The 226,186-nt window shown below is 59.6% G+C and carries 214 protein-coding genes, 2 tRNA genes and 2 pseudogenes (2 of these 218 cut by a window edge); 95 read left to right on the top strand and 123 right to left on the bottom strand.

The genetic code is table 11. The annotated features are described in order from the left end of the window. Both AC1Z1G_RS06755 and AC1Z1G_RS06750 read left to right on the top strand, forming a co-directional pair. A protein-coding gene (locus AC1Z1G_RS06755) for an inclusion body family protein (protein ID WP_347904560.1) crosses the window boundary here: on the top strand, nucleotides 1-268 show its 3' portion. 236 nt of this gene lie to the left of the window's left edge; only the last 268 of its 504 coding nucleotides appear in the window; the start codon falls outside the window, past its left edge; the stop codon is at nucleotides 266-268. Nucleotides 269-390: 122 nt separating this feature from the next. Continuing rightward, the gene (locus AC1Z1G_RS06750) at nucleotides 391-930 is read left to right on the top strand and encodes an AidA/PixA family protein (RefSeq protein ID WP_483625893.1); all 540 of its coding nucleotides are present in this window, start codon (nucleotides 391-393) and stop codon (nucleotides 928-930) included. 58 nt (nucleotides 931-988) lie between these two features. Here the strand turns inward: AC1Z1G_RS06750 and AC1Z1G_RS06745 are convergent, their stop codons facing one another. From AC1Z1G_RS06745 to AC1Z1G_RS06715, 7 genes are all read right to left on the bottom strand, one after another. Beyond that, complete coding sequence (locus tag AC1Z1G_RS06745; RefSeq protein ID WP_483625892.1) at nucleotides 989-2,074, bottom strand: type I restriction endonuclease; 1,086 nt, start codon at nucleotides 2,072-2,074, stop codon at nucleotides 989-991. Between the two features lie 418 nt (nucleotides 2,075-2,492). After that, the gene (locus AC1Z1G_RS06740) at nucleotides 2,493-2,996 is read right to left on the bottom strand and encodes a DUF4142 domain-containing protein (RefSeq protein WP_483625891.1); all 504 of its coding nucleotides are present in this window, start codon (nucleotides 2,994-2,996) and stop codon (nucleotides 2,493-2,495) included. Between the two features lie 113 nt (nucleotides 2,997-3,109). After that, nucleotides 3,110-3,748, bottom strand: a complete 639-nt coding sequence (locus tag AC1Z1G_RS06735; RefSeq protein WP_483625890.1) for a LysE family translocator — start codon at nucleotides 3,746-3,748, stop codon at nucleotides 3,110-3,112. 76 nt (nucleotides 3,749-3,824) lie between these two features. Further along, nucleotides 3,825-4,559 (bottom strand): PA3715 family protein, encoded by a 735-nt coding sequence (locus AC1Z1G_RS06730; RefSeq protein ID WP_483625888.1) that lies wholly within the window; start codon nucleotides 4,557-4,559, stop codon nucleotides 3,825-3,827. Between the two features lie 42 nt (nucleotides 4,560-4,601). Continuing rightward, nucleotides 4,602-5,327 carry a PA3715 family protein gene (locus AC1Z1G_RS06725; protein WP_483625887.1) on the bottom strand — a complete coding sequence of 242 codons (726 nt, stop codon included), beginning with the start codon at nucleotides 5,325-5,327 and terminating at the stop codon, nucleotides 4,602-4,604. Between the two features lie 38 nt (nucleotides 5,328-5,365). Continuing rightward, complete coding sequence (locus AC1Z1G_RS06720) at nucleotides 5,366-6,100, bottom strand: PA3715 family protein (RefSeq protein WP_483625885.1); 735 nt, start codon at nucleotides 6,098-6,100, stop codon at nucleotides 5,366-5,368. 38 nt (nucleotides 6,101-6,138) lie between these two features. Next, nucleotides 6,139-7,050: a LysR substrate-binding domain-containing protein gene (locus AC1Z1G_RS06715; protein ID WP_483625883.1), complete on the bottom strand. Its 912-nt coding sequence runs from the start codon at nucleotides 7,048-7,050 to the stop codon at nucleotides 6,139-6,141. 77 nt (nucleotides 7,051-7,127) lie between these two features. Between AC1Z1G_RS06715 and AC1Z1G_RS06710 the strand changes: the two genes are divergently transcribed. Beyond that, nucleotides 7,128-7,628, top strand: a complete 501-nt coding sequence (locus tag AC1Z1G_RS06710; RefSeq protein ID WP_483625881.1) for a DMT family transporter — start codon at nucleotides 7,128-7,130, stop codon at nucleotides 7,626-7,628. Between the two features lie 260 nt (nucleotides 7,629-7,888). Beyond that, a complete protein-coding gene (locus AC1Z1G_RS06705) occupies nucleotides 7,889-9,055 on the top strand; it encodes an MFS transporter (RefSeq protein WP_483625879.1) in 1,167 nt (388 codons plus the stop codon). Between the two features lie 140 nt (nucleotides 9,056-9,195). On the opposite strand, the gene yiaY is transcribed toward AC1Z1G_RS06705, so the two are convergent. Then, the gene (gene yiaY, locus AC1Z1G_RS06700) at nucleotides 9,196-10,344 is read right to left on the bottom strand and encodes an L-threonine dehydrogenase (RefSeq protein WP_483625877.1); all 1,149 of its coding nucleotides are present in this window, start codon (nucleotides 10,342-10,344) and stop codon (nucleotides 9,196-9,198) included. Nucleotides 10,345-10,500: 156 nt separating this feature from the next. Here yiaY and AC1Z1G_RS06695 point away from each other — a divergent pair, with 156 nt between their 5' ends. Beyond that, the gene (locus AC1Z1G_RS06695) at nucleotides 10,501-11,520 is read left to right on the top strand and encodes a DUF4917 family protein (protein WP_483625875.1); all 1,020 of its coding nucleotides are present in this window, start codon (nucleotides 10,501-10,503) and stop codon (nucleotides 11,518-11,520) included. Nucleotides 11,521-11,688: 168 nt separating this feature from the next. Here AC1Z1G_RS06695 and AC1Z1G_RS06690 read toward each other — a convergent pair whose 3' ends face one another. Beyond that, complete coding sequence (locus AC1Z1G_RS06690) at nucleotides 11,689-12,231, bottom strand: helix-turn-helix domain-containing protein (RefSeq protein WP_483625873.1); 543 nt, start codon at nucleotides 12,229-12,231, stop codon at nucleotides 11,689-11,691. Nucleotides 12,232-12,390: 159 nt separating this feature from the next. Here AC1Z1G_RS06690 and AC1Z1G_RS06685 point away from each other — a divergent pair, with 159 nt between their 5' ends. Together AC1Z1G_RS06685 and AC1Z1G_RS06680 are read left to right on the top strand one after the other, a co-directional pair. Continuing rightward, nucleotides 12,391-13,173, top strand: a complete 783-nt coding sequence (locus AC1Z1G_RS06685) for an aldolase (RefSeq protein ID WP_483625871.1) — start codon at nucleotides 12,391-12,393, stop codon at nucleotides 13,171-13,173. Between the two features lie 30 nt (nucleotides 13,174-13,203). Beyond that, a complete protein-coding gene (locus AC1Z1G_RS06680; RefSeq protein WP_483625869.1) occupies nucleotides 13,204-14,091 on the top strand; it encodes a dihydrodipicolinate synthase family protein in 888 nt (295 codons plus the stop codon). 150 nt (nucleotides 14,092-14,241) lie between these two features. Here the strand turns inward: AC1Z1G_RS06680 and AC1Z1G_RS06675 are convergent, their stop codons facing one another. Further along, nucleotides 14,242-14,586, bottom strand: a complete 345-nt coding sequence (locus AC1Z1G_RS06675; RefSeq protein ID WP_347904544.1) for a YegP family protein — start codon at nucleotides 14,584-14,586, stop codon at nucleotides 14,242-14,244. Nucleotides 14,587-14,756: 170 nt separating this feature from the next. Here AC1Z1G_RS06675 and AC1Z1G_RS06670 point away from each other — a divergent pair, with 170 nt between their 5' ends. From AC1Z1G_RS06670 to AC1Z1G_RS06660, 3 genes are all read left to right on the top strand, one after another. Then, nucleotides 14,757-15,296, top strand: a complete 540-nt coding sequence (locus AC1Z1G_RS06670; RefSeq protein ID WP_483625867.1) for an RNA polymerase sigma factor — start codon at nucleotides 14,757-14,759, stop codon at nucleotides 15,294-15,296. After that, a complete protein-coding gene (locus AC1Z1G_RS06665; protein ID WP_483625865.1) occupies nucleotides 15,293-16,264 on the top strand; it encodes a FecR family protein in 972 nt (323 codons plus the stop codon). The genes AC1Z1G_RS06670 and AC1Z1G_RS06665 overlap by 4 nt, the downstream gene beginning before the upstream one ends. Before the next feature lie 116 nt (nucleotides 16,265-16,380). Then, nucleotides 16,381-18,942 (top strand): TonB-dependent receptor, encoded by a 2,562-nt coding sequence (locus tag AC1Z1G_RS06660; protein ID WP_483625864.1) that lies wholly within the window; start codon nucleotides 16,381-16,383, stop codon nucleotides 18,940-18,942. 158 nt (nucleotides 18,943-19,100) lie between these two features. Here AC1Z1G_RS06660 and AC1Z1G_RS06655 read toward each other — a convergent pair whose 3' ends face one another. Next, nucleotides 19,101-19,406, bottom strand: a complete 306-nt coding sequence (locus AC1Z1G_RS06655) for a ribbon-helix-helix domain-containing protein (RefSeq protein WP_483625862.1) — start codon at nucleotides 19,404-19,406, stop codon at nucleotides 19,101-19,103. A gap of 14 nt (nucleotides 19,407-19,420) precedes the next feature. Further along, nucleotides 19,421-20,002 (bottom strand): DJ-1/PfpI family protein, encoded by a 582-nt coding sequence (locus AC1Z1G_RS06650; protein ID WP_483625860.1) that lies wholly within the window; start codon nucleotides 20,000-20,002, stop codon nucleotides 19,421-19,423. 376 nt (nucleotides 20,003-20,378) lie between these two features. Between AC1Z1G_RS06650 and AC1Z1G_RS06645 the strand changes: the two genes are divergently transcribed. Then, nucleotides 20,379-21,284: a DMT family transporter gene (locus AC1Z1G_RS06645; protein WP_483625858.1), complete on the top strand. Its 906-nt coding sequence runs from the start codon at nucleotides 20,379-20,381 to the stop codon at nucleotides 21,282-21,284. A 61-nt stretch (nucleotides 21,285-21,345) separates the two neighbouring features. On the opposite strand, the gene AC1Z1G_RS06640 is transcribed toward AC1Z1G_RS06645, so the two are convergent. Then, nucleotides 21,346-22,560, bottom strand: a complete 1,215-nt coding sequence (locus AC1Z1G_RS06640; protein WP_483625856.1) for a class I SAM-dependent methyltransferase — start codon at nucleotides 22,558-22,560, stop codon at nucleotides 21,346-21,348. 280 nt (nucleotides 22,561-22,840) lie between these two features. Beyond that, nucleotides 22,841-23,458, bottom strand: coding sequence for a TPM domain-containing protein (locus tag AC1Z1G_RS06635; protein WP_483625854.1), 618 nt, complete (start codon nucleotides 23,456-23,458; stop codon nucleotides 22,841-22,843). Between the two features lie 273 nt (nucleotides 23,459-23,731). Here AC1Z1G_RS06635 and bglX point away from each other — a divergent pair, with 273 nt between their 5' ends. Then, nucleotides 23,732-26,023, top strand: a complete 2,292-nt coding sequence (gene bglX, locus AC1Z1G_RS06630; protein WP_483625852.1) for a beta-glucosidase BglX — start codon at nucleotides 23,732-23,734, stop codon at nucleotides 26,021-26,023. 134 nt (nucleotides 26,024-26,157) lie between these two features. Here the strand turns inward: bglX and AC1Z1G_RS06625 are convergent, their stop codons facing one another. The 5 genes from AC1Z1G_RS06625 to AC1Z1G_RS06605 form a co-directional block, all read right to left on the bottom strand. Next, nucleotides 26,158-27,315: a phospholipase D-like domain-containing protein gene (locus tag AC1Z1G_RS06625; protein ID WP_483625850.1), complete on the bottom strand. Its 1,158-nt coding sequence runs from the start codon at nucleotides 27,313-27,315 to the stop codon at nucleotides 26,158-26,160. Between the two features lies 1 nt (nucleotide 27,316). Then, a complete protein-coding gene (locus tag AC1Z1G_RS06620; protein ID WP_483625848.1) occupies nucleotides 27,317-27,907 on the bottom strand; it encodes a YceI family protein in 591 nt (196 codons plus the stop codon). Nucleotides 27,908-27,987: 80 nt separating this feature from the next. Beyond that, nucleotides 27,988-28,302, bottom strand: coding sequence for an amidase (locus tag AC1Z1G_RS06615; protein ID WP_483625846.1), 315 nt, complete (start codon nucleotides 28,300-28,302; stop codon nucleotides 27,988-27,990). Further along, the gene (locus tag AC1Z1G_RS06610; RefSeq protein WP_483625844.1) at nucleotides 28,299-29,393 is read right to left on the bottom strand and encodes a serine hydrolase domain-containing protein; all 1,095 of its coding nucleotides are present in this window, start codon (nucleotides 29,391-29,393) and stop codon (nucleotides 28,299-28,301) included. Before AC1Z1G_RS06610 ends, AC1Z1G_RS06615 begins: the two co-directional genes overlap by 4 nt. Before the next feature lie 86 nt (nucleotides 29,394-29,479). After that, on the bottom strand, nucleotides 29,480-30,367 hold the full coding sequence (locus AC1Z1G_RS06605; protein WP_483625842.1) for an acyl-CoA dehydrogenase: 888 nt from the start codon (nucleotides 30,365-30,367) through the stop codon (nucleotides 29,480-29,482). Between the two features lie 140 nt (nucleotides 30,368-30,507). On the opposite strand from AC1Z1G_RS06605, the gene olsB reads away from it, so the two are divergent. Together olsB and AC1Z1G_RS06595 are read left to right on the top strand one after the other, a co-directional pair. Then, the gene (gene olsB / locus AC1Z1G_RS06600) at nucleotides 30,508-31,263 is read left to right on the top strand and encodes an L-ornithine N(alpha)-acyltransferase (protein ID WP_483625840.1); all 756 of its coding nucleotides are present in this window, start codon (nucleotides 30,508-30,510) and stop codon (nucleotides 31,261-31,263) included. Next, nucleotides 31,263-32,054, top strand: a complete 792-nt coding sequence (locus AC1Z1G_RS06595) for a lysophospholipid acyltransferase family protein (RefSeq protein WP_483625838.1) — start codon at nucleotides 31,263-31,265, stop codon at nucleotides 32,052-32,054. Before olsB ends, AC1Z1G_RS06595 begins: the two co-directional genes overlap by 1 nt. 87 nt (nucleotides 32,055-32,141) lie before the next feature. Here AC1Z1G_RS06595 and AC1Z1G_RS06590 read toward each other — a convergent pair whose 3' ends face one another. Beyond that, the gene (locus AC1Z1G_RS06590) at nucleotides 32,142-32,717 is read right to left on the bottom strand and encodes an acyl carrier protein phosphodiesterase (RefSeq protein ID WP_483625837.1); all 576 of its coding nucleotides are present in this window, start codon (nucleotides 32,715-32,717) and stop codon (nucleotides 32,142-32,144) included. 154 nt (nucleotides 32,718-32,871) lie between these two features. Here AC1Z1G_RS06590 and AC1Z1G_RS06585 point away from each other — a divergent pair, with 154 nt between their 5' ends. The 3 genes from AC1Z1G_RS06585 to AC1Z1G_RS06575 are packed head-to-tail and all read left to right on the top strand — an operon-like array spanning nucleotide 32,872 to nucleotide 35,440. Then, nucleotides 32,872-33,177 (top strand): ArsR/SmtB family transcription factor, encoded by a 306-nt coding sequence (locus AC1Z1G_RS06585; protein ID WP_483625835.1) that lies wholly within the window; start codon nucleotides 32,872-32,874, stop codon nucleotides 33,175-33,177. 24 nt (nucleotides 33,178-33,201) lie between these two features. Further along, nucleotides 33,202-34,368 (top strand): MFS transporter, encoded by a 1,167-nt coding sequence (locus tag AC1Z1G_RS06580; RefSeq protein ID WP_483625834.1) that lies wholly within the window; start codon nucleotides 33,202-33,204, stop codon nucleotides 34,366-34,368. 22 nt (nucleotides 34,369-34,390) lie between these two features. Beyond that, nucleotides 34,391-35,440, top strand: a complete 1,050-nt coding sequence (locus AC1Z1G_RS06575; protein ID WP_483625832.1) for an alkene reductase — start codon at nucleotides 34,391-34,393, stop codon at nucleotides 35,438-35,440. Nucleotides 35,441-36,770: 1,330 nt separating this feature from the next. On the opposite strand, the gene emhR is transcribed toward AC1Z1G_RS06575, so the two are convergent. Next, on the bottom strand, nucleotides 36,771-37,409 hold the full coding sequence (emhR, locus tag AC1Z1G_RS06570; protein ID WP_483625831.1) for an efflux system transcriptional repressor EmhR: 639 nt from the start codon (nucleotides 37,407-37,409) through the stop codon (nucleotides 36,771-36,773). 266 nt (nucleotides 37,410-37,675) lie between these two features. On the opposite strand from emhR, the gene emhA reads away from it, so the two are divergent. The 3 genes from emhA to adeC are packed head-to-tail and all read left to right on the top strand — an operon-like array spanning nucleotide 37,676 to nucleotide 43,454. Further along, nucleotides 37,676-38,833, top strand: coding sequence for an efflux RND transporter periplasmic adaptor subunit EmhA (gene emhA, locus AC1Z1G_RS06565; protein WP_483625829.1), 1,158 nt, complete (start codon nucleotides 37,676-37,678; stop codon nucleotides 38,831-38,833). Nucleotides 38,834-38,835: 2 nt separating this feature from the next. Then, the gene (gene emhB / locus AC1Z1G_RS06560; protein WP_483625827.1) at nucleotides 38,836-42,000 is read left to right on the top strand and encodes an efflux RND transporter permease subunit EmhB; all 3,165 of its coding nucleotides are present in this window, start codon (nucleotides 38,836-38,838) and stop codon (nucleotides 41,998-42,000) included. Further along, a complete protein-coding gene (gene adeC / locus AC1Z1G_RS06555; RefSeq protein WP_483625825.1) occupies nucleotides 41,997-43,454 on the top strand; it encodes an AdeC/AdeK/OprM family multidrug efflux complex outer membrane factor in 1,458 nt (485 codons plus the stop codon). Before emhB ends, adeC begins: the two co-directional genes overlap by 4 nt. A gap of 68 nt (nucleotides 43,455-43,522) precedes the next feature. Here the strand turns inward: adeC and AC1Z1G_RS06550 are convergent, their stop codons facing one another. The 4 genes from AC1Z1G_RS06550 to AC1Z1G_RS06535 form a co-directional block, all read right to left on the bottom strand. Then, complete coding sequence (locus AC1Z1G_RS06550; RefSeq protein WP_483625823.1) at nucleotides 43,523-45,475, bottom strand: multinuclear nonheme iron-dependent oxidase; 1,953 nt, start codon at nucleotides 45,473-45,475, stop codon at nucleotides 43,523-43,525. Nucleotides 45,476-45,490: 15 nt separating this feature from the next. Further along, nucleotides 45,491-46,651, bottom strand: coding sequence for an aKG-HExxH-type peptide beta-hydroxylase (locus AC1Z1G_RS06545; protein ID WP_483625822.1), 1,161 nt, complete (start codon nucleotides 46,649-46,651; stop codon nucleotides 45,491-45,493). A 15-nt stretch (nucleotides 46,652-46,666) separates the two neighbouring features. Continuing rightward, the gene (locus tag AC1Z1G_RS06540) at nucleotides 46,667-47,143 is read right to left on the bottom strand and encodes a GNAT family N-acetyltransferase (protein ID WP_483625820.1); all 477 of its coding nucleotides are present in this window, start codon (nucleotides 47,141-47,143) and stop codon (nucleotides 46,667-46,669) included. 113 nt (nucleotides 47,144-47,256) lie between these two features. Further along, entirely contained in the window at nucleotides 47,257-47,520 is a 264-nt protein-coding gene (locus AC1Z1G_RS06535; RefSeq protein ID WP_483625818.1) for an Os1348 family RiPP precursor, read from the bottom strand. Between the two features lie 674 nt (nucleotides 47,521-48,194). On the opposite strand from AC1Z1G_RS06535, the gene AC1Z1G_RS06530 reads away from it, so the two are divergent. Continuing rightward, nucleotides 48,195-49,094, top strand: coding sequence for a polysaccharide deacetylase family protein (locus AC1Z1G_RS06530; RefSeq protein ID WP_483627770.1), 900 nt, complete (start codon nucleotides 48,195-48,197; stop codon nucleotides 49,092-49,094). Between the two features lie 36 nt (nucleotides 49,095-49,130). On the opposite strand, the gene pcaK is transcribed toward AC1Z1G_RS06530, so the two are convergent. Both pcaK and AC1Z1G_RS06520 read right to left on the bottom strand, forming a co-directional pair. Continuing rightward, entirely contained in the window at nucleotides 49,131-50,477 is a 1,347-nt protein-coding gene (pcaK, locus tag AC1Z1G_RS06525) for a 4-hydroxybenzoate transporter PcaK (protein ID WP_483625816.1), read from the bottom strand. A gap of 295 nt (nucleotides 50,478-50,772) precedes the next feature. Continuing rightward, nucleotides 50,773-50,871: pseudogene (locus AC1Z1G_RS06520) on the bottom strand (IclR family transcriptional regulator); the annotation flags it as partial. A gap of 712 nt (nucleotides 50,872-51,583) precedes the next feature. Between AC1Z1G_RS06520 and AC1Z1G_RS06515 the strand changes: the two are divergent. Next, nucleotides 51,584-51,784, top strand: coding sequence for a hypothetical protein (locus AC1Z1G_RS06515; protein WP_483625814.1), 201 nt, complete (start codon nucleotides 51,584-51,586; stop codon nucleotides 51,782-51,784). A gap of 374 nt (nucleotides 51,785-52,158) precedes the next feature. Next, on the top strand, nucleotides 52,159-53,634 hold the full coding sequence (locus tag AC1Z1G_RS06510) for an inorganic phosphate transporter (RefSeq protein WP_483625812.1): 1,476 nt from the start codon (nucleotides 52,159-52,161) through the stop codon (nucleotides 53,632-53,634). A 262-nt stretch (nucleotides 53,635-53,896) separates the two neighbouring features. Here the strand turns inward: AC1Z1G_RS06510 and ccoM are convergent, their stop codons facing one another. The 3 genes from ccoM to AC1Z1G_RS06495 form a co-directional block, all read right to left on the bottom strand. After that, a complete protein-coding gene (ccoM, locus tag AC1Z1G_RS06505) occupies nucleotides 53,897-54,013 on the bottom strand; it encodes a cytochrome c oxidase subunit CcoM (protein ID WP_015634423.1) in 117 nt (38 codons plus the stop codon). A 144-nt stretch (nucleotides 54,014-54,157) separates the two neighbouring features. Continuing rightward, a complete protein-coding gene (locus AC1Z1G_RS06500; RefSeq protein ID WP_483628017.1) occupies nucleotides 54,158-54,376 on the bottom strand; it encodes a hypothetical protein in 219 nt (72 codons plus the stop codon). 110 nt (nucleotides 54,377-54,486) lie between these two features. Then, nucleotides 54,487-54,828: an aspartate-semialdehyde dehydrogenase gene (locus AC1Z1G_RS06495; RefSeq protein ID WP_347904515.1), complete on the bottom strand. Its 342-nt coding sequence runs from the start codon at nucleotides 54,826-54,828 to the stop codon at nucleotides 54,487-54,489. 218 nt (nucleotides 54,829-55,046) lie between these two features. Here AC1Z1G_RS06495 and rapA point away from each other — a divergent pair, with 218 nt between their 5' ends. After that, complete coding sequence (gene rapA, locus AC1Z1G_RS06490; protein ID WP_483625809.1) at nucleotides 55,047-57,893, top strand: RNA polymerase-associated protein RapA; 2,847 nt, start codon at nucleotides 55,047-55,049, stop codon at nucleotides 57,891-57,893. Between the two features lie 184 nt (nucleotides 57,894-58,077). On the opposite strand, the gene AC1Z1G_RS06485 is transcribed toward rapA, so the two are convergent. After that, nucleotides 58,078-59,427 (bottom strand): spinster family MFS transporter, encoded by a 1,350-nt coding sequence (locus AC1Z1G_RS06485; protein WP_483625807.1) that lies wholly within the window; start codon nucleotides 59,425-59,427, stop codon nucleotides 58,078-58,080. A 286-nt stretch (nucleotides 59,428-59,713) separates the two neighbouring features. Here AC1Z1G_RS06485 and AC1Z1G_RS06480 point away from each other — a divergent pair, with 286 nt between their 5' ends. Further along, complete coding sequence (locus tag AC1Z1G_RS06480; protein ID WP_483625805.1) at nucleotides 59,714-61,999, top strand: putative bifunctional diguanylate cyclase/phosphodiesterase; 2,286 nt, start codon at nucleotides 59,714-59,716, stop codon at nucleotides 61,997-61,999. Between the two features lie 56 nt (nucleotides 62,000-62,055). Here the strand turns inward: AC1Z1G_RS06480 and AC1Z1G_RS06475 are convergent. Next, nucleotides 62,056-62,231, bottom strand: a pseudogene (locus AC1Z1G_RS06475) (NAD(P)-binding domain-containing protein); the annotation flags it as partial. Nucleotides 62,232-62,469: 238 nt separating this feature from the next. Here AC1Z1G_RS06475 and AC1Z1G_RS06470 point away from each other — a divergent pair. Then, a complete protein-coding gene (locus AC1Z1G_RS06470) occupies nucleotides 62,470-64,644 on the top strand; it encodes a hypothetical protein (protein ID WP_483625803.1) in 2,175 nt (724 codons plus the stop codon). A 261-nt stretch (nucleotides 64,645-64,905) separates the two neighbouring features. Here AC1Z1G_RS06470 and AC1Z1G_RS06465 read toward each other — a convergent pair whose 3' ends face one another. Beyond that, nucleotides 64,906-65,211, bottom strand: coding sequence for a DUF2288 domain-containing protein (locus AC1Z1G_RS06465; protein WP_483625802.1), 306 nt, complete (start codon nucleotides 65,209-65,211; stop codon nucleotides 64,906-64,908). Nucleotides 65,212-65,547: 336 nt separating this feature from the next. Here AC1Z1G_RS06465 and AC1Z1G_RS06460 point away from each other — a divergent pair, with 336 nt between their 5' ends. The 9 genes from AC1Z1G_RS06460 (at nucleotide 65,548) to AC1Z1G_RS06420 (ending at nucleotide 73,441) form a co-directional block, all read left to right on the top strand. Further along, on the top strand, nucleotides 65,548-66,675 hold the full coding sequence (locus AC1Z1G_RS06460; RefSeq protein WP_483625800.1) for a branched-chain amino acid ABC transporter substrate-binding protein: 1,128 nt from the start codon (nucleotides 65,548-65,550) through the stop codon (nucleotides 66,673-66,675). Between the two features lie 231 nt (nucleotides 66,676-66,906). After that, on the top strand, nucleotides 66,907-67,830 hold the full coding sequence (gene livH / locus AC1Z1G_RS06455) for a high-affinity branched-chain amino acid ABC transporter permease LivH (RefSeq protein WP_483625798.1): 924 nt from the start codon (nucleotides 66,907-66,909) through the stop codon (nucleotides 67,828-67,830). Then, nucleotides 67,827-69,083 (top strand): high-affinity branched-chain amino acid ABC transporter permease LivM, encoded by a 1,257-nt coding sequence (locus tag AC1Z1G_RS06450; RefSeq protein ID WP_483625796.1) that lies wholly within the window; start codon nucleotides 67,827-67,829, stop codon nucleotides 69,081-69,083. The genes livH and AC1Z1G_RS06450 overlap by 4 nt, the downstream gene beginning before the upstream one ends. After that, nucleotides 69,080-69,847, top strand: coding sequence for a high-affinity branched-chain amino acid ABC transporter ATP-binding protein LivG (livG, locus tag AC1Z1G_RS06445; RefSeq protein WP_347904507.1), 768 nt, complete (start codon nucleotides 69,080-69,082; stop codon nucleotides 69,845-69,847). Before AC1Z1G_RS06450 ends, livG begins: the two co-directional genes overlap by 4 nt. Next, nucleotides 69,848-70,549: an ABC transporter ATP-binding protein gene (locus AC1Z1G_RS06440; RefSeq protein ID WP_347904506.1), complete on the top strand. Its 702-nt coding sequence runs from the start codon at nucleotides 69,848-69,850 to the stop codon at nucleotides 70,547-70,549. It begins immediately after the preceding gene. A 397-nt stretch (nucleotides 70,550-70,946) separates the two neighbouring features. Next, a complete protein-coding gene (locus tag AC1Z1G_RS06435; protein ID WP_483625793.1) occupies nucleotides 70,947-71,249 on the top strand; it encodes a BufA1 family periplasmic bufferin-type metallophore in 303 nt (100 codons plus the stop codon). Between the two features lie 22 nt (nucleotides 71,250-71,271). Beyond that, a complete protein-coding gene (gene bufB, locus AC1Z1G_RS06430) occupies nucleotides 71,272-72,165 on the top strand; it encodes an MNIO family bufferin maturase (protein ID WP_483625792.1) in 894 nt (297 codons plus the stop codon). Next, nucleotides 72,162-72,935, top strand: a complete 774-nt coding sequence (locus AC1Z1G_RS06425; protein ID WP_483625790.1) for an HvfC/BufC N-terminal domain-containing protein — start codon at nucleotides 72,162-72,164, stop codon at nucleotides 72,933-72,935. Before bufB ends, AC1Z1G_RS06425 begins: the two co-directional genes overlap by 4 nt. Beyond that, nucleotides 72,932-73,441 carry a DoxX family protein gene (locus AC1Z1G_RS06420; RefSeq protein ID WP_483625789.1) on the top strand — a complete coding sequence of 170 codons (510 nt, stop codon included), beginning with the start codon at nucleotides 72,932-72,934 and terminating at the stop codon, nucleotides 73,439-73,441. Before AC1Z1G_RS06425 ends, AC1Z1G_RS06420 begins: the two co-directional genes overlap by 4 nt. A gap of 2 nt (nucleotides 73,442-73,443) precedes the next feature. Here AC1Z1G_RS06420 and AC1Z1G_RS06415 read toward each other — a convergent pair whose 3' ends face one another. Further along, nucleotides 73,444-74,352, bottom strand: a complete 909-nt coding sequence (locus AC1Z1G_RS06415; RefSeq protein ID WP_483625787.1) for a LysR family transcriptional regulator — start codon at nucleotides 74,350-74,352, stop codon at nucleotides 73,444-73,446. Nucleotides 74,353-74,456: 104 nt separating this feature from the next. On the opposite strand from AC1Z1G_RS06415, the gene AC1Z1G_RS06410 reads away from it, so the two are divergent. From AC1Z1G_RS06410 to AC1Z1G_RS06400, 3 genes are all read left to right on the top strand, one after another. Next, on the top strand, nucleotides 74,457-75,056 hold the full coding sequence (locus tag AC1Z1G_RS06410; RefSeq protein ID WP_483625785.1) for a short chain dehydrogenase: 600 nt from the start codon (nucleotides 74,457-74,459) through the stop codon (nucleotides 75,054-75,056). Between the two features lie 61 nt (nucleotides 75,057-75,117). Continuing rightward, nucleotides 75,118-75,774 (top strand): COG3650 family protein, encoded by a 657-nt coding sequence (locus tag AC1Z1G_RS06405; RefSeq protein WP_483627769.1) that lies wholly within the window; start codon nucleotides 75,118-75,120, stop codon nucleotides 75,772-75,774. Between the two features lie 111 nt (nucleotides 75,775-75,885). Continuing rightward, on the top strand, nucleotides 75,886-77,499 hold the full coding sequence (locus tag AC1Z1G_RS06400) for an NAD(P)/FAD-dependent oxidoreductase (protein WP_483625784.1): 1,614 nt from the start codon (nucleotides 75,886-75,888) through the stop codon (nucleotides 77,497-77,499). 119 nt (nucleotides 77,500-77,618) lie between these two features. On the opposite strand, the gene AC1Z1G_RS06395 is transcribed toward AC1Z1G_RS06400, so the two are convergent. Next, nucleotides 77,619-78,713 carry a PLP-dependent cysteine synthase family protein gene (locus tag AC1Z1G_RS06395; RefSeq protein ID WP_483625782.1) on the bottom strand — a complete coding sequence of 365 codons (1,095 nt, stop codon included), beginning with the start codon at nucleotides 78,711-78,713 and terminating at the stop codon, nucleotides 77,619-77,621. Nucleotides 78,714-79,032: 319 nt separating this feature from the next. On the opposite strand from AC1Z1G_RS06395, the gene nhaA reads away from it, so the two are divergent. The 3 genes from nhaA (at nucleotide 79,033) to AC1Z1G_RS06380 (ending at nucleotide 81,783) form a co-directional block, all read left to right on the top strand. Continuing rightward, nucleotides 79,033-80,220, top strand: coding sequence for a Na+/H+ antiporter NhaA (nhaA, locus tag AC1Z1G_RS06390; protein WP_483625780.1), 1,188 nt, complete (start codon nucleotides 79,033-79,035; stop codon nucleotides 80,218-80,220). A 121-nt stretch (nucleotides 80,221-80,341) separates the two neighbouring features. Next, nucleotides 80,342-81,526, top strand: coding sequence for an S-type pyocin domain-containing protein (locus AC1Z1G_RS06385; RefSeq protein WP_483625778.1), 1,185 nt, complete (start codon nucleotides 80,342-80,344; stop codon nucleotides 81,524-81,526). Further along, nucleotides 81,526-81,783: a pyocin S6 family toxin immunity protein gene (locus AC1Z1G_RS06380; RefSeq protein ID WP_483625776.1), complete on the top strand. Its 258-nt coding sequence runs from the start codon at nucleotides 81,526-81,528 to the stop codon at nucleotides 81,781-81,783. Before AC1Z1G_RS06385 ends, AC1Z1G_RS06380 begins: the two co-directional genes overlap by 1 nt. Nucleotides 81,784-81,881: 98 nt before the next feature. On the opposite strand, the gene AC1Z1G_RS06375 is transcribed toward AC1Z1G_RS06380, so the two are convergent. Further along, a complete protein-coding gene (locus tag AC1Z1G_RS06375; protein ID WP_347904494.1) occupies nucleotides 81,882-82,346 on the bottom strand; it encodes an outer membrane lipoprotein in 465 nt (154 codons plus the stop codon). A gap of 165 nt (nucleotides 82,347-82,511) precedes the next feature. Between AC1Z1G_RS06375 and AC1Z1G_RS06370 the strand changes: the two genes are divergently transcribed. Then, the gene (locus AC1Z1G_RS06370) at nucleotides 82,512-82,748 is read left to right on the top strand and encodes an SH2 domain-containing protein (RefSeq protein WP_483625774.1); all 237 of its coding nucleotides are present in this window, start codon (nucleotides 82,512-82,514) and stop codon (nucleotides 82,746-82,748) included. Between the two features lie 5 nt (nucleotides 82,749-82,753). Here AC1Z1G_RS06370 and pdxH read toward each other — a convergent pair whose 3' ends face one another. The 5 genes from pdxH to dinG form a co-directional block, all read right to left on the bottom strand. Next, nucleotides 82,754-83,401 (bottom strand): pyridoxamine 5'-phosphate oxidase, encoded by a 648-nt coding sequence (pdxH, locus tag AC1Z1G_RS06365; protein WP_483625772.1) that lies wholly within the window; start codon nucleotides 83,399-83,401, stop codon nucleotides 82,754-82,756. 40 nt (nucleotides 83,402-83,441) lie between these two features. Continuing rightward, nucleotides 83,442-84,692 (bottom strand): OmpA family protein, encoded by a 1,251-nt coding sequence (locus tag AC1Z1G_RS06360; RefSeq protein ID WP_483625770.1) that lies wholly within the window; start codon nucleotides 84,690-84,692, stop codon nucleotides 83,442-83,444. A gap of 140 nt (nucleotides 84,693-84,832) precedes the next feature. Beyond that, nucleotides 84,833-85,978 (bottom strand): serine hydrolase domain-containing protein, encoded by a 1,146-nt coding sequence (locus tag AC1Z1G_RS06355; protein WP_483625768.1) that lies wholly within the window; start codon nucleotides 85,976-85,978, stop codon nucleotides 84,833-84,835. A gap of 132 nt (nucleotides 85,979-86,110) precedes the next feature. Beyond that, nucleotides 86,111-88,525, bottom strand: a complete 2,415-nt coding sequence (locus AC1Z1G_RS06350; protein ID WP_483625766.1) for a beta-agarase — start codon at nucleotides 88,523-88,525, stop codon at nucleotides 86,111-86,113. Nucleotides 88,526-88,607: 82 nt separating this feature from the next. Continuing rightward, nucleotides 88,608-90,752 carry an ATP-dependent DNA helicase DinG gene (gene dinG / locus AC1Z1G_RS06345; protein WP_483625764.1) on the bottom strand — a complete coding sequence of 715 codons (2,145 nt, stop codon included), beginning with the start codon at nucleotides 90,750-90,752 and terminating at the stop codon, nucleotides 88,608-88,610. 99 nt (nucleotides 90,753-90,851) lie between these two features. Between dinG and AC1Z1G_RS06340 the strand changes: the two genes are divergently transcribed. Next, nucleotides 90,852-91,316 (top strand): CopD family protein, encoded by a 465-nt coding sequence (locus AC1Z1G_RS06340; protein ID WP_483625762.1) that lies wholly within the window; start codon nucleotides 90,852-90,854, stop codon nucleotides 91,314-91,316. 46 nt (nucleotides 91,317-91,362) lie between these two features. On the opposite strand, the gene AC1Z1G_RS06335 is transcribed toward AC1Z1G_RS06340, so the two are convergent. The 4 genes from AC1Z1G_RS06335 to AC1Z1G_RS06320 all read right to left on the bottom strand — a co-directional run bounded on the left by AC1Z1G_RS06335 (nucleotide 91,363) and on the right by AC1Z1G_RS06320 (nucleotide 94,045). Beyond that, a complete protein-coding gene (locus tag AC1Z1G_RS06335) occupies nucleotides 91,363-92,121 on the bottom strand; it encodes a collagen-like protein (protein WP_483625760.1) in 759 nt (252 codons plus the stop codon). Then, the gene (locus AC1Z1G_RS06330) at nucleotides 92,114-92,392 is read right to left on the bottom strand and encodes a DUF1145 domain-containing protein (RefSeq protein ID WP_483625758.1); all 279 of its coding nucleotides are present in this window, start codon (nucleotides 92,390-92,392) and stop codon (nucleotides 92,114-92,116) included. The genes AC1Z1G_RS06335 and AC1Z1G_RS06330 overlap by 8 nt, the downstream gene beginning before the upstream one ends. A gap of 140 nt (nucleotides 92,393-92,532) precedes the next feature. Beyond that, nucleotides 92,533-93,258, bottom strand: a complete 726-nt coding sequence (locus AC1Z1G_RS06325) for a PA1041 family peptidoglycan-binding anchor lipoprotein (RefSeq protein ID WP_483625756.1) — start codon at nucleotides 93,256-93,258, stop codon at nucleotides 92,533-92,535. A 91-nt stretch (nucleotides 93,259-93,349) separates the two neighbouring features. Next, nucleotides 93,350-94,045, bottom strand: coding sequence for a PA1041 family peptidoglycan-binding anchor lipoprotein (locus tag AC1Z1G_RS06320; RefSeq protein ID WP_483625754.1), 696 nt, complete (start codon nucleotides 94,043-94,045; stop codon nucleotides 93,350-93,352). Nucleotides 94,046-94,235: 190 nt separating this feature from the next. Between AC1Z1G_RS06320 and AC1Z1G_RS06315 the strand changes: the two genes are divergently transcribed. From AC1Z1G_RS06315 to AC1Z1G_RS06300, 4 genes are read left to right on the top strand one after another with little or no spacing between them, the layout of a single operon-like run. Further along, nucleotides 94,236-94,733: a DUF6231 family protein gene (locus AC1Z1G_RS06315; RefSeq protein ID WP_483625752.1), complete on the top strand. Its 498-nt coding sequence runs from the start codon at nucleotides 94,236-94,238 to the stop codon at nucleotides 94,731-94,733. 4 nt (nucleotides 94,734-94,737) lie between these two features. Beyond that, nucleotides 94,738-95,214 carry a YchJ family protein gene (locus AC1Z1G_RS06310; protein ID WP_483625750.1) on the top strand — a complete coding sequence of 159 codons (477 nt, stop codon included), beginning with the start codon at nucleotides 94,738-94,740 and terminating at the stop codon, nucleotides 95,212-95,214. 47 nt (nucleotides 95,215-95,261) lie between these two features. Further along, nucleotides 95,262-95,747, top strand: coding sequence for an LEA/WHy family protein (locus AC1Z1G_RS06305; RefSeq protein ID WP_483625748.1), 486 nt, complete (start codon nucleotides 95,262-95,264; stop codon nucleotides 95,745-95,747). 5 nt (nucleotides 95,748-95,752) lie between these two features. After that, entirely contained in the window at nucleotides 95,753-95,980 is a 228-nt protein-coding gene (locus AC1Z1G_RS06300; protein WP_129441746.1) for an SEC-C metal-binding domain-containing protein, read from the top strand. Nucleotides 95,981-96,102: 122 nt separating this feature from the next. Here AC1Z1G_RS06300 and AC1Z1G_RS06295 read toward each other — a convergent pair whose 3' ends face one another. Further along, the gene (locus AC1Z1G_RS06295; protein WP_483625745.1) at nucleotides 96,103-96,660 is read right to left on the bottom strand and encodes a cysteine hydrolase family protein; all 558 of its coding nucleotides are present in this window, start codon (nucleotides 96,658-96,660) and stop codon (nucleotides 96,103-96,105) included. A 255-nt stretch (nucleotides 96,661-96,915) separates the two neighbouring features. Here AC1Z1G_RS06295 and AC1Z1G_RS06290 point away from each other — a divergent pair, with 255 nt between their 5' ends. The 6 genes from AC1Z1G_RS06290 (at nucleotide 96,916) to AC1Z1G_RS06265 (ending at nucleotide 103,882) form a co-directional block, all read left to right on the top strand. Beyond that, complete coding sequence (locus AC1Z1G_RS06290; protein WP_483625743.1) at nucleotides 96,916-99,366, top strand: penicillin acylase family protein; 2,451 nt, start codon at nucleotides 96,916-96,918, stop codon at nucleotides 99,364-99,366. Nucleotides 99,367-99,690: 324 nt separating this feature from the next. Further along, on the top strand, nucleotides 99,691-100,473 hold the full coding sequence (locus AC1Z1G_RS06285) for a transporter substrate-binding domain-containing protein (protein WP_347904478.1): 783 nt from the start codon (nucleotides 99,691-99,693) through the stop codon (nucleotides 100,471-100,473). Between the two features lie 58 nt (nucleotides 100,474-100,531). Beyond that, a complete protein-coding gene (locus AC1Z1G_RS06280; protein ID WP_483625741.1) occupies nucleotides 100,532-101,260 on the top strand; it encodes an ABC transporter permease in 729 nt (242 codons plus the stop codon). Continuing rightward, nucleotides 101,257-101,967: an ABC transporter permease gene (locus AC1Z1G_RS06275; protein WP_483625739.1), complete on the top strand. Its 711-nt coding sequence runs from the start codon at nucleotides 101,257-101,259 to the stop codon at nucleotides 101,965-101,967. The genes AC1Z1G_RS06280 and AC1Z1G_RS06275 overlap by 4 nt, the downstream gene beginning before the upstream one ends. Before the next feature lie 18 nt (nucleotides 101,968-101,985). After that, nucleotides 101,986-103,104 (top strand): succinylglutamate desuccinylase/aspartoacylase family protein, encoded by a 1,119-nt coding sequence (locus tag AC1Z1G_RS06270; RefSeq protein WP_483625738.1) that lies wholly within the window; start codon nucleotides 101,986-101,988, stop codon nucleotides 103,102-103,104. 13 nt (nucleotides 103,105-103,117) lie between these two features. Then, entirely contained in the window at nucleotides 103,118-103,882 is a 765-nt protein-coding gene (locus tag AC1Z1G_RS06265) for an ABC transporter ATP-binding protein (protein WP_483625736.1), read from the top strand. A 24-nt stretch (nucleotides 103,883-103,906) separates the two neighbouring features. Here the strand turns inward: AC1Z1G_RS06265 and AC1Z1G_RS06260 are convergent, their stop codons facing one another. Together AC1Z1G_RS06260 and dcd are read right to left on the bottom strand one after the other, a co-directional pair. Further along, nucleotides 103,907-104,116 (bottom strand): hypothetical protein, encoded by a 210-nt coding sequence (locus AC1Z1G_RS06260; protein WP_483625735.1) that lies wholly within the window; start codon nucleotides 104,114-104,116, stop codon nucleotides 103,907-103,909. Nucleotides 104,117-104,223: 107 nt separating this feature from the next. Further along, complete coding sequence (gene dcd, locus AC1Z1G_RS06255) at nucleotides 104,224-104,790, bottom strand: dCTP deaminase (protein WP_019692149.1); 567 nt, start codon at nucleotides 104,788-104,790, stop codon at nucleotides 104,224-104,226. Between the two features lie 353 nt (nucleotides 104,791-105,143). Here dcd and AC1Z1G_RS06250 point away from each other — a divergent pair, with 353 nt between their 5' ends. Then, a complete protein-coding gene (locus AC1Z1G_RS06250) occupies nucleotides 105,144-105,353 on the top strand; it encodes a cold-shock protein (RefSeq protein WP_002554837.1) in 210 nt (69 codons plus the stop codon). 141 nt (nucleotides 105,354-105,494) lie between these two features. On the opposite strand, the gene AC1Z1G_RS06245 is transcribed toward AC1Z1G_RS06250, so the two are convergent. Continuing rightward, nucleotides 105,495-106,502: a DUF481 domain-containing protein gene (locus AC1Z1G_RS06245; RefSeq protein WP_483625733.1), complete on the bottom strand. Its 1,008-nt coding sequence runs from the start codon at nucleotides 106,500-106,502 to the stop codon at nucleotides 105,495-105,497. Between the two features lie 166 nt (nucleotides 106,503-106,668). Between AC1Z1G_RS06245 and AC1Z1G_RS06240 the strand changes: the two genes are divergently transcribed. The 4 genes from AC1Z1G_RS06240 (at nucleotide 106,669) to AC1Z1G_RS06225 (ending at nucleotide 111,438) form a co-directional block, all read left to right on the top strand. Further along, nucleotides 106,669-107,019: an MGMT family protein gene (locus AC1Z1G_RS06240; protein ID WP_483627768.1), complete on the top strand. Its 351-nt coding sequence runs from the start codon at nucleotides 106,669-106,671 to the stop codon at nucleotides 107,017-107,019. A 43-nt stretch (nucleotides 107,020-107,062) separates the two neighbouring features. Next, on the top strand, nucleotides 107,063-108,619 hold the full coding sequence (locus AC1Z1G_RS06235) for an AmpG family muropeptide MFS transporter (protein WP_483625731.1): 1,557 nt from the start codon (nucleotides 107,063-107,065) through the stop codon (nucleotides 108,617-108,619). 132 nt (nucleotides 108,620-108,751) lie between these two features. After that, nucleotides 108,752-110,467: a proline--tRNA ligase gene (locus AC1Z1G_RS06230; protein WP_483625729.1), complete on the top strand. Its 1,716-nt coding sequence runs from the start codon at nucleotides 108,752-108,754 to the stop codon at nucleotides 110,465-110,467. Between the two features lie 17 nt (nucleotides 110,468-110,484). Further along, nucleotides 110,485-111,438 carry a hypothetical protein gene (locus AC1Z1G_RS06225; RefSeq protein ID WP_483625727.1) on the top strand — a complete coding sequence of 318 codons (954 nt, stop codon included), beginning with the start codon at nucleotides 110,485-110,487 and terminating at the stop codon, nucleotides 111,436-111,438. 155 nt (nucleotides 111,439-111,593) lie between these two features. Here the strand turns inward: AC1Z1G_RS06225 and dinB are convergent, their stop codons facing one another. Continuing rightward, nucleotides 111,594-112,655, bottom strand: coding sequence for a DNA polymerase IV (dinB, locus tag AC1Z1G_RS06220; protein WP_347904468.1), 1,062 nt, complete (start codon nucleotides 112,653-112,655; stop codon nucleotides 111,594-111,596). Between the two features lie 299 nt (nucleotides 112,656-112,954). Between dinB and AC1Z1G_RS06215 the strand changes: the two genes are divergently transcribed. The 4 genes from AC1Z1G_RS06215 to AC1Z1G_RS06200 all read left to right on the top strand — a co-directional run bounded on the left by AC1Z1G_RS06215 (nucleotide 112,955) and on the right by AC1Z1G_RS06200 (nucleotide 117,537). Next, nucleotides 112,955-113,031, top strand: a tRNA-Met gene (locus AC1Z1G_RS06215). A gap of 213 nt (nucleotides 113,032-113,244) precedes the next feature. Continuing rightward, nucleotides 113,245-113,321, top strand: a tRNA-Met gene (locus AC1Z1G_RS06210). Nucleotides 113,322-113,599: 278 nt separating this feature from the next. After that, the gene (gene mprF, locus AC1Z1G_RS06205; protein ID WP_483625724.1) at nucleotides 113,600-116,242 is read left to right on the top strand and encodes a bifunctional lysylphosphatidylglycerol flippase/synthetase MprF; all 2,643 of its coding nucleotides are present in this window, start codon (nucleotides 113,600-113,602) and stop codon (nucleotides 116,240-116,242) included. After that, nucleotides 116,242-117,537: a virulence factor family protein gene (locus tag AC1Z1G_RS06200; RefSeq protein WP_483625722.1), complete on the top strand. Its 1,296-nt coding sequence runs from the start codon at nucleotides 116,242-116,244 to the stop codon at nucleotides 117,535-117,537. Before mprF ends, AC1Z1G_RS06200 begins: the two co-directional genes overlap by 1 nt. 268 nt (nucleotides 117,538-117,805) lie before the next feature. Here AC1Z1G_RS06200 and AC1Z1G_RS06195 read toward each other — a convergent pair whose 3' ends face one another. Further along, on the bottom strand, nucleotides 117,806-119,647 hold the full coding sequence (locus AC1Z1G_RS06195) for a potassium transporter Kup (protein ID WP_483627767.1): 1,842 nt from the start codon (nucleotides 119,645-119,647) through the stop codon (nucleotides 117,806-117,808). A gap of 386 nt (nucleotides 119,648-120,033) precedes the next feature. Here AC1Z1G_RS06195 and rimO point away from each other — a divergent pair, with 386 nt between their 5' ends. The 5 genes from rimO to tsaA all read left to right on the top strand — a co-directional run bounded on the left by rimO (nucleotide 120,034) and on the right by tsaA (nucleotide 124,141). Then, a complete protein-coding gene (gene rimO / locus AC1Z1G_RS06190; RefSeq protein ID WP_483625720.1) occupies nucleotides 120,034-121,371 on the top strand; it encodes a 30S ribosomal protein S12 methylthiotransferase RimO in 1,338 nt (445 codons plus the stop codon). A gap of 116 nt (nucleotides 121,372-121,487) precedes the next feature. Continuing rightward, a complete protein-coding gene (locus AC1Z1G_RS06185; protein WP_483625718.1) occupies nucleotides 121,488-121,961 on the top strand; it encodes an acetyltransferase in 474 nt (157 codons plus the stop codon). 82 nt (nucleotides 121,962-122,043) lie between these two features. Beyond that, complete coding sequence (locus AC1Z1G_RS06180; RefSeq protein ID WP_483625716.1) at nucleotides 122,044-122,754, top strand: rRNA pseudouridine synthase; 711 nt, start codon at nucleotides 122,044-122,046, stop codon at nucleotides 122,752-122,754. 67 nt (nucleotides 122,755-122,821) lie between these two features. Beyond that, nucleotides 122,822-123,289 (top strand): YehS family protein, encoded by a 468-nt coding sequence (locus tag AC1Z1G_RS06175; RefSeq protein ID WP_347904462.1) that lies wholly within the window; start codon nucleotides 122,822-122,824, stop codon nucleotides 123,287-123,289. A 153-nt stretch (nucleotides 123,290-123,442) separates the two neighbouring features. After that, nucleotides 123,443-124,141, top strand: coding sequence for a tRNA (N6-threonylcarbamoyladenosine(37)-N6)-methyltransferase TrmO (gene tsaA, locus AC1Z1G_RS06170; protein ID WP_483625714.1), 699 nt, complete (start codon nucleotides 123,443-123,445; stop codon nucleotides 124,139-124,141). A gap of 184 nt (nucleotides 124,142-124,325) precedes the next feature. On the opposite strand, the gene fpr is transcribed toward tsaA, so the two are convergent. Then, nucleotides 124,326-125,105, bottom strand: coding sequence for a ferredoxin-NADP reductase (gene fpr, locus AC1Z1G_RS06165; RefSeq protein WP_003172178.1), 780 nt, complete (start codon nucleotides 125,103-125,105; stop codon nucleotides 124,326-124,328). Nucleotides 125,106-125,240: 135 nt separating this feature from the next. Here fpr and AC1Z1G_RS06160 point away from each other — a divergent pair, with 135 nt between their 5' ends. Beyond that, nucleotides 125,241-126,167 carry a LysR family transcriptional regulator gene (locus AC1Z1G_RS06160; protein ID WP_347904461.1) on the top strand — a complete coding sequence of 309 codons (927 nt, stop codon included), beginning with the start codon at nucleotides 125,241-125,243 and terminating at the stop codon, nucleotides 126,165-126,167. Between the two features lie 4 nt (nucleotides 126,168-126,171). Here the strand turns inward: AC1Z1G_RS06160 and AC1Z1G_RS06155 are convergent, their stop codons facing one another. The 3 genes from AC1Z1G_RS06155 to AC1Z1G_RS06145 all read right to left on the bottom strand — a co-directional run bounded on the left by AC1Z1G_RS06155 (nucleotide 126,172) and on the right by AC1Z1G_RS06145 (nucleotide 128,241). After that, a complete protein-coding gene (locus tag AC1Z1G_RS06155; RefSeq protein ID WP_483625712.1) occupies nucleotides 126,172-126,534 on the bottom strand; it encodes a diacylglycerol kinase in 363 nt (120 codons plus the stop codon). A 75-nt stretch (nucleotides 126,535-126,609) separates the two neighbouring features. Next, a complete protein-coding gene (gene erdR / locus AC1Z1G_RS06150) occupies nucleotides 126,610-127,260 on the bottom strand; it encodes a response regulator transcription factor ErdR (protein WP_483625710.1) in 651 nt (216 codons plus the stop codon). 222 nt (nucleotides 127,261-127,482) lie between these two features. Continuing rightward, complete coding sequence (locus AC1Z1G_RS06145) at nucleotides 127,483-128,241, bottom strand: tRNA-uridine aminocarboxypropyltransferase (protein WP_483625708.1); 759 nt, start codon at nucleotides 128,239-128,241, stop codon at nucleotides 127,483-127,485. Nucleotides 128,242-128,430: 189 nt separating this feature from the next. Between AC1Z1G_RS06145 and AC1Z1G_RS06140 the strand changes: the two genes are divergently transcribed. Next, nucleotides 128,431-128,856: a PA3611 family quorum-sensing-regulated virulence factor gene (locus tag AC1Z1G_RS06140; RefSeq protein ID WP_483625706.1), complete on the top strand. Its 426-nt coding sequence runs from the start codon at nucleotides 128,431-128,433 to the stop codon at nucleotides 128,854-128,856. Here the strand turns inward: AC1Z1G_RS06140 and AC1Z1G_RS06135 are convergent, their stop codons facing one another. Beyond that, entirely contained in the window at nucleotides 128,857-129,051 is a 195-nt protein-coding gene (locus AC1Z1G_RS06135; RefSeq protein WP_483625704.1) for a hypothetical protein, read from the bottom strand. It lies immediately after the preceding gene. Between the two features lie 503 nt (nucleotides 129,052-129,554). On the opposite strand from AC1Z1G_RS06135, the gene AC1Z1G_RS06130 reads away from it, so the two are divergent. Next, a complete protein-coding gene (locus AC1Z1G_RS06130) occupies nucleotides 129,555-130,673 on the top strand; it encodes an LOG family protein (RefSeq protein ID WP_483625702.1) in 1,119 nt (372 codons plus the stop codon). Between the two features lie 38 nt (nucleotides 130,674-130,711). On the opposite strand, the gene recX is transcribed toward AC1Z1G_RS06130, so the two are convergent. The 22 genes from recX to AC1Z1G_RS06020 all read right to left on the bottom strand — a co-directional run bounded on the left by recX (nucleotide 130,712) and on the right by AC1Z1G_RS06020 (nucleotide 148,299). Continuing rightward, nucleotides 130,712-131,179, bottom strand: a complete 468-nt coding sequence (gene recX, locus AC1Z1G_RS06125) for a recombination regulator RecX (RefSeq protein WP_347904454.1) — start codon at nucleotides 131,177-131,179, stop codon at nucleotides 130,712-130,714. 8 nt (nucleotides 131,180-131,187) lie between these two features. Further along, the gene (recA, locus tag AC1Z1G_RS06120; protein ID WP_483625700.1) at nucleotides 131,188-132,240 is read right to left on the bottom strand and encodes a recombinase RecA; all 1,053 of its coding nucleotides are present in this window, start codon (nucleotides 132,238-132,240) and stop codon (nucleotides 131,188-131,190) included. Nucleotides 132,241-132,323: 83 nt separating this feature from the next. Continuing rightward, complete coding sequence (locus AC1Z1G_RS06115) at nucleotides 132,324-132,824, bottom strand: CinA family protein (RefSeq protein ID WP_483625698.1); 501 nt, start codon at nucleotides 132,822-132,824, stop codon at nucleotides 132,324-132,326. An 81-nt stretch (nucleotides 132,825-132,905) separates the two neighbouring features. Further along, entirely contained in the window at nucleotides 132,906-133,442 is a 537-nt protein-coding gene (locus AC1Z1G_RS06110; protein ID WP_483625696.1) for a lysis system i-spanin subunit Rz, read from the bottom strand. Then, a complete protein-coding gene (locus AC1Z1G_RS06105) occupies nucleotides 133,424-133,987 on the bottom strand; it encodes a glycoside hydrolase family 19 protein (RefSeq protein WP_483625694.1) in 564 nt (187 codons plus the stop codon). Before AC1Z1G_RS06105 ends, AC1Z1G_RS06110 begins: the two co-directional genes overlap by 19 nt. A gap of 218 nt (nucleotides 133,988-134,205) precedes the next feature. Then, entirely contained in the window at nucleotides 134,206-134,682 is a 477-nt protein-coding gene (locus tag AC1Z1G_RS06100; protein ID WP_483625692.1) for a tail fiber assembly protein, read from the bottom strand. A gap of 11 nt (nucleotides 134,683-134,693) precedes the next feature. Next, nucleotides 134,694-135,605, bottom strand: a complete 912-nt coding sequence (locus AC1Z1G_RS06095; RefSeq protein ID WP_483625691.1) for a glycine-rich domain-containing protein — start codon at nucleotides 135,603-135,605, stop codon at nucleotides 134,694-134,696. A 660-nt stretch (nucleotides 135,606-136,265) separates the two neighbouring features. Next, a complete protein-coding gene (locus AC1Z1G_RS06090) occupies nucleotides 136,266-136,892 on the bottom strand; it encodes a gp53-like domain-containing protein (RefSeq protein WP_483625689.1) in 627 nt (208 codons plus the stop codon). Between the two features lie 11 nt (nucleotides 136,893-136,903). Next, nucleotides 136,904-137,503: a YmfQ family protein gene (locus AC1Z1G_RS06085; RefSeq protein ID WP_483625688.1), complete on the bottom strand. Its 600-nt coding sequence runs from the start codon at nucleotides 137,501-137,503 to the stop codon at nucleotides 136,904-136,906. Next, on the bottom strand, nucleotides 137,491-138,531 hold the full coding sequence (locus AC1Z1G_RS06080; protein WP_483625687.1) for a baseplate J/gp47 family protein: 1,041 nt from the start codon (nucleotides 138,529-138,531) through the stop codon (nucleotides 137,491-137,493). The genes AC1Z1G_RS06085 and AC1Z1G_RS06080 overlap by 13 nt, the downstream gene beginning before the upstream one ends. Continuing rightward, a complete protein-coding gene (locus tag AC1Z1G_RS06075; RefSeq protein WP_347904444.1) occupies nucleotides 138,521-138,919 on the bottom strand; it encodes a phage GP46 family protein in 399 nt (132 codons plus the stop codon). Before AC1Z1G_RS06075 ends, AC1Z1G_RS06080 begins: the two co-directional genes overlap by 11 nt. Next, entirely contained in the window at nucleotides 138,919-139,428 is a 510-nt protein-coding gene (locus AC1Z1G_RS06070; protein ID WP_483625685.1) for a phage baseplate assembly protein V, read from the bottom strand. The genes AC1Z1G_RS06075 and AC1Z1G_RS06070 overlap by 1 nt, the downstream gene beginning before the upstream one ends. Nucleotides 139,429-139,554: 126 nt before the next feature. Beyond that, the gene (locus AC1Z1G_RS06065; protein ID WP_483625683.1) at nucleotides 139,555-140,598 is read right to left on the bottom strand and encodes a phage baseplate assembly protein; all 1,044 of its coding nucleotides are present in this window, start codon (nucleotides 140,596-140,598) and stop codon (nucleotides 139,555-139,557) included. Between the two features lie 3 nt (nucleotides 140,599-140,601). Then, on the bottom strand, nucleotides 140,602-141,840 hold the full coding sequence (locus tag AC1Z1G_RS06060) for a DNA circularization protein (protein ID WP_483625682.1): 1,239 nt from the start codon (nucleotides 141,838-141,840) through the stop codon (nucleotides 140,602-140,604). Further along, a complete protein-coding gene (locus AC1Z1G_RS06055) occupies nucleotides 141,827-143,467 on the bottom strand; it encodes a phage tail protein (RefSeq protein WP_483625680.1) in 1,641 nt (546 codons plus the stop codon). Before AC1Z1G_RS06055 ends, AC1Z1G_RS06060 begins: the two co-directional genes overlap by 14 nt. Nucleotides 143,468-143,597: 130 nt before the next feature. Continuing rightward, a complete protein-coding gene (locus AC1Z1G_RS06050) occupies nucleotides 143,598-143,894 on the bottom strand; it encodes a phage tail assembly protein (RefSeq protein WP_483625678.1) in 297 nt (98 codons plus the stop codon). Then, complete coding sequence (locus AC1Z1G_RS06045; RefSeq protein ID WP_347904438.1) at nucleotides 143,891-144,238, bottom strand: phage tail tube protein; 348 nt, start codon at nucleotides 144,236-144,238, stop codon at nucleotides 143,891-143,893. The genes AC1Z1G_RS06050 and AC1Z1G_RS06045 overlap by 4 nt, the downstream gene beginning before the upstream one ends. Nucleotides 144,239-144,314: 76 nt before the next feature. After that, the gene (locus AC1Z1G_RS06040; protein WP_483625676.1) at nucleotides 144,315-145,811 is read right to left on the bottom strand and encodes a phage tail sheath subtilisin-like domain-containing protein; all 1,497 of its coding nucleotides are present in this window, start codon (nucleotides 145,809-145,811) and stop codon (nucleotides 144,315-144,317) included. After that, on the bottom strand, nucleotides 145,811-145,993 hold the full coding sequence (locus AC1Z1G_RS06035; protein WP_483625674.1) for a DUF2635 domain-containing protein: 183 nt from the start codon (nucleotides 145,991-145,993) through the stop codon (nucleotides 145,811-145,813). Before AC1Z1G_RS06035 ends, AC1Z1G_RS06040 begins: the two co-directional genes overlap by 1 nt. After that, on the bottom strand, nucleotides 145,990-146,574 hold the full coding sequence (locus AC1Z1G_RS06030) for a phage tail terminator protein (protein WP_483625672.1): 585 nt from the start codon (nucleotides 146,572-146,574) through the stop codon (nucleotides 145,990-145,992). Before AC1Z1G_RS06030 ends, AC1Z1G_RS06035 begins: the two co-directional genes overlap by 4 nt. A 137-nt stretch (nucleotides 146,575-146,711) precedes the next feature. Then, entirely contained in the window at nucleotides 146,712-147,059 is a 348-nt protein-coding gene (locus AC1Z1G_RS06025) for a phage holin family protein (RefSeq protein WP_483625670.1), read from the bottom strand. Nucleotides 147,060-147,564: 505 nt separating this feature from the next. Beyond that, complete coding sequence (locus tag AC1Z1G_RS06020) at nucleotides 147,565-148,299, bottom strand: XRE family transcriptional regulator (protein ID WP_483627765.1); 735 nt, start codon at nucleotides 148,297-148,299, stop codon at nucleotides 147,565-147,567. Between the two features lie 208 nt (nucleotides 148,300-148,507). Here AC1Z1G_RS06020 and mutS point away from each other — a divergent pair, with 208 nt between their 5' ends. Further along, entirely contained in the window at nucleotides 148,508-151,075 is a 2,568-nt protein-coding gene (gene mutS / locus AC1Z1G_RS06015; protein ID WP_483627763.1) for a DNA mismatch repair protein MutS, read from the top strand. Nucleotides 151,076-151,217: 142 nt separating this feature from the next. Then, a complete protein-coding gene (fdxA, locus tag AC1Z1G_RS06010) occupies nucleotides 151,218-151,541 on the top strand; it encodes a ferredoxin FdxA (RefSeq protein ID WP_166592664.1) in 324 nt (107 codons plus the stop codon). A 510-nt stretch (nucleotides 151,542-152,051) separates the two neighbouring features. Here fdxA and rpoS read toward each other — a convergent pair. From rpoS to AC1Z1G_RS05970, 8 genes are all read right to left on the bottom strand, one after another. Beyond that, nucleotides 152,052-153,059 carry an RNA polymerase sigma factor RpoS gene (rpoS, locus tag AC1Z1G_RS06005; RefSeq protein WP_483625668.1) on the bottom strand — a complete coding sequence of 336 codons (1,008 nt, stop codon included), beginning with the start codon at nucleotides 153,057-153,059 and terminating at the stop codon, nucleotides 152,052-152,054. Between the two features lie 106 nt (nucleotides 153,060-153,165). Continuing rightward, entirely contained in the window at nucleotides 153,166-154,011 is an 846-nt protein-coding gene (locus AC1Z1G_RS06000) for a peptidoglycan DD-metalloendopeptidase family protein (RefSeq protein ID WP_483625667.1), read from the bottom strand. A gap of 211 nt (nucleotides 154,012-154,222) precedes the next feature. Continuing rightward, complete coding sequence (locus AC1Z1G_RS05995; RefSeq protein WP_483627761.1) at nucleotides 154,223-154,858, bottom strand: protein-L-isoaspartate(D-aspartate) O-methyltransferase; 636 nt, start codon at nucleotides 154,856-154,858, stop codon at nucleotides 154,223-154,225. 41 nt (nucleotides 154,859-154,899) lie between these two features. Next, nucleotides 154,900-155,649, bottom strand: coding sequence for a 5'/3'-nucleotidase SurE (surE, locus tag AC1Z1G_RS05990; RefSeq protein ID WP_483625665.1), 750 nt, complete (start codon nucleotides 155,647-155,649; stop codon nucleotides 154,900-154,902). Further along, nucleotides 155,637-156,695, bottom strand: coding sequence for a tRNA pseudouridine(13) synthase TruD (truD, locus tag AC1Z1G_RS05985; RefSeq protein ID WP_483625663.1), 1,059 nt, complete (start codon nucleotides 156,693-156,695; stop codon nucleotides 155,637-155,639). The genes surE and truD overlap by 13 nt, the downstream gene beginning before the upstream one ends. Continuing rightward, on the bottom strand, nucleotides 156,692-157,165 hold the full coding sequence (ispF, locus tag AC1Z1G_RS05980) for a 2-C-methyl-D-erythritol 2,4-cyclodiphosphate synthase (RefSeq protein ID WP_483625661.1): 474 nt from the start codon (nucleotides 157,163-157,165) through the stop codon (nucleotides 156,692-156,694). Before ispF ends, truD begins: the two co-directional genes overlap by 4 nt. Before the next feature lie 52 nt (nucleotides 157,166-157,217). Next, nucleotides 157,218-158,063, bottom strand: coding sequence for an S-formylglutathione hydrolase (fghA, locus tag AC1Z1G_RS05975; RefSeq protein ID WP_483625659.1), 846 nt, complete (start codon nucleotides 158,061-158,063; stop codon nucleotides 157,218-157,220). 90 nt (nucleotides 158,064-158,153) lie between these two features. Further along, the gene (locus AC1Z1G_RS05970; RefSeq protein ID WP_483625658.1) at nucleotides 158,154-159,266 is read right to left on the bottom strand and encodes an S-(hydroxymethyl)glutathione dehydrogenase/class III alcohol dehydrogenase; all 1,113 of its coding nucleotides are present in this window, start codon (nucleotides 159,264-159,266) and stop codon (nucleotides 158,154-158,156) included. 108 nt (nucleotides 159,267-159,374) lie between these two features. Between AC1Z1G_RS05970 and AC1Z1G_RS05965 the strand changes: the two genes are divergently transcribed. Next, nucleotides 159,375-160,271 carry a LysR substrate-binding domain-containing protein gene (locus AC1Z1G_RS05965; RefSeq protein ID WP_483625656.1) on the top strand — a complete coding sequence of 299 codons (897 nt, stop codon included), beginning with the start codon at nucleotides 159,375-159,377 and terminating at the stop codon, nucleotides 160,269-160,271. 174 nt (nucleotides 160,272-160,445) lie between these two features. On the opposite strand, the gene ispD is transcribed toward AC1Z1G_RS05965, so the two are convergent. The 23 genes from ispD to rpsB form a co-directional block, all read right to left on the bottom strand. Further along, nucleotides 160,446-161,153, bottom strand: a complete 708-nt coding sequence (gene ispD, locus AC1Z1G_RS05960; protein ID WP_483625654.1) for a 2-C-methyl-D-erythritol 4-phosphate cytidylyltransferase — start codon at nucleotides 161,151-161,153, stop codon at nucleotides 160,446-160,448. Then, nucleotides 161,150-161,428: a cell division protein FtsB gene (ftsB, locus tag AC1Z1G_RS05955; RefSeq protein WP_347904423.1), complete on the bottom strand. Its 279-nt coding sequence runs from the start codon at nucleotides 161,426-161,428 to the stop codon at nucleotides 161,150-161,152. Before ftsB ends, ispD begins: the two co-directional genes overlap by 4 nt. A gap of 169 nt (nucleotides 161,429-161,597) precedes the next feature. Further along, nucleotides 161,598-162,887 (bottom strand): phosphopyruvate hydratase, encoded by a 1,290-nt coding sequence (gene eno, locus AC1Z1G_RS05950; RefSeq protein ID WP_483625652.1) that lies wholly within the window; start codon nucleotides 162,885-162,887, stop codon nucleotides 161,598-161,600. Nucleotides 162,888-163,051: 164 nt separating this feature from the next. After that, nucleotides 163,052-163,897, bottom strand: coding sequence for a 3-deoxy-8-phosphooctulonate synthase (gene kdsA, locus AC1Z1G_RS05945; RefSeq protein ID WP_123428480.1), 846 nt, complete (start codon nucleotides 163,895-163,897; stop codon nucleotides 163,052-163,054). Nucleotides 163,898-163,902: 5 nt separating this feature from the next. Then, on the bottom strand, nucleotides 163,903-165,534 hold the full coding sequence (locus tag AC1Z1G_RS05940; RefSeq protein ID WP_347904422.1) for a CTP synthase: 1,632 nt from the start codon (nucleotides 165,532-165,534) through the stop codon (nucleotides 163,903-163,905). 274 nt (nucleotides 165,535-165,808) lie between these two features. After that, nucleotides 165,809-167,137 carry a tRNA lysidine(34) synthetase TilS gene (tilS, locus tag AC1Z1G_RS05935; protein ID WP_483625650.1) on the bottom strand — a complete coding sequence of 443 codons (1,329 nt, stop codon included), beginning with the start codon at nucleotides 167,135-167,137 and terminating at the stop codon, nucleotides 165,809-165,811. Nucleotides 167,138-167,268: 131 nt separating this feature from the next. Further along, nucleotides 167,269-168,216 (bottom strand): acetyl-CoA carboxylase carboxyltransferase subunit alpha, encoded by a 948-nt coding sequence (locus AC1Z1G_RS05930; RefSeq protein ID WP_019692099.1) that lies wholly within the window; start codon nucleotides 168,214-168,216, stop codon nucleotides 167,269-167,271. 152 nt (nucleotides 168,217-168,368) lie between these two features. Then, complete coding sequence (gene dnaE / locus AC1Z1G_RS05925) at nucleotides 168,369-171,890, bottom strand: DNA polymerase III subunit alpha (RefSeq protein WP_483625648.1); 3,522 nt, start codon at nucleotides 171,888-171,890, stop codon at nucleotides 168,369-168,371. 75 nt (nucleotides 171,891-171,965) lie between these two features. After that, nucleotides 171,966-172,592: a ribonuclease HII gene (gene rnhB / locus AC1Z1G_RS05920; RefSeq protein WP_483627759.1), complete on the bottom strand. Its 627-nt coding sequence runs from the start codon at nucleotides 172,590-172,592 to the stop codon at nucleotides 171,966-171,968. Nucleotides 172,593-172,603: 11 nt separating this feature from the next. Beyond that, complete coding sequence (gene lpxB / locus AC1Z1G_RS05915; RefSeq protein ID WP_483625646.1) at nucleotides 172,604-173,734, bottom strand: lipid-A-disaccharide synthase; 1,131 nt, start codon at nucleotides 173,732-173,734, stop codon at nucleotides 172,604-172,606. A 2-nt stretch (nucleotides 173,735-173,736) separates the two neighbouring features. Then, a complete protein-coding gene (gene lpxA, locus AC1Z1G_RS05910) occupies nucleotides 173,737-174,513 on the bottom strand; it encodes an acyl-ACP--UDP-N-acetylglucosamine O-acyltransferase (RefSeq protein ID WP_483625644.1) in 777 nt (258 codons plus the stop codon). Then, nucleotides 174,510-174,950 (bottom strand): 3-hydroxyacyl-ACP dehydratase FabZ, encoded by a 441-nt coding sequence (fabZ, locus tag AC1Z1G_RS05905; RefSeq protein ID WP_008028982.1) that lies wholly within the window; start codon nucleotides 174,948-174,950, stop codon nucleotides 174,510-174,512. Before fabZ ends, lpxA begins: the two co-directional genes overlap by 4 nt. Nucleotides 174,951-175,058: 108 nt before the next feature. Beyond that, the gene (lpxD, locus tag AC1Z1G_RS05900) at nucleotides 175,059-176,114 is read right to left on the bottom strand and encodes a UDP-3-O-(3-hydroxymyristoyl)glucosamine N-acyltransferase (RefSeq protein WP_483625641.1); all 1,056 of its coding nucleotides are present in this window, start codon (nucleotides 176,112-176,114) and stop codon (nucleotides 175,059-175,061) included. A 3-nt stretch (nucleotides 176,115-176,117) separates the two neighbouring features. Then, the gene (locus tag AC1Z1G_RS05895; protein ID WP_019692093.1) at nucleotides 176,118-176,621 is read right to left on the bottom strand and encodes an OmpH/Skp family outer membrane protein; all 504 of its coding nucleotides are present in this window, start codon (nucleotides 176,619-176,621) and stop codon (nucleotides 176,118-176,120) included. 45 nt (nucleotides 176,622-176,666) lie between these two features. Continuing rightward, nucleotides 176,667-179,039 carry an outer membrane protein assembly factor BamA gene (gene bamA / locus AC1Z1G_RS05890; RefSeq protein WP_483625639.1) on the bottom strand — a complete coding sequence of 791 codons (2,373 nt, stop codon included), beginning with the start codon at nucleotides 179,037-179,039 and terminating at the stop codon, nucleotides 176,667-176,669. A gap of 74 nt (nucleotides 179,040-179,113) precedes the next feature. After that, nucleotides 179,114-180,466 (bottom strand): sigma E protease regulator RseP, encoded by a 1,353-nt coding sequence (gene rseP / locus AC1Z1G_RS05885; RefSeq protein WP_483625637.1) that lies wholly within the window; start codon nucleotides 180,464-180,466, stop codon nucleotides 179,114-179,116. A gap of 54 nt (nucleotides 180,467-180,520) precedes the next feature. Continuing rightward, nucleotides 180,521-181,711 (bottom strand): 1-deoxy-D-xylulose-5-phosphate reductoisomerase, encoded by a 1,191-nt coding sequence (gene ispC, locus AC1Z1G_RS05880; RefSeq protein WP_483625635.1) that lies wholly within the window; start codon nucleotides 181,709-181,711, stop codon nucleotides 180,521-180,523. Further along, on the bottom strand, nucleotides 181,708-182,514 hold the full coding sequence (locus tag AC1Z1G_RS05875; RefSeq protein ID WP_483625633.1) for a phosphatidate cytidylyltransferase: 807 nt from the start codon (nucleotides 182,512-182,514) through the stop codon (nucleotides 181,708-181,710). Before AC1Z1G_RS05875 ends, ispC begins: the two co-directional genes overlap by 4 nt. After that, entirely contained in the window at nucleotides 182,514-183,269 is a 756-nt protein-coding gene (uppS, locus tag AC1Z1G_RS05870) for a polyprenyl diphosphate synthase (protein WP_483625632.1), read from the bottom strand. Before uppS ends, AC1Z1G_RS05875 begins: the two co-directional genes overlap by 1 nt. Nucleotides 183,270-183,282: 13 nt before the next feature. Further along, nucleotides 183,283-183,840 (bottom strand): ribosome recycling factor, encoded by a 558-nt coding sequence (frr, locus tag AC1Z1G_RS05865; RefSeq protein WP_483625631.1) that lies wholly within the window; start codon nucleotides 183,838-183,840, stop codon nucleotides 183,283-183,285. Further along, complete coding sequence (gene pyrH, locus AC1Z1G_RS05860) at nucleotides 183,837-184,580, bottom strand: UMP kinase (RefSeq protein ID WP_003172271.1); 744 nt, start codon at nucleotides 184,578-184,580, stop codon at nucleotides 183,837-183,839. The genes frr and pyrH overlap by 4 nt, the downstream gene beginning before the upstream one ends. Nucleotides 184,581-184,790: 210 nt before the next feature. Further along, entirely contained in the window at nucleotides 184,791-185,654 is an 864-nt protein-coding gene (gene tsf, locus AC1Z1G_RS05855) for a translation elongation factor Ts (protein WP_483625628.1), read from the bottom strand. 205 nt (nucleotides 185,655-185,859) lie between these two features. Next, on the bottom strand, nucleotides 185,860-186,597 hold the full coding sequence (rpsB, locus tag AC1Z1G_RS05850) for a 30S ribosomal protein S2 (RefSeq protein WP_003219330.1): 738 nt from the start codon (nucleotides 186,595-186,597) through the stop codon (nucleotides 185,860-185,862). Between the two features lie 373 nt (nucleotides 186,598-186,970). Between rpsB and map the strand changes: the two genes are divergently transcribed. From map to AC1Z1G_RS05800, 10 genes are all read left to right on the top strand, one after another. After that, nucleotides 186,971-187,753, top strand: coding sequence for a type I methionyl aminopeptidase (map, locus tag AC1Z1G_RS05845; RefSeq protein WP_483625626.1), 783 nt, complete (start codon nucleotides 186,971-186,973; stop codon nucleotides 187,751-187,753). Nucleotides 187,754-187,796: 43 nt separating this feature from the next. Beyond that, nucleotides 187,797-190,499 carry a [protein-PII] uridylyltransferase gene (locus AC1Z1G_RS05840; protein ID WP_483625624.1) on the top strand — a complete coding sequence of 901 codons (2,703 nt, stop codon included), beginning with the start codon at nucleotides 187,797-187,799 and terminating at the stop codon, nucleotides 190,497-190,499. 121 nt (nucleotides 190,500-190,620) lie between these two features. Further along, nucleotides 190,621-191,820, top strand: coding sequence for a succinyldiaminopimelate transaminase (gene dapC, locus AC1Z1G_RS05835; RefSeq protein WP_483625623.1), 1,200 nt, complete (start codon nucleotides 190,621-190,623; stop codon nucleotides 191,818-191,820). Between the two features lie 221 nt (nucleotides 191,821-192,041). Continuing rightward, complete coding sequence (locus AC1Z1G_RS05830) at nucleotides 192,042-192,785, top strand: M12 family metallopeptidase (protein ID WP_483625622.1); 744 nt, start codon at nucleotides 192,042-192,044, stop codon at nucleotides 192,783-192,785. A gap of 251 nt (nucleotides 192,786-193,036) precedes the next feature. Next, nucleotides 193,037-193,780: a M12 family metallopeptidase gene (locus AC1Z1G_RS05825; RefSeq protein ID WP_483625620.1), complete on the top strand. Its 744-nt coding sequence runs from the start codon at nucleotides 193,037-193,039 to the stop codon at nucleotides 193,778-193,780. Nucleotides 193,781-193,865: 85 nt separating this feature from the next. Beyond that, nucleotides 193,866-194,591, top strand: coding sequence for a M12 family metallopeptidase (locus tag AC1Z1G_RS05820; RefSeq protein WP_483625618.1), 726 nt, complete (start codon nucleotides 193,866-193,868; stop codon nucleotides 194,589-194,591). A 387-nt stretch (nucleotides 194,592-194,978) separates the two neighbouring features. After that, nucleotides 194,979-195,287, top strand: a complete 309-nt coding sequence (locus AC1Z1G_RS05815) for an arsenate reductase (RefSeq protein WP_483627757.1) — start codon at nucleotides 194,979-194,981, stop codon at nucleotides 195,285-195,287. Between the two features lie 33 nt (nucleotides 195,288-195,320). Beyond that, complete coding sequence (dapD, locus tag AC1Z1G_RS05810; protein WP_483625616.1) at nucleotides 195,321-196,355, top strand: 2,3,4,5-tetrahydropyridine-2,6-dicarboxylate N-succinyltransferase; 1,035 nt, start codon at nucleotides 195,321-195,323, stop codon at nucleotides 196,353-196,355. A gap of 122 nt (nucleotides 196,356-196,477) precedes the next feature. After that, on the top strand, nucleotides 196,478-197,683 hold the full coding sequence (locus tag AC1Z1G_RS05805; RefSeq protein ID WP_483625614.1) for an aminotransferase class V-fold PLP-dependent enzyme: 1,206 nt from the start codon (nucleotides 196,478-196,480) through the stop codon (nucleotides 197,681-197,683). After that, a complete protein-coding gene (locus tag AC1Z1G_RS05800; protein WP_483625612.1) occupies nucleotides 197,680-198,084 on the top strand; it encodes a SufE family protein in 405 nt (134 codons plus the stop codon). Before AC1Z1G_RS05805 ends, AC1Z1G_RS05800 begins: the two co-directional genes overlap by 4 nt. Nucleotides 198,085-198,229: 145 nt before the next feature. Here AC1Z1G_RS05800 and tcdA read toward each other — a convergent pair whose 3' ends face one another. Continuing rightward, on the bottom strand, nucleotides 198,230-199,042 hold the full coding sequence (gene tcdA, locus AC1Z1G_RS05795; RefSeq protein ID WP_483625611.1) for a tRNA cyclic N6-threonylcarbamoyladenosine(37) synthase TcdA: 813 nt from the start codon (nucleotides 199,040-199,042) through the stop codon (nucleotides 198,230-198,232). Nucleotides 199,043-199,259: 217 nt separating this feature from the next. On the opposite strand from tcdA, the gene AC1Z1G_RS05790 reads away from it, so the two are divergent. From AC1Z1G_RS05790 to AC1Z1G_RS05775, 4 genes are all read left to right on the top strand, one after another. Continuing rightward, nucleotides 199,260-201,851, top strand: coding sequence for a glycosyltransferase (locus tag AC1Z1G_RS05790; protein WP_483625609.1), 2,592 nt, complete (start codon nucleotides 199,260-199,262; stop codon nucleotides 201,849-201,851). Nucleotides 201,852-202,067: 216 nt separating this feature from the next. Beyond that, the gene (gene dapE, locus AC1Z1G_RS05785; protein ID WP_483625607.1) at nucleotides 202,068-203,219 is read left to right on the top strand and encodes a succinyl-diaminopimelate desuccinylase; all 1,152 of its coding nucleotides are present in this window, start codon (nucleotides 202,068-202,070) and stop codon (nucleotides 203,217-203,219) included. After that, nucleotides 203,219-204,028, top strand: coding sequence for a putative RNA methyltransferase (locus AC1Z1G_RS05780; protein WP_483625605.1), 810 nt, complete (start codon nucleotides 203,219-203,221; stop codon nucleotides 204,026-204,028). The genes dapE and AC1Z1G_RS05780 overlap by 1 nt, the downstream gene beginning before the upstream one ends. Before the next feature lie 99 nt (nucleotides 204,029-204,127). Then, nucleotides 204,128-204,505: a hypothetical protein gene (locus AC1Z1G_RS05775; protein WP_483625603.1), complete on the top strand. Its 378-nt coding sequence runs from the start codon at nucleotides 204,128-204,130 to the stop codon at nucleotides 204,503-204,505. A gap of 167 nt (nucleotides 204,506-204,672) precedes the next feature. On the opposite strand, the gene AC1Z1G_RS05770 is transcribed toward AC1Z1G_RS05775, so the two are convergent. Continuing rightward, the gene (locus tag AC1Z1G_RS05770) at nucleotides 204,673-204,882 is read right to left on the bottom strand and encodes a cold shock domain-containing protein (RefSeq protein ID WP_347904397.1); all 210 of its coding nucleotides are present in this window, start codon (nucleotides 204,880-204,882) and stop codon (nucleotides 204,673-204,675) included. Nucleotides 204,883-205,128: 246 nt separating this feature from the next. Here AC1Z1G_RS05770 and plsB point away from each other — a divergent pair, with 246 nt between their 5' ends. The 5 genes from plsB to AC1Z1G_RS05745 all read left to right on the top strand — a co-directional run bounded on the left by plsB (nucleotide 205,129) and on the right by AC1Z1G_RS05745 (nucleotide 210,295). After that, nucleotides 205,129-207,612, top strand: a complete 2,484-nt coding sequence (plsB, locus tag AC1Z1G_RS05765) for a glycerol-3-phosphate 1-O-acyltransferase PlsB (RefSeq protein WP_483625601.1) — start codon at nucleotides 205,129-205,131, stop codon at nucleotides 207,610-207,612. A 425-nt stretch (nucleotides 207,613-208,037) separates the two neighbouring features. Next, on the top strand, nucleotides 208,038-208,382 hold the full coding sequence (locus AC1Z1G_RS05760; protein ID WP_483625599.1) for a YbaY family lipoprotein: 345 nt from the start codon (nucleotides 208,038-208,040) through the stop codon (nucleotides 208,380-208,382). A 59-nt stretch (nucleotides 208,383-208,441) separates the two neighbouring features. Next, complete coding sequence (locus AC1Z1G_RS05755) at nucleotides 208,442-209,077, top strand: hypothetical protein (RefSeq protein WP_483625597.1); 636 nt, start codon at nucleotides 208,442-208,444, stop codon at nucleotides 209,075-209,077. A 96-nt stretch (nucleotides 209,078-209,173) separates the two neighbouring features. Continuing rightward, nucleotides 209,174-209,578, top strand: a complete 405-nt coding sequence (locus AC1Z1G_RS05750; protein WP_483625595.1) for a YbaY family lipoprotein — start codon at nucleotides 209,174-209,176, stop codon at nucleotides 209,576-209,578. A 27-nt stretch (nucleotides 209,579-209,605) separates the two neighbouring features. Beyond that, nucleotides 209,606-210,295 carry a DUF4197 domain-containing protein gene (locus tag AC1Z1G_RS05745; protein ID WP_483625593.1) on the top strand — a complete coding sequence of 230 codons (690 nt, stop codon included), beginning with the start codon at nucleotides 209,606-209,608 and terminating at the stop codon, nucleotides 210,293-210,295. Between the two features lie 93 nt (nucleotides 210,296-210,388). On the opposite strand, the gene AC1Z1G_RS05740 is transcribed toward AC1Z1G_RS05745, so the two are convergent. Beyond that, on the bottom strand, nucleotides 210,389-213,451 hold the full coding sequence (locus AC1Z1G_RS05740) for an efflux RND transporter permease subunit (protein WP_483625591.1): 3,063 nt from the start codon (nucleotides 213,449-213,451) through the stop codon (nucleotides 210,389-210,391). Nucleotides 213,452-213,457: 6 nt separating this feature from the next. Continuing rightward, complete coding sequence (locus AC1Z1G_RS05735; RefSeq protein WP_483625589.1) at nucleotides 213,458-214,558, bottom strand: efflux RND transporter periplasmic adaptor subunit; 1,101 nt, start codon at nucleotides 214,556-214,558, stop codon at nucleotides 213,458-213,460. Nucleotides 214,559-214,654: 96 nt separating this feature from the next. Here AC1Z1G_RS05735 and AC1Z1G_RS05730 point away from each other — a divergent pair, with 96 nt between their 5' ends. Beyond that, complete coding sequence (locus AC1Z1G_RS05730) at nucleotides 214,655-215,299, top strand: TetR/AcrR family transcriptional regulator (protein ID WP_483625587.1); 645 nt, start codon at nucleotides 214,655-214,657, stop codon at nucleotides 215,297-215,299. A 125-nt stretch (nucleotides 215,300-215,424) separates the two neighbouring features. Here the strand turns inward: AC1Z1G_RS05730 and AC1Z1G_RS05725 are convergent, their stop codons facing one another. After that, a complete protein-coding gene (locus AC1Z1G_RS05725; RefSeq protein ID WP_483625585.1) occupies nucleotides 215,425-216,207 on the bottom strand; it encodes a class I SAM-dependent methyltransferase in 783 nt (260 codons plus the stop codon). A 93-nt stretch (nucleotides 216,208-216,300) separates the two neighbouring features. Between AC1Z1G_RS05725 and AC1Z1G_RS05720 the strand changes: the two genes are divergently transcribed. Continuing rightward, nucleotides 216,301-216,921: an energy transducer TonB gene (locus AC1Z1G_RS05720; protein ID WP_483625583.1), complete on the top strand. Its 621-nt coding sequence runs from the start codon at nucleotides 216,301-216,303 to the stop codon at nucleotides 216,919-216,921. A gap of 3 nt (nucleotides 216,922-216,924) precedes the next feature. Here AC1Z1G_RS05720 and AC1Z1G_RS05715 read toward each other — a convergent pair whose 3' ends face one another. The 7 genes from AC1Z1G_RS05715 to ppc form a co-directional block, all read right to left on the bottom strand. Next, a complete protein-coding gene (locus AC1Z1G_RS05715) occupies nucleotides 216,925-217,623 on the bottom strand; it encodes an extensin-like domain-containing protein (protein WP_483625582.1) in 699 nt (232 codons plus the stop codon). Nucleotides 217,624-217,638: 15 nt separating this feature from the next. Then, nucleotides 217,639-218,460, bottom strand: a complete 822-nt coding sequence (locus AC1Z1G_RS05710; protein ID WP_483625580.1) for an isocitrate lyase/PEP mutase family protein — start codon at nucleotides 218,458-218,460, stop codon at nucleotides 217,639-217,641. A gap of 33 nt (nucleotides 218,461-218,493) precedes the next feature. Continuing rightward, the gene (locus tag AC1Z1G_RS05705; RefSeq protein ID WP_483625578.1) at nucleotides 218,494-219,354 is read right to left on the bottom strand and encodes a DUF72 domain-containing protein; all 861 of its coding nucleotides are present in this window, start codon (nucleotides 219,352-219,354) and stop codon (nucleotides 218,494-218,496) included. After that, a complete protein-coding gene (locus tag AC1Z1G_RS05700) occupies nucleotides 219,354-219,662 on the bottom strand; it encodes a hypothetical protein (protein WP_483625577.1) in 309 nt (102 codons plus the stop codon). Before AC1Z1G_RS05700 ends, AC1Z1G_RS05705 begins: the two co-directional genes overlap by 1 nt. Before the next feature lie 186 nt (nucleotides 219,663-219,848). After that, entirely contained in the window at nucleotides 219,849-220,523 is a 675-nt protein-coding gene (gene tsaB / locus AC1Z1G_RS05695; protein WP_483625576.1) for a tRNA (adenosine(37)-N6)-threonylcarbamoyltransferase complex dimerization subunit type 1 TsaB, read from the bottom strand. A 93-nt stretch (nucleotides 220,524-220,616) separates the two neighbouring features. Then, nucleotides 220,617-221,264: an adenylate kinase gene (gene adk, locus AC1Z1G_RS05690; RefSeq protein ID WP_483625574.1), complete on the bottom strand. Its 648-nt coding sequence runs from the start codon at nucleotides 221,262-221,264 to the stop codon at nucleotides 220,617-220,619. A 287-nt stretch (nucleotides 221,265-221,551) separates the two neighbouring features. Next, entirely contained in the window at nucleotides 221,552-224,182 is a 2,631-nt protein-coding gene (gene ppc, locus AC1Z1G_RS05685) for a phosphoenolpyruvate carboxylase (RefSeq protein WP_483625573.1), read from the bottom strand. 215 nt (nucleotides 224,183-224,397) lie between these two features. Between ppc and AC1Z1G_RS05680 the strand changes: the two genes are divergently transcribed. Next, entirely contained in the window at nucleotides 224,398-224,742 is a 345-nt protein-coding gene (locus AC1Z1G_RS05680; protein ID WP_483625571.1) for a pilin assembly protein, read from the top strand. 395 nt (nucleotides 224,743-225,137) lie between these two features. Here AC1Z1G_RS05680 and AC1Z1G_RS05675 read toward each other — a convergent pair whose 3' ends face one another. After that, a complete protein-coding gene (locus AC1Z1G_RS05675; protein ID WP_483625569.1) occupies nucleotides 225,138-225,464 on the bottom strand; it encodes a PA3694 family proteiin in 327 nt (108 codons plus the stop codon). Continuing rightward, nucleotides 225,461-226,186: the 3' portion of an alpha/beta hydrolase gene (locus tag AC1Z1G_RS05670; RefSeq protein WP_483625567.1), read on the bottom strand. It continues 189 nt past the right edge of the window; 726 of the gene's 915 nt are visible here — the last part of the coding sequence; its start codon lies beyond the right edge, outside the window; its stop codon occupies nucleotides 225,461-225,463. Before AC1Z1G_RS05670 ends, AC1Z1G_RS05675 begins: the two co-directional genes overlap by 4 nt.

Below are 226,186 nucleotides of genomic sequence, written 5' to 3'. Positions count from 1 at the left end.
GGCGGTGATTTTCTACAAATTCATCGGCAATCAGGGCAACGACCTGATCTCCACCCCCACTCCGCGCAAAGCAACCGCTTGTGTCGCAGTGCCAAACACCAGCAATCCGTCGGTGCCAAGCTGCCAGAAAGTCGATAACCACTACTGGTCATCGGAAACCCTTTCTACCGGCAGTGTGACCTACCACTTCAACTTCCTGATCGTGGATCGCGATTGCAAGATCGTCGGTTGCTGCTCGTGGGATCCGTTCATCACCATCCGTAACTGATCCGGACGGCCCCTTGGCAACAAGGGGCTTGCCGAACCCGTTGCTGCACTGGCTGGAAATGGAAGCCTTGCGTGAGCCGGAGCAGTGGCGGCCATTTGCCTACATCCTGAAAGGAGGCCGTGATGTCCACAGACACAAGCACACTCCCCACCGACACCCCTGAGCAGATCGCCAACCTGATGCTGATTGTCGATGCCGAAACCCTGCTCTCCCACTACCCGAACCCGAGCCTCGACCCACAGCAACCGACCTCGGTGGATGAAGGTTTCATCTTATTCTTTGGCGGTGCCCATGGCACATCGCCCAGCGCACACCCCAATCGCCTGGCCCTGCTCGCCGGCAGCGCAAAAACCTTCCACCTGCGCACCCGTACCGTGGGGTTGCGCGCTGAACACAGCGTGGTGGTTTATGCCATGAGCGTCGGCAAGGCTGGCGTGCTCTCGTCTCCCGAACTGGTTGTGCACGAAGGCCTGACCCTGCCCGCACTCGACCCTGAAAACCTGACTCAACCTGTCAGTCAAAACGCCACTGACCACTTCTGGCGCTGCAAGCAACTGACCGCCGGGGTCGAGAAATGCACCGTAAGTTTCATGCTGGTCAATACCGACTGCCAGGCCCTGGGGTATTTCAGCTGGACTGCCGAGGTGAAGCTGTCGGGTTGAATGGATTTCAATAAAAAACCGGCTTGGGTTGCCGGTTTTCTTTTTTGCTCAATCGTTGCTAGTCGTAGAATCCAACCGTTTTTCTCAAACGATCCGAGTATTCATAAATATCGTCGACCGAATTGATTGGATGCCGTGTTTCATTCTTTTCTTCGTCAAAGATCCCGATGTACTTCTGAGAACGATTGAAGTGCAGGCGGCAAATAGGTTTGCGGTTGTTATCGTCGAGCAGGATGCCGAAGTAGCTCTGTGTATCGCGCTGGACAATACGTTTGGCATCAACGACAGAGCGAACCAGTGCACGAACAATGTGATACCCCTCCAACTCTTCCTCGGTAGTCACTATCTTGTCGTCCGACTCATTCCGGTCCTCGGTATCGGAACCGCTGCTTCCGGAAACAGGCGGCGAAGACAGCGATGTCGGTGCGACCCCATTCATAGCGGATTTCAAACGTTCATTGATTTGATCATTGAGAAACTGCCCGACCGCTTTGCGGGTCAACTCCTGAAACTGCTCACGCACTTTTTGTGTGAGGGCCCCCTCATACACCCGAGAGGCGAACACTTTGACGAAGTCATCCTCCGGACTGCTGACTTGTGCGGCGATGATCTTCTTGATCTGGCTAACGTACTTCAGTTCACCCGCTGCGTTGATGATCGACTCAACGTCGAATGCAGACTTGGTCAATTTGGTCAGCTCCGGGACCGAATACTCATCGATGCTCAGCAGGTCCAACTCAAGGAACGGCTTTTCATCCATTTTGTTGGGGGCATCAAGGTCAGTGAAAAACTTGTAGACCTGGCCATTGGTCAGGATGGAAATCCTGGCACTGGTGACATGGAAGTAGCGGAACAGTTGCGACGCATGATTGATATGCAGCGGCTCGCCAATTTTTTTGCACTCGATGAGTATCTGAACCTCACCGTCCTTCATGATCGCGTAGTCGATCTTCTCGCCCTTCTTCGTCCCTACATCGCAGACAAACTCTGGGGTCACCTCTGTCGGGTCGAACACGTCATATCCCAGTACCGTGCTGATGAACGGCATGACAAAGGCATTTTTTGTCGCTTCTTCTGTCTGGATAGCACCGCCTTGAAGGCGAACCTTGGCAGCAAGACTGGCCAATTTTTCGAAGAATTCCATGAGTAACCTCTGTTTCGATCCGTGAATGAGCATGCTGGCAAATTGATCGCCATTGATACTAGACACAAACCGGCACAAAGAAAGGTGACGACCAGCACAGAGAGGCAGAAGAAGAAAACTCCCACAAAACAGGGAGCGCGTAGCCGTTCTACCGATGACAAAAACGGAAGTACGGCACTCAGGAACCAAGCTAAAAATAAGAGCCTTTGGTTTGTCCAGGTCGCATTTTCACCCCGTCGCCGCTGCCTGAAGATCAGGCCCATCCTTATAAGGAACACAGTGCCATGGGGGACGGCGAGGCGTTTTCACTTGAGGATATCGCCACGGGCGAACAGAAAAAACAGGACCTGAATCAGTGTTGATGACGACCTGAAAGCAACGCCGCGAACGTGTGCCAAGCTCCGCAGCGCGCCAATCTTCAGCGGCTGGCTTGCAACGCCTTGGCCATTTGCAGGTGGTGTTCCAGTATCGGCAAGGTCTCTTCGGCAAAGGCCTTGAGTTCCGGGACGTCGGTGGTTTGCGCTTCCTGCTGGAGTTGCTCGATGGCTTCCTCGGTGGCTTTCACCTGGCTGGCGGCATACGCCTGATCAAAACCTTCACCCGGCGGCACCTGCGGCATCAGGCGTTTGGCCTGATTCACGACTTCTTCTCGCCCTGCGACGGGCAGGCCGAGTTTTTTGGCGATTTTGGCCAGATGCTGATTGGCCGTGGTGCGGTCGTTGATGACGACGATGGTGTAGTCCTTGATTTCCTTTGAGGCGGTCTGCTGATGGGCCAGCCGACTGGCTTCAATCTCGGCAACGCCCTTGGCCGACACGTCGTTGATGAAGTCGGCCGGTGCCTGGGCGAAGGCACTGCTGGCGACAAGCCCCAGTATCAGGGCAAGGCGTGTGGTGTGTATCCGGGTGGCCATCGGGTTCATGGTCGCGCCCTCCTGTTCATGGTTCGATCATTGGCGAGCGGTGCCCGCCCTGCTTAAGAAAGCATCAAGCAGCAAAGGTTTAAAAAACAACCCTTTGTATGACGAATGGAGACTCAGGCTTTGGGGGCCAGCAACCCCGGCAGCGCATGCACCAACGCGTTGATGGCGAAGCCGATGAACATGATGCCGCAGAGCCGCGTGATCGCCAGTTCGTGACGCTGATACAAGGTCCGCACCTGCCGCGCACCGACGACGCCGATCAAAATGGCGTAGGCGACGACGCCCCCGACGAAGCTGAGACCGATCAGCCACGGCAACATCGACCAGTGAAGCAACTCGGCGCGGCTCGAAAGCAACGCAGTGAAGGTCGCCACGGCCACCGGGTAAGCCTTGGGGTTGGTCAGGCCGAACATGATCCCGTGCCAGAACGGTTGCCGCGCCGGCCCCTGTACCGTTTCACCCTGGCCGCGTCGCGTGCGGATGGCACGTACGCCGAGCCAGAGCAGGTAGAGCCCGCTGAGGACGCCCAGCACATCAAACGCGCTGCTGCCGATTTCACGGGCACCCACGATGGCGATCAAGGCGGTGCTGCACCAGAGCACATCGCCCAACAGGTGCCCGCACAAAAAACCGGCCCCGGCGCGTCGCCCATGCGCCGCACCAATCCCGAACACCGCCAGCACGCCAGGCCCTGGGGTGATGCCATAGATGAAACCCGAGGCGAGAACCGCCAGCAGCAATGAAGACGTCATGTGTATTTTCCTGTTCGAACCCGGCCCCACACCCGAGGCGCGGGCCCGAGTTTATCGCAACCTTGTTTCACTCGCCTCAGTACCCCGTGAGGGCTTGCGGCAACACGTACTGCTGGCCGTCGTAGTGCACGGTGGTCGTCGACAGGGTCGGTTTGCCGGTTTTATCCATGCACTCATCGCCGACCTTGAAGTTGCGGGTGACCACTGTGCTCGACCGGATGATCAGGTCGGCAAAACCATGGCTGGAGGTTTTACCAATGTCGAGGGTACGGGTGGTCTGCTCGCCCTGCCCCGTGCAGTTGCCGTCGTATTCGCCGTTGGCCCTGTAGACCACCAGCCCTTGAAGCACCGGGCGCAGCGTGGTGCCTTCCTTGAGGTACAGCGTCAGGTCTGCTTTCGAATACGGGTTGGCGCTGGAGTTATGACCGAAGCTGGCACGGACCCCGAAGGCGCGTTGCGCAGCCGTCAGTTTGTAGCGCGCGGTGTCGACCGAAAACCCTTCGAAGGCAATCGCATCCGAGTTGAACGCTTCATCCTGACGATAAGAGGCAAGCACCTTCGCGCTCGCCGAATCGACCACCGCCAGGTCCAGGTCATACATCCCCGAATCCCCTCTCGGATCGCTCGGATCAGCAGTGAACACGGCTTTGGCGGTGATGGTCTGCCCGGCGTGGGCCGGCCAGTCCTTGCACACGGAATACGCCAGCACGCCATCGCTCAACGGCGGCTTTTCACATTCGGCATACGCGTGTGTCGCAACCAGCAAAGCGCTCGCCGCCATGCCGTTGAGCCATCGGTTTTTAAAGGTCATGCCCTGTTCCTTGTACGTCGATCAAAGGGATTGAAGGGGGCTTCAAAAACCTTTGAGGTCCTTGGGAATGAAGTACTGCTTGCCGTCGTAACGCAAGGTCGTCAGCGACTCGACCGGTTTATCGACGCGCACCTCGCATGCTTCACCGACCCGCACGTCATGCGTGTGCGTGCGGCGGGTCTTGACGATAAGGTCGGCATAACCGTGGCTGCGGGTGTTCGCCAGCTCAACCGTGCGCTGAATGCTGTCACCCTTGCCGACGCAATCGGTGTCGGTTTCGCCGCGGTACAACTCGACATTCAAGCGTTGCAGCACCGGGCGAATCACGCTGCCTTCCTTGAGGTACAAGGTCAGTTCGGTTTTGCGAAACGGGTAGCTGCCGGACTCGTTGGCGGCCATCGCGCGCAGCCCGAACGCACGTTTTCCGGGGCTCAGGTTGTAGCGCGCGGTATCAATCGTCAGGTTGCGAAAGGCGATGCTGTCCGCCGGGTACGCCCTATCCTGGATGTAGGCCGCTAGAGACCTGGTTCTCGCGCCATCGGTCACCGTCAGGTAGAGGTCGTAATCACCCACCTCGTTGCCCGATTGGGCGTCGGCCGGCCTGAACGTGGTGGTGGCGACGATGTTCATGTCGGCAAATGCCGGCCACGCCTTGCACACGACGGTCGAGACCTCTGCGACCACCGACGGTTCGCAGTCCGCCTGGGCCGGCAAGGTCAAGGCCATCAGGCCTAGGGCGGCCAACCGGCCGAGGGTCTTGGGAGTCACGTTCATTCCTTTGCACAAACCAATAAGTGATGCCGGGGTTACAAACCTTTGAAGCCTGACGGCAGGACGTAACGCTTGCCGTCATAACGCAGGGTGGTCAGTTCGGGTTTCGCGGTGGTGGACTCGATCTGGCATTCATCGCCTTCGCCTGCGCCGTGAGTGCTCAGGGTGACGGTTCTGATGATCAGGTCGGCATAACCGTGGCGGCTGTCTTTGCCAATGCTCACCGTGCGAGTGATCTCATAACGGTCGCCGGCACAGGAACCGTCCCATTCACCGCCGTAGACGTACGTCTCGAGTTTTTCCATGACCGGACGCAGACGCTTGCCCTCCCGGACAAACAAGCTCAGCGTGACCCCGTCGCCAGGGTTGAGGCGAGAGGAGCCTTTGTACGACGCACGCACGCCAAACGCCCGTACTTGCGGTGCGAGGGTGTAGCGCGCGGTGTCGATTGACACGTCGTCGAGGCGGATGGCGTCGGAGCTGAAGGCGTCCGCCTGGCGAAAGGAGGCGAGCACCTTCGCGCTCGCCGAATCGACCACCGCCAGGTTCAGGTCATACATCCCCACGTTGCTGTCCGGGTATTTCGGATCGACCGTGAACGCCGAGCTCGCGGTAATCGTCTGCCCCTCAAACGCTGGCCAGTCCTTGCACACCGAATACCCCGTAACCCCCTCCGACAGCTGCGGCTTTTCACACTCGGCGCGCACACCGGTGGTCACCAGCACAGCGCTCGCTGCCAGAAAACCGAGCCATCGGGTCTTCAAGGTCATTCCCTGTTCCTTGTGGGTTGAATATCAGTCAGAAAATCTCAGGCGCGCACTATCGCTTGCTCGATCTGCGCTTTCAACCAGTTCAAGGCCGGATCACCGCCGCGACGCTGATGCCAGGCCAGAACAAAGTCGAAGGAGGGGATGTGAAACGGCGGCGCCAAAACGCTCAGTAGCTGCGCGTCGATACCGTGCAAGGCACGCGAGGCCACGGTGAGAATCAGGTCGGTGCCGCTGATGAACTGCGGGGCGACGCTCCAGTGCGGCAGGCTGACGGCAATGTGTCGACGCTCGCCAATGGCGGTCAGCGCCCGCTCGATTTCCGGCGTACCGCTGCCGCGCATTTCCAGCAGAACGTGGGGTCGGGCCAGGTAACCCGGCACATCCAGCACGCCCTCGGCAGGCAAACTGTGGCGATCGACCAGGCAAGCAAAATGTTCTTCAAACAACGGTGTGCAGCGCAAGTCATTGGGCAGTTCAGGGAACACACCGGCGGCCAGATCGATGTCGCCATTCACCAGCCCCTCCAGCATCCCTTCGCGGCTGGCGTGGCTGATTTGCAGGGCGATCCCCGGCGCGTCCCGGCGCAAGGTACGAATCAGCCCCGGCAGGACAATAGCCGCACCGTAGTCCGACATGGCCAGGCGAAACGTGCGTTGCGTGGAAGCCGGATCGAAGCGGTCGCTGGCGAACAACGCCCGCACCTGCTCCAGGGCTTCGGCCAGCGGCACAACCAGTTCCAGCGCTCGCGGGGTCGGCACCAGCCCTGCCCCGGCGCGCACCAGCAAGCGGTCACCGAGCAAGTCGCGCAAACGCCCCAGTGCGTGGCTGACCGCCGGTTGGCTCAAGTGCAGACGCTCGGCGGCACGGGTCACGTGTTGCTCGCTGAGCAGTGCGTCGAGGATCACCAACAGGTTGAGATCGATACGCCGAAGATCATTCATCTGATGCATGTTCTGGATAGCAAATTGGAATTTAAATCTGCGCGACGAATACCTTAGAGTCCAGCAAAACCTGTCGGAGAACGAACATGAGTACAGTGCACTGGGCCGGCCTGCTGCTGCTGGCCGCCATCGCCGGGGCCGTGGTGCCCTTTCAAAGCGCCATCAACGCCAACCTCGGCCGGGGCCTCGGGCACCCGTTGTGGGCGACCCTCGCGTCTTTGTTGGTGAGCATCGTCGTGCTGCTGCCGGTGATCGTCATGCTGCGTTTGCCGTTGCCGTCGCTGGGGTTCATCAGCAAGGCACCGCTGTGGATGTGGGCCGGTGGCGCGTTCGGGGTGTGCTTCATTTCCCTGGCGCTGATGCTGCTGCCCAAACTCGGCGCGTCGGGGTTCATCGCGCTGGCCCTCGCGGGACAGGTCATGGCGTCGCTGGTGCTGGATCACTTTGGGTTATTTGGGTTGGTGGAGCGGCAAATGACCTTGCCGCGGGTGTTGGGCGCGGTGTTGTTGATTGGCGGGGTGGCGTTGATTCAGTTCGGTGATACACCGGCTAAAGCGGCGATTGTGGCTTCTTTTAAAACGCATTGAGGGTGTGCAGTGGCTGCGACAAGCCCCAGAGCAGCGCTCCGATAACACACAGCGCCGGGGGTGGTTGGCTAAGATCCCCGCACACCGGAATTCGCCGCGTTACAGGAAAAACTTCAGGTTAATATCCAGCTCTTTGACAGCCTGATTCAAACCGGACAGCACGGCAGCAACATGGCGATTCGCAACTTTTGTGACCTCATCATCGAGCTATTGCGCACGCACGGCCGGGACGTCGGCAACTGAAACCCAGGGATGATTCCATGAAGAGCAGCACCACCCTCCTCGTCACGTGCAGCACGGTTTTTCTCGCCCAATTGGGCATGAGCATTTACCTGCCGGCGCTGCCGGAGATTGCCCGGCATTTGTCCGCCGAGGCTTCGCAGGTTTCTTGGGGGTTGGCGGTGTACCTGATCGGCATGGCGCTGCCGATGTTGTTCTGGGGCAGCCTGGGTCAGCGACTTGGGCGTAAACCGGTGCTGCTCGCGGCGCTCTGCATTTATGGCCTGGGCAACCTGGCCTTGCCCTTGGGCCAGACGCTGGAATCATTCCTGTTTTTTCGGCTGCTTCAGGGCATTGGGGCCAGCGGGATTTCGGTCATGGCCCGGGTACTGATTCGCGACAGTTTTCGCGGTGACCTGCTGGCCAAGGCGTTGTCGTGGATTTCGATTTCCTTTGTGGTGGCGCTGGGGATTGGCCAATACCTGGGGTCGATTATCCAGGTCGCGTTCGGCTGGCCCGCAATCTTCTATTTGTTGGGTGCCGTGAGCCTGGTAATGGCGGTGATTGTGGCGCGGGTCGCGTTCCCGGCGCTGACCGAAGAGAGCAGTCCATCCTCCAGTTGGTCGAGCTACGGGCGCATCCTGCGCCATCGTGCCTTTTTACTGCCGGCCCTCGCCGGTGGCCTCGGCTATGGGGTGATCGTTGCGTTCAACACCGCCGCGCCGCTGATTCTGCAAGGGCCTTTCAACTGGACGGCGATTGAATACGGGCTGCTGGGTTGGCCAATCAGCGCGGCGTATTTTCTCGGGGCGTTGGGGGTTAATCGCTTCGTGCTGCGCACCGGTCAGCATTGGCTGATGAGGTTGGGCGTGGCGCTGGTGTTGGCCGGCAGTGCGGTGATGTTGCTGGGGAGTGTGGCGGGGACGTCGGTGGCATTACTGTTCTGGCTGCCCTACTGTTTTGCAGTGCTTGGCCAGTCGTTGAACTACCCCATCAGCCTGTCACTGGCCAACGATGGTTCACCGGTCGGTGGCGGCTACGCGATGGCGCTGAGCGGTTTTATCCATCAATTGATGGCGGCCGTTATCGGCGGCATCGCCAGCCTGATCGCCAGTCAGCAAGCCTGGCCACTGTCGTTGTTGTGTACCTTGCTGGCCTTGGGCGCGATGCTCTGTGTGAGGCTCTCGCCGGGCCGCAAAACCGCTTAGGCTCTGTACGAAAACGGCCTGCGTGTCGATCATGCTGCGTCAAAAACAGGCTCGGAATGCTCATTTACACCCCGTAAATTCCGCTTCCTCACCTGTTTTTGCCTTGTCTGATCGCCACTCGGCGACTTCTCGTACGGCCCCTAGAACGCGCTGCGAAAGATCTCTTCGATCTGGCGCTGATCCGCCGCCCGTGGGTTGGTCAGGCCACACGCGTCTTTCAAGGCGTTGGCGGCCAACACCGGAATGTCTTGCAACTTGGCACCCAGGTCACGCAGGCCGGCCGGGATTTCGACGTCCCTGGCCAGGCTGCGGATCGCCTCGATGGCGGCCTGAGCGCCTTCTTCCGGGCTGAAGCCCCGAATATCAGCGTCCAGCGCCCGTGCCACGTCGGTCAGGCGATCGGCGCAGACGCTCGCATTGAAACTTTGCACATGGGGCAACAACACCGCGTTGCACACACCGTGCGGCAAGTCGTAGAACCCGCCCAACTGGTGCGCCATCGCATGCACGAACCCCAGGGAGGCGTTGTTGAACGCCATGCCGGCGAGGAACTGCGCGTAGGCCATGTTTTCCCGCGCGATGATGTCATTGCCGTCATGCACCGCCAGGCGCAAGTTGCAGCTGATCAACTCGATGGCCTTGAGTGCGCAGGCATCAGTGATCGGCGTGGCGGCGGTAGACACATAGGCTTCGATGGCGTGGGTCAGGGCGTCCATGCCGGTGGCAGCGGTCAGGCCCGGGGGCATGGCGACCATCAGCGCCGGGTCATTGACCGACAACAGCGGCGTGACGTTGCGATCGACGATGGCCATTTTCACGTGGCGCGCTTCGTCGGTGATGATGCAGAACCGGGTCATCTCGCTGGCGGTACCGGCCGTGGTGTTGATGGAAACCAGCGGCAACTGCGGCTTGGTCGACTGATCGACACCTTCGTAGTCACGGATATGTCCGCCGTTGGTGGCGCACAAGGCAATGCCCTTGGCACAGTCGTGGGGCGAGCCACCGCCCAACGACACCACGAAATCGCATTGGCTTTTGGCAAGCAACTCCAGGCCGCTCTCGACATTGGCGATGCTCGGGTTCGGCCTGGCGCCATCGAAGATCACCGAGTCGATGTCCTGCATTGCCAGTTTTTCAGCAATCAATGTCGCCACGCCTGCCTTGGACAACCCTGCGTCCGTCACGATCAGCGCTTTGCGAAACCCATAGTTACGAATAGCGATCATGGCTTCGTCGAGGCAACCGGTGCCCATGATATTGACGGCAGGAATGAAAAAAGTGCTGGTCATGACGAATCCTCTTCGATGGGGCCGAACCGACAACCCCGATTCAGCGGATATGCAAAGGATCGACCGATCAGTCACGACGCATGTTGATCTGGCTCAACACCCCGTCGTGATAAAGTCTGCGCCCTGCCCCACTTCTGCCGTGAGACGACGAACGCGATGACCGATTTCCAGGAATTTGATGCCCGACTTGAAGACTGGAACGCTCTGCGCGCAACCATCCCGTTCAGCGCCCTGCTGGTGGGCAATGGTGCCAGCCGCGCCGTGTGGGACGACTTTGGTTACGACTCGCTGTTCGAGAACGCCCGCACGGTTGAAGAAAAGCCCCTGAGCCAATCCGAACTGAGCGTATTTGACGCGATGCAGACCCGCAGTTTCGAGCAGGTACTGAGCGCACTGAAAACCACCAGCCGCGTCAACAAGGCCCTGGCTGTCAGCTCGGCCGCACCGCGCAATCGCTACTACGCGATCAAGGAAGCGCTGATCAACACCGTGCACGCGGTGCACATTCCGTGGCGCCTGGTGCAGGCGTCTAGCCTGGCGGCAATCCATCAGGAACTGCGCACATACCCGACAGTGTTCACCACCAACTACGACCTGCTGAACTACTGGGCAATCCAGCACAACCCCGACGCCATCGACGACCTGTTTCAGGGCAGCGAACCGCGCTTCGAACTGAGCGCCAGCGCCACCGACAAACCCCGGATGCTGTACTTGCACGGTGGTCTGCATCTGGTGCGTAACCAGGACGGTACGGCGCGCAAACTGATGTCGACCGAGGGCACGTTGCTCGGTAGTTTTGCGATCAACAACACGATCAAGACCCTGGACGACGTGCCGCTGTTCGTCAGCGAAGGTCCTTGTGAAGACAAGTTGAAGACCATTCGCAGTTCGGACTATCTGTCGTTCTGCTACCAGCAATTGCTCAACCAGAACGATGCGCTGTGCCTCTTCGGCCACAGCCTGGGCAAGCAGGACCAGCACATTATTGATGCGCTGCGGCAGGCAAAACCCAAGACCGTGGCGATCTCGATTTACCCGCGCAGCACGGCGTTCATCCAGAGCCAGAAGCGGCATTACGCAAAGGTGTTTGAAGGGACCGGGGTGGCGCTGAAGTTCTTTGACTCCAAGACCCATGCGCTGGGTAGCCCGACACTTTCTGTCCCGGTAGAGCGCTGACACCTGTGGCGAGGGAGCGTGCTCGCGCTGGGGTGCAAAGCAGTCCTGAAGTCAGGCCCCCCTCAGACACTTCGCGCATGCAGGCTTTGCGGCCGCTGCGCGACCGAGCGGGAGCAAGCTCCCTCGCCACAAAAGCCGTGCTCTCAAACCGGGAGTTGCGCAACCTGCTCATTCCTCGGCGCTGTGCACCACCACCAGCAATTGCGCCTGCACCTCGCCCACCGAACGAATGCGGTGCGGTTTCTGGGCATTGAAGTGCAGTGCGTCCCCGCGATTCAGAATCACCCGTTCATTCATGAAGTCGACTTCGACCTGACCTTCATGAACGAACAAAAACTCTTCACCCAAGTGCTCCTTGAAGGTTTTGTCGCTGAACTCCCGGGGCGGATAAATGATGAACGGCAACAGGCTGCGCTCGCTGACCTGATGGGCCAGCACGGCGTAACCCGGCGTCTGGTCATTGGCCGCCAGTGACTGGCGCTCGTCGCTGCGCACCAGGCTGTAGCTGTCGAGGCTGACGTTGTCTTCGGAAAACAACTCCTCGACCTTGACGTTCAACGCCTTGGCCAGTTTCAACGCGGCCGCAATCGACGGGGTGTTCAACCCGCGTTCGACTTTAGACAGATAACTCTTGGTCATGCCGGATTTCTCGGCCAGGGCTTCCAGGGTCACGCCCAGTTTTTTTCGCAGTAATTTCAAACGGATAGACATGTGCAGCGATTAATCCATCAAGGAGACAACGATTGGCCCTTGCCAATGACACAAAGTGTCATATAGCATCATTAGTGTCATTTGCTCTCACCCCACGACCTGCCAAGCAGCGGGAGAAGCAAACCAGACGTCCATTGATTGCTGCGAAGGACACCCGATATGGCCAAGACATTAGCACTACCCAAAGACCAACTCATCAAGCAGGCGCTTTCGCAGATGCAAAGCACACTGGCGGATAATACGTGGACCGACCGGCAAAAGCTGGCGTTGACGTGTCGCATCCTGTTCGAGAACGGCCACGACTCCGGCCTGGCCGGGCAAATCACTGCCCGCGGGCCACAACCAGGCACTTACTACACCCAGCAACTGGGCCTGGGTTTCGATGAAATCACCGCGAGCAACCTGCTGCTGGTCAACGAAGACCTAGAGGTACTGGAAGGTCACGGCATGCCGAACCCGGCCAACCGTTTCCACAGCTGGGTGTACCGCGCCCGCCCGGACGTGAACTGCATCATCCACACCCATCCGACCCACGTGGCGGCGCTGTCGATGCTGGAAGTGCCGCTGGAAATCTCCCACATGGACCTCTGCCCGCTCTACGAAGATTGCGCGTTCCTGGAAGCCTGGCCGGGTGTGCCGGTGGGTAATGAAGAAGGTGAAATCATCGCTGGGGCCCTGGGCGACAAACGCGCGATTCTGCTTTCCCACCATGGTCAACTGTCGACCGGGCGGACCATCGAGGAAGCCTGTGTCATCGCGCAATTGATCGAGCGCGCCGCCAAGTTGCAGTTGCTGGCCATGTCGGCCGGTGAGGTCAAACCGATTCTGCCGGCCTTGGGCCGCGAAGCCCATGGCTGGATTTCCAAGCCCAAGCGCCACGGTGCCGCGTTCAACTACTACGCTCGGCAGAACCTGCGTCAACACGCCGATTGCCTGAACTGAACCCACTCATTTGCTCAATGGAGAGACAGCATGTCTAACCCATCTATTCACGGCATCATCGGCTACACCATCACCCCGTTCAGCGCCAACGGCGAGGCGCTGGACCTCGACGCACTGGGCCGCTCCATCGACCGCCTGATCGACAGCGGCGTACACGCCATCGCCCCGCTGGGCAGCACCGGCGAAGGCGCTTACCTGAGCGATGCGGAGTGGGACACGGTCAGCGAGTTCAGCATCAAACATGTGGCCAAACGCGTGCCGACCATCGTCAGCGTGTCCGACCTGACCACCGCCAAAGCCGTGCGTCGTGCACGTTTCGCCGAAGCTCACGGTGCGGACGTAGTGATGGTGCTGCCAGCGTCCTACTGGAAGCTCAGCGAAGCGGAAATCCTGGCTCACTACCGCGCCATCGGCGAAAGCGTCGGCGTGCCGATCATGCTCTACAACAACCCGGCCACCAGCGGCACCGATATGTCGGTGGAGCTGATCCTGCGGATTTTCAACGCCGTGGAAAACGTGACCATGGTCAAGGAAAGCACTGGCGACATCCAGCGCATGCACAAACTGCAACTGCTGGGCGACGGTCAGGTGCCGTTCTACAACGGTTGCAACCCACTTGCGCTGGAAGCCTTCGCGGCCGGTGCCAAAGGTTGGTGCACTGCCGCGCCGAACCTGATCCCGCAGCTCAACGGCGACCTGTATCAAGCCGTGCTGGCCAATGATCTGGGCAAGGCGCGGGAGCTGTTCTACCGCCAATTGCCGCTGCTGGATTTCATCCTCAAGGGTGGTTTGCCGGCGACCATCAAGGCCGGCCTGCGCATGACCGGGCTGGAAGTGGGTGATCCACGCCTGCCGGTGTTCCCGCTGGGTGAAGCCGGGTGCAATCAGCTGCAAGCGTTGCTGAAAACCTTGCGCTGATCTTCAGCACACACCAGATAAGTGTGGGAGCGGGCTTGCTCGCGAAGACGGCTTAACAATCAACGAAAATGTTGAAGTTAAAACCGCTTTCGCGAGCATCAGAACGCCGCCCGGCCCACTCCCACAACGGAACGATCATTTTCCGGGCCTTCACAGCACCGGCAAGGTCTTGTCCTTGATCACCGTGGTCGGGCCGTTGGTCTTGACGCTGGCGATGCCTTTATCCCGTGCCGCTTCGGAAGAATACGACTCGCTGCTGCCGATGATTTGATGATTGGCCGCCTTGAGGTTGAAGTACGGATGACCATCCTTGGTGGTCTTCTTGTCGTAGCGTTCATCCAGCGGGCTGTTGGTCTGGACGGACGCAATGCCGCCATCGGCGGCGGCGCGCGTGGTGTACAGCTCGCTGGTGAGAATGGTCTCGGCATTGGCTGCCTTCAGGACAAAGCGGAACTGGCCATTGCTGCTTTTACTCAACTCATACCATCCGGACATGCGTCTACTCCTGTCGATTGATCGGGCGTGAAGGATGCCCAGTGAGTAAAGACCGTCTGCGGCGTTTATCCACTTCCCTGATAAAGCGTTTATTTGCCAGGAGACAAATAGCAATAATTCTCGATATCATTCGCGACTTTTCTGCACCTGCTTCGTCAAGAAGGATATCCATGTCTCTCCTCAAGCCCGACCCACTGTCGGCGGACTCGTTTCGCGGGTTCTATGCAGACATTCTGCATTACCTGCGCAAACGCACGGACAACGCCAGTGACGCGGCAGACATGACCCAGGACGTCTTCACCCAATGGCTCGATTACCGCGACCGGGCCAAGGTCGAACAGCCACGTGCCTTTTTGTTCCAGATGGCGCGCAACGTCTTGCGTGATCACTGGCGTCGGCAAAAAGTCCGCCACGGGGTTCACGACGAGCACGCCCAAAGCGACGCGGAACCTGCCTGTGACGGAAAAAACGACCCCATGGCCGCCGCTCAACGCCTGCAACGCCTCGAACAGTTGAAAGAAGTCCTTGCCGAACTCTCGCCCCGCCGCCGCGAAGCCCTTATGCTGCACCGCTTCGAAGGCTTGAGCCAGGCGCAGATTGCTGCGCGCATGGGGATTTCCATCAGCATGGTGGAAAAACACATTGCCTTTGCCCTGTTGCATTGCAAGCAGCGCCTACAACGAGAGAACGGCATGGAGCAGCCAGAATGACCCGCCTTCCCGGCATCGAGCGCGACAACGACATCGACAGCAACAGCGTCGATGCCCAGGCCGCCAGCTGGTTCGCGCGCAACCGCAACGACCACCGCCGCGACACCCGTAAAGCGTTCGGTCGCTGGATGAACGAACCTGCGCATGCCAGGGCCTATGCCGAGTTCGAACAACTGTGGGCCGACCTTGCCGAGTTGCAGCAACTCGACAAACCGGTGCCGCTGCCCGTGCGAAAAACCCCGTCCTGGCGCCCGACCCTGGCGATTGCCGCAGCACTGGTCTGCGCCGTGTTGACGCTCAACCTGGGCACGCCCTATGCCGCTTATGAACGCCAGGTCGCGGCGCAGGCCAAAGGCTCGCGCACCTTCAACCTGCCCGACGGCACCACTTTGTACGTCAATGCCAACACCCGGCTGCGCATCGACTTCAACAACCTTCAACGCAATATTTACCTTGAACAGGGTCAGGTCTACCTCGACGTCGCCCCGGACAAGGAACGCCCGCTGTGGGTGCACGCCGGTGACGCCACTGTGCGAGTGGTCGGCACCGGGTTCGATGTGCGTCGCGGTCAACAGCAACTCGTCGTCAGCGTCGCTCACGGTCAGGTCGCGTTCACGCCGAACAACAAAACCGTGGCATCGACCTTGCTCGGCGCGCAGCAACAGGCCAGTTACAACTACCTCAAGGGCACGCTGCAACAGCAAACCCTGGGCGACGGTACGGTGGCGGACTGGCGCAGCGGCCACCTGGCGTTTCGCAACCGTGAACTGGCCAGCCTGGTTGACGAGCTGAACCTCTACCGCGCCAAGCCGGTGCTGCTGGCCGACGGTTCGCTGGGACGTTTCAAGGTCTCGGGCAATCTCGATGTGAACGATCCGGACGCGCTGATCAAAGCGCTGCCAGCACTGATCCCGGTAAAAACCGTGACCCTGGCCGACGGTCAGGTACGAATCGAAGCCCGCCGATAAACCCACATGCGAATATTTTTCATTTGCATGTGAGGTTTTTTTTCACTGCCGCGTCTTCCTCCCGTCTGCGTTGTTCACGTACGCCTTTTTGGCCTTTGGCCGCCCTGGGGGATTTAATGTTTCGCGCGTCTCATCACTTCCAGCACCTGTGCATCAGGCCGACCCTGATCGCCACCTGCCTGGCGTTCAGCCTCAACGCCCATGCCGAATCGATCAGCCTGCACCTGCCGGCCCAACCGCTGGCCAGCTCGCTGAGCCAGATCGCCCAGCAGGCGAAGATCCAGTTACTGTTCGATGAAGAACTGCTGCGCAACGTCAAGGCCCCGGCCATCGACGGCAACTTCAGCCCTGAAACGGCGATTCGCCAGTTGCTGGACAAGAGCAATTTCAGCCTGATCAAAATCGACCAGACCTACGTCGTGCGCCCACAGGAAGACAGCACCACCAGCAGCGGCGGCTCCCTGCAACTCGACGCCCAGAGCGTGATCGGCACCGGCACCGAAGTCGACTCCAGCACCGTCGGCCGCTCGACGCTGAGCCAGGCCGACATCGACCGCCACCAGCCGAACAACATTCCCAGCCTGCTGGCGACCCTGCCCGGCGTGTCCATGGGCGGCTCGATGAAACCCGGTGGCCAGACCATCAACATCTGGGGCCTGGGCGACGCGGAAGACGTGCCGCTGACCGTCGACGGCGCAACCAAAAGCGGTTTCGAGCGCTACCAGCAAGGCACGATCTTCATCGAGCCGGAGCTGATCAAAAGCATCGAAGTCGAAAAAGGTCCGCACTCGGCCTCCAGCGGTAACGGCGGTTTCGGCGGCACCGTGCACATGGAAACCAAAGACGCGCCGGACATGCTCAAGGACGGACGCAACTCCGGCGCGATGGTCAAGTACGGCTACTCCAGCAACGACCATCAGCAGGTTTACAGCTCGGCCTTGTACGGGCGCACCGACGATGGCCGCGCCGATGCGCTGGTGTACCTGACCAAGCGCGATGGCGGCGACATGAAACTGGCCGCGAAAATCGATGACCCGGACCATGAATACCCGGTCAATCCCCAGCGCCTGCCCAACAGTGCCCAGGACCTGGATGGCCAGTTGTTCAAGCTCAACTTTCACCTCAACGACGAGCACAGCGTCGGCGTCTCCTACTCGCGTTCGCAAAGCGAACGCTGGACGCCGTTTTCGTCCGCCAGCTTCCCGGCGCCACCCAATCAGTACGCCATCGACCGTTACGGCTACAAGAATGCCCTGAAGCGTTTCCTCGCGAACCGTCAGACGACCGACACCACCTGGTCGAGCAAATACCTGTACCAGCCCCTGGACAACCCGCTGGTGGACTTCAAGCTCAGCTACTCGGAATCCAATACCGATCAGACCGACGAGCGCGGTGAAACGGCGTTTTACCAGACTGCCACCGGCGGCCGAAAAATGGACACGGCCTACAAGGACCGCATCCTCGAACTGCGCAACATCAGCCTGTTTGCCACCGGCCCGCTGGAGCACGCCGTGACCACCGGCGTCCAGATCCGCAAGCACCAGCGTGAAACCGAAATGTGGATGCCGGGCAAGCTCTACAACACGCCCAAGTACAACTACGGTCACTTCCAGCCGAGTTTCATGCCGCAGGGCAAGGTCGACGCCAACGCCTTCTACATTCAGGACGCCATTACCCTGGGCGACTTCACCCTGACCCCGTCCCTGCGCTACGACCACGTACGCAACCGTGGCGAGGCCAACGAGGCGCCGTACTACAACAACCCCAAACCGAGCTTCGGCCACGACTACAGCGACCAGACCTACACCGGTTGGTCGCCGCGTCTGTCCGCGTTCTGGAAGGTGACACCGAATGTCGCGCTGTTCGCCGACTACAGCAAAACCTGGCGTGCACCGGTCATCGACGAGCAGTACGAAGTCCAGGGCCTGGGCAGCCGCACCGCCACCAGCACCGACCTGGACCCCGAACGCATCACCGCGTTGCGGGCCGGTAACATCACCAGCTTCGCCAACGTCTTCACCGACCGTGACAGCGTGCAGATCCGCACCACGCTGTTTCGCAACAAAATCGACGACGAAATCTTCAAGGCCACCGGCGTCGGCTGCCAGAACCAGGCCATCAAGGGCGGCACCATCGCCTCGGATTGCAAGGGCATGGGGCCGATGGGCAACTACCGCAACATCGGTTCGCTGACCATCAAGGGCTTCGAAGTCGAAAGCTTCTACGACTCCACCTACCTGTTCGGCTCGCTGTCTTACTCATGGATCAGCGGCAAGCATGAAGGCGCCTACACCAACCCATGGGGGCCGGACGTCTGGGCGCGGGACATTCCGCCCGCGAAATGGATTGCCGTACTGGGCGTGAAGATCCCGACGTGGGATGCCCAGGTCGGCTGGCAGGGCGAGTTCGTGCGCAAGACCGACCGCCTGCCGAGCGACAGCTATGGTTCGGGTAAAAACACCGTCGGCGACGTGTTCTACGACCAGTACCCCAACGACAGCTATAACACCCAGGGACTCTTCGCCAACTGGAAACCGCAGCAGCCGTACCTCAAGGGCACCGAGGTCAACCTGACGGTCGATAACCTGTTCAACAGCGAATTCCGTCCGGCCCTCAGCGGCGACCGCGCCTACACCCAGGGCCGAAATGCCAAGGTCAGCGTGACGCGGTTCTTCTGATCCGGGATGTGTGCTTTCGGCTCCGACGCCATCGCGAGCAGGCTCGCCCCGCAGCGGACCTCAGCGTGATCACAGTAGTGTGAATACCCGAGAATCCTGTGGGAACGAGCGTGCTCCGCGCGGCGTTCCGACGATGGCGTCGACGCGGCCTCAGCTATTTAGCTAGCCGCCGCCCGCACCACCGACAATGGCGGCGCCGCGCCCCGTCGCTGACTCAGGTAACGGGTACAACTGACCCGCAGGAACGAAGCGAAATTCACCACTTCCCCGCGATAGTCCATCACTTCTTCATAGAGCTTGGCCACCAGTTGATTGGTGGTCATGCCGTCGACTTCGGCGATCTCGCTGAGGATGTCCCAAAACTGGTTCTCCAGGCGCAAGGTCGTCACCACCCCGCAAATACGCAGCGAACGCGAGCGTGACTCGTACAGAATCGGGTCGGCTTTGACATAGAGTTCGCACATGGGCAGGCCTGCATTTACAAGGTGATTTTGGTGCCCAGCAGCCCAAGGAAACCGGCCAGCCAATGCGGGTGCGCGGGCCACGCCGGCGCGGTCGCCAGATTGCCCTGAACGTGACCTTGCGTCACCGGGATATCGATGAACGTACCACCGGCCAGCCGCACTTCCGGCGCACAGGCCGGGTAAGCGCTGCATTCGCGACCTTCAAGAATCCCCGCCGCCGCCAGCAACTGCGCACCATGGCACACGGCAGCAATCGGCTTGCCGGCCTTGTCGAAGGATTGCACCAATTGCAGGACGTTTTCATTCAACCGCAGGTACTCCGGCGCACGACCGCCCGGCACCAGCAACGCGTCGTAATCTGCGGCATCGACCTTGGCGAAATCGAAGTTCAGGGCGAACAGGTGACCGGGTTTTTCGCTGTAGGTCTGGTCGCCTTCAAAGTCATGGATTGCCGTACGTACGGTTTGCCCGGCAGTTTTGCCCGGGCACACCGCGTGCACCGTGTGGCCGACCATCAACAGCGCCTGAAACGGCACCATCACTTCGTAGTCTTCGACGTAATCGCCAACCAGCATCAGAATCTTTTTCGCGGCCATGGGGATGACTCCTCTGGGAAATACGTGGGCAAGCAAGAGTATTCAAGGTAGTCCGAATCCGCATGACCGGGTAATAACCGCCTACTACGAGCAGCGAATCACATGTGTGGTCCAAAGGTGGTTCTGTGGCGAGGGAGCTTGCTCCCGCTGGGTCGCGTAGCGGCCCCAAAACCATGCACCGCTGTATTTCAGACAAACCGCGTCAAGCTTCTTACGACTGCTACGCAGCCGAGCGGGAGCAAGCTCCCTCGCCACGGGGTCGGTGCTGTACTTCAAAACTGTACGTGTAACTCTGTGTCTAGCTGTAGCAGCGCTGCGCCCAAGGTTTATGGCTAGATGAAAACACTCCCGCCACCCTGAATTCTGGTTGCCGTTTATGTCCTCGCGCGAAAACACCGGCATGGCCCTCGGCCTGCTCGGCGTCGTCATTTTCAGCCTGACCCTGCCCTTCACACGGATCGTCGTGCAGGAAATCCACCCGTTGCTCAACGGTCTGGGCCGCGCCTTGTTCGCGGCGATTCCGGCGGCGATGTTGCTGCTCTGGCGCCGGGAGAAATGGCCGACCTGGAAACAAATCAAAGGCCTGGCCCTGGTGATTGCCGGGGTGATTCTGGGCTTCCCGGTGCTCTCGGCCTGGGCCATGCAAACCCTGCCCGCGTCCCACGGTGCGCTGGTCAACGGGTTGCAGCCGCTGTGCGTCGCGCTGTATGCCGCGTGGTTGTCCCATGAGCGACCGTCGAAAGCCTTCTGGGCCTGCGCCGCGCTGGGCAGTGCGTTGGTGCTGGGTTATGCGCTGATCAGCGGCGCTGGCAGCATTCAGGCCGGTGACTGGCTGATGCTTGGGGCGATTGCCGTGGGTGGCCTGGGGTATGCCGAAGGTGGCCGGTTGGCCAGGGAGATGGGCGGCTGGCAGGTAATCTGCTGGGCGCTGGTGCTGTCGACGCCGCTGTTGATTGGCCCGGTGATTTACCTGGCACTACAACACCAGGGCGAGATTTCGGCGAAAACCTGGTGGGCCTTCGGCTACGTGTCGCTGTTCTCGCAGTTCATCGGTTTCTTCGCCTGGTACGCCGGGTTGGCCATGGGTGGCATCGCCCGGGTGAGTCAGATCCAGTTGCTGCAAATCTTCTTCACCATCGCGTTCTCGGCGTTGTTCTTCGGCGAACACATCGAGCCGATCACCTGGCTGTTCGCCGCCGGAGTAATCGTCACGGTGATGCTCGGGCGCAAGACTGCAATAAAACCCCATGTGGGAGCGGGCTTGCTCGCGAAGGGGCCGTAACATTCAACATCCAGGTTGACTGACACACCGCCTTCGCGAGCAAGCCCGCTCCCACAGGAGTTCAGAGGTAACCGTCAGCCCGCAACAGGGTTTCGAGGCAATGCTCGCTGATGTGGTAGAAATCCTTCAGCTCCTGAATCTTCACCAACAGCTGGGCCGGGTCCACCGGCTCCGCACGCTTGACCGCCAGGATCATCTTGTTCTTGTTGGTGTGGTCCAGGGAGATGAACTCGAACACCTTGGTTTCATAACCGCACGCTTCAAGGAACAGCGCCCGTAAACTGTCGGTAACCATTTCAGCCTGCTGGCCGAGGTGCAAACCGTATTGCAGCATCGGCTTGAGCAACGCCGGGCTCTGGATTTGCAAGCGGATCTGCTTGTGGCAGCACGGCGAGCACATGATGATCGCAGCGCCCGAGCGAATGCCGGTGTGGATCGCATAGTCGGTGGCGATATCACAGGCATGCAGGGCGATCATCACGTCCAGCTCGCTCGGCGCCACGCTGCGCACATCACCACATTTGAACACCAGCCCCGGATACTCCAGGCGTGCGGCGGCGGTGTTGCACAGGGTGACCATGTCTTCGCGCAGCTCGACACCGGTGACCACGCCCTCGGCCTTCAAGGTGTTGCGCAGGTAATCGTGAATGGCGAAGGTCAGGTAGCCCTTGCCCGAGCCGAAGTCCGCCACCCGCACCGGTTTATCCAGCGCCAGCGGTGAAGACGTCAACGCATGGCTGAAGACTTCGATGAACTTGTTGATCTGCTTCCACTTGCGCGACATCGCCGGGATCAACTCGTGCTGCTTGTTGGTCACGCCCAGGTCGGCGAGGAACGGCCGGGCCAGGTCCAGGAAGCGGTTCTTCTCGCGGTTGTGCTCGGCGGACGGCACTTCACGCAGTTGTTGGGGCTTGCTCTTGAACAGCGAGCTCTTGCCCTTTTTGCTGTACTCAAGTTGTGCTTCATCGGTCAACGACAGCAGGTGGGCGTTCTTGAACGCTTGCGGCAACAACGCGGCAATCGTCGCCACGCCCTCTTCAAGCGGGAAGTTCTTGGTGATGTCGCGCGTCTTGTAGCGATAGACGAAGGACAGGCACGCCTGCTCCTTGACTGTCAGTTGCTTGATGATGATGCGCTGCAAATCCGCTTCGGCCCCCACGTACTTGGCCAGCACCAGTTTGATGAAGGCGTTCTCGGCCAGGCTGCCTTGCAGCAGCTCGATGAATTGCGCGTGATGATCCGGCGTGAGGCTGGCGGGAGTTGCGGTAACGGACATGTAGAAAACGCCTCGGGCGATGCGGATCGGGGAATGGCGGGTATTTTAGGGGGGATGGGGCGTCGGGACACGCAGTTATTTACCCAACGGTTTGAAACCCCCCTCTCCTCAGTGGGGAGAGGGGGGGAAGAGAGCAGATCTTCAAGCTTTTCAAGACCTGAGTTCGGCTCAATATTTCAGGTCGCTGTAGCTCGACCAAACAACTCGGTCAGTCCCCTCGCCCCTTGGGGAGAGGGTTAGGGTGAGGGGGGGGTCTCAAGCCGAACGAACATTCTGAGTCCTAGCCCAACACCACCAACCGGTTCGGCAACTCATTGCGCACATGGGTCACCGGCACATGCACCTTGAGCAGCTCGCCACAGGCCTCGATGCAGGTCACGAAGCCCTGCAAGGTCTGGCCCTGTTTCACCTGCCGGGTGAAGTGGGCAACGATCGGGGCCCAGCAGGTGTTGTCCACGCGCCGGGAAATGCCTTCATCCACCAGGATCTCCACGTAGCGCTCGGCTTCGCAGACGAAAATCAGCATCCCGGTGCTGCCCACTGTGTGGTGCAGGTTCTGCTCCAGAAACTGCCGGCGCGCCAGGTTCGAGGCGCGCCAATGGCGCACCGAGCGTGGAATCAGGTGCGTGGTGACGGTCGGAATACGGAACACCAGGCACAGCACGATGAAGCTGATCCATTGCACCAGCAGCAACAGGTGCATGCTCATCCAGCCAGTGGCGATATGCACCAGGCCCGGTACCACCAGTGCCACCAGGCTGGCCCACAGCAGCGGGATGTAGGCGTAATCGTCAGCCCGTGCGGCCAGCACCGTGACCAGCTCGGCATCGGTATCTTGCTCCACCCGTGCAATCGCCTCGGCGACCTTGCGTTGTTCGTGTTCTGCCAGTAACGCCATGATCAGGAATGCTCATTCATTATTGTTATCGTCTGCTGCCTTTGAAAACACGCGCCCCAAGTCCTTGGTCTTCGCAGGTGTATGCCCCTTGAGCGTTTGGGGCATAATCTGCCCCCGCCACTGGATTGCATCGAACCAATCGGCTAAAAGATGCCAGCGCGAAAAGCGTTCAGAAGTTTGCTGCATTTATACGAACAACAACAGACGCTCCCTAATTTTTGGCTGACCGGCGCGTAACCACGGCGTCCGTTAAGGCTTTTGAGATCACTATTCATGAAGAAGCTGTGTTTGCTGGGCCTTGCCATCGGTCTGGCCAGTCACTCTGTATTGGCCGCCACCACGCCCGCACCCATTGAGAACAAGGACGCTTTCGTCAGCAACCTGATGAAGCAGATGACCCTCGATGAAAAGATCGGACAGTTACGCCTGATCAGCATCGGCCCGGAAATGCCCCGCGAGCTGATCCGCAAGGAAATCGCCGCCGGCCGGATCGGTGGCACGTTCAACTCCATCACCCGCCCGGAAAACCGTCCGATGCAGGACGCGGCCATGCGCAGCCGGTTGAAGATCCCGATGTTCTTCGCCTACGACGTGATCCACGGCCACCGGACCATTTTCCCGATCCCCCTGGCCCTGGCCTCGAGCTGGGACATGGACGCCATTGGCCTGAGCGGGCGCATCGCCGCCAGGGAAGCTGCGTCTGACAGCCTCGACCTCACCTTCGCACCGATGGTCGACATCTCCCGTGACCCTCGCTGGGGCCGCACCTCTGAAGGTTTTGGCGAAGACACTTACCTGGTTTCGCGTATCGCCAAAGTGATGGTCAAGGCCTACCAGGGCCCCGGCGCGATTGCGGCCGAAAACATCATGGCCAGCGTCAAGCACTTCGCCCTGTACGGTGCCGTCGAGGGGGGGCGCGACTACAACATCGTCGACATGAGCCCGGCGAAAATGTACCAGGACTACTTGCCACCGTACCGCGCAGCGATTGATGCTGGCGCGGGCGGGGTGATGGTCGCCCTGAACTCGATCAACGGCATACCGGCCACCGCCAACACCTGGCTGATGAACGACCTGTTGCGCAAGGAATGGGGCTTCAAAGGCCTGGCGGTCAGCGACCACGGTGCGATTTTCGAGCTGATCAATCACGGCGTCGCCCGCGACGGTCGCGAAGCCGCGAAGCTGGCGATCAAGGCCGGCATCGACATGAGCATGAACGACACCCTCTACGGCAAGGAACTGCCGGGGCTGTTGAAATCCGGCGAGATCCAGCAAAGCGACATCGACAACGCCGTGCGTGAAGTGCTTGGCGCCAAGTACGACATGGGCCTGTTCAAGGACCCGTACGTGCGGATCGGCAAGGCCGAGGATGACCCGGCCGACACCTATGCCGACAGCCGCCTGCACCGCACCGAAGCCCGTGACGTTGCGCGTCGCAGCCTGGTACTGCTGAAGAACCAGGGTGAAACCCTGCCGCTGAAGAAGTCCGCGAAAATCGCGCTGGTCGGCCCGCTGGCCAAGGCGCCGATCGACATGATGGGCAGTTGGGCCGCTGCCGGCCGGCCGGCACAATCGGTCACGCTGTTCGACGGCATGACTAACGCCTTGGGCGCGCAGTCCACGCTGATCTACGCCCGTGGCGCCAACATCACCTCGGACCCGAAGATCGTCGGTTACCTGAACTTCCTCAACTTCGATGCCCCGGAAGTCGTGGATGACCCGCGCCCGGCGCAAACCCTGCTCGAGGAAGCGGTGAAAGCCGCGCAACAGGCCGATGTGGTCGTGGCGGCCGTGGGCGAGTCGCGGGGTATGTCCCACGAATCGTCGAGCCGTACCGACCTGAACATCCCGGCCAACCAGCGCGAACTGATCAAGGCCCTCAAGGCCACTGGCAAACCGTTGGTGCTGGTACTGATGAACGGCCGTCCGCTGTCGATTCTCGAAGAGAACGAACAGGCTGACGCGATCCTCGAAACCTGGTTCAGCGGCACCGAAGGCGGTAATGCGATTGCCGACGTGCTGTTCGGCGACTACAACCCGTCGGGCAAACTGCCAATCACCTTCCCACGTTCGGTCGGGCAGATTCCAACCTACTACAACCACCTGAGCATCGGCCGGCCATTCACGCCGGGCAAACCGGGCAACTACACCTCGCAGTACTTCGATGACACCACCGGTCCCCTGTACCCGTTCGGCTACGGCCTGAGTTACACCACGTTCAGCCTGTCGGACATGGCGCTGTCGTCAACCACGCTGAACAAGAGCGGCAAACTCGACGCCAGCGTGACGGTTAAAAACACCGGCAAGCGTGACGGCGAAACCGTGGTGCAGTTGTACATCCAGGACGTCACCGGCTCGATGATCCGCCCACTCAAGGAACTGAAGAACTTCCAGAAAGTGATGCTCAAGGCCGGCGAACAGAGAGTCATCCACTTCACCCTCGAAGAGGCCGACCTTAAGTTCTACAACTCCCAGCTCAAGTACGCGGCAGAGCCAGGCAAGTTCAACGTGCAGATCGGCCTGGACTCCCAGAACGTGACGCAGCAGAGCTTCGAACTGCTCTAACCCCCGAAGTTACATGAAGTCCCTGTGGGAGCGGGCTTGCTCGCGAAAACGGCTTAAAACATTCAATACTAATGCTGAATGTCAGACCGCTTTCGCGAGCAAGCCCGCTCCCACATTGGTTATAGGTGTTTGGTTCAGCCCCGCCGATCCAGCAGATTCACCACCACCCGGTCCACCCATCCCCATACCCGCTGCTTGACCCGCCGCCACAACGGCCGGCGTTGCCATTCTTCCAGGCTGACGAGCTGGCTCAAGGCAAAGTCATGCTCGAAACTCGCCGCCACCGCCCGCGTCAGTGCTGGGTCGAGGGCTTCCAGGTTGGCTTCCAGGTTGAAGCGCAAATTCCAGTGATCGAAATTGCACGAGCCGATACTCACCCAGTCATCGATCAGGACCATTTTCAGGTGCAGGAAACACGGCTGGTACTCAAAAATTTTTACCCCGGCCTTCAGCAGCCGTGGGTAATAACGGTGCCCGGCGTAACGCACCGACGGGTGATCGGTGCGCGGCCCGGTCAACAGCAGGCGCACGTCGATGCCTCGCAGGGCGGCCTTACGCAGTGAACGGCGGACTTTCCAGGTCGGCAGAAAATACGGCGTAGCCAGCCAGATCCGCCGCTGGCCGCTGTTGATCGCCCGAAACAGCGATTGCAGGATGTCCCGATGCTGGCGGGCGTCGGCATAGGCCACCCGGCCCATGCCCTCGCCCACCGACGGCACTCGCGGCAGGCGCGGTAACCCGAAATGCGAGGAGGGTTTCCAGGCGCGGCGATGGCGGTTGGCAATCCATTGGCGGTCGAACAGCAACTGCCAGTCGAGTACCAGCGGGCCGACGATTTCCACCATCACTTCGTGCCACTCACTGGTGGCCTGGCCGGGCGTCCAGAACTCGTCCGTCACTCCCGTGCCACCGACCACCGCCAGTTCCTGATCGACCAACAGCAATTTGCGGTGATCTCGATACAGGTTGCGCACCCAGCGCCGCCAGTTCAGGCGATTGTAGAAACGCAGTTCGACGCCGGCCTCCATCAACCGCCGCCGCAGGCTCAGGGTAAACGCCAGGCTGCCGTAATCATCGAACAGGCAACGCACCCGCACCCCGCGCTCGGCCGCCTGCACCAGCGCCTGGACCATGGCTTCGGCGCAGGCCCCCGCTTCCACCAGGTACAGCTCCAGTTCAACCTGTTCTTGTGCCCGCGCAATCGCCACCAGCATGCGCGGGAAGAATTGCGGGCCGTCGATCATCAGCTCGAAGCGGTTGCCTTCGCGCCATGGAAATACCGCCCCAGCCATCTCAGCGCGCCGTGAAAATCAGTACCGCACCCACCGGCACCGACAGGCTGATGGCCGAGACCCCGGCTAGCGTGCGCAGCGTCTCCACCCCCGGTGCCAGGTCGAAATCCTTGGCGTTGAGTACCAACGGCTCCAGGGTCACCACTTGAAAACGCCGGTCATCCAGCCGCGTCGCCAGCAACTCGGCGTTGTAATCGTGTTGCTTGCCGTGAAGGCTGACAGTGAGCGGCAAACGCAATTCCAGCTGTGCGCCGGACGCCAGGTCGTTGATCGGCCGCAGATCAATTTGCGCACTGATCAACGCCTCCGGGAAGGCCTTGATCTCGAACAGCGCTTTGCGCATGCGTTCATCGCGCAGGGGAATACCGCTGTTGATCGAGTCCAGCTCGATTTGCACCTGCGCCAGGCCTTTGGCGTCGACCTTGCCGTGCAGCACCAGGAAGCGTTGAACTTCGGCGACATGGGCGTTTTTGGTGGTGACAAAGGACAGGCGCGAAGACTCGCCGTCCAGATACCAGTCGGCGTGGGCCGGCACGGAGCCACAGGCCAGCAGCAGGAAGGCAAAGGCTTTGGAACGAAACGGGCTGAACATACACACTCATGGACAAATAAACCTGGGCCGAACCTTAGCCTGAGTCAGCGTCGTTGCAAACCTTCGATTGATCGGTCGTGTCAGGGCAGCAAACGACAGCCCTGCCGCTCGCCGAGCCACGCCGCCGTGCTGCTGCGGCCCATGCCGGTGACCGTCACCCGCTGGCCTTGCCCCTCATCGACAAAATCACTGACGGGCAAGTACTGCTTCACATAGCCCCGACAATAGTCTGCCGGGCTGCGCGCCACATACCGGCACGAACAATACTCCTTGGCAGTGTAGGCACTGAGGATCTCGGGAAAGTCCCTCAACTCGACACGTTTCAGCCAGACCCCGCCCAGCAGCACAACCACCAGCACCAACAACAGCTGTCGCAGGGCATTACGCACATTCATGGCTGCACCTTCGAAGCAAACGCCGACATCACGCGCCTGAGCAATTCGTTGTGCTGATAGGTGCCGTCGCGGTCGTCGCCATAGCGCACGATGACCAGTTTTTCGCTGGGGATCACGTACAGCGCCTGGCCCCAATGCCCGAGCGCGGCAAAGGTGTCGTCGGGGGCATCCGGCCAGGGTTTCTGTGCGCCGTCGATTGCCCGGTTGAGCCACCAATGGCCGCCCGGTACGGCCTCATCCTGATAAGCCTTGTAGTGGGCGAATGGCTGGCGGTTGAACGCCACCCAGTCACGGGGCAGCAATTGCCGCTCGCCCCAGCGGCCGTCGCGCTGCATCAGCAAACCGACGCGCGCCAGATCACGGGCGGTCAAATAGGCATAGGAGGAAGCGACAAACGTCCCGCTGGCGTCGGTTTCCCACACGGCATGGCGAATGCCCAAGGGGTCGAACAACGCCGTCCAGGGGAAATCGGGATACCGTTGCGCGCCGACGATGTTTTTCAACGCCGCCGCCAACACGTTGCTGTCACCGCTGGAGTAACGAAACGCCTGGCCCGGCGCGCTGAACTCACCCTGCGCGGCGGTGAACCCGGCCATGTCGCGACGGCCACGGGTGTAGAGCATGGCCACCACCGAGGAATTCAACGGCGCGTACTCATAGTCTTCCTGCCAGTCCAGCCCCGAAGCCCAGTGCAGCAGGTCAGCCAGGGTGATAGCCGGGTGTTTCTCCAGCGCCGGATAGAACTTCACCGCCGGGTCCTGAAGAGTGAACAAGCCCTCGCCATACGCCACGCCGAGCACCGTGGCCATCAGGCTCTTGCTGATGGACCAGGTCAGGTGCGGGGTGTCGGCGGTGGTCGGTCCGGCGTAGCGTTCGTAGATCCGTTGCCCGTCACGGATCACCAGCAAGGCGTCGGTGCGGATGCCTTTGCGGGTCGCGTCGTCGCGCGGCGTGAAGGCGTAGGCTTCCAGTGCCTGAAGCGCCGGGCTGCTGATCGGTGGGCCTTGCTGCCATTGTTCGGTCGGCCAGTTTTCTGCCGGAACAGGAAGGCTGATCAGCAACATAAACAGCAGAGGCAGGCGTTTGAACACGGCAGACGCTCATAAGGATTACCCCTGCGAGCCTAGTCGAGATAGATGACAGTCAAAAGTTGCGTCGCTGCACGCAAAGAGCCCCTTCAGTTCAGCGAAAATCCCGCCAGCGCCTTGGCCAACCGCTTGGCCCGTGCCCCCGCCGCCAGCTCCAGCACCGCCTGATCACGTTTCCACAGTGCCGCCCAGTGCGGGGGGCCATCGGCAAAAGCCTGGTTCAGCTCGGCCTTGAGCCCGTCAAACTGCGCAAACAAACCACCCAACAACACATGGCCGGCGCCATGGTTCGGTGGCTGACGGCTGACCTCGGCGCATCCAGCCAGCAACGCCAGCAGCTTGAGTCGAAGGGGTTGTGACCAATCGTTGTCCTGACCGATGCCGTACAACCAGGCCGTCATGGCGCTGAGCACATAGATGTCCTCAAGGGTGCGGAACGGTTTGACGTATGCGTCCCAGCCGTCTCCGGCCAGCAACTCGCACTGGGCGTTGTCGAGCAGCAAGCGACCATGACTGATGTCCGGCATCAACGGGATCGCCGGCAGTTTTTCCACCCGCACACCCGGCTCACCGGCATACACCACCGCCAACTGTAATCGGGGAGACTGGCCCTGCAACTCGCTGCGCGCCGCGATCAACAGCCAGTCCGCCGCATCGCCAGCCGTGACGAAGTCCTTGCGACCGCTCACGCGCAACGCGGTGAGGCGGGTTTGCATGTCTGCCGGGCGCAGGCTGCGCTGTTCGGTCGCACACAATGCCCCCAGGCTGAGCGGCGCACTGGGCCATAACATGCGCAATGCCGCCTGGTAACCCACCAGGAATGCCTGGCCCGGCGTTGTCATCATTCGCCCGCCACACACTGCCAGCTCGAACGGCGTCACCGCGCCCAGCGTCTGCAGCAATGTGGCGTAACCCTCCGCCAGATCAGGGTTTTCGGGCAGACGCAGGTCGCGATTCAACAGGGCTTGCCATGGCATAAACGGGTCCTCAAGGGCTGTCACACAAGCATCACCAAAGCTTCATGGCGATGACACCGGGGCTACATAGCCTGACTTTGCACAACAAAGTCGATCGACTGCAACCCACGACGGGTGAGCAGCCCGTACGGAGATTCGCCATGACTCAGATCGCCCGCATCAGCGAAACCGGCAATGAACGCCGCCTGCAAGCCGAACGCCTGATCGGCGCCAGTGCCTTGCAGGAAGCCCAGGCCCTGCGCTTCAACGTGTTCAGCGGCGAGTTCAACGCCAAGCTCAAAGGCGCGGAGCTGGGTCTGGACATGGACGACTATGATGTTCACTGCGCCCACATCGGCGTACGCGATCTGAACACCGGGCGCCTGGTGGCCACGACTCGCTTGCTCGACCACCAGGCCGCCAGCAGCCTGGGGCGTTTTTACAGTGAAGAAGAATTCAGCCTGCACGGGCTGGTGCACCTCAAAGGCCCGATCCTGGAAATCGGCCGTACCTGCGTCGACCCGGCCTACCGCAACGGCGGCACCATTGCCGTGCTCTGGGGCGAACTGGCCGAAGTCCTGAATCAGGGTGGCTACAGCTATTTGATGGGTTGCGCGAGCATCCCGATGCAGGACGGCGGGATTCAGGCCCAGGCGATCATGCAGCGGCTGCGCGAACGCTACCTGTGCACCGAACACCTGCGCGCCGAGCCGAAGAAACCGCTGCCATCCCTCGATGTGCCCTCCAACGTGATCGCTGAAATGCCACCGCTGCTCAAGGCGTATATGCGTCTGGGCGCGAAGATCTGCGGCGAGCCGTGCTGGGATGAAGACTTCCAGGTCGCCGACGTGTTCATCCTGCTCAAGCGCGACGAACTCTGCCCGCGTTACGCCAAGCACTTCAAGGCGGCTGTGTAATGAGCCGGCTGCGGGTGTACGCGCGGATCGCGCGGGTGCTGGTGGTGGTGGCGCTGGGCCTGAGCATGGCCAGCGTGTTCGGGCTGCTCGAACGCATGGGGATCGCCCATTCGATGGTGCGGCGCCAGCGCTGGTCGCGATTTTTCATGGCACGCCTGGGCAACGCCTTGCCGTTTCGCGTGACGGTCCACGGGGAACTACCCACTCAACCCATGCTTTGGGTCAGCAACCACGTGTCCTGGACCGATATCCCTTTGCTGGGCATGCTCACACCGCTGTCGTTCCTGTCCAAGGCCGAAGTGCGTACCTGGCCGGTGGCGGGCTGGTTGGCGGCCAAGGCCGGCAGCTTGTTCATACGTCGCGGTTCAGGCGACAGCCAATTGATCCGCAAACAAATGAGCCGTCACCTCGAGCAAGACCATCCGCTGCTGATGTTTCCCGAAGGCACCACCACTGATGGCCGCGCCCTGCGCACTTTTCACGGTCGCTTGCTGTCTGCCGCCATCGACGCGCAGGTGGCGTTGCAACCGGTGGCGATCCGTTACCTGCGCGACGGTGAGATCGACTCTCTGGCTCCGTTCATTGGGGACGACGACTTGCTCTCGCACCTGATGCGCCTGTTTGCCAACGATCAGGGCGACGTGGAGGTTCATCTGCTCAAGCCGATTGCCAGCCACGGCCAGGAACGCGCGGCACTGGCGTTTGCGGCGCAACAAGCCGTGCAGAAGGCATTGTTTGGGACAGTTCCAGAAACACAGCAACGCCCTTTGCGTCCTGCGATAGCCGCCTGACGCAAATCCCCTGCTCGCGATAGCGGTTCGTCAGTCACCGACAATGTTGGCTGTCAGGCCCTCATCGCGAGCAGGCTCGCTCACACATCAGCTTCGCGGCGTTGCAGCGAATGCCTGCAACTTCGGGTAGAACAGCCGAAAATCCTCGCTCAATGGTTCATACAACCGCTCCAGTTCCTGCATCGCGGCGGCCAGTTCTTCGGGTCGCGACAGGCGCCGTGAGATGCCCCGCAACACCTGGTCCAGCACCGCAAACTCCCGATAGGAACCCAGCCAGTCATTCGCGGCCATGTGCGGGGCGATCTGCGCCAACCGTCCTGGCAATTGTGGTTCGGCGGCCAGCACGCGGTAGACATCCGAGGTGAACAGCGCAAGCGGCCGGTCGGCGTATAGCGTCCAGTCCCGCGCCAGGCAGTGATCAAAAAACACGTCGAGCACAATCCCGGCATAACGCCGGCGGGTGATGGAAAACCGCGACAACGCGGTGTCCACCAGAGGATGGCGGTCGGTAAACACATCGATGCTGCGATGCAGCGCAATAGCCGCTTCGATCTCCGGCGCGTACTGCCCTTGCAGCCGCCCCTTGACGAAATCGCCATACAAACTGCCGAGCAATTGACCGGGACGCTGGCCACCGAGGTGAAGATGTGCGAGATAGTTCATGGCGCGTAGCTTAGCACTGCGCCATTCATATCGTTATAACTCGATATACCGATTCAAGCTGATCTCAGATCAAAATCATATTGGTATATCGCGAAGTACCGATTTAAAGTTCGCCTCATCGCGATATAACGTTTTACCCAACACGAGCACTGCCATGTCCACCCTTGACCTCGACGAAATAATAAAAGCCCTGGCACACCCAGTACGGCGAGACATCCTCAACTGGCTGAAAGACCCCGCGACCCAATTCCCCGACCAAGAGCACAGCACCGACTATGGCGTCTGCTGCGGGCAAATCGATCAACGCTGCGGCCTGTCGCAGTCGACTGTGTCCGCACACCTGGCGACCCTGCACCGCGCGGGCCTGATCCGCAGTCAGAAAGTTGGCCAGTGGCACTTCTACAAACGCAACGAGGAGACCATTCAGGCCTTCCTCGATGCCCTCAGCAAAGAGCTCTGACCCGAGCTCCAAAAGGATTCAACAATGCCTCTCTCGCTCCTCATCCTGGCCTTGAGCGCCTTCGCCATCGGCACCACCGAGTTCGTCATCATGGGTTTGCTGCCCGACGTGGCGGCTGACCTCGGGGTATCGATTCCCGGTGCCGGCTGGCTGGTGACCGGTTACGCCCTGGGCGTGGCCATCGGTGCGCCGTTCATGGCGCTGGCCACCGCCAGGCTGCCGCGCAAGGCGGCACTGGTCGCGTTGATGGGGATTTTCATCGTCGGCAACCTGCTCTGTGCAATGGCCAGCGACTACAACGTGCTGATGTTCGCCCGTGTCGTCACCGCCCTGTGCCACGGTGCGTTCTTCGGCATTGGTTCGGTGGTGGCGGCAAGCCTGGTGCCGGCCAACAAGCGGGCTTCGGCGGTCGCACTGATGTTCACCGGCCTGACCCTGGCCAACGTCCTCGGCGTACCGCTGGGCACTGCACTGGGTCAGGAAGCCGGCTGGCGTTCGACCTTCTGGGCAGTGACCGTGATTGGCGTGATCGCGCTGATCGGCCTGATCCGTTTCCTGCCGGCCAAACGTGACGAAGAAAAGCTCGACATGCGCGCCGAACTGGCAGCCCTCACCGGTGCCGGGATCTGGCTGTCGTTGAGCATGACGGTGCTGTTCTCCGCGTCGATGTTCACCCTCTTCACTTACGTCGCGCCGCTGCTGGGCGACGTCACCGGCGTCTCGCCAAAAGGTGTGACCTGGACGCTGTTGCTGATCGGCCTCGGTCTGACGGTGGGCAACATCATCGGCGGCAAACTGGCGGACAAACGCCTGGCCGCGACCTTGATTGGCGTGTTCATTTCCATGGCCGTGGTCTCGACCGTCCTGAGCTGGACCAGCGTCGCGGTGATTCCAACCGAAATCACCCTGTTCCTCTGGGCTGCCGCCTCCTTCGCCGCCGTACCGGCGTTGCAAGTCAACGTGGTGACCTTCGGCAAGGCCGCACCCAACCTGGTGTCGACCCTGAACATTGGCGCTTTCAACCTGGGCAACGCCTTGGGTGCCTGGGTCGGCGGCAGCGTCATCGCCCACGGTTTCGGCCTGACCAGCGTGCCCCTCGCGGCAGCGGCGCTGGCGGTCATGGCGCTGCTGGTGACCCTGATTACTTTCCGTCAGAGCGGCAATGCCGAGCTGGCTCCTGCTACGAACTGATCACTAACGAGGGTTGTATCTCATGACGACTATTTTCGATCCGATCACACTCGGCGACCTTACGCTTGCAAACCGCATCATCATGGCGCCACTCACCCGCTGCCGCGCCGATGAAGGCCGTGTGCCGAACGCCCTGATGGCCGAGTACTACGTACAGCGCGCCTCCGCCGGCCTGATTCTCAGCGAGGCCACGTCGGTCACGCCGATGGGTGTTGGCTACCCGGACACCCCCGGCATCTGGTCCAACGATCAGGTGCGTGGCTGGAGCAACGTGACTAAAGCCATCCACGGCGCGGGCGGTAAAATATTCCTGCAACTGTGGCACGTCGGCCGGGTGTCCCACCCCTCCTACCTGAACGGCGAAGCCCCGGTTGCACCGAGTGCCATCCAGCCAAAAGGTCATGTCAGCCTGGTTCGCCCACTGGCCGACTACCCGACACCGCGCGCACTGGAAACCGCTGAAATCGCCGACATCGTCGACGCTTACCGCGTTGGCGCGGAAAACGCCAAAGCCGCCGGTTTCGACGGCGTGGAAATCCACGGTGCCAACGGTTACCTGCTCGACCAGTTCCTGCAAAGCAGCACCAACCAGCGTACGGATAACTACGGTGGTTCCCTGGAAAACCGCGCTCGCCTGTTGCTGGAAGTCACCGACGCCGCGATCGAAGTCTGGGGCGCGGGCCGCGTCGGTGTGCACCTTGCACCGCGTGCCGACTCCCATGACATGGGCGACGACAACCTGGCCGAAACCTTCACCTACGTCGCTCGCGAACTGGGCAAACGTGGTATCGCCTTCATCTGCTCCCGTGAGAAAGAAGCCGGTGACAGCCTGGGCCCACGCCTGAAAGAAGCCTTCGGTGGTCCGTACATCGCCAACGAGCGCTTCACCAAAGACAGCGCCAACGCCTGGCTGGCCAGCGGCAAGGCTGACGCCGTTGCCTTCGGCGTGCCCTTCATTGCCAACCCGGACCTGCCAGCGCGTCTGCAGGCCGATGCGCCGTTGAACGAAGCGCGCCCGGAACTGTTCTATGGCAAAGGGCCTGTCGGTTATATCGACTACCCGGCGATGTAAGCTTCAACAGTGAAATGAAAAAGCCCCGACTCGAAAGAGCCGGGGCTTTTTTATTACCGAGAACGACCACCCCACCCACTTATCGCAACCTTATTAACAACAGCCGCTCCAACCCAACAATAACAATTAGAAAATAATATTCACCATTCAACACCCTCACTAACATCGACACTCAACCCGCTACAACTAACCCCTAACAAAGACAACCTACAACACAGACCCTCCTCAAAAGGAATTAACATAAACGAGGACCGCACTGAATCTTCCAAGAAGTACCACAAGGATGGACGATCACCAGAGAGCTACTGCTTGGATGTTCATATTGGAGAAGAATAATACCGAACCTAAAGTAACGACGCCTATTTAGTAGGCCTACCCCCCCTTTAACAACACGCAAACCTGAAAAACCATCTTTTACAACATAGAAGCCAAGGATTACAGCATGAACTGTCTACTTTTTTACTTCACTCAGCAACCTCAAGCCCTCCCCCTCAAAAACAGTGCAAACAATTATAAAGGGGAACCAACACAGCCACGCCGCCGAAATAACATCCAGTTCATCCGCCGGGGCCCCGCCCTTGCAGGCAATGCTCCCGAAACCACTCCAAGAGGATATATTTAACAGCCAGGACAACTCAGACGAAAACATCATTGCGGCAATATACTTCATCACCAACAACACACCCGATGGACTCGGACTATTCGACACTAACAGCAACCGTGCCGACGGACCTCCTTCAATGAGGTTCATCGAACCTTATGAAACATCATACTTCTGTGAAAGAACAACATACGAGTTCAAAGATCGAAGCCCTACCCCTGAAAACAAAGTACATACCAAGCGACATTTCTTGTGCTCCAACACCACTTATGACAAAGCCTTCATGATCGAGACGGAATTTCAACTTCACGTCAAACACGGCTACTACACACCTGACACCACAAAGTGGAACCACCAGGTAAGTTCATACGGAAGCACTCACGTAAACTGTACCTCTACGTTGAAAAACTCATCAAATAAAGCGCCTTACAGTTACCTGGTAGATATCCAGATCGGATAACCCCCTCGCTCTATTCAATACGTTTGCCTGACCGCGCAATCGGCAGATCGTGAAGATGAATCAGAGCAATGCTGTTGATTGACCGCCCCGCGCCCTCGAAAACAGCTCGCTCACACTCGTTCACAGACGCGCAACAAATCCCCTACAAAATACGTGGCGCGCGACCTTTCAACCGAATCAGCATGCGTATATAAAAGCAGCCCATGACAAAAAGGCGAGAGAAAGAATGAACCTTCGCTCGCCTAAAGTGTTGACACAACCGGACTCAATTACGCATTTTGTCGAAGGCTTGGGCTAAAGCGCAGCATGTCCAGCCCGGTATCGACCCAACGCTCGGCTTCGGCGTGCAGTTGGAAGCTGTCAGGCGCCAGCAGCCATTGATACAGAATGCCGTCGATGTAGGCATGAATGCTGATCGCCGCACGGGCCGCGTCGAGTGTTTCCGGGAGCTGGCCCCGTTTCATCGCATTGCGCAACGCCAGTTCGATACGCACATTGCAATCCAGGCTGACCGTACGGCGCTGCTGGCGCAGGTCACACATTTCATCAGTGAATTCGCACTTGTGAAACAGAATCTCATTGATGCGTCGGGTCTTCGGGTCCAGGGCAACTTGATGAAACAAATGAATCAGCAGTTTGCGCATGCAACCCAGCGGATCGACTTCCTCTTCACTTTCGCTCGCCCTGGCCATTTCATCCAGCGGTTCATGCAGGCTGTCGAGCATGGCCTGGACCAGATCCGCCTTGTTGCTGAAATGCCAGTAAATGGCACCACGAGTGACCCCCGCCAGGGTGGCGATATCCGCCAGCGTCGTGCGCGCTACGCCCCGCTCATAAAAGGCTTTCTCTGCCGCTTCGAGTATCTGGCTTCGGGTTTCTTGAGCTTCCTCTTTGGTACGACGGACCATGGCAGTAAAACCTCAATCAGGAATGCTTCAGAGACGTTTAAAGATCATCTGAATAAATGTGGGACGAGCGCTCTGGGGGCTCATTCCCTGCCTACAATTCTTACCTTGAAACGACCTCTGTGACGGGATGGATACACAGCCAAGGTATTTACAAACAACCATGAACGTAAGTATATTCCTTAGCAAGCTACTTATCCACCCGGCTCCATTTTTTTACTTTTCCACTTTTCGAGTGCGCATTTTGCGCGCCTGACCCGAGGATCTACATGCAATTCAAGCCAGCTGTTACCGCTCTGGTCACTGCCGTCGCCCTGGCATCTCTGCTCAGCGGATGTAAGAAGGAAGAGGCGGCCCCGGCCGCTCCAGCCCCTCAGGTCGGCGTCGTCACCCTTAAACCTCAAGCCTTTACCCTGACGTCCGAACTCCCTGGCCGCACAACGGCCTACCGCATCGCGGAAGTTCGCCCACAGGTCAACGGCATCATTCTCAAGCGCCTCTTCAAGGAAGGCGGCGAAGTCAAGGAAGGTCAGCAGCTGTATCAGATCGATCCGTCGGTCTATGACGCCACCTTGAAAAGCGCTCAGGCGAACCTGCAATCGACCAAATCGGTTTCCGATCGCTACCAGCAACTGGTCAACGAGCAAGCCGTCAGCCGCCAGGAATACGACACCGCCGTCGCCAACCGCCTGCAATCGGAAGCGGCGCTGCAAAGCGCACAGATCAACGTGCGCTACACCAAGGTGTTTGCACCGCTGACCGGTCGCATCGGTCGCTCCAATGTCACCGAAGGCGCACTGGTCAACAATGGCCAGACCGACGCCATGGCCGTCATTCAGCAACTGGACCCGATCTACGTCGACGTGACCCAGTCCTCGGTCGAGCTGCTGGAGCTGCGCCGCGAACTGGAAAGCGGCCGCCTGCAAAAGGCCGGCGAGAACGCGGCCATGGTCAAGCTGACCCTCGAAGACGGCAGCCAGTACAAGCAACAGGGCAAGCTGGAATTCTCGGAAGTCTCGGTGGACGAAACCACCGGCTCCGTGACCTTGCGCGCCGTGTTCCCGAACCCGGATCACACCCTGCTGCCGGGCATGTTCGTGCATGCACAGTTGCAAGCCGGCGTGAATGATTCAGCGATTCTGGCGCCACAACAAGGCGTAACCCGCGACCTTAAAGGCACGCCAACCGCACTGGTGGTCGGGCCGGACAACAAGGTCGAGCTGCGTCAACTCAAGGCCAGCCGCACCGTTGGCAGCCAATGGCTGGTCGAGGACGGCCTGAAGGCTGGCGACCGTCTGATCACTGAAGGGCTGCAATTCGTCCGGCCTGGCGTTGAGGTCAAGGCCAGCGAAGCGACCAACGTTGCAGCGAAGAACCCGGTCCCGGCACAGGCATCAGCTAAAGCGTCCGGCGGCAAAGGGGAGTAACCATGTCGAAATTTTTTATCGACCGTCCGATTTTCGCCTGGGTAATTGCCCTGGTGATCATGCTGGTCGGGGCTCTATCGATCCTCAAACTGCCGATCAACCAATACCCGAGCATCGCACCTCCGGCGATCGCCATCTCCGTGACCTACCCAGGCGCGTCCGCACAAACCGTGCAGGACACCGTGGTGCAGGTCATCGAGCAGCAGCTCAACGGTATCGACAACCTGCGTTATGTGTCCTCGGAAAGTAACTCCGACGGCAGCATGACCATCACCGCGACCTTCGAGCAAGGCACCAACTCCGACACCGCGCAGGTTCAGGTCCAGAACAAACTGAACCTGGCCACCCCGCTGCTGCCGCAAGAAGTGCAGCAACAGGGCATCCGCGTCACCAAGGCCGTGAAGAACTTCCTGCTGGTGATCGGCGTGGTTTCGCGCGACGGCAGCATGACCAAGGACGACCTGTCCAACTACATCGTGTCCAACATGCAGGACCCGATCTCGCGGACCGCGGGTGTCGGTGACTTCCAGGTGTTCGGTGCCCAGTACGCGATGCGTATCTGGCTCGACCCGGCCCGGTTGAACAACTACAACCTGACCCCGGTGGACGTCAAAACGGCCATCGCTGCCCAGAACGTCCAGGTCTCATCCGGTCAGCTCGGCGGCCTGCCAGCCGCTCCCGGCCAGCAACTGAACGCCACCATCATTGGCAAGACCCGTCTGCAGACGGCCGAGCAGTTCAAGGAAATCCTGCTCAAGGTCAACAAGGACGGCTCGCAGGTTCGCCTGGCCGATGTCGCCGATGTGGGCCTAGGTGGTGAAAACTACAGCATCAGCGCCCAGTTCAACGGCAGCCCGGCGTCCGGTCTGGCGGTGAAACTGGCCAACGGTGCCAACGCCCTCGACACCGCCAAGGCACTGCGCAAAACCATCGAAGACCTCAAGCCGTTCTTCCCGGAAGGCATGGAAGTGGTGTTCCCGTACGACACCACGCCGGTGGTGACCGAATCGATCAAGGGTGTGGTTGAAACCCTGGTCGAAGCGATCGTGCTGGTGTTCCTGGTGATGTTCCTGTTCCTGCAAAACTTCCGCGCCACCGTCATCACCACAATGACTGTGCCCGTGGTGTTGCTGGGTACGTTCGGGATCCTCGCGGCCTTCGGTTTCAGCATCAACACCCTGACCATGTTCGGCATGGTGCTGGCCATCGGTTTGCTGGTGGACGACGCCATCGTCGTGGTGGAAAACGTCGAGCGGGTGATGAGCGAGGAAGGCCTGTCGCCCAAGGAAGCCACCAAAAAGTCCATGGGTCAGATCCAGGGCGCACTGGTCGGTATCGCGCTGGTACTGTCGGCGGTATTGCTGCCGATGGCGTTCTTCAGCGGCTCGACCGGTGTGATCTACAAACAGTTCTCGATCACCATCGTCTCGGCCATGGCCCTGTCGGTGCTGGTTGCCCTGATCTTCACCCCGGCGCTCTGCGCCACCATGCTCAAGGCTATTCCCAAGGGCGAGCACGGCGTACCGAAACGCGGATTCTTCGGCTGGTTCAACCGCAACTTCGACCGGGGTGTACGCAGCTACGAGCGCGGCGTGGGCAACATGCTCAAGTACAAGGCTCCGTACCTGCTGGCTTACCTGATCATCGTGGTCGGCATGATCTGGCTGTTCACCCGTATCCCGACAGCGTTCCTTCCGGAAGAAGACCAGGGCGTTCTGTTCGCCCAGGTCCAGACGCCGGCCGGTTCCAGTGCCGAACGCACCCAGGTGGTGGTCGACGAGATGCGCGAATTCCTGCTGCGTCCCGGCAAGGATGGCGGTGAAGGCGATGCCGTGAACTCGGTGTTTACCGTGACCGGCTTCAACTTCGCCGGTCGTGGCCAGAGTTCGGGCATGGCGTTCATCATGCTCAAGCCGTGGGATCAGCGTAACGCCGACAACAGCGTGTTCAAGGTGGCGGCCCGTGCCCAACAGCACTTCTTCACCTTCCGTGACGCCATGGTGTTTGCTTTCGCACCACCGGCGGTACTGGAGCTGGGTAACGCCACCGGTTTCGACGTGTTCCTGCAAGACCGTGCCGGTATCGGTCACGACAAGCTGATGGCTGCGCGTAATCAGTTCCTCGGCATGGCGGCCCAGAGCAAGGTGCTGTCACAGGTGCGTCCGAACGGCCTGAACGACGAACCGCAATACCAGCTCGAAATCGATGACGAGAAGGCCAGCGCCCTGGGCGTGACACTGACCGACATCAACAGCACCCTGTCGATTGCCCTGGGCAGTAGCTACGTCAACGACTTCATCGACCGTGGTCGGGTGAAAAAGGTTTACGTACAAGGTCTGCCCGGCGCTCGCATGAGCCCTGAAGACCTGAAGAAGTGGTACGTGCGCAACAGTGCCGGAACCATGGTGCCGTTCTCGTCCTTCGCCAAAGGCACGTGGATCTACGGTTCGCCGAAACTGGCCCGTTACAACGGCGTCGAAGCGATGGAAATCCTCGGGGCTCCAGCGCCAGGCTACTCCACCGGTGAAGCCATGGCCGAAGTCGAAGCCATTGCCAGGAAACTGCCGGCCGGTGTCGGTATTTCCTGGACTGGCCTGTCCTATGAGGAACGTCTGTCCGGCTCGCAAGCACCGGCCTTGTACGCGCTGTCGCTGCTGATGGTGTTCCTGTGCCTCGCGGCGCTGTACGAAAGCTGGTCGATTCCGATCGCGGTGATGTTGGTTGTACCGCTGGGGATCATCGGTGCCCTGCTTGCCACCAGCCTGCGCGGTTTGTCCAACGACGTGTACTTCCAGGTGGGGCTGTTGACAACCATCGGTCTGGCGGCGAAAAACGCCATTCTGATCGTCGAATTCGCCAAGGAACTGCATGAACAGGGACGCAGCCTGAGGGACGCGGCCATCGAAGCCTGCCGGATGCGTCTGCGTCCGATCATCATGACCTCGCTGGCATTCGTCCTCGGCGTGGTACCACTGGCCATCTCCACTGGTGCAGGCTCGGGTAGCCAGCACGCCATCGGTACCGGGGTGATCGGCGGGATGTTGACGGCCACGATCCTGGCAATTTTCTGGGTGCCGCTATTCTTTGTCACCGTGTCGTCGATGGGTCAACGCAAGAACGTGGACCAGGATGACGCAACTGAAACCCTTAAAGAGGCTGGCCAATGAGCAAGTCGCTACTCTCTCTAGCCATCGCCGCGTTCATGCTCGGTGGCTGCTCGCTGATACCCGATTATCAGCAGCCTGAAGCACCCGTTGCCGGGCAATACCCGCAAGGACCGGCCTACTCGCCGGCCCAGGCGGCGAGCCAGGCCGCTGTCGAACAAGGCTGGAAGCAGTTTTTCCATGACCCGGCGCTGCAACAACTGATTCAGACCGCGCTGGAAAACAACCGTGACCTGCGCGTCGCGGCCCTGAACATCGACGCCTATGCGGCTCAGTACCGCATTTCGCGCGCCGACCTGTTCCCGGCCGTGTCGGCCAACGGCAGCGGCAGCCGCCAACGTATTTCGCAGCGGGCCTCGCCGACGGGCGAGTCCGGCATCACCAGTTCCTACTCGGCAACCCTGGGTGTCAGCGCGTACGAACTCGACCTCTTCGGTCGCGTTCGCAGCCTGAACGAGCAAGCGCTGCAATCGTACTTCGCCACTGAAGAAGCACGCCGCAGCACCCAGATCAGCCTGGTGGCCAGCGTGGCCAACGCCTACCTGACCTGGCAGGCCGACAAGGAACTGCTGAAACTGACCCAGGATACCCTCGCAGCCTTCGAAGAGAGCTACAAGCTCACCGCGCGCAGCAACGAAGTCGGTGTGGCTTCGGCGCTGGACCTGAGCCAGTCGCGCACCTCCGTGGAAAACGCCCGGGTACAACTGGCGCGTTACACCCGCCAGGTCGCCCAAGATGAAAACAGCCTGACCCTGCTGCTCGGCACCGGCCTGCCGGCCAACCTGGCCAGCCAGCCGTTGTCCGATGACCTGCTCAGCGAAGTACCGGCCGGTCTGCCTTCGGACCTGCTGCAACGTCGCCCGGACATCCTTGAGGCCGAGCACAAGCTCAAGTCCGCCAACGCCAACATTGGCGCGGCCCGTGCAGCGTTCTTCCCGAGTATCAGCCTGACCGCCAATGCCGGCTCCCTCAGCACCGACCTGTCCGGTCTGTTCAAGGGCGGCTCGGGGACCTGGTTGTTCCAGCCACAAATCAACCTGCCGATCTTCAATGCCGGTTCCCTGCGTGCCAGCCTGGATTACTCGAAGATCCAGAAAGACATCACCGTCGCGCAGTATGAGAAGTCGATTCAAACCGCCTTCCAGGAAGTCTCCGACGGCCTCGCCGCACGCCAGACCTACAACCAACAGTTGCAGGCCCAACGTGACTTCGTCGCGGCCAACCAGGACTACTACCGCCTGGCCGAGCGACGCTACCGCATTGGCGTCGACAGCAACCTGACCTTCCTCGACGCCCAGCGTCAGTTGTTCAGCGCGCAACAAGCGTTGATCACCGACCGCCTGTCCCAGTTGACCAGCGAGGTCAATCTGTACAAGGCCCTGGGTGGTGGCTGGAACGCGCAGATGGCGAAGAACGAGCCTGTGAAAGAAGAAGCACCGAAGCTGAAGATGTTCTGATCAGCGTGTAAAAACGAAGCCCACCTTTGGTGGGCTTTTTGTTGCCTCGGGAAAACCCGCACACCAGTTCACCCCCCCACCCCATTGACCAAAAACACCGGCTCCTCCAGGTAGTTGAGGCCCAGGTGGTTTTCAAACACTTCGTCACGCAGGGCCGCCGTGGTGAAACTGCCGAGGCCCAAGGCCGTGGCCACCAGTGAAAAGGTCTGGCTCAAATGCCCGGCATCCATCAACGCCACCCGTAGCGCCCGGCTGAACTCGTATTTCCAGGCCATCCGTTCGACCCGCGCCGTGGACACAAACACCGCCGCCGCCCCTTTGATCCACGCCTGCTCGCCACAGGCCTCGCTGATCCAGGCTCGCGGGTCCTCCCGGGCAAGTAGCTCAAGCCCATGGCGGCGTACCGAATAGTGGTAAACGCCGCGCTCCAGACCTTGCACATTCATCAGCACCGCATAGACCTCCGTGCCTTGCAGCGAGCCACCGGCCGCAGAGGTTTTCTTCAGGAAGTAATCGCCCATGCGGTTCTGCTCCATGACGGTCGCGCCCCAAGTGTAGTAGAGCAACGCAGACAACTGCTGCGAACTCAACGGCTGCTCGCTGAAAGTTCGTGATGTGCGGCGATTGCACAGCGAATCGAGCAACGTCGATTGAGCCATCGGGCTGGAAGGCAACAACAGCGGGTTTTCCAGGGCAGTGAACGGATGGGAGAAATAGTCCTTGAACGCCGACGGCTGAGGTCGCGCCCTGGCCTTTTTCTCCAGCTGCGTTTCCAGGTCACTGACGCTGATGTAAGGCGTGTGCGACCCGGTGCGGGTACTCAGGTAAAACGCCAGCGCTGCGTCCCAATGGCTCCAGAGATCGACCGAGTGGTTGCACCCATCGCCAGTGGCAGCGGCCGATGGATGGGGCAGCAGGACACCGTGGTGGATCAGTTCCCGCAGGAACGCCAGGTTGTCATCCTGCTCGGGGCTCTGCAAAACCCCCGGCAGCAACAAGGCACTGCCCAGCGTCTGGGGCGTCAGGAAGTGGCGCAGCAACGGCAACAGCCCCACGCAAAATTCCAGGCTCAGGTCATGCTGCTGATCGCGGATAAAAAACGACGCCGAACCCACGCTGATCCAGGTGCTTTCCCTGAGCTTGAACAGGGTTTGCGCGCCCTGCTCGGGCGGCGTTGGCTGTACCTGCCGGTCAGCCCCCTGCCAGAACAAGGCGTGAGGCCGCAGGGATTTGATCGCCCTGATCAACGCCAACAGCGCTGCGTCCTCGTTCTTGCGAGAAATGTCCCACTCCAGGGTGATGGCTTTCACCGGCGATGAGGCGCACAACTGACGCAGGATGTCCCAATCCCGCTGCGGGTCTGCGGTGTGAATCTCAATCAATCGGTCCAACGGCAATGAACGCAAATAATCGTTCAGGTCGTACCCCTGAGTCCTGGCGGTTGTGATTGCGCTGTCGAGGTCCAGCAGAAAACCCGAACCGCTGCGCTCCACCACCTGGGAGATGAACTCGCCTTCGGATGGCTCCTGGGCCTCGTACAATGAAAACAGTCGCGGTGCGTTCTCCAGCACCAGCAACGTCGCACTGAGCGCACGCAGTTCGAGGGCATTGGCCACCACCGTGTCAGCCACCTCTTGGGCCAGGGTCGGCAAAATGAAGTGCCGGGTGTCGCCACCGTTAAACCGCGACCAGGAAATATGCTCGGCCAGCCAGGGCGAACGGGTTTTGTCACACAGCCGTCGTGTCATGTTCAGAAATTCGCGGTCCATCGCAATCCCCACGCTGCCCAGGGACAAACTGGAGGAATGCAGCAAACTCGGGACCTGCGCGCCGACTTCAAGCAGGCGCGGCTCCAGAATGCAGTGGGTTGGCTGGAACTCGACGTAATCGAAGTGCGGCAACCCTTCAGCCAGAATCCGCTCGACCGTCGGGTCGAGCCCTTCCTGAGAGCCACCCGGTGGCAAATGGTATTCCAACCCGACGCCGGCGTCGGGAAATTGCGAAGCATCAAACATCGACATGCCCGCCTCCCCAGCTCAAGCAGTCAAGCCCAGCAAGCGCTCCAGCCCGGTCGCCCTCCCCGATATCGCCAACAGCCCGGCGTACTGGTTTTCCAGATCCCTGACCTCCTTGATCAGGTTTTCCAGAAGCTGGCGCCCCTGAGGCGTGAAATCGGTGCTGCCTTCAAAGTCTGGCAACGCCTTGATCAAGCCTCGCAGGATGAACACCAGGCGGTTTTGCGCCTGTTTCAGCTCACGGGACGAGCGCGAGCGAATCCGTCCCAGGTATTTGACCAACGCGACATACACAAAAAATGCATGGAAATAACCATACACATCCCGTTTCTGCCCCGACCACGGCAACGTGCAAATCGCCTCACGCGAGGCGTCTTCGTTAATCACCGGGCACACTTCGACAATGTGATAGAGCAGTTGATGAGTGGCCTCGTGCACCAGTGACTCTTCCATATCGAGTATCGAATCATCCCGGCTCGACAACAGAATGATCCCGGTGAAGCGCGAAGCCGAACAGCTGCGAAATGAACCATCGGGCAAATAACACACCGACTTGACCAACCGCCTGAACTGCTCATGGCAGGCCGGCCAAGTATGTTCTATTCGCAACAAGGCAATGTTCATGACATCGCAAAAGAAATTCACGGAATAACCCGTGCATTCCAACTGTTTGCGAGTGGCCTCATCTTCCGGAAACTCATAACTGGGAGGCACGGCTTTCGCCACCAGCGGATCGACATTGAACCGATACACCGGCGGGCAATAGTCGTTCAGACGAGCCGTGTCCGTTGTTCGCACGCGCGCCAGCATCTGTGGAAACTCGATGAGCATTTTCTCGAGTACCTGAGTGTCTTCAGACTTTTTCGTTATCACCAGGTTGGCATGATGGGACGCCAGCAGATTCCATATCTGAAATACCGGGTCATTGATAATCAAACGCTGTTCGCGGGTCGGCGGCACAATAAGGTTAAAGGCCTGTTCAAAGAACTCCGCCAAATGCGGGGTATCTTTAAATACATGAAAAAGTTCGGTGTACAGTGCAGCAAAGCACGTGTACCGATTTCGACTGACTCGCTCCAGTAACACGTCAAATCGCGAGGGCTCCGAATCCGGTAAAAAGGTCGTGCCCTGAAATAAATCGTCGACGGATAGCTCACGTTGACCACTGCTCCCGGTATCCATTTTCTCAACCTTCCCTTAGGTAGGCGGCAACGGCTTCGCCATCGTCAAACTGGCGACCCCATAACCTGATTGTTCATAAAGACGACGAGCCGCACTGTTGCGACCAAAGACATGCAACCGTACTTCCTCACACCCTGACTGCCGCGCCCATGACTCGACGGCCAGCAAGGCCTGTTGGGCATACCCCTGGCGACGCGCTTCGGGATCAATGTAAATATCCAGAATGAAGGCGATCCTCCTGGCAGCGACGTGTCGTTCGGCAACCCACACCTCACCCACACGATGCGCTTGATCCTTGATCACCCAGAGTTGGTTGTTCTCGGTCAATCGCCCTTGCGGCAATAATTGTTCGAAGACGTTTCGGGCCTTTTGTGCGGCTTCCTCCTGCGCCCATTCGCCCGCCATCACCATGCCGTCGCCATATTCAGCAACGGCTCTTGGGGCGAACGTAACAAAGTCCGTGTTATCCATTGGAGCCAAGGTGACAGACATCAGCCATCCACTCCGTGCTCGACCACTGTGCGTCATGACACTGAACCGGGCCATTCGACGCACCGCAGAAATCAACCCGCTTCCCGTGGTACGCCAAACGGCATCACTGACCGTTAATCCATGCGTGCTTGCTGTTGCTGATTCTGTGTATCAAAGATTGCACGGATACCCAGGTTGCTTCGAATACCGGAAGAGGCCGCCGTCAGCTTTGCAGCATCAATACCTTTAACCGCCGCAATCTCGTCAGTGCTTAAATGCACGCCAATACCTTTAGCGGTGCCGGCAGGATCTTTGTGAAGGTCGCTGGCAAACTTCTCATCCAGCACCGCACGCCCGAGAACCGAAGCCAAGCGTTCCTGATTGACTTTATTACCCATGGCACTTCTCCTTGTTATTTCGGCATAACAAAAACAGATCCCCTGACGAGAAACCAAACGCTCCTTACCCGCCCTGAGAGTGTTGAATATAGCAACGACTCTTTGCTTTTCCAGCGATGCCAAGGCTTCCCTTAAACCATTTCACGATAATCGATAATGCCGATTCTTAAGTTTAACCGACATTTTTTATACACCTTCCACAAGCGTTAAAGCTGAAGATGAGCTCTTACAATCAAAACAATAAACACTTCTTGCAAGCAGTAAACAGCACACTATAAACGCCATAATTAGAACGCTGATCAGGTACACACGCATCGCTCCCGATAACGTCGCGTTTTAATTGAAAATACGCCCGCTTCTGTAATTGAACGGCCCCCTCCTGTTAGTGCTCGTTAATCGCCCATCATTCCGTCCATCGGGTTGAATGCCCCTGCCGATCCCACCCCGCTCGCCAACGTCCCCAGTGCTTTTTGTCTGCAACCTCGGGTTGCGGCCGTGCCCTGCGCCATCGTCAATCGGCTCCGAACCGACGAATAACCTGCGGCCCCCTGAACCGTTCACCGGCGCAACGTTCCTATGGCTATATCCCTGGGAGCAACGGACTTGCGGTGTGGTCAATGACCACCCGCTGCACGCCTGCGCCCACCCTGAGCAGTCGTGGGCAAGACAACTACATGAAACTGATCGCCGCTTTCTTATTGGCCCTCACGCTGACGGTCAGCCTCAGCGGCTGTATCGGCCCGCCGATCCCCCTGACACCGCACACTGTCAATCTGTTGCGCTCATCGCCGCCGATCCGCTTTCTGCTGACCTTCGACGACGGGCCGAGTGCTTCCGGGTATGCCAATCCAACACGGGCGATTCTTGCCGTGCTGGCCAGCAACCCGATGCAACCGGGCATCAAGGCAGTGTTCTTCGTGCAGACCCAGGCGCCCCGGGCCGGTGGCAGTGAACGAGGCCGCAAAACCATGCAGCGCGAAAACGCAGCGGGGCATCTGCTGGGTTTCCACACGGCCACGCCATGGCACACCAACCACCGGTCGCTGTCCCCCGAAGAACTTGAACAGTCACTCACCCAAGGCAGCGCAGACATCGCGTCGATCACCGGCAGCGCACCGGTTTTGGTGCGCCCCCCCTTCTGGAACTACGACAAACGCACCTTCGCGGCGTATCAGCAACATGGCTTGCACGTATTGCTGACCGACCTGAGCGCCAATGACGGCAAGGTGTGGGGAATCACGGCCAGCCCCCGCCGACGTTCCAACCTGGTGCGGCAACTGTCCGAAGTGCGTGAGCGTATCGTCGCAGGAGAACTGCCGACAGTGGATAACGTGATCCCCATCGTCGTGACCTTTCACGACCTCAATCGCTACACCGCCCGGCACATGCAGGAATACCTGCAAATCTTGCTCGACAGCGCACGCGAGACAGGCCTGAGCACGGCCGCCAAACCGTTTTACGACGATCAATCAGCCCTGCTGACCGCTGCCATGGCCCGCACTGTTCGCGATGCGTCCCAACCGGTCCGGTTGCCCGGCGTGTGGAACTGGATCTGGGACAGCGATTCCCATTGAGGCCCCTGAAATCGCCAGGCAATCTGAAGCCTGGCTTCAGGTCGCATCCGCATGGCTGACCATGCCCTTGATCAGCACGGCCGTGGTGGCCAGGGCCGCCGGAATCACCAGTGCCGTGAGCACCTGTTCGAAGTTCCAGCCAAGGCCCAGCAACGTGGCGCCCATCCACGCGCCGAGAATCGCGCCGAAGCGGCCCATCCCCAACATCCACGAAACTCCCGTGGCGCGGGCCTGGGTCGGGTAAAAACGCGCCGCCAGGGAGGGCATCGCCGATTGCGCACCGTTGACGCACATCCCGGCGACCAACACCAGGGTCGCCAACAGCGTCATGTTCCCCAGGCTCTGCCCCACCGCGTAGGCAAACACTCCGGCCAACAGATAGAAAATGCCGATCACCTTGTGCGGATTGAACCGATCCATCGCCCAGCCCACGGCGACCGCACTCAACACCCCACCGAACTGGAACAGCGCGCCAATGAACGCGGCCTGCTCCATGCTCGCGCCGCTGTCACGCATCAGTGTCGGCAACCAACTGGTCAGCAGGTACACGATCACCAGCCCCATGAAGTAAGTGAGCCACAACAACAATGTGCCAGTGCTGTAGGTCCCGTAGAAGATCAGTGCGAACACATTGCGGGCCTTGACGGTTTTCTGCTCCGGCACACTGAAGCTCGACGCCCGGGCGACCGTGATCGGGTCAATCGGTGCCAACGCCTGGCGCACCTTGTCCGTACCACGATTGCGCACCACCAGATACCGCGCCGACTCCGGCAGCCAAAACAACAACACTACCGCGAGGATCAACGGCAGAACCCCGCCGATCAGCAACAGGCTGTGCCAGCCGAACGCCGGGATCAGCGTGGCCGAAATGAAACCACCACCGGCCATGCCCAGGTTGAAGCCGCAAAACATGCTGGTGACCAACAGCGACTTGTGGCGCTCCGGGGTGTATTCGGACACCAACGTGGTGGCGTTCGGCATGCCGGCGCCCAAGCCCAGGCCGGTGAGAAAGCGCAGCACCAGCAATTGATCGACATTGGTGCTGTACGCCGAGACCAGGCTGAACGCACCAAATAACAGCACGGCACCCACCAGTACGACCTTTCGCCCGAAACGGTCAGCCAATGGCCCTGAGCCCAGTGCACCGAAAACCATGCCGATCAGCGCGGCACTCATCACCGGGCCCAGGCTGGCGCGGTCTATGCCCCATTCCTGAGACAGGGCCGGCGCAATGAATCCCATGGCCGCCGTATCCAGGCCATCAAGAAAAACAATCAAAAAACACAGGATCACGACTCGCCATTGGTAACGCGACAGTGGTTGGGCATTGATGAAAGACTGCACATCAAGGCAGTTCCCCACGGCGGTTTGAGGCTGATTCATTATTTTTATTCCACGCAATAAACGCAGGCGAGCCGAGGCTGGCAATTACCCGCCATGTTACAAAAGGGATCGTGACCCAGGGTCCGCAAAGCAGTCACGAGGGACAGCATCGGCCGCAAAGCGTCGGCATGGGGGTTGGCCTCTTTATTATGTCTTGGGGCATCAGCCGAAAGCTGTCAGATCATGGGCAGGTCGGCTAACGCTGCCGCGACATTAATGAGGCAAGGGAAACAACGTCAATTCGATAAATGCAACTTTGTGCGTTTACCCAACGGCTCAGGGCCTGTACGAAAAGTCGCCGAGTGGCGATCAGGCAAGGCAAAAAGCGCTTTTCCAGCTCGCCCCGGCTGACTCGTCCGACGTGGGTGCTGACATTCAGGGCCGCCAGTACCTGAGCTTTCCCACAGAGATCGGCGCCTGTTACAAGCGGCTGCGCATTGGCTGCACACGCTACTGACGGTGAGGGTTGAGCGGCTATCGAACCGTCGACCAGTAATCGCAATCAATTGGCCCTCGCCCTACAGTGCCCCAGAAATAGCCTTGGACCGTTAACCGCTTACCCTTTCGACCCGCTTGGTATCTTTCCTTCACTAGCAGGAACAGCAAGTTTGCTTATTCTTCCTTTTATGCGCGCCTTGTCCACTTAATGTGTGTGCCTTAATGCCATCGCAAAGACCGACAGACACTGTCTGCGTGAAGAGTGTCAGCACGGGAAAAACTTCGGCGTAACAAAACGATCACACAATGTGAACCACATTTAACTTCTTCGAGATAGTCTTATTCGGATCGGCCGCTATAATGCATCTCAGTGAGGGTCACGTTTTTATGACTATCGGATCCAATCACTCAGGCAGCACGACGGTCCATCGTCGCTTCCTGCGGCAAGCGCCTGGCGCCCATTTCATGACGCTTTAAATACGCTCGCCAAACTCTAACTGATGCTACGTCGACTGTTCTTCTCTGGTGCCGTGGCCGCCTGCAACAAGGACGCTGTTTACCGCAACACGAGCAAGTGTCTTCTTGGCACGGGCAAGTGGTCGGCGCGGTGAACACGATCGTTGCAGTGTGTATCACCAGAATTTATCTCAACTCAATTAGGTAACACTGTGACGAAAGACGAACTGCGCGCGGAACTTGAGCGCCAGGAACAACGTTACAAGGATGTTTACGGCGGGGAAGTCACCACCTACGCTGCTCAGCCCGAACCGGAACGCAAACCGTGGCGTAAACGCGCCAGTATTCTGGATCAGGCTTTTACCCAGGAACTGCAAAAGATGGAAAAAGAACTCAAGACCGAAGAGCCATGATCGCTGCGGCTTGAGTTCTCAGGGCCGGTAACCTGTTGGCAACACGCTGACGGGATCACTGCTCCATATCGCGCCCGCCATGAGCGGGCGGCTGCCACCTCAACCCGAACGGATGAGGCACCCGGCTTATGGCTGCCCTGCTTTCAGATATTTCGCACACACGTTTCAGGCCTCTACTGACACCGTCAGGCACGCGCCCTGCCGGCAGACCTCCAGCAAAATCAATGAGTTGTAAAACCGAGCGCCATCCTGGGGCTTTGAGTGTCGCCACACACTAAATCGTTGAAGAATGTTACCGATGAGCAGCTAGTGCATCGATTACCAGTCTTTTCTGGCATAATCGCGCCCCCTTATGACCGGGTCAGAAAACCTTCATGATCGATTTATTCAGCGGACTGGATGCTTGGGTGCTTGTGAGCCTCTTGCTCGCCCTGGCCTTTGTCCTCGCCTTCGAGTTCATCAACGGCTTTCATGACACCGCTAACGCGGTTGCCACTGTTATCTACACCAAAGCCATGCCACCTCACCTGGCCGTGTTCTTTTCCGGTGTGTTCAACTTCCTCGGCGTGTTGCTGGGCGGCGTTGGCGTGGCGTATGCCATCGTCCACCTGTTGCCGGTAGAGCTGCTGATCAACGTGAACACCGGCCACGGGTTGGCCATGGTGTTCTCGCTGCTCGCCGCAGCCATCACCTGGAACCTGGGCACCTGGTACTTCGGTATCCCGGCATCGAGCTCGCACACCCTGATCGGTTCGATCCTCGGTGTAGGCCTGGCGAACGCCTTGATCAACGATATTCCGTTGGCCGATGGTGTGAACTGGCAGAAAGCGATCGATATCGGCGCCTCCCTGGTGTTCTCGCCTATGGCCGGTTTCCTCGTGGCAGCGTTGGTGTTGATTGGCCTTAAATGGTGGCGTCCACTGTCCAAGATGCACAAGACCCCGGACCAGCGCCGCAAGCTTGATGACAAAAAGCACCCGCCGTTCTGGAACCGTCTGGTTCTGGTGATTTCGGCGATGGCGGTGAGTTTTGTTCACGGCTCCAACGATGGCCAGAAAGGCATCGGCCTGATCATGCTGGTGTTGATTGGTATTGTGCCGGCGCAGTTTGTGCTCGACCTGACCAGCACCACCTACCAGATCGAACGCACTCGCGATGCGACCTTGCACCTGAGCCAGTTCTATCAACGCAATAACGAGACCCTGGGCGAGTTCCTGGCCCTGGGTAAAAGTGTCGAAGACGACTTGCCGGAGAAATTCCGCTGCAATCCGCAACAGACAGAGCCGACCATAAAGGCACTGTTGGGCACCCTCAAAGGCGTATCGGATTACCATTCGCTGTCGTCGGATAATCGTATCGAAGTGCGTCGTTACCTGCTCTGCCTGGACGACACCGCGAAGAAAGTCGGCAAGTTGCCTGGCCTCGCGCCGCGTGAAAAAGCGGACCTGGACAAGCTGCGCAAAGACCTGACCGCCACCACCGAATACGCACCGTTCTGGGTGATTCTGGCGGTTGCCCTGGCCTTGGGCCTGGGCACCATGGTGGGCTGGAAACGTGTGGTGCTGACCATCGGCGAGAAGATCGGCAAACAAGGCATGACCTACGCTCAGGGCATGTCGGCGCAGATCACCACCGCGTGCATGATCGGCCTGGCAAACATCTTCAGCCTGCCGGTGTCGACCACCCACGTCCTGTCTTCGGGCGTAGCCGGGACCATGGTCGCAAACAAAAGCGGCCTGCAAGGCGGCACCGTGAAAACCATCCTGCTGGCCTGGGTCCTGACCCTGCCAGCGACCGTGGGCCTGTCGGCCGGCCTGTTCTGGCTGGCGTCGAAGGCACTCGCGAGCTGATACACAGCAGCGACAAAAAAGGCGCGTTCCGTAAGGTTCGCGCCTTTTTTATTGCTTTCTTCCAGGCATCAAAAACCCACTGTAGGAGCGAGCCTGCTCGCGAAGGCTATTTAACATTCAAGTTTGAAGGCGACTGGCCCGCCGCTATCGCGAGCAAGCTCGGCCTCTACGGTTAATCAGTCGCCGCAGGAAAAACGCGCACAAAAAAAAGGGCGACCGAAGTCGCCCAAAATGCCTTGCGTGCTCGTGTTTCTGAAAAGACCTAAGGTTTTTTACGCTTATTCGCGTCTTTCCAGATGAAGAATCCAAATCCTGCGAAAAACAGAACCATGAGGCCGACTGTCAGCACTCCGGCGATCACCACATTATCGAAAAACATGACTGGCCTCCTGCGTTCGCCTTGTTGCGATGGGGCTAAGTTACCCAATTGGACGCAGGAGAAAATTGACCGGGATCAATGCCGCCCGAGACTGGGCGTAAGGGAGGGGAAATAACTGACCTGCATCAACGGATGCAGGGGGTTTCAACGCTTTTTCGGTTTGCTTTTCGGCTTTTTCCTGGCTTTTCCAAGCGGCATGGCCTGCTCGAAAGCCTGGCGCACTTCGTTGAGGCGCTTTTCATTGAGGTCGTGCACGCGCTTGGCGCGCTCGGTGTTGAGGTCGATCAGCTTGTCATCTTGGCTCATGGCATGAAGTACGTCGTTGTGGGGCGAATACAGGCGTGGCAAGTCGGCATCAGCCATCCTGCCCGCTCAGGGTTTGCCCATCATAATGCGGTCAGAGATCAATGCTGACCAGTGCGGGTATCGACGTAACCCGGCGAACGGTTGCCAAATGTGAAGCAAAGGCCCGCCTAGACCTCGACATCCACCCACAGCCCCTGGCGTGGCTGTGCTTCCATCAGCGGCACCACCGGCACGGTGTTGTCCGCATTCAGTTCATCACCGGGCACCGCCAGGTGTTCTTCCGGGTCGTCCTCGGCCTCACGGCGACGCTTGTCACGCTCTTGCTGACGGCGCTGTTCTTCACGCAGCAACAAGGCCGACTCTTCGGCATCGCGTTTTTGCAGGTCGATCGTGCTTTCATTGGAGCTGGCTTCTACCGGCACCACCGGGGGAATATCCGGGCGTTGGCGGATCGGATCCTGCTGGGAGGTGATCGGCACGGCGCTCAAAGGGAGCATCGGTGGCAGCATAGTGTGGTTCTCCTGTCAGCAGGCTGTCGGCTGCGGGGGTGGCGACTTGAGCCACCGGTCGCAAACTTGTGACCCGGTTGACACTCTCAAGTGCCCCCGACCCCGATGAGCTCACCGTTGGGCTAACGTCAACCCTGTAGATTTTATGAGAGTCCTTTGGCTCTGAAGGCCTCATTCCGTTAAGATAGTCGGCTTTTTCAAGGCGGGAGTCAGGCAGCATGGCGCAGCAGTATCAACCGGGGCAACGCTGGATTAGTGACAGCGAAGCCGAGCTGGGTTTAGGCACCGTTCTGGCACAGGACGGTCGCTTGCTGACCGTGCTCTATCCGGCCACTGGCGACACTCGCCAGTATGCGCTACGGAACGCGCCCCTCACGCGAGTGAGGTTTTCGCCGGGTGACATGATCACTCACTTCGAAGGCTGGAAAATGACCGTGCGCGAAGTCGACGACGTCGACGGCCTGCTGGTCTACCACGGGCTCAACGCGCAGAACGAAGCGGTGACCCTGCCAGAGACCCAACTGTCGAACTTCATCCAGTTCCGTCTGGCCAGCGACCGTTTGTTCGCTGGGCAGATCGACCCACTGGCCTGGTTCTCCCTGCGTTACCACACCCTTGAACACACCAGCCGCCAGTTACAGTCCTCGCTCTGGGGCCTGGGTGGCGTGCGTGCGCAACCCATCGCTCACCAATTGCACATTGCCCGTGAAGTCGCTGACCGTATCGCGCCACGGGTTCTGCTGGCGGACGAAGTGGGCCTGGGTAAAACCATCGAAGCCGGCCTGGTGATCCATCGCCAACTGCTGTCGGGCCGCGCCAATCGCGTACTGATCCTGGTGCCGGAAAACCTCCAGCACCAGTGGCTGGTGGAGATGCGTCGCCGCTTCAACCTGCAGGTCGCGTTGTTCGACGAAGAACGCTTCATCGAAAGCGATGCCACCAACCCGTTCGAAGACACCCAGCTCGCGCTGGTGGCCCTGGAGTGGCTGGTAGAAGACGAAAAGGCCCAGGACGCGCTGTTCGCGGCCGGCTGGGACCTGATGGTGGTCGACGAAGCGCACCACCTGGTGTGGCACGAAGATCAGGTCAGCCCCGAGTACTCACTGGTCGAGCAACTGGCAGAAACCATTCCCGGCGTGCTGCTGCTGACCGCGACCCCTGAGCAATTGGGTCAGGACAGCCACTTCGCGCGCCTGCGCCTGCTCGATCCAAACCGGTTTCATGACCTGAAGGCCTTCCGCGCCGAGAGCGAAAACTATCGCCCGGTGGCCGAAGCCGTTCAGGAGCTGATGGACCAGGGTCGCCTGTCCCCGGCCGCCCACAAAACCATCCAGGGTTTCCTCGGTGAAGAAGGCGAAGCACTACTGACCGCCGTCAACGCTGGCGATGTCGAAGCCAGTGCCCGCCTGGTGCGTGAACTGCTGGACCGCCACGGCACCGGCCGCGTGCTGTTCCGCAACACCCGCGCGGCGGTACAAGGCTTCCCGGAACGCAAACTGCACCCGTATCCGCTGCCGTGCCCCGACGAATACCTGGAGTTGCCGCTGGGCGAACACGCCGAGCTGTACCCGGAAGTCAGCTTCCAGGCACAACCGGATATAGATGAAGAACAACGCTGGTGGCGCTTCGACCCTCGCGTCGAGTGGCTGATCGACCAGTTGAAAATGCTCAAGCGCACCAAGGTGCTGGTGATCTGCGCCCACGCCGAAACCGCTATGGACCTGGAAGACGCCCTGCGCGTGCGCTCCGGGATTCCGGCCACGGTGTTCCACGAAGGCATGAACATCCTTGAGCGTGACCGCGCGGCCGCTTACTTCGCGGACGAAGAGTTTGGCGCCCAAGTGCTGATTTGCTCGGAAATCGGCAGCGAAGGTCGCAACTTCCAGTTCTCGCACCACCTGGTGCTGTTCGACCTGCCGTCGCACCCGGACCTGCTGGAACAGCGTATCGGTCGTCTGGACCGGATCGGTCAAAAGCACGTCATCGAACTGCACGTGCCGTACCTGGAAACCAGTCCGCAAGAGCGCCTGTTCCAGTGGTACCACGAAGCACTTAACGCGTTCCTCAACACCTGCCCGACCGGCAACGCCTTGCAGCATCAGTTCGGCCCACGCCTGCTGCCGCTGCTGGAAAACGCCGACGACGGCGAGTGGCAAGCGCTGATCGACGAAGCCCGTACCGCCCGCGAAGGCCTGGAAGCCGAGCTGCACAGCGGTCGCGACCGCCTGCTGGAACTCAATTCCGGTGGCGCTGGTGAAGGGGATGCGCTGGTCGAGGCGATCCTTGAGCAAGACGATCAGTTCGCCCTGCCGATCTACATGGAAACCCTGTTCGATGCGTTCGGCATCGACAGCGAAGACCATTCGGAAAACGCCCTGATCCTCAAGCCAAGCGAAAAAATGCTCGACGCCAGCTTCCCGCTGGGCGACGACGAAGGTGTAACCATCACCTACGACCGCAACCAGGCGCTGTCTCGTGAAGACATGCAATTCATCACCTGGGAACACCCGATGGTTCAGGGTGGCATGGACCTGGTGCTGTCCGGTTCGATGGGCAACACCGCCGTTGCGCTGATCAAGAACAAGGCCCTGAAACCGGGCACTGTGTTGCTGGAACTGCTCTACGTCAGCGAAGTGGTTGCCCCGCGCTCGCTGCAACTGGGCCGTTACCTGCCACCGGCCGCCCTGCGCTGCCTGCTGGACACCAACGGCAACGACCTGTCGAGCCGGGTATCGTTCGAAACCCTCAACGACCAGCTCGAAAGCGTGCCACGCGCCAGCGCCAACAAGTTTGTGCAGGCCCAGCGTGATCAACTGACACCGCGTATCAACGCCGGAGAACAGAAAATCACCCCGCGTCACGCCGAACGTGTGGCCGAAGCGCAACGCCGCCTCGCCGCCGACACCGACGAAGAACTGGCACGCCTGACCGCCCTGCAAGCCGTCAACCCGACCGTGCGTGACAGCGAACTGGTTGCCCTGCGCCAGCAACGCGAGCAAGGCCTGGCCATGCTCGACAAAGCGGCACTGAGACTGGAAGCGATCCGGGTGCTGGTGGCGGGTTAATCCCTCCTCCCCCCCCGTAAAAACAAAAGGCCCGCAGCGATGCGGGCCTTTTTTATGCTTGAGTGCTGTGTTGTTGCTGATGGCCTCTTCGCGAGCAAGCCCGCTCCAACATTTGATCTACAGCGTACACAGCATTTGTGCTCAGCGATGATCCCTGTGGGAGCGGGCTTGCTCGCGAAAGCAATCAGACAGTCGCCACAGCAATCCCAGGTTCTACCCCTGCCACCAAACCCTCCTTCATCCGCTGGGCATCACGGACAAAACACCGCGAAGCCAGGAACAGAAACACCATGGTGAAAAACAACGCCACCGGAATCAGGTACATGGCGTCGTGCAATCCGACCGCTTTAAACGCCTCGTTCATCTGTTCGGCACCCGCGGCATACATCGCCGTGTGGGCAAAGTGGTCAGACAACGCGCCCACCACCACAGGTCCAAGACCGCCGCCCAGCAGATACAAACCGGCAAAGAACAACGCCATCGCCGTGGCCCGCAAACGCGGTTCGATCACGTCCTGAATCGCCGTGTAGACGCACGTATAGAAGTTGTAGGCAAACAGCCAACCGACACTGAAAGCCGCGACGAACACACCGATTTCGACACGCCCGGCGTGCAAGGCCCACGCCGTACACAGGGTCGAAATGAGCAGGCTGACCCCGGCAAACAACAGCCGACCACTGGCAAAGCGCTGATGGAGTTTGTCGGCAACCCAGCCGCCGGCCGTCAAGCCGATCAACCCGGTGATGCCCACGATCACACCCGTCGCCACGGCGGCGTCCTGCAAGGACAGCAGGAAGTAGCGCTGCAACATCGGCACCATGAAGGAGTTACAGGCATACGATGCAAAGTTGAAGCACAGCCCCGCCAGCACCAGCCAGAGAAATGTCGGGATCGCCAACACCCGGCGAACCGGCCGATCGACCGGCTCCTGGGAGATCTGCACAGCTTCCGCCGCGCCGCGCTTGGGCTCCTTGATGAAAAACATGAACACCGCCAGCAACAGCCCCGGCACTGCGGCAATGAAGAACGGCGCACGCCAACTGTCGAACGCCTTGACCATCGCCCCGATGGTGAAAAATGCCAGCAGCAGCCCCAGCGGCAGACCGAGCATGAAAATACCCATGGCCCGTGCCCGTCGATGGGCCGGGAACAGATCGCCAATCAACGAGTTAGCCGCTGGCGCGTAGCTCGCCTCGCCAATGCCAACCCCCATGCGCACCAGCAGGAACCCCCAGAAGCTGCCGACCAGCCCGTTGACCGCCGTCAGCCCGCTCCACGCCGCCAGCCCCCACCCCATCAGTTTGCTGCGCGAACCGGTGTCTGCCATTCGCCCCAGTGGTAAACCGGCAATGGCATAGACGAGAGTAAATGCGGTGCCGATGATGCCGATCTGGAAATCGCTCAGGTGCCACTCCATGCGGATCGGCTCCATGATGATCGCGGGAATGGTGCGGTCGAAGAAGTTGAACAGGTTGGCCAGGAACAGCAGGAACAGAATGCGCCAGGCATTCGCCGCTTGGGTCGAGTTCTGCATGGGTCCGTCTCTTTTATTGTTATATGGGCTTCACTGCCGCAGCATCCGAGCCCGGAATCAGCAATTTAGTCAGCGCCACCCCAACTGTCTGTAATGATTCGTAAGTCGGGTAACCGCCTATCGAAGGGCCGCGCGCGGGTTTATTTCAAAAAGTTCTAGTGCTCATTTCAAAATCATCGGCACCAAGGTGCCATCACCCCTTGCGCTCTGTACACGGCCTCTATACTCCATCCATTCGCCAGCGTTCATGGCGCGGGGGCTGGATGACTCAGAAACGGGGCATGCTATGGAGTGGCTGGGTTTGCACTTTATTACCGAGCTGCCAGTGAGCGGCCAGGTCGTACTCAACTGCACTCATAACCCCTTTCTGGTACTACTGGCGTATCTGGTTGCCTGCACGGCCAGTTTCGCCACCCTGGACATGGCCGAACGCGTCGGTCACGTCGAGAAACCTTCGGCACAGCGGCTCTGGCGCTGGGTGGGTGCGAGTTGCCTGGCCGGCGGCATCTGGGCGATGCACTTTATCGGCATGCTGGCGTTTCAGGCGCCCGTCGAGATTCGCTACGATTTGCTCATTACCCTGCTTTCACTGGTGATCGCGCTGATCGCCTCGTTCCTGGCGATGGACACTCTCAGCCACCCGCATTTGCGCCTCGGCCGTTACGCGCTGGCCTCGGTCTGGATGGGCCTGGGCATTGCCACCATGCATTACGTGGGCATGGCCGCGATGCGCAGCCAGGCTGTGGCCTACTACCAGCCGACGCTGTTCGTGGTATCGATCCTGATTGCCATCGGCGCCAGCTTCGCCGCATTGCTGCTCTCCAATCACCTGCGCAATGGCAGTGGCATGTTCCACCAACTGCTCAAATACACCGCCAGCCTGGTGCTGGGGGCAGGTATCGTCTGCATGCACTTCACGGGCATGTGGTCGCTGCACCTGGTGCTGCCTGCCGGGACCCTGCAACAACTTCCTCCCCCCGAAAACAACCACATGCAACTGGGCCTGACAGTCGCGGTCATCATGCTGCTGATCATCGGCAGCAGCATCAGTGCGGCGCTGGCCGACAAGAAACTGCAAAACAAGGAGCACGACCTGCGACGGGTCAACGCCCTGCTCACTCAACTGGACCAGGCCCGGATGTCACTGCAACAGGTGGCTCATTACGATGCCCTGACCAACCTGATCAACCGCCGTGGTTTCAACCAGATCTTCGCCGAAAAGCTCATGGAGAAAACCACCCAGGGCGGCATGCTCGCGGTGATGTTTCTGGACATTGACCACTTCAAGCGTATCAACGACAGCCTCGGCCATGATGCCGGCGATGAACTGCTCAAAGTCCTGGCGACCCACATCAAGCAGTCAACCCGCAGCCACGATGACGTGGTCGCGCGCTTCGGCGGCGACGAGTTCTGCATCCTCATCGGCCTGCATGACCGCGAAGAAGCCCGGCACATGGCACAGCGCATCATGCAGAAGATGAAAGACCCCATCGAACTGGCCGGACGGCGCATGGTGATGACCACCAGCATCGGCATCAGCGTGTTCCCCGACGACGGCAAGACCTGCGAAGAACTGCTCAAGAACGCGGACCTTGCGCTGTATCAGTCCAAGGGCAGTGGCCGCAATGGCCTGCACTTTTTCAGCTCCAACCTGAAAACCCGCGCCACCCTTGAATTGCAGCTTGAAGAAGAATTACGCAACGCCTTACGCGATGACGCCGGGTTGATGCTCTATTACCAGCCGATCTACGACCTCAAGGCCGGCCAGGTCACCAAGCTTGAAGCCTTGATTCGCTGGCAACACCCGGTGCATGGCCTGCTGGCACCCGACCGTTTTATCGCGATTGCCGAAGCCAACGGTTTGATCGCCGAACTCGACAACTGGGTGCTGCGCAAGGCCTGCCAGGACTTGAGCGAACTGTCGCGCCATGGCTGCGAAGCGCTGAAAATCGCGGTGAACTGCTCGCCACTCAACCTGGCCCGTGAAGAGCTGGCCAGTGAAATCGAAAGTGCCTTGCGCAGCGCGGGCGTCGCGCCGCAACGCCTGGAGCTGGAAGTCACCGAAAACGCGCTGATGGGCAACATCGCCAACACCCTGGTGCTGTTGCGCCAGATCCGCGCCCTCGGGGTTTCACTGTCGATCGACGATTTCGGCACCGGCTATTCTTCCCTGGCCTACCTCAAGCGCTTGCCGCTCAACACCCTGAAAATCGACCGCTCGTTCATCCTCGACATTCCCAAGTCGGCCCAGGACATGGAAATCGTCCAGGCCATTATCGTCATGGCCCATACCCTGCACTTGCAGGTGGTCACCGAAGGCGTCGAAACCATCGAGCAATACGAGTTCCTCAACCGCTACGGCTGTGATTTCGTTCAGGGCTATTTGCTCAGCCGCCCGGTACCACTGACGGAGCTGCGCCCGGTACTGGACGAAATCAACCAGCGTAAACACGCCCACACGTTTAATCCGCTGAGCCTGGCCCGCGGTACAGATGGATTAATGCCGAAGGCTCTTTTTCCAGAAAGCCCTGGCCACCCTGCAAACACATCAGTTGTGCAACCAATCCGTTGATCGACGTCACCGAACCTTGTTCGCGGGAGAATTGCGCCCTCGTGTCGAGGTCATTGAACAGCGGTGTCCGCCAGGCACAACAACACCCAATCGGCGTGTTGGCAGAGTCCGGCAGGTGTGGCCACTTGTCGCGCCCGGCCTGAACCCAAGGCACGCATTTGGCCGGGTTGCCGTTCCACACCGTCAGCTGATAGCCCGCCGCCAACAGGCACCGGCACATTGGCAGCCCCATCAGGCCAATGCCGGCAAACGCCGGAGAAGGCAGCGCCTGCCATCATCTTGCCTTCGTTCGATTAAAGATCGCCGGATATTGGCCGATTCATCATGACTAGGAAAGGATTCCCCCTAGCGAAACTAAGGTTTAACCCTATCGCTGGGGCCAATATCGCACTGTAAAGTCGCGAGACCCCACCCGTGATGGCTCGATGACATCCTTCTTTCGAGCCCACCAGTCCAGGCCATGGCGCACAATGACTTCTAAAAACAACCCTGCCAACGCAGTATCCGATCTGACGCCCACTGTTCTTTCGGAAAGACCCTCGAAGCCATTGACCAGCTCGCGCCCGCTTGCGACCCAGCAATACCTGTACTTCACCGAGACCAATACCGACCGCATCCTCGACAACCTCGACGGCCTGCGTGACATGGTATTCCCGCGTCCGCCGCACCTGGAAGACGACAGCGAAATCCGTCGCGACCAGGAGTTTCCGTCGGTTTGCCTGATCGGCCTGGGGCGCTGCGGTTCGAACATTGCGCTGGATGTCGCCGAACTGGTCTACAACGCGCGCAAGTTCTACCTCAACGAATTCAACAACGAAGACAAACCTTACGCCGACAAGGGCTACAGCCCGGCGCAGTGGATCCGCACCAACCTGCGCCTGGGGCCGAACAAGGCCACCAAACCGGTGTTCCTGGTAGAGCCGCTGGTGATGCTCGGCGACCTGGACAAGGACATCGCCGGGCGTATCCGCTTTTCGCGCAAGGGCGAAAAAAGCGGCTTCCTGCGCGACTACAGCAAAATGAAGATCATGGACCTCTCGGAAGTCCACGCCGGTGGTGCCGGTAACGCACCGATCCTCGGCCAGTACCTGGCCAAGATCATCCTGAACAAGGACACCCAGCGATTCTCCAGCCCGGACTGGAAAATGATCCACTCGTACCTGATCGACAGTTGTGGCATCAAGGCCAACCAGTCGCGCCTGTACTTCTCGATCTTCAGTGCCGGCGGTGGTACGGGTTCGGGCATGGCCTCGGAGTTCGGCCTGGCGCAACAGTACTCGTACATGAACAAGACATTCGACACCAAACCGGTGGACGAACACGACAGCAAGGCTGGCCACTCCTTCGTCTTCGAACCGATCTTCACCAGCGGCATTTGCGTACTGCCGAACATTTCCGATCACCGCAGCGAAATGTCCGAAGCCCTGCACATCAACGCCGGTCGCCTGCTGTGTAAATACCTGTCGGAAGAATGGGACTTCTCATACAACTTCGACAATGAAGACAGCAGCGAAGCCAGCGTCATGGGCCGTATCCGCCCATGGAACGCCATGATGCTGATCTCCAACGACATCATGCGTTATGCCGAAGAGAGCGATGACGGCAACATCCAGAACATTGACGTCAATGCCATGGAAAAACACGCCAACCAATACATCTCGCAGCAGATCTTCAACATTCTGACCGCACAGGCGGTGACCACCGACTACGACCAGAACTACTTCCGTCGTGCGGGCATCGACATCGGCGAAACCATTCGCCTGGACGCCAACGACCTGTTCATGAGCCTGGCCGGCCCGGTGGCGATTGCCTACGCCGAATCTGTAGTGCCTGAACAACCGGCGCCGACCAGCGACAAGTTCAAGGTGTTCGATAAAGAGCCACAGCGCCTGAACATCGACGACCTGTTCTTCCGCTCCATCGACTTGCCGCACTTCAACAAGGTTACCCAGGCCATCGAAGGCATCAGCCTGTTGCCGATCGAGTCCAAGCGCTATCGCGCGTCGCTGGAGCAGTACAAGAACTCGGGCTACGACGCCGCCGCGCTGCACGACCTGCACTTCTTCAAGAACTGCTCGTCGGTGGTCTCGATCGTGTCCCTGCCTAAGGACTACAAGCTGTCCTACATGGACCTGAACCGGCTGAAGACCCACCTCAACAGCCTGTTCCCCAACACCACGCTCAAGCGTTATGCACTGGTGATCGGCGCGTCGGCCAACCTGTCTCTGACCACGCTGATCGCCAAGAGCCCGTGCCTGTCGGACGACTTCCTGACGTTGATCGTGGCCTTCATCAAGCGTTGCTTTGCGAAAAACCCGTACCGCTTCGACGAAACCCTGGACAACTCGATCCTGGACTTCATCATCCATGAGGAGTTCGACGAAGACCTGATCGATGACCTGCTCAACGAGTTCGAAAACCCGGCCAAGATCCTCGACACCAACTGGTATGCGATCAAGCCAATGTACGAGAAGAAGTACCGCGAGCTGATCAACGACAAGGACAAGTTCGTGTCGATCAACGACATCCGCCTGTCCCGCGATTGCGTGAAGAAAGCCATCAAGTACCTGCGCGAGATCTACCGTCACCGTATCGGCAAGACCAAGGTTATTTCCCTCAATAACCACACGGGCAAAACGGCCTAATCAGCGGTGCCCCCTTCGCGAGCAAGCCCGCTCCCACAAGGTCATCACTGACCCCTGTGGGAGCGGGCTTAAAATTCAACACAAATCCAACATCCAGAAACAATTAAGCAGCCGTTCGGCTGCTTACTAAACTGTTCCCGTTACGTTTACGTCACCTTCCCCCCTGCCGGCCTGTGGCATTTCTCTACGGCAACCTGCCACCACGCTACTCGGCTACACACTTTTACCCGAACACCATCAGCACCAAATCGGTGCGAGCCTTCAGACCTGCGCCCTTTCCTGGATCAGAATCCACGGTGAAACCACCACCGCCCAAAGCTGTGGATCACGCGCCACCAGATCCAGCGCCCGCGTTTCAGACACCTTGCCCAGCTTCTCGGCAGCCAGCCAGGCGGCCACTTTCTCGCCCTCATCCTGGGCCACGGCTTCGGCCGCTTCGATCAAATCCAGGTCGGCGTCGACCCACAATAGGGCACCCTTGGCAAAGAACGGTTCCAGCTCCTTCCAGGTAATAGATGCGGTTTCACCAAGCAGCTTGGCATAGAGGGTGCTAGGTTCTTGAGTCATGGGCCTGTCCAGAAATGAAATCGGCGCAATCATAACGTCGGTGGTCGGGCAGAAAAACCCGGATGCAAAAGTGTGATTGATCGAGAACTGCAGGAAAGCCAAGGATAGCCGCCAGATCGGGCCGAACCCACGCCGCAATTCTGTCTTTTTCTTTCAATAAAGCGACACCCTCAGGTTTTGCCCGTAGGCGCCAGCTTTCCAAGCGAACAATTGGCGCTCTACACTGTACCGGTACAGTTGCCGGGGGCATTTCCGGGGGATATCCAAGATATCGATCCGGTTCTGTGGCCTTGGCTTCTAGAACTATAAAAATTACAACAGCAAGAGTGGAGCACTATGAATAAGGCTACTAAGCAGATTTCCAAACTGTTTGCCGCTATGGTTCTGGCCGGAGTTGCCAGCCATTCGTTCGCAGCTGACACCATCAAGATCGGCATCACCGGCCCTAAAACCGGCCCCGTAGCCCAATACGGCGACATGCAGTTCAGTGGCGCAAAAATGGCCATCGAACAAATCAACGCCAAGGGCGGCGTCAACGGCAAGAAACTCGAAGCTGTTGAATACGACGATGCGTGCGACCCGAAACAAGCCGTTGCAGTAGCCAACAAAGTCGTCAACGACGGCGTCAAGTTTGTCGTCGGTCACCTGTGCTCCAGCTCCACTCAACCGGCCTCCGACATCTACGAAGACGAAGGCGTGGTCATGATCACCCCGGCTGCCACCAGCCCGGACATCACCAACCGTGGTTACAAAATGGTCTTCCGTACCATCGGCCTGGACAGCGCCCAGGGCCCTGCCGCCGGTAACTACATCGCCGACCACGTGAAACCGAAAATCGTTGCGGTATTGCACGACAAACAGCAATACGGCGAAGGCATCGCCACTGCCGTGAAGAAAACCCTCGAAGGCAAAGGCGTCAAGGTTGCCGTGTTCGAAGGCATCAACGCCGGCGACAAAGATTTCTCCTCGATGATATCCAAGCTCAAGCAAGCCAATGTCGACTTCGTCTACTACGGCGGCTACCACCCAGAGCTGGGCCTGATCCTGCGTCAAGCCCAGGAAAAAGGCCTGAAAGCCAAGTTCATGGGGCCGGAAGGCGTGGGCAACGACTCGATTTCGCAGATCGCCAAGGACGCTTCCGAAGGTCTGCTGGTGACCCTGCCGAAGTCCTTCGACCAAGACCCGGCGAACGTCGCCCTGGCTGACGCGTTCAAAGCCAAGAAAGAAGACCCGAGCGGTCCGTTCGTGTTCCCTTCCTACTCCGCCGTTGAAGTCATCGCCGGTGGTATCACTGCCGCCAAGAGCGAAGACGCAGCCAAAGTGGCCGAAGCCATCCATGCCGGGACCTTCAAGACCCCGACTGGCGACCTGAGCTTCGACGCCAAGGGCGACCTCAAAGACTTCAAATTCGTGGTCTACGAGTGGCACTTCGGCAAACCTAAAACCGAAGTCTCGCCTCAGTAAGGCGTGCCCTGACTGACTGCCAATAAAGCCCACGGCGTGCCGTGGGCTTTGTTTTACGAACGTATTGGGCCGCACTTGCGTGATCCGCAGTCTGCCCACCTGAAAATCTCAAAACCGTCATCAGCGGTTCGCTGGCAAACCTCATGTCCGAAGTGGATGCAGATCCACGGGGCCTGAGCGGGAAAATGACTCCACCAGTGAAATGCGTATCAGGTTTTTAGGAGCGCTGTAATGCCTGACATCTATCACTTCTTCCAACAGCTGGTTAACGGCCTGACCGTTGGCAGCACGTATGCCTTGATCGCCATCGGCTATACGATGGTCTACGGCATCATTGGAATGATCAACTTCGCCCACGGCGAGGTGTACATGATTGGTTCCTACGTGGCGTTCATCGCCATTGCGGGCCTGTCCATGATGGGACTCGACAGTGTCCCGCTATTGATGACCGCCGCGTTCATCGCGACCATCGTCGTTACCAGTGCCTACGGCTACAGCATCGAACGGATCGCCTACCGCCCCTTGCGCGGCAGCAACCGTCTGATCCCGCTGATTTCCGCCATCGGCATGTCGATCTTCCTGCAGAACACCGTACTGCTGGCGCAAGACTCCAAGGACAAATCCATCCCCAACCTGATCCCCGGCAACTTCGCCATCGGGCCAGGTGGCGCACATGAAGTGCTGATTTCCTACATGCAAATCGTGGTGTTCGTGGTGACCCTGGTCGCCATGCTCGGCCTGACGCTGTTCATCTCCCGTTCTCGCCTGGGCCGCGCCTGCCGTGCCTGCGCCGAAGACATCAAGATGGCCAACCTGCTGGGCATCAACACCAACAACATCATCGCCCTGACCTTCGTCATCGGTGCCGCGCTGGCGGCCATTGCGGCCGTGCTGCTGAGCATGCAATACGGCGTGATCAACCCGAACGCCGGCTTCCTCGTCGGTCTCAAGGCTTTTACCGCTGCGGTACTGGGCGGCATTGGCAGCATTCCGGGCGCCATGCTCGGCGGGCTGGTCCTTGGGGTAGCTGAAGCCTTTGGCGCCGATATCTTCGGCGACCAGTACAAGGATGTCGTGGCGTTCGGTCTATTGGTTCTGGTGTTGTTGTTCCGGCCAACCGGCCTGTTGGGCCGTCCGGAGGTTGAAAAAGTATGACTAGGAATCTTAAACAGGCGCTGTTCAGCGCCCTGCTGGTATGGGCCGTGGCCTACCCGGTACTCGGTCTGAAACTGACTATTGTCGGCATCAACCTCGAAGTTCACGGCACCAGCAATACAACACTGATCACCATCGCCGTGTGCTCGGTGCTGATGTTCCTGCGGGTGCTGTTCGACCATCAGATCAGCGCAGCCTGGAAATCCTCGCCAAGCATGCCGGTAATGCCGGCCAAGGCCAGTAACTTCCTGACACTGCCGTCCACCCAGCGCTGGATCATCATCGCGTTGATCGCCGGCGCCCTGATCTGGCCGTTCTTCGGTTCCCGCGGGGCAGTGGACATCGCCACCCTGGTGCTGATCTACGTGATGCTCGGGCTGGGCCTGAACATCGTGGTCGGCCTGGCCGGTCTGCTGGACCTGGGGTACGTCGGCTTCTACGCCGTGGGCGCCTACAGCTACGCGCTGCTGTCGCACTACTACGGCCTGAGCTTCTGGATCTGCCTGCCGATCGCCGGAATGATGGCCGCCACTTTCGGCTTCCTCCTGGGGTTCCCGGTATTGCGGCTGCGCGGTGACTACCTGGCCATCGTGACGCTGGGCTTCGGTGAAATCATCCGCCTGTTCCTGCGTAACCTGACGGGCCTCACCGGTGGTCCGAACGGTATCAGCAACATCGAGAAACCGACGTTCTTCGGCCTGACCTTCGAACGTAAAGCCGCGGAAGGCCTGCAAACCTTCCACGAATACTTCGGCCTCGAATACAACTCGATCAACAAGGTGATTTTCCTTTACCTGGTTGCGCTGTTGCTGGCGCTGTTTGCCCTGTTCGTCATCAACCGCTTGCTGCGCATGCCATTGGGTCGTGCCTGGGAAGCGCTGCGTGAAGACGAAATCGCGTGCCGTGCGCTGGGCCTGAACCCAACGATCATCAAACTTTCGGCTTTCACCCTGGGTGCCTGCTTCGCCGGTTTCGCCGGTAGCTTCTTCGCCGCGCGCCAAGGGCTGGTGACACCGGAGTCCTTCACCTTTATCGAGTCCGCCACCATCCTCGCCATCGTGGTGCTGGGCGGCATGGGCTCGCAATTGGGTGTGGTGCTCGCCGCCACCGTGATGATCCTGTTGCCTGAACTGATGCGTGAATTCAGCGAGTACCGCATGTTGATGTTCGGCGCCATGATGGTGCTGATGATGATCTGGCGTCCTCAAGGCCTGCTGCCCATGCAACGTCCTCACATGGAGCTGCGAAAATGAGCCGTGAGATCCTGAAAGTAAGCGGCCTGAGCATGCGCTTTGGCGGCCTGTTGGCGGTCAACGGCGTGGCCCTGACCGTGAAGGAAAAACAGGTGGTGTCGATGATCGGCCCGAACGGTGCCGGCAAGACTACCGTGTTCAACTGCCTGACCGGTTTCTACCAACCCACCGCCGGCACCATCCTGCTGGACGGCGAGCCTATCCAGGGCCTGCCCGGCCATAAGATTGCCCGCAAGGGCGTGGTGCGGACCTTCCAGAACGTGCGTTTGTTCAAGGACATGACGGCGGTCGAAAACCTCTTGATCGCCCAGCACCGTCACCTGAACACCAACTTCCTGGCCGGCCTGTTCAAGACTCCGGCATTCCGTAAAAGTGAACGCGAGGCCATGGAGTACGCCGAGTACTGGCTGGACAAGGTCAACCTCAGGGAGTTCGCCAACCGCCCTGCCGGAACGCTGGCCTACGGTCAGCAACGACGCCTGGAAATCGCCCGCTGCATGATGACCCGCCCGCGGATCCTCATGCTCGACGAACCGGCCGCCGGCCTGAACCCGCGAGAAACCGATGACCTCAAGGCGCTGATCAGCGTCCTGCGTGAAGAACACAACGCCACCGTGCTGCTGATCGAACACGACATGAAACTGGTCATGAGCATTTCCGACCACATCGTCGTGATCAACCAGGGCACACCACTGGCCGACGGCACGCCGGAACAGATCCGCGACAATCCTGAAGTGATCAAAGCCTACCTGGGGGAAGCGTAAATGCTGCAATTCGAAAACGTTTCCACCTTCTACGGCAAGATCCAGGCCCTGCACAGCGTCAACGTCGAGGTCCGTCAGGGCGAGATCGTCACGCTGATCGGTGCCAACGGTGCCGGCAAGTCGACCCTGCTGATGACCCTTTGCGGTTCACCGCAGGCCCATAGCGGCAGCATTCGCTACATGGGCGAAGAACTGGTCGGCCAGGACTCGGCGCGGATCATGCGCAAAAGCATCGCCGTGGTACCGGAAGGTCGTCGGGTGTTCGCTCGCCTGACCGTCGAGGAGAATCTCGCCATGGGCGGGTTCTTCACCGACAAGGGCGACTACCAGGAGCAGATGGACAAGGTCCTGCACCTGTTTCCCCGGCTCAAGGAGCGCTTCAGCCAACGGGGCGGCACCATGTCTGGCGGCGAGCAGCAAATGCTCGCCATCGGCCGGGCGCTGATGAGCAAACCCAAGCTACTGCTGCTCGACGAGCCATCGCTGGGGCTGGCACCGATCATCATCCAGCAGATCTTCGACATCATCGAACAACTGCGCAAGGATGGGGTCACGGTGTTCCTGGTAGAACAGAACGCCAACCAGGCCTTGAAAATCGCCGACCGCGCCTACGTGCTGGAAAACGGCCGGGTGGTGATGCAAGGCACGGGTGAAGCCCTGCTGACCGATCCAAAAGTGCGTGAAGCCTACTTGGGCGGTTAAGGCACTGCTGCAAAGAAGAAAACGGCCCGAGGGCTAATGCCTGTCAGTTAAGGCACGTAACCTGTGGGAGCGGGCTTGCTCGCGAAGAGGGCATTGCATTCAACATCGATGTTGACTGTGACGCCGCTTTCGCGAGCAAGCCCGCTCCCACAAGGACTGCGGTGCTTAAATTCTTAACTGACTGGCATTAGCCCGAGGGCCGTTTTTTTTCGCCTGGTGCTTTGTGTCGAGCACAGTTTTCTGGCGATAGCACTCTCCTGAACGCCATCGCTGGCAAGACTCCTGCAGCGATTTCAATATTTTTTCACCGGCGCTGTAACGAATCCGCATGACCTTTCTCTAGAAGGGTAAGCAAGCACAAACGCTTACTTATCACGCTCACTTTTGGAGAAACATCATGACTGCTACCACTCGCACCCTGTCCGCCGCCGCTATCGCCCTGGCCCTCGGTTCTGCCTTGAGCATCGCCGCTCTGCCGACCACCGCCCACGCCGCCGACGACATGGAAAAATGCTTTGGCGTTGCCATGAAAGGTAAAAACGATTGCGCCGCAGGCGCGGGCACCACCTGCGCCGGCACCTCGAAAATGGACTACCAGGCCAACTCCTGGAAACTCGTACCAAAAGGCACTTGCGAAACCACCGCCAGCCCAACCTCGCCTACCGGCTTCGGTCAACTGGCCGCTTACAAAGCCAAGTAATCGCCCCCCTGCCTGAGCACCGATGATGCCGACTTCCCCTGTTCTACCGACCCAGCACGCTGCCCAGGCAGGCGCACACCGGCTCCCGCCCCGTGCGGGGCTGGGCCTGAAGACCGAGCACTTTGGCGAAGTGCTCGGCTCACACCCGGACATCGGTTTCTTCGAAGTCCACGCTGAAAACTACATGGTGGCGGGTGGTCCGTTTCACCATTACCTGGGATTGATCCGCGAACAGTACCCGCTGTCGCTCCACGGCGTCGGCCTGTCCATTGGCGCCGAAGGGCCGCTCAACACAGAGCATCTGGCGCGACTGGCACAATTGATCGAACGCTATCAACCCCAGTCCTTTTCCGAACACCTGGCCTGGTCCAGCCATGGCCCGGTGTTTCTCAACGACTTGCTGCCACTGGCGTACGACGAACCCACGCTCAATCGCGTCTGCGCGCACATCGATCAGGTCCAAAACTGCCTCAAACGTCCGATGCTGCTGGAGAACCCGGCAACTTATCTGCAGTTTCAGCGATCTAGCATGGACGAAACCGCGTTCATCGCCGAAGTCATTCGTCGCACCGGCTGCGGCCTGTTGCTGGACGTCAACAACGTCTACGTTTCCTGCATCAATCACCAACGCGATCCATTGGCCTACATCGACGCGCTGCCGTTGCACACCGTCGGTGAGATCCATCTAGCAGGTTTTGCCGAAGACACCGACAGCCTCGGTGATCGACTGCTGATCGACGACCACGGTGCGCCCATCGATAACGCCGTGTGGGCGTTGTATCGGCAAGTGCTTGAGCGTGTGGGTCCGATGGCCACGCTGATCGAGCGGGATAACCAACTCCCGGCATTCAGCGTGTTGCAGGCCGAAGCGCGCCAGGCCGATGAATGTCTCAGGTCTGCCGGAGTTCGCCCATGAGCCTTCAGTCCGAATTCAGTGCGGCACTGCTCGCCCCACAATCGGTTTGCCCAAGCGGGCTGTTCAGCGCCAACGGCGCCGACCCGGCCAGTCGCTTCGCGGTTTATCGCAACAACGTGCAAAGCTCGCTGATCAACGCCCTGGTCGATGGATACCCGGTGGTCGTGCAATTGGTCGGTGACACATTCTTTCGGGGCATGGCCCAGTGTTATGTACGGCAATGCCCACCGGGCAGCCCATTGATGAACGACTACGGCAACGACCTGGCCGATTTCATCGAAAGCTTCTCGCCCGCCGCGACGGTGCCTTATCTGGCGGATGTGGCACGCCTGGAACGCCTGCGGGTCAAGGCCTATCACGCAGCCGATGCCAAAACCGTCGAGCCTGCAGAAATTGCAGCGGCCATCGGCGACCCCGAGGCCCTGGCCCGCTTATGCATAGCTCTGCATCCCTCAACCTTCACCCTGAACTCGGCCTACGCCGTGGTTGCCCTGTGGGCGGCCCATCAAGCTGAAACCCCGCCCCAGGACCTTGCGCCGTATCACCCGCAAACCGCGCTGGTGCTGCGCAACGGTCTGGAGGTCGAGGTTTTCGCTATCGATACAGGCTCGATGACCTTCATCCGCAGCCTGCAAAACAACAGTCCGCTGGGACTTGCCGTTGCCGATGCACTGGACGTCGACCCGGCGTTCGACCTCAGCCAATGCCTGGCGCTCTTAATTGGCCACAACGCCATCACCCGCTTACACCCAGACAAGGTATCGCCATGAACATCCGCACCGAACACCCTAACGCCGTCGCACGCCTGATCGAACGGTTCATCGCGCTGCTCGAAAAGATCCCCCACTGCCTGATCGCCTTCATTGCACGGTTTTCCATTGCCGCCGTGTTCTGGAAGTCCGGCCAGACCAAAGTCGAGGGGCTGGCCATCGACCTGATCGACGGTACGTTCCAGCTCGGTGTGCCCAGGCTCGCGGACTCGACCATTCCTTTGTTCAAGAGCGAATACCATGTGCCGCTACTGTCGCCGGAACTGGCGGCGCACATGGCGGCATTCGCCGAGCACTGCTTTCCGGTCCTGATCCTGGTCGGCTTCGCCACCCGTTTCTCGGCACTGGCCCTGCTGGGCATGACCCTGACCATTCAAACCTTCGTCTACCCGGACGCCTACCCGACCCACGGCACCTGGGCAGCCGTGCTGCTGTACCTGATGGCCAGAGGCCCGGGCGTACTGTCGATCGACCACCTGATCGCCAAACGCTTTCGCGCCGTGTAACCCTACAACCGGTCCAGCGCCTCACCGCTGCGTTTGAACCAACCCATCAGGTAATCGGCCAGCACTTGCGTGCGCTTGGGCAAACCGCCCTGATACGGATGCACCAGGTACATCGGCATGCTGCGCGTCTGATAGTCGCGCAGCAGCCAGCGCAAACGCCCGTCCGCCAATTCGGCCTGCAACAGGTACGACGGCAAACGGGCGATACCGGCCCCGGCCAGCGCGGCCTTTTTCAGCAGGTTGTAGTGATTGCTGGCGAACGGCCCCGAAACCCGCACCCGCAGCAGTTCATGTTGCTGGTGATACAGCCACTCTTCGCGACCGCTGTAATGACTGTTGAGCAGGCAACGATGCTCGGCCAGTGCGGCCGGCGTGTGTGGCTCGCCGAACTGCTCGAGATAGGCCGGGCTGGCGCAGGTCATCTCATGCCAGGCCAGCAATGGCTTGGCCACCAGCCGTTCGTCATTGGCAACCTCGGAGCGGATCGCCAGGTCAAAGCCATCGCGGGACAAATCGCGGTAGTTGTTATTGAGCTCCAGTTCGATCTGCACCTCGGGATACTGTCGCGAGAACTCCAGCAGCGCGCCATCGAAGAAGGTCTCCCCCAGTGACACCGGCACCGTCATTCGCACGGGCCCGGCCATGTCGTCCTTCAATCGGGCCAGCGCCTGCCGCGCCCGCTCGACCTGAACCACCAGTGCCTGGGCCTGAGGCAACAACGCTGCGCCAGCCGCCGTCAGGCTCAAACGACGGGTGGTGCGCTGCAACAGCACTACCGCGAAGCTAGCCTCCAACTGACTGATGCGCTTGGACAACTGCCCCTTGCTGCACCCCAATTGCTGGGCCGCCAAGGTAAAGCTCCCCGCTTCGATCAATACCGCGAACGCTGCCAGATCATCCATTTCGCTCATGGATTGTTTCCATTTGAAAACCAAAGGTTGCCTATTAGCGCGCTTATCAGCAGGAAAAACCACTCTAGACTGAAACCTCGCCCCCCCCTTTGAGGAACAGCACGATGAAAATTCTATTGATTGGCGCCAGCGGCACCGTTGGCTCGGCCATTGACCGCGAACTGTCCGAGCGCCACGAGATCATCCGCATCGGCCGTAACAGCGGTGATTACCAGGTGGATATCAGCGACAGCGCATCGATCCGCAGGCTGTTCGAACAGACCGGCACGTTCGACGCACTGGTCTGCGCTGCGGGCAACGTGACCTTCGCGCCGCTGGCCGACATGACTGAAGAAAGCTTTGCGCTGGGCCTGCAAGACAAACTCATGGGCCAGGTCAACCTGCTGCTGATCGGCCGTGATTTTGCCAACGACGGCGCCTCGTTCACCTTCACCTCTGGTGTGCTCAGCCACGACCCGATTCGCAGCGGCGCCTCGGCGGCATTGGTCAACGGCGCCCTGGACAGCTTCGTCCGCGCCGCTGCCATCGAACTGCCGCGCGGCCTGCGGGTCAACTCGGTCAGCCCGAACGTGCTGGTCGAAGCCATGGGCAGCTACGCGCCTTACTTCCGGGGTTACAAACCGGTTCCCGGTGCCGATGTGGCACTGGCCTATGCCAAAAGCGTGGAAGGCTTACAGACCGGCCAGACGTTTCACGTCGGCTGACAGCCCTTGTGATGAACGGTCAGCCTGAGTAACGTGGCGGCACTTGTCTGGAGACCCAATGATGCGTGCCGCCCGTTCCTTGTTGTTTGTTGCCCTGCTTCCTGTGTTTGCCGGTTGCCAGCTGATTCAGGGCCAAGCCGAAAAACCGTCCACTGCGGGCCTGACCCGCATGCAGGGTGAGTTGACCACCGCCGACGGCAAGCTGCTGTTCCAGCCCTGCCAGTCGTCGCAACGTTATGTGGTCAATGACCTCGGCGGCACCAGCATCCGGCAAGAGGCCGCGACCCTGGCCGACCAACAAGGCAAGTTGTTCGCAGATGTGCGCGGCCGTGTCGGGCCCGACGACCAACTGAACCTGCAACAGCTCTATCGCGTCGAGCGCTCGGGCGCGGTATGCGACGACCCCAATTTCAAACGGTTGATCCTGCGGGCCGGCGGCAATGCCCCGGACTGGAACGTCAAAGTCAGTGGCAAAGGCATGGTGATCGAGCGTAGCGGCCAGCCTGCATTGGCCCTTCCGTACCTGGAAGAACAATTGGGCGACGGTCGTTTCAACCTCAGCAGCGAAGCCAATAACCAGAAAGTCGAGTTGTGGGTCGCCCCCCAACGTTGCGTCGACAGTGCCAGCGGCAGCGTGCAACAAATGAGCGCCGAACTGCGGGTCAACGGCCAGGTACAACGCGGTTGTGCGTATTTCGGTGGCTCACGGGACGACTGATACGACGAGCTGCTGTTTTAGCCTGACGGGAACAGGCCTTTGAGGCTTATAATCGCCGGTTTGTGAAACGCCTTTGGCGCATTTGTGCGCCCCTGCGAACCGGATCCCGTCATGTTACGAATCACCGAACTCAAGTTGCCGATCGACCATCCCGAAGAAGACCTGCGCCCTGCCATCGTGCAGCGCCTGGGCATCGCCAGTGATGACCTGCTCGATTTCACCTTGTTCAAGCGCAGCTACGATGCGCGCAAAAAGTCTTCCGAACTGTGCTTCATCTACACCATCGACCTCAGTGTGCGCAACGAAGCGAAGCTGCTGCTCAAGTTCGCCGATGACCGTAACGTCAACACAGCACCAGATGTCTCCTACAAAGTAGTCGGCCAAGCCCCACAAGACCTGAGCGAGCGCCCTATCGTGGTCGGTTTCGGCCCCTGCGGGATTTTCGCCGGGCTGCTGCTGGCACAGATGGGCTTCAAGCCGATCATCCTCGAGCGCGGTACCGAAGTCCGCCAACGTACCAAGGACACCTGGGGCCTGTGGCGCAAAAGCGTGCTCAACCCCGAGTCCAACGTGCAGTTCGGTGAAGGCGGCGCGGGTACGTTCTCGGACGGCAAGCTCTACAGCCAGATCAAGGACCCCAAACACCACGGCCGCAAAGTGCTGCACGAGTTCGTCAAGGCCGGCGCACCGGAAGAGATCCTCTACGTCAGCAAACCGCACATCGGTACGTTCCGTCTGACGGGCGTCGTGGAAAACATGCGTGAGCAAATTCGTGCACTGGGCGGTGAAGTACGCTTCCAGCAGCGCGTGACTGACGTGTTGATTGAAGACGGCCAACTGACCGGTGTCGAACTCGCCAGCGGCGAACAGATCCACTCAAAACACGTGATTCTGGCCCTCGGCCACAGTGCCCGGGACACGTTCCGCATGCTTCACGGCCGTGGCGTGTTCATGGAAGCCAAGCCGTTCTCGGTGGGTTTCCGTATTGAACACCCGCAATCACTGATCGACAGCGCACGCCTGGGCAAGTACGCCGGCCACCCGAAACTCGGCGCCGCCGACTACAAACTGGTGCACCACGCCAAGAACGGCCGTTCGGTCTACAGCTTCTGCATGTGCCCGGGCGGCACCGTGGTGGCCGCGACCTCCGAGCCGAACCGCGTCGTGACCAACGGCATGAGCCAGTATTCGCGTAACGAGCGCAACGCCAACTCCGGCATCGTGGTAGGCATCACCCCGGAAGTCGACTACCCGGGCGGCCCTCTGGCCGGGATCGAGTTGCAGGAGCGCCTGGAGTCCCACGCGTTCGTGCTGGGTGGCAGCAACTACGAAGCACCGGCGCAACTGGTCGGCGACTTTATTGCAGGCAAGCCGTCCACCGCGCTGGGCACGGTTGAGCCGTCCTACAAACCGGGTGTGGCGCTGGGGGATTTGGCACTGGCCTTGCCGGCATTCGCCATCGAAGCCATTCGCGAAGCCTTGCCTGCCTTCGAGAAGCAGATTCGCGGTTACTCGCTGCACGACGCAGTACTGACCGGGATCGAGACCCGCACCTCGTCGCCGCTGCGCATTACCCGCAACGAATCGATGCAGAGCATGAACGTCAAAGGCCTGTTCCCGGCTGGTGAAGGCGCCGGTTACGCTGGCGGGATTCTGTCCGCAGGCGTGGACGGGATTCGCATCGCCGAAGCGGTGGCACGCGACATCCTCGGCCTGCAAGCCTGATACACAACGCAAAACCCTGTGGGAGCGAGCCTGCTCGCGATGGCGATTACTCATTCAGCCTCTCTGTTGAATGTGAATCCGTTATCGCGAGCAGGCGCGCTCCCACATTGGTTTCAGTGTCAGATATTGGCGCGCAACACGCTGGCCGGCAGTGGCTCGCCACGCTCGACACTGGCCGCAACGGCCGTGATCAAACCCTCCAGCTCATACCCTTGGGCCTTCAGCCAATCCTGATCGTAGTAGGTCGTTGCATAGCGCTCGCCGCCATCGCACAAAATGGCCACGATCGAACCACTCTCCCCCGCTGCCACCATCTGCTGGGCCGCCATCAGGGCACCGATCAGGTTGGTCCCGCTGGAACCGCCCACCCGCCGCCCCAAACGCTGCGCCAGGTAATGCATGGCCGCCAGCGACAAGGCATCCGGCACCTTGACCATCGCATCAATCACCTTGGGCAGGAACGACGCCTCGACCCGTGGCCGACCAATCCCCTCGATCCGTGAACCACATTCCAGGCGCAATGTTGCGTCGCCGCTCTGGTAGTAATCGAAGAACACCGAACGCTCGGCGTCGGCGCACAGCACGCGGGTGCAATGCTGGCGATAGCGCACGTAACGCCCCAGCGTTGCCGTGGTGCCGCCCGTGCCGGGGCTGGAAATCAGCCAGCTCGGCTCCGGGTGACGCTCGAAACGCATCTGCTGAAAAATCGATTCGGCGATGTTGTTGTTCGCGCGCCAGTCGGTGGCGCGTTCGGCGTAGGTGAACTGGTCGATAAAGTGCCCGTCATGCTCACGCGCCAGCCGTTCGGACTCGGCGTAGATCTGCGTCGGGTCCTGCACCAGATGGCTTTTTCCGCCGTAGAACTCGATCTGCGCAATCTTTTCCCGAGAGGTCGTGGCCGGCATCACCGCAATAAACGGCAGGCCCAGCAAGCGGGAGAAGTACGCCTCGGAAATCGCCGTCGAACCGCTGGATGCTTCGATCACCGGCGCGCCGGGCTTGAGCCAGCCGTTGCACAACGCATACAGGAACAGCGAACGCGCCAGGCGATGCTTGAGGCTGCCTGTTGGGTGGCTGGACTCGTCCTTGAAATACAACTCGATGCCTGGCAACCCCGGCAGCGGCAAAGGGATCAGGTGTGTATCGGCGCTGCGCTGGAAGTCGGCTTCAATGATCCGGATGGCTTCGCGGGCCCACTGACGGTTGTCGCTCATGGTCTTTTCTCGGTGGATCGTGCGCCACGCGTGGCACAGGATGATGGTGTGCAGCCAGCTTAGGCGATCCGGGCACAGGGAAACCTGGCGGTGACAACAGGTCACACTTCGCCCTGTAAAGGACGGCCGACAAGCTTAGGAAAAATCCCACACAAGGCACAGGTACAGCTGAACCTCAATTCACGGATCAACTGCTAGGCTCAGCCCCACAGCCTTGGTTGTAACGCTATATAACAAAAAAGAATATAACTTTTGTTTTAACAACTAACCGTACGGGTTAGGGTGGTCCACCTTTTGAATTGATAGATGGAGAGCGACCTTGCCTCTGCGTAGCACTTTCACACGTTTCTTTCAGTTGGAAGCTGCCAGCGGTCTGTTATTGATTGCTGCCGCTGCCCTTGCCCTGATCATCAACAACTCACCGCTGTCCTGGCTCTACAACGGCCTGCTGGACACTCCCGTGGTCGCCCAGATCGGCGCCCTGAAAATCGCCAAACCCCTGTTGTTATGGATCAACGACGGCTTGATGGCGATGTTTTTCCTGCTGATTGGCCTTGAGGTCAAACGCGAAATCCTTGACGGCCAACTGTCCAAACCCTCGCAGATCGTACTGCCCGGCGCGGCGGCCATCGGCGGCATGGTGGTGCCGGCGCTGATCTACTGGTTCCTCAACAAGGACAACCCACCCGCCCTGAGCGGCTGGGCCATCCCGATGGCCACCGACATCGCCTTCGCCCTTGGCGTGCTCGCCTTGCTGGGCAAGCGTGTGCCCGTGTCGCTGAAATTATTCTTGATGACCCTGGCAATCATCGATGACCTGGGGGCAATCATCGTCATCGCGATCTTCTACTCAGGCGAACTGTCGACGCTGTCGCTGATGCTGGCCGCTGCTTGCATCGTGGCCTTGGTGGCGATGAACCGGCTCGGCGTGGTCAAGCTTGGGCCGTACATGATCATCGGTCTGATTCTGTGGGTCTGCGTGCTCAAGAGCGGTGTCCACGCCACACTGGCCGGCGTGACCCTGGCCTTCTGCATCCCGCTGCGCACGAAAAACGCCGAGCCTTCACCGCTCCTGACTCTGGAACACGCGCTGCATCCCTGGGTTGCGTTTGGCATCCTGCCGCTGTTTGCCTTCGCCAACGCCGGCCTGTCGCTGAGTGGCGTCACCGTAGAAAGCTTTACCCACCACGTGCCCATGGGCATCGCCGTCGGCCTGCTGCTGGGTAAAACCCTCGGCGTATATGGCCTGACCTGGCTGGCCGTCAAAACCGGCATAGCGGCCCTGCCGGCCGGCGCCAACTGGGGCCAGGTGCTGGGTGTCGCGATCCTCTGCGGTATCGGCTTCACCATGAGTCTGTTTGTCGGTTCCCTGGCCTTTGTGCCTGGCGCCAGCGAATACGCCGGGATGGACCGCATGGGCATTCTGACCGGTTCGATTCTGGCTGCGCTGATTGGCTACACCGTGACCGCCATGGCCAGTCGCAAGAACGCTGCACTGGCCTCCTGAACGACAGAGAAACCGCCCAGGTACATTCAAGACCCGTCCTACATCCACGATTAGCCACGTTCGATAACGTCGAGCAGCCCCTCCGGGGGCTGCCGATTGACGAACAGAACAAGGCTAACCAGTGGCTGGCAACAAGGACGTCCCCAAGGTTCCCAACCCGCCATCAGGCGATGGGCACCACATCACCCATCGGTACATGACGGCCAGCGAGCTGGCTGAACGTGCCGACAGACAAAAATCCTACGACGACATGCTCGCAAGGCAGGCGGCCTTCGAAAAGCATCGCCAGGTCTTCGCGAAAAACAGCCCGCAGCCTCAGGCTGGCTGTGTATTCGCCAAATCCTGCAAGCTGCCAGACGCCATCATCGATTACTCGAATCCTTCTGGTGCCATCCCCACGGATGCGCTGAAGGACTACGGCGACCTGCTTCTTCTGGGTGCCCGTGAAGCCGATGAATCCGGCCTGGTACGACTGAAGACCATCAGTGGAAGCGCGATACCTGTCGGCATTGGCGGCCTGGCCCTTGGAGGGGCGGCCCTGGGCACCGTAACACTGCCCGCTGCCAGCGTAGTTGCCGGCGTAGCTGCCGGAGCACTGGGTTGGTTAGTCACACTGTTCTGGCCATCTTCGCTGGGCGACAGTTCGCTCTACACCCAAGAGCAGCTTCGCGACCTAAAACAGGCCCGCACCCGTGTTCGCCTGCACGTCGAGCAACAAAGCGACGGCAGCCTCAAGGGGTACGGCTTCTACACCGGCAAGAATCGTGACTGGGAGATGGTGGACGTCGTTCAGTTCACATTACGTGGCAGTCAGCAGGTTGCGAACCTCGGGGATGGCATCGAGCTGATCTGGACACCCGCCGTGGACGGCTCCGATGTCCTCGGCATCCCCGCGCTGGAGGCCGCACCACCAGCACCGCATATCTGGGTTTACCCTCCGACGAAAGCGGCTGACAGCCTCATCGTCGACCCGATTTATCCACCTGAGTACAAGGATTTCATCCTTGTGTTTCCGGCTGATTCGGGGGTGTTGCCTCTGTACGTGGTGATTGCAAGGCCTGTCAGTGGAGACCACCGTTATCACCCGCCGCCAAAGGTTCTACCTGCATTCCCCGATGCTATTCCCGTTCGAAGTAAAGGAAAAAGGAAACGCTGGGAAAGCAAGAAACACATTTATGAGTGGGACTACCAACATGGCGCCGTCGAAGTGTACAACTGGTCAGGGGATCATCTAGGCGAGTTTGATGCAAAAACAGGCGAGCGGACGGGAGAAGCAAAACCTGAAAGACGGACATCGACGAAGTAATGACGGAGGCACGAGTGACATTTTTGGCAATTACGGGATTTTTCCCCGAACCAAACCCAGACAATTCATTGAAATACGAAAATGACGTACCGCAAGACCTGGAGATAGCAGTACTTGGCGCCATGGGGTGGTCAACTTTAAAGGACGTGCCCATGGGTGAGCACCAATTATCCACCGGTCAGGCCAGAGCAGTTATGGAGCTCGTTGGCACTCCCTACAGGGATGATTTGACGTACTACATTGGGCTTTGTAGCTAGACTTTCTATGGGCACGTTCCAGGCATCATGAACAAACACCCAAAACACAAAACCCCGACCAGTACACCTGATCGGGGTTTTGTTTTACCGCAAAAAACTCAGTGCGAAACGCGGCTGGTGCCACCGACGGTGGAGATGCGTACGCGCTCACCCACACGGAACACTTCGTTTTCCTGAACTTGCTGGACGTAGGCGCGAATGCCGCCATCGTCTTCGCGAACGGTGATTTCCACACCTTGGGTACGGGTCAGGCCTTCTTCGGCAGCCGAACCGATCAGGCCACCGGCCACCGCGCCGATCACGGCGGTAACGATACTGCCGCGACCGCCGCCAATGGCAGAACCACCGACACCACCCACCACCGCACCGGCAGCACCGCCGATTGGGGTTTTGGTGCCTTCGATTTTCACTGGGCGCAGGGATTCGATGGTACCCATACGAATCTGCTGCACGCGACGTGCTTCGTCACGGGAGTAAGAGTCGCCGGTCAGGCTGGATTGGCAGCCACTGAGCAACGCCGCCATCGTGGTGAAAGAAGCAATCAACAGAACAGACTTACGCATAGGATCAACTCCAAAGGACAGGTATTCATTAAACTCCGCAGCTTGACGCCTGTCACGGCACCGCCCGGATAAAATTGGTTTCATTCAGGCGCAGTACAGTCGCACATGAACATTCATCACACCGTAGCGCCACATTCAAACGCCTGCGCTGGCCCAAGGATTCCCATGGATTACTTCATCATTGTCGCCACCACCGTTGCCGGGCTGTACTTCCACGGATGGCTGTACGTGCGGATCAAACGCTGGATGGACCGCGACCTGGCGTTGGCCCTGGCCGGCAATGACGAACAGAAAAAAGCCTTCATGCTGCAACAGCTCGAACGTGCCCGACAGCTAAAAATCAAGCGCCGGGACCTCGCTCACTGGCTGGAGGTGGCCGCAGCCACCTACCCGGCCCGCTGATCGGTTTAAGGTGCCAGGCGCTCACGACTCCAGTCAGCGCCCTGCAAACGGTAGTTCAAACGGTCATGCAAACGGCTCGCACGGCCCTGCCAGAACTCGATGCGCTCCGGCAGCAAGCGGTAACCGCCCCAATGTTCCGGGCAATCGGGCTGATTGTCGCTGAAACGCTGCTCGGTGACCTTGAGCAAACCTTCCAGCTCAGTCCGATCGGCAATCACCTGGCTCTGCGGTGAGGCCCAGGCCCCCAGTCGACTGCCCAGCGGTCGAACCTGGAAATAAGCGTCCGACTCCTGTGGCGTCACCTTCACCACCCGTCCTTCAATCCGCACCTGACGCTCCAGGGTCGGCCAGAAGAAGGTCATGGCTGCAAACGGCCGGGCCGCCAGTTGTTGGCCCTTCGCACTGTCATAGTTGGTGAAGAAGGTGAAACCCTGCTCGTCGAGCCCCTTGAGCAACAGGATTCGGCAATGCGGGCGACCGTCCTCATCAACTGTGGCCAGGGTCATGGCATTGGCCTCGACCGGCGGTTGCTCGGTTTTCACCGCGTCCGCGAACCACTGATGAAACAGCGCGAATGGTTCGGCCGGGGCCTGAGCCTCGGTCAAACCATCGCGGGTGTAGTCGCGACGCATATCAGCCAGCGACTGGATCATGGCGTTTTCCTTATGCTGGATCAGTCAGTTCCGTGCCTGATTACTGACCGCTGGCGGTTTTAGCCGCTGAATCGGCTTTGGCCACAACCGGTTTCTTGGCCGGGGCTGCGGTTTTGGCGGTGGCTTTTTTGGCTGGAGCGGCTTTTTTCGCCGGAGCAGCTTTTTTCGCCGTGGTGGACTTCTTCGCCGGGGTCGCCTTCTTCTCGGCCAGTACGGCTGCGGCCGGCTTGACGTCCTGCACCGCTACCATCTCCGCTGCTGGCGGTGTCGGCTGGCTGTACTTGCTCAGCAAGGCCACCATCGTGGTGCGCTGGGTCAGCATGATTTCCACGCGGCGGTTCAAGGCGCGGCCCTGGGTGCTGTCATTCGCAGCACGCGGCATCAGGTCACCCATACCGCGCAACATCAGGCGATCACGCTTCAAGCCACCGAGGCTGAAGATCGACGCGACGGAAGTCGCACGTTCCTTGCTCAGCGCCTGAGTCGCAGGCGCTGTACCCGTGGCGTCGCCGTGACCGAGTACCAGCACGGAGGTTTTGGTGTCGGTTTCAACCAGCTTGGCGATCCGGGTGAACGGGCCCAAGGTCGACGGCAGCAACATGGCCGGGCGTTTCGGGTTGAAGGAATCATCCACCGGCACGACCACTACCAGCACGTTCTCGCGGCGCTCTACCTGCAAGCGGCTGTCCTTGACGGCGAGCCGCAGGCGCGGCTCGTAGTCGTCCAGCCAGGCTTGGGTGATCTTCGGATCAGGCATCGGCACGCTTTGGACCTGGGCTTGGGCCTGGGCCTTTGATTCGCCGCCGAACGGCCACCACCACTTGCTCTCGGCATCGGCTTTGGCTGCCGCGGCAGGGGTTGCAGCAACGGCTGCAACAGGCGCTACGGCTTTGGTGTCAGTGACCGGCGCTTTAGCCGGGGTCTCTTTGGAGGAGAACGGCCACCAGCTGCTGCCTGTGTCCTGAGCCTTGGCAACCGGGGCCGGGGCCGCAGTGGCTGCCGGAACAGCAGGTGCCGGTGTCGGCGCTACAGCAGCGGTGGCTGGTTTGCCTTTGCTGGCCGCCGTGTTGGCAGGCGCAGGAGCCGGCGCAATGGCGGTTTTGGCTTGTGCCTTGGCGTCTGGCTTGGCATCCGGTTTGACGTCAGGCTTGGCGGCGGTTTTGTCCGCGACCTTGTCGGAACCTGAGCCGAGTGACCACCAATGGCCACCATCAGCATCACTTTGTGGGGTCTGTGCGCAACCGGTAATGCTGAGACACAGTGCCAAGGCTAGAGATTTGTTCGGTGACATGGGATATCCACAAAATGAGATAAGAAGCTGTGGGTCGCTGCGACCCGTATAAACAGACGCTTTGAAACTTTAAAAGCCACAGGGTTCCGCGCTGTGACGCAGGGCATGTTTTATCAAAAAAATGCCATTGAGCAACCCCTTTACAGGCAATCGGCCAAAACCCGCACAAGCTTCTGCGCACGCGGGTCCATCAACACATACGGCCCTAGAGTATTGGTTACAAAACCAAAAGCCACATCGTATTCCGGATCAGCAAAACCAACTGAACCACCTGCCCCCGGATGACCGAACGCCCGAGGGCCGAGGCCGAAGGTCGCGTTGGGTACGTCCGGTTGATCGAGCATGCAACCCAGGCCAAATCGGGTCCGGGTCAGCAATGTCTTGTCTTCGCCCAGGCTGTGTTCGCGAGTCAGCTCCTGGAGCATTTCACTTTCCAGCAGGCTGCCATCCAGCAAGCCACTGTAGAACCCGGCCAGGCTGCGTGCATTGCCATGGCCATTCGCTGCCGGTTGCTGCATGCGCCGCCATTGCGGTTTGTTGGTGCTAGTCATGATAGACGGCGGATTGGTGAATGCCCGTGTGGTCATCGCCGTCGGCTCACGCAGGGTCACTTGCAACAGGCGCTGCGCCGCTGCATCCCCGACATTGCCCTTGCTGCGTGCAATGTGCGCCACCCGATGAAACTCTTCATCCGCCAGCCCGACATGGAAATCCAGCCCCAGCGGCCGTGCTACGCGGGCCACGATGGATTCACCCGGCCCGCGACCATCGGCACGACGCAACAGCTCCCCGATCAGCCAGCCATAGGTGATCGCCGCATAACCATGGCCTTCACCCGGCGTCCACCACGGGGCTTCGGCGGCCAGCGCGTCAACCATGGTCTGCCAGTCGTAAAGGGCTTCGGGTGGAAGTAAATCGCGTAGCGCCGACAGACCGGCCTGATGGCAAAGCAACTGGCGCAGGGTGATAGAGGCTTTGCCAGCGGCTGCGAACTCCGGCCAATAGCGAGCCACCGGCGCATCCAGCGCCAGTTTGCCCTCGGCCACCAGTTGCAGGGCGGTCACCGCGGTAAAGGTCTTGGTGCAGGAGAACAGATTGGCGATGGTGTCGCTGTGCCAGGCTTCGCTGCCGTCCTTGTCGGCAGTGCCGGCCCAGAGATCAAGGACGGTTTCGCCACCGACCTGGATGCACAACGCGGCACCGCGTTCCTGGGGATCCTCGAAAAGCGCCGCGAACGCTTCGCGCACGGCTTCGAACTTAAGCTCGTAATGACCCTGAATCTGCACCCGCAACTCCCCCCGGACAAACGTCTCGATACAATGGCCCGCATTGTTCCAGCCCTTGACGGTTTTGGGAACAGCGGCAGGCTGGGCGGTGCACCCACCTATAGACCTCTCAGAATCCTTTGTGGCGAGCCATCAATGCCCGTTACCGGAATGCCCACCCGCGTGGCCTGCACCCTGCCCCGCGCCTTTGCCCTGGTTACCGTGCTTGCCAGCCTCGCCTTCATGGGCGTTGGCAGACGCCTTGTCTGCCTGGGCCTTGGCCTTCTCGGCTTCTTTACCGAGCTGATCCACCGCCAGCAAGTTGCTCTTGCGTACGCTGTCGACAAACCCCTGGAACGGCAGATCGGTGATCCCAACCAGCCCGAAGTGACCGTTCTCGCCATCCAGCAGACGGCCCGTCACCGGTTGGTCGAGGTACTGGAACCAGTGCACGCCGACAATCGACGGCTCGCTCACCGCTTGCTTGAGGAAGTTGGCGTAAGCCGGGCCGCGATCCTCTTCCTTCTCCAACTCGGTCACACCGCCCCAGAACGGGCCACGGTCACGCGAGCCGAAGTTGAACTCGGTAATCAGCACCGGTTTGTCGAGTGATTTCAAGACGCTGAAGTCGTAACCGTCCTGCGGCTTGAGGGTGTACATGTTGAAGCTCAACACGTCGCAATACTGGGCGCAGGAGGCGACCGCTTCCGGGGTGCTGACGGCAAACCGGCCACCGAGCAGCAGGTGATTCGGCGCGTGCCACTTCAACGAGTCGGAGATGGTCTTGAAGTACGTGTCAGCGAAGACTTTCTGGAAGTATTTGAAATCCGCTTCGATTTCCGGGTGTTCGGCGCTCGGCAACGGCGGCACGAAGCCCGGGTCTTCCATCAATTCCCAGGCCGGCAGGTCAATACCCCAGGCTTTCGACAGGCCCGCCTGGTTGCGGTACTTGTCGCGCAGTTGCTTGAGGAACGCCCGTTTGGCCGGAACGTCGGTGGTCATTTTCAAGGTGCCGTAAGCCAGCGCATAGCGGGCTTTCGGGTCATCGCCGGGACCGGCCCAGGCCAGTTCGTTATCGGCGAAGTAGCCCACCAGCCATGGGTCATCGCGATGATCACGAGCGGCAATGGCCACGGCCCGCTCGGTGGCCATGGCAAAGCGCGGGTCAAACGGATCGGGCATGCCGCCCCACCAGTCAGTGCCGGTGCTGATGCTGGCGTAGTCACCGACAATCGACAGCGGCAAGGTGTACGGCACGCGATCATTCGAGCCCAGCGCCGGGGCGCTCCAGTTGCCAAGGGTGTTGAACCCCCAGGCTTGCAGGCGATCGAGGGTGTGAGCCACCCAACGTTTTTCGTCAAAGGCCGGCGCTGCGCACGGGGCTGCCTCGGCAGCTTTTTCGACCTGCGTTTGCTTGGCGTCGACCTTGACCGCTGCGGCCTGGGTTTCGCTGCCCGGCACACACGGTTGGCCATAGGCGCGCTGCAAGTTGGCCCCATAGAAGTCAAACCAGCGGCCGGTATTAAAGGCGCGCCCCTGATCGGCGCCATTGCCACTGCGGTTATCGCCTTCACCGTAATGGCTGGCCAACGGGTCGCCTTCTTTAGGCAGTGCGTCGAACATCCATTCGCGCCCGGCGACGTACGTCTGGCTAGTGTTCGAGGCGATGGTGTTGACGCCAAGGGAATAGAACGGATGACCTTGCGGGGTCACCAGGTACCAACGCCCGTCGCGTTTTTCAGTGCGAAAGAAACCACTGGCCTTGAACGCCGGGCCTTTATTCCAGCCTCCGTAGGTGTCCAGAGACATCCGCTCGCGGGCGGCCAGCCAGGTTTTGAGTTGCTGCTGCTCTTTGCCGGCAGCGGACTTGAGCTGTTCATCGCTGGCGACTTTTTCCGGCCACCGGGCCCGGGTCGACTGGCCATAAGTGTCCACCAGGGACGAGTAAGCAGCCTTGATGACCGCCTCGCCATCCTGCACGCCAAAGCGCTCAAGCAGGATGCTCTGAGCGACTTTCGGCTGATCCATCGACAGCGTGACCGACACCACCTGGCTGCGATCCAGTTCACCGGCGCTGCTGGCCAGCAGCACGCGCTGACCTTCAAATGTTATCGGCATCGGCGGGCCGGCTTTCATGCCCTGGCTCAGTGGTGAACTCGCAGTCAACGGCACCAGCAGGGTTTGCACGGGGCCGGCCGGCAGGTCGATGCGGCTGACCAGGGTCTTGCCGTCGTTGCTCTGGACTTTCACGTAGAGGGTCACGGCCCAGCTCATTGCGCTCTGGATCCGCAGGCTCATGACGCCCGACTGCGACCAGTCCCAGGCACCGGTTTGCGGGGTCAGGCGCAGGCTCGGTTGCGCGGCGGGGTTGAACGTCACCCGACGCAGCACTTCACCTTCAGCCGTTTGCTCGGCATTGGATTGCGGCAGGCTGGCGTCCTGGGTCACGACTTGGACCACATCGGCGGGCCGTACAAAGTTGAACAGCGTCTGTTGCCCAGCAGGCGCAGCCAACAGCGGCGCGGCGAACATCAGAGCAAAAACGGCGGGTAACGAACGGCGAATCATATGAACCAGGTTCTCCCTAGGGCCAGAGTGAAATCAGTGACAGGGGATAGACAACGCGGTGGGCACATTTGCCCACCGTGTCTCAAGATATTTCCCGGCGAAACGGCGGCAACGCATTGAGGATAGCTTTGCCGTAGCGTTGCGTGACCAGACGTCGGTCGAGCAAGGTGATGGTCCCGCGGTCTTCTTCGGTGCGCAGTAAGCGGCCGCAGGCCTGGACCAGTTTGAGCGAGGCATCGGGCACCGAGATTTCCATGAACGGGTTGCCGCCACGGGCTTCGATCCATTCGGCCAACGCCGCTTCCACCGGATCATCGGGCACCGAGAATGGAATCTTGGCTATCACCACGTGCTCGCAATACGCGCCCGGCAAGTCGACGCCCTCGGCGAAACTCGCCAGGCCGAACAGCACGCTGGAATCTCCGCCATCGACCCGCGCCTTGTGCTTGTTCAGGGTTTCCTGTTTCGACAGGTTGCCTTGAATGAACACTTGCTTGCGCCAGTCGCGGTCCAGGCCATCGAAGACGTCCTGCATTTGTTTGCGCGAAGAGAACAGCACCAGGGTGCCGCGCGAACCTTCGACCAGGGCCGGCAGGTCGCGGATGATCGCGGCCGTGTGGGCCGGCGCGTCCCGTGGGTCGGCACGCAAGTCTGGCACCCGCAGCACGCCGGCGTCGGCATGATGGAACGGGCTTGGGACCACGGCCGTGACGGCTTTTTTCGGCAGACCGGCACGCATGCGGAAACGGTCGAACGTGCCGAGGGCCGTCAGGGTCGCCGAGGTGACCAATGCGCCATACGCTACGTTCCACAAGTTGCGACGCAGCATTTCCGCCGCAAGGATCGGGCTGGCGTTGACCTCGATATCAAACAGCGAGCCGCTTTCGGCCAGCGTCAGCCAGCGCGCCATGGGCGGGTTGTCTTCCGGGTCTTCGGCAGTGAACGCGGTCCACAGCTCCCAGTTGCCCGAGGCACGGGCCAGCAGGCTGCCGAACAGCGGGTACCACTCTTCGGCCTGGTTGCTGGCGATGCCGATGTTGACCTCGCCGTCCATGCCTTCCTTGAGCAGATCGGTGAGGCGGGTGAACAGGTCGTTCAGGCGCGAAAAGCCTTTCTTGAGCTCGATGCCCATCTCGCGCATGTGTTCGGGGATAACGCCGCCTTCGAAACGGTGACGCGGGCGCTCGCGGCCTTCGACGTCTTCGCCGGGCTTGAAGTCGGCGACCTGCTCGCAGGCGCTGAACATGAACTGCTGCTGGGTCTTGATCTCGCGCGCCAGCTCCGGCACCTGCTCGATCAACTTGCCCAGGTCGCCCGGCAGCGGGTGCTGGGCCAACAGTTTGGTGAGGTTCTTGGCGGTTTGCTCCAGCCAGTCGGCCGTGGAGCGCAGACGCGTGTAGTGGGCGAAATGGCCGATGGCCTTGTCAGGCAGGTGATGGCCTTCGTCGAACACGTACAGCGTGTCACGCGGGTCCGGCAGTACAGCGCCGCCGCCCAGTGCCAGGTCGGCCAGCACCATGTCGTGGTTGGTGACGATCACGTCAACCTTGCCCATGCCTTCGCGGGCCTTATAAAAGGCACACTGGCCAAAGTTCGGGCAATGACGGTTGGTGCATTGGCTGTGATCGGTGGTCAGGCGCGCCCAGTCGGTATCTTCCAGGGCGGTGGACCAGCTGTCGCGGTCGCCGTCCCATTTATTGCCGGCGAGCTTTTCGATCATGCTGGTGAACAGCTTCTGGCTGGCTTCATCGACCTCGATCTTGAAGCCTTCTTCTTCAAACAGCTGGGCGGTGGCGGTTTGTGCATGGCCTTCCTGCAACAGCATGTCGAGTTTGGATAGGCACAGGTAGCGGCCACGGCCCTTGGCCAGCGCGAAGCTGAAATTCAGCCCGCTGTTGCGCATCAGGTCCGGCAGGTCCTTGTAGACGATCTGTTCTTGCAGGGCGACGGTCGCCGTGGCAATTACCAGACGTTTACCGGCGGCCTTGGCGGTCGGGATCGCGGCGAGGCTGTAGGCCACGGTTTTCCCGGTACCGGTGCCGGCTTCCACCGCGACGACCGCGGGGTCGCCACTGCGCCGGCCTTCATCGTCGGTGTCGATGTCACCCAGGACTTTCGCCACTTCGGCGATCATCAGGCGCTGGCCGTAACGCGGCTTGAGGCTCTTGGCTTCGAGAAAACGCGAGTAGGCGCCCTGGATCGTGGTTTTGAGTTCGGTGCTGATCATGGATTGTCGGGCGCAAAAAACGCTGGATAAATTTTCAGTGGTTCGGATCGACCGCTATCATACCCCGCTAATTAATCCCGCGCAGAACGGAGTACCCCAATGACACCTTTCGCCCTCATTTATACCCTGCATGTGCTGGCGGCCCTGATCTGGGTCGGCGGTATGTTTTTCGCCTGGATGGTCCTGCGCCCCGCCGCCATGAAGGCACTTGAAGGCCCTGCACGCCTGAAGCTGTGGGTAGAAGTATTTCAGCGTTTTTTTGTCTGGGTCTGGGTGGCGGTGGTGATGTTGCCGATCAGCGGCGTCGGGCTGATTCACCTGCGTTTCAGCGGTTTTGAAACCGCGCCGCGCTACGTGCAGATCATGATGGGGTTGTATGTGGTGATGACGGCGCTGTTCATTCGCATTCAGGCGTTGCAGTTGCCGGAGCTGCGCAAAGCGGTGCTGGCCGAAGACTGGCCAACCGGGGCGGCGACGCTGGGTAACATTCGTCGACTGGTCGGGATCAATTTGCTGCTGGGGCTGTTGTTGGTGGCCATCGCGTCAGCCCGCCCGATGTTCTGAGTCAAGCGTTCCCAGGCTCGCCCGGGAACGCTCACGCTCAACCCTGTTACAAACGCTGCACTGTCACCGAACCTGGCGCACCGGCAGGCCCTGGCTGGCCATCCGCGCCAGCACGGCCACTTTTACCGCCATCGGCGCGGTAGACGAAGCAGCCCTTGGACTTGCCGCCCGCGCCCGGTTTGCCACCGGCCCCGGCCACGCCACCCGCGCCGCCATCGACCAGCACTTTGATCTGCTCACTCGGAAAATCACGCGGCAACTCCACCCGCACCAGCGCACCGGGAGCACCGGCATGGCCGTCGCCACCGTTGTCACCATCGGCGCCACGACCGGCCTCGCCCCAGGTGCACCCCGGCGCCTGACCGTTGGCCCCGTCCAGGCCGACATACCCTGGGGCTCCCGCACCGCCCCGTGCATCCACCGACAGCTCGGGCGCATTCAGCGAACTGATCCGCAGGTTGAGGTTACGTGCCGAACGCGCTGCCTTGAGGTAAGTCCCCGGCGCACCGCGAGAGGTGATCTGACTGCCGCTGGACAGCTCGGCATGGCCGACTTTCAGTTGCAGGCTTTGCTCGCCAGGCACGATGGCGATCCGCGCTTCGTGGCCCAGGCGTAATTGACCGACGGAAACGTCCGTCACGGTGGACGGGATCAGCAACGTGCCGTAATCCGCCACTTCCAGCCGTTCCAGTTGCAAGGTGCTGGTGGTATTGGGCAGACGCATCAGCGAATTGGGCTGCACCGTAACAACCTCGGCAGACGCCAAGGGGCTGATCAACGCGGCGAGCAGGCAAAGTTTACGCATGAGTGGTCTCCGAAATGGCCGGAGCCGCAAAGGTATTGAGGTGGAACATGCCGACCAGCAGAATCTGCAGCCGGTCACGCCATGGGTGCGCCCGGCCCTTGAGGCTGCCGTTGAACAGCAGCAACTCCAGTACATGGGTCAACAGCAACAAACTACCGGCCAGGTTGACCAGCAGATGAAATGGATTGATCAGCGGATTGAACAGATTGACCAGCACTACCAGCCAGAACATCAGGGTCAAACACTTCCCCAGCCCCCAAAACACCTTCATACGCTCCCCCGTTGAGAATTATTCTTTGCGCGCACAGTACCGACTTGTACAAGGCCTGCGCCAGAGGCCAACGAAAATTCTTCTTGAAACAGCAGTTTAGCGGCCGGATCGACGAGGATCGCCGGTCAGACCGCCCTTGCTCAGCGCCCGATCACCAACTCCACCCGACGGTTCTTCGCCCGCCCTTCTTCCGTGGCGTTGTCGGCCACAGGCTGGCTTTCGCCCATGCCCTGGCTTGTGAGTTTGTTCGGCGCCAGGCCATGATTCAGCAAGAACGCGGCCACGCTGCTCGCACGACGTTCGGAAAGTTTCTGGTTGTAGGCATCCGAACCTTTGCTGTCGGTGTGGCCGATAACCTTGATGCTGACCACATCGGCATTGCTCAATTTACCCATCAACGCCATCAGTTGTTCTTTGGCGGCGGGGGTCAATTCGGAAGAATCAAAGGCAAATAGCACGGCGCCCTGATCGCTCAGCGTGATGGTCTCGGTGCTCGGTGCAACAGGCTCTGCCGGTTTGACCGTCGCCGGGTACTGCGGCAGCGGACAGCCTCGATCGTCCACCGGGGTATTGGCCGGTGTGTCGGGGCAATGGTCACGGCGGTCGAACACACCGTCACCGTCTTCATCGCCATCCTGGGCGTAACAGATCAAACCACCGGTCAAAATGCCCAGTGCCGCTCCTCCCGCCGCCCACCCACCACTTTCTATGGCGCCCAGGCCACCACCGACCAGCCCGCCGATCACGCTGCAGATGGGCCAGGTCCGTTGATTGAGGGGGGCGGTGCCATCGCTGTGGGTAGCGCAACCGGTCAGAAGACTGCCAAGCAGCAGAACCGGTAAGGCGGCGTGTGAGAGGACTCTCATCGTGAATGCTCCTGTGTTACCGGCCCATACCGGTCACACAGGAGTAAAGACCCGCATCCGCGACTGCACAAGCTGCGGATTGCGGAGGGTTTCAACGCTCGATTTTGATTTCTGTACGGCGGTTCATGGCCCGACCGTCTGCGGTTTTGTTGTCAGCCACAGGCTGGCTTTCACCGGCACCCTTGACGGAAACGAAGATGGCGCGCGGCACGCCTTCGTGGATCAGGTACTCCACCACTGAATGTGCGCGTCGTTCCGACAGTTTCTGGTTGTAGGTATCACTGCCCACACTGTCGGTATGCCCGGTCACGCTCAGTCGGGCGCTCGGTGCTTCTTTTTTCAGGCGAGTGGCGATGGTCTCAAGCTTGGCTTCATCCGCAGCGGTCAGTTTCGAGGAGTTGAACTGGAAGTGCACATCGCGAATGACGATGGTCTCTTCTTTGACCACCACGACTTTGTCCACAACCGGAACCGGTGGTGGTGGAGGGCAACCGTTGGCGTCGACCTGCACGCCTTTAGGTGTATGCGGGCACTTGTCGCGACTGTCCGGCACGCCATCGCCGTCTTCGTCACCGTCGCCATGTACCCAGCAATAAGCCGCCGCCATGCCACCCACGAACAACGCGCCACCACCCGCCCACGACGCGCTTTCCGTCGCGCCCAGACCGGCGCCAACCACACCGCCCAGGGCCGCGCACGTCGGCCAGTCGGTTTTCTGCAAACCTGCGCAACCAGTCAACACGCTGGTTAGCAGAATCAGGGGTAATGCTGTCCGAACGATGCTCATATTTTTCTCTCCTGAGGGATCGGCTTAGAACCGATTCAGGGAGTAAAGACCCAGGTTTTAATCTCCGCCAGCAATAGGCCATCGAGGTTTTGTCCCGAGTTCACGGTGCTTGCCGGCATTTCAGGTAAACCCGCTCTAGGCCCAACCGTTCGGGCAGGCTAGTCTTTGCGGTTCTGATTGAGGATCTTCGATGACCGCAGGCATTTCTTCGCGCACACCCCAGCAAGCCCTCGCCGCGCTGCTTGATCGCTACGCGCCGCAGCGTTTGCTGCTGATTGGCGCCAGCGACTTCCCGGCCCTGGCCGCATTCCGCCAGGCACACCCACAAACCCGCGTTGACGTGGCGGCGCCCGGCCCGTTGCCGGCTGAACTCGCAGCGCAACGGTTTGACCTGGCGCTGGCGGTCGACTGTCTCGAGCACTTGCCCAAGCGCGAAGGATTGAACCTGCTGGGCGGGATTCGCAACCTCAACGCCAGCCGCATTGCGGTGCTGGCCGACCTGCACGCCTGCGGCTGGCTGGAGACAGACTTCTTCTCCCTGGCCCTGCAAGCCAGCGAGCGTTTCCAGCGCGAAGAACAGGTGCTGACGCTGTTTACCTACGATCTGCTTGACTACAAACAAGTGCCCGACTGGCTGAATGCGCGATTCTGGGCCAATCCGGAAAACTTCGGAAAATACTGGTGGTAACCCGATGAGTACATCCATTTGCCCTTGCGGCAGCGGCATCCCACTCGACGCCTGCTGCGGCCATTACCATGCCGGTCACCCGGCGCCCTGCGCCGAGGCCTTGATGCGCTCGCGCTACAGCGCCTACGTGCTGGGGCTGGTCGACTATCTGGTGAGCACTACCCTGCCCGCCCAGCAGTCTGGACTGGATCGCCAGTCCATCAGCGACTGGAGCGCGCAAAGCACCTGGCTGGGCCTCGAGGTCGAAAGCTCCGAGGTATTTGGCGGTCAGCCGGAGCACGCATTCGTCACGTTCACGGCGCGCTGGCACGACAACACCGGCGAACACAGTCACCGCGAATGTTCGTCGTTCGTGCAGAACGCCGGCCACTGGTATTTCATCGATCCGACCGTGGCACTCAAGGCCGGACGCAACGACGCCTGCCCCTGTGCCAGCGGGCAGAAATTCAAGAAGTGTTGTTCGAGTTACGTCACCCGCTAACGTGACGTTCAGCCCCGGCTGGACTGAGCATACAAAGGGAGTTACTCATGCTCGGCCAATGGCGTGCACTGCGCACAATCAGCCTGCTCACGGTTCTGGGGCTCGCGGGCTGCGCATCCTGGTTCAGCGATGATGCCCTGGAGCCGCAGGTGCATCTGGTGCAGGTTGAAGTGGTCCGCGCCAAGCTGCTGGAGCAAAAATTCGTGCTGCATTTTCGCATCGACAATCCCAATGACAGCGACCTGACGGTCCGGGGCATCGAGTACCGGGTCCACATGGGTGACCTGTTGCTGACCGATGGCGAGTACGAACGATGGTTCACGGTCGGCCCCAACAGCAGCGGCCGTTACAAGGTGCCGATCCGCACCAACCTCTGGCCTCGGGTGCGCGACTTGGTGAAGTTACTGAAAAAACCGGATCAACCGATTCCCTATCGTCTGGAAGGAACGCTTGAAACCGGATTATTCATCGCCCATTACGTGCACCTGGCGCGTAATGGCGTGATAATCCCCGCCGATTTAATTCCGGAGTAAACCCGATGACCCAGCAACCTCATGTCCATGGCCCTGACTGCAACCACGATCATGACCATCACGACCACCATGATCACCATGATCACCATGATCACGACCATGGCCATGTCCACGGTCCGAACTGCGGCCACGCTCACCAGGAACCGGTGCGCAATGCCTTGAAAGACGTCGGCCGCAACGACCCTTGCCCATGCGGCAACGGCAAGAAATTCAAGAAGTGCCACGGCGCTTGATGCTTCGGGCGAACATCGTTTTCGCCGGTTGAATTGCCATCTGTTCGCGAAAGCGGTGTATCAGTCAGCATTTTTGTTGAATGTAAAATTGCCTTCGCGAGCAAGCCCCATGCACAGGATTTTCAGTCAGTCTTCAGGATCTGAGCGGCACTGACCACCGTCGCATACTCACCGTGCAAATTGCCCAGCGACATCCCATGCACCTCCTGCGCGGAATAAGCCTTGCCGAAATAGTCGACCTTGTCGAAGGTAAAGCATGCATCCTCCGCCACCCATGCCTCAAAGCCCAGGTTCCCCGCCGTGCGCGCCGTAGACTCCACCGAGTTGTGGGTCGCCACGCCGACGATGATCAATTGATCGATCCCGGCCGTACGCAAACTCGCCTCAAGCCCTGTCGAACAGAACGCATCCGGCACCTGTTTCTGGACCACAGACTCGCCCGGCAACGGCTGAAATCGCTCCTGAAACTCCACACCCGACTGTTGCGGCCAGAACACCGAGTCGGGTGAGCGCGACAGATGCTGCACATGAATCACCGGGCGCCCTGTACCGCGCCAATGAGCCAGCAGGTCGGCAATGCGCTCTTCGGCTTGCGGGTTGTTGCGCGGCCCGAGCCTTTGGTAGTGAATGCCTTTTTGTTGATCGATCAGGATCAACGCCGCGTTAGCCTTGAGTTCCATGGCGAGTTTTTCTCATGCAGGGTCATTGAGTTTTCAGCACTTAAACATCACCTATTTCTACAGGCAAGTCATCGAATGCAGCCCATGACGCACCGAGTCACAGCCTGACAGAGGCAGTCCTTTGCTGCGCATGGGCGCGATCAACGCTCATTTATCGGACAAACCTTGAAATAAGCTCGGCCCCCGCTTGCGCGGCCCCCTCCTGCTCACTAACGTAGCGCCTTTACTGACGCTACCCCCCGCAGGAGCTTTGCCATGGCCTCGCCAGCCCTTTCACCTTTTATTCCCCGGTTCGGCGTTGCCGCAGCAGTGGCCAGTGTTCTCGCCCTTAGCGGCTGCCAGACCTGGAACGCCCAGGACAGCCTGCCGCCCACCTCCGGCGTGCAGCCCCTCAAAGGCCTGGCGCAGAATGTTTCGGTTCGCCGCAATGCCATGGGCATGCCGCTGATCGAGAGCAACAGCTTCCACGACGCGCTGTTCACCCTCGGCTACGTCCACGCCAGCGACCGTATCACGCAGATGGTCACCCTGCGCCTGCTGGCCCAGGGCCGACTGGCCGAAATGTCCGGCCAGGACCTGCTCGACGCCGACCGCTACATGCGCGCCGTCAACCTGAAGAAAAGTGCCGGCGAGCTCTACAACGCCTCGTCGCCACGCCTCAAGCGCTTCTTCGAAGTCTATGCCCGCGGGGTCAACGCCTACCTGTTCCGCTACCGCGACAAGCTGCCGCCAGACCTCGCCGCCACCGGTTACAAACCTGAATACTGGAAGCCGGAAGACTCGGCGCTGATCTTCTGCCTGCTGAACTTCAGCCAGTCGGCAAACCTGCCTGAAGAAATTTCCTCGCTGGTACTGGCGCAAACCGTCAGCACCGACAAACTCGCCTGGCTGTCGCCTTCTTACCCGGACGAACAACTGCCGCTGGCCGAGACCGAAAAGCTGCAGGGCCTCAAGCTCAACAGCGCTGTACCGGGCCTGACGCAAATCACCAACGCCACGGGCCAGCTGTCGCAACTCAACTTGCTGGGCGCTACCTCATCGACCAACTGGGCCATCGCCCCGCAGCGCAGTCGCAGCGGCAAAAGCCTGTTGGCCAGTGCCAGCCAGATGCCGATCGGTGTGCCGTCGCTATGGAGCTACGTGCAGATCCGCGCACCGAAATACCAGGCGGCCGGTGTCTCGATTGCCGGGTTGCCTATGGTTCTGAGCGGTTTCAACGGCAAAGTGGCGTGGAGCATGACCGCCGTTCTGGGTGACAACCAGGACCTGTTCCTGGAGAAAATCAAACGCCAGGGCAATGGCCTGAGCTATGAGGTCGGCGGCAAATGGCAGCCGGCAATCGTTCGCAACGAAACTTATTTCGTCAAAGGCCAGCGGCCGATTCGCGAAGCCGTGTATGAAACCCGCCACGGCCCGCTGCTTAACAGCGCCCAAGGCCTGGCACTGGCCAACGGTTTCGGTCTGGCATTGCAGCAATCGAGCTTCACCGATGACAAGAGCCTGGACGCGTTTTTCGACCTGTCCCGTGCCCAGAACGTCGAAAAAGCCTCTGACGCCAGCCGTGAAATCCGTGCCATCGCGCTGAACATGGTGTTCGCCGACGCCAGCAATATCGGTTGGCAAGTCACCGGGCGCTTCCCCAATCGCCGTGAAGGCGAAGGCTTGTTGCCATCGCCCGGCTGGGAAAGTCGCTACGACTGGGACGGTTACGCCGACCCGATGCTCCACCCGTACGACCAGGACCCGGCGCAAGGCTGGCTCGGCACCGCCAACCAGCGGGTCATCCCCCATGGTTATGGCATGCAACTGTCCAACTCCTGGGCGGCACCGGAACGTGGCGAGCGGATGGCCGAACTGGCTGGCACCGGCAAGCACGACACCCGCAGCCTGATCGCCATGCAGTACGACCAGACCACGACGTTCGCCGCCAAACTGAAGAAAATGTTCGACGCGCCGGGCATGTCCCAGCCGCTGAAAAAAGCCATCGACGCCCTGCCCGCTGCGGACGCAGCCAAGGCCCGCGAGGCATTCAGCCGTTTGATGGCCTTCGACGGCAAACTCAGCCCGACCTCGGCCGACGCAGCAATCTATGGGTTGTTCCTGCAAGAAAGCATGAAGCAGATGTTCCTCGACGAACTGGGCCCCGAGTCCAGCCCGGCCTGGAAAGCGTTCCTCGCCAATGGCACGTTGTCGTACTCGGCTCAGGCCGATCATTTGCTGGGGCGCGAAGACAGTCCGTTCTGGGATGATGTACGCACCCCGCAGAAGGAAGACAAACCGGCCATTCTCGCCCGCAGCCTGGCCGCCGCCATCACCGCTGGCGAAAGCCAGATGGGCGCCGATCACAAGGCCTGGCAGTGGGGCAAACTGCACCGCTACGAATGGAAAAACAACCGCGGCCAGACTGTTCGCGGGCCGATGGCCGCGGGCGGCGATCACACCACGCTGAACACTGCCGCCTACACCTGGGGCCAGGACTTCAGCACCACATTGGTGCCTGCCATGCGCTTTATTGTCGACTTCGGCCAGGCCGAACCGTTGATGGGCCAGAACGGCACCGGCCAGTCGGGTAACCCGGCCAGCCCGAACTACCTCAACGGCATCGATCCATGGCTCAAAGGCCAGTACCAGAGCCTGCCGATGCAGCCGCAGAACTTCGACAAGGTCTACGGCAAAACGCGCCTGACGCTGGTGCCGGGCAAGTAACACCTCCGTTTCGCCTTTTTAGCGGCGTTACCACCGCAAACCCGCCACCGCGCTCGCTCTCAAGGAGCGCGGTGGCTGATTTCGGGAAGTTTTCAGCCTCCCGTCGGGTTCCCTCTTCCCACCCCGCCTTGCTCCGCACTGGTGCAATAAATTCAAGACGCCCATTTTCGGGCACGAATCGCCCCAAGACGCTTCTTGAATCATCTTTTAAAACGCCTGTTCGGGACTCTGGTTCGGAAATTGCTACTTTCATTAAGTCTTACGCTTTCCAGTAACAATACTTCTGCGCCACAAGCGCTCATATTGGTTCTTAGGGATTGAATAATGAAAAAAGCATTGCTGACCCTTTCTGCACTGGCGTTGTGCATGGCCGCTGGTGTTGCCACGGCCAAGGAATACAAAGAACTGCGATTTGGCGTTGACCCTTCCTACGCACCTTTTGAGTCCAAAGCCGCCGACGGCAGCCTGGTGGGCTTCGATATCGACCTGGGCAATGCGATCTGCGCCGAACTCAAGGTCAAGTGCAAGTGGGTCGAAAGTGATTTCGACGGCATGATTCCCGGCCTCAAAGCCAATAAATTCGACGGCGTGATCTCGTCCATGACCGTCACCCCGGCCCGCGAGAAGGTTATCGACTTCTCCAGCGAGCTGTTCTCCGGCCCAACGTCGCTGGTGTTCAAGAAGGGTTCCGGCCTGAGCACTGACCTGGCGTCGCTCAAAGGCAAAAAAGTCGGCTACGAGCAAGGCACCATCCAGGAAGCTTACGCCAAGGCCATTCTGGACAAGGCCGGTGTGACCACCCAGGCCTACGCCAACCAGGACCAGGTTTACGCAGACCTGACCTCCGGTCGCCTGGACGCCTCGATCCAGGACATGCTGCAAGCCGAACTGGGCTTTTTGAAGTCGCCACAAGGCGCTGATTACGAAGTCAGCAAGCCGGTCGACGATCCGTTGCTGCCGGCCAAAACGGCTGTCGGTATCTCGAAAGGTAACAAAGAGCTCAAGGCCCTTCTGGATAAAGGTATCAAAGCGTTACACGACGATGGCACCTACGCCACCATTCAAAAGAAACACTTCGGTGATCTGAATCTGTACAGCGGTAAATAACACCCGGCGCCCATCCTCGTGATGGGCGCTTTTTTTACGCTATCAGGTCGCTGATTTTATGTTCGAAGAACTCTTGCAAAACCTGGGGCTCTCCGCTTTCAGCTTGAAGGGCTTTGGCCCGTTGCTGATGCAAGGCACCTGGATGACCATCAAATTATCGGTGTTGTCGCTGTTGGTGGCCGTGTTGCTCGGCCTGCTCGGCGCCAGTGCCAAACTCTCCAGCGCCAAACTGCTGCGAGTGCCGGCCCAGCTCTACACCACGCTGATTCGTGGCGTGCCTGACCTGGTGCTGATGCTGCTGATTTTCTACAGCCTGCAAACCTGGCTGACGTCCTTTACCAACTTGATGGAATGGGACTACATCGAAATCAACCCGTTCAGCGCCGGGGTCATCACCCTGGGCTTCATCTATGGCGCCTACTTCACCGAAACCTTCCGCGGGGCGATCCTTGCCGTGCCGCGGGGCCAGGTCGAAGCCGCCACAGCCTACGGCCTCAAGCGCGGCCAGCGGTTCCGCTTCGTGGTGTTCCCGCAGATGATGCGCTTCGCCCTGCCGGGCATCGGCAACAACTGGATGGTGATGCTCAAGGCCACCGCGCTGGTGTCGATCATCGGCCTCGCCGACCTGGTCAAGGCTGCGCAGGACGCCGGTAAAAGCACCTATCAACTGTTCTACTTCCTGGTGCTGGCCGCGTTGATCTACCTGCTGATCACCAGTGCTTCGAACTTTGTGCTGCGCAGGCTTGAACGCCGTTATGCCGCCGGTGCCCGGGAGGCCGTACGATGATTGAGTTACTGCAGGAATACTGGAAACCCTTCCTTTATAGCGACGGTTACCACATCACCGGCCTGGCCATGACCATGTGGCTGCTCAGTGCCTCGATCTTCATCGGTTTTCTGGTGTCGATCCCGCTGTCGATTGCTAGGGTTTCGCCCAAGCTTTATGTGCGTTGGCCGGTGCAGTTTTACACCTACCTGTTTCGCGGCACGCCGCTGTATATCCAGCTACTGATTTGCTACACCGGGATCTACAGCCTGGCGGCCGTTCGCGCGCAGCCGGTACTCGATGCGTTCTTTCGCGATGCGATGAACTGCACCATCCTGGCCTTTGCCCTGAACACCTGCGCCTACACCACGGAGATTTTCGCCGGGGCGATCCGCAGCATGGCACACGGCGAAGTCGAAGCCGCCAAGGCCTACGGCCTCACGGGCTGGAAGCTTTATGCCTACGTGATCATGCCTTCGGCCCTGCGCCGCTCGCTGCCGTACTACAGCAACGAAGTGATCCTGATGCTGCACTCGACCACTGTGGCCTTTACCGCAACCATTCCGGACATCCTGAAAATTGCACGGGACGCCAACTCGGCGACCTTCCTGACATTCCAGTCGTTCGGCATTGCTGCGTTGATTTACCTGACCGTCACCTTCGCACTGGTCGGCCTGTTCCGCCTCGCTGAACGCCGCTGGCTGGCGTTCCTCGGACCGACTCACTAGCACTAGGACGCTTTACACATGCGCCACCAGATCCATGAACTGCTTGCCCCGCTGCCGGGCACAGCACGACAGATTCACAGCTTTCACTTCGGCCCGAGCCAGGCCAAAGGCAAGGTCTACATCCAGTCCTCGCTGCACGCCGACGAATTGCCCGGCATGCTCGTGGCCTGGCACCTCAAGCTGCGCCTGGCCGAGCTGGAAGCCGCTGGTCGCCTGCACAAAGAAATCGTGCTGGTGCCGGTCGCCAACCCCATCGGCCTTGAACAGGTTGTGATGGACGTGCCCCTTGGCCGCTATGAGCTGGAAAGCGGACAGAACTTCAACCGCTGGTTCGTCGATCTGAGCGAAGAAGTCGGCAACCACATCGAAGAGCTGCTCGGCGACGACCCGCAACATAACCTTGAACTGATCCGCAGCAGCCTGCGCGATGCGCTGGCACGCCAGACCCCCAGCACGCAACTGCAATCCCAGCGCCTGATCCTGCAACAGCTGGCCTGCGACGCCGACATGGTGCTGGACCTGCATTGCGATTTCGAAGCGGTGGCGCACTTGTACACCACGCCGCAAGCCTGGCCGCAGGTCGAGCCGCTGGCCCGCTACCTCGGTGCCGAGGCCAGCTTGCTGGCGACCGACTCCGGCGGCCAGTCGTTCGACGAGTGCTTCACGCTGGTCTGGTGGCAATTGCAGCAACGCTTCGGTGAGCGTTTCGAAATTCCACTGGGCAGTTTCTCGGTGACCATCGAGCTACGCGGCCAGGGCGACGTCAATCATCCCCTGGCGAGCCTCGACTGCCAGGCCTTGATCGACTACCTGACTCACGCCGGCATCATCGAAGGTGAATCCCCAGCCTTGCCCGAACTGCCGTATCCCGCCACACCGCTGGCCGCCGTCGAGCCGGTGGCAACGCCCGTCGGCGGTTTGCTGGTGTACGCCGTGCTGCCGGGGGAATACCTGGAGGCGGGGCAACTGATCGCAGAAATCATTGACCCGATCAACGACCGTGTCACGCCGGTCCATTGCACCCATGCCGGGTTGCTGTACGCCCGTTCGACACGCCGCATGGCCACCGCAGGCATGGTTATCGCCCATGTCGCGGGCACCGAAGCCTATCGCACCGGCTACCTACTTTCGCCTTGAGGATGCACGCCCCATGTACAAACTGACCATCGAAGGCCTGCATAAATGCTACGGCAATCATGAAGTGCTCAAGGGTGTTTCGCTCAAAGCCAAGACCGGCGATGTGATCAGCCTGATCGGCGCCAGCGGCTCAGGCAAAAGCACCTTTTTGCGCTGCATCAACTTTCTGGAGCAACCCAACGACGGCGCCATGAGCCTGGACGGTAAAGAAATCCGCATGATCAAGGATCACCTCGGCATGCGGGTAGCCGACGACGCCGAACTGCAACGCATCCGTACCCGGTTGGCGATGGTGTTCCAGCACTTCAACCTGTGGAGCCACATGACCGTGCTGGAGAACATCACCATGGCCCCGCGCCGGGTGTTGGGGTGCAGCAAAAAGGACGCCGAAGAGCGGGCGCGACGCTATCTGGACAAAGTCGGACTGGCAGCGCGGGTGGCCGATCAATACCCGGCGTTTCTCTCGGGCGGCCAGCAACAGCGCGTGGCCATTGCACGCGCATTGGCGATGGAACCGGAAGTCATGCTGTTCGACGAACCGACCTCAGCGCTGGACCCGGAACTGGTCGGTGAAGTGCTCAAGGTGATTCAGGGCCTGGCGGAAGAAGGCCGGACCATGATCATGGTCACCCACGAAATGAGCTTCGCCCGCAAAGTCTCCAATCAGGTGCTGTTCCTGCACCAGGGGCTGGTGGAAGAAGAAGGAACGCCTGAAGACGTGCTGGGCAATCCCAGGAGCGAACGGTTGCAGCAGTTCCTCAGCGGTAATCTGAAGTAACCCATCGCTCCGGGATACGGGGCATCAGGCAACCGGCGCAGGTGGAGGCTCATCGGGCAGGGTTGGCTCACCCGGCTCGGCAGGTTGTTCGTTGGGGGTGTCGGGGTCGGGTTGACCGGGGATCCCGCCAGCCTGGATGACAGACGGATGCGCCAGCAATGACCAGGCCAGCATGCCCACTTGATTGGGTTCAAGCCTTGCCAGTTCGGCACTTATTCGCGGATCGATCTTCATGAAACACTCCTTGGCGATGGCCCGACCCGCCTTGCGCGAATCGGAGCAGTACACTCCATAGAGTGTACGCTCGCCCGGGAATTCCAACGGTTCGTCAGACGGTTGACTCAGGTGCGCGGCAGGGTCACGCCACGCTGGCCCTGGTACTTGCCGCCACGGTCCTTGTAAGACACTTCGCACTCTTCATCCGATTCGAAGAACAGCATTTGAGCGACGCCTTCGTTGGCGTAGATCTTGGCCGGCAGCGTGGTGGTGTTGGAGAACTCCAGTGTTACGTGACCTTCCCACTCGGGTTCCAGCGGTGTCACGTTAACGATGATCCCACAGCGAGCATAGGTGCTTTTGCCCAGGCAAATCGTCAGCACGTTACGCGGGATGCGGAAGAACTCGACGGTACGGGCCAACGCGAACGAGTTCGGCGGGATGATGCACACGTCGCTTTTAACGTCGACGAAGCTTTTCTCGTCGAAGTTTTTCGGATCGACGGTTGCCGAGTTGATGTTGGTGAACACCTTGAATTCATCGGCGCAACGCACGTCATAGCCATAGCTCGACACACCGAAGGAAATCAGCCGGTCGGCGCCTTCGCCACGCATCTGGCGCTCTACGAAGGGCTCGATCATGCCGTGCTCTTGCGCCATGCGGCGAATCCACTTGTCCGATTTGATGCTCATGGCGGGTGTCCTGAATAGCGAGGTGGAAAAAATCTGTCCGGCATCTTACCGGGGCGCGCCGCCGGTTCAAAGTCCGCGGCACAATTCTCGCCCGCCCCTCACGATTTCCGGGGCTTTGCCGCTATAGACCTCACCGTCAGTCATGAAAACAGAGAAACCTTCGCAAAGACCATTGGCACGTTCAGGAAAAAGGGTTAAGGTGGCGCCACTGTGCTGCTTGTGTCACTGAGAATCTCTACACGATATGTTGAATTTCGATCCAACCATCTACAAGAATTTTTCCTGCTCTTTGCACTCAGTCTCGGCCAGGGTTCTTCCTGAGTCGCAGTTATCTTTGTTCAAGGAGTTACACCATGTCTAATCGCCAAACCGGTACCGTTAAGTGGTTCAACGATGAAAAAGGCTTCGGCTTCATCACTCCACAATCCGGTGACGACCTGTTCGTTCACTTCAAAGCTATCCAATCCGACGGCTTCAAAAGCCTGAAAGAAGGCCAACAGGTTTCTTTCATCGCTACCCGCGGTCAGAAAGGCATGCAAGCTGAGGAAGTTCAAGTTATCTAACTTGTACTGATCCAGTAAAAAACCCCGCCCTTAAAAGCGGGGTTTTTTTGTGCCTGTGTGTTTTTGCCCTACTCGCCGGGCAAAGCCTGAATGCCGCGGACGGCATCACACCCGCCCGCGATCAAATCAAGGGCAACAGACTTACCAGGTCACACCAAACCCTGCGGTATAACGGGTCTTGCTCAGGTCACTGTCCTCAGTGCCGCTGATAATATCCCTCTCGGCCTTGAGATTAAGCGAAGCCCATTCGGTGACCTTGTAACGCAAGCCCACCTCGGCATCGGCCGCATAATCCGCCACCCCCGACAGCGGCTTGCCGAACTCCCCGTTACTGAACAGCTCTACGGTCTTGCCGATGAGGTAACGGTTGTAGTCCCACTTCATCGCCAGGGAATAGAAGTTGTCCTTGCCGCCATCCTTGTACTCATAGTCAGTTCGGTTCAGCAACGAACCGAGGGAGAACGCGCCCAGCTCATCATCCCAGAACTGATAGCCGGGACCGGTGCCCACAGTGCGCTGACGAGAAAGCTCCTCGACCTTGTCGCGCTTGTAGGTCAAACGCCCCTGCCAGAACCACTTGTCGGTAATAAAACGGTCGAGCGCATATTCCGCACGCCAGTTGTCAGCGGTGACCACATCGTCCTGGAACTCGCGGTTGTACTCACCCTGTGCCGTGTGCCGCCACTTGCCATGGCGCGCCGAGGTTTTGAAATCGATGTCGTAATCGTCGGTGTCTTTTTCTGCCCGCTTGTAGTCCAGCGCAACATCGACGTTACCTTTCCACACCAGATCTTCAAGCACCGGCTTGGGCTTGAGAATTTGCTGAATGCTCGCCAACTCCACGGTTTTCGGCGCCTCGCCATTGGCCAGGGTGACCTTGCCGTCATCGGCGGCATGCAGTGACTTGGCCTTCTCACCGGTGTAGGCATCCTGCTTGACCAGCAACTCCTGATCGCTCTCCAGTGTCTTGACCTCTTTCCAGTCGATCGCAATGGCGCCCGCATACGTGGTCTGAATCAACAATTTACCGCCATCAAACACCTTGATCTTGCCACTCAGGCGATCACCATTTTTCAACCAGACGGTATCGGCAAACGCAGAGGTGGAGGCACTGACGACAGCGAGGCACAGCAGGGTTCTGGACAACATAAGCAAGGGCAAGGCTCAATTTCGCGGAAAAAGGCGGCATTATCCCTATGGGAAACGCCTTAGCAAGGACTGACCCGTGGTTTTGTGTTGAGTTCATTTCTCATTCACTCGCGCAGGGTTTACCTTATAGATGGCTACACACACTCTTTCAGGAAGCACCGACGTGATGGACCCGCCCCACGCCCCCCAAAGCCCGGCGGAGATACGCCGCACCGCGCTTTATCTGACCCTGGCCCAAGTTCCGGAAGGCAAAGTGGTGAGTTACGGCCAACTCGCCGAATTCGCCGGCCTGGGCCGAGCGGCGCGCTGGGTCGGACGCACCCTGAGCCAGTTGCCCGGCGACACCACACTCCCCTGGCACCGGGTACTCGGGGCGGGCGGGCGAATCAGTCTGCCAGCGGGCAGCGCTTCGGGCGACGAACAACGGACACGATTGCGAATGGAAGGCATCAGTATCCTGAACAATCGTGTTGATATTCAGCGCCATGGCTGGCGTCCGGTAGAGCACAGCGGTTAGAGTGCGCGCTTTGTTTTCGCAATTTTGAGGCAGACTCCAGCCCATGCCCCGTAAAACCTGGCGCGCCGCGCTCGCCGCCTATGCCAGCCCCTCGACGCTCGTGCTGCTACTGCTGGGTTTCGCCGCAGGCCTGCCTTACATGCTGGTGTTTTCAACGCTGTCGGTCTGGTTGCGCGAGGCCGGCGTGGCGCGCGAAACCATCGGCTATGCAAGCCTGATCGGCCTGGCCTATGCCTTTAAGTGGGTGTGGTCACCGCTGCTCGACCAATGGCGCCTGCCATTGCTCGGCAAGCTTGGTCGACGCCGCTCCTGGCTGGTCCTGTCACAGATACTGGTGATCCTCGGACTGATCGGCATGGGTTTCTGCGACCCGCAAAAACACCTGTCCTGGCTGATCGCGATTGCGGTCGTGGTGGCCTTCGCCTCAGCCACCCAGGACATTGCTGTCGATGCCTATCGCCTGGAAATTGCCGACGACACGCGCCAGGCCGCACTGGCCGCCAGCTACATGTCCGGCTATCGGGTCGCCGCGCTTCTGGCGACGGCCGGCGCACTGTTCTTTGCCGAAGGTTTCGGCTCCACCGGGTTCAACTACAAGCATTCGGCCTGGACCGGCACTTACGTCCTGTTCGGCCTGTTGATGGTCCCCGCATTGCTGACCAGCCTGTTCATGCGTGAACCACCGGTCCCGCTGCGCACCCAGCTATCTGCCGGGCGCTACAGCTTTGTGCACCAACTGGTATCGGTGTTCGTCCTGATCGTACTGCTGGTTTCCGTACCCGCAATGTTTACCCAGCTCTACAACACCGACTTCGCCAGCGTGCTGTTCGAAGGCCAGAGCCTGCTCGACCTGCTGCTTGAAGATCGCGCCTTCCTGCGCGCCATCCTCTACATCACCCTGACCGCCCTGTGCCTGTCGACCATGGGCCGGCGTGGCCTGGCGCCCGTGCTGACACCGGTCAACGACTTCATTCTGCGTTACCGCTGGCAGGCCTTCCTGCTGCTCGGGCTGATCGCCACTTATCGGATGTCCGATACGGTCATGGGCGTGATGGCCAACGTGTTCTACATCGACCTGGGCTTCACCAAGGATCAGATCGCCGGCGTCAGCAAGATCTTCGGCCTGATCATGACCCTGGTCGGTGCCGGCATGGGCGGCCTGCTGATCGTGCGCTTCGGCATTCTGCCGATTCTGCTGATCGGCGGGATAGCCTCAGCGGGCACTAACCTGCTGTTCGTGATGCTCGCCGACATGGGCGCCAACCTTAAGATGCTGATTGTTACCATCTCGCTGGACAACTTCAGCTCCGGCATGGCCACCTCGGCGTTTGTCGCCTATCTGTCGAGCCTGACCAACCTCAAGTTCTCCGCCACCCAATACGCCCTGCTCAGCTCGATCATGCTGCTGTTGCCGCGCTTGATTGGCGGCTACTCCGGGGTCATGGTGGAGAAATTCGGTTATCACGACTTTTTCATCATCACGGCACTGCTCGGCGTACCGACCCTGCTATTGATCGCCCTGCACTGGTTCCAGGAAAGTCGCCGCGAAGGTCCGACGCCCACGCCAGAGCCTGTAACGACGCAGGTTGCAGAAAAGTAGCCGCAAACACCGGAGGACGCGGGAGCTTTCCCGCCCTCCCCCTCGCAGCCGGCCGCAAACCTGTACGCCAGTGGATCTCGCCCGTACAATGCTCCGTCATTTCTCGTCATCAGCAACCGACAACGGCCTACCATGCGCACCAGTCAATATTTGCTCGCCACACAGAAAGAAACGCCATCCGACGCGGTCGTGATCAGCCATCAGCTGATGCTGCGCGCCGGCATGATTCGTAAACTTGCTTCGGGCCTGTACACCTGGCTGCCGATGGGCCTGCGGGTCATGCGCAAGGTTGAAGCCGTCGTTCGTGAAGAAATGAACGCCGCCGGCTCTCTCGAAGTGTTGATGCCGAGCACCCAACCGGCTGAGCTGTGGCAGGAATCCGGGCGCTGGGAAGAGTATGGCCCTGAGTTGCTGCGCTTCAAGGATCGTCATGGTCGTGACTTCTGCGCCGGCCCGACCCACGAAGAAGTGATCACTGACCTGATGCGCAACGAGTTGAGCAGCTACAAACAGCTGCCAATCAACCTGTACCAGATCCAGACCAAATTCCGCGATGAAATCCGCCCGCGCTTCGGCTTGATGCGTGGCCGCGAGTTCATCATGAAGGACGCCTACTCCTTCCACGCCGATCAGCCTTCGCTGCAGGTCACCTATGACCGCATGCACCAGGCGTACTGCAACGTCTTCACCCGCCTGGGCCTGAAGTTCCGCCCTGTTGAAGCCGACAACGGCTCCATCGGCGGTGCCGGCTCCCACGAGTTCCACGTGCTGGCCGAGTCCGGCGAAGACGACATCGTCTTCAGCAACGGCTCCGACTACGCGGCAAACATCGAAAAGGCCGAAGCCGTGCCGCGTGAAACCTCGCGCGCTGCTCCGACCGAAGCACTGCGCCTGATCGACACCCCGAACGCCAAAACCATCGCTCAACTGGTGGAAGGCTTCAACCTGCCGATCGAAAAAACCATCAAGACCCTGGTGGTGCACGCTGAAGAAGCGGGCAAGCTGATCGCGCTGGTCATTCGTGGCGACCACGAACTCAACGAAATCAAAGCCGCCAACCAGCCAGGGGTTGCCAGCCCGCTGGTCATGGCTTCCGATGCCGAACTGCGCGACGCCATTGGCGCCGGCGCCGGCTCTCTTGGCCCGCTGAACCTGCCGCTGCCTATCATCATCGACCGCTCGGTCGAACTGATGAGCGACTTCGGCATCGGTGCCAACATCGACGACAAACACTACTTCGGCGTCAACTGGGAGCGTGATCTGCCGGTTCCAACCGTGGCCGACCTGCGTAACGTCGTTTCCGGTGACCCGAGCCCGGACGGCAAAGGCACCCTGGAAATCAAGCGCGGCATTGAAGTCGGTCACATCTTCCAGCTGGGCAACAAATACAGCAAAGCGATGAAGTGCGAAGTACTGGGTGAGAACGGCAAGCCAGTCACCCTGGAAATGGGCTGCTACGGCATCGGCGTGTCCCGCGTGGTGGCTGCGGCTATCGAGCAGAACAACGACGACAAAGGCATTATCTGGAGCGACGCCCTCGCGCCATTCCAGATTGCCCTGGTGCCACTGCGCTACGATAACGAGCAGGTACGCGAAGCCACCGACAAGCTGTACGCCGAACTGACGGCCGCAGGTTTCGAAGTGTTGCTGGACGACCGAGACAAGAAAACCAGCCCGGGCATCAAGTTCGCGGACATGGAACTGATCGGCATTCCTCACCGGATCGTGGTCAGTGACCGCAGCCTCGCCGAAGGCAATCTGGAATACAAGAGCCGTACCGAAGCCGAAGCGCAAGCGCTGCCGGTCGCAGACGTACTGTCTTTCCTCCAGGCCCGTATCCGCCGCTGACACCAGATAGAGACGTCATGTTCAAGCGAAACACCTTAAACCTCGGGGGCGCCGCCTTGTGCGGCACCCTGCTGCTGAGCGGCTGCGCCAATCACATGTCGCAACGCAGCGAACACGAGGAACGTATCGAGCGCAAATTGCTCGATCACAGCCTGCAGATCGATGTTGGTGACCCTAAGGTGCTTGAGCTGCCTCAACGCCGGGTGCGGATCCATGAGCAGAAGACCTTCGAAGTCACCGAATTCGAAGTGACACGCCGCTATGACCGCTACACGCCCTACCAGCCCTGGCGGGAACTCTATGAGATCCCGCTGGGCGCGGTAGCCGTGGTGGCGGGTGTAGGCGCGAACGTGGTCAACATCTTCGCCCTTGGCAACCTGCCGGACAGCGTGACTCATGACTGGATCAACTACGGCTTTGCCGGGCTGAACCCGTTCATGAACGTGCAATCCCATGGTCGCGCCCAGCAAAACCTGGCGGGTATCGATGAAGTCCAGCGCGACAAGCGCATGGACTATTCAAGCCTGCCGTGGAGCGAGCGCCCGGTGCAGGTCAAGGCAGGCAAAAACACCTTCGACCTGACCACCGACCGCAATGGCGTGCTTCGCTTGAACCTGCTGGACAGCCCATTCGCCGACCAGAACCTTAACCACATCGGCAAGCTGCAGATCAGTGTCGAAGATGCTCAGGACGACGTACATACCGACTCGACCCTGGCCATCAGCAGCACGTTACGCGGCAAGCTGCTCGAAGCCCACGGCCTGATTTACGACGACCTGGAAGATGACGAAGTGAGCCAGTGGGTTCACCGGGTCAAACGCTTGTCGGAGCTGGGCCTGGAAGAAGAAGCCAGCGAGCTGGAACAAAGCCTGATCGAACTGACCCGCAACGATCCCGAACTGCAAAGCGAGTTCCTGAAGTCCTTGACCAAGGATGCCGGGCGACTGGTGGCTGATCCGGGACCGAATTAAAAGCAAAAAGCTTCGCGAGCAAGCCTGTTCCCACATTGAACCTGTTGTGAACACACAAATATGTGAACACCTCAGACTCATGCGGGAAGGGCCGAGCGACGTTCGCTTGCTTGCGAAGACGGCCCGACATTCATCGCCACCTCAAAAAACTGACACTACCGCCCGAACAGATCCAACTGTTCAAACCCGCCGCGCAGGTCCTGCAAGCGCACACCAATCCCCAATAGCCGCACCGGCTTACCACCCCGATTGAATGCCTGGGTCAACAGCAGCTGAAAGCTGCCCAGATCCCGCCCCGCCCCGGCCTGCTCCAGCGTGGTCTGGGTAAAGTCATGAAATTTCACTTTGACGAACGGCTTGCCCGGCCGATAGCTGCTGTCGATACGCGCGATGCGCTCGTTGAGGGTGCGCAGCAACTCCGGGAGTTTGTCCAGGCAACTGACCAGGTCAGGCAGGTCCGCGTCGTAGGTGTTTTCTACGCTGACCGATTGTCGACGGCTGTCGTTATGCACCTGGCGATCATCAATCCCACGCGCCAGGCTCCAAAGCCGCTCACCAAAACTGCCAAATTCGCGCACCAGCGCCAACTTGTTCCAGTCGCGCAATTGCAGGCAATCGGCAATACCGAGCTTGGCCAACTTGTTCGCGGTGACCTTGCCAACCCCATGCAGCTTGCTGACCGGCAGTTGAGAAACGAAATCCTCGACCTGATCCGGGGTGATCACAAACAAGCCGTTGGGCTTCTTCCAGTCACTGGCGATCTTCGCCAGAAACTTGTTGGGCGCGACCCCGGCCGACACCGTGATATGCAACTGATTGGAAACCCGGCGCCGGATATCCTGCGCAATGCGCGTGGCACTGCCGCCAAAATGCGCGCAGTCAGACACGTCCAGATAGGCTTCATCCAGCGACAACGGCTCGATCAACTCGGTGTAATCGCGAAAAATTGCCTGAATCTCCTTCGACGCCTCTCTATAGGCCTCCATCCGAGGCTTGACGATCACCAGGTCCGGGCACAGCTTCAAGGCGTGGTGCGACGACATCGCCGAACGCACCCCGTAGGCCCGCGCCTCATAGTTACAGGTGGCGATCACCCCACGCCGATCCGCTGATCCGCCCACCGCCAACGGTTTACTGGCCAGCGTCGGGTCGTCACGCATCTCGATGGCGGCATAAAAACAGTCACAGTCGACGTGGATGATTTTGCGCTGAGTCATAAATAGACGGTGTTCATTGATAAAAATCGGGCTGAAACCAAATGTTTTCGCAGTATCTCACTGACAACTGTATATAGCACCAGTGTTCTGACTCTTCTCGCAGATGCGTAGGAAAGGTCTTTCTGGATTTATTTTTTCAATCGAAACAACAGCATCAATAGAGCTGAAAGCCTTACCCTGCCTGCCTCACAGCCCGGTCATCCCTCCCTGACAAAGCGCTAAGCACTTGAAGATGAAGAGATTTTTCTGAATTAACATTTGACAGGGTGGCGATCCTCTGTAGAATGCCGACACACAGACGCGGGATGGAGCAGTCTGGTAGCTCGTCGGGCTCATAACCCGAAGGTCGTCGGTTCAAATCCGGCTCCCGCAACCAAACATCAAAAAAGGCTACTCGAAAGAGTGGCCTTTTTTGTGCGTGTCGATTTTTACCCTGGACACCTCCCCCCTCGAAAAAACAAAAGTCGTTCCACACTCAATACATGGGATGCCTGTTACATCCGTTTGAGGCTAATTCACGCTTATTTGACCTTATTGGACATTAGCAGTTGACACCTCGGCGTTCCGCTGTAGAATGCCGCCACACAGACGCGGGATGGAGCAGTCTGGTAGCTCGTCGGGCTCATAACCCGAAGGTCGTCGGTTCAAATCCGGCTCCCGCAACCAAACATCAAAAAAGGCTGCTCGAAAGAGCGGCCTTTTTTGTATCTGTAGAAAAGTCCTTTCGCAACAATGATCTGGCAATGTACTGCGCCCCCCCACTCCTCTTCCAGGTCCATCAGATCAGGCTATGCTGAGTCGCAGACAACACCCGCTACAGCGGATCGCGAGCAATCACCGATACACGGTGAGACGCGTTAATATTTGTGATTATTTTTTTCTACAGGGATTGGTAACTTGGCTGGATACCTCCATCCTGTCGCGCACAATCCAAGAGGTGATTGATGCGCGCCAACTCGTCTGATTCACAAGACACCGTCACTGCGACCCAACCGATACCTGCCACTCGCTTGCACTGGCTGGAGCTGCTCAGCAAATATCGTCAGCCCATCGGTCTTGCCGTCACGCTGCTGTTGTTCGCCATTGCATTGATTGCCTGTCGCCACCTGTTAAGCGAACTCGATCTTTACGCGCTGCACGACTCGATCCTTGAAGTACCGAAACCCGCACTGCTGGGCGCACTGGGTGCAACCATCGCAGGGTTCATCATTTTGCTGGGCTATGAATGGTCGGCCAGCCGCTACGCGGGGGTGACACTGCCACCGCGAACGATGATCCTGGGCGGCTTCACGGCGTTCGCTATCGGCAACGCCATCGGGCTGTCGCTGCTCTCCGGCGGCTCGGTACGTTACCGCTTATATGCACGCCATGGCCTGGGCGCCTCCGAAGTCGCTCACATGACGCTGTTTGCCAGTCTGTCGCTGGGTTGCGCCCTGCCACCCCTGGCAGCGCTGGCGACACTCAGCAACTTGCCGGGCGCCTCGAACGCACTGCATCTGCCCCAGACCCTGCTGGCCGCCATCGCCATCGGCGTACTGTTGTTGTGCACCGTGCTGGCCATCGGTATTTATCGCCGACGCCTGCCTGAACAGCCTTACCCCGACAACCTGCTGGTACGAGCCGGACGCCGGACCCTGCGCCTGCCCGGCCGCCGCCTGACCTTCCTGCAATTGGTGATTACCGCATTGGATGTGGCCGCCGCCGCAACCGTGCTTTATCTGCTGCTGCCCGAGGCTCCGCCCTTCGGCGCATTCCTGCTGGTGTACCTGCTGGCGTTGGCCGCCGGCGTGCTCAGCCATGTGCCGGGCGGGGTCGGCGTGTTCGAGGCCATTCTGCTGGCCGCGTTTGCCGACAAGCTCGGCGCCGCGCCACTGGCTGCCGCGTTGCTGCTGTACCGCCTGATCTACGTGGTCCTGCCGCTGCTGGTTGCCTGCATTCTGCTGCTGATCAATGAGGCTCAACGGCTATTCCAGACGCGCCAGTCGCTGAGAGCCGCTTCGGGCCTCGCGGCGCCAGTGCTGGCAATCCTGGTGTTTCTGTCCGGCGTGGTCCTGCTGTTTTCCGGCGCGACCCCGGAGATCGACACTCGCCTGGAACACATCGGCTTCCTGATTCCCCATCGCCTGATCGACGCCTCGCACTTCGGCGCCAGCCTGATCGGCGTGCTCTGCCTGTTGCTGGCCCAGGGCCTGCGCCGCCGCTTGTCGGCCGCATGGATGCTGACCACCATTCTGCTGCTGACGGGCGCCCTGCTCTCGCTGCTCAAGGGTTTCGACTGGGAAGAAGCCTGCCTGATGATCCTGACTGCCAGCCTGCTGGCCGTCTTCCGGCGTTCTTTTTATCGCCCGAGCCGCCTGACCGAAGTACCGTTCTCGCCGCTGTACCTGGTGGCCAGCCTGTGCGTACTCGGGGCCTCGATCTGGTTGCTGCTGTTCGCCTATCAGGATGTGCCTTACAGCCATCAACTGTGGTGGCAGTTCACCCTCGATGCCGATGCTCCGCGTGGCTTGCGCTCGCTGCTGGGTGCCGCCGTGCTGTTGGTGGTGGTATCGCTGACCTGGCTGTTGCGCACCGCTCGCCCGGTGATCCATCTGCCCACGGCCGAAGAACTGGAAAGAGCCACCAAGATCCTCATGGCCTCGGCGCAACCGGACGGTGGCCTCGCCCTGACCGGTGACAAGGCACTGCTGTTTCATCCTAACGACGAAGCGTTCTTGATGTATGCCCGCCGTGGGCGCAGCCTTGTGGCCCTGTACGACCCGATCGGCCCGACCCAGCAACGAGCAGAAATGATCTGGCAGTTCCGCGACCTGTGCGACATCCATCACGCCCGCCCGGTGTTCTACCAAGTGCGCGCCGAGAACCTGCCGTACTACATGGACATCGGCCTGACCGCGATCAAGCTCGGCGAAGAGGCGCGAGTCGATCTGCAGCGTTTCGATCTCGAAGCCAAGGGCAAAGAGATGAAAGACCTGCGCTACACCTGGAACCGTGGCACCCGCGATGGTCTATCGCTGGAGATCTACGAACCAGGCCAGGCGCCGATGGAAGAGCTGAAGGTTATTTCCGATGCGTGGCTGACCGGCAAAAACGTCCGGGAAAAGGGCTTCTCCCTTGGCCGTTTCAGCGATGACTACCTCAAGCACTTCCGTATCGCGATCATCCATTTCGAAGGGCGCCCGGTAGCGTTTGCCAACCTGCTCGAGACTTACGGCCATGACCTGGCCAGCCTCGACCTGATGCGCGCGCACCCGGACGCCCCCAAGCTGACCATGGAGTTCATGATGGTCGGCCTGATTCAGCATTATAAAAATCATGGATATGCACGTTTCAGCCTGGGCATGGTCCCACTGTCGGGCCTGCAACCCCGTCGTGGTGCACCACTGACCCAACGCCTCGGCTCGATGGTGTTCCGCCGTGGCGAGCAGCTCTATAACTTCCAGGGCCTGCGCCGCTTCAAAGACAAATTCCAGCCTGACTGGGAACCTCGTTATATGGCCGTGCCCGCAGGACTTGATCCGCTGGTGGCACTGGCCGATACCGCCGCCCTCATTGCGGGCGGCTTGACTGGATTGGTGAAACGCTGATGATTCAACGCTCCTGGCGGTATGTATTGGCCACTCTGGTAGGGCTGGCCTTGATTCTCGGTGGTGGCTACTGGTACTGGAACCGTCCGGCACCGGAACCGACCCTTGAACTGCTGACACCGGCCGACGGTGCAGTGATGACCCGGGTTATTCCTGGTACCAAGCCCCGCGCCCAGGTGCTGGTGGCGGTGAACGAAGAACAGAAACTCAGCGACAAGCAGCTCATGACCCTGAGCCGGGGCGGTGCCGCGCAGATCGTTCAGGTGATCCTGCCCAAGGATTGCATGCAGCAGGGCCGCGCCCTGCAATCGGCGCTCAAAGAGCTTCAGGGCCCGGCGACGCTGGTCAGCGGCATCGGCCCTGGCGCGGTCCTGGCCTGGCGCTGGCTGGCCGAGCAGAAGGACGACAAGGCTCAGGCCGTCTCGGTCGACCTGGCACTGGAAAAACCCGGCTGCACACACCTGCTACCCAAAAACGCTGCCCACGGGCACTGGCTCGTGGCCTGGAACGACAACCCGGACGACACCAGTGCCGGCTTCGTGCGTGACCAGCCCAACGCCGAAACCAGCATCAGTGACTACGACATCAACCTGCCGCAAGTGCTGAACAACGAACTGCGCAAGATCCTCGTCGGTGCCGACAAGGGCAACGGTGGCCTGAACATTCCGGTGGTCGAAGTCCCGGCCGGCCAGGCCAAGGACACCGTCACCCTGTTTCTCTCCGGCGACGGCGGCTGGCGCGACCTGGACCGCGACGTGGCGGGCGAGATGGCCAAGATCGGCTATCCGGTGGTCGGCATCGACACCCTGCGCTACTACTGGCAGCACAAGAGCCCCGAGCAGAGCGCCATCGACCTGACCGAACTGATGCAGCACTACCGGCAGAAGTGGGGCACCAAGCGCTTCATCCTGACCGGTTACTCGTTCGGTGCCGACGTCTTGCCGGCCATCTACAACCGCATGCCGGACAGCGAGCAGCAACGGGTCGACGCGATCATCCTGCTGGCCTTTGCCCGCACCGGCAGCTTCGAAATCGAAGTCGACGGCTGGCTCGGCAACGCGGGCAAAGAAGCCGCCACCGGCCCGGAAATGGCCAAGCTGCCCGCCGGAAAAGTGGTGTGCATCTACGGCGAAGAAGAAGTCGACGAAAGCGGCTGCACCGACAAGACTGCGGTTGGTGAAGCCATGAAGCTGCCGGGCGGCCACCACTTCGACGAGAACTACCCGGCGCTGGCGCAGCGTCTGGTCGACATCATCGTCAAGCGCCAGGGCGCCACCAAGGTCGCTGAAGAGTGATCTGAGCACCCCTCACAAAAAGCCCCCGCCACCTTATGGTCGCGGGGGCTTTTTCATTCCTGTGCACACCAGAGCCCTTGTGGGAGCGAGCCTGCTCGCGAAAGCAATATCAGCCGCCACACATCCAGTGCCTGTAATGCAGCTATCGCGAGCAGGCTCGCTCCTACACTGGATGTTCAGCGCATTCGGATTCAGCGCTCGCCTCAGGTACTTCACACATGAAAAAAAGCCCCCGCTGCCGCAAGGCAACGGGGGCTTTTTGAGTGGCTTACATCTCGACCTGAGTACCCAGTTCGATCACCCGGTTCACCGGCAGCTTGAAGAACCGCAGGTTACCGTTGGCGTTCTTGAGCATGAACGCAAACAGCGCTTCGCGCCAACGGGCCATGCCTTCGAGCTTGGAGGCGATGACCGTCTCGCGGCTGAGGAAGTACGTGGTGCGCATCGGGCTGAAATCCAGTTCATCGAGGTGGCACAGTTTCAAGGCCTGAGGCACATCCGGCTCATCGGTAAACCCGAAGTGCAGAATCACCCGGAAGAACCCTTCACCATAGGAATCGACCTCAAACCGGCGCTGCGTCGGCACCCGCGGAATGTCTTCGTAGACCACCGTCAGCAGCACCACCTGCTCGTGCAACACCTGGTTGTGCAGCAGGTTGTGCAACAACGCGTGAGGGACTGCGTCCGGTCGCGCCGTAAGGAACACCGCCGTACCCTGAACCCGATGAGGCGGTTGCACGCGAATACTGCTGATGAAGATCGGCAGCGGTAGCCCGCCCTCGTCCAGACGGTCCACCAGCAGCTCTTTACCGCGCTTCCAGGTAGTCATCAGGACAAACAGCACAATCCCCGCCAATACTGGAAAGGCACCGCCCTGGACGATTTTCGGCACGTTGGCGGCAAAGAACAGCCCGTCCACCAGCAAGAAGCCAATCAGGATCGGCACCGTCAGGATCGGCGACCATTTCCACAGCAGCAACATCACCGCCGACACCAGGATGCTGGTGATCAACATGGTCCCGGTCACGGCCACACCATACGCCGAGGCCAGGGCGCCAGAGGACTCGAAACCGATCACCAGCAGGATGACCCCGACCATCAACGCCCAGTTCACCGCGCCGATGTAGATCTGGCCTTGCTCAGCACTCGACGTGTGTTGGATGTACATCCGTGGAATGTAACCCAGTTGAATCGCCTGACGGGTCAGGGAGAACGCACCGGAAATCACCGCTTGCGAGGCGATCACCGTGGCCAGGGTGGCCAGCACCACCAGCGGCACCAGGGCCCAGCTCGGTGCCAGCAGGTAGAACGGGTTACGCGCCGCTTCCGGGTTTTCCAGCAGCAAAGCGCCCTGCCCGAAGTAATTGAGCACCAGCGCCGGCAACACCAGGGCAAACCAGGCGCGGGCAATCGGCTTGCGACCAAAATGGCCCATGTCCGCATACAGCGCTTCAGCACCGGTGAGTGCCAGCACTACGGCCCCGAGGATGGCCACACCCATGCCCGGATGAACGATGAAAAAGCGCACACCCCACACCGGGTTCAGCGCCTGGAGCACTTCAGGATGTTGCGCAATACCATGAACGCCCAGCACCCCCAGCACGACAAACCACAACACCATCACCGGGCCGAACAATTTGCCGATGCGGTCTGTGCCGTGTTTCTGGATCAGGAACAACGCCACCAGCACGATCAGCGCCAATGGCACCACCCAGCGCTCCAGCCCGTCGAACGCCAGCTCCAGGCCTTCCACGGCCGACAGCACGGAGATCGCGGGCGTGATCATGCTGTCGCCATAGAACAGCGCAGCGCCAATCAGCCCTAGTATCACCAGCACGGTGCGCAATCGCGGATACGGCGACGCGGCGCGTCGGGCCAGCGCCGTCAGCGCCATGATCCCGCCCTCGCCCTGGTTGTCAGCCCGAAGAATGAACAGCACGTACTTGATCGAGACGACCCAGACCAGTGACCAGAAAATCAGCGCCAGAATCCCGAACACACCGTCGTGATTGACCGGCACCCCATAATGTCCGGAAAACACCTCTTTAAGCGTATAGAGCGGGCTGGTGCCGATATCGCCATAAACCACCCCGACCGCCGCCACCAGCATTCCCAAGGGTTTTGTAACCCCGGAATGCTCTGAGCCTGCCACCTGACTACTTGCCTGACCCATCAACCACTCCTGCCACCAAGACCGGGGCTTCATATAAAAAGCACGACGCCGAGCAAACGCCTAGGCTTTGAAAACCTGCGCCAACTGCCGTGCAGCATGCGCTGTTTTACTTATTGATACAGACGAATTCTTGACTACAAAAATACGCCTGGGTGTAACGGCGCGAAGCATAGCGCAGCACTCGTCGTATTTCCCTGCATAAAGCTGGTCAAGTGAACGGAGCGCCGCTAGAATTGCGCACTTTTTGATCAGAGGCGCGTCAAGCGCCCGTCTGTCGCCTTGCCGTTGTCGGCTGGAGGCGTCACAAAACACCGAGGTTAGACATGTCCACCACTCCTGCGCCGGCCAATCCAAAAGTTGGCTTCGTATCCCTGGGTTGCCCCAAAGCACTGGTCGACTCCGAGCGCATCCTTACCCAGTTGCGCATGGAAGGCTATGACGTGGTGTCCACCTACCAGGACGCCGATGTCGTGGTGGTCAACACCTGCGGCTTCATCGACTCGGCCAAGGCCGAATCCCTGGAAGTGATCGGCGAAGCCATCAAGGAAAACGGCAAGGTCATCGTGACCGGCTGCATGGGCGTCGAAGAAGGCAACATCCGCGACGTACACCCAAGCGTGCTGGCCGTGACCGGCCCTCAGCAGTACGAGCAAGTGGTCAACGCCGTTCACCAGGTCGTGCCGCCACGCCAGGATCACAACCCGCTGATCGACCTGGTGCCGCCGCAAGGCATCAAACTGACGCCGCGCCACTACGCCTACCTGAAGATTTCCGAAGGCTGCAACCACAGTTGCAGCTTCTGCATCATCCCCTCGATGCGCGGCAAACTGGTCAGCCGCCCCGTGGGCGATGTCCTCGACGAAGCCCAGCGCCTGGTCAAGTCCGGCGTCAAAGAGCTGCTGGTGATTTCCCAGGACACCAGCGCCTACGGCGTCGACGTCAAGTACCGCACCGGTTTCTGGAACGGCGCGCCGGTAAAAACCCGCATGACCGAACTCTGCGAAGCCTTGAGCAGCCTCGGTGTCTGGGTCCGCCTGCACTACGTTTACCCGTATCCGCACGTCGACGAACTGATCCCGCTGATGGCCGCCGGGAAAATCCTGCCGTACCTGGACATCCCGTTCCAGCACGCCAGCCCGAAAGTCCTCAAGTCGATGAAACGCCCGGCCTTCGAAGACAAGACCCTGGCGCGCATCAAGAACTGGCGCGTGATCTGCCCGGACCTGATCATCCGTTCGACCTTCATCGTCGGCTTCCCCGGCGAAACCGAAGAAGACTTCCAGTACCTGTTGAACTGGCTGACCGAAGCCCAGCTCGACCGCGTCGGCTGCTTCCAGTACTCGCCGGTCGAAGGCGCACCCGCCAACGACCTGGACCTGGACGTGGTGCCGGACGACGTCAAGCAGGACCGTTGGGAGCGCTTCATGGCGCACCAGCAAGCCATCAGCACGGCGCGCCTGCAACTGCGCATCGGCCGTGACATCGAAGTACTGATCGACGAAGTCGACGAGCAAGGCGCGGTCGGCCGTTGCTTCTTCGACGCCCCGGAAATCGACGGTAACGTCTTCATCGATGGCGCGGGCGACCTCAAGCCAGGCGACAAGGTCTGGTGCCGTGTAACCGACGCCGACGAATACGACCTGTGGGCTGAAAAGATCTAAGCTGTAAAAAAACCGAAAAGCCCCGCTCTCTTCACGAGATGCGGGGCTTTTTTAGGTCTATCGTTTTGTGCAGTCACAGGTTCCAGCGTCACTCACCGCACAAGGGGCATACGGCCATGGGCCAACACTCTGTCATCCACACACCGAAACAGAGCGACTACGAAGAACTCACCCGCCTCTGGGAAGCTTCGGTGCGCGCCACCCATGACTTTCTGCCGGACAGCTACATCGAGCAGCTGAGAGAACTGGTCCGGACCCGCTACCTGGATGCGGTGATGCTGATCTGCACCAAGGATCACCGCCAGCACATCACCGGGTTCGCCGGCATCGCAGCAGGCAAGATCGAAATGCTGTTCATCGACCCGGACCATCGTGGCGAAGGCCTGGGCAAACAACTGCTGCACTACGCCATCGAACACTTCAGCGCTGATCAACTGGACGTCAACGAACAGAACCCCCAAGCCCTGGGGTTTTACTTCAAACAAGGCTTCGAAGTGATCGGCCGCTCCGAACACGACGGCATGGGCCAGCCTTATCCGCTGCTGCACATGCGCGCCAAACAGCCCCAACGGCAGGTTCGGCGCGGCTAAAAGCCACACAACGCAAATGGACTCGCGATTAACCGGCGCGAGGCAGGTACAATGCCCACCCCTTTTTGTAACGGCCCCTGTCATGACTGACCCGATTCGTCTCTCCAAACGCCTCATCGAACTGGTCGGCTGCTCCCGTCGGGAGGCCGAGCTGTTCATCGAGGGCGGCTGGGTCACCGTGGACGGCGAAGTCATCGATGAGCCGCAGTTCAAGGTCGACACCCAAAAGGTCGAACTCGACCCCGAAGCCAAAGCCACTGCGCCGGAGCCTGTCACCATCCTGCTGCACGCACCCGCAGGCATCGACGCAGACGCCGCGCTGCTGACCCTTGGCGCCGAGACCCTGAGCGAAGAACATCGCTTCAGCAAACGCCCGCTCAAGGGCCACTTCCTGCGCCTGACCGCCAGCGCCGACTTGCAGGCCAATGCCAGCGGCCTGCTGGTGTTCACCCAGGACTGGAAGATCCTGCGCAAACTCACTGCCGACGCCAGCAAGATCGAGCAAGAGTATGTGGTCGAAGTCGAAGGCGACATGGTCGCCCACGGCCTCAACCGCCTGAACCACGGCCTGACCTACAAGGGCAAGGAACTGCCAGCGGTCAAAGCCAGCTGGCAGAACGAGAACCGCCTGCGCTTCGCGATGAAAAACCCGCAACCGGGGATCATCGCCCTGCTCTGCCAGGCCGTCGGCCTCAAGGTCATCGCCATCCGCCGCATCCGTATCGGCGGCGTGTCCATCGGCAAAGTGCCGGTCGGCCAATGGCGCTACCTGTCCGCCAAAGAGAAATTCTGAGGCTGCTCCACTTTTTCGGCGGTGCAGTTCCCTGCACCGCCCACAGCACAATGATCAGGACTGACACATGATTCATAACGACGTACTGCGCAGCGTGCGCTACATGCTCGACATCAGCGACAAGAAAGTCATCGAAATCATCAAGCTCGGCGGCATGGACGTGAGCCTGGAAGACCTGGTGACGTACCTCGACAAGAAAGAGGAAGACGAGGAAGGCTTCGTGCGCTGCCCGGACGTGGTCATGGCCCACTTCCTCGATGGCCTGGTGATCTTCAAGCGTGGCAAGGACGACAGCCGTCCGCCGCAGCCGATCGAAGTGCCGGTGACCAACAACATCATCCTGAAAAAACTGCGCGTGGCCTTCGAACTGAAAGAAGACGACATGCACGCAATCCTCAAGGCCGCCGAGTTCCCGGTGTCCAAGCCTGAGCTAAGCGCCCTGTTCCGCAAGTTCGGCCACACCAACTATCGCCCGTGCGGCGACCAGTTGCTGCGCAACTTCCTCAAGGGCCTGACCCTGCGCGTTCGCGCCTGATCCCTCAAGCGGCGGTGAGCGATCATGCTTGCCGCCCGCTTCACTCCTGGCCCTGCCAGTGAGCTCAGCGACGATAGCGGACTGACTGCCACCACCGATCCAGCGTTCGCTCGGGTTATCATGCCCGCCCACATCCCGCTTTGACCCCAGACCATGACCTACAGCGTTTCCCCCATCGGCTTTGTGCGTTCCTGCTTCAAGGAAAAGTTCGCCATACCGCGCCAACCGCAACTGGCGCCGGCCGCACGCGGCATTCTGGAACTGGTGGCGCCGTTCGATCAGGGCGATGCCGTGCAAGGCCTGGAACAGGTGAGCCATGTCTGGCTGCTGTTCCTGTTTCATCAGGCGCTGGAAGACAAGCCTCGGCTCAAAGTCCGCCCGCCGCGCCTGGGGGGCAACAAGTCCATGGGCGTTTTCGCCACCCGCGCAACCCATCGCCCCAATGGCATCGGCCAATCGGTGGTCAAGCTGGACAAGGTTGAAGCCAATCGCCTGTGGATCTCCGGCATCGACCTGCTGGACGGCACGCCGATTCTCGACATCAAACCCTATGTGCCCTACGCCGACATCATCCCTGAGGCGTCCAATGCGATCGCCAGCAGCGCGCCACTGCTAATTCCGGTGCGGTGGGCAGATACCGCCCTGCAACAGGCTCACACGCACGCTCAGCGCCTTGAAGAACCCCTGGTCGAACTGATTGAGCAATGCCTGGCGCAAGACCCACGCCCGGCCTACCAGACGCCTGCCCCCGAGCGCGAATACGGCGCGCAGTTCTGGGACCTGGACGTGCGCTGGCATTACCCGCAAGCCGGGCTGATCCGCGTACTCGAAGTCATCCCCGCCAACGTCTGAACCCCGGAAACGAAAAAGCCCGCGCTGCCTTCTCAGGCAACGCGGGCTTTTTAGGGGACGCAAATCCAATGTAGGAGCGGGCTTGCTCGCGAAAGCAGACGTTCAGCCAACATCATTGCTGAATGCTAAACCGCTTTCGCGAGCAAGCCCGCTCCCACACAAGTACGATCCCAGAGGGATGGGCTTACTTCTCGACGAACGCTCGTTCGATCAGGTAGTCACCCGGCTCACGCATACGCGGCGATACTTTCAGGCCGAAGCTGTTGAGCACTTCGCTGGTCTCGTCGAGCATGCTCGGGCTACCACAGAGCATGGCGCGGTCGTCTTCAGGATTGATCGGCGGCAGGCCGATGTCGCTGAACAGCTTGCCGCTGCGCATCAGGTCGGTCAGACGGCCTTCGTTCTCGAACGGCTCGCGGGTCACGGTCGGGTAGTAGATCAACTTCTCACGCAGCGCTTCGCCGAAGAACTCGTTCTGCGGCAGGTGCTCGGTGATGAACTCGCGGTAAGCGACTTCGTTGACGTAACGCACGCCGTGGCACAGGATCACTTTTTCGAAACGCTCGTAGGTTTCCGGGTCCTGGATGACGCTCATGAACGGCGCCAGACCGGTACCGGTGCTGAGCAGGTAAAGGTGTTTGCCAGGCTTCAGGTCGTCCAGTACCAGGGTGCCGGTCGGTTTCTTGCTGATGATGATCTCGTCGCCTTCCTTCAGGTGCTGCAACTGCGACGTCAGCGGACCATCGGGAACCTTGATGCTGAAGAATTCCAGATGCTCTTCCCAGTTCGGGCTGGCAATCGAGTAAGCGCGCATAAGCGGGCGGCCGTTTGGTTGTTGCAGGCCGATCATCACGAACTGACCGTTCTCGAAGCGCAGGCCCGGATCGCGGGTGCACTTAAAGCTGAACAGAGTGTCGTTCCAGTGATGAACACTGAGGACACGCTCGTGGTTCATGTTGCTCATGTACGGGGGACTCCTGGAAATTTGTTTGCGCATGCTCTGCGCCAAATGAGCTGAGCGCAATTGCATAGCATTCTAATGGCGGCGACAATATCTGTTAAATGGATTATTAAGATAAGGGTTATCGGTTATATAGATATGCGATTTACTCTACGTCAACTTCAAGTCTTCGTCGCTGTCGCTCAGCAAGAGAGCGTATCGCGTGCTGCGGGCCTGCTCAACCTCTCGCAATCGGCCGCCAGCACCTCTATTACCGAGCTTGAGCGCCAGTCCAGCTGCCAGCTGTTCGACCGCGCTGGCAAACGGCTGAGCCTCAACGCCCTGGGCAAACAGCTGTTGCCACAGGCGGTGGCCTTGCTGGATCAGGCCAAGGAAATCGAAGACCTGCTCAATGGCAAGTCCGGTTTCGGCTCGCTCGCCGTCGGCGCCACGCTGACCATCGGCAATTACCTGGCGACCTTGCTGATCGGCAGCTTCATGCAGGTTCACCCCGAAAGCCAGGTCAAACTCCATGTGCAGAACACCGCGCATATCGTGCAACAGGTTGCGCACTATGAAATTGATCTGGGTCTAATCGAAGGCGACTGCAGCCACCCGGACATCGAAGTGCAAACCTGGGTCGAGGACGAACTGGTGGTGTTCTGCGCGCCCCAGCATCCGCTGGCCAAACGTGGCACCGCGACCATGGATGAACTGACCCACGAAGCATGGATCCTGCGCGAACAGGGGTCCGGCACGCGCCTGACCTTCGATCAAGCCATGCGCCATCACCGCAGCGCGCTGAATATCCGGCTCGAACTGGAACACACCGAAGCGATCAAGCGCGCGGTGGAGTCAGGTTTAGGGATTGGGTGCATTTCGCGACTGGCACTTCGCGATGCGTTCCGACGCGGCAGCCTGGTGGCAGTGGAAACGCCGGACCTGGACCTGGCGCGGCAGTTCTATTTCATCTGGCACAAGCAGAAATATCAGACGTCGGCCATGCGCGAATTCCTCGACCTGTGCCGCGCTTTCACCGCAGGGGTTCAGCGCAGCGACGAGATCGTCCTGCCAACCATCGCCTGAAGCATTAGATCAGAATCACCGCCCACACCAGCGTGATCATGCTCAGGGCCACGAACTGAGCGGCGCTGCCCATGTCCTTGGCGTTTTTCGACAGTGGGTGGCGCTCAAGGGAAATCCGGTCGATGGCCGCTTCCACGGCAGAGTTCAGCAGCTCGACAATCAGCGCCAGCAGACAAACGGCAATCAGCACGGCCCGTTCGACGCGGCTGACGTTCAGCAGGAACGTCACCGGAATCAAAATGACATTGAGCAAGACCAATTGACGGAAAGCGGCTTCGCCGGTGAAGGCTGCACGCAAGCCGTCGAGGGAGTAACCACCTGCATTGAGAATGCGCTTGAGACCGGTTTGACCTTTGAAAGGCGACATAGAGTAGGCAACTGAACCAAAAGGAGTGGGAAAACTAGACCAATAAAAGTCAAAAAAGCGTGAACACGTAAGCCCTTAATGGCTCGAAATTGACTCAAGTTGTTGCAACAGCAAAGCAGCCTGAGTGCGGGTCCGCACGCCCAGCTTGCGAAAAATCGCAGTAACGTGGGCCTTGATCGTCGCTTCCGAAACGCTCAGCTCATAGGCAATCTGCTTGTTCAGCAAACCTTCGCAGACCATGGTCAAGACGCGAAACTGCTGCGGTGTCAGACTCGCCAGGCCTTCGCTGGCAGCCTTGGCTTCGTCTGAAACACTGACAGCTTCGAATGCCTGCGGCGGCCAGAAGACATCGCCATCCAGCACCGCTCGCACGGCTTTCTGGATCACGTCCAGTGAACTCGACTTGGGAATGAAGCCGCTGGCCCCGAACTCACGGGAGCGCACCATGATTGACGCTTCTTCCTGAGCCGACACCATCACCACCGGAATTTGCGGGTATTGACCGCGCAACAGCACCAACCCGGAGAAACCATAGGCACCGGGCATGTTCAGGTCCAGCAACACCAGATCCCAGTCAGCTTTCTCGGTCAGACGGGTTTCGAGCTCGGCAATGCTCGCCACTTCCACCAGGCGAACCTCGGGGCCAAGGCCCAGGGTCACGGCCTGATGCAGCGCGCTACGAAAAAGTGGATGGTCATCGGCAATCAGGATTTCGTATGTGGCCATTTTTCAAATGATCCTGTTTTTCATGGCTGGCTTGATGCATTCAAGCCTCACCCAAACAACGCGAGGTGCCGCCACAAAGCGGCACCAACAGGGCACGTTCAACGCCAAGAACCCATAAAACCGGCGTTTCAATCATCGGCCGCACCCTAATCGGCGCCAAGGATGCCCAGCGAAGCCGGGGTGGTCAAGCCGCACGCCAATGGTTGTCAGTATGGGCGACGCTCAGCAGATGGCAGGCGCTGCCTGCCGGACAAAGGGCAGCAGTTCGGTATGAGCGGGTGTCGAGACATCCAGCTCCAGTTGATGCTTGGCATCCAGGTAGTGCTGACTGAAGACATCAAAATACGCGCCCAGCGCCGATGCAGCATCCTGATCCCCCGCCAGGTCGAGGCACAAGGCCGCCACCTCTGCTGTGCACAGGTGCTCGCTGCGGGTCGAGCGGCGCAAACGGTAACGGGAGAGTTTCTCGGGCAGCAGGCTCAGGATCGGGAACCCGTCAAAATAGGGACTCTTGCGGAAAATCTTCCGCGCTTCGGTCCAGGTGGCATCCAGCAGAATAAACAGCGGACGTTTTTCACAAGCCGTGTCGACCGTGTGGGTCACTCGTTCCTGGGCCACGTACTCACCGGGAAAGACCAGATAAGGCTGCCATTGCGGGTCCGAGAGCAGTTTAAGCAACTCGGGATCAACCTCGGTGCGCGACCAGATAAAGGCAAAGTTGTCGGTGACCACATCCGCGATCAGCCAGCCGGTATTGCTTGGCTTGAATACTTCCTTCCTCGTCATGATCAAGCACACCCCGGCCCGAGCCTGAACCTGTGGACGCCAGTCGCACAGGCAGTGGCTCTCGATCACACGGCACGAATGGCAACGAGGCGCCCTTGAACCACGGGCCAGAAAAGGCTTGGTGCTCTCTTCTTCTCGTTCATCGCGCAGGCGGGCGACGGCGTTCATCGCAAAGCGTGGAACGGCATGACTCATGGCTGGCAACGCCGGCAGGGAAGGCAAATCGACACGAAACACACTCGAAAGGGTAAAAAGTCGCGGCAGTTTATCAGAGCGGCCCGTACAAACCTGTACCGTCCAAACCCTCTCCCCTATAATCCGCCGCCACTGAACGCACAGCCTCGTGGCTGGTCGAAGCACCAGTCACTGACCCAGGAGAGTTTCATGCTGCGCCTTATCGTTCCAACCGCCGCCCTTCTGCTGGCCCTGCCGTTCAGCGCGCAGGCCGCCTCGCTGAAAGATATGAACCTGAGCAAAATGCTGGAAAAGGTTGCAGCGGAAAGTAACGTCGGTCTGCCTCGGGAAATCAGTGAGAACATTCTCGACCAAGGCTATACCGTCGAAGGCAAGGAACTGGTTGACCACCTCAGCGTGCAATCAAGCTATGCCGAGCAGATGCGTGCCAATCCAAAAGCGGTTTACCTGCAACTGGGTGCCAGCGTTTGCCGTAACCCGAACTACCGCAAACTGATGGCTCAAGGCGCGATCATGCGTTACGAGTTCACCGAGAACAAAACCAACCGCCCAGTGGCATCGGCCAAGTTCCAGGAATCGGATTGCCCGGCGCAACCTGCACAAAAGAAGAAGTAATCACTGCGAGCCGGCGCGCCGTTGCTCATCATCGGCGCGCAGTTCCGCCACCAGCGCCTGCAAGTAGGGCGAGCGCTGTTCTTTGCCTTCCAGGCGCCGACGGCATTCATCTTCCAGGCTTACATGATTGTGCTCGGCCGCCGATTGCAATAATCGATACAGCTGCGTATCGATCTCCAGAATAACCAGGGTCATACCCGCCTCCGTGCACGTGATCGCCAGTCATTGCGCGATAATTCCCCCACAACTCGTCAGCCTTGCGGCGTGCCCCCAACGCAATGCTGTCTTGTTATGTCTGTCACTCAGTAAATCAGAGCCCCGAGCATTCGGCACAGGTTCTGACGGGCGGTGAAAACCGGTTGCAAACCCGCAATAAGTGATTGCCAGTGAAGACTTTCGAGGACCATGATCAAGTCAGCGCAACTCACCGCGAGCGTCTAGATTCAGTGTATTCATGTTCAACGTTCAAGGCAGAAAAGGGGCTGCCCATTCAGAGTCTTGCAGTGCGAACGTTTCTTTCATCCAAGGGATAAACAGAGCCCGTCTGGATGACTCGACCGCCACTCAGCACTTCATGGCCATGTCGAGTCGGGTGTGGTGCCCAGCCCTCTTTGCGGGCTGACAGCGACACAAGCAGTGTCGTGGCTCGGGCGAATTTCTCGTTCGGGCCGAAGGTTCTGTGTAGAAGGAGAAGTTGAATGCCTTACCAACCGAATGACCTACTCGTACGTCATTTTCAAAGCAACGGCGTCGATCTCACCAGCAAGATCGAAGAACAACTCAACCTGGTTTCACCCAATAGCCCGAATATTCCAATTTATCGCGACATGATGTTGACTGTCTTGCGCATGGCGCAAGAAGACCACAACCGCTGGAATGCCAAGATCACCCTGCAAGCCTTGCGCGAACTGGAGCACGCCTTCCGCGTGCTGGAGCAGTTCAAGGGACGACGTAAAGTCACCGTTTTCGGCTCCGCACGTACGCCTGTCGAACACCCGCTGTACGCCCTGGCCCGGGAGCTGGGCGAAAAACTCGCTCAATCAAACTTGATGGTCATCACCGGTGCCGGTGGTGGAATCATGGCGGCTGCCCATGAAGGGGCTGGGCGGGATCACAGTCTTGGATTCAATATCACCCTGCCCTTCGAACAACATGCCAACCCGACCGTCGACGGCACGGACAACCTGCTGCCGTTTCACTTTTTCTTTACCCGCAAACTGTTCTTCGTCAAGGAAGCCGATGCGCTGGTCCTTTGCCCTGGCGGTTTTGGCACGCTGGACGAAGCCCTGGAAGTACTGACCCTGATCCAGACCGGCAAAAGCCCGCTGGTGCCAGTGGTCCTGCTGGACACCCCAGGCGGTCATTTCTGGCAAGGTGCCCTGGACTTCATCAAGAACCAACTGGAGGCCAACCGCTACATCCTGCCCACCGACATGAAGCTGATGCGTCTGGTAAACAACACCGAAGAGGCCGTCCAGGAGATCAATCAGTTCTACCTGAACTTCCATTCCAGTCGCTGGCTCAAGCATCAGTTTGTGATCCGCATGAACCACACGCTCAATGATCGGGCGCTCGAACACATGCAGTCCGCATTCGCCGACCTGTGCTTGAGCGATCATTTCCATCAGCATGCCTATGCAGGCGATGAACATGACGAAGCACAGTTCAGCCACCTGACTCGACTGACATTTACCTTCAATGCTCGTGATCACGGACGTCTAAGGGAGTTGGTCGACTACATCAACTTGCCGGAAAACTGGGCCCCGGCACAGGCCAAGACACAACAGCGGGCCCGTGAGCCGGTCAAAGTCACATAAAAAAACGGCCCGGCTATCGAAGTAGCGGGCCGTTTCAGTCAATCGTCCATCCCACGGCCGCTGAACAAGCGGCCGATCATTTCCATGGAATATCCCCGATAGGCGAGGAAGCGGCCTTGCTTGGCGCGCTCACGGGCATCTATCGGTAAATGCCCGGCAAACTTACGCCGCCAAGTGTCTTCCAGTTGCTCTTGCCAACTGATGCCGCTTTCGCGCAAAGCAAGCTCAATATCGGCACGCTGCAAGCCGCGTTGACTCAACTCTTCACGAATACGCAAAGGGCCGTAGCCGGAACGGGCGCGGTAGGAAACAAAGCTTTCAAGGTAGCGGGCTTCGGACAGCAAGCCTTCTTCCGTCAGACGGTCGAGCGCTGTGCCGATCATTTCATCAGGAGCGCCGCGCTGACGCAGTTTACGCGTCAGCTCGACTCGACCATGCTCGCGTCGCGCGAGCAGGTCCATTGCCGTTCGCCGCACCGCGACGAGGGTATCGAGTACGGCGGTCATTGGATCAATCAGATATCAGCATCAGCCAGGTCATCTGCGGTTTCTTTAACCGGAGATGCTTTGACGTCAGCAGTCGGCGTCAGCAGTTTGTCGCGAATCTGTTTCTCAAGGGTCGCCGCGATGTCCGGGTTCTCTGCCAGGAACTTGGCCGAGTTGGCCTTGCCCTGACCGATCTTGCTGCCGTTGTAGGCATACCATGCACCGGACTTCTCAACGAAGCCGTGCAGAACCCCCAGGTCAATCATCTCACCGTTGAGGTAGATGCCCTTGCCGTAAAGAATCTGGAACTCAGCCTGACGGAACGGCGAGGCAACCTTGTTCTTCACAACCTTGACGCGGGTTTCGCTACCCACAACCTCGTCACCCTCTTTCACCGCGCCGGTACGGCGGATGTCCAGACGAACCGAAGCGTAGAACTTCAGCGCGTTACCACCCGTGGTGGTTTCCGGGCTGCCGAACATCACGCCGATTTTCATCCGGATCTGGTTGATGAAGATCACCAGGCAGTTGGCGTTCTTGATGTTACCGGTGATTTTACGCAGCGCCTGGGACATCAGACGGGCTTGCAGGCCCACGTGCATGTCACCCATTTCGCCTTCGATTTCAGCTTTCGGCACCAGGGCGGCCACGGAGTCGACGATGATCACGTCAACGGCGTTGGAACGCACCAGCATGTCGGTGATTTCCAGGGCTTGTTCGCCGGTGTCCGGCTGGGAAACCAGCAGGTCGTCAACGTTGACCCCCAGTTTGCCGGCGTATTCCGGGTCCAAGGCGTGTTCGGCATCGACGAACGCGCAGGTCGCGCCCGCTTTTTGAGCCTGGGCGATCACGGACAGCGTCAGTGTGGTTTTACCGGAGGATTCAGGACCGTAGATTTCAACGATACGGCCTTTTGGCAGACCGCCAATGCCGAGTGCGATGTCCAGACCCAGAGAGCCAGTGGAAATAGCCGGGATCGCCTGACGGTCCTGATCGCCCATACGCATTACGGCACCCTTGCCGAATTGACGTTCGATCTGACCCAGGGCCGCAGCCAAGGCTTTCTTCTTGTTGTCGTCCATTAAAGTCCTCACGTAATCAATAAGGCCTGACGGCCAACACCTGTATAAGTAGCCAGTATTATTCCACAGCGTTTCGGGATCGCCTACCCCTGATTTGAGATTTCTCCGGCCGCATGCTGCAGCAGCCCCTCTAGCGCGGCCTTCACCGTTTGTCGGCGGACGTCATCGCGGTTGCCGGAGAAGTGCCGGCACTCGGCATACACCGCCTCGCCGACACCCCAGGCCAGCCAGACGGTGCCCACCGGTTTGTTCGGCGAACCACCGTCCGGCCCGGCAATGCCGCTGACCGCCACGGCAAAACGCGCATGGCTCTTGTGCTGGGCGCCGCGCACCATGGCCTCGACCACCTCGCGGCTGACGGCCCCCACCTGAGTGAACAACCCGGCCGGTACATTCAGTTGCAGGGTTTTCTGACGATTGGAATAGGTGACATAACCGGCCTCGAACCAGGCCGAGCTGCCGGCCACCCGGGTAATTGCCTCGGCGATCCCGCCGCCCGTGCAGGACTCCGCGGTGCTGACGTGGGCATTGAGCACTTGCAAACGCCGACCAAGTTCAGCGGCAAGCTGGGTGATTTCGTTCACGACTTTCTCCTGATCGGGCTGACACAAGGCCTACCCTACAGGAGCAGAAGGCGCTTGCAAGGCGCAGTTTCAATCAAAATATCAGCGCGCCAATGCCCTGATATAGGCCTGACAGGCCTGCAAGGCAATCAGTCCCCGGTCTCCTGCGTCGGTGATGCCGATAATTCGTTGAGCATGCGCCGGCTCAAGTCGGGCGCGTGTGGCTGCATGAACCACGCCGCCGGTGGCGGCGGGGGCTGGCAGTCCACAACCGGCGCCGGCATCACGGCTGTCGAGGATGACTGACAGGCGCACATCAGCAGTGGCAAGACGGTCGCGCAAACGACCTTGATCCTGTTGTGCATCGCTCAAGGCCTTTGAATAAGTGTGATCGCTGGCCTGGAGCCGTTGCTCCAGCGCCAGTCGCTTGTCCTGTTCGGTGCGCTGTTGGGTCGCCGCCGCCAGGGTCTGTTGGCTCAGCGTTTCAGCCTGGGCCCTGGCAAGTTCCGCCAGTTTCCGACCGTAACGCCATTCCTGAATATGCCAGGACAGCGCCGCTGCGCTGCTCGCCACAATGGCCAGCAGCACAGCAACACCGATTACCCGGTAAGACGTCGGGATCAGGCCGAAGGCAGGCATAGCACCGCCCTCGCCCGCACCCAGAGCTGCAAACGCTCTTGCAGCCCGTTCAACCCGCCGTTGATGCGGCGGGTGATGGTGTTGAACTGGTCACGATCGGCCAGTTCATTCAACCCGTTCAGCGCCCAGAACCAGGCCGCCGACTCGGCCGCCCATTGCGGCTGCTCCAGCAACTGCGGCAGTGTCAGCAAACGCTCATCGCCGAACAGCCCGAGGCTGCATCGGCGATAGTTGTCGCGGCCGGTGATCTGGATCAACCCACGCCCCCGGTAGCGCTGACCGTCACCATCGGCTTCAGGCGTATTGCCCAAACGAATGGCCAGCGTACCGGTGTCGTATTTGCTCAGGTACTGATCACCGCCCAACTCACGCACATACCGCAACTGCCCCGACTCATGACCGATTTGCGCAAGGAAAGCGGCAATGCGTTTGGGGCTGTTGATCTGATGGCGAGCCATGGCGGTGTTCAGGACAGAAATGAAAACGCCCGCTTGGGAGCGGGCGTTGGGCATGATTTCAAGGAGTTGTGACTCAGTTAACGGCATGACCTGCGATCCTGTTCTTTACTCAAATGTTAACGATCCAGGATCCCTATCAATCAGACAGCACCAACGCTGCCGAGAGACGGCGTTGCGTAGATCACTGTAACCATAAAGTAAGAACCATGATCCAGATTGGAGATCTGATGGGTTTCATTCCCAATCAAGCGGTGGGAGTCACCACTCCTGGAACGAAGTTGATAGTGAATCGCTGTAGTACGGTTTTAACGCTGGAGAATAAAGTCCGTAACTTTACGGGCCAGCGTCATATTTTGTGGCTGCGGCATTATCTGCATCTCTGCCAGTTGTGAAACAGACTGAGGTAAATCAGGCCATTCGATGCTCAGCGGATAGTGTGTTTGCTGTTCGATACGGTTCAATTGCACTCGGTACTGCTTCCACTGTTTGAGGCTCTCGACTTCTGCCGCGGTCGCCTCATTCAAATCAACAGAGTCCTGAAGGGGAGCGATGCGTATCGCCGCCACCCAGAGCAACCGGTCACGTTCAACAAGCAGGTTTTTAGCCAGTTCATCGGAAGACAACTCAGGTATCTGCGGAACCTCAAACTTCTCTCCGTCATAGTGCATGCCGGGCACCACGTCTGGCGGGCAGGAGACCCAAATAAATGAAGGATGAAATCGTCCCTCGGGATCTACAGTGGTGACATTGGCAACAACGTTTCCTTCAATTCGAGCCCACATAGAGCACCTCATCAGTAAAAAATTCTTACAGCACCGGGGGCACCGCTAGCACCACTAGTAACCGTTCGCCCACCACCTCCCATGCCTGGCTGGCTCGGAGCCGATGGATCATAACCAGCACCCGCACTTTCTCCACCGCCACCATCCCCACCGAAAAATCCGCCATTAGAGTAGGCAATCGGCGCATGCCCATAACCAATCCGGTAATTGATATCCCCACCGACCCCTAAAGGAGCGCTCGGCAGTATTTGGGTGTTCGGGTAACCACCTTCGCCGCCAGCGGCCGAAAGCACATCGCCGAAACTGCTGTCACCTCCGTTACCGCCTCTCGCTTCATTGGAGACGGACCCGGCGCCACCGGCTCCCACACTGACCTTCACGGATGCCCCAGGAACCAGCGTGACCAGTTTTTTGGCAACGCCAGCGCCTGCCCCACCCGTAGGGCCCGGAGCAACGGTGCTGAACCCGCCGCCACCGCCACCGCCATACACCTCAACCCAGGCTTTTGTCACACCCGTCGGGACCACCCAGATAAAGACACCGGGCTTATCAAACATCTTGACCCCGCGATAGGGGAACTGTGTGGCAAGGGTCCGAGGGGTGATGAAGGTTGTAGAATCGACCCTGCCGTCGACCTGCTGTTGCGAGGCAATCCTGGCCCAGCCAAAGGCTGATTCAGTGGCCTGCACCAGCGTTTCTGCGAGCTTGCGGCTAAGCAGCACCGCGATGGCAGCCTTCAGTTGATCATTGTCAGCCTCGTTGGGCACCAGATCGGCCTGCTTGATCACGGCCAGAATCTCTGCTGTCACCGCATTGCCCCACCCTGCCGGAATCAATGAACCCGGTGTCCCCATGACAGGGTTTTCATCGACAAACTTTCCATTGACCAGCCCTACGCCGGGTAAACTTTTTGGATAGTCCAATAACCTGCTCCTGATTAATTATCTATTGATTGACGGACAAATAAACCCACTGCAATGCACTGGGCATTTCAGTCAACAGTCTCTATGAAAGGTATAAAACTCAAGACTTGATTATTTCGTCCGCCAGAGTTGGCGACTCTGCGTGCCGGTACCAACAACGCTATCAGGAGAGAGAAAGCTCTACTGGCGCTACAACTTTCCTGGCCCGTGTTTTCCGGACCGGAACGGCCGCAACAGCAACCGGCAAAACCAGTGACGGCCGCTGTGCAGTCACAGGAAACTTTAGAGAGGTGGGCCAGGCTCGCAAGTCACGGCGATAAGCCTGCAAGGTGTCGTATTGTATTGCTGACAACGTGGTTTTATCTCCGGCTTCCAGCTCATCACGATGCCTGGCGACAGGCCCATCTGTTTCCAGCAACTGCGAGTCCCGCCATGTGCGCTCCAAGGCAGTCGCATCCTCCACTGCACAAGACGGAAGTTCTTGCAGAGTCGGTCGTCCATCAGGGCCTGCAACAACAATACAGTTACGCTGTGCCCCGGCCATTAGCTCGTCTCGATGTTCAACCGATATTTCAATCGCGTCTTCCGGCAGCACTGTATTTACTCTCGAGTCAAAATAACTTCTGGAGGAACTACTCCAATATATTTTCATGATTCGCCTCACCGCCCCAACGCAATAAAATTAGCACCCAAATGCTCACTGGATCCTCTGGAAACAAACGACCCCAAGCCATATGGGGAAGCAGCAACACAACCAATCTTACCGGAGTCAACCGTGTAACCGTTACACACTATAACTGACATAAAATTGCTGTTAAAACTCACTGGAAGCGTCGTATACACATCCGCCAGCGAGTTACCAACTTCTCCCCACTGAATAACAAAACCGCCCAACCACGATGGAAATGCCAAGTATCCAACACGTCCACTTAAACTATTAAACAGCGTGAACCCAGCCTTCATCTTCTTGGGCGTCACAGCGACCGTTTCATCCACCCCGGCGTTGACTTGCTCCTGAGTGGCAACTTTCAAAGTCCCGGCAGACGACTCGCTGGCAGCACCCGGTACTCTGTCACTTACAAGTTTTGTAATGGCTTGTTTTAGCTGACTGCTGTCACCTTCTGATGGCACCAAAGAGGCCGCTTTAATAACGTTGGTGATTTCTTCGGTAACCCCATTGCCCCACGCTGCCGGAATCAACGAACCCGGCGTCCCGGCAACCGGGTTTTCATCGACAAACTTTCCATTGACCAGCCCTGCGCTGGGCACACTCTTTGGGTAATCCACTTTTCTATCCTCTAGTCATAATTGATGTGCACCCGGGTATGAGCCGGCGCACTGCGGTGGATCAAACACTCCAGCGCCGAGCCTGGATTCATGCCGAAGCGCTCGCCCCAGTAACTGGCGCCAAAGCGACGGCCCAGCAGCAGGCGGCCACCGGTGTTGAGGGTCCACATGAATTGCGCCTGCCAGGTGCCGAAGTGCGCCGAACCGAAACGCGCGCGGCCCATACGCGGGGCCTCGAGTTCGGTGATGCTGGCGTTCGGGTAGCCTTGGGTGCGGGCGATTTCCACGTAGTAACTGACGGCCTGACTGCCGACCGCGAGCAGCCTGCGACGTACCGCGAGGCGGCGATCATCGAACAGCGGCGTCAGCCCCAGGCACGGGTCAGGCAGGTTCATCACCCGCTCCCAGTCCGGTACCAGTTCACTGACGCCGGCCGGGTCCATTTCGTTGAGCAGGTCGGCGGCGCGGGCGTCCAGCCGTGCCAGTTCCTCGGACACGTCTTCGAGCACCTGTTCCAGTTCCGGCACGCGTTCCGGGTCCCACGCCGGGCCGCTGGGCAGCAGGCTGCGCAGTTGGGCCTGGTACTGCGCGGCGGTTCTTATGCCTGCCATATGCAGCCCCCGAACGTGAGCAACTGATTGCTCGCGGCAGAGACGTCGGCGACCGGCGCGACCAGAGTGTGGTCGTGCTCGCCGGTGGCGCTGCTGATGGCCTCGCGGATGTGGCTCAACAACAGGGTTTCGCCCAGCCCCGCTTCGCGGTTGTGCAAGTCACGCAGTTGCGCTTCGACCGCAGCGCGCACGGCGCTGGTGTCGGGCGTCAGGCGCAAGCGGTAGGTCACCGGCACCTGCACCGGCGCCAGCACATGCAACTGCGCGGTGACCGGCCGCAACGGCTCGATATGGGCGTGGACGACGGCCAGTTGCGCCGTGTCCGGAACCGGTTGCGGGTCGTCGTCACGCATCACGAACAGCCCCACCGTGCCTGGCCCCAGGTAACTGCCACGGCACCAGGCACGCGTGATGCCCGGACACTCCAGCGCCCAGGTTTCGTAGTCTTGCGCCGAGCCGCCGTGAGGGATGATGCGGTACGAGCGAATCACCCGCGAGCGCAGCGATTCAAGACTTTCACGGGCGATACCGCCCGTCAGTCCCGGCGCCAGCACGGTGTAGGGGCCGACAATGCCCTGGATCGGTTGCGCCGAGATCAATGTCATCCCGGCGTCGGCATTGCCGAGGGCACCGGCATCCAGCGCGGCAATGGTGGTGCTGTTGAGGCCATTGCCGGTGGTACGGGCGGCAGTCACTTTGTAGCGGCGACCGTCACTCGATTGCAGCAGCGTATCGACGTCCAGCACCGCGCCGGCACCCGCCATGAAGCTCACGGTGCCGCTGGCGGGTTGGGCCGCTTTACGCGGCTGGTTGAGGCGAAGTGCGGCGATGCGTTCCAGGGTGGACTCATCGGCTTTGTCCGGCAGAATCTGCTCGGCGATCCAGTCCAGATAGCCATACAGGCCATAGGCTGCACCACCCAGGGTTCGGGCCAGCACTTGCGCATCGGACTGGCGCAGCGAATCGCTGGCCAGGTCGCTTTGGGTGCGTTTGATCAGCACCGGCAGCGAAGGCGTTTCAAACGGCATAGGTCACCTGCCAACTGTTATCGGGGTTGATGTCCAGACGCTCGCCATCGGCCAGGATCAGCACCGTACGCAGGTTCAGGCGCTGGGCGTCGAGGCGTTCGCTGATGACTTCGATAGCGCTGCAATGACCATCGTCGATCAGCCATTGCAGGGCTTCACGGGCATAGAATTCGGCGTCCATCTGGGTCTGTCGGGTCAACTTGACCCGTCGAAGCAGCCACAGCCGCGAACCGATGCGGTCATCGGCCACGGAGGGGAAACTGTCGCCCCACCAACCGAATCGCTCCTCGTCATCGAGCAGGTCGTCGTCGGCAGCGCGGCGCCAGGTAAAGAGGCTGATCAGCACCGAACGGGTCAGTGCTGTCTTGAGGTCATGACTGATGAACATCACTGACCTCCTGCGGGGGCGCCGGTCTGGCCACTGCCCGACTGAACGCCCGAGTGCACGTGTTTGATCTGGCTGATACCGCCCGCGACCTGATCGCCCTGAGAGATGATCTTGCCGGTCTGGGTCAGTGTCGGCGTGTCGATGTTCACGGCGGTGCTGGCGCGGATGTTCAGTGTGGTGGTTTCGATGTCGATGATGCGCCCACGCTTGAAGTGGACCCTGTCACCTTCATCGGTGTAGATCGCCACCTCACCGGGCGCCAGCGCCTTGAGGCGATAGCGGCGGTCGGCGACCACCAGCACCACCGCGTGGGAACGGTCGCCACCGAGGAACGTCGCGATACCTTCGGCGCCGGCCAGCGGACTGCTGGTGAAACCGTAGGGTTCGAAATGCTCCATGTCGTCGTTCACTTCGCCGGCGGTCAGGCGCATTTGCAGCGATTGCAGCTTGCTGGCCGAGTTGGCGAACACGACGGTGCCGCGCGCCAGCAGGCGTGTCAGTAGGCTCATTGGGTTTTCCTTGAATGGCGAGGGCGCTTTTTTGTGGGAGCTGGTTTGCCTGCGAATGGGGCGACGCGGTGTGTCAGGCAAGACGCTTTCGCGAGCAAGCCCGCCCCCACAGGTTCAGCGTCAACCTCAAGACTTCTTGGGGGGGACCGGATTGGCATCGAACGTATGCGGCGGCGCCACTTGCAGGGTGGTGATCGAGCCCTGTTCGGACAGCGAGTAAGTGACCTTGGAGATCAACATGTCGCCGTCAAACCCCAACACGCTGTCGAGCACCCTCACCAACGTGTTGTGCCGCCACAAATCGCCGTTGGACTGTCGCCAGCCCTGTACGCGGTAGGTGGTGGTTTGCGCTTTGCCGGTGCGGATGGCGCTTTCCCAGTCGGCGCGTTGCTGGGCCAGTTCGGCGGTCAGTTGGGTGCTTTCGCTGATCACCGTGACCCGTTTGCGTGTGCCTCCGGGGTCGATGGCCGTCCCTGAAATTTCGCTCACGGCACTCCCGCTTTTCTGGTCGCTGCCCTTGTGCTGGCCGATCACCCGGTATTCGGAGAACACCCGGCTGAAGTCCATCGGCGCATTGGCCGACAGAATGTTCTTGCCCAACTCCAGCGCATCGCTGGCCCGTCCGCCGCTGCCGGGTTTGGCCAACAGCACCCGGCCTTCGGCATCGTCGGTGGAGAACACCCGGTACAGGGTCAGCAAGCGGTCGATGGACTGAAACACCGTTTCGCCCGGCACGATGCTGTGCTTACTCAGCTTCGCCATTTGCGGGATTTCGCTGACCACGCCCACGCCGTAGGACGCTGCCAGGGACTGAACAATGCTCAACAGGCTTTGTTCCTGCCATTGGCTCGGGCGGTTGATGGCCGCGCAATCCACCAGGTCCTGAGTCAGCGAACTGCCCTCGATGGACAGGCTGATCTGCTTGCCGTCGTAACTGACCGGCGCCTTGTAGACATGCCCGGTGAGCACCAGGTCGCAACCGATCCGCACCTGACAGCGTGCGCCAGCCTTGATCGGCACCGCCAGTGCCTGGCCCGGCCACTGCCAGGTGATGTTGAGCGTGAAGGTGCGGAACTGACGTTCCAGGTCCGCGCTGATTTCGACGCTTTTCCAGCCGCCATAATCCAGACCGTCCACGGTCAGGGTGACGGTGTTTTCCAGTTCGGTCATGGCTTACTCCCCAGCGACTTTCAAATCGGCCGGAGGCAGGAAGCCAGGATGGACCGCACTGTTGCGCTGAATCACTTCGCCGACCCGCGTGGCATCGCCAAAGCGCTGATACGCGACCACCAGTGCCGGCAGGCTCTGCTTGGGCGACAAGGTGATCAACCGCACACCCGATGACGACACCGCCGTCAGATGACCATACAACTGCTGACGCAAGGCATTGAGCGCTTGATAGTGCACGGCGTCCGCCTTGAGGGCGGCTTGCCACATCGCATCATTGAGCGCATCGCGCAGGGTCAGTACATCGTCGGCCACCGGAACATCCAGGCGCTTGACCGGCTGCACCGCTTGCTGCGCAATCGACGGTGTCGAGTTCAGTTTGACCACTGGCGTGGCCACCGGCATCTGCGCCACTTTGTAGCCAAGCTTCACCAACACGGCGTCCTGCACCAGATTGGCCATGGCCTGTGCGGCCGCCACGGTGTCCTTGCCGGTGGTGAGTTTGGGCGTGTCGATTTTCTTCACCGCTTCGACCTGTTGCGAAGCATTGGCGAGCACACCGCGATAGCCTTCCCGGGCGAAGTCCTTGAGCTCCTTGATGTCGCCCAGCAAGCCCTTGAATTCGGCGCTCACTTCACGGGGCAGTTCCTTGACGGCCCTGACCAGCAAACTGAGTTCCTTGTAGGTTTCGATCACTTCCTTGAACTCATGCTCGATGACCTCATACACATCCTTGAGGCAATCACGCAGCTCCTTGACGGCAATCCGTGCCGCCTTGATCAGGCTGATCGCATCCTCGAAACGCCGCACCGCCGAGCCCAGCAGGCTGTCGGTCGAGAGCAGCAGTTGCTCACGAGAATTGACCGCCGCCGTGGGAAACGGCACAGGCTGGTCGGGATAAAACTTCAGCGTGAAGGTCACCAGACCGCCGTCCTGGCGGGTCTGGGTCATCTCGCATTCGCCGACCTTGACCTGCATCCGCCCCAGCCACGGGTGAACCAGTTCACCCGCGCCCTCCTCCAGCGCCTTGAGCAACTGGTCACGCTGCTCCAGGCAATCGGCACCGACGATAAACGCCGTCAGGTCGTGGATCTTCGCCTGCCGCCCCAACCCTTCAAAGAACGGTTCGTCACGCTGCGGGTACTCGTGCAACTGGCCTTTCTGGCCGACTGGGGTTTTCGCCTGGTCGACCCAAAAACCGACGCCGCGAAACGACGCCGGCAACAAACGATCACGCCAGTTCATTGGAACCTCCCAGGGAAAGTGAGCGATAGCCGACACGCGGTGTGAGGGTCAGGCCCGGCTGGTTGGTTTGCGGCTGATCGGTGCGCATGCCCGCCGGGGCATTTTCGAAACGCACCGTCAAACCGCCTTCCAGTTGCGTGCGGTTATTGGCGGCGCTTTGTTGCACCAGCGCGCTGGAGCTTTGTGGCAAGCCTGTGGTCAACGCGGGTTGATCAGTGCTGGCACCAAACAGTGCCGGCGCGAACTCACCTTTGCCTTCTGCGTTGGTTTTGTGTTGCGCCTCGGTCAATCCTTCGACCTTGCCGGTGATCTTGGCGATGAAGCCGCCGAAGTCACCGCCGAGCATCTCCTTGATCGGCGCCATGATCGCTTGCAGCTTGTCCCACCATTGGGAGAACCATTCGGTGATCGGTTCCCACTGCTCGATGATCTGCCCCAGGGGCGACCACATGAACAACCCGCTCAACACGCCGAAACCTGCCAGCGCCACGGTTTTGATGCCTTCCCAGATCACCGCGAACACTTCGCTGATCGTTCCCCAGTTGGCGATGATCAGCCCCAGCGGTGTCCAGTTGAACAGGTTGCGCAAAAGGTCCATGACCGGCACGGTCAGCGCCTTGAGCAACTCCCAGATGGCCGCGAACAATCCGGTGATCGGCCCCCAGTTCGCGATGATCAGATTCACCGGCATCCAGGAAAACAGCTCTCGCAGGAAGCCTACGATCGGCGTCGCCACGATTTTGATCCCTTCCCAGAGCGCCGCGAAAAAGCGGCTGATCGGCGCCCAGTTGGCGATGACCAGGCCCAGCGGCGTCCAGCTGAACATCACTTTGAGCGCATCGAACAGCAGCGAAGCCGCCGCTTTGATAACGTCCCAGAACGCCGCGAGCACCTGACTGATCGCCCCCCAATGGTTGATGATCATCCCCAGCGGCGTGAAGGCGAACATCGTCTTGAAGAATTCCGCCATCGGTATGACAACCGGCGCAATCTCTTGCCAAAGCCCGGCGAAAAACGCCGAGATCGGCTTCCAGTTCGCCACGATCAAACCGGCAGCCACGGCGATCCCCATGGCGACCAGCACGATGGGGCTGGTCTTGGCCAACGTGTTCATCACGTCAATGGCTTGTGAAGCACCGCTCACCGCCGTTTGAATCGCGGAGAACGCGATAGCGCCCGCCGCAATCCCTTGAACCAGCGCCGGGTTGTCGTCCAGCAACGCCCCGACGCCCGTAAGCAACGGCTCCAGCCCGACCACCAGCGCACCCACCGCCGGCAATAACGCCGCATCGACCGCACCCGAGATCTTGTCCATCGACGCGCTGAACACGTTCATGTTTTGCGCGGCACTGCTGGGCACGCTCGGCACGTCGACATTTTTGGCCGACTCGCTGACATCAGCCAATTTGCCCTCGAACGCCGCGGCCGACTTGATGCCGTCCACGAAGGGCGTGATCACGCTGCCGCCCTTGAACAAACCGCTGATGTCCAGCTTGCCCAGGCCGGTTGCCTCAAGGTGGGTCTTGAAGCCATCGACTTTCGCCCGAAGGCTTTCGAGCTTGGGAAACAGCTTGTCGATACCCGTCAGCAAGAACGCTTTTTTGTCATTGCTATCTGTCTCTGCCATCACTGCACCTGCTGCATCGCATTGATCCGTTGCGCGTGCTCCAGTGATTCGCGGAGCACGTCCAGTGGCCTGGCCATCATCTGTTCGGGGTCAACCTTCCAGAACCAGGCCAGGTCATAGGCGACCGCGATCAGGTCGGTGATGGCGCCGACGCCGCACTCATGAAAAAACTCGCGACAGCCCAGCTCAGCGCGTTGAGGTCAGCCAGGTCCAACTGGTTGACCGACGACGGCGGAATGCCGGCGCAGACCGCGATGTATTTGGCCGCGACATCCATGTCCAGGCTCACCTCTTCGCTCTTGTCGATCTTGTACGGCAGCGCCTTGATTGCCCGCACTTCCTGCACCGTCGGGCGGCGCAGGTTGAGTTCAGTCAGCGGCTCGCCGTGGGCCTCGATGGCCACTTGCAGCTTCACGACTTGACTCATTGCCAGGTCCCCTTGATGCCTTCGAAGATCAATGCGATGGAGGCGTCATCACCCTTGGAGATCGGTGCGTCAACCAGGTAAGCACCGGCCAGCACAAAGACTTTGCCGTTGCTGAATTCGCAGGTGACGGTCATGTCGGTGCCCGCGATCAGTTGCTTGAGCGGGAAGTCCGGGGTGTGCAGCGCCGTCACCTTGAACGACGGGGTGATGTCGGTTTCCTTGTAGAAACCCGGCACGACGGTTTCGCGTTTGGTGGACATCAGCGGTGCTTCGCAGCCACCGTTGATGGTCAGTTGAGCGCCGTCCACTTTGACGTAGCAGGTGCCCGCAATGAGTTGACCCATGGTGTTTCTCCCTTCAATAAAAAAGCCCACGCGGGGTGGGCTGAATTCACACAGTCTTTACAGTCAAACGCGGCATTCAAGCCGCGTTGTCGTACTGCAATCGGAACTGGTTGAGCAGTGCAAACACGCGCAGACCATTGATGTAATCAGGTGGGAACAGCACGTTCACACGGCTCGGGTCCTGGCTGTCACGCTCCACGACCAAGTGTTCGGCGAACAGCTCGGCGTTTTCCACATGACCTTCGAGTTCGAGCTTGGCGTACTGGGCAATCAGCTCACCGCGAATCGTGCTCGGGGTGACGATTGGCTGGCCGGCGCCAAACCGGGTGCCGTCGGCGGCCAGTTTGTGGCGACCGTACTTGCTGGTGATCACGCTTTGCAGACGACGCACGATGAACGCCGACTGGTGCATGGTTTCGCTGTCCAGGTAGGAGTTATCGGCCTGGCCGTACGCGTTCTTCTGGTAGGTGGTGATCGAGCGCTGAATGCGCACGTAACCGCCTTCGTAATAAGCGGTGGCAATGCCATAGCTGAGCAGCGACTGACGCTCGGTCAGGGTGAAACGCTCACTGGCCGGCGCCGGGTCGACACCCGGCAGGCTGCCGCTTTGGGTCGGACGGCTGGCGTCGGCAGAGATGAACACCGCAGTGCGGGCAGCCAGTGCGGCGGCCTGAACCCAGAACGGTTGCGGTACGCCTTGTTCCAGCGCCTGAATGGTCATGTGCTGGTCGTTGCGGGTTTGACCGGCCGCCACCAGGGTGCCGACGGTGCCGCGCTTGGCGGTGTAAACGTGACCGAACAATTGCTTGGCCCACGACCAACGACCGACGCTGTCATCCATGACGGCTTGCCAGGTGTTGAGGGTCGCGACATCGGTCCAGGGCATGCAGATGAACTCGAACGGCTCATCACCCAGTGCCGCAACCGCAGCAACCTGATCCGGTACACCTGCGCCACCGGTCATCGCGGTGATGGCGGTAGTCAGGCCGGCCGGGGTGTCTTCGCCGTTGCTCTTGCCCAGGCGATTGAAGTGCAGGCTGATGTCGTTGCCGCTGTCGCCAGTCCATTTGGCGCTCAGGGTCACCACGCCTTCGACCACAGCGGCGGTCACCGGCAGGTCTGCCGCGGCGTTGACTTTCAGGGCCAGGGCGCTGGCGGCTTGAGCGGCCGTGCCGCCCTTGACGATGGCCGCCTGGACCCGAACGCCACCGACGTACAGATTCAGCACGCCGCTTTCAGTCGCGGTGCCGGTGAGAGTCAACACGCCTTTGGCGATGCTGCCTACGGTGTTGTGCAGCGGCAGGCACCAGATCTCGCCGACCGGGTCGGTCTTGCGGAAGGTCTCGTACATCGAGGCCAGCATCGAGCCTTGTCCGCCGATGCTTTTGGCCAGCGCGACACTGGAGACCAGTACCAGTTTGCCGACGTCGGCACTGGTCACGTTGTCGTTGACCTGAGCGACGATCAAGCGACGCAGGGTCGATGACGCGCTACTGGCTGCCGAATTGTCCATCTCGGCGTAGAACAGCGGAACACGAATGTCCGCGGGGATGTTGCTGAAACCGATCGCCATTAGTTGGCTCCCTGTGGTGTTGCCGCTTGCGCGGCGGTCAGTGTGATATCGCCATCGGCCAGACGTCGGCGCCACCAGGCGCTGTCCGTCACTTCACGGCCCTCGAGGGGCAGCAGATCGCCCGCTTCCGGGTCCGGTACAGCCCGGCCGGGGGCCGGTAGCACAGTGATGCGTTTGCTCATTGCTTTACGTCTCCTGAGAAAGTCATTTCCAGGCGCCCATCGGGGCCCGGGCGTTTCAGATTGGGGTCCGCGGGGTCGATGGCATCGACCCGCACCGTCACCCCGGTAAAGGACGGCAGGCCGTCCAGTTCGCGCTCATGCCAGGTTTCCGCCGGTTCGCCGGGCCGGCTGCGGCCCAACTGGAATTCGGCGGAAAAACGCAGGCGATAGAGCACGCGAGTCTTGTTGATGCCCACCAGTTCACCGCCGTCGTACTCGATCGGCTGGTAATCGCGCTCAGGCTTGAACCCCACCAGCGCCCGCCACAATCCGGCACGCAACACATGCAGTTGATCCAGCGCCTGCTGGGCATCCGTGGTGTCGAGCACCAGCGTCACTTCAAAGCGATCACGCACGGTTTGCCGTGGGGCGTTTTGCGTGGTGTTGCGGCTGGCAAGGTCGGCGATGACCACCACGTAAGCGGCCGGGGTCGCCAACGGCGTGTTGGCCAGCAGCGAGTCAAGGTCAATCCCGGCCGCCACTCGATTGGCCAGGCTGGGGCAGTACTCACGAATCTGCGTGACGATGGGTGTGATCTTCATGGGCGTTCACCGGGCGAAAAAAAACCCGCTGAGGGGCGGGTTTGAATGAATAGGGTATTGCCATCGAAAGCCCGCATCCTTGCGGGCCGGGGCCGTTATCCAGGCCCCTGTGTGCCAATCCGTTGGTCTGATGCGGGTCAGTGATCCTGGCCGGGGTCGCGCGGCGGCACGTCACAAACACCCAGCCGTTTGGCTGCCCAGCGTTCGTACAAACCGATGGCCACGTCCGCTCCGGCCATCGCCGTGAGGCAACCGAAGGCGCCGGCGGTCCAGATCGACACACCGGCGGCATACAGCAGCATGATGGTCGAGACCCCGCAGATCACGCAGGCCCCGGAACGCAGGGCCAACCGCCGCAGCAATGACCAGCCGCGAGCGCCCTCCTTGTCGGCGCGCCACATTTCGCCGGACACCCCGCCCACCAGGGCGAGAACGATGACTAGCCATATCGGCATGTCCAGCAACGCTTGCTGCTCGTTTGTCATGTCACGCCTCCAGGAGTGATTGATGAATGATCGGTTGTGTGTCTTTCAAGCCATGCCTCTTGAGGTGCCTGACGGTAGGTAGGCATTCCAAAAAGCCCGGCGCTTGCCGGGCTTTTCAGTAATGCGGTCCTTCGCGTTGATCTTTCGGCGCTACTGGCGCGGTACGGATCCGTTCAAATTGTTTTTCCGACCGCGGTCCCTGCCCGCCGGATAACTGCTTCTGGTGCTTTACGCTGCACACCCGGGTCAGTTGCCAACCCTCTGAACCGTTGAGGCCGGTTCATCGCTGCCTTTGCTGTGGAACTAAAGAGCGTCGTAGCCAGCCGTTGTCTGGCGGCTTGGGAGCAATAATATGCATGCATGCATATCCAGTCAATGCGTAGATGCAACTATTTATGCGCTAAAAATGCACAGGCGCATGAAACGCCCGCAACCAAAGGGTTCGGTGCTTTTCTTCAGGCGAAAAAAAACCCGCCGAGGCGGGTTTTATCTGACAGCGATGAGGTTAACGGGCGTACATGCCCCACCAGAAAACGTGACCCAGGATCACGATTTGCTCTTCCTGGATTTCCTGGAAGGTGTAGTCCTCATCCGGGTGCTCGTCGCGATTGAAGCTGCGCAGACGAATCCCGGTCGGCAGGCGATAAAGCTGCTTCACCCGCAATTGGCCGTTATGGTTAATGGCATAGAGGTCACCGTCGATGATGTCGCCAATCCCGCACTTGCCGGCATTGACCCCCACCGTGGCGCCGTCGCGCAGCACCGGTAACATGCTGTTGCCGCGCACCGTCACACACTTGGCCTGATCGAACTGCACACCGTTATGCCGCAGGCTGCGCTTGCCGAAGCGCAAGCTTGAACGCTCGCTCTCTTCGATGACGAATCTTCCTGATCCAGCAGCCAATTCAACCTCGCGAAGAAAGGGGACCGACACCTCGTCATCGTCGACAGGTGTATCGTCGTCCCACAAGCTTATGTCCTTGAGTTCCGAGTGCGACTCTTCGCGCTCGGGCCGGCTGGCGGGCACCACATCCGAGCGCCCGCGCAACTGGTCGGTGCTCACGCGAAAGTATTCGGCGATCTTCGAGATGTGTTTATCCGAAGGATCGACGATCTTCCCGCTGAGAATCCGCGAGAGGGTGGATTGAGGCACGCCGGTTCGCCGGTGAAGCTCCGTAGGGGAGATTCCGTGCTGGTCGAGCAGTGCTCTTAAGACGGTAGAAACATTGCGTTTTTGCATAATGCGCATAGTGCTTGTTCTTTGCGCGGAAGACAAATGCTGATTTGCATACCCAATACATGCAAAGGTGCAACACCCGCTGGCCTTTGATCCCTGCGAAGGGCCGCCAGCCCATGGTAACCTTGCGCCCATCGCGAAAAAGCCGGCCTTGCGCCCCTTTTGCCTCACCACTTTGACGAATTCGCCCGACTACCTGATGAATAAAGCTATTTCCGATCTGTCCTCGCACACGCCAATGATGCAACAGTACTGGCGCCTGAAGAACCAGCACCCCGACCAGTTGATGTTCTACCGCATGGGTGACTTCTACGAGATCTTCTACGAAGACGCGAAGAAAGCCGCCAAATTGCTGGACATCACCCTGACCGCCCGTGGGCAGTCGGCCGGTCAGGCGATTCCGATGTGCGGGATCCCTTACCACGCCGCCGAAGGTTACCTGGCGAAGCTGGTCAAGCTCGGCGAGTCGGTGGTGATCTGCGAGCAGGTCGGCGACCCGGCCACCAGCAAAGGCCCGGTGGACCGTCAGGTGGTCCGCATCATCACGCCCGGCACCGTCAGCGATGAGGCCCTGCTGGACGAGCGCCGCGACAACCTGATCGCCGCCGTGCTGGGTGATGAGCGTCTGTTCGGCCTGGCCGTGCTGGACATCACCAGTGGCAACTTCACCGTGCTGGAAATCAAAGGCTGGGAAAACCTGCTGGCGGAGCTGGAGCGAGTCAACCCGGTTGAGCTGATGATCCCGGATGACTGGCCAAAAGACCTGCCGGCCGAGAAGCGTCGTGGCGTTCGTCGCCGTGCACCGTGGGATTTCGAACGTGATTCGGCGCTGAAAAGCCTGTGCCAGCAATTTTCGACCCAGGACCTCAAAGGTTTTGGCTGCGAAAACCTGACCCTGGCCATCGGCGCTGCCGGTTGCCTGCTCAGCTACGCCAAGGAAACCCAGCGCACCGCCCTGCCGCACTTGCGCAGCCTGCGCCATGAACGCCTGGACGACACAGTCGTGCTGGACGGCGCGAGCCGCCGCAACCTGGAGCTGGACACCAACCTGGCGGGCGGACGCGACAACACCCTGCAATCGGTGGTCGACCGCTGCCAGACCGCCATGGGCAGCCGTTTGCTGACCCGCTGGCTGAACCGTCCGCTGCGCGATCTGAGCGTGCTGTTGGCGCGTCAGACCTCTATTACCTGCCTGCTCGACGGCTATTGCTTTGAGAAACTGCAACCGCAGCTCAAGGAAATTGGCGATATCGAGCGGATTCTGGCGCGAATCGGCCTGCGCAACGCCCGCCCTCGCGACCTGGCTCGCCTGCGCGACGCCCTGGGCGCACTGCCTGAGCTGCAAATGGCGATGACCGAGCTTGAGGCCCCACACCTCAACCTGTTGGCCACGACCACCAGCACCTACCCTGAACTGGCGGCGCTGCTGGAAAAAGCCATCATCGACAACCCACCTGCGGTGATTCGCGACGGTGGCGTACTGAAAACCGGTTACGACGCTGAACTCGATGAGTTGCAATCGCTGAGTGAAAACGCCGGACAGTTCCTGATCGACCTCGAAGCCCGCGAGAAAGCCCGCACCGGCCTGTCGCACCTGAAAGTCGGCTACAACCGCATTCACGGCTACTTCATCGAACTGCCGAGCAAGCAGGCCGAGCAGGCCCCGGCCGATTACATTCGCCGTCAAACCCTCAAGGGTGCCGAGCGTTTCATCACCCCGGAACTCAAGGCCTTCGAAGACAAGGCCCTGTCGGCCAAGAGCCGTGCGCTGGCCCGCGAGAAGATGCTTTACGAAGCCTTGCTCGAAGACCTGATCAGCCAATTGCCACCGCTGCAGGACACCGCGGCGGCGCTGGCCGAACTGGATGTGCTGAGCAACCTCGCCGAACGCGCACTGAACCTGGACCTGAACTGCCCACAGTTCGTCAGCGAACCGTGCATGCGCATCACCCAGGGTCGTCACCCGGTGGTCGAACAAGTGCTGAGCACGCCGTTTGTGGCCAACGACCTGAGCCTGGATGACAACACCCGGATGCTGGTGATCACCGGCCCGAACATGGGTGGTAAATCCACCTATATGCGGCAAACGGCATTGATCGTGCTACTGGCGCACATTGGCAGTTTCGTACCGGCGGCCAGTTGCGAACTGTCGCTGGTGGACCGGATCTTCACCCGGATCGGTTCCAGCGATGACCTGGCGGGCGGGCGCTCGACTTTCATGGTTGAAATGAGCGAAACCGCGAACATCCTGCACAATGCCACCGAACGCAGCCTGGTGCTGATGGACGAAGTCGGTCGCGGCACCAGCACCTTCGACGGTCTGTCGCTGGCCTGGGCGGCGGCCGAACGTCTGGCTCATCTGCGCGCCTACACACTGTTTGCCACGCACTACTTCGAACTTACCGTGCTGCCGGAAAGCCAGCCACTGGTGGCCAACGTGCACCTCAACGCCACCGAGCACAACGAACGCATCGTCTTCCTGCACCATGTACTGCCAGGCCCGGCCAGCCAGAGCTATGGTTTGGCTGTTGCGCAGCTGGCCGGTGTACCGAGCGAAGTGATCGTGCGGGCTCGTGAGCACCTGAGCCGCCTGGAAACCACCAGCCTGCCCCACGAAGTACCGCGTCCCGTCGCTGGCAAAGTGGCTGTTCCGCAACAAAGCGACATGTTCGCCAGCCTGCCCCATCCCGTTTTGGAAGAGTTGGCAAAACTTGACCTGGATGGCTTGACTCCGCGTAGAGCACTCGAAATGCTCTATACACTAAAGACACGGATCTAACGCACTTGCCTGCAAGCTGTTAGAATCTCGCGCGGTTTGGGATGCTGTGGGCCGTTAGCCTGGCCTGCAGACTATCGCTCCCAAACCTTGCGACCCCACCGTGAAGGGGCGCAGCCAGCCGCGCCTGAGGAGAGAATTAGAAATGACCTTCGTCGTCACCGACAACTGCATCAAGTGCAAGTACACCGACTGCGTAGAAGTCTGTCCGGTGGACTGCTTTTACGAAGGCCCGAACTTCCTGGTGATTCACCCGGATGAGTGCATCGACTGCGCACTGTGCGAGCCAGAATGCCCTGCTGTGGCCATTTTCTCCGAAGACGAAGTCCCGGATGAGATGCAAGAATTCATTCAGTTGAACGTTGAGCTGGCCGAGATCTGGCCCAACATCACCGAGAAGAAAGACTCGCTGCCTGATGCAGCCGAGTTTGATGGCGTCAAAGGCAAGATCAAAGACCTCATCCGCTGATTACCGCGCGTGATCAAAAAAGGCCCCTAGTGGGCCTTTTTGCTTTTGCGGATCGGGTCTTTCACTTTTTCGCAGGCGAAAAAAAGGGGCGGTTTGACCCGCCCACATTTTTCCCTAGTCCCTGTGTTCCTTTTCATCATCCTGATGAATCACTTCCTTGCGATGCTCCCTGACCATCATCCTTGACGGGTGTGCCTATCCGTTGGCACAGGGTTGATATTAGAGAGTTCCACGCTGGGAGCAACGCCCCCAATCGGCACCGCACGGCAGAAATACGCGTTTCATATTTACAATTTATTCATATAAATCAATAAGTTGAAGTAAATCCAAGGCCTAGACTAGCCACTTTCAACCACCAAAAACCCCGAATACTTACGAAAGAGTAAGCCAAGGCTTACGTGAGCCTGCGACGGAACTCTAATAGCGTCATTGCGAGCGCCTCGCTTTTGCGCAGGCCATAAAAAACCCCGAATCTCTCGGGGTTTTTTACTGTCGGCTGAGCCTGCTCCGCTACTGGAACAGAGACTCGCTGGACAGGCCGTTCTTCTCCAGGATCTCGCGAAGACGTTTCAGGCCTTCAACCTGGATTTGCCGGACCCGTTCACGGGTCAGGCCGATCTCCAGGCCTACGTCTTCGAGCGTGCTGCTTTCGTGACCACGCAACCCGAAGCGGCGTATCACCACCTCGCGCTGCTTGTCCGTCAGCTCCGAGAGCCACTGATCGATGCTCTGCGACAGGTCATCGTCCTGCAACAGCTCACACGGATCGGTAGGGCGATCGTCAGTCAGGGTGTCCAGCAGGGTTTTATCCGAATCCGGACCCAGCGAGACGTCGACCGAAGAAACCCGCTCATTCAAGCCAAGCATGCGCTTGACCTCACCGACCGGTTTTTCCAGCAGGTTGGCGATTTCTTCGGGTGAAGGTTCATGATCGAGCTTTTGCGTCAGCTCGCGGGCGGCCCGCAGGTAGACATTCAGCTCCTTGACCACATGAATCGGCAACCGGATGGTCCGGGTCTGATTCATGATCGCGCGCTCGATGGTCTGACGGATCCACCATGTCGCGTAAGTCGAAAAGCGGAAGCCACGCTCCGGATCGAACTTCTCCACTGCCCGGATCAAGCCCAGGTTACCCTCTTCGATCAGGTCGAGCAGCGACAGCCCACGATTGACATAGCGTCGGGCGATTTTCACCACCAGCCGCAGGTTGCTTTCAATCATGCGCTTGCGCCCGGCCGGACAGCCACTTTGCGACAGGCGCGCAAAATGAACTTCTTCTTCCGGTGAGAGCAATGGGGAAAAGCCGATTTCATTGAGGTACAGCTGGGTCGCATCGAGCGCCCGTGTGTAGTCAATGTACTTGTGTTGCTTGAGTGAAGCGGAGTGCTTGGATTTGGCGCGAACGGAAGGTGGTGCGGCCCCTTCATTATTCGACATCGAATCCATAGCGATGTCGGTCTCCATCAGGAGAACCTCATCGTCGATGTCAAACTCCGGCACTTCTTTACTGAGAGCCATTGTTATAGTCCTTTGGTGAGTTCGACCTCAAGCTCAAGCGGCGCCTTGATCCTTGGCAACGCTGGAGCCTGTTCCCTCTACGTGATGGAACAGGCTGGCAAACAAATCAACGACGTGGCAGGAATTGCAGCGGATCTACAGGTTTACCTTGTCGGCGAATCTCAAAGTGCAGTTTCACCCGGTCTGTACCCGTTGAACCCATCTCGGCAATTGTCTGTCCGACTTTGACCTGCTGCCCCTCCCGAACCAACAACCTGCGGTTATGACCGTAGGCACTGACGTAGGTATCGCTGTGTTTGATGATGACTAATTCGCCGTAGCCCCTTAAGCCACTCCCGGCGTATACCACCGTCCCATCAGACGCAGCTAAAACAGGCTGTCCCAAATCTCCGGCGATATCAATGCCTTTATTCAAACTACCGTTTGAAGAGAATTTTCCAATTAAAATTCCGTTCGAAGGCCAACCCCAGCCAGTCGGGGCGGGGCCCGCAGGCGGTAGCGGCGCCTGAGGAGTCTTGCTGGCGACAGTCGGTGTTGCTGCCGCTGTGGTCCCGACCGGGCGCCGAATGATCGTAGTTTTGCTCGACGACGAAGCGCTCGCACCGGACTGGGTAACCACGGTGTTCGACGTTGAACCGGTGCGCCCGTCAAAGCGAATTGTCTGACCCGGATGGATGGTATAAGGCGTAGGAATATTGTTCCGAGCGGCCAACGCCTTGTAGTCCCAACCGTAGCGGAAGGCGATGGAGAACATCGTATCCCCAGGACGCACCACGTACTGGCCCGTGGTCACCGCCGGACGCTGGGCAGCTGCATTGTTGCGGTCGACGACTCGCACGTTGCTCGAAGGTGTACTGGAACACCCGACCAGCAAGGAACTCAAGACAAGGCCAGTCACCAGGCGCTTAAAGCTTGTGATACCGATACGCTGCGCAATGACTGTGAGACTCACCCGCCGCTCCCTTTGTGGTGGCTGATAATAAAAAACTGCCTGGTTCAGGCATGAAGTGTCGCAAGTATAACTGGCCATCGAGGCTTTACCGCCAGCAACGCGTATTTGCTTTGCGCACACGTTTGCCTGGTGGCGATTAACTGCGTTTAACGAATAACCCCGCTGTAAGACCAGAGCGATCAAACAGAATTCAGCGCGTTTAAACAAATGCTCAGGCCAGGGGGCCATTGAGCAAAGGCACGAAACGCACCGCCCCCAGAACACGCCGCGAAAAGCCTTGTTCCTCACGAATGATCAGCATCAATTGTTGAACTTCTCCCGCACCCACCGGTATCACCAACCGGCCGCCCGGCGCCAGTTGATCAAGCAAGGCCTGAGGCACATCGGTCGCCACGGCGGTGACAATAATGCCGTTGTAAGGCGCCAGTGCCGGCCAGCCTTCCCAGCCATCGCCCCAGCGGAACACCACATTACGCAGGTTCAGCTCCACGAGACGTTCCTTGGCCCGATCCTGCAAGACCTTGATCCGCTCAACGGAAAACACCCGCTCGACCAGTTGCGACAGCACCGCTGTCTGGTAGCCCGAACCAGTGCCGATCTCCAGGACTTTATCCAGCGGGCCAGCCTCCAGCAGCAGCTCGCTCATGCGCGCTACCATATAAGGCTGGGAAATGGTCTGGTTGTGGCCGATCGGCAACGCCGTGTCTTCATATGCCCGATGCGCCAACGCCTCATCGACAAACAGATGACGCGGGGTCCGCCGAATCACTTCCAGCACCTGCGGGTTGGACAGACCTTCGTCATACAGGCGCTGAATCAGGCGCTCGCGCGTGCGTTGCGAGGTCATCCCAATGCCACGGCGCAGCATATCGTCTTGCTCACGAGCCATCAGCGCAGCCCCTCAAGCCAGCCATCAAGACTTCGGAAAGCATCGTTGAAGGTGCGATCCAGTTGCAGCGGGGTAATCGAAACATAGCCCTGCATTACCGCGTGGAAATCGGTGCCGGGGCCGCCATCCTCGGCATCGCCCGCTGCCGCAATCCAGTACCCGACCCTGCCACGCGGGTCGACCACCTTCACCGGCGCAGCCGCGCGGGCACGATGCCCCAGCCGTGTGAGCTGGATGCCGCGAATATGATCGAGGGGCAGATTGGGGATGTTCACGTTCAGCACCGTACGCGGTGGCAAATCGAGCCGGGAATGAGCCTCTACCAGTTTGCGCGCAAAGTAGGCTGCTGTCGGCAGATTTTCAACTTGTCGCGACACCAGCGAGAACGCGAAGGAAGGACGCTCCAGGAAGCGCCCCTCGAGCGCCGCCGCGACGGTCCCCGAATACAACACGTCATCGCCCAGGTTCGCCCCCAGGTTGATCCCGGAAACCACCATGTCGGGCTGCTGTTCAAGCAGGCCATGGAGGCCCAGGTGAACGCAGTCGGTCGGCGTGCCATTGAGGCTGATAAAACCATTGGCCAACGTTTGCGGATGCAGCGGACGGTCGAGCGTCAGCGAGCTGCTGGCGCCGCTTTTGTCCTGCTCCGGGGCGATAACCACACACTCGGCATAGTCCGCCAGCGCAGCATGAAGCGCGGCAAGACCAGGTGCAGTTACCCCGTCGTCGTTAGAAATCAGAATACGCATGGGCTGTCCGTCTGCCCCACCGGCACCAGATCAACAAGCTCACGCACCAAAACGGTGGCGAAGCATCCGGCCGGCAGGACGAATTCCAGTTGCAGAATGTCCAGCGAGGGATAATGCCACGTCAACCCGCCAATGGGCAGCCGCAGGATGCGACGTTCGTGGCTCATTCCGGCATTGATCAACCAGTCGCGCAGGTCGGCTTCATCAGCCGCAATGCGTTGTTCCAGATCGTGAGTGGCCCCACTGGCCGGCGATTCGCCTTCGCCCCATTGCGGTCCGGTCGGGTGCAAGTCGAGGATCGCCAGGCGCGGGTCGTTACACTCGGCCTCACCGGCCGGGAAGAAGCTGCGGCTGTCGGTGAAGGCCAGCAAGTCACCCACCTGAGCACACTGCCAACTGCCATCAGCCACTCGGGCCGCAAGCACTCGATTGAACAGGAAGCTGCGGGCCGTAGAAAGTAGGCGCGAACGCACATTGCGCTGTTCCGGCAAGGCTTTGCGCGCCGCCCAGTCACGGGCATCCACCACATTGCCGCCGTTGTGACCGAAACGCTGGGCGCCGAAATAGTTCGGAATGCCCTGCTTGGCGATCAGTTGCAAGCGCTCTTCAATAGCAGCCTTGTCGCCTGCGAACTGAGTCAGACGCAGGGTAAAACCGTTGGCCGAGTGGGCACCACGTTGCAGCTTGCGCTTATGGCGCGAGGTCTTGAGGATCTTCAGCGTGTCGTTTTCCGCTGCCGACAGGTCCGGATCGGCCTTGCCCGGCAACTGCACGCTGAACCACTGACGGGTCAGGGCCTGGCGATCCTTCAAGCCTGCGTAACTGACGGTGCGCAACGGCACGCCCGCCGCCTTGGCAATTCGCCGGGCCGCTTCTTCGGTGTTCAAGCCGCGTTTTTCCACCCAGATCCACAGGTGCTCACCGTCACCGGTCAACGGGATGTCGAGGACTTCATCGACCTGGAAATCTTCGGCGGTGGCTTTCAGTACCGCCGTGCCGAGGGCTTCGCCATAAGCGCGCGGGCCAAGCAATTGCAGTTCATTCATGCGCGCAGCAACAAGGCAACGCAATGCACGGCAATGCCTTCTTCGCGACCGACAAAGCCAAGCTTTTCGGTGGTGGTAGCTTTCACGTTCACTTGATCCAACTCAACTTGAAGATCCGCGGCAATCAGTGCGCGCATCGATTCGATATGCGGGGCCATCTTCGGCGCCTGGGCCACGATGGTGTTGTCGACGTTACCGACTTTCCAGCCCTTGGCGTGGATCAGTGCGACGACGTGACGCAGCAGCACACGGCTGTCGGCGCCCTTGAATTGCGGGTCGGTGTCTGGAAAATGTTTGCCGATATCACCCAGCGCCGCAGCGCCGAGCAAGGCATCGCTCAAGGCGTGCAGTACGACGTCACCGTCGGAGTGGGCGAGCAGCCCGAAGCTGTGTGCGATGCGCACACCGCCCAGAGTGATGAAATCGCCTTCAGCGAAACGGTGCACATCATAGCCGTGGCCAATACGCATAAAAAAACGCCCCGATTTAGTCAGGGCGTGATTCTACCTGCTTTGTCGGACATTAGGCGCCTAGAGCGAGTGCATGATGCCGCAAGTGATCATCGATGAAGCTGGCGATGAAGAAATAGCTGTGGTCGTAGCCCGGTTGCAGGCGCAGGGTCAGCGGGTGACCGGCCAGTTTGGCGGCTTGTTGCAACGCTTCCGGCTTGAGTTGAGTGGCCAGGAAGTCATCCCGGTCGCCCTGATCCACCAGCAACGGCAGCTTTTCGCGGGCATCGCTGATCAGCACACTGGCATCCCATTCACGCCACTTCGAACGCTCTTCGCCCAGGTAACGGGTGAATGCCTTCTGACCCCATGGGCAGTCCATCGGGTTGTTGATCGGCGCAAACGCCGACACCGACTGATACCGCCCGGGGTTGCGCAGCGCACAGACCAACGCGCCGTGCCCCCCCATGGAGTGACCGCTGATGCCGCGTTTATCCGATGCCGGGAAATGCGCTTCAACCAGCGCAGGCAATTCCTGCACAACGTAGTCGTGCATCCGATAGTGCTTGGCCCAGGGTTCCTGCGTAGCGTTCAGATAGAACCCGGCGCCCAAGCCGAAATCCCACGCGCCGTCCGGGTCGCCCGGCACCTCGGCACCCCGCGGGCTGGTGTCCGGCGCCACAATGATCAACCCCAGCTCGGCAGCCATCCGCATGGCGCCAGCCTTGTGCATGAAGTTCTCGTCGGTGCAGGTCAAACCCGACAGCCAGTACAGCACCGGCAGCGTGCCGCCCTGCTCCGCTTGCGGCGGCAGGTACACGGCGAACACCATGTCGCAACCCAGCACATCGGAGCGATGGCGATAGCGTTTGTGCCAGCCACCGAAGCTTTTCTGGCAAGAAATGTTTTCTAGGCTCATATGAACTCCCAGCCACAAGCGACAAGCTATAAGCGGCAAGCAGAAGCGATCTTCTCTTGCAGCTTGAAGCTTGCCGCTTGCAGCTACTCCTCAGAAATGGATGACAGAACGGATGCTTTTGCCTTCATGCATCAGGTCGAAAGCCTTGTTGATGTCTTCCAGGCCCATGGTGTGGGTAATAAAGGTGTCCAGCGGGATTTCGCCGGTCTGGGCCATTTCCACATAGCTTGGCAATTCAGTGCGCCCGCGCACGCCGCCGAACGCCGAACCGCGCCAGACGCGACCGGTAACCAGTTGGAACGGCCGGGTGGAGATCTCTTGGCCAGCACCGGCCACGCCGATGATCACCGACTCGCCCCACCCTTTGTGGCAGCACTCCAGCGCCGCACGCATCAATTGCACATTGCCGATGCATTCAAAGGAAAAGTCGACGCCGCCATCGGTCATGTCGACAATGACTTCCTGGATCGGACGGTCGAAATCTTTCGGATTCACACAATCGGTCGCGCCCAACTGCCTGGCGATTTCAAACTTGGCCGGGTTGATGTCGATGGCGATGATGCGCGCAGCCTTGGCTTTGACCGCACCGATCACGGCCGACAGGCCAATGCCACCCAGCCCGAAGATCGCCACGGTGTCACCCGGCTTGACCTTGGCGGTGTTGATCACGGCGCCGATTCCGGTGGTGACGCCACAGCCCAGCAGGCAGACTTTTTCCAGCGGCGCTTCTTTAGGAATCTTCGCCACGGAAATTTCCGGCAGCACGGTGTACTCCGAGAAGGTCGAAGTGCCCATGTAGTGGAAAATCGGCTGGCCTTTGTAGGAGAAGCGCGTAGTGCCATCCGGCATCAAACCTTTGCCCTGGGTCGCACGAATGGCCTGGCAGAGGTTGGTCTTGCCCGACTTACAGAATTTGCACTGCCCGCATTCCGGGGTGTACAGCGGGATCACATGATCACCCACCGCCACCGAGGTCACGCCTTCGCCGATTGCTTCGACGATCGCGCCCCCTTCGTGACCGAGAATCGAGGGGAAGATGCCTTCCGGATCTGCGCCCGACAGGGTGTAGGCGTCGGTATGGCACACACCGGAGGCGACGACGCGCAACAGGACTTCTCCCGCCTTGGGCATGGCAACGTCAACTTCAACGATCTCAAGGGGTTTCTTGGCCTCGAAGGCAACGGCAGCGCGCGACTTGATCATCCTGACTCTCTCCAGCGATTAAAAACGAGACAGCGAGTGTAAAACACCACTGGACGATGAATAATCCAGCCAAAAGCAAAACATTATTGCCATACAGGGATAATCATCGTGTCCGAGAACCGCTGGGAAGGTATCGACGAGTTCGTCGCCGTGGCCGAATGCAGCCAATTCACGGCGGCCGCCGAGCGCCTTGGAGTTTCTTCCTCGCACATCAGTCGACAAATCGTACGCCTGGAAGAGCGATTACAGACCCGATTGCTCTACCGCAGCACCCGCCGTGTCACCCTGACTGAGGCCGGGCAAACCTTTCTGCAACATTGCCAACGCTTGCAGGACGGCAGAGAAGAAGCCTTGCGCGCCGTCGGCGACCTGACCAGCGAACCCAAAGGCATGCTGCGCATGACCTGCGCGGTGGCGTACGGCGAGCGTTTTATCGTGCCGTTGGTCACCAGCTTCATGGGGCTTTACCCGCAATTGCGCGTGGACATCGAACTCAGCAACCGCCCACTCGACCTGGTGCATGAGGGACTGGACCTGGCGATACGCCTCGGGCGCCTGCAAGACTCACGACTGGTGGCCACGCGCCTGGCGCCGCGACGCATGTACTTGTGCGCCTCGCCGTCTTACCTTGAACGCTATGGGCGCCCGCACAGTTTGTCCGAGCTCAGTCGGCACAACTGCCTGATCGGCAGCTCGGATATCTGGCAATTGGAGCAGGACGGGCGGGAATTTTCCCAAAGGGTACAAGGCAATTGGCGCTGCAACAGTGGGCAAGCGGTACTGGATGCGGCACTGCAGGGTGTCGGGCTGTGTCAGTTGCCGGACTATTACGTGCTGGAGCATCTGAACAACGGCACGCTGGTGTCGTTGCTCGACGCCCACCAACCACCGAACACCGCCGTGTGGGCGCTGTATCCGCAGCAACGGCATTTGTCACCGAAGGTGCGCAAGTTGGTGGATTATTTGAAGGAAGGGTTGGCCAAGCGGCCGGAGTATCGGAACTAGATCGTTCAGTGCAATTGAGTGTCAGGTTTATTGACTGAGCTGCCGCTTTCGCGAGCAAGCCCGCTCCCGCACTGAAGCGATGTCGATCACAAAAAATGGGCAACGCCAATCAAATGTGGGAGCGGGCTTGCTCGCGAAAGGCGCAATGCGGTACCCGGCCTGCCCCGAAATGATTCAGCGGCGATTAGCCCAGCGTTGACGCAACCACTCCAAATCTTCAGGGCGCGTGACCTTGAGGTTGTCAGACCGCCCTTCGATCAGGCGTGGCGCCAAACCCGACCACTCCATGGCCGAAGCTTCGTCAGTGATGACCGCATCGGCCACCAGGCTGTCGGCCAATGCTCGATGCAGCGCGCCAAGGCGGAACATCTGCGGCGTATAAGCCTGCCAGATCAGGCTGCGATCAACGGTTTCAAGAACTCGGCCATGCTTGTCGACACGTTTCAAGGTGTCGCGAGCAGGAACTGCTAGCAACCCACCGACAGGATCGTCAGCCAGTTCCGACAGCAACTTGTCGAGATCATCACGAGTCAGGTTCGGTCGCGCCGCATCATGGACCAACACCCAGTCATCATCGCCAGCGCCTTGCGCATGCAAATGCAGTAAAGCATTGAGCACCGACCCGGAACGCTCAGCCCCACCCTCCACCCGCTGAATACGGGCGTCGGAAGCACAGGCCAGGTTTGGCCAGTAGGGATCATCAACAGCAAGACTGACCACCAACCCTTTCAGGGAAGGATGATCAAGGAAACAGCCAAGGCTGTGTTCAAGAATAGTGCGCCCGCCCAGTTGCAAGTATTGCTTGGGACGGTCCGCGGCCATACGGGCACCGACGCCCGCGGCAGGAATCACGGCCCAGAAGGCCGGTAATGGCTGGATCATTGGGCCAACTGGTAGAGGGTCTCGCCCTCCTTGACCATGCCCAATTCATGGCGAGCCCGCTCTTCAACGGTCTCCATGCCTTTTTTCAACTCCATGACTTCGGCGTCCAGAACCCGGTTACGCTCCAGCAATGCCTCGTTTTCAGCGTGCTGATCCGCAATCTGCTGAGTCAGGTCGGCCACCTGCGCCAAGCTGCCATTACCCACCCACAGGCGGTATTGCAGGCCGGCCAGCAACAAGAGCAAGACGAGGAACAACCAATTGGGACTGCGCATCGAATATCAGGTATCCAGTGAAAAAAGACAGCCATGCCAAAACTTTGAAGCATCTGATAGCACGAAGCCTGGAAGAACCAGGCTCGTACTCTAAGGCATCAGATTAGCGTCGATAGACCACTACAGCGATGTTATCGACACAATCCGGTGTCTTTTTAACATCCCAAGCTTAGCCGCGGAACTCGCTGCGACCGTTGTACTTGGCTTTTGCACCCAATTGCTCTTCGATACGCAGCAGTTGGTTGTACTTGGAAACGCGGTCGGAACGGCACAGCGAACCAGTCTTGATCTGGCCAGCCGAGGTGCCCACGGCCAGGTCGGCAATGGTCGAATCTTCGGTTTCACCCGAGCGGTGCGAGATCACGGCAGTGTAACCGGCAGCCTTGGCCATCTGGATGGCTTCCAGGGTTTCGGTCAGGGTGCCGATCTGGTTGAACTTGATCAGGATCGAGTTGGCGATCTTCTTGTCGATGCCTTCTTTCAGGATCTTGGTGTTGGTCACGAACAGGTCGTCGCCCACCAGTTGAGTTTTCTCGCCGATCTTGTCAGTGAGGATTTTCCAGCCAGCCCAGTCGGACTCGTCCAGGCCATCTTCAATGGAGATGATCGGGTAACGCTCGGTCAGGCCTTTGAGGTAGTCGGCAAAACCTTCGGCGGTGAACACCTGGCCTTCGCCGGACAGGTTGTACTTGCCGTCTTCGTAGAATTCGCTGGCCGCGCAGTCCAGAGCCAGGGTCACGTCGGTGCCCAGTGTGTAGCCCGCGTTGGCCACGGCTTCGGAGATCACTTTCAGCGCATCTTCGTTGGACGCCAGGTTCGGTGCAAAACCACCTTCGTCACCCACCGCAGTGCTCAGGCCACGGGCCTTCAATACGGCTTTGAGGTGATGGAAAATCTCGGTGCCCATGCGCAGACCTTCCGAGAAGGTCTTGGCGCCAACCGGCTGAACCATGAACTCCTGGATGTCGACGTTGTTATCGGCATGCTCGCCACCGTTGATGATGTTCATCATCGGAACCGGCATCGAGTACACGCCCGGCGTACCGTTCAGGTTGGCAATGTGGGCGTACAACGGCAGGTCTTGATCATGCGCAGCAGCCTTGGCAGCGGCCAGGGACACGGCGAGGATCGCGTTGGCGCCCAGGCTGCCCTTGTTCTCGGTACCGTCCAGCTCGATCATGATGCGGTCGAGGGCTTTCTGGTCAACCGGGTCTTTACCCAACAGCGCAGTGCGAATCGGACCGTTGATGTTGGCAACAGCCTTCAAGACACCCTTGCCCAGATAACGGCTCTTGTCGCCATCACGCAGCTCGAGTGCTTCACGCGAGCCAGTGGAAGCACCGGACGGCGCGCAGGCACTGCCGATGATGCCGTTGTCGAGAAGCACGTCCGCTTCCACGGTGGGATTGCCACGGGAGTCGAGAACTTCACGACCTTTGATGTCGACGATTTTTGCCATTGTTGTAAACACTCCAAAGTTGACTAGAACGCTGCAGGAGCACGACTTGTCGGTGATGGGTCCCCTCAAGGACACCGTCGCCGGCAAGCCGTGCTCCTGCAAGAGCCGTGCGGCCGTGCGGCCAGAGCGATAAATCGAGCGGTACTTTACCGGAGAATCGAGGATTACGCGGTTTCTACCGTCGGAAAACTCTTAACCAGTTCGTCCAGAGCCTTGAGCTGCGCCAGGAATGGCTCCAGCTTGTCCAGACGCAAGGCGCAAGGGCCGTCGCATTTGGCGTTGTCCGGGTCTGGGTGAGCTTCCAGGAACAGGCCCGCCAGCGACTGGCTCATGCCAGCCTTGGCCAGGTCGGTGACCTGGGCGCGGCGACCGCCAGCGGAGTCGGAGCGACCACCGGGCATTTGCAGCGCATGGGTTACGTCGAAGAACACTGGGTATTCGAACTGCTTCATGATGCCGAAGCCGAGCATGTCAACCACCAGGTTGTTGTAGCCGAAGCTCGAACCACGCTCGCAGAGGATCAACTGATCGTTACCCGCTTCTTCGCATTTGCTCAGGATGTGTTTCATTTCCTGAGGCGCAAGGAATTGGGCTTTCTTGATGTTGATCACCGCACCGGTCTTGGCCATCGCCACGACCAGATCGGTCTGGCGCGACAGGAAGGCCGGCAGTTGAATGATGTCGCAGACTTCAGCAACGACCGCAGCCTGTTCAGGCTCGTGGACGTCGGTGATGATCGGCACGCCGAAAGCTTGCTTGATGTCCTGGAAAATCCGCATGCCCTCTTCAAGGCCAGGGCCGCGATAGGAGGTTACGGAAGAACGGTTGGCCTTGTCGAAGCTGGCCTTGAACACGTAAGGGATACCGAGTTTCTCGGTCACCTTTACGTACTCTTCACAGACCTGCATCGCCATGTCGCGGCTTTCCAGCACATTCATGCCACCGAACAGCACCATCGGTTTATCGTTGGCGATTTCGATGTTGCCTACGCGGATGATCTTTTGAGCCATCAGGTTCAAGCCTTCTTCTGGTGTTGAGCCAAAGCTGCTTTGACGAAGCCGCTGAACAACGGGTGACCGTCGCGCGGCGTCGAGGTGAACTCAGGGTGGAACTGGCAAGCGACGAACCATGGATGATCCGGTGCTTCAACCACTTCAACCAGCGCGCCATCACCCGAACGACCGGAGATTTTCAGGCCGGCGTCGATCAGTTGCGGCAGCAGCTTGTTGTTCACTTCGTAACGGTGACGGTGACGCTCGACGATCACGTCCTTGGCGTAGCAATCGTGCACCAGGGAACCGGCTTCCAGCAGGCAGTCCTGTGCGCCCAGGCGCATGGTGCCGCCCAGATCGGACGATTCGGTACGGGTTTCAACGGCGCCGGTGGCATCTTCCCACTCGGTGATCAGACCCACGACCGGGTGACCGCTGGCGCGATCGAACTCGGTGGAGTTAGCGTCTTTCCAGCCCAGTACGTTACGAGCGAACTCGATGACGGCCACTTGCATACCCAGGCAGATACCCAGGTAAGGAACCTTGTTTTCGCGAGCGTATTGGACGGCAGTGATCTTGCCTTCCACGCCACGCAGACCGAAGCCGCCTGGAACCAGAATCGCATCTACGCCTTCAAGCAGCGCGGTGCCCTGGTTTTCGATGTCTTCGGAGTCGATGTAACGCAGGTTGACCTTGGTACGGTTGCTGATACCCGCGTGACTCATCGCCTCGATCAGCGATTTGTAGGCGTCCAGCAGCTCCATGTACTTGCCGACCATCGCGATGGTGACTTCGTGTTCCGGGTTCAACTTGGCATCGACCACCGCTTCCCACTCGGACAGATCGGCACCGCCGCATTGCAGGCCGAAACGTTCCACGACGAAATCATCCAGGCCCTGGGAATGCAGAATGCCCGGGATCTTGTAGATGGTGTCGGCGTCTTCCAGCGCGATAACCGCACGTTCTTCAACGTTGGTGAACTGCGCAATCTTGCGACGCGAGGAGATGTCGATCGGGTGATCGGAACGGCACACCAGCACGTCAGGCTGCAGGCCGATGGAGCGCAGTTCCTTGACCGAGTGCTGGGTAGGCTTGGTTTTGGTCTCGCCAGCGGTGGCGATGTACGGCACCAGTGTCAGGTGCATCAGCATCGCGCGCTTGGCGCCGACTTCGAAACGCAATTGACGGATGGCTTCGAGGAACGGTTGGGACTCGATGTCACCCACGGTGCCACCGATCTCGACCATGGCCACGTCGGCATCGCCGGCGCCCTTGATGATGCGGCGCTTGATTTCGTCGGTGATATGCGGGATCACCTGGATGGTTGCGCCCAGATAGTCACCACGACGCTCTTTGCGCAGGACGTGCTCGTAAACACGGCCAGTGGTGAAGTTGTTGTTCTGGGTCATGGTCGTGCGGATGAACCGCTCGTAGTGACCCAGGTCCAGGTCGGTCTCGGCGCCGTCGTGGGTGACGAACACTTCACCGTGCTGGAACGGGCTCATGGTGCCCGGATCGACGTTGATGTACGGATCCAGTTTCAGCATGGTGACCTTAAGTCCCCGCGCCTCCAGGATGGCCGCCAATGAAGCCGATGCAATGCCTTTCCCCAATGAAGAAACAACACCGCCCGTGACGAATATGTAGCGCGTCATGAAAAACCCTAGAAGTCTGCGTTAAAGCGGTCCGAGCCGCCGGGGAAAGCGAAGGAAGGCCGAAGCCCCCGATCACCTGCATTAGTCACAGTGCATCTTTCAAAAAAACCGCCGCGTTGGGACAGACCGGAAGTGAAAACACCGGTACGTTGCTCGCTACACATTTTTTGGAATCGCCCAGCAAAGACTGCTTGGTAATCGGCAACTCCTGCAATTCAGTCGAATCCACAGAAGTTGTATCAAGAAGGGAGCGTAGTCTACCGGAAAGCCCCTTTCAGCTCAAACCTTGATCTTGGTTTGCTGGCTGCCAGTGCAAACGCCAGTCACCATGGGCACTTCCCGCAAGCCCCGGGAGGTTGGCAACCGCCAACAACTGCCCATCACGGTAGAGCAGCGGCAATCTGCCACGGGCAAACAGCGGCAGGCCGCTTTCGTTAAGCAGGCGTTTGAGATCACGATGCCCGCGACCGAGCAACGACATGACCTCGCCCCCCTGTCGGTAACGAACACTCAACACGCCTTGCGGGGCCTGGCCGCTGAAGGTCAGGCGACCATTGCCCGGCAAATGCAGCGCCTGAGTCGGGTCCGTCCAGCACTGATCCAGCATGGGCTCATTCAGCCAGCCGGCAGGCAGCCACCAGACCCGTCCGCCCGCACGATGCAACTCACCGTCGGCCAAACGCCAGATCGGTCGCGCATCGCACGCCGCATCGCGCACACTTTCCCAACCCGACCAGTGGTCGCTGTCCGGCAACCGCGTCAACGGCGCAAGCCAATGCCTGAGGGTATTGCGCTGGCGGGCGGCGGAGAGCTTTTCAAGCGCTGCCATGTCCAGAGAGAGCACACCCAGCCAATCAAACTCGCTGACGGTCGACGCTTGAAGCAGGTCCATTCCGGCCAACTCATCAAGCAGTGCCTGCGCCTCGCTCAGGTGCGCGGCGCTGCGGGCGATGGTGGCAACAGCCTGCGGCCAACGCTGAGTGAGCGCCGGAAAAATCTGCTGACGAAGGTAATTACGGGAAAACTGCTGATCGGCGTTTGAAGGGTCTTCCACCCAGCTCAATTGATGCGCAGCGGCATAGGCTTCAAGCTCAGCCCGCGACACCTGCAGCAACGGCCGCACCAAATGCCCACGCCCCAGCGGACGCTCCAGCGGCATGGCTGACAACCCTCTCACCCCTGCCCCGCGCAACAGACGAAACATCAGGGTTTCCGCCTGATCGTCACGGTGCTGGGCGGTCAACAGCAGCTCATTGTGTTGAGTCGCGGAGATGAAAGCGCCATACCGCGCATCGCGCGCAGCACGTTCCAGACTCGCGCCGAGCAAGACCTGAACACGCACTACCTCTAATGGCACACCCAGCGCATCACACACCGACTGACAATGGGCCGGCCACGCATCAGCCGCAGCCTGAAGGCCGTGGTGGATATGGATAGCACTGAGCGCTGGCAGGGATTGGGTTTTTGCGAGACGGGCAAGGAGATGCAGCAGGACGGTGGAGTCGAGCCCGCCACTGAACGCAATGCGCCAGGCATGGGCGTTGCGCCAAGGCTTCAGGTTCAGCAGTAGCCTGACTGGCAGATCAATCATGGGCTGATTCATATCGATCCCTTCACACAAAACAAATGTGGGAGCGGGCTTGCCCGAGAAGGCGGCTCAACATTCAACACATCAGTTGACTGTTATACCGCTTTCGCGAGCAAGCCCGCTCCCACATTGAAGCCGAGGTCAGATCAGAGACCGTAGCTCATCAGACGCTCGTAACGGCGAGCCAGCAGCGCGTCGTTGTCGAACTTCTTCAGCATCGCCAGTTGCGAGCTCAGCTCAGCACGGATCGAAGCGGCGGCAGCCGCTGGATCGCGGTGTGCGCCGCCCAGTGGCTCGCTGATCACTTTATCCACGATACCCAGGCCTTTCAGGCGCTCGGCGGTAATGCCCATGGCTTCAGCGGCATCCGGGGCTTTTTCGGCGGTTTTCCACAGAATCGAAGCACAACCCTCTGGCGAGATCACCGCGTAGGTCGAGTACTGCAGCATGTTCAGTTGATCGCACACACCGATCGCCAGCGCACCACCGGAACCACCCTCACCGATCACGGTGGCGATGATTGGGGTTTTCAGGCGTGCCATGACGCGCAGGTTCCAAGCGATCGCTTCGCTCTGGTTACGCTCTTCAGCATCGATACCCGGGTAGGCACCCGGGGTGTCGATGAAGGTCAGGATCGGCATTTTGAAGCGCTCGGCCATTTCCATCAGGCGGCAAGCCTTACGGTAGCCTTCCGGACGCGGCATGCCGAAGTTACGGCGCACTTTCTCGCGCACTTCGCGGCCTTTCTGGTGACCGATGATCATCACCGGCTGATCGTCCAGGCGGGCAACACCGCCAACGATCGCAGCGTCGTCGGAGAAGTGGCGATCACCGTGCAACTCATCGAACTCGGTGAAGATGTGTTCGATGTAGTCCAGGGTGTAAGGGCGACGCGGGTGACGCGCCAGACGTGCGATCTGCCAGCTGGTCAGCTTGCCGAAGATGTCTTCGGTGAGCGTGCTGCTCTTGTCTTGCAGGCGGGAGATTTCATCGCCGATATTCAGCGAATTGTCATTACCGACCAAGCGCAACTCTTCGATCTTGGCTTGCAGGTCGGCGATCGGCTGTTCGAAATCAAGAAAATTCGGGTTCATAGGCGTCCGTCTTGGGTCGACGTCCAAGAGAGCTTGGGCCGGCCGGTTGTCTATTCGCGCCCTACCTTAAGGGAGAGGCGCGTTCAGGTCGAGATTAAAAACTGGATCGAGATCAGGGGATACTCTTGAAGACAAGAAGTGCCCCCTGACCGTCAACGGTATTGGAGGAAGACGTTGTCTCGCCCGAACTGGTCACGCAGGGCTTGAATCAAGGCATCCGCCGGATCGATTCGCCACGTCTCGCCAAACTGCAACAAAGCCTTGGCATCGGGGCTGGTGTACTCCATGGTAATCGGGCACGCGCCCCGGTGGCGCTTGAACAACTCGCCCAGCCAGCGTAGCTGATCGCCTTTGAGGTCCTGGGTCTGGACCTTCAAACGCAAGCTTTCGGCCAGGTTGGTGCGCGCATCTTCCATGCTCATCACCCGCTTGACCCGCAAGCGCAAGCCGCCGGAGAAGTCGTCATTGCTGACCTCGCCTTCGACCACCACCATGGCATCGGTCTGCAACAGCGACTGCGCGGAATGGAAGGCCTCGGCAAACAACGACGCCTCGATGCGGCCCGAGCGGTCGTCGAGGGTGATGAACCCCATCTTGTCGCCCTTTTTGTTCTTCATGACGCGCAGCGCGATGATCATGCCCGCGACTGTCTGGGTATCACGCGCAGGCTTGAGGTCGATGATGCGCTGGCGGGCAAAACGACGGATCTCACCTTCGTACTCGTCAATCGGGTGACCGGTGAGGTACAGGCCCAGGGTGTCTTTCTCCCCTTTCAGCCGTTCCTTGAGCGTCAGCTCCTTGGCCTTGCGGTGATTGGCGTAGACATCGGCGTCTGCTTCAACGAACAGACCGCCAAACAGGTCGGCGTGACCACTGTCGTGAGTACGTGCGGTCTGCTCGGCCGCCTTGATCGCCTCTTCCATCGCGGTCAGCAAGACCGCACGGTTGAGGTCGATGTTGGCCTGATAAGCCTTCGGCTCATCGTGGAAGTACGGGCCAAGGCGATCCAGGGCGCCACTGCGGATCAAGCCGTCGAGGGTTCGTTTGTTGATGCGCTTGAGGTCGACCCGGGCGCAAAAATCGAACAGATCCTTGAACGGCCCGTCCTGCCGCGCCTCGGTAATCGCCTCGACCGGCCCTTCGCCAACCCCCTTGATTGCGCCCAGCCCGTAAATAATGCGGCCTTCGTCATTCACCGTGAACTTGAACTCGGAGGTATTCACATCCGGCGCGTCGAGACGCAGCTTCATGGTGCGAATTTCTTCGATCAAGGTCACAACCTTGTCGGTGTTGTGCATATCCGCCGAAAGCACCGCCGCCATGAATGGTGCCGGGTAATGAGCTTTCAGCCACGCTGTCTGGTACGACACCAGGCCGTAGGCGGCGGAGTGAGACTTGTTGAAGCCGTAACCGGCGAATTTCTCTACCAGGTCGAAGATGTTACCCGCAAGATCGGCGTCGATATTGTTGGTGGCGCAACCTTCAATGAACCCACCGCGCTGCTTGGCCATTTCTTCGGGTTTTTTCTTACCCATGGCTCGACGCAGCATGTCCGCACCACCGAGGGTGTAACCGGCCATGACCTGGGCAATCTGCATCACCTGTTCCTGATACAGGATGATGCCGTACGTCGGCGCCAATACCGGCTTGAGGCCTTCGTACTGGTAATCCGAATGCGGGTACGCCAGTTCGGCGCGACCGTGCTTACGGTTAATGAAGTCGTCCACCATGCCCGACTGCAGCGGGCCGGGGCGGAACAATGCTACCAGTGCAATCAAGTCTTCCAGGCAGTCGGGCTTGAGCTTTTTGATCAGCTCTTTCATGCCTCGCGACTCAAGCTGGAACACCGCCGTGGTTTCAGCTTTTTGCAGCAGCGCGTAGGTCGGCTTGTCATCCAGCGGGATAAACGCAATATCCAGCGGCGGCTCGCTGACCTTGGCGCGGTCGCGGTTAATGGTTTTCAGCGCCCAGTCGATGATCGTCAGGGTCCGCAGGCCCAGGAAGTCGAACTTCACCAGGCCGGCTGCCTCGACGTCGTCCTTGTCGAACTGGGTTACCAGGCCACCACCTTCTTCGTCGCAATAGATCGGCGAGAAGTCGGTCAGCTTGGTCGGCGCGATAACCACACCCCCGGCGTGCTTGCCGACGTTACGCACCACGCCTTCAAGCTTGCGGGCCATTTCCCAGATTTCGGCGGCTTCTTCATCGACCTTGATGAAGTCACGCAGGATTTCTTCCTGTTCGTAGGCTTTTTCCAGAGTCATGCCGACTTCGAACGGAATCATCTTCGACAGACGATCCGCCAACCCGTAGGACTTGCCCTGTACTCGTGCCACGTCGCGGACCACAGCCTTGGCCGCCATGGAACCAAAGGTGATGATCTGGCTTACGGCGTTACGACCATACTTCTCGGCCACGTAGTCGATCACCCGGTCGCGACCGTCCATGCAGAAGTCGACGTCGAAGTCGGGCATGGATACCCGTTCCGGGTTAAGGAAACGTTCGAACAGCAGGTCATATTCCAGCGGGTCGAGGTCGGTGATCTTCTGCACATAGGCCACCAGCGACCCGGCACCCGACCCACGGCCCGGACCTACCGGTACGCCGTTGTTCTTGGCCCACTGGATAAAGTCCATAACGATCAAGAAGTAACCGGGGAACCCCATCTGGATGATGATATCCAGCTCGAAATTCAACCGATCAACGTAGACCTGACGCTTGGCTTCATAGTCTTCGGTAGTGTCCTTGGGCAGCAGAACGCTCAAGCGCTCCTCAAGACCATCGAAGGACACCTTGCGGAAATACTCGTCGATGGTCATGCCATCGGGAATCGGGAAGTTGGGCAGGAAGTGCGTGCCCAGCTTCACTTCGATGTTGCAGCGCTTGGCGATCTCGACGGTGTTTTCCAGCGCCTCCGGCAAGTCGCTGAACAACTCGGCCATTTCCTCGGCGCTTTTGAGGTACTGCTGGTCACTGTAATTCTTGGAGCGACGCGGATCGTCGAGCGCCCGGCCTTCGCCGATGCACACGCGGGTTTCGTGGGCCTCGAAGTCCTGCTGCTTGATGAAGCGCACATCGTTGGTCGCCACCAGCGGCGCGCCGATTTTTTCGGCCAGGGCCACGGCGCCGTGTAGTTGCTCTTCGTCGTTGGGCCGGTTGGTGCGCTGTACTTCCAGATAGAAACGATCCGGGAACACCGCCATCCATTCGCGTGCCAGGGTCTCGGCTTCGTCGGGGTTGCCGCTGAGCATGGCAATACCGATCTCGCCCTCTTTGGCCGCCGACAGCATGATCAAGCCTTCGTTGGCCTCGGCCACCCACTCGCGCTCGATGATGATCTGGCCGTTACGCTGACCGTCGATGAAACCACGGGAGATCAACTCGGTGAGGTTGCGATAACCCACAGCGTTCATCGCCAGGAAGCTGATGCGGCTGAGCGGGTTATCCGGGTCTTTGTTCGACAGCCACAGGTCAGCACCGCAGATCGGCTTGATCCCGGCACCCATGGCATTTTTGTAGAACTTGACCAGGGAACACATGTTGTTCTGATCGGTGACCGCCACGGCAGGCATGTTCATGCCAACCAGGGTCTTGACCAGCGGCTTGATCCGCACCAGACCGTCGACCAGGGAGTATTCAGTGTGCAGGCGTAGATGAACGAATGAAGCCGGCATAGTGATCCTGCTAATAACGTGGAGACAACAAGGCCCGGATTGTACCGGGCCTTGGTAAAAACATCAGCCTTGCGACTAACTCTCGATCAACCCCTCACGCGCCTCGTAGGCCAGCCGCACAGGGGCAAACGAACGTCGGTGAATCGGTGTCGGCCCCAGACGGCTCAAGGCTTCCAGATGAACGGGCGTCGGGTAGCCTTTGTGACCGCCGATGCCGTACCCCGGATAAATCAGTTCGAAAGCGGCCATTTCGCGATCCCGGCTGACTTTCGCCAGAATCGAGGCGGCGGCAATCGCCGGCACCTTGCTATCGCCCTTGACCACTGCCTCAGCCGCCATTGCCAGTTTCGGGCAACGGTTGCCATCGATCATCGCCAGTTTCGGCGTGATATGCAGGCCTTCAACGGCGCGCTGCATGGCCAGCATGGTGGCGTGCAGGATATTCAGTTCGTCGATTTCTTCGACTTCGGCACGCGCGATGCACCAGCTCAGGGCTTTCTCGCGGATTTCATCGTAGAGCTTTTCACGGCGCGCTTCGGTGAGTTTCTTCGAATCGTTGAGGCCGAGAATCGGCCGGTTTGGATCGAGGATCACCGCTGCCGTCACGACCGCACCGCACAACGGGCCACGACCGACTTCATCGACACCCGCCACCAGGTCTTCGGCGTCTGCGACGAGGGTAAAATCCAGGCCCATTTGCATCTTTACGTTACTCATTGAGGGTTGCCGATCAATTTAAGGACGGCGTCCGCGGCCTGATTCGAAGCATCAAGGCGCAAGGTGCGGTGAATTTGATCAAACCCGGCGGTCTGTTCTTCACCCCCCTCGATCAACGGCAACAGGGTTTGCGCCAGCGCCTCAGGCGTTGCATCGTCCTGCAGCAACTCGGGCACCAGCAAACGCTGGGCCAGCAAGTTCGGCAACGAGATGTAAGGGCTTTTGACCATGCGCTTGAGAATCCAGAACGTCAGCGGCGCCAGGCGATAGGCAACCACCATCGGCCGCTTGTACAGCAAGGCCTCCAGAGTCGCTGTGCCAGAAGCAATCAACACCGCATCACAGGCGGCCAGCGCTTGATGTGATCGGCCGTCGAGCAGTGTCACCGGCAAATCACGCCCCACCAGCAACGCTTCGATCTGCTCACGGCGCTCCGGACTGGCACACGGCATGACAAACCGCACACCCGGGCACAGCACGCGTAAACGCTCAGCCGTATCAAGGAACAAGCCGCCCAGGCGCCCGACCTCACCACCTCGGCTACCCGGCATCAACGCGACCAACGGGCCAGCGGACAATCCCAGCTCAGAACGCGCAGCAGCGCGATCAGCCTCAAGGGGAATGGCATCGGCCAGCGAATGACCGACGAAGCGAACGGGCACACCCTTCTCTTCGTAAAATTTGGCTTCGAACGGGAACAGCGTCAGCATCAGGTCGCAGCCATCGCGGATCTTCAGCACGCGCTTCTGACGCCAGGCCCAGACTGAAGGGCTGACGTAGTGCACGGTCTTGATGCCGGCCTGACGCAGCTTTAGCTCGATATTGAGGGTGAAATCCGGCGCATCGATGCCGATGAACACGTCCGGCTTTTCTGCGATCAAGGTGGCGATCAGCTTTTTGCGACGAGCGAGCAGCTCACGCAGACGCCCCAGGACTTCAACCAGCCCCATGACCGCGAGGCGCTCCATCGGAAAATAAGAGGTCAGGCCTTCGGCCTGCATCAGCGGCCCACCAACACCAATGAACTCAACGCCTTGGTGCTGAGCCTTGAGCGCACGCATCAAACCTGCACCCAGAATATCGCCAGAGGCTTCGCCTGCCACCAGCGCAATACGCAGATTGGCCATGGTTAACGGGTGATGCCGCGAGTCGATGACTGGATCGAGTCACGGAAGACCGCAACTTCAGGAAACTGTGCCGAAGGCTCGGCCAGCTCGGCCAACGCCTGCTCAACAGTCAGGCCTTGGCGATAAACCACTTTGTAGGCACGGCGCAACGCGTGGATGGCGTCTTCGCTGAAACCACGACGGCGCATGCCTTCGAAGTTCATGCTACGGGCTTCTGCCGGGTTGCCGAACACCGTGACATAGGCAGGAACATCCTTGCCAATGGCCGTACCCATGCCGGAAAAGCTGTGGGTGCCGATATGGCAATACTGGTGAACCAGGGTAAAACCAGACAGGATCGCCCAGTCTTCAACGTGTACATGACCCGCCAGCGCGGTGTTGTTGACCAGAATGCAGTGGTTGCCAATCACGCTGTCATGGCCGATGTGGGCATAGGCCATGATCAGGTTATGGTCGCCCAGGGTCGTTTCGGAACGGTCCTGGACGGTGCCACGGTGAATCGTCACGCCTTCACGGATGATGTTGTGGTCACCGATCACCAGGCGGGTCTCTTCACCCTTGTACTTCAGATCGGGCGTGTCCTCACCTACCGATGAAAACTGGTAGATGCGGTTGTGCTTGCCAATCCGGGTCGGGCCTTTAAGTATCACGTGCGGCCCGATCACTGTTCCCTCGCCGATTTCCACACCTGCGCCGATGATCGACCAAGGGCCGACCTCGACGTCGTCGGCCAGAATGGCCGTCGGATCGATGATTGCGCGAGGGTCAATCAAACTCATACTTTTTGTTCCGCACAGATGATCTCGGCCGAGCATACCGGCTTGCCATCCACCGACGCCTGGCATTCAAACTTCCAGATCTTACGCTTGCAACTGATGAAAGTAGCTTCGAGGATCAATTGGTCGCCAGGCTTGACCGGCTGACGGAAACGCAGCTTGTCGGAGCCGACGAAGTAGTAAAGGGTGCCATCAGCAGGTTTCACGTCCAGCATCTTGAAACCCAGGATGCCTGCGGCCTGCGCCATCGCTTCGATGATCAGCACGCCTGGCATGATCGGGTGCGCGGGGAAGTGACCATTGAAGAACGGTTCGTTGATGCTGACATTCTTGTAGGCACGAATGCGCTTGCCTTCAACATCCAGATCCACCACCCGGTCCACCAGCAGGAACGGGTAACGGTGAGGCAGGTATTCGCGAATCTCGTTGATGTCCATCATTTCGGGGGGAAGCCTATGTAAAGATTGGGAGCGCGCGGCAAACGCGCACTCCTCTAGCAAATCAAGGAGGCAGTCTAGCGGCTGAGCACACTTGATATGGAAATGGTATCAGCCTTCAGATGAAGCATTGGCGTCAGGGGTCACGTCCCCTACACGCTTCTCCAGCTGTCGCAAACGCCGCGCGATGTCATCGAGCTGACGGATGCGAGCCGCGCTTTTGCGCCATTCGGCCGCTGGCTGCATGGCTGTACCGGATGAGTAGGAGCCCGGCTCGGTAATCGAGTGAGTCACCATCGTCATCCCGGTCAGGAAAACGTTGTCGCAAATATCAATGTGCCCTACCAGCCCTACACCACCGGCGAGCATGCAATGCTTGCCGATTTTGGTACTGCCGGAAATCCCCACGCAGGCAGCCATGGCGGTGTGGTCACCGACCTGCACGTTGTGGGCAATTTGAATCTGATTGTCGAGCTTCACGCCATTACCGATCACGGTATCGGCCAGCGCACCGCGATCAATAGCGGTGTTAACGCCAATTTCCACATCGTCGCCGATCAACACGCCGCCGACCTGGGCAATTTTCTGCCAGATGCCCTTCTCGTTGGCAAAGCCGAAGCCTTCACCGCCCAGCACTGCACCCGACTGAATCACCACTCGCTTGCCGACCCGTACGTCGTGATACAGCGTCACACGCGGAGCCAGCCAGCCGCCCTCGCCGATTTCGCTGCGAGCGCCGATGAAGCAATGAGCGCCAATCGTCACGCCCGCAGCAATCCGTGCAGCGCTTTCTATCACGGCAAACGCGCCGATACTCGCCGCCGGATCAACCACCGCATCCTCAGCCACAACAGCTGTTGGATGAATACCGGCAGCAGCCTTGGGTTTCGGGTCGAACAGATGGGAAACCCGCGCATACGCGGCATACGGATCTGGCACAACCAGCGCATCACCGGCAAACCCTTCGGCATCGGCGGCCTTCAGCAACACGGCTGCGGCTTGGCTGTCAGCCAGGTATTTACGGTATTGGGGATTTGCCAGAAAGCTCAACTGAGCTGGGCCAGCCTCCTGCAAGGTGGCTAGCCCAGTAATTTCTTTCTCCGCAGAGCCACGCAACGTAGCCCCGAGGAACTCGGCCAACTGGCCGAGTTTTATAGTCGCTGTCATGGATTACTTCAGTTGATTCATGCGCTCGATAACCTGGCGGGTGATGTCGTACTGAGGTTTGACGTCAATCACTGCACCACGCTCGAAGACCAGGTCAAAAGCACCTTTTTTGATGACTTCTTCCACAGCGCTATCCAGTTTTGGCTTGAGCTGCTTCAGCATTTCACGGTCAGCAACGGCTTTGGCTTCGTTCAGCTCTTTAGACTGGAACTGGAAGTCGCGGGCCTTTTGCTTGAATTCCAGCTCAAGACGCTCGCGCTCGCCCTGGGCCATTTTGTCGCCACCGCTGACCAGACGATCCTGGATGCCTTTGGCACTGCTTTCCAGAGTCTTGAGCTTGGTCAGTTGCGGACCGAATTTCTTCTCGGCATCCACGGCGTACTTCTTCGCCGCATCCGACTCCAGCAGAGCCATTTGGTAGTTCAGTACCGCAATTTTCATTTCGGCAAATGCCGGGGTCGCTACCAGGACAGTCGCCAGGAGAACCAATTGAGTCAACTTACGCACGATGCACTCCTACAAAATCCATTGTCGTTATCTTGGGTCAGGCTCTTAGAAAGTCTGACCGAGGGAGAATTGGAACACCTGAGTCTCAGCGTTATCCGGTTCCTTGATCGGCATCGCCAACGCAAAGCTCAATGGACCCAGTGCAGTAACCCACGTCACACCGACACCGACCGAGCTGGCCAGACCGGAGAGGTCGACATTGTTGCACTCAATTTTCTTGCCAGTAGCCGATACCTTGTTCGAAGAGCAATTGCTGTCGAACACGTTACCAACATCCCAGAAGACCGAGGTCCGCAAGGAACGTTGATCCTTGACGAAGGGCAGCGGGAACAGAATTTCTACACCACCTTGAACCAGCACGTTACCACCGAACGGCAGAGGGTCCTGGTCCGGGTCTTTGCTTGTACCAGGATTCTTACCGGTACTTGGCGTACTGCGAGGACCCAACGTGCTGTCCTTGAAGCCACGAACCGAGTTGAAACCGCCTGCGTAGTAGTTCTCGTAGAACGGTAGACCATCGGTCGAACCATAGCCATCGCCATAACCGAGTTCGGTATGCAAGCGCATGGTGTAGTTGTCAGTCAAAGGCTGGAACAACTGACCACGGTAGTCGAGCTTGAAGAACGACAGGTCGCTGCCTGGCGTGGTGGCTTCCAGCGTCAGGCTCTGGGAGTGACCACGTGTCGCCAACACGCCTTTGTTCAGGGTCGACTCGGACCAACCGGCCGATGCCTTGAAGTTCAGGTAGTTGTCGCCTTCTTTTTTCACGAAATCGAAGATCTCGTCAACGGTGTACTTGCCGGTATTGATTTTGTCTTGCTGCGCGGTCAGACCAAAGGTCAGACGCGAGGTCTCGCTGATCGGATAGCCGACGCTGACGCCAGCCCCCAGGCTATCCACCGCATAGTTGGCCACATCGACATCGAGGTCTTTGTAGTCAGTGGTGCGATAGAACGCGTTGTAACCCAGGCTCACGCCATCAGCAGTCCAGTAGGGGTCGACATAACCGAAGTTATAGCGGCTCTGGTATTCGCTGCGGGTCAGACCGATGCTGACCTTGTTACCTGTCCCCAGGAAGTTGTTCTGGGTGATCGAACCGCCCAGGATCAAACCGGCGCTCTGAGCAAAACCAACGCTGGCGGTGATCGAACCGGAAGCTTGCTCTTCAACACTGTAGTTCACGTCAACCTGGTCGTCGGTACCCGGCACAGCCGGCGTTTCGACGTTGACTTCCTTGAAGAAGCCCAGGCGTTCCAGACGGGTCTTGGACTGGTCGATCAGGTAGGTCGAAGCCCAGCCACCTTCCATCTGGCGCATTTCACGGCGCAGCACTTCGTCTTCCGACTTGGTGTTGCCGCGGAAGTTGATGCGGTTTACATAGGCACGCTTGCCCGGGTCAACCACGAAGGTGATATCGACAGTGTGATCGTCGTCGTGTGGCTGCGGCACGCCGTTGACGTTGGCAAAGGTATAACCCTCGTTACCTAGGCGGCGCGTGATCAGTTCGGATGTGGTGGTCATCAGCTTGCGCGAGAACACCTGGCCTTTCTGAACCAGCAACAGAGCCTTGACCTGGTCTTCAGGGACTTTCAGGTCACCGCTCAGCTTGACGTCACGAACGCTGTACTTCTCGCCTTCGTTAACGTTGACGGTGATGTAGACGTGTTTCTTGTCCGGGGTAATGGACACCTGGGTCGAAGCAATATCCATGTTGATATAGCCACGGTCCAGGTAGTAGGAACGCAGGCGTTCCAGGTCACCGGACAATTTTTCACGAGCGTACTTGTCATCGTTCTTGAAGAACGACAACCAGTTGGTGGTTTTGAGTTCGAACAGGTCGATCAGGTCTTCGTCGGCGAAAACGGTGTTACCCACCACGTTGATGTGCTGGATAGCAGCAACAGTGCCTTCGTTGATGTTGACCTTCAAGGCAACGCGGTTACGCGGCTGCGGCACCACTTCGGTGTCGACGGTCGCCGAGTAGCGGCCTTGAGCGACATACTGACGCTGCAGTTCGTTACGCACGCCTTCAAGGGTCGCACGCTGGAAGATCTCGCCTTCGGCCAGACCGGACTGTTTGAGACCTTTCATCAAGTCTTCAGTGGAGATCGCCTTGTTGCCATCGATCTCGATACTGGCAACCGATGGGCGCTCGACTACCGTGATGACCAGGACATTGCCATCGCGGCCCAGCTGGATATCTTGAAAGAAACCGGTTTTGAACAGCGCACGAGTGGATTCCACCAGGCGACGATCATCCGCCTGTTCACCGACGTTCAACGGCAAGGCACCAAAGACGCTACCCGCGGAGACCCGCTGGAGGCCATTGACGCGAATATCGGAGATAGTGAAGGACTCGGCGTGAACTTCGGCGATCATCAATACGGTGAGAACCGCAGTTAGCAGCAGACGTTTCATGAAGTCCTTTCTTATTCCAACTGGCAATAAACAAACTGCCGCAAAATGCGGCAGATTCGCAATTCAGCGAAGCGTTACAGTCGACCCAGATCGTTGACCAGAGCAAGCAACATCACCCCGACCACCAAACTGATACCGATCTGTATCCCCCAACCCTGCACCCGATCCGACAAGGGACGACCACGCGCCCACTCAATCAGATAAAACAACAAATGCCCCCCATCCAGTACAGGGATGGGCAACAAATTGAGAACCCCCAGGCTAATACTCAGATAAGCAAGGAAATTCAAGAAATCAGCAACACCCGACTGGGCAGAAGCGCCCGCCACTTTAGCAATGGTTATCGGTCCACTCAAGTTTTTTACCGAGAGCTCGCCGAACAACATTTTCTTTAGCGAATCAAGGGTCAGCACACTCATGGTCCAGGTACGACGCGCGCCCTCGCCAATCGCCGCTACAGGACCAAAGCTGACCTCGCGAATCATCTCTGGCGGCCAGTCGACAACCTTGACACCTGCCCCCAGATAACCGGTTGCCGCTTTCGCGTCACCGCGCGCCGCCAGGGTAACAGGGACGTCGATTTGAGCACCGTCACGCTCGACATGCAGCACAATTTTGGTATCAGGACGTACACGGACCCAGTCGACCACTTGCTGCCAATCACTGAGCGCCTGACCGTCCAGCAACAGCAAACGATCGCCGCTTTTCAGCCCGGCCGCCTGAGCGGGGCCTTTCGGATCGAGCTCAGCCAGTACCGGCGGCAACGCCGGGCGCCACGGACGGATACCCAGCGAGCGAATCGGGTCCGGCTCATTGGCCCCCTTGAGCCAATGGTCAAGCGTCAGTACACGCGGTGACTCAGCACTGGAACCCTGCTCACGAACCAGCAGTTGCAACGCACCGCTTTCCCCCAGCCGACGAACCAACTGCAGATTGACTGCCGCCCACCCGGAAGTCGGCTCGCCATCAATCGCAATAATTTCCTGCCCGGAGCTCAAACCCGCCTTGGCGGCAATACTGCCCACCTCGACCGCCCCGATGACCGGGCGCACCTGCTCGCTGCCGAGCATGGCCAACCCCCAGAAAAACACAAAAGCCAGCAAAAAATTGGCAATGGGGCCGGCCGCCACGATGGCGATCCGCTGACGAACGGTTTTGCGATTGAACGATTGATCGAGCTGATCCGCTGGCACTTCACCTTCGCGCTCGTCGAGCATTTTGACGTAGCCACCCAACGGGATGGCCGCGATCACGAATTCCGTACCGCGCTTGTCGTGCCAGCGCAACAACGGCATGCCAAAGCCTACGGAGAAGCGCAGAACCTTCACGCCACAGCGGCGAGCGACCCAAAAATGGCCGAATTCATGGAAGGTGACCAGCACACCCAATGCCACCAGGGTGCCGACAATCATATAGAGCGCGCTCATCTGCTTTCTCCGCAATCCTATTCAGTACTGCCGCATGCTTGCGCCCGGCTGCACCTATCGTCCGTGGCGACTCAACCATTGCCCGGCCAGGCTTCGTGCCTTGGCGTCCGCCGTAAACACTGCATCGAGGTCATTAACCGCAACCACAGGTTCAAGATTCAAGACTTCCTCAATGATACTCGCGATCTCCAGGTAACGGACACGCCCATCAAGAAACGCAGCGACCGCCACTTCATTGGCCGCATTCAGCATGGCCGGCGCACTGTTGCCCACCTCGGCAGCCTGACGCGCCAGGCGCAGGCAAGGGAAACGATCTTCATCAGGCGCCTGGAAATCCAGCCGCGCAATGGCAAACAGGTCCAGCGGTGCCACACCGGAGTCGATTCGCTCAGGCCATGCCAGCGCATTGGAAATCGGCGTGCGCATATCCGGGTTACCCAACTGCGCCAGTACCGAGCCATCAACGTAGTCGACCAGCGAATGAATCACGCTTTGCGGATGGATCACCACTTCAATCTGGGACGGCTTGGCATCGAACAGCCAGCAAGCCTCGATCAACTCCAGGCCTTTATTCATCATGCTGGCCGAGTCGACCGAGATTTTGCGCCCCATCGACCAGTTAGGGTGAGCGCAGGCCTGGTCAGGCGTAACATGCGCCAGTTCAGACAAAGGCGTCTGCCGGAACGGACCGCCAGAGGCTGTCAGTAAAATCCGCCGCACCCCCACAGCACCGAGGCCACGGGCAAAGTCCTGCGGCATGCACTGGAAGATTGCGTTGTGCTCACTGTCGATTGGCAAAAGCACCGAACCGCTTTTGCGCACCGCCTGCATGAACAAGGCGCCGGACATGACCAATGCTTCTTTATTGGCCAGAAGGATCTTTTTGCCCGCCTCGACCGCCGCCAGCGTCGGACGCAGGCCCGCCGCACCGACGATCGCCGCCATGACCGCATCGACCTCAGGGTCGGAGGCAACCTGACACAACCCCTCCTCACCCACGAGCACCCGCGTAGACAGACCCGCGGCGCGCAAATCGTCCTGCAGCCCACGAGCCGCGGCCAACTCAGGCACAACAGCAAAGCGCGGCGTATGGCGAATACACAGTGCCAGCAACTCAGCCAACCGGGTAAAGCCGCTCAGGGCGAACACCTGATAACGCTGCGGATGACGAGCAATGACATCCAGAGTGCTCAGGCCGATCGAGCCTGTAGCCCCCAGGACAGTAATCTGTTGTGGGCGGCTCACGGCATCATCACCCACAGCAACACTGCGAACACTGGAATGGCCGCCGTCAAGCTATCAATACGATCCAGAATACCGCCATGACCCGGCAACAGGTTACTGCTGTCCTTGATCCCCGACTGGCGCTTGAACATGCTTTCAGTCAAGTCCCCCACCACCGAGATCAATACGACAACCGCCGCACCGACCAGCCCCATCAGGATCTGGGCAACGCTCCAGTCGCGAACCACCCCGACAACCGCGGTAATCAACAAACTTAACGCAAGACCGCCGTACACGCCTTCCCAGCTTTTGCCGGGGCTGACTTGCGGCGCCAGCTTGCGCTTGCCGAAAGCCCGGCCGGAGAAGTACGCACCAATATCCGCGCCCCAGACCAGTACCATGACCGCCATGATCAGCCAGTTACCCAGCGGGTACTGCTTGATCAAGACCAGCCCCTGCCAGGCTGGCAGCAGAATCAACAAACCGATGACCAGCTTGCAGGCCGCACTGGCCCAATGCTCGCTGGTTTGAGGATACGTCAGCACCAGGAAAGTCGCTGCCACCCACCACAGGACAGAGGCCCCCAACACCCAGGGCGCAAGCCCTGGCAGCAGATGCATGACAAACAGCAGGACAGCGACGACAACCGCATAAGCCACGCGCAGTGGCTGGGCAGTGAAGCCTGCAAGACGCGCCCACTCCCACGCACCGAGGGTCACGACCAGCCCGATGAACAGCGCAAACCCGGAACCTTCGAGCAGGAAGAACCCGCACAAGGCGATAGGCAGCAGGATGAGTGCAGTGATGATTCGTTGCTTAAGCATTAAACCCGGGCCCCAGCCTCGACCTGCTCGCTCGTTTTACCGAAGCGCCGCTGGCGAGAAGCGAAATCGGCCAGCGCGGTGCGCATGGCGTCGTGTTTGAAGTCCGGCCAGAACAGGTCGGAGAAATACAACTCGGCGTAGGCCAACTGCCACAAGAGGAAGTTGCTGATGCGATGCTCCCCGCCCGTGCGGATACACAGGTCGGGCAACGGCAGATCGCCGGTCGCCAGACAGGCTTGCAACAGCTCAGGGGTGATATCTTCAGGACGCAGATGTCCGGCCTGAACCTCACGCGCCAGACGCTGCGCAGCCTGGGCGATATCCCACTGGCCACCGTAGTTGGCGGCAATTTGCAGAATAAAGCGGTTCGCCCCCGCCGTCATGGCTTCAGCTTCGCGCATGGCGGCCTGAAGCTCGGGATGAAAGCGGGAACGGTCGCCGATAATCCGCAAACTGATGTTGTTGTCATTGAGGCGCTTGGCCTCACGACGCAGCGCCTTGAAGAACAAGTCCATCAAGGCACTGACCTCATCAGCCGGGCGCTGCCAGTTCTCACTGGAAAAGGCGAACAGGGTCAACACCTCGACCTTGGCCTCGGCACACACCTCGATCACCGCGCGAACCGCGTCGACTCCAGCTTTATGCCCAGCAACGCCGGGCATAAAACGCTTCTTCGCCCAACGATTGTTACCATCCATGATGATCGCGACGTGGCGCGGCACTGAAGACAGTACGGTCTGCTTGGTTTTTTGCATGAAAACGTGACCCTTATACGGCCATCAAATCCGCTTCTTTCTGCTTCACGGCCGCTTCGATTTCCGCCACGAACTTGTCAGTCAGTTTTTGGATATCGTCAGCAGCGCGACGCTCGTCGTCTTCGCTGATTTCTTTCTCTTTGACCAGGTCTTTCAACTGACTCAAGGCATCACGACGAATGTTGCGTACCGCTACACGACCATCTTCAGCCGCTTCACGCGCCTGCTTGGTGAAACCGCGACGGGTTTCTTCGGTCAGCGCCGGCATGGAGATCAACAGCAACTCACCCAGGTTGGTCGGGTTGAAACCCAGACCCGAACTCTGGATCGCCTTGTCGACCGCTGCCAGCATGTTGCGCTCGAACGCTACAACCTGCAGGGTGCGGGAATCTTTAACGGTTACGTTGGCAACCTGGTTCAGCGGGGTATCAGCGCCGTAGTAAGGCACCATCACACCGCCCAGGATGCTTGGGTGAGCCTGCCCGGTACGGATTCGGCTGAACGCGTGCGCCAGCGATTCCAGGGACTTGGTCATGCGCTCTTGAGCGTCTTTCTTGATTTCGTTGATCATTGTTGGCCTTCCTCGATCAGGGTTCCTTCAGCGCCGCCATGTACGATGTTCAGCAGGGCGCCGGGCTTGTTCATGTTGAAGACGCGTAATGGCATCTTGTGGTCGCGACACAGGCAGATTGCCGTCAGGTCCATTACACCCAGCTTGCGATCCAGCACTTCATCGTAGGTCAGATGATCGAACTTCTCGGCATGCGGGTCTTTGAATGGGTCTGCAGTGTACACGCCATCCACCTTGGTCGCCTTGAGCACTACATCAGCGTCGATCTCAATCGCACGCAGGCAGGCTGCCGAGTCCGTGGTGAAAAATGGGTTGCCGGTACCGGCCGCGAAGATGACCACTTCCTTGGCGTTCAGATGACGCATGGCTTTGCGGCGATCATAGTGATCGGTCACGCCTACCATGGAAATAGCCGACATCACGATGGCCGAGATATTGGCGCGCTCCAGTGCATCACGCATGGCCAGGGCATTCATCACAGTGGCCAGCATGCCCATGTGGTCGCCCGTAACACGGTCCATGCCAGCAGCACTCAGCGCTGCGCCGCGGAATAGGTTACCGCCACCAATTACCAGACCGACCTGAACACCGATGCCGACCAGTTGGCCAACTTCCAGCGCCATGCGATCCAGCACCTTGGGATCGATCCCGAACTCTTCGGAGCCCATCAGGGCCTCGCCGCTAAGCTTGAGTAGAATGCGTTTATAGCGAGCCTGATAACCACTGCCCTGCTGAGCCATTGCGAATCTCTCCTGCGGCGTATTGTAAAAAATTCTTTGCGGGCTGTTTTCAGCCTGCGTTCACTCTAGCTTGACGCTATCACAGCGCCATCAGAACACGGCTTTGTAAGCCAGTTCCGACAGGAAACCAAATAAATCGGCCTCCTCATCTGAAAAGAGGCTGCGCGCGTGAGCGGGCAGCCTCTTCAGGGCGACAGTTAAAAAACTGTCTTACGACTTGGCAGCAGCCAGCTGGGCAGCAACTTCTTCAGCGAAGTTGTCGACTGGCTTCTCGATGCCTTCGCCTACTTTGAAGTAGGTGAAGGAAACGATTTCAGCGCCGGCTTTCTTGGCCAGCTCGCCGACCTTGATTTCAGGGTTCTTGACGAACGCCTGCTCAACCAGGCTGGCTTCGGCCAGGAACTTGCTGATACGGCCCTTGACCATGTTTTCAACGATGTTTTCCGGCTTGCCGGCGATCTTGTCAGCGTTCAGCGTCAGGAACACGCCTTTCTCACGCTCGACCGCTTCAGCGGAAACTTCCGATGGCAGCAGGAATTCAGGGTTGGTGGCCGCTACGTGCATAGCGATGTCCTTGGCCAGCTCAACGTCGCCGCCTTTCAGGACAACTGCAACACCGATCTTGTTGCCGTGCAGGTAACCGCCGACAACGTCACCTTCAACGCGCGCCAGACGACGAATGTTGACGTTTTCGCCAACCTTGCCGACCAGTACCAGGCGATCGGCTTCTTGAGCTTCGATCAGCGGAGCAACGTCAGCCAGCTTGTCGGCGAACGCTTTTTCAACGCTTGCAGCAACAAATGCCTTGAAGTCGTCCTGCAGGGCCAGGAAGTCGGTTTGCGAGTTCACTTCCAGCAGAACGGCGGATTTACCGTCTTCCTTCAGAGCGATAGCGCCTTCAGCGGCAACGTTGCCCGCTTTCTTGGCAGCCTTGATGGCGCCCGAAGCACGCATGTCATCAATGGCTTTTTCGATGTCGCCGTCAGCCTTGGTCAAGGCTTTCTTGCAGTCCATCATGCCTTCGCCAGTACGCTCGCGCAGTTCTTTGACCAACGCTGCAGTAATCTCTGCCATTTCAAAATTCCTCTTGGATAGGTTATCAACCATTCCACCCGATCGAACGGGCGTTCAATTCTTCCCGAACCACCTTTGTTAGCTGCTGCACATGACAACTGCAGTAGCGGCACCACTGAAAACGGGCGCCTACAAACGGTTTTCGAGGTGGCAAAAAGGGGGCCAGGCCCCCTTTTTGCTTACTGAGCCAACGCCAGGGCGTTAATTACTCAGCTGCTGCTACCGGAGCTTCTTCTACGAACTGCTCGGTGCCGCCAGCAACGTGGTTGCGACCGCGGATTACAGCGTCAGCCATCGAACCCATGTACAACTGGATAGCGCGGATTGCGTCATCGTTGCCTGGGATGATGTAGTCAACGCCTTCCGGGCTGCTGTTGGTATCGACTACGCCGATAACCGGGATGCCCAGCTTGTTGGCTTCGGTGATCGCGATGCGCTCGTGATCAACGTCGATAACGAACAGTGCGTCAGGCAGACCGCCCATGTCCTTGATACCACCCAGGGAACGATCGAGCTTTTCCAGGTCGCGAGTGCGCATCAGCGCCTCTTTCTTGGTCAGCTTGGCGAAAGTACCGTCTTCGGCTTGCACTTCAAGGTCACGCAGACGCTTGATGGAAGCACGGATGGTTTTGAAGTTGGTCAGCATACCGCCCAACCAGCGGTGATCGACGTACGGCGAGCCGCAACGTGCTGCTTCTTCAGCAACGATCTTGCCAGCGGAACGCTTGGTGCCGACGAACAGAATCTTGTTTTTGCCCTGGGCCAGACGCTCTACGAAAGTCAGAGCTTCGTTGAACATTGGCAGGGTTTTTTCAAGGTTGATGATGTGAATCTTGTTACGTGCGCCGAAAATGTATTTACCCATTTTCGGGTTCCAGTAACGGGTCTGGTGACCGAAGTGCACACCGGCCTTCAGCATATCGCGCATGTTGACTTGGGACATGATAGTTCCTTAGTAAGTCGGGTTTGGCCTCCACGTATCCCAATGACCAACCAGCAGCATCAGCTGAAGGCACCCAGGTCATCGTGTCGACACGTGTGTGGATTTAGACTTTTCGGGGTATCCCCGGAAAGCGGCGCATTTTATATCACAGGGAGGATGAAAACGAAACCCGGATTCTGAAATCCCGGACGCACAGGATGCAAACACCCCTGCAACCGCTCCAGAATGCGCCATTCTATAGAGAGATGCGATGCACAGAGACTCAGATTTGCCCCGAGCGTCTGCTAGAATCGCGTTTTTCAGGGCTGCGCAGCACCATCACGCAGAGGCCCATTCCGTTTAGAAAGCGCCGCTGAGCGTAGAGAGAGCCTGTATGACCGTCACCCTCAAAACCCCAGAGGACATCGCAAAAATGCGTGTCGCCGGCAAACTGGCCGCCGATGTGCTGGAAATGATTGCCGAACACGTCAAGCCCGGCATCACCACCGAAGAGCTGGACCGCATCTGCCACGACTTCATCGTCAACGAGCAGAAAGCCATCCCTGCCCCGCTCAACTACAAAGGTTTCCCGAAGTCGATCTGCACCTCGATCAACCACGTGGTCTGCCACGGCATCCCTAACGAGAAGCCGCTCAAGGATGGCGACACGCTGAACATCGACGTCACCGTCATCAAGGACGGCTACCACGGCGACACCAGCCGCATGTTCCATGTCGGCACCGTGCCGGTCTGGGCCGAACGCCTGTCCCAGGTCACCCAAGAGTGCATGTACAAGGCCATCGAACTGGTCAAGCCCGGCTGCCGCCTGGGCGATATCGGCGAAGTGATCCAGAAACACGCGGAAAAGAACGGTTTCTCGGTGGTGCGCGAGTTCTGCGGCCATGGCATCGGCAAAGTGTTCCACGAAGAACCGCAAATCCTGCACTACGGTCGCGCCGGCACCGGCATGGAACTCAAGGCAGGCATGACCTTCACGATCGAACCGATGATCAACCAGGGTCGCGCCGACACCAAAGTCCTGGGCGACGGCTGGACCGCCATCACCAAGGACCGCAAGCTGTCCGCACAGTGGGAACACACCCTGCTGGTGACCGAGACCGGTTACGAGATCTTCACCCTGCGCAGCGATGACACCATCCCTCGCATTTCGGCCTGATCGGCTGCTCCCAGCCTATAGAGAAAGAAAGGAAAGCCAATCAATGCCGCAGGTGGATCCCGAACTCTTCGACCGCGGCCAGTTCCAGGCTGAACTGGCCTTGAAGGCAAGTCCGATTGCGGCCTTCAAAAAGGCTATCCGCCAGGCCCGCGAGGTGCTCGACGAGCGCTTTCGCAGAGGCCGGGATATTCGCCGATTGATCGAGGATCGTGCCTGGTTCGTTGACAACATCCTGCAAAAGGCCTGGGAGCAGTTCAGCTGGAGTGAGGACGCCGACATAGCGCTGGTCGCGGTCGGCGGCTACGGTCGGGGTGAGCTGCATCCCTACTCCGACATCGACTTGCTGATCCTGCTGGACAGTGCCGATCACGAAGTTTTTCGCGATTCCATTGAGCGCTTTCTGACGCTCTTGTGGGACATCGGCCTGGAGGTCGGCCAGAGCGTACGCTCGGTGGACGAATGCGCCGAAGAAGCACGCGCCGACCTGACGGTGATCACCAACCTGATGGAAAGCCGCACCATTGCGGGTCCCGAGCATTTGCGCCAGCGCATGCTTGATGTCACCAGCACCGAACACATGTGGCCGGCCAAGGACTTCTTCCTGGCCAAACGCACCGAGCAGAAGGCGCGTCACCACAAGTACAACGATACCGAATACAACCTGGAACCCAACGTCAAAGGCTCACCTGGCGGCCTACGGGATATTCAGACGATTCTTTGGGTTGCGCGTCGCCAATACGGCACGCTGAACCTGCGCGCACTGGCCGGCGAAGGCTTTCTGGTTGAAAGCGAAAACGCCCTGCTGGCCTCCTCCCAGGAATTTCTGTGGAAAGTCCGCTACGCCCTGCACATGCTCGCCGGCCGCGCCGAAGACCGCTTGCTGTTCGATCACCAGCGCTCGATCGCCGGGTTGCTGGGCTTTGAAGGCGATGACGCCAAACACGCCATCGAAAACTTCATGCAGCAGTACTACCGGGTGGTCATGAGCATCGCTCAGCTCAGCGACCTGATCATCCAGCACTTCGAGGAAGTCATCCTCGCACCGGAAGACGAAGCACCACCGCAACCGATCAACTCGCGCTTCCAGCTGCACGACGGCTACATCGAGGCGATCAACACCAACGTATTCAAGCGCACGCCGTTTGCCATGCTGGAAATTTTCGTGCTGATGGCTCAACAGCCGGAAATCAAAGGGGTGCGCGCCGACACCATTCGCCTGCTGCGCGAGCACCGGCACCTGATCGACGACGATTTCCGCCACGACATTCGCAACACCAGCCTGTTCATCGAGCTGTTCAAGTGCAAGATCGGCATCCACCGCAACCTGCGACGGATGAACCGTTACGGCATTCTGGGGCGTTACCTGCCGGAGTTCGGCTTCATCGTCGGGCAAATGCAGCACGACCTGTTCCACATCTACACGGTCGACGCCCACACCCTGAACCTGATCAAACACCTGCGTAAGTTGCAGTACACCCAGGTGTCGGAAAAATTCCCGCTGGCCAGCAAGCTCATGGGCAAGCTGCCAAAACCCGAGCTGATCTACCTGGCCGGGCTGTACCACGACATCGGCAAGGGCCGGCATGGCGACCACTCGGAGATCGGCGCGGTGGATGCCGAAGCCTTCTGCCAACGCCATCAGTTGCCCGTATGGGACAGCCGGCTGATTGTCTGGCTGGTACAGAACCATTTGGTGATGTCGACCACCGCCCAGCGCAAGGACCTGTCCGACCCGCAGGTCATCCACGATTTCGCGCAGGCCGTTGGCGATGAAACCCGCCTCGACTACCTGTATGTGCTGACCGTCGCGGACATCAACGCGACCAACCCGACGCTCTGGAACTCCTGGCGCGCCAGCCTGTTGCGCCAGCTCTACACCGAGACCAAGCGCGCCTTGCGCCGAGGCCTGGAAAACCCGGTCGACCGCGAAGAACAAATCCGCCAGACCCAGAGCGCCGCCCTGGACATCCTGGTGCGCGGCGGCACCGACCCGGACGACGTCGAGCAGCTCTGGGCGCAACTGGGCGATGACTATTTCCTGCGCCACACCGCCGGCGATGTGGCCTGGCACAGTGAAGCGATCCTCCAGCAACCGGCCGATGGCGGCCCGCTGGTCCTGATCAAGGAAACCACCCAGCGCGAGTTCGAGGGCGGTACGCAGATCTTCATTTATGCACCCGACCAACACGACTTCTTCGCCGTGACCGTGGCGGCCATGGACCAGTTGAACCTGAACATTCACGATGCCCGCGTCATCACGTCCAGCAGCCAGTTCACCCTCGACACCTACATCGTGCTCGACACCGACGGCGACTCGATCGGCGATAACCCGGCACGGGTCAAACAGATCCGCGACGGGCTGACCGAAGCCCTGCGCAACCCGGACAATTACCCGACCATCATCCAGCGCCGGGTGCCGCGCCAGCTCAAGCACTTCGCGTTTGCGCCGCAGGTGACCATTCACAACGACGCCCAGCGCCAGGTGACCGTGCTCGAACTCAGCGCCCCCGACCGCCCGGGCCTGCTGGCGCGCATTGGAACAATCTTCCTGGAGTTCGACCTGTCGCTGCAGAACGCCAAGATTGCCACCCTCGGCGAGCGGGTCGAAGACGTGTTTTTCATTACCGACGCGCACAACCAGCCGCTGTCCGACCCGCAAGTGTGCAGCCGTTTGCAGGACGCAATCGTCGAGCAGTTGAGTGTCAGCCAGGAACCGGAAATCAAACTTTCACGCATCAGTATCTGAACCAACCAACTTTCCCTGTGGGAGCGGGCTTGCTCGCGAAGGCGGCGTGACATTCAGCATCATCGTCGACTGATACACCGCTTTCGCGAGCAAGCCCGCTCCCACATTGAACGAGGCCCTCATGAACAACGCTCTGAACCAGCTCCAGCCTTACCCGTTCGAGAAACTGCGCGCCCTGCTCGGTGCGGTCACGCCAAACCCTGACCAGCGTCCGATTGCGCTGTCCATCGGTGAGCCGAAGCATCGCTCGCCGAGCTTTGTCGCCGAGGCCCTGGCCGCCAACCTGGACCAGATGGCGGTGTACCCGAGCACCCTCGGCATCCCGGCCTTGCGCGAAGCCATCGCCTCGTGGTGTGAGCGGCGTTTTAGCGTACCGAGTGGCTGGATCGACCCTGCGCGCAATGTGCTGCCGGTCAACGGCACACGTGAAGCGTTGTTTGCCTTCACGCAGACCGTGGTCAACCGCAGCGACGACGCCTTGGTGGTCAGCCCGAATCCGTTCTACCAGATTTATGAAGGCGCAGCGTTCCTGGCCGGCGCCAAGCCGCATTACCTGCCGTGCCTGGATGAAAACGGCTTCAACCCGGATTTCGACGCAGTGTCGGACGATATCTGGAAGCGCTGCCAGATTCTGTTCCTGTGCTCGCCAGGCAACCCGACCGGGGCCTTGATTCCCGTCGACACCTTGAAAAAACTGATCGCCCTGGCGGACGAACACGACTTCGTGATCGCCGCCGACGAGTGCTACAGCGAACTCTACTTCGACGAACACACCCCACCGCCGGGCCTGCTCAGCGCCTGCGTGGAACTTGGCCGCAAGGACTTCAAGCGCTGCGTGATTTTCCACAGCCTGTCCAAGCGCTCCAACCTGCCAGGCCTGCGCTCGGGCTTCGTGGCCGGTGATGCCGACATTCTCAAAGGTTTCCTGCTGTATCGCACCTACCACGGCTGCGCGATGCCGGTTCAAACTCAACTGGCCAGCGTGGCAGCCTGGAATGACGAAGTGCATGTACGGGCCAACCGTGCGCTGTATCGCGAGAAGTTCGATGCGGTACTGGCAATCCTCAGCCCGGTGATGGACGTACAGCGTCCGGACGGTGGCTTCTACTTGTGGCCGAGCGTGGAAGGTGATGACGAGACATTCTGCCGTGACCTGTTTGTCGAAGAACATGTAACGGTGGTACCAGGCTCTTACCTGTCCCGCGAAGTGGATGGTTTCAACCCCGGTGCAGGGCGTGTGCGCATGGCGCTCGTCGCCCCGCTCGCAGAGTGCGTGGAAGCGGCGGAGCGGATTCGCGACTTCATCAAACGCCATCGCTAACACTGTTTAATACCCGCACGGTGCAACGCCGTGCGGGTCTATTCAAATATAAAGCAATACAATCAACTTTATTTAAACTTTACTTACTCTCCCGCCAACACCTATTCTTTTGGCGCTCAACATATCAACTTAAAATCGAACTATCAAAACAACAAAATCGCACACCAAGCACATCACCCAAACAGCACACCCTTAACTAAAAACAACACGGACGTTAACTCATGAGCACACTAGAATTTTGCACCGTTAAAAAAGCAGAAGACATTCAAGCATCTTACGATGCTGCCATTACCGAAAACCCTAACAATCGCGGAGTTTCCTCCAAGCGTCAAAAGCGAGCAGTTGCCATTCACAGTCAATTCTGGGCACCTGGCCGTACATTGCGCATTGCCTTCCTGGATGGCGATCAATCCTTCAAAGACGCCGTCAAAGCTGCGGCACAAAGCTGGCTGCCACACATCAATCTGAAATTCGATTTCGTCGACAATGGAGAGGCAGAGATCCGCATCACCAGCACAGATGGCAATTGGTCTTACCTTGGAACCAACGCTTTGCTCTATGAGCAGGATGAGGCGACCATGAGCCTGATGCCGATTCACCACCGCTCGCTAGAGTCATTCACTGCCAATACGCTTCACGAGTTTGGCCATATGCTGGGCGCCCATCATGAACACCTGCATCCTGAGGCCAATATCCCGTGGGACAAGGAAGCGGTTTACAAAGACTTTTATGCGGAGGATGAAGAGAGCGATGCGCGACGCGCCGTCGACGCGAACTTCTTCAACCCTCTCGACGCCAGCGAAGTTAGTTATTCACCCTACGACCCACTGTCCATCATGCACTATGAGATTAGCCAAGAATGGACCAAAGGCGACTTCGAGATTGGCTCGAATAATGTCCTCAGCGAAGCAGACAAAGCGTTCATGGCCAAGGCATATCCTTACCCAGACACGGAAAGCGAGTAAGTCTGGCAACATGCGCCCCTCCATCCGTTACTTGAGCCTGACCCAGCCAGGCCTCACACCAACATAACGCTCACAGCACGCCATCATTCGTAACACATCACTTCGTTCTCGCCTGCACGGCAGGCCTTATTTAAGATTCTCGCAACAAACACTAAAAGATCACAACTTCACCCCACACCACAAGACGGCTAACTTCCAGCCAAACCAAAATTTTCGAGCACCTTCTAAAGCAACTAACAAGGACGTAATCAATGCCTGACTTTAAACCCTGCAAAATAATCCAAAGTATTGATGATTCAACTTCGTATGAAGCAGCCACTTCTGAACGAACCGACAACTCCCCTCAGAGCGGGTCAAACCGAAAAAAACGCAGCATCAGTGAACACACCAAATACTGGAAGCCTGGCCGAACATTAAAAATTGCAATCACCCGAGATGACGAGGACTTGTTCCAGGCCGTAAAGGCTGCCGCCAGCAAATGGCTACCCTACGTAAACCTCACGTTCAACTTTGTGGAGCTTCCTGACGATGACATGCAGTACGAGGGTGACATCAGGGTTTACTTGGCTTCTCACTATGACGGGGCCGGAGGCTCGCAAGTCGGAACCGATGCACTGACGGTTCCCGCTCACCGCCCCACCATGTTCCTGGGAACCGACTACACCTCGCCCCTCTTTGAGTTCACCGTTATTCATGAGTTCGGGCACGCGCTGGGCTTGATGCACGAGCATCAACATCCTGAGGCGAACATTCCCTGGGACAGGGAAAAAACCTACACGCTGTACCGACAGCAGTTTGGTTGGTCGAGGACGGAAGTGGATCTGAACGTTTTCCCTCTCGCCCGCGATGCCAACCGGACTTACGCCGCGTATGACCGACATTCGGTTATGCACTATGAGGTGGCCAACCAGTACACCGTGGGTGACTGGGAACAGGCGGCAAACCCACACATCAGCACCGCAGACATCGCCAGCGTTCGTCAAATCTATCCATAAGAGCCCCCTCACTCAACCGCGTCGCCCTCACTGCGGGGCGGCAATTTTTTACCCACCGACAAGACACTAAACACGGACGTTTGGTATGAATACCCTGACAGTCTGCACACTCATGAACACTGTCGACCCTTTACACTCCATGGCGGCTGCACTTTCAGAAAATCCCAACAATACCGACACCCCACCGCCCGGCGGACGTCAAAAGCGCGCCATTGCTACTCACACCAGGTTCTGGAGTAATCACCGGACCTTGAGCATTGCATTTCTGGGCAACCCTTCGGAAGAACTACGCAGGGGCACTGTCAATGCAATCCGGCAATGGCAACGCTCTATCAGCCTCACCCTGGAATTCGTCGAGGGTGAAAAAGGAGATATCCGAATTTCCTTTTCACCCCCTCATAACTACTCCCATGTCGGTACGGACGCGCTGCTGGTTCCCGTCGACGAGGAGACAATGAATATATCCACAGAAGTTAACGCCCCTGAGTTTGACGCCGTCGTGATGCATGAATTTGGGCACGCACTGGGCATGGAGCATGAACATCAGCATCCCCACGCCAACATCCCATGGGACATACCGAAAGTTTATGCGTATTACAAAAGCAACTTTCAATGGTCCGCGGAAGAAACAGACTTCAACATTTTCAAAACCTACCCGATCACCGACGTTCGTAAAAACACTTACGACAAAGAGTCAATCATGCATTACCCGATCCCTACGGAACTGACCCTCGGTGAATGGACGGTAGGCACCAACACCACAATCAGCAAACTTGACCGCCGACTCATGCGCAAGATCTATCCAAAGTAGTGCCCTGGATGCGCAGGATTTAACGTGCCTCGATTTTGTCGAGGCTCAAGTCTTGCGCACGCAACACCTCATCACCGGCCTGGTGATGACGGCCCAGCGGCTTGTATCGCACGAAACTCCCGGTCGAGACAGCGCACATCAGGCAACAGGCTGCCGTCCAAATGCAATGTTGACCGCTTAGACTGTGCATTGACCGTGACACAAAGATCGCACCTGACCGAGTCACCCTTCGCCCAACGGGGCAACAGCCAGTCATGGCTGACGCCGAACCCGTCCGGTCATGGCATAATCCGTCACCCTTCATTTCCAGCACCTCCAAAGGGGGGCAAGTCCTTGACCGCTTCAAGCAAAACGTTGCACCTTTTCGGCATCAAAGCCTGCGACACCATGAAAAAGGCGCGCACCTGGCTCGATGAACACGCTGCAAACTATGACTTTCACGATTACAAAACGGCCGGAATCGACCGTGAACACCTGACCCAGTGGTGCAACGAGCACGGCTGGCAAGTGGTGCTCAACCGTGCAGGCACGACCTTTCGCAAACTCGACGACGAACGCAAAGCCGATCTCGACCAGGCGAAAGCTATCGAACTGATGCTCGCACAACCCTCAATGATCAAGCGCCCGGTGCTCGATCTCGGGGACAGAACCCTGATTGGCTTCAAGCCAGACATCTACGCGGCAGCGATCAACTAAGCTTGCCCGTTCAATTTCGTTAGAGGTATTTGCATGTCCACTACCCTGTTCAGCCTGGCCTTTGGTGTTGGTACCCAGAATCGTCAAGGCGCATGGCTGGAAGTGTTCTACGCCCAACCTGTGCTCAAGCCGTCGGCCGAACTGGTCGCCGCCGTTGCCCCGATCCTGGGTTATACCGAAGGCAATCAGGCCATCGCCTTCAGCACCGCTCAAGCCGCCCAACTGGCCGAAGCACTAAAAAGCGTCGATGCCGCTCAAGCCGCACTGCTGACCCGCCTGGCCGAAAGCCACAAGCCGCTGGTCGCCACCCTGCTGGCCGAAGACGCGCAACTAAGTTCCACTCCTGAGGCCTACCTCAAGCTGCACCTGCTGTCCCATCGCCTGGTCAAGCCGCACGGCCTGAACCTGGCCGGGATCTTCCCGTTGCTGCCGAACGTAGCCTGGACCAGCCAGGGCGCCATCGACCTGAATGAGCTGGCCGAGCATCAACTGGAAGCGCGCCTGCGTGGCGAATGGCTGGAAGTGTTCTCGGTCGACAAGTTCCCGAAAATGACCGACTACGTCGTACCGGCCGGCGTGCGTATCGCTGATGCCGCGCGCATCCGTCTGGGCGCTTACGTGGGCGAAGGCACCACCGTAATGCACGAAGGTTTCGTCAACTTCAACGCCGGCACCGAAGGCCCGGGCATGATCGAAGGTCGTGTATCGGCTGGCGTGTTCGTCGGCAAGGGGTCGGACCTGGGCGGCGGTTGCTCGACCATGGGCACCCTGTCGGGTGGCGGCAACATCGTGATCAAGGTCGGTGAAGGCTGCCTGATCGGCGCCAACGCCGGGATCGGCATTCCGTTGGGCGACCGCAATACCGTCGAGTCGGGCCTGTACGTGACCGCTGGCACCAAAGTGGCGCTGCTGGACGAGAACAACGCACTGGTCAAAGTGGTGAAGGCCCGCGAACTGGCCGGCCAGCCTGACCTGTTGTTCCGCCGCAATTCGGAAACCGGTGCCGTGGAATGCAAAACCCACAAATCGGCCATCGAACTGAACGAAGCGCTGCACGCTCACAACTAAGCGTCACATGATCCTCTGTGGGGGCGAGCCTGCTCGCGAAGGCGTCCGTGAGGCCGCTAAAAAGCTTCGCGAGCAGGCTCGCTCCCACAGGATCCGGCGTAACCCCACCAGGGCCCAATAGCATGATGATTCCCTCTCCCTGGCGTGCCGATTTCCCAGCCATCGCCGCGCTGCAACGGCAAGACCAGACCTATCTGGACAACGCCGCCACCACGCAAAAACCCCAAGCCCTGATCGATGCCCTGGCGCACTACTACGCCAATGGCACGGCCAACGTCCATCGTGCGCAACACTTGCCCGGCGCTCACGCCACGCAGGCGTTCGAGGACAGCCGCAGCAAAGTCGCTCACTGGCTCAATGCGGGTGACAGCGGGCAAATCATCTTCACCCACGGCGCAACCTCTGCGCTGAACCTTCTGGCCTATGGCCTGGAGCATCTGTTCAATCCGGGCGATGAAATCGTCATCAGCGCCCTGGAACACCACGCCAACCTGCTGCCGTGGCAACAACTGGCACACCGCCGCGCGCTGAAACTGGTGGTGCTGCCACTGGACGCCGACGGCTTGATCGATCTCGACACCGCTGCACAATTGATCGGCCCCCGCACCCGGTTGCTGGCGGTCAGTCATCTGTCCAACGTACTCGGTGCCTGGCAACCGTTGGCGCCGCTGCTGGCGCTGGCCAAGGCGCAAAACGCCCTGACCGTGATCGACGGCGCCCAAGGCGTGGTCCATGGCCGCCATGACGTGCAGGCGCTGGGCTGCGACTTCTACGTTTTCTCCAGTCACAAACTCTACGGCCCGGACGGCCTCGGCGTGTTGTATGGCCGCAACGAGGCCTTGCAACAGCTGCGTCCGTGGCAGTTCGGTGGCGAAATGGTGCTGGACGCCGACTACCACGACGCGCGGTTTCGTCCGGCGCCACTGGGTTTCGAGGCGGGCACGCCTCCAATTGCCAGCGTGATTGGCCTGGGGGCAACGCTGGATTATCTGGCGGGGCTGGATCAGGACGCGGTGTCAGCCCATGAAGCAGCATTGCACGACTATTTGCTCAAGGGCCTTGAAGCGCGAAACGGCATCCGGCTGCTGGGTAAGCCGCAACTGGCGTTGGCCAGTTTTGTCGTCGAGGGTGTGCATAACTCTGATCTGGCGCATTTGTTGACGGAACAGGGGATCGCGGTGCGCGCCGGTCATCACTGCGCCATGCCATTGCTCAAGAGTTTTGAATTGGCCGGGGCAATCCGCGTTTCGTTGGCGCTGTACAACGACTCTGAGGACCTGGAGCGCTTCTTTGAAGCACTGGATCAGGCCCTGGAGTTGCTGCGATGAGCCTGCCCACCGATGCCGTTGCAGCCCTGGAAACCTTTCAGGCCGCCGCCGGTTGGGAACAACGGGCACGCTTGCTGATGCAATGGGGTGACCGTCTGCCCGCGTTGAGCGATGCAGACAAAACCGACGCCAACCGCGTGCATGGCTGCGAAAGTCAGGTGTGGCTGGTGGGGGCGTTGCAGGACGACCACTGGCAGTTTGCCGCTAGCAGCGATGCGCGGTTGATTCGCGGGTTGGTGGCGTTGCTGCTGGCGCGGGTCAACGGCTTGTCTGCTGAAGATCTGCGGCAGGTTGATCTGCCGGACTGGTTCAATCAGCTGGGGCTGAGCCGACAGTTGTCGCCTTCGCGCAGCAATGGCTTGAATGCGGTGTTGCAGCGCATGCGTGAACTCGCGAACTGAAACCTGTGGCGAGGGAGCTTGCTCCCGCTCGGCGGCGCAGCAGTCGTAAATCTATGAGTGCGGCCTGCCTGACAACTTGCGGCGGTCTATTTTTGGGCCGCTTCGCGACCCAGCGGGAGCAAGCTCCCTCGCCACAAAAGCAAGACTATTGCACGGGTTTGATTCTGTCTGCCGGGCGGCGTACGCCTGCCACGATTTTGTCCACCGCTTTGGTCGCCGCGACCATGCCGAACGTCGCCGTTACCATCATCACCGCACCAAACCCGCCCGCGCAGTCGAGTTTCACGCCATCGCCGACAAAACTCTTCTGCAAGCAAATGCTGCCGTCGGGTTTCGGGTAGCGCAGTTGCTCGGTGGAAAACACACACGGCACGCTGTAATGGCGGGTCATAGTGCGGGAGAAGTTGTAATCACGACGCAGGGTGGAGCGCACTTTCGAGGCCAGCGGGTCATTGAAGGTGCGGTTCAGGTCGCAGACCTGGATCAGTGTCGGGTCGATCTGCCCGCCCGCACCACCGGTGGTGATGATCTGGATCTTGCGGCGCTTGCACCAGGCGATCAGCGCAGCCTTGGCGTTGACGCTGTCGATGCAGTCGATCACACAGTCAATGTTCGGCGTGATGTACTCGGCCATGGTGTCGCGGGTCACGAAGTCCGCCACCGCGTGCACCGTGCAGTCCGGGTTGATCCCGCGCAGGCGCTCGGCCATGACCTCGACCTTTGGCTTGCCGACCGTGCTGTCGAGTGCGTGCAACTGACGGTTGGCGTTGCTGACGCACACATCATCGAGGTCGAACAACGAGATTTCGCCGACCCCGCACCGCGCGATGGCTTCCGCCGCCCAGGAACCGACGCCCCCCACGCCGACGATCGCCACATGGGCTGCACGCAAACGTTCCAGGCCCTCGATACCATACAAACGGGCGATGCCAGCAAACCGCGGATCTTCTGTACTCATGACCACTACCCTAAAAACCGGCGCGCATTATAGGGCTACGAAGCGACAAGTTCTAAGCTTCAAGCTACAAGTAAAGAACTTAAGTCGACTTCCACTGCCCAACGTCCGGCTTATCTCTGTCTGCTGTACGGTCAGTTGCAGGCCAGTGTAGGATGCGCGCCCCTTGGCGCATGCCGACCGTTCCCTCGTTCCACACCTTTTGGAACCCGAAATAGCTATGTCATCGCGTAAATTTGGACTCAACCTGGTGGTGGTATTGGCCATCGCCGCGCTGTTCACCGGTTTCTGGGCGCTGATCAACCGCCCGGTCACGACCCCCAACTGGCCTGAGCAGATCTCCGGTTTTTCGTACTCGCCGTTCCAGCAAGGCCAGTACCCACAGAAGAACCAGTTCCCGTCCGACGATGAAATGCGTCGCGACCTGGAGATCATGAGCAAGCTGACCGACAATATTCGGACCTACTCGGTCGACGGCACCCTGGGTGACATTCCCAAGCTGGCGGAAGAGTTCGGCTTGCGGGTGACCCTGGGCATCTGGATCAGCCCGGACGAGGAGCGCAACGAGCGCGAAATCCTGCGCGCCATCGAGCTCGCCAACAGCTCGCGCAGCGTGGTTCGCGTGGTGGTCGGTAACGAAGCGATCTTCCGTAAGGAAATCACCGCCGAGCAACTGAGCGTGATCCTTGATCGCGTGCGCGCCGCTGTGAAAGTACCGGTGACCACCTCCGAGCAATGGCACGTCTGGGAAGAAAACCCGATGCTGGCCAAGCACGTTGACTTGATCGCCGCGCACGTCCTGCCCTACTGGGAGTTTGTCCCGATGGACCAGGCCGGTCAGTTCGTTCTGGACCGTGCCCGCGACCTGAAAAAAATGTTCCCGAAAAAACCGCTGCTGCTGTCCGAAGTGGGCTGGCCGAGCAACGGCCGCATGCGCGGTGGTGCCGACGCCACCCCGGCGGACCAGGCGATTTACCTGCGCACACTGGTGAACAAGCTAAACCGCCAGGGTTTCAACTACTTTGTGATCGAAGCGTTTGACCAGCCGTGGAAAGCCAGCGACGAAGGTTCGGTGGGCGCCTATTGGGGCGTGTTCAACGCCGCGCGCCAGCAAAAGTTCAACTTCGAAGGCCCGGTGGTTGCAATTCCGCAGTGGCGCGTACTGGCCATCGGCTCCGTGGTACTGGCGCTATTGTCCCTGACCCTGCTGATGATCGACGGCTCGGCCCTGCGCCAGCGCGGTCGGACCTTCCTGACCTTCACCGCTTTCCTCGGCGGTTCGGCACTGGTGTGGATCGGTTACGACTACAGCCAGCAATACAGCACCTGGTTCAGCCTGACGGTGGGCTTCCTGCTCGCCCTCGGTGCGCTCGGGGTATTTATCGTATTGCTGACCGAAGCCCATGAACTGGCCGAAACCGTCTGGACCCACAAGCGTCGGCGTGAATTCCTGCCGGTGGTGGGCGACTCGGACTACCGGCCGAAAGTCTCGATCCATGTGCCGTGCTACAACGAGCCGCCGGAGATGGTCAAACAGACCCTCAATGCCCTGGCCAATCTCGACTATCCGGATTTCGAAGTCCTGATCATCGACAACAACACCAAGGACCCGGCGGTCTGGGAACCGGTGCAGGCCTATTGCGAAACCCTCGGCCCGCGCTTCAAGTTCTTCCACGTCGCCCCCCTGGCCGGTTTCAAGGGCGGCGCGCTGAACTACCTGCTGCCGCACACCGCCAAGGATGCCGAAGTCATCGCCGTGATCGACTCTGACTACTGTGTCGATCCGAACTGGCTCAAACACATGGTGCCGCACTTCGCCGATCCGAAAATCGCCATCGTGCAGTCGCCGCAGGATTATCGCGACCAGAACGAAAGCACCTTCAAGAAGCTCTGCTACGCGGAATACAAAGGTTTCTTCCACATCGGCATGGTGACCCGCAACGACCGTGACGCGATCATCCAGCACGGCACCATGACCATGACCCGCCGTTCGGTGCTCGAAGAACTCGGCTGGGCGGACTGGTGCATCTGCGAAGATGCCGAGCTGGGTCTGCGGGTGTTCGAGAAAGGTCTGTCGGCTGCGTACTACCACGACAGTTATGGCAAGGGCCTGATGCCCGATACCTTTATCGACTTCAAGAAACAGCGTTTCCGCTGGGCCTACGGGGCGATTCAGATCATCAAGCGGCACACTGCCAGCCTGTTGCGCGGCAAGGACACCGAGCTGACCCGTGGCCAGCGTTACCACTTCCTCGCGGGCTGGTTGCCGTGGGTGGCGGACGGCATGAACATCTTCTTCACCGTGGGCGCCCTGCTGTGGTCCGCGGCGATGATCATCGTGCCGCAACGGGTCGATCCGCCGCTGTTGATCTTCGCAATCCCGCCCCTGGCGCTGTTCGTGTTCAAGGTCGGCAAGATCATCTTCCTCTACCGTCGTGCGGTGGGCGTGAACCTCAAGGATGCATTCTGCGCGGCGCTGGCCGGGCTGGCGTTGTCCCACACCATCGCCAAAGCGGTGCTGTACGGTTTCTTCACCAGCAGCATTCCGTTCTTCCGCACCCCGAAAAACGCCGACAACCACGGCTTCTGGGTCGCAATTTCGGAAGCGCGTGAGGAACTGTTCATCATGCTGCTGTTGTGGGGCGCGGCGCTGGGGATCTTCCTGGTGCAGGGCCTGCCGAGCAACGACATGCGGTTCTGGGTGACCATGCTGCTGGTGCAGTCGCTGCCGTATCTGGCGGCGCTGATCATGGCGTTCCTGTCTTCACTGCCAAAACCAACGCCGGCAACCGAGCCGGAACCTGCCGCTTAAATCTGTGCAAACCACTAAACGGCGGCCTCTGGTCGCCGTTTTGCTTTAAGATAACCGCCATTTTGCAGGGCTTGGCCGTCCCGACTTTACCGCCGAACGCCATACCTGTGGGAGCGGGCTTGCTCGCGAAGGGGCCATCGCTGGCGCCAAAAGCTTCGCGAGCAAGCCCGCTCCCACATTTAGTCCGCGCCCATATTCAAGTTTCTGGAGTCCTACATGACGGCCCACGCCGACCTTTCGCCGACCCTCCAACTCGCCATTGACCTGATCCGTCGTCCATCCGTGACGCCGGTCGACGCCGATTGCCAGAAGCAGATGATGCAGCGCCTGGGCGATGCCGGTTTTGCGCTTGAACCAATGCGCATCGAAGATGTGGATAACTTCTGGGCCACCCACGGCAACCACGAGGGCCCGGTGCTGTGCTTCGCCGGTCACACCGACGTAGTACCGACCGGCCCGGTGACGGCCTGGCAGATCGACCCGTTCGACGCGCTGATCGATGAACACGGCATGCTCTGCGGTCGCGGCGCAGCAGACATGAAAGGCAGCCTGGCCTCCATGACCGTGGCCGCCGAACGCTTCGTCGCCGACTACCCGGACCACAAGGGCAAGGTTGCATTCCTGATCACCAGTGACGAAGAAGGCCCGGCGCACCACGGCACCAAGGCTGTGGTCGAACGCCTTGCGGCACGCAAGGAACGTCTGGACTGGTGCATCGTCGGGGAACCGTCGAGCACCACGCTGGTCGGTGACGTGGTGAAAAACGGTCGTCGCGGCTCTCTCGGCGCCAAGCTCACCGTGCGCGGTGTACAAGGTCACGTGGCCTACCCACACCTGGCGAAGAACCCGATCCACCTCGCGGCTCCAGCGCTGGCCGAACTGGCCGCCGAGCATTGGGATGACGGCAACTCATTCTTCCCACCGACCAGTTTCCAGATCTCCAACCTGAACTCCGGCACCGGTGCGACCAACGTGATCCCCGGCGACCTGGTGGCCGTGTTCAACTTCCGCTTCTCTACCGAGTCCACCGTCGAAGGCCTGCAACAGCGCGTGGCCGCGATTCTCGACAAACACGGCCTGGACTGGCACGTGGACTGGGCGCTGTCCGGCCTGCCGTTCCTGACCGAGCCGGGCGCACTGCTCGACGCGGTGTCGGCCAGCATCAAGAGCGTCACCGGCCGCGACACCAAGGCCTCCACCAGCGGCGGCACGTCGGACGGGCGTTTCATCGCCACCATGGGCACCCAGGTGGTTGAGCTCGGCCCGGTCAACGCGACCATCCATCAGGTCAACGAGCGGGTTCTGGCCGCCGATCTGGATGTGCTGACCGAAATCTACTACCAGACCCTGATCAAGTTGCTCGCCTGATGCTCGCCTGCCCTATCTGCAGCGCGCCGCTGAATGCGGTCGACAACGGCGTGGCCTGCCCGGCCGGGCATCGCTTCGACCGGGCCCGTCAGGGTTACCTGAACCTGCTGCCGGTGCAGCACAAGAACAGCCGCGATCCGGGTGACAACCTGGCCATGGTCGAAGCCCGCCGCGACTTCTTGAATGCCGGGCATTACGCGCCGGTGGCCAGGCGTCTCGCCGAACTGGCCGCCGAACGTGCGCCTCAGCGCTGGCTGGACATCGGGTGCGGCGAGGGTTACTACACCGCACAAATCGCCGATGCCTTACCCAATGCTGACGGCTATGCGCTGGACATCTCCCGCGAAGCCGTGAAGCGCGCCTGTAAACGCAACCCGCAACTGACCTGGTTGATCGCCAGCATGGCTCGGGTGCCATTGGCCGATGCCAGCTGCCAGTTCCTCGCCAGCGTGTTCAGCCCGCTCGACTGGCAGGAAGCCAAACGCCTGCTCAGCCCTGGTGGCGGCTTGATGAAAGTCGGCCCGACCAGCGGTCATTTGATGGAGCTGCGTGAACGCCTGTACGACGAAGTGCGCGAGTACACCGATGACAAACACCTGGCGTTAGTGCCGCAAGGCATGACGCTGCAACACAGCGAAACCCTGGACTTCAAGCTGACATTGGCCAATCCTCAGGACCGTGCCAACCTGCTGGCCATGACCCCCCACGGTTGGCGCGCCAGTGCCGAACGCCGCGCGGCCGTCATCGAGCAGGCCGAGCCGTTCGAGGTCAGCGTGTCGATGCGCTACGATTATTTCGTTCTGCAGTAATTGCTTGAGAGCAACCCTTTAACTTTTGGCCTTGAGCAGTGGCTTGAGGCCGGCTAAATCCGCGAATGGATTTTTCGAAACCCGCAGTGAGGAACATCCATGCGCCAACCCGATATCGAGATTTACCTGAAAGACGCCGACGTCGACTACAAGGCCATCGCCACCTGGCTCGGCGCGGCATTGGGCCCTTGCACCGACTGGGTTCAGAAAGGCCAGACCTACAAGTGCAAGGCCGGCAGCGTGCCGGTCACCTGGTTGCCAAAAGCCGTGGGCAAGTGGAACAGCCTGTACCTGGAAAGCGACCAGACCCCGTGGGACGACGACATCGCCTGCGCCCGCGCAGCCTTTGCCGCGCTGAACGTCGAAGTGCGCTGCGCGCCGGGTACGTGGGTCGAAGAAGAAGGTGAAGAATCAGCGGATCGCTGGATGCGCATCAGCGTTGACGGTGAAGAAGAAATCACCTGGAAAACGGCTTAAAACCTGAACCTGTGGGATGCCCAAAATGGCACGCCCAATAGAGATCAAATGTGGGAGCGGGCTTGCTCGCGAATGCGGTGTATCAGTCGCCATTGATATCGACTGATACACCGCATTCGCGAGCAAGCCCGCTCCCACAGTGGTTTTGAGTGATCTGAAGATCGGATTTAGAGACCTACAACATCCTCGGCCTGCAACCCCTTCTGCCCGTCCACCACGGCGTATTCAACCTGCTGGCCTTCGGTCAGCGAGCGGTGGCCTTCGCCACGAATCGCGCGGTAGTGCACAAACACATCCGCACCGTCCTCTCGCTGAATGAAGCCATAACCCTTGGCGTCGTTGAACCACTTCACGTTGCCGGTCTCGCGCGTTGCCATCAATCCATACTCCCTTTTTATTATTAAGTCGGCCTGTTCATCGACAAGCCTTGAGAACGTACGCCATCTCCCGGTTTCCTGTAGGAAAAATCACCGATAGTGGCAAACAGCCGCCCGAGTATATGACAGCCGCGAAAACTCTCAACTCAAGATTGTTTCGGTGCTTTTTTGCCGATTTTCGGTGAATACGGCACACTACCGCCCCCCGAGCAATTGCTCGGTTTTTTCCACTAAAGCAGAAGCCGTATGACCCGTTCCCCGTTCCGTCGTCTTGTGTTTGGCACCTTGCGCCGACTGTTGTACCTCTGGGTTCGCTCAGAAACGATCAACCCGTCGCTTAACCTCGACCGCAGCCGTCCGGTGTTCTACGTCCTGCAAAACCCGTCCCTGACCGACCTCGCCGTGGTCGACGCCGAGTGCACCAAGGCCGGCCTTCCGCGCCCGGTACTGCCGGTGTCGGTCGGCAACCTGCTGGAACCTGCCGCGTTCTTCTACCTGACGCCTGCGCCCGACTGGCTGGGCCGCCAGGACAAACGCGGCGCGCCGCCAACCCTCACGCGGCTGGTCAGTGCCCTGACCCAGAACGCTGCCGAAGACGCACAGATCATCCCGGTCAGCGTGTTCTGGGGCCAGTCGCCGGACAGCGAGTCCAGCCCCTGGAAACTGCTGTTCGCCGACAGCTGGGCCGTCACCGGCCGTCTGCGCCGGTTGCTCAGCATCATGATTCTGGGGCGCAAGACCCGCGTGCAGTTCTCAGCGCCAATTCACCTGCGCGAGCTGATCGAACACAACAAGAGCTTTGAACTCACCGTGCGCATGGCCCAGCGCATCCTGCGGGTGCATTTCCGTAACCTGAAAGCGGCGGTCATCGGGCCGGACATTTCCCACCGGCGTAACCTGGTCAAAGGCCTGCTGAACCAGCCGCTGGTCAAACAGGCGATCCTCGACGAGGCCGAACGCGAGAACATTTCGCCCGAGAAAGCCAAGGCCCAGGCCCTGCGCTACGGCAACGAGATCGCCTCGGACTACACCTACACCGCGATCCGCTTCCTCGAAGTGGTGCTGAGCTGGTTCTGGAACAAGATCTACGACGGGGTCAAGGTCAACCACATCGAAGGCGTGCAGAAAGTCGCCCAAGGTCACGAAGTGATCTACGTGCCGTGCCACCGCAGCCATATCGACTATCTGTTGCTGTCATACCTGCTGTTTCGCAACGGCCTGACGCCGCCGCACATCGCCGCCGGGATCAACCTCAACATGCCGGTGATCGGCAGTCTGCTGCGCCGTGGTGGCGCGTTCTTCATGCGCCGCACCTTCAAGGGCAACCCGCTCTACACCTCGGTGTTCAACGAATACCTGCACACCTTGTTCACCAAGGGTTTCCCGGTGGAGTACTTCGTCGAAGGCGGCCGCTCGCGTACGGGGCGCATGCTGCAACCGAAAACCGGGATGCTGGCGATTACCCTGCGCAGCTTCCTGCGTTCGTCACGCATGCCGATTGTCTTCGTACCGGTGTACATCGGTTACGAGCGGGTGCTGGAAGGCCGCACTTACCTGGGCGAATTGCGTGGGGCGAGCAAGAAGAAAGAGTCGATCTTCGACATTTTCAAAGTCATCGGTGCGCTCAAGCAACGCTTTGGCCAGGTGGCGGTGAACTTTGGCGAGCCGATCAAACTGGCCGAGTTCCTCGACAGCGAACAACCGGGCTGGCGCTCCCAGGACCATGGCCCGCAGTTCAAACCCGCGTGGCTCAACGAAACCACCAATCGCCTCGGCGAGCGTGTGGCGCAGCACTTGAACGAAGCGGCGGCGATCAACCCGGTCAACCTGGTGGCGCTGGCGCTGCTGTCCACCAGCCGGCTAGCGCTGGACGACCGCGCCATGGCGCGGGTGCTGGACTTGTACCTGGCGCTGTTACGCCGCGTGCCGTACTCGCCACACACCACCCTGCCGGAAGGTGACGGCCGCGCGCTGATCGAACACGTCAAGGGCATGGACCTGCTGGCCGAGCAAAGCGACGCCCTGGGCAAGATTCTGTACCTGGACGAGCAAAACGCCGTCCTGATGACCTACTACCGCAACAACGTGCTGCACATCTTCGCCCTGCCGGCGCTGCTCGCGAGCTTCTTCCAGAGCACCTCGCGCATGAGCCGCGAACAGATCCTGCGCTACACTCGCGCGCTGTATCCGTACCTGCAATCGGAGTTGTTCATCCGCTGGTCGTTGGACGAGCTGGATGCGGTGGTCGATCAATGGCTCCAAGCCTTTGTCGAGCAAGGGCTGCTGCGCTTCGAAAAAGAAGTGTTCGTGCGCCCGGCACCGAGTTCACGGCATTTCGTGCTGTTGACCTTGCTGTCCAAGAGCATCGCCCAGACCCTGCAACGGTTCTACATGGCGATCTCCTTGCTGCTCAACAGCGGCCAGAACAGCATCAGTGCCGAAGAACTGGAAGACCTGTGCACCGTCATGGCCCAGCGCCTGTCGATCCTGCATGGCCTGAACGCCCCGGAGTTCTTCGACAAGAGCCTGTTCCGTCATTTCATCCAGACCCTGCTGGATCTGGACGTGTTGCGCCGCGACGAAGCCGGCAAGCTCAGCTATCACCCATTGCTCGGCGAACTGGCCGAAGGTGCGGCCAAACGGGTGTTGCCGGCGGAGATTCGCCTCTCGATCCGTCAGGTCGCGCTGCATCGCAGTGAAGATGCGGCAGATCAGGCCGACAATGCCTGATTAAACGCCCGCTCAAAAAACAATGGCCACTCAAAAGAAGCTATGACGCTTCTTTTGAGTGGCCATCCGTTTTCAGAGCACATAACTTTACAGGCAACTCAAAAATACATTCTCGATAAAACAGCCAACTTTAATCAAACCATCGCGCAATAGATCGATACACACATTACTATCCTCCCTGACATTCACACACATACAACACCGTCTAAAACACTATTCCAAAACAGCAAGTGCGCGAACTATACCTCGATACTTCGTCACAACCTGACTCACTCACAATTATTAAGCTGTCTACTTTTCCGCACCTAAAACAGCGCACTCAAAAAAACGCCAAGTAAATATAGAAAACACCTACAAGACTTTCAAAACACAAACCTCTAACATCAAACCCACGTCACTTTCGACGCATTGATAAGGAAGTCAACATGTCCAGCGAAACCGTGTACCTCCTCAAAGGCAACGTCCACTATCTGGAAAGGATTGGCCTGCTCCCTGACTCAACGCTTTCTGTCTTCTTGCAGGATATGTCCCTGATGGATGTTCCTGCGATAGAGCTGGCCCGCGACGTAATCCCCAACGCCGAGGTGGCGGGCTTGAACTTTGAATTGATGGTCGCCTCACCTCGAATCGTCGCAGGTCGTAGCTATGCAATCAGCGCACGCATCGAAGTTGCCGGCAAACTGACCTATATCACTAAAGAACATAATCCCATTGTGTTCGACGACAATGTCTCGCAGACATTAGAGATTCTGGTCACTGCTGTCCGATAAACCCTGCATCGCCTGATAAGAACTACCCCTCGACTCAACAGACTGATAAGGACATCATGATGAGTACATATACCGTTACCGCGACATTGCACTTTCCGCACAACTACACACTGCCCGAAACCGGCAGTACCGATATCAAAGTACGCAACATCAGCGATAGAACAGCCTCCTTCACTCACACTCTGTGGGGCGTCAATCAACTCCCCACCGACTCACCTTGGCGCTTTACATTCAACATTGATTCCAGCGTGACCGAAGTGGGTGACACGTTCGCCATAAACATCAACATGGCACATGAAGGCGCTGCACTCCTGCTCGACATCGAACACACCTTAAGGTGGGGCGGCGGCGATCAAGAGATTGATATCCACCTCAGCCCCGTGGGCTATATCGCAATCAAAAAAGCCTTTGCACCCAGGATTGGCTACCCACACGATTCAAAACTGATTGTGAAGTTGATTGAAAAGACTACAGATGGCGGACCAGAAGTTGTACTGGGTGAGGCTGTTGGCCTGACCGCCGACACACAGCCGGTCTACCTGCGTTATGACCCACTCATGATCAAACCGGGACAGCGCTATGTGCTGACAGGTTCTTTTGAAACCCTTAAGCGCACACTGATGACACTGGGCCTGAAACCCAATGAGTTGGTATTGATGCCGCAGACAGTTCAAACACTGTCGTTCGGTACCTGACTCTGGAACGTTGCGGGGCTGATGTTTGGCGTAGAATCCGCTAAATTCCCCATGGGCGCCAGTCTGCTTCTGGCGTCAATGATATAGGCGTCCCCGATGAAAAAATGTTCTTTGCTAGCACTCACCGCCCTGCTCGGTGCGTGCCAGTCCGTCACTCCACCCGTCGAAACCAAAGCCTCGCTCGACGGTGAAGTCTTCTACCTGCAACGCATCGCCCTGCCGCCTACCGCGACCCTGAGCGTCAGTTTGCAGGACGTGTCCCTCGCCGATGCCCCAGCCGTCGTACTCGATGAGCAGAAAGGTCCGGTCAAAGGCCAGGTGCCGCTGCCGTTTCATCTGAGCTACGATCCGGCGCAGGTCAAACCCGGCCATCGTTACTCGGTGAGCGCACGCATTGAAGTCGACGGCAAACTGATCTTCATCACCACCGAACATAACGCAGTGCAACTGGACGGCAAGGATCCACAGCCGTTGAAACTTCGCGTCGACGCGGTCCGTTAATTCCCTTTTGCGAACAAGGAAGCTGCCATGCTCCGCCCTACCCTACGCTTTGCCGGTCTCTGTGCAGGCCTGATGATTTCTGCCAGCGCTCTGGCGCTATCCCTTAGCGACCTGTCGCAAAAAGACGCCAGCGGCGGCCTCAAGGATGCCTTGACCCAGGGCGCACAGATCGCCGTCAAACAACTGGGCACGCCTGGAGGCTTCAGCAATAACCCGGATGTGAAAATCGAACTGCCGGGCAAACTGGGCAAAGTCGCCAAAAAGATGAAGCAATTCGGTATGGGCGACCAGGTCGATCAATTGGAAGCCAGCATGAACAAAGCCGCTGAGGCTGCCGTACCGCAAGCTCAGGCGTTGCTGGTGGATGCCGTGAAGAAAATGACCGTCGATGATGCCAAAGGCATTCTCAACGGCGGCAAGGATTCGGCCACCCAGTACCTGAGCAAGACCAGCCGTGAGCAAATCCGCGAGAAGTTCCTGCCGATCGTCAAGCAGGCCACCGATCAGGTCGGTCTGGCCAAGCAGTACAACTCGTTCGCCGGCCAAGCCGCGACCCTGGGTGTGGTCGACGCAAAAAGCGCCAACATCGAAAGCTACGTGACCGAGCAGGCGCTGAACGGCCTGTTCGAGATGATCGGCAAACAGGAAGCCAACATCCGCCAGAACCCGGCGGCAGCGGCCACCAGCCTGGCGAAGAAAGTCTTCGGCACGCTGTAACCCGCTACTCCACTTCTATAGGAGCAACCTTGCTCCTACGGGGCTTCTCTGCTCGGCAGGTTCAGGTATGCACCTGAACCTGCACTGAGCGCGTCACCCCTCCTTCTTGACCTTGAACCACGCCGCATACAGTGCCGGTAGGAACAACAGCGTCAACGCCGTTGCGACGATCAACCCGCCCATGATCGCCACGGCCATCGGCCCGAAGAACACGCTGCGTGACAGTGGAATCATCGCCAGCACGGCGGCGAGTGCAGTCAGCACGATAGGCCGGAAGCGCCGCACCGTGGCTTCGATAATCGCTTGCCAGGGTTTGAGCCCGGCAGCAATGTCCTGCTCGATCTGGTCCACCAGAATCACCGAGTTACGCATGATCATCCCCGACAACGCGATGGTCCCGAGCATGGCCACAAAACCGAACGGCTGGCGGAACACCATCAGGAACAACGTCACCCCGATCAACCCCAGTGGCGCTGTCAGAAACACCATCACCGTGCGTGAGAAGCTGCGCAGTTGCAGCATCAGCAACGTCAACACCACCACAATGAACAGCGGCACGCCGGCCTTCACCGAGTTCTGCCCACGGGCCGAGTCTTCCACGGTCCCCCCCACATCCAGCAAGTAGCCGTCCGGCAACTCGGCGCGGATCGGCTCCAGGGTCGGCAGGATCTGCTGCACCAGGGTCGCCGGTTGTTCCTTGCCGTAGATGTCGGCGCGAATCGTCACATTCGGCAGGCGATTGCGGTGCCAGATGATGCCTTCCTCGAAGCCATATTCCAGCGTCGCAATTTGCGACAGCGCGACGCTTTTACCGTTGTCGGTCGGTACCGCAAGGCTCGGCAGCAGCGACAGTTCAGTGCGTTCATGGACCGTGCCGCGCAGCAGGATCTCGATCAACTCGTTGTCTTCGCGGTACTGGCTGACGCTGGAACCGGTGAGTGAGCTTTGCAGGAATTTCGACAGGTTGGCCGTGCTCACGCCCAAGGCTCGCGCACGGTCCTGGTCGACGTTCAAGTACACAACCTTGCTCGGCTCTTCCCAATCCAGGTGCACGTTGACCACGTGAGGGTTTTCGCGAACCTTGGCCGCGACCTTGCGCGCCAATGCACGCACTTCCTCGATGTGCTCGCCGGTCACCCGGAACTGCATCGGATAGCCCACGGGCGGACCGTTTTCCAGACGCGTGACCCGTGAACGCAGGGCCGGGAACTGTTCGTTGAGGGTCTCGATCAGCCAGGTGCGCAGGCTTTCACGCTCCTCGATGGTTTTGGCCAGCACCACAAATTGAGCGAAGCTCGCGGCCGGCAGTTGCTGGTCCAGCGGCAGGTAAAAGCGCGGCGAACCCGTGCCGACATACGCCACATAGTTGTCGATGCCTGCGTGTTCCTTGAGCATCGCTTCCAGGCGTTTCACCTCATCCGTGGTGTTGCTCAACGAGGCACCTTCGGCCAGTTTGAGGTCGACCATCAGCTCCAGCCGACCGGATGCCGGGAAGAACTGCTGCGGCACAAAACGGAACAGCACCACCGAGGCCACGAACAGCACGATAGTCAGTGCAATGACGGTTTTGCGCCGACGCACGCACCACTCCACCAGCCGTCGAACCCGCTGATAAAACGGCGTGGCATACGGGTCCGGCTGACCGGCACCATGTTTGGCGGCGTGAATTTTCGCCAGGTCCGGCAGGAGCTTTTCCCCCAGATACGGCACAAACACCACGGCAGCGATCCACGATGCCAACAGCGCGATGGTCACCACCTGGAAGATCGAGCGGGTGTATTCGCCGGTGCCCGACTGCGCGGTAGCAATCGGCAGGAAACCTGCGGCCGTAATCAACGTCCCCGTGAGCATCGGGAACGCGGTGCTGGTCCAGGCATAACTGGCGGCGCGGATCCGGTCGTACCCCTGCTCCATTTTGATCGCCATCATTTCCACGGCGATGATCGCGTCATCCACCAACAGCCCGAGGGCCAACACCAGTGCGCCGAGGGAAATCTTGTGCAAGCCGATCCCCAAGTAATACATGCAGGCGAACGTCATCGCCAACACCAATGGAATCGCCAAGGCGACCACCATGCCGGTGCGCACGCCCAGGGAGAAGAAGCTCACCAGCAACACAATCGCCAGGGCTTCGACCAGCACTTGAACAAACTCGCCAACGCCGGTTTTGACCGCCGCCGGTTGGTCGGACACCTTGCGCAACTGCATGCCGGCCGGGAGGTTTTTCTGAATCCGTTCGAACTCCAGCTCCAGTGCCTTGCCGAGTACCAGAATATCGCCGCCATCCTTCATGGCCACCGCGAGACCAATTGCGTCCTCGCCCATGAAGCGCATGCGCGGTGCCGGAGGATCGTTAAAGCCACGGCGAACATCGGCCACATCAGAGATGCGGAACGTACGATCAGCGACGCGGATCGGGAAGCTCTTGATCTCTTCTACGGTCTGGAAATTCCCCGAAACACGAAGCTGCAAACGCTCACTGGTGGTCTCGAAGAAGCCTGCGGTGGACTTAGCATTCTGCTCTTCCAGCGCTTGCTGGACCGCCGCCAACGGCAAGCCGAGGGTCGCCAGTTTGACGTTGGACAGCTCGATCCAGATTTTCTCGTCCTGCAGGCCCAACAAGTCGACCTTGCCGACGTCCTTGACCCGTTGCAACTGGATCTGGACGCGGTCGGCGTAGTCCTTGAGCACGGCGTAGTCGAAACCGTCGCCGGTCAGGGCGTAGATGTTGCCGAATGTGGTGCCGAACTCATCGTTGAAGAATGGCCCCTGGATACCGGGCGGCAAGGTCTGGCGGATATCGCCGACCTTCTTGCGCAACTGATACCAGAGCTCCGGGATCTGCGCCGAATGCATCGAATCACGGGCCATGAAGGTCACCTGGGACTCGCCGGGGCGCGAGAATGAAACGATGCGTTCGTACTCACCGGTTTCCATCAGTTTCTTTTCAATGCGCTCGGTGACTTGCCGCGAGACTTCCTCGGCCGTGGCACCCGGCCATTTGGTCTGAATCACCATGGCCTTGAACGTGAACGGCGGGTCTTCGCTCTGCCCCAGCTTGGTGTAGGACAAGGCGCCAACAACCGCCAGCAGGAGCATCAGGAACAGTACGATCTGGCGGTTACGCAGCGCCCATTCGGAAAGATTGAAACCCATCGGGGATTACTCCTTGGCCGCCAGATTGACCACGCGGTTGGAGCGATCCACCGGGCGCACTTGCTGCCCTTCATGGAGCACATGAACCCCTGCGGCCACGACCCAATCGCCGGGATTGAGGCCTTCGAGCACCGGCACGTTCTTTTCACCGAACGCACCGACTCGCACCGGAGCACGTTTAAGGGTGTTGTGGGCGTCGACGAGCCACACATAGGTCGCGCCGTTTTCAGCGGTAAGCGCCGAGAGCGGCACCGAAAGTGGCACGGTCTCGGCGGTCTGGATGAACACCCGGGCACTTTGGCCCAGCTCGGCCGGGACCTTGCCGGTGGTGAAGGTAATCCGTGCCGCGAAAGTACGCGACTTGGGGTCGGCGGCCGGCGACAGCTCGCGAATACTGCCGGCAAAGCGCTGGCCGGGCTGGGTCCAGAGTTCCACCGCCACCGGCTGACCGATCTTGAAACGCCCAAAACTCTGCTCGGGCAGGCTGATCAGCACTTCACGCTCGCCATCGGTGGCGAGGGTGAACACCGTTTGCCCGGCCGACACCACTTGCCCGACTTCCACGGCACGCTTGGCCACCACGCCATCCTGGGGCGCACGCAGCACCGCATAGCTGGCCTGATTATTGGAAACGTCGAATTCGGCTTTGATCTGCTTGAGCCGCGCTTCGCCGGAGCGGTAGAGGTTTTCGGAATTGTCGTACTGCGAGCGGCTGACCATCTGACGGTCCATCAGAGTCTTGTAGCGATCACGCTCGGCGCGCACCAGGCTCAGGTTGGCCTCGGCGGCGGCAACCTGGGCTCGCGTGGCTTCCAGTTGCAGGCGCACGTCCTGTGGATCAAGTTCGGCCAGTGGCTGGTTGGCCTTGACCCGCTCACCTTCCTCGACCAATCGTCGGCTGACTTTACCCGCGATGCGAAACGCCAGGTCCGGCTCATAACGGGCCCGAACTTCACCAGGGTAACTGTCGATTGCCTGTGCCGAAGGCTCTGGTTGAACCACCAGGGCCGGACGCACGGTGACTTGCGCCGGCTCTTCGTGGCCGCACGCAGACAATAAAAAAGCCAGGGTGACTGGCAGGGCAAGGGGCAGGACATAGCGGGACATGGTGAAGGACCTTTCGCTAATGGTGCTTGGAATAATTATACTGACCGGTATGTTATTAATAGCAAACTCACCAGTCCAGTATTATTAAAGCGAAGAATGTCGAACAATCTTTCTGCACCCAGCGGTCCCGGCCGCCCCAAAGACCTGGCCAAGCGCGAGGCCATCCTCGACGCGGCAAAACGGCTTTTCCTGAGCAAGGGTTACGCAAGTACCAGCATGGATGCGGTAGCTGCTGAAGCCGGCGTGTCGAAATTGACGGTCTACAGCCACTTCAACGACAAGGAGACCCTGTTTTCCGCGGCCGTGATGGCCAAGTGCGAAGAGCAACTGCCCAACCTGTTCTTCGAACTGCCCGAGGGTATTCCGGTACAGAGCGTGCTGTTGAACATCGGGCGGGGCTTTCATCAACTGATCAACAGCGACGAGTCGGTGAACCTGCATCGGCTGATCATGGCGCTGGGCAGCCAGGACCCAAAGCTCTCGCAGATCTTCTTCGAAGCCGGGCCACAGCGGATGCTGCAAGGGATGGAGCGCTTGCTGATCAAGATCGACCAGATCGGCGCCCTGACCATCGACAAGCCGCTCAATGCTGCCGAGCATTTCTTCTGCATGCTCAAGGGCGCGGGTAATTTCCGCTTGCTCTATGGCTGCGGCGAGCCGCCGACCGGCGATGCAGCCGAGGCCCATGTGCAAGAGGTGGTGGGATTGTTCATGCGGGCGTATCGCCCGCAAACCGTCTGATAGATTTTTAGCGTCTGGGCTGACGCTATCGCGAGCAGGCTCGCTCCCACATCGGACCAATGTCTTTAAGTAAGAACGCGGTCAACTGTGGGAGCGGGCTTGCTCGCGAAGGGGGCAACGCGGTCTTAAGGCTTAAGCGCTTTCTTCGGGTAGATGTCGTATCGGCTGGATTTGCCGTCCAGAGCATGGCTCGGTTTCGGCCCGTCAATGCACGGCGCCTTGCGTGGGCGCTTGACCACCACCCGGTGGCTGGCCAGCGCCAGGGCGGCTGCCAACAGCGCCGGGGCATCCGGGTCATCGCCGACCAGCGGACGGAACAGGCGCATTTCCTTCTTCACCAGCGCAGTTTTCTCACGATGAGGAAACATCGGGTCAAGGTAGATCACCTGCGGTGGCTCGCCTTCCCAATGGTTCATCAGCTCGATCGAGTTGCCTTTGAGCAAACGCATGCGCGCCACAATCGGCGCCACCTCAAAATCTTCCGCACCACGGGCCAGGCCATCCTCCAGCAACGCACCGATCAGCGGCTGACGCTCGATCAGGCTCATCTCGCAGCCCAGGCTCGCGAGCACGAAACCATCCTTGCCCAACCCCGCCGTGGCATCCAGCACCTTGGGCCGTACGCCTTGAGCGACCCCGACAGCCTTGGCGATCATCTGCCCGCTCCCGCCGCCGTACAACCGGCGATGAGCCGCGCCGCCCTCGACGAAGTCCACCCGCACTGCGCCGGGCGCGTCTGGCCCCAATTGTTGCAACTGCAAACCCTGCTCGCCGACCTGCAAGGCAAATTCCGCATCGTCCAGCTGCAAAGGCAGGCCCAGGCGTTCGGCCCATTGCTCGGCCTGGGCCTGAAACGTCGCGGCCAGGGCCTGAACTTTGATGCGGCTGGCCGCAGGTTGCTCACTCATCAGAAAACACACTCAAAAAATTAATGATCGGCAAAAACGGCCGATAACAAAACTATCGAGCATTTTGCCAGAGCTGAGCGTCGACCGAGAGAAATGTCAGACATTCAACGCACATCAGTAGGCTACATCTCGCCCTACGGCGATTATGGCCTGCGTAATTCCCAAGCACTGAGCGGTGTCAGTCACCTGTGGCAGGATTTTTTTGCCCAGGCCCTGGCCGATCAGTTGGGCGATGCTGCGCCTGCTCCAGCCCAATACCCACCGGTCGCGATTGACAGCCCAGACGAACCGACCGTGGGCGCCGAACTGCTCGCGCACATCGTCACACAGCGCGAATGCGACGTGAAAGACACTGAAATTCGCCCGCCTGAGCCGCTGTTCCTGCCGATCGCCGAGTTCGAAATGGACCTGGCCGACAAACCGGCGCCGCCGTTCCCGCCGGAAGAAATCGTCGCGCAGCAGAAACAACAGAACTTCGAAAGCGGCTGGGTGCGCCCTATCGTCTTGACCGCCGGCCAACCGCTACCGGTTCCGGGGCCTGGGCCGCAACCTCGTGCGTTGTACCTGCCGATTGCAGAGTTCGATCTGGACCTGCTGGAAAAACCGGCACCGCCCTACCCGCCAGAAGAACTGATCGAGCAACAGAAAAACCTCGACTTCGACAATGGCTGGGCTCGCCCGATTGTCCTGCAGAACCTGCGCATCGCCGCCTGACCCTCAGCGGCAGACCCACCACGGCCCGACATCCAGATGAAAGTGATTTCGATGGGCGGCGTTGTAGTCCGGGCTTAACACCACATTGAACATGTCACAGGCCCCCTCGCGTACAGCGCGCAGGAAACGGGCGTCGTCATTGGCCTTCGGCCAATCCCTGAGCACATTGATACTGCGCCCATCGGCCAGGCGAAATCCGGCGATGTCCAGCGCATTGGCCGTCGCATGCTGACTGCGCGCACCGTTCTCCCGGTTGTACATGTTGCGACAGGCAAAGCTGCCCAGATGATCGACCCGCGCCACTGGCTGCCCATAGATGGCCTGTGCTGCCGGTTGCAGCGCGTGGCGCTCGAACAGCACGAACGCCACGGCCAAGGGGCAACTGGCGAGGAAACTGCTGCTCAGCGCCACCTGAGCGCCTTGCACGCGCAAGGTGTTGGTCAGCGGGCAAGCGACATCCGCAGGGCTGTCGGATTGGCGAGTCACCTTCAATCCGGCACCGCTGAGCACTTGGTCACACAATTGCGGGTTGTCGCGCAGGCGCATGAGCTTGAAACGGGTCAACAGGTTCGGCTTGGCCCGCACATCCAGCGGTGCCCAGGGGTTCCAGTCCGCTGGCAACGGTAACCAGCCACGCCACACGCAAACCAGCAAAGCGCCCAATACCCCTATCACCAGCAACAGCCCTTTCAGAACCCGCACGACAACATCCTGTAATCAGTTTTTGAACATTTGATTGATCTGGCCGAATGGCAGCGCATTGTCGGCGAAACCGAAGGTGCCGTGCTGTTGAATCTCCTGCGCGGCCTGATAAAACGCCCCGTAGGCCGCACGGGCCATGGCAGAACCGACGCTGATTCGTTTGACGCCCATTTCACTCAACTGCGCCACGCTCAACTTGAGGCCGCCCGACATCAGCACATTGACCGGTTTGGGCCCCACGGCGCGAACCACCGCCAGCACTTCTTCGGCGCTGCGCAGGCCCGGCGCATACAGCACATCGGCGCCTGCCTCGGCAAAAGCCTGCAAACGGCGAAGGGTGTCGGCGATGTCGAGCTTGCCGTGCAGAAGATTCTCGGCGCGGGCCGTCAGGGTGAACGGGAATGGCAGGCTGCGTGCAGCGGCGACAGCGGCTTCGACCCGCGCGACGGCGTGTTCGAAGCAGTAGATCGGGCCCTCTTCGCGGCCAGTGGCGTCCTCAATCGAACCGCCGACGGCACCGGCAGCAGCGGCGCGCAGAATGCTCTGGGCGCAGCCTTCGGGGCTGTCGGCGAACCCGTTTTCCAGGTCCACCGCCACCGGCAGATCGCTGGCCCCGACAATCGCCTGAACATTGGCCAGGGTGTCTTCCAGTTTCAGACCGCCATCGGGACGGGCCATAGAGAAGGCATAACCGGCGCTGGTAGTCGCCAGCGCTTCATAGCCGAGGCTGGCGAGCATCTTCGCGGAGCCGGCATCCCATGGGTTGGGAATAACAAAAGCCCCTGCACGTTCATGCAGTGCCTTGAACGCCTGAGCTCGACGGGTTTGTGCATCCATGGGTTGGCTCCTGAAGTAGGGAATGACCCGCCTTCAGAGCAAATCCAGCTGCTCGGCGGCGGGTTCTCTGTATAACTCAGTCAGGGCCGGCAAGCCAGGCAATCGCGCCATCAAACGGGCATGAAAACGCTGAGCCAGGGCGGCGGCCAGCAGGTTGTCGGCGGTGTGCAGGAAGATGTAAGGCGTGCGACCTTCTTCAATCCACTGGGCGATTTTCTCGACCCACGGCGTCAGGAACGTATCGTTGGCCTCCAGCACCGGATGACCGATGAAACGCACCTGCGGGAACCGGGTAAACGCTGCCGGCCTTGCCGGTACTCGGGGTTTCTTGGACTGTGCGTGCAGCACGGAAGGTTCGGTGGACGTGCAACTGAACAGCGCCCGTGGGTCGAGGCAAATGCGTTCGACGCCACGGTCGCGCAGCAGCCGATTGAGCATGCGCTCGGCATCGCCCTTGGCGAAGAAGTCCCGATGGCGCACTTCAACCGCCAGCGGCCGTTGCAAGCCGTCGATGAAACCGGCCAGCTCCGCCAGCCGTTGCGGGGCAAATGTGGCGGGCAGTTGCAGCCAGAGCGGCGAAACCCGCTCACCCAGCGGGCTGAGCAGTTGCACGAAGGTTTCGGCGGCAGTCAGTTGCTCGCGCAAGTCGCCGCCATGGCTGATGTCGCCAGGAAATTTGGCGGTAAACCGAAAGCCTTCGGGCATTGTCTCGGCCCAACGCTGCACCGTTGCGGCAGCCGGGCGCGCGTAGAAGGTCGTATTGCCTTCCACGGCGTTGAATACGCGGGAATAGAAACCGAGAAACTCATTGGGCCGGGCATTCTGTGGATACAGATAGTCGCGCCAGGCGTTTTCACTCCAGGACGGGCAGCCGAGGTAGTAAGGCAGCTCCATCAGATGTGCAGGTCGAGCCCCAGCACTTCCATGTCCCAATCAACGAAAGCGGCGGTGCTCAGGTAGCTGGCCAGGGCTCTCGCGGCACTTTTGCTCATGGCGCGATGGTAGATCATGTCTTGCTGACGGGCGGGAAGATTGCTCAGGCGCTGGGCCGAAGCCTTGGCGGCGCGGGCAGCCAGTTGCTCTTCGGAGGGGATTTCCTGCTCGCCATCGATGTCTTCGAGAGACTCGTCCACCACCACACTGCCTTTGCGAGGCTTGCGCTTAATGGGGTAGGACTGAGAGGAAAAGCCGTCTATGCGCATAATTTCATGCTCGGATTCTATGATGGCAATTTAGCGGCACATTAGCAGCTGTGCAAATACCCAAGTGATAACTAGAACACAGAATCCGGAAAAGGTTTAAAAGCAGCCGCTGGAATCCGACGATCGACAGTGCCCCTGTGGCGAGGGAGCTTGCTCCCTTGCCACAAAGCCACAAAAGCACCCGGACTACCGGGTCTTGGGGGTCGCTACTTTATCGCGCAGGTAAACAGGCTGGGCATCGTCGGCCACGATCGCTTCCCCGCGCTCCCAGGCAAAACGCGCCAGGGTCAGCAAGTCTTCGGCGTGAGGCAACATGCCCGCATCCTGGCCAGTCAGCGTGACAGCGATTCGCTCGCCATAGCCCCACCCCGTGCCCGCGCCAAACCAGTCGCCCGAAGCCTCCGCCGGCAATGCCGCAACTTGCGGCGCCAGCACCGCTTCAGCGCCAACCAGACGCATCTCACCGGCGGTTTCGCGGTAGCAGCCCCAATACACTTCATCCATTCGTGCATCGATGGCCGCCGCGACCTGGCTCGCGCCGTGTTCACGATAGGCGCGCTGGGCCAGCACCGCCAGGTTGGACACCGGCAACACCGGACGCTCCAGGGCAAAGGCCAGGCCTTGAACCACACCGATGGCAATCCGCACCCCGGTGAACGCACCTGGCCCACGGCCAAAGGCAATCGCATCGACCGCTTGCAGGGTGGTGCCCGCGTCAGCCAGCAGTTGCTGGATCATCGGCAGGAGCTTTTGCGCATGCAGGCGCGGAATCACCTCGTAATGGCTCGTGACCTTGCCGTCATGCAGCAAGGCAACGGAGCAAGCTTCAGTCGCGGTGTCCAGGGCCAGCAAGGTGCTCATCGATGTTTCCGTAAAGAGAGGTGGAAAAAGTGCGCCAGTATAAACAACAACGGCCCGCAAGCGGGCCGTTGAACGTAAAGCAAATCAGCTTTCTCAGCTCAGAGCTTCAAGCACCTTGCCAGTGATCGCTTCTACCGAGCCGACGCCCGCAATGTGGCTGTAAACCGGCTTGCCTTTGGCAACCGACAGCTTCTGGTAGAAATCCACCAGCGGCTTGGTCTGGGAGTGGTAGACCGACAGGCGATGACGCACGGTTTCTTCAGTGTCGTCTTTACGCTGTACCAGCGCTTCGCCGGTGACATCGTCCTTGCCCGCGACTTTCGGCGGGTTGTAGACGGTGTGGTAAACGCGGCCGCTGGCTTCGTGAACGCGACGCCCGGCGATGCGCTGAACGATTTCTTCGTCGTCGACAGCGATTTCAACCACGTGGTCCAGTTCGACGCCGGCCGTCACCAGGGCTTCAGCCTGGGGGATGGTGCGCGGGAAGCCGTCGAACAGGAAACCGTTGACGCAATCAGCCTGGCTGATGCGTTCCTTGACCAGGTTGATGATCAACTCGTCAGAGACCAGGCCGCCGCTGTCCATCACGCTCTTGGCGATCAGGCCCAGCTCGGTGCCAGCCTTGACCGCAGCACGCAGCATGTCGCCGGTGGAGATCTGCGGAATACCGAATTTTTCAGTGATGAACTTAGCCTGAGTACCTTTACCGGCCCCGGGAGCTCCCAGCAGAATGACGCGCATCGATGTGCTCCTCAATTTTTTATTTAGAAACGCTCGGATTCGCCTCGTGGGGCCAATCTCAACAAAAGGGTCGTGGCCGCCCAAACGGCCAAAGGCTGATCAAGATACACAGCAGGCACGGCCCACACAAGCCGCCGAAAGTCGGACGAACCCGTGCCTGTCGTGCCCTTGCGCCAAGGTGCTCCAAGTCGCAACCCCATAACAAAGTGTCGCCTGCCAACCGCGACCCGCCTGTGGTACCGATCGTTCAGGGGCTTCGCCAAGCCCCTGACGCAGCACAAAAAACCTTAGCCGGTGTTGCGCAAACCGGCCGCAATCCCTGCCACAGACACCAGCAACGCCTGTTCTACCGGGCTGCCCTGCGCCACGTCCTGTTGCCGCGAGCGTGCCAACAGTTCCGCCTGCAATAGATGAAGCGGGTCGAGGTAGGTGTTGCGCAGGCGGATGAACTCCAGGGTGTCGGGGCTATGGGCCAGTAGCTGTGACTGCCCCGTCAGGCCCAGCACCACGGAACACGCCTGCGACAATAGGTCGCGTAAATGCACACCCAAAGGTAATAAGTCAGGCGTCACCAATCGCTCATCGTAGGACTGCGCAATGTCCGCGTCGGCCTTGGCCAGGACCATCTCCAGCATGTCGATGCGGGTACGAAAGAACGGCCACTGCTCACGCATCTGTGCCAGCAACTCGCCCTCGCCACGCGCCAGCGCCTTGCTCAGCGCCGATTCCCAACCGAGCCACGCCGGCAACATCAGGCGGGTCTGGGTCCAGCCGAAGATCCACGGAATGGCGCGCAGGCTTTCAATCCCCCCGGCACGCCGCTTGGCCGGACGACTGCCCAGCGGCAGGCGCCCCAGTTCCTGCTCCGGCGTGGACTGGCGGAAATACTCGACGAATTGAGGGTTTTCCCGCACCACGGCGCGATAGGCGCTGACGCCATCGGCGGCCAGTTCGTCCATCAGATGGCGCCAGGACGGCTGCGGCGGTGGCGGCGGCAACAGCGTTGCCTCCAGCACGGCGGCCAGATACAGGTTGAGGTTTTGCTCGGCGATGTCCGGCAGGCCGAATTTGAAACGAATCATTTCTCCCTGCTCGGTGGTGCGGAAGCGCCCCGCCACCGACCCCGGCGGTTGCGACAGAATCGCCGCGTGCGCCGGGCCGCCGCCACGGCCCACGGTGCCACCGCGACCATGGAACAGCAGCAGTTCGACTTGCTGTTCGCGGCAGATATCCACCAAACGCTCCTGCGCCCGGTACTGAGCCCAGGCCGCCGCCGTGGTGCCGGCGTCCTTCGCCGAGTCGGAATACCCGATCATCACTTCCTGCGGGCCCTGCAAACGCGAGCGGTAGCCGGGCAGCAACAAGAGCTTTTCGATCACCGGACCGGCGTTGTCCAGGTCCGCAAGGGTTTCGAACAATGGCACCACACGCATCGGCCGCAACACGCCACACTCTTTGAGCAGCAGTTGCACGGCCAGCACGTCGGAAGCGGCGCCCGCCATGGAAATCACATAGGAGCCGAGTGACGCCCCCGGCGCCGCCGCGATTTCGCGGCAGGTCGCCAGCACTTCAGCGGTATCGGCCGAGGGTTTGAAGTGTGCGGGCAACAATGGCCGACGATTGTTCAGCTCACCCGACAGAAAACGGATGCGTGCCTCTTCGTCCCAGTCTTCATAGCGACCGAGCCCCAGGTAATCGGTGATTTCGGTCATGGCCGACGAGTGCCGCGAGGCGTCCTGACGCACGTCCAGCCGCACCAGGAACAGGCCGAACGTCACCGCCCGACGCAGGCAATCGAGCAGCGGGCCATCGGCAATCACGCCCATGCCGCACTCGTGCAGCGATTGAAAACAGAGCTCCAGCGGGTCCAGCAGCTCACGGTTGTTTTGCAGGACCTCGGCGCTGGCAGGTGTCGAACCCGCCAGTGAAGCCTGAGCCCATTGGCGAGTGGCACGCAACCGCTCACGCAGTTGCTTGAGCACCGCGCGGTAAGGTTCGGCGCTGTCGCCAGCCTTGGCCCGCAGCGCTTCGCTGGCCTGCTGCATCGACAATTCGGCGGCCAGGTGATCGACATCACGCAGGTACAGATCGGCGGCCATCCAGCGCGCCAGCAGCAAGACTTCGCGGGTCACCGCCGCCGTGACATTCGGGTTGCCGTCACGGTCGCCCCCCATCCACGAGGCGAAGCGAATCGGCGCCGCTTCCAGTGGCAAACGCAGGCCGGTAGCGGCATGCAGGGCCTGATCGGCCTTGCGCAGATAATTGGGAATTGCCTGCCACAACGAGTGCTCGATCACTGCAAAGCCCCATTTGGCTTCATCGACCGGGGTGGGTCGGGTGCGGCGGATTTCTTCGGTGTGCCAGGCTTCGGCGATCAACCGTTGCAAGCGCTGGCGGATCTGCTCGCGCTCGGCGCTGGTCAGGTCGCGATGGTCCTGCGCCGCCAGTTGCGCGGCGATGGCGTCGTATTTCTGAATCAAGGTACGGCGCGCCACTTCGGTGGGGTGCGCGGTGAGTACCAGCTCGATCTCCAACCGCCCCAATTGCCGGGCCAGCGTTTCGGCGCCATGACCTTCAGCGCGCAAGCGGGCAAGCAACTCGGGCAGCACCCGCGACTCGAACGGCGCTGGCTGGGATTCTTCGCGACGGTGAATCAACTGATATTGCTCAGCGATGTTCGCCAGGTTGAGGAACTGGTTGAATGCGCGCGCCACCGGCAGCAGTTCATCCTCGCTCAACTGATCGAGGCTGGCGCTCAGTTGCGCGTCCACGGCACCGCGACGGTCGGCCTTGGCGCCCTTGCGGATCTGCTCGATCTTGTCGAGAAACCCTTCCCCGTACTGGTCACGAATGGTGTTGCCCAACAACTCACCCAACAGGTGAACATCCTCGCGCAAGCGTGCATCGATATCAGTCATCAGCAGTTCTCCAGCGAAATCCGTGCGGCTATGAGGCTCAAGCTCTGAAGCCCAAGAGTGCCGTCCGCAGCGGGTTCTTACAAGCAGGCGACGAACTGACTTTAAACCTGGGGCAACAGAGCTAGTCTCAAGGGTAAGCCGCACCGAGGCTTGCCACCGGCCACCACCGGACACTCATCACACCCCGCCACGAGCAGGTGCTCATTGAGGTCATCATGAAAATCCGTGAGCTTGCCCAGCATTGGGAAGAGAACGCCAAGGGCCGATTGACCCAGACCGGCTATACCATTCACCTGGACGTCGAAGCCGCCGCGCGGCTGGCGGCGCTCACCGAGATGTACCCCAAACGCCACCCCGAGGAACTGCTGGGCGAACTGATTGGCGCCGCCCTCGAGGAGCTCGAAGCGAGCTTCCCTTACATTAAGGGCCCACAGGTGATCGCCACCGACGAAGAGGGGGATCCGCTGTACGAAGATGTCGGTCCAACCCCACGTTTTCTTGCGTTGTCCCGTCGTCATCTGCACGATTTATCGTCGCAAAACGACAAACCGAAACACTGACTCGCCCTCGTAAACCCTGCCTTTTTTGCCGGTTTTCGGAAAAAAAGCACTCGCCCTCCTCAGCGTATTCATCCCCTGACAAACACTGATTAAAAACAACGATTTAGTGGGAGCAACGAAGGTTTCTCGAGGCCAATGGCGGGGGCTTGCCTGTTATAGCGTGGAGGCGCCTGAGCGCTGTACAACCATAACATGGGCACCTACGCCCAAAACTTCCAGGTGGACGGCCCGTACAAAAGCCGCGCCTGATTTGATCAGGCGCGGCTGTTTTTGTGCTTGCTTTCTGGAGCAGCGAGGCTTGCCCGCCAGACAGGTTTAACGGTCAACATGATTGCCATCGCAAGCTCGCCCCCGCATGAGCTCTTTGGTGAGCGCTGAAGGGTGTTTGACTGCAGTTACTGCTCCAGTTGTGGCGTTTCCTGCCCCATGCAACGCACGGCTTTTTTCTGGCTGTTGACCAACACGCCCGTCAGACCTTTTTGCTCGGTATCAAACAGCACCAGCACGCCATCGATGCACTGGGCGACTTCGGCGGCCGGTTGCAGGGAGACTTTATAGTCTTCGCCCGGCACGGTCTTGAGCATGGTGAAGTCGTTGAGCAGCAACGCGTCTTCGGGCTTGGCGAAATGCAGGTAGCCGTAGTACCACAGGCACCCCACGGTGCCGATGATGCTGCAGATACCAGTGATGATCATCGGGATGGCGTTACGTTCTTCACTCATTGCGGACTCTCTGGGGGTTCAACTTCTGAATTCGGGGGAGCCGGGTAGTTGGGGATTTCTCCCAACCGGCGCAGGCCGTTGAAATGCTGCGGGTCGTCTAGGTAGCGCAGCATGACTGTTCGCCAGACCGGGTCGGCGAATGTCTGCACGTGGCCACCACGCGTCAATTGCAGCACTTTCGGCGGGGGCGCAGCTTGATACAGACGGATGCCGTTGGAAAGAGGCACGATCGGATCATCAATGCTGTGGTAGATCAATTTAGGCACGCCATTGAGCCGTGGCATGGCATTGATTGCACTGTCGGCGTCCGGCACCAGCCAGGACAACGGCACCTGAAACGGCCAGGTCAACCACGACGTACTCAAGGCATAACGGCCGACATCGCGATAACTGGCGGGCACATCATCAAGGACAAACGCCTTGAGTTGACGCTGGCGCTCCGGGTGTTCCACCAGATAGTGAATCGCCAGGGCGCCACCCAGGCTCTGGCCCAGCAGTACCAGCGGTTTGCCCTGGACCTCAGGCGCTTTATCGAGCCATTTGAACGCGGCATCAATGTCCTGATAGATCGCTGGCAAACTCGGCGCGCCCTGAGACAGGCCATACCCCCGGTAATCCATCAGCAGCACTTGATAACCTTGCTTGGGCAGCCACCAGCTACCGCCCAGATGCCCCGAGAGATTCCCGCCATTGCCATGCAAATGCAGGACCGTGCCCTTGAC

Source organism: Pseudomonas sp. JL27(2026) (assembly GCF_056933555.1).
Note: the sequence above shows the minus strand (reverse complement) of the source record. Positions and strands in the feature narration are given on the sequence as shown.

Coding starts and splice junctions, on each gene's coding strand:
- AC1Z1G_RS06285 (WP_347904478.1), top strand. CDS start 99,691: ATGAAAAAAGCATTGCTGACCCTTTCTGCACTGGCGTTGTGCATGGCC.
- AC1Z1G_RS06500 (WP_483628017.1), bottom strand. CDS start 54,376: ATGGCTGATGCCGACTTGCCACGCCTGTATTCGCCCCACAACGACGTA.
- ispD (WP_483625654.1), bottom strand. CDS start 161,153: ATGATCCAGCCATTACCGGCCTTCTGGGCCGTGATTCCTGCCGCGGGC.
- AC1Z1G_RS06405 (WP_483627769.1), top strand. CDS start 75,118: ATGCGTGCCGCCCGTTCCTTGTTGTTTGTTGCCCTGCTTCCTGTGTTT.
- pyrH (WP_003172271.1), bottom strand. CDS start 184,580: ATGGCTCAGCAGGGCAGTGGTTATCAGGCTCGCTATAAACGCATTCTA.
- AC1Z1G_RS05735 (WP_483625589.1), bottom strand. CDS start 214,558: ATGTCCCGCTATGTCCTGCCCCTTGCCCTGCCAGTCACCCTGGCTTTT.
- AC1Z1G_RS06230 (WP_483625729.1), top strand. CDS start 108,752: ATGCGCACCAGTCAATATTTGCTCGCCACACAGAAAGAAACGCCATCC.
- AC1Z1G_RS06650 (WP_483625860.1), bottom strand. CDS start 20,002: ATGGCCGCGAAAAAGATTCTGATGCTGGTTGGCGATTACGTCGAAGAC.
- AC1Z1G_RS06400 (WP_483625784.1), top strand. CDS start 75,886: ATGTTACGAATCACCGAACTCAAGTTGCCGATCGACCATCCCGAAGAA.
- AC1Z1G_RS06410 (WP_483625785.1), top strand. CDS start 74,457: ATGAAAATTCTATTGATTGGCGCCAGCGGCACCGTTGGCTCGGCCATT.
- AC1Z1G_RS06665 (WP_483625865.1), top strand. CDS start 15,293: ATGACCCGCCTTCCCGGCATCGAGCGCGACAACGACATCGACAGCAAC.
- AC1Z1G_RS06590 (WP_483625837.1), bottom strand. CDS start 32,717: ATGAACTATCTCGCACATCTTCACCTCGGTGGCCAGCGTCCCGGTCAA.
- AC1Z1G_RS06635 (WP_483625854.1), bottom strand. CDS start 23,458: ATGGCGTTACTGGCAGAACACGAACAACGCAAGGTCGCCGAGGCGATT.
- AC1Z1G_RS06695 (WP_483625875.1), top strand. CDS start 10,501: ATGACCGATTTCCAGGAATTTGATGCCCGACTTGAAGACTGGAACGCT.
- AC1Z1G_RS05770 (WP_347904397.1), bottom strand. CDS start 204,882: ATGGCAACGCGCGAGACCGGCAACGTGAAGTGGTTCAACGACGCCAAG.
- AC1Z1G_RS06325 (WP_483625756.1), bottom strand. CDS start 93,258: ATGAGAGTCCTCTCACACGCCGCCTTACCGGTTCTGCTGCTTGGCAGT.
- AC1Z1G_RS06655 (WP_483625862.1), bottom strand. CDS start 19,406: ATGTGCGAACTCTATGTCAAAGCCGACCCGATTCTGTACGAGTCACGC.
- pdxH (WP_483625772.1), bottom strand. CDS start 83,401: ATGATCCAGTCGCTGGCTGATATGCGTCGCGACTACACCCGCGATGGT.
- AC1Z1G_RS06535 (WP_483625818.1), bottom strand. CDS start 47,520: ATGGGTAATAAAGTCAATCAGGAACGCTTGGCTTCGGTTCTCGGGCGT.
- dnaE (WP_483625648.1), bottom strand. CDS start 171,890: ATGCCGGCTTCATTCGTTCATCTACGCCTGCACACTGAATACTCCCTG.
- fabZ (WP_008028982.1), bottom strand. CDS start 174,950: ATGATGGACATCAACGAGATTCGCGAATACCTGCCTCACCGTTACCCG.
- AC1Z1G_RS06265 (WP_483625736.1), top strand. CDS start 103,118: ATGTACAAACTGACCATCGAAGGCCTGCATAAATGCTACGGCAATCAT.
- AC1Z1G_RS06620 (WP_483625848.1), bottom strand. CDS start 27,907: ATGTTCAGCCCGTTTCGTTCCAAAGCCTTTGCCTTCCTGCTGCTGGCC.
- AC1Z1G_RS06670 (WP_483625867.1), top strand. CDS start 14,757: ATGTCTCTCCTCAAGCCCGACCCACTGTCGGCGGACTCGTTTCGCGGG.
- AC1Z1G_RS06175 (WP_347904462.1), top strand. CDS start 122,822: ATGATTCATAACGACGTACTGCGCAGCGTGCGCTACATGCTCGACATC.
- AC1Z1G_RS06225 (WP_483625727.1), top strand. CDS start 110,485: ATGTTCAAGCGAAACACCTTAAACCTCGGGGGCGCCGCCTTGTGCGGC.
- AC1Z1G_RS06305 (WP_483625748.1), top strand. CDS start 95,262: ATGCTCGGCCAATGGCGTGCACTGCGCACAATCAGCCTGCTCACGGTT.
- AC1Z1G_RS06460 (WP_483625800.1), top strand. CDS start 65,548: ATGAATAAGGCTACTAAGCAGATTTCCAAACTGTTTGCCGCTATGGTT.
- AC1Z1G_RS06155 (WP_483625712.1), bottom strand. CDS start 126,534: ATGTCGCCTTTCAAAGGTCAAACCGGTCTCAAGCGCATTCTCAATGCA.
- olsB (WP_483625840.1), top strand. CDS start 30,508: ATGACTCAGATCGCCCGCATCAGCGAAACCGGCAATGAACGCCGCCTG.
- AC1Z1G_RS06660 (WP_483625864.1), top strand. CDS start 16,381: ATGTTTCGCGCGTCTCATCACTTCCAGCACCTGTGCATCAGGCCGACC.
- AC1Z1G_RS06065 (WP_483625683.1), bottom strand. CDS start 140,598: ATGACCGAACTGGAAAACACCGTCACCCTGACCGTGGACGGTCTGGAT.
- fdxA (WP_166592664.1), top strand. CDS start 151,218: ATGACCTTCGTCGTCACCGACAACTGCATCAAGTGCAAGTACACCGAC.
- AC1Z1G_RS06435 (WP_483625793.1), top strand. CDS start 70,947: ATGACTGCTACCACTCGCACCCTGTCCGCCGCCGCTATCGCCCTGGCC.
- ftsB (WP_347904423.1), bottom strand. CDS start 161,428: ATGCGCAGTCCCAATTGGTTGTTCCTCGTCTTGCTCTTGTTGCTGGCC.
- AC1Z1G_RS06105 (WP_483625694.1), bottom strand. CDS start 133,987: ATGCCGTTAACTGAGTCACAACTCCTTGAAATCATGCCCAACGCCCGC.
- emhB (WP_483625827.1), top strand. CDS start 38,836: ATGTCGAAATTTTTTATCGACCGTCCGATTTTCGCCTGGGTAATTGCC.
- fpr (WP_003172178.1), bottom strand. CDS start 125,105: ATGAGCAACATGAACCACGAGCGTGTCCTCAGTGTTCATCACTGGAAC.
- AC1Z1G_RS05825 (WP_483625620.1), top strand. CDS start 193,037: ATGCCTGACTTTAAACCCTGCAAAATAATCCAAAGTATTGATGATTCA.
- AC1Z1G_RS06510 (WP_483625812.1), top strand. CDS start 52,159: ATGATCGATTTATTCAGCGGACTGGATGCTTGGGTGCTTGTGAGCCTC.
- AC1Z1G_RS06300 (WP_129441746.1), top strand. CDS start 95,753: ATGACCCAGCAACCTCATGTCCATGGCCCTGACTGCAACCACGATCAT.
- AC1Z1G_RS06715 (WP_483625883.1), bottom strand. CDS start 7,050: ATGCATCAGATGAATGATCTTCGGCGTATCGATCTCAACCTGTTGGTG.
- AC1Z1G_RS06685 (WP_483625871.1), top strand. CDS start 12,391: ATGGCCAAGACATTAGCACTACCCAAAGACCAACTCATCAAGCAGGCG.
- yiaY (WP_483625877.1), bottom strand. CDS start 10,344: ATGACCAGCACTTTTTTCATTCCTGCCGTCAATATCATGGGCACCGGT.
- AC1Z1G_RS06550 (WP_483625823.1), bottom strand. CDS start 45,475: ATGTCGATGTTTGATGCTTCGCAATTTCCCGACGCCGGCGTCGGGTTG.
- fghA (WP_483625659.1), bottom strand. CDS start 158,063: ATGAGCCTAGAAAACATTTCTTGCCAGAAAAGCTTCGGTGGCTGGCAC.
- AC1Z1G_RS06275 (WP_483625739.1), top strand. CDS start 101,257: ATGATTGAGTTACTGCAGGAATACTGGAAACCCTTCCTTTATAGCGAC.
- AC1Z1G_RS06420 (WP_483625789.1), top strand. CDS start 72,932: ATGAACATCCGCACCGAACACCCTAACGCCGTCGCACGCCTGATCGAA.
- AC1Z1G_RS06705 (WP_483625879.1), top strand. CDS start 7,889: ATGAAGAGCAGCACCACCCTCCTCGTCACGTGCAGCACGGTTTTTCTC.
- AC1Z1G_RS06185 (WP_483625718.1), top strand. CDS start 121,488: ATGGGCCAACACTCTGTCATCCACACACCGAAACAGAGCGACTACGAA.
- AC1Z1G_RS05730 (WP_483625587.1), top strand. CDS start 214,655: ATGTCGAACAATCTTTCTGCACCCAGCGGTCCCGGCCGCCCCAAAGAC.
- AC1Z1G_RS06030 (WP_483625672.1), bottom strand. CDS start 146,574: ATGAAGATCACACCCATCGTCACGCAGATTCGTGAGTACTGCCCCAGC.
- erdR (WP_483625710.1), bottom strand. CDS start 127,260: ATGGCCACATACGAAATCCTGATTGCCGATGACCATCCACTTTTTCGT.
- ccoM (WP_015634423.1), bottom strand. CDS start 54,013: ATGTTTTTCGATAATGTGGTGATCGCCGGAGTGCTGACAGTCGGCCTC.
- AC1Z1G_RS06720 (WP_483625885.1), bottom strand. CDS start 6,100: ATGACCTTGAAGACCCGATGGCTCGGTTTTCTGGCAGCGAGCGCTGTG.
- AC1Z1G_RS06750 (WP_483625893.1), top strand. CDS start 391: ATGTCCACAGACACAAGCACACTCCCCACCGACACCCCTGAGCAGATC.
- AC1Z1G_RS05780 (WP_483625605.1), top strand. CDS start 203,219: ATGCTCGCCTGCCCTATCTGCAGCGCGCCGCTGAATGCGGTCGACAAC.
- AC1Z1G_RS05725 (WP_483625585.1), bottom strand. CDS start 216,207: ATGAGTGAGCAACCTGCGGCCAGCCGCATCAAAGTTCAGGCCCTGGCC.
- AC1Z1G_RS06290 (WP_483625743.1), top strand. CDS start 96,916: ATGGCCTCGCCAGCCCTTTCACCTTTTATTCCCCGGTTCGGCGTTGCC.
- mprF (WP_483625724.1), top strand. CDS start 113,600: ATGCGCGCCAACTCGTCTGATTCACAAGACACCGTCACTGCGACCCAA.
- AC1Z1G_RS06320 (WP_483625754.1), bottom strand. CDS start 94,045: ATGAGCATCGTTCGGACAGCATTACCCCTGATTCTGCTAACCAGCGTG.
- adk (WP_483625574.1), bottom strand. CDS start 221,264: ATGCGCGTCATTCTGCTGGGAGCTCCCGGGGCCGGTAAAGGTACTCAG.
- AC1Z1G_RS06130 (WP_483625702.1), top strand. CDS start 129,555: ATGCCTTACCAACCGAATGACCTACTCGTACGTCATTTTCAAAGCAAC.
- AC1Z1G_RS06075 (WP_347904444.1), bottom strand. CDS start 138,919: ATGTTCATCAGTCATGACCTCAAGACAGCACTGACCCGTTCGGTGCTG.
- AC1Z1G_RS05995 (WP_483627761.1), bottom strand. CDS start 154,858: ATGACCTCGCAACGCACGCGCGAGCGCCTGATTCAGCGCCTGTATGAC.
- ppc (WP_483625573.1), bottom strand. CDS start 224,182: ATGACTGATATCGATGCACGCTTGCGCGAGGATGTTCACCTGTTGGGT.
- AC1Z1G_RS06350 (WP_483625766.1), bottom strand. CDS start 88,525: ATGATTCGCCGTTCGTTACCCGCCGTTTTTGCTCTGATGTTCGCCGCG.
- ispF (WP_483625661.1), bottom strand. CDS start 157,165: ATGCGTATTGGCCACGGCTATGATGTGCACCGTTTCGCTGAAGGCGAT.
- AC1Z1G_RS06530 (WP_483627770.1), top strand. CDS start 48,195: ATGAAACTGATCGCCGCTTTCTTATTGGCCCTCACGCTGACGGTCAGC.
- AC1Z1G_RS06110 (WP_483625696.1), bottom strand. CDS start 133,442: ATGCCTGCCTTCGGCCTGATCCCGACGTCTTACCGGGTAATCGGTGTT.
- AC1Z1G_RS06070 (WP_483625685.1), bottom strand. CDS start 139,428: ATGAGCCTACTGACACGCCTGCTGGCGCGCGGCACCGTCGTGTTCGCC.
- AC1Z1G_RS06745 (WP_483625892.1), bottom strand. CDS start 2,074: ATGGAATTCTTCGAAAAATTGGCCAGTCTTGCTGCCAAGGTTCGCCTT.
- AC1Z1G_RS06470 (WP_483625803.1), top strand. CDS start 62,470: ATGACTTCTAAAAACAACCCTGCCAACGCAGTATCCGATCTGACGCCC.
- recA (WP_483625700.1), bottom strand. CDS start 132,240: ATGGACGACAACAAGAAGAAAGCCTTGGCTGCGGCCCTGGGTCAGATC.
- AC1Z1G_RS06625 (WP_483625850.1), bottom strand. CDS start 27,315: ATGGCTGGGGCGGTATTTCCATGGCGCGAAGGCAACCGCTTCGAGCTG.
- AC1Z1G_RS06135 (WP_483625704.1), bottom strand. CDS start 129,051: ATGACCCTGGTTATTCTGGAGATCGATACGCAGCTGTATCGATTATTG.
- AC1Z1G_RS06260 (WP_483625735.1), bottom strand. CDS start 104,116: ATGAAGATCGATCCGCGAATAAGTGCCGAACTGGCAAGGCTTGAACCC.
- AC1Z1G_RS05680 (WP_483625571.1), top strand. CDS start 224,398: ATGAAAATCCGTGAGCTTGCCCAGCATTGGGAAGAGAACGCCAAGGGC.
- tsaB (WP_483625576.1), bottom strand. CDS start 220,523: ATGAGCACCTTGCTGGCCCTGGACACCGCGACTGAAGCTTGCTCCGTT.
- AC1Z1G_RS06310 (WP_483625750.1), top strand. CDS start 94,738: ATGAGTACATCCATTTGCCCTTGCGGCAGCGGCATCCCACTCGACGCC.
- AC1Z1G_RS06595 (WP_483625838.1), top strand. CDS start 31,263: ATGAGCCGGCTGCGGGTGTACGCGCGGATCGCGCGGGTGCTGGTGGTG.
- map (WP_483625626.1), top strand. CDS start 186,971: ATGACCGTCACCCTCAAAACCCCAGAGGACATCGCAAAAATGCGTGTC.
- bglX (WP_483625852.1), top strand. CDS start 23,732: ATGAAGAAGCTGTGTTTGCTGGGCCTTGCCATCGGTCTGGCCAGTCAC.
- AC1Z1G_RS05700 (WP_483625577.1), bottom strand. CDS start 219,662: ATGCGCATAGACGGCTTTTCCTCTCAGTCCTACCCCATTAAGCGCAAG.
- AC1Z1G_RS05750 (WP_483625595.1), top strand. CDS start 209,174: ATGAAAAAATGTTCTTTGCTAGCACTCACCGCCCTGCTCGGTGCGTGC.
- AC1Z1G_RS05800 (WP_483625612.1), top strand. CDS start 197,680: ATGAGCCTGCCCACCGATGCCGTTGCAGCCCTGGAAACCTTTCAGGCC.
- AC1Z1G_RS06020 (WP_483627765.1), bottom strand. CDS start 148,299: ATGCAAAAACGCAATGTTTCTACCGTCTTAAGAGCACTGCTCGACCAG.
- AC1Z1G_RS06605 (WP_483625842.1), bottom strand. CDS start 30,367: ATGCCATGGCAAGCCCTGTTGAATCGCGACCTGCGTCTGCCCGAAAAC.
- AC1Z1G_RS05820 (WP_483625618.1), top strand. CDS start 193,866: ATGAATACCCTGACAGTCTGCACACTCATGAACACTGTCGACCCTTTA.
- AC1Z1G_RS05790 (WP_483625609.1), top strand. CDS start 199,260: ATGTCATCGCGTAAATTTGGACTCAACCTGGTGGTGGTATTGGCCATC.
- AC1Z1G_RS06340 (WP_483625762.1), top strand. CDS start 90,852: ATGACACCTTTCGCCCTCATTTATACCCTGCATGTGCTGGCGGCCCTG.
- dinB (WP_347904468.1), bottom strand. CDS start 112,655: ATGACTCAGCGCAAAATCATCCACGTCGACTGTGACTGTTTTTATGCC.
- AC1Z1G_RS06195 (WP_483627767.1), bottom strand. CDS start 119,647: ATGCTGGTGGCGGCGGTCGGGGTGGTTTATGGCGATATCGGCACCAGC.
- AC1Z1G_RS06025 (WP_483625670.1), bottom strand. CDS start 147,059: ATGACAAACGAGCAGCAAGCGTTGCTGGACATGCCGATATGGCTAGTC.
- AC1Z1G_RS06085 (WP_483625688.1), bottom strand. CDS start 137,503: ATGGCAGGCATAAGAACCGCCGCGCAGTACCAGGCCCAACTGCGCAGC.
- AC1Z1G_RS06640 (WP_483625856.1), bottom strand. CDS start 22,560: ATGTCCGTTACCGCAACTCCCGCCAGCCTCACGCCGGATCATCACGCG.
- AC1Z1G_RS06675 (WP_347904544.1), bottom strand. CDS start 14,586: ATGTCCGGATGGTATGAGTTGAGTAAAAGCAGCAATGGCCAGTTCCGC.
- eno (WP_483625652.1), bottom strand. CDS start 162,887: ATGGCAAAAATCGTCGACATCAAAGGTCGTGAAGTTCTCGACTCCCGT.
- AC1Z1G_RS06160 (WP_347904461.1), top strand. CDS start 125,241: ATGCGATTTACTCTACGTCAACTTCAAGTCTTCGTCGCTGTCGCTCAG.
- kdsA (WP_123428480.1), bottom strand. CDS start 163,897: ATGGCTCAAAAGATCATCCGCGTAGGCAACATCGAAATCGCCAACGAT.
- tilS (WP_483625650.1), bottom strand. CDS start 167,137: ATGAATCAGCCCATGATTGATCTGCCAGTCAGGCTACTGCTGAACCTG.
- pcaK (WP_483625816.1), bottom strand. CDS start 50,477: ATGAATCAGCCTCAAACCGCCGTGGGGAACTGCCTTGATGTGCAGTCT.
- AC1Z1G_RS06235 (WP_483625731.1), top strand. CDS start 107,063: ATGCCCCGTAAAACCTGGCGCGCCGCGCTCGCCGCCTATGCCAGCCCC.
- adeC (WP_483625825.1), top strand. CDS start 41,997: ATGAGCAAGTCGCTACTCTCTCTAGCCATCGCCGCGTTCATGCTCGGT.
- AC1Z1G_RS06480 (WP_483625805.1), top strand. CDS start 59,714: ATGGAGTGGCTGGGTTTGCACTTTATTACCGAGCTGCCAGTGAGCGGC.
- livG (WP_347904507.1), top strand. CDS start 69,080: ATGAGCCGTGAGATCCTGAAAGTAAGCGGCCTGAGCATGCGCTTTGGC.
- AC1Z1G_RS06730 (WP_483625888.1), bottom strand. CDS start 4,559: ATGACCTTTAAAAACCGATGGCTCAACGGCATGGCGGCGAGCGCTTTG.
- AC1Z1G_RS06615 (WP_483625846.1), bottom strand. CDS start 28,302: ATGAATGTGCGTAATGCCCTGCGACAGCTGTTGTTGGTGCTGGTGGTT.
- AC1Z1G_RS05705 (WP_483625578.1), bottom strand. CDS start 219,354: ATGGAGCTGCCTTACTACCTCGGCTGCCCGTCCTGGAGTGAAAACGCC.
- AC1Z1G_RS06295 (WP_483625745.1), bottom strand. CDS start 96,660: ATGGAACTCAAGGCTAACGCGGCGTTGATCCTGATCGATCAACAAAAA.
- bamA (WP_483625639.1), bottom strand. CDS start 179,039: ATGAAACGTCTGCTGCTAACTGCGGTTCTCACCGTATTGATGATCGCC.
- AC1Z1G_RS06735 (WP_483625890.1), bottom strand. CDS start 3,748: ATGACGTCTTCATTGCTGCTGGCGGTTCTCGCCTCGGGTTTCATCTAT.
- tsf (WP_483625628.1), bottom strand. CDS start 185,654: ATGGCAGAGATTACTGCAGCGTTGGTCAAAGAACTGCGCGAGCGTACT.
- frr (WP_483625631.1), bottom strand. CDS start 183,840: ATGATCAACGAAATCAAGAAAGACGCTCAAGAGCGCATGACCAAGTCC.
- AC1Z1G_RS05875 (WP_483625633.1), bottom strand. CDS start 182,514: ATGCTTAAGCAACGAATCATCACTGCACTCATCCTGCTGCCTATCGCC.
- AC1Z1G_RS06690 (WP_483625873.1), bottom strand. CDS start 12,231: ATGTCTATCCGTTTGAAATTACTGCGAAAAAAACTGGGCGTGACCCTG.
- AC1Z1G_RS06240 (WP_483627768.1), top strand. CDS start 106,669: ATGGACCCGCCCCACGCCCCCCAAAGCCCGGCGGAGATACGCCGCACC.
- AC1Z1G_RS06485 (WP_483625807.1), bottom strand. CDS start 59,427: ATGCAGAACTCGACCCAAGCGGCGAATGCCTGGCGCATTCTGTTCCTG.
- AC1Z1G_RS06140 (WP_483625706.1), top strand. CDS start 128,431: ATGCTGCGCCTTATCGTTCCAACCGCCGCCCTTCTGCTGGCCCTGCCG.
- AC1Z1G_RS06335 (WP_483625760.1), bottom strand. CDS start 92,121: ATGCGTAAACTTTGCCTGCTCGCCGCGTTGATCAGCCCCTTGGCGTCT.
- emhR (WP_483625831.1), bottom strand. CDS start 37,409: ATGGTCCGTCGTACCAAAGAGGAAGCTCAAGAAACCCGAAGCCAGATA.
- AC1Z1G_RS06740 (WP_483625891.1), bottom strand. CDS start 2,996: ATGAACCCGATGGCCACCCGGATACACACCACACGCCTTGCCCTGATA.
- rseP (WP_483625637.1), bottom strand. CDS start 180,466: ATGAGCGCGCTCTATATGATTGTCGGCACCCTGGTGGCATTGGGTGTG.
- AC1Z1G_RS05740 (WP_483625591.1), bottom strand. CDS start 213,451: ATGGGTTTCAATCTTTCCGAATGGGCGCTGCGTAACCGCCAGATCGTA.
- AC1Z1G_RS05830 (WP_483625622.1), top strand. CDS start 192,042: ATGAGCACACTAGAATTTTGCACCGTTAAAAAAGCAGAAGACATTCAA.
- AC1Z1G_RS06680 (WP_483625869.1), top strand. CDS start 13,204: ATGTCTAACCCATCTATTCACGGCATCATCGGCTACACCATCACCCCG.
- AC1Z1G_RS06315 (WP_483625752.1), top strand. CDS start 94,236: ATGACCGCAGGCATTTCTTCGCGCACACCCCAGCAAGCCCTCGCCGCG.
- surE (WP_483625665.1), bottom strand. CDS start 155,649: ATGCGTATTCTGATTTCTAACGACGACGGGGTAACTGCACCTGGTCTT.
- AC1Z1G_RS06450 (WP_483625796.1), top strand. CDS start 67,827: ATGACTAGGAATCTTAAACAGGCGCTGTTCAGCGCCCTGCTGGTATGG.
- AC1Z1G_RS06040 (WP_483625676.1), bottom strand. CDS start 145,811: ATGGCGATCGGTTTCAGCAACATCCCCGCGGACATTCGTGTTCCGCTG.
- AC1Z1G_RS05840 (WP_483625624.1), top strand. CDS start 187,797: ATGCCGCAGGTGGATCCCGAACTCTTCGACCGCGGCCAGTTCCAGGCT.
- AC1Z1G_RS06395 (WP_483625782.1), bottom strand. CDS start 78,713: ATGAGCGACAACCGTCAGTGGGCCCGCGAAGCCATCCGGATCATTGAA.
- AC1Z1G_RS06380 (WP_483625776.1), top strand. CDS start 81,526: ATGACGGAGGCACGAGTGACATTTTTGGCAATTACGGGATTTTTCCCC.
- AC1Z1G_RS06580 (WP_483625834.1), top strand. CDS start 33,202: ATGCCTCTCTCGCTCCTCATCCTGGCCTTGAGCGCCTTCGCCATCGGC.
- recX (WP_347904454.1), bottom strand. CDS start 131,179: ATGACCGCCGTACTCGATACCCTCGTCGCGGTGCGGCGAACGGCAATG.
- uppS (WP_483625632.1), bottom strand. CDS start 183,269: ATGCAAAAAACCAAGCAGACCGTACTGTCTTCAGTGCCGCGCCACGTC.
- AC1Z1G_RS05970 (WP_483625658.1), bottom strand. CDS start 159,266: ATGATCAAGTCGCGCGCTGCCGTTGCCTTCGAGGCCAAGAAACCCCTT.
- AC1Z1G_RS06145 (WP_483625708.1), bottom strand. CDS start 128,241: ATGAGTCATGCCGTTCCACGCTTTGCGATGAACGCCGTCGCCCGCCTG.
- AC1Z1G_RS06425 (WP_483625790.1), top strand. CDS start 72,162: ATGAGCCTTCAGTCCGAATTCAGTGCGGCACTGCTCGCCCCACAATCG.
- dapD (WP_483625616.1), top strand. CDS start 195,321: ATGTCCACTACCCTGTTCAGCCTGGCCTTTGGTGTTGGTACCCAGAAT.
- AC1Z1G_RS06645 (WP_483625858.1), top strand. CDS start 20,379: ATGTCCTCGCGCGAAAACACCGGCATGGCCCTCGGCCTGCTCGGCGTC.
- AC1Z1G_RS05805 (WP_483625614.1), top strand. CDS start 196,478: ATGATGATTCCCTCTCCCTGGCGTGCCGATTTCCCAGCCATCGCCGCG.
- AC1Z1G_RS06375 (WP_347904494.1), bottom strand. CDS start 82,346: ATGCGTAAGTCTGTTCTGTTGATTGCTTCTTTCACCACGATGGCGGCG.
- livH (WP_483625798.1), top strand. CDS start 66,907: ATGCCTGACATCTATCACTTCTTCCAACAGCTGGTTAACGGCCTGACC.
- AC1Z1G_RS05745 (WP_483625593.1), top strand. CDS start 209,606: ATGCTCCGCCCTACCCTACGCTTTGCCGGTCTCTGTGCAGGCCTGATG.
- AC1Z1G_RS06050 (WP_483625678.1), bottom strand. CDS start 143,894: ATGAGTCAAGTCGTGAAGCTGCAAGTGGCCATCGAGGCCCACGGCGAG.
- AC1Z1G_RS06100 (WP_483625692.1), bottom strand. CDS start 134,682: ATGTGGGCTCGAATTGAAGGAAACGTTGTTGCCAATGTCACCACTGTA.
- lpxB (WP_483625646.1), bottom strand. CDS start 173,734: ATGGCCAATCTGCGTATTGCGCTGGTGGCAGGCGAAGCCTCTGGCGAT.
- tsaA (WP_483625714.1), top strand. CDS start 123,443: ATGACCTACAGCGTTTCCCCCATCGGCTTTGTGCGTTCCTGCTTCAAG.
- AC1Z1G_RS06180 (WP_483625716.1), top strand. CDS start 122,044: ATGACTGACCCGATTCGTCTCTCCAAACGCCTCATCGAACTGGTCGGC.
- AC1Z1G_RS06250 (WP_002554837.1), top strand. CDS start 105,144: ATGTCTAATCGCCAAACCGGTACCGTTAAGTGGTTCAACGATGAAAAA.
- AC1Z1G_RS06060 (WP_483625682.1), bottom strand. CDS start 141,840: ATGAACTGGCGTGATCGTTTGTTGCCGGCGTCGTTTCGCGGCGTCGGT.
- AC1Z1G_RS06415 (WP_483625787.1), bottom strand. CDS start 74,352: ATGAGCGAAATGGATGATCTGGCAGCGTTCGCGGTATTGATCGAAGCG.
- rpsB (WP_003219330.1), bottom strand. CDS start 186,597: ATGTCCCAAGTCAACATGCGCGATATGCTGAAGGCCGGTGTGCACTTC.
- AC1Z1G_RS06360 (WP_483625770.1), bottom strand. CDS start 84,692: ATGTCACCGAACAAATCTCTAGCCTTGGCACTGTGTCTCAGCATTACC.
- AC1Z1G_RS06585 (WP_483625835.1), top strand. CDS start 32,872: ATGTCCACCCTTGACCTCGACGAAATAATAAAAGCCCTGGCACACCCA.
- AC1Z1G_RS05720 (WP_483625583.1), top strand. CDS start 216,301: ATGTCAGACATTCAACGCACATCAGTAGGCTACATCTCGCCCTACGGC.
- AC1Z1G_RS06280 (WP_483625741.1), top strand. CDS start 100,532: ATGTTCGAAGAACTCTTGCAAAACCTGGGGCTCTCCGCTTTCAGCTTG.
- AC1Z1G_RS06495 (WP_347904515.1), bottom strand. CDS start 54,828: ATGCTGCCACCGATGCTCCCTTTGAGCGCCGTGCCGATCACCTCCCAG.
- AC1Z1G_RS05815 (WP_483627757.1), top strand. CDS start 194,979: ATGAAAAAGGCGCGCACCTGGCTCGATGAACACGCTGCAAACTATGAC.
- AC1Z1G_RS06330 (WP_483625758.1), bottom strand. CDS start 92,392: ATGAAGGTGTTTTGGGGGCTGGGGAAGTGTTTGACCCTGATGTTCTGG.
- dapC (WP_483625623.1), top strand. CDS start 190,621: ATGAACAACGCTCTGAACCAGCTCCAGCCTTACCCGTTCGAGAAACTG.
- bufB (WP_483625792.1), top strand. CDS start 71,272: ATGATGCCGACTTCCCCTGTTCTACCGACCCAGCACGCTGCCCAGGCA.
- AC1Z1G_RS05710 (WP_483625580.1), bottom strand. CDS start 218,460: ATGGATGCACAAACCCGTCGAGCTCAGGCGTTCAAGGCACTGCATGAA.
- emhA (WP_483625829.1), top strand. CDS start 37,676: ATGCAATTCAAGCCAGCTGTTACCGCTCTGGTCACTGCCGTCGCCCTG.
- tcdA (WP_483625611.1), bottom strand. CDS start 199,042: ATGAGTACAGAAGATCCGCGGTTTGCTGGCATCGCCCGTTTGTATGGT.
- dapE (WP_483625607.1), top strand. CDS start 202,068: ATGACGGCCCACGCCGACCTTTCGCCGACCCTCCAACTCGCCATTGAC.
- AC1Z1G_RS06710 (WP_483625881.1), top strand. CDS start 7,128: ATGAGTACAGTGCACTGGGCCGGCCTGCTGCTGCTGGCCGCCATCGCC.
- AC1Z1G_RS06575 (WP_483625832.1), top strand. CDS start 34,391: ATGACGACTATTTTCGATCCGATCACACTCGGCGACCTTACGCTTGCA.
- AC1Z1G_RS05775 (WP_483625603.1), top strand. CDS start 204,128: ATGCGCCAACCCGATATCGAGATTTACCTGAAAGACGCCGACGTCGAC.
- AC1Z1G_RS05940 (WP_347904422.1), bottom strand. CDS start 165,534: ATGACGCGCTACATATTCGTCACGGGCGGTGTTGTTTCTTCATTGGGG.
- AC1Z1G_RS06545 (WP_483625822.1), bottom strand. CDS start 46,651: ATGGATACCGGGAGCAGTGGTCAACGTGAGCTATCCGTCGACGATTTA.
- dcd (WP_019692149.1), bottom strand. CDS start 104,790: ATGAGCATCAAATCGGACAAGTGGATTCGCCGCATGGCGCAAGAGCAC.
- AC1Z1G_RS05755 (WP_483625597.1), top strand. CDS start 208,442: ATGAGTACATATACCGTTACCGCGACATTGCACTTTCCGCACAACTAC.
- AC1Z1G_RS06080 (WP_483625687.1), bottom strand. CDS start 138,531: ATGCCGTTTGAAACGCCTTCGCTGCCGGTGCTGATCAAACGCACCCAA.
- lpxA (WP_483625644.1), bottom strand. CDS start 174,513: ATGAGTTTGATTGACCCTCGCGCAATCATCGATCCGACGGCCATTCTG.
- AC1Z1G_RS05760 (WP_483625599.1), top strand. CDS start 208,038: ATGTCCAGCGAAACCGTGTACCTCCTCAAAGGCAACGTCCACTATCTG.
- AC1Z1G_RS05675 (WP_483625569.1), bottom strand. CDS start 225,464: ATGAGTGAAGAACGTAACGCCATCCCGATGATCATCACTGGTATCTGC.
- AC1Z1G_RS06370 (WP_483625774.1), top strand. CDS start 82,512: ATGGATTACTTCATCATTGTCGCCACCACCGTTGCCGGGCTGTACTTC.
- rnhB (WP_483627759.1), bottom strand. CDS start 172,592: ATGCAAATGGGCCTGGATTTTACCCTCGTCGCAGACGCCGAAGACCTG.
- AC1Z1G_RS05930 (WP_019692099.1), bottom strand. CDS start 168,216: ATGAACCCGAATTTTCTTGATTTCGAACAGCCGATCGCCGACCTGCAA.
- rapA (WP_483625809.1), top strand. CDS start 55,047: ATGGCGCAGCAGTATCAACCGGGGCAACGCTGGATTAGTGACAGCGAA.
- rimO (WP_483625720.1), top strand. CDS start 120,034: ATGTCCACCACTCCTGCGCCGGCCAATCCAAAAGTTGGCTTCGTATCC.
- plsB (WP_483625601.1), top strand. CDS start 205,129: ATGACCCGTTCCCCGTTCCGTCGTCTTGTGTTTGGCACCTTGCGCCGA.
- AC1Z1G_RS06245 (WP_483625733.1), bottom strand. CDS start 106,502: ATGTTGTCCAGAACCCTGCTGTGCCTCGCTGTCGTCAGTGCCTCCACC.
- AC1Z1G_RS06045 (WP_347904438.1), bottom strand. CDS start 144,238: ATGGGTCAACTCATTGCGGGCACCTGCTACGTCAAAGTGGACGGCGCT.
- AC1Z1G_RS06465 (WP_483625802.1), bottom strand. CDS start 65,211: ATGACTCAAGAACCTAGCACCCTCTATGCCAAGCTGCTTGGTGAAACC.
- AC1Z1G_RS06440 (WP_347904506.1), top strand. CDS start 69,848: ATGCTGCAATTCGAAAACGTTTCCACCTTCTACGGCAAGATCCAGGCC.
- AC1Z1G_RS06035 (WP_483625674.1), bottom strand. CDS start 145,993: ATGAGCAAACGCATCACTGTGCTACCGGCCCCCGGCCGGGCTGTACCG.
- dinG (WP_483625764.1), bottom strand. CDS start 90,752: ATGATCAGCACCGAACTCAAAACCACGATCCAGGGCGCCTACTCGCGT.
- AC1Z1G_RS06200 (WP_483625722.1), top strand. CDS start 116,242: ATGATTCAACGCTCCTGGCGGTATGTATTGGCCACTCTGGTAGGGCTG.
- AC1Z1G_RS06540 (WP_483625820.1), bottom strand. CDS start 47,143: ATGTCTGTCACCTTGGCTCCAATGGATAACACGGACTTTGTTACGTTC.
- rpoS (WP_483625668.1), bottom strand. CDS start 153,059: ATGGCTCTCAGTAAAGAAGTGCCGGAGTTTGACATCGACGATGAGGTT.
- lpxD (WP_483625641.1), bottom strand. CDS start 176,114: ATGACAGCGACTATAAAACTCGGCCAGTTGGCCGAGTTCCTCGGGGCT.
- AC1Z1G_RS06055 (WP_483625680.1), bottom strand. CDS start 143,467: ATGGCAGAGACAGATAGCAATGACAAAAAAGCGTTCTTGCTGACGGGT.
- AC1Z1G_RS06270 (WP_483625738.1), top strand. CDS start 101,986: ATGCGCCACCAGATCCATGAACTGCTTGCCCCGCTGCCGGGCACAGCA.
- truD (WP_483625663.1), bottom strand. CDS start 156,695: ATGAATGAACTGCAATTGCTTGGCCCGCGCGCTTATGGCGAAGCCCTC.